The organism is Streptomyces sp. NPDC046870 (assembly GCF_040704595.1).
Classification (GTDB): domain Bacteria; phylum Actinomycetota; class Actinomycetes; order Streptomycetales; family Streptomycetaceae; genus Streptomyces; species Streptomyces argyrophylli.
The window spans coordinates 1-230686 of the sequence record NZ_JBEYXM010000008.1 but is presented as its reverse complement, the minus strand read 5'-3'; the positions used below and the strand labels follow the sequence as shown (position 1 = coordinate 230686).

Below are 230686 nucleotides of genomic sequence, written 5' to 3'. Positions count from 1 at the left end.
CGGTTACGGCGGTATCCGCGCCGCCGTCGAGTGCCACTGGAAACGCCGTGCCGCCTCGGGCGACCAGGAGGCCGGCCATGAGTGACGCATGGGTCGGCCGCCGGGTGCCGAGCAGCCGCAGCGCCCGGCTGCTGCGCGGCCGAGGACGTTTCGTCGACGACATCGAGGCGCCCGGGGCCCTGTACGCGGCCATCGTGCGCAGCCCCGTCGCGCACGGCAGGATCCTGGAGTGGGACGCCGCCGACGCGCTCGCGCTGCCGGGCACCCGACTCGCCCTGGGACCACGGGAGATCGAACGGCTCACCGACCCGCTGCCCACCGTGTGGACGCTGCCCGGCCAGAGCCCGGACCGGGTGCTCCTCGCGGACGACACCGTGCGCTACGTCGGCCAGCCGGTCGGCGTGGTGGTGGCCGGCAGCAGGGCGCAGGCGGAGGACGCGGCCGAGCGGGTTCGGCTGCGGATCGACCCGCTGCCCGCCGCCGTCACCGTGGAGGCGGCGCTCGCCCCGGACGCGCCTTTGCTGCACGCAGGCAGCCGGTCCAACCTCGCCGGCACGGTCGCCTTCGGCGACCCCGCACCGGAGATCGAGGAGGTCGTCGCCCGCGCCGCGCACGTGGTCAGCCGCACCCTGGCCGTGCAGCGGGTCAACCACAGCCCGCTGGAGCCGCGCGGGGTGCTCGCCGAATGGCTGCCCGGCCAGGAGAGCCTCACGGTGTGGAGCAGCACCCAGTCCCCGCACGCCGTCCGCCAGGAACTGGCCACCGCGCTGCGGCTGCGCGTCGACCAGATCCGTGTGGTCGCCCCCGACGTCGGCGGGTCCTTCGGCGGGAAGGTGATGCTCTACCCCGACGAGGCCATGGTCTGCCTCGCCTCGGTCGTCCTCGGCCGGCCCGTGCGCTGGACCGAGGACCGGGCGGAGAACCTGACCTCCTCCTACCAGGGCCGCGGCCAGTCCGCGGTGGCCCGGCTGGCGCTGGACGAGGACGGCCGCTTCCTCGCCGTCGACGCCCACATCACCGGCGACCTGGGCGCCTTCTCCGTGCAGGCCGGCTCCGGGCCGTTCCAGGTGACGGGCATGACCCTGGAGGGCCCCTACCGGTTCGAGCGGGCCGGCGCGGTGGTGGACGCCGTGTACACCAACACGGTGCCGACGGGCGCCTACCGGGGCTACGGCATGCAGGAGGCGGCCTGGATCAGGGAACGGCTCATCGACGAGGCCGCCCGCGAACTCGGATTCGACCCCGTCGAGTTGAGGCTGCGCAACATGCTCCGCCCGCACGAGCTGCCGTACGTCACCCGCTCGGGTCTCACCTACGACAACGGCGACTACCCCACCGCGCTGCGTAGGGCGGCGGAGCTGGCCAGGAGCCGTTCGCGGCCCTCCGACGGCACCGTGAGCCGGGGCACCGGGGTGACCGCCAGCGTGGAGATCACCGGGTTCGCGCCGACCGCGCTGCTCGGCATGTTCGGCATCGACTGGGCCGGCTGGGAGGGCGCCCGCGTCCGGGTCAACCAGGACGGTACGGTCACCGTCTTCTCCGGGGTGATCTCCATCGGGCAGGGCATCGAGACCGCCCTCGCCCAGATCGTCGCCGACCGGCTGGGCGTGCCGCTGCCGTGGATCAGCGTGCGGCTCGGCGACACCGACGTCACGCCCTACTCGGACCTGACCTCGCAAGCCAGCCGATCCGTGACGTTGGCCGGAGGCGCGCTGGTGCGGGCGTCCGAGCGCATGCGGGAGCGGATACGGGCGCTGGCCGCCGGGCGGCTCGACGCGGACCCGGCCGACGTGACGCTGGACCTCGGGCCCGATGCAGCGTCGAGCCCGGAGAAAGCCATGTTCCGTGTCGCGGGCGCGAGCTCGGCCGTCAGCTGGCGGGAGGTGGCACATCGGGCCTGGAAGGGCTGGGACCGGGGACCGGACGAGGAACGCATCCAGCTGGAGGAGAGCGCCGACTTCGACCCCCCCGCCCTGACCTTCGCCTACGCGGTGCACGCGGCGGCGGTCGCGGTGGACCGGGAGACCGGGAAGGTGACCGTCGAGGACTACTGGACCGTCCACGACAGCGGAGTGGTGGTCAACCCGGCGTTGGCGGACGGCCAGATCACCGGCGGTGTCGCCCAGGGGATCGGCCTCGCCCTGCTGGAGGAGGCCCACCACGACCCCGTGGACGGACGGCCCCTGGCCACCGGCTACCAGGACTACGTCCTGCCCACCCTCGGCGACGTCCCCCCGGTGTCGGTCGAGCACCTGTGCACCCCGAGCGAAGTGGTCCCCGGCGGCTTCAAGGGGCTCGGGGAGGGCGGCGCCATCCCGCCGCCCGCCACCATCGCCGCCGCCGTCGCGAACGCGGTGCCGGCGATCGCCGGGGCACTGAACCGCACGCCCCTGTCGCCGGCCGTGGTCTGGACGGCACTTGACGACGCGAAGGAGACACCGTGAACGCCATCACCGTTCGCCAGGCGGTCTTCGACCTGCTCCGCGGCCACGGCGTGGACACCGTCTTCGGCAACCCCGGCTCGACCGAACTGCCCATGTTCCGCGACTTCCCGGCCGACTTCCGTTACGTGCTCGGCCTCCAGGAGTCCGTGGTCGTGGCCATGGCCGACGGCCACGCCCAGGCGACCCGCAAGCTCGCCGTGGTCAACCTGCACTCCGCCGCCGGCGTCGGACACGCCATGGGCAGCCTGTACACGGCCGCGAAGACACGGGCCCCGCTGGTGGTGATCGCGGGCCAGCAGAGCAGGTCGCTGCTGGCCGGGGAGCCGTATCTGCTCAACGAGGACCCCGGTCTCATGGCCAGTCCGCATGTGAAGTGGAGCCGGGAACCGGCCCGGCCCGAGGACGTCCCGGCCGCGATCGCCCGCGCCTGCCACCTGGCGCTGACTCCGCCGATGGGGCCGGTCCTGGTCTCGGTGCCCGCCGACGACTGGGACCGGCCCGCGCTGCCGCTCGCCACGCGCAAGGTCGGCACCGTGCTGAACGCCGACCCGGAGCTGCTTGCCGAGACCGGCCGTGCCCTGGCCGGGGCCCGCTCACCGGCGTTCGTGGTGGGTGCCGAAGTCGACCGCGAGCAGGCGTTGGACGACGTCGTCGAGCTGGCCGAGGCGCACGGGGCCCGGGTCTGGGCCGCTCCGATGTCCCACCGCTGCTCGTTCCCGGAACGGCACCCGCTCTTCGCGGGGTTCCTACCGCCGGTGCGCGAGGGCATCGCCGCCGAACTCGCCAAGCACGACATGGTGTTGGTCCTCGGCGCGCCGGCCTTCACGTACCACGTGCCGGGCGAGGGACCCTTCCTGCCGCCGGGCACCCGCCTCCACCAGCTCACCGACGACGCCCAGCGGGCCGCCTGGACGCCCGAGGGCACCTCCGTCCTCACCAGCGTCCGCCCGGCCGTCCGGCAGCTCCTCGCCGCCCACCGCCCCGACCGGCCGCGACCCCGCCCCGCGCCGCGCCGCCCCGCCGAACGGGTCGAGGCGACAGGGCCGTACGTCACTGCGCCGTACCTCGTCCAGACGCTGGCCGACCTCCGGCCCCAGGGCAGCGTCATCGTCGAGGAAGCCCCGAGCACCCGGCCCGTGATGTGCGAGCACCTGCCCAACGACGGTCCGGACAGCTTCTTCACGACGGCCGGCGGAGCGCTCGGTTACGGGCTGCCCGCCGCCGTCGGCATGGCGCTGGCCCGGTCCGACCGGCAGGTCATAGCGGTCCTCGGGGACGGCTCCGCCATGTACGCGATACAGGCGCTGTGGTCGGCGGCCCGGCTGGGGGTGCGGCTGGCCGTCGTCGTGGTGGACAACGGCGGTTACGCCACCGTCGACTCCTTCGCCCGCCGCTTCGGCATCGACAAACCGGCGGGCACGGAACTGGGTGGTCTCGACTTCCCGGCATTGGCGGCGGCCCAGGGCTGCCGGGGCGAACAGGTGACCACGCCGCACGAACTCGGCCCGGCCCTGCGCAGGGCCTTCGCGTCACCGCTTCCGTACGTCGTCTCGGTCCTCGTACAGCAGTGAGCTCGTGCGGCAGTGAGCCGGTGCAGCGGAAAGCCGGTCACCAGGGGTGACCGGCTTTCCGGCGGCTGGGCGGCTGGGCGGTTCAGCGCACGGCCAGGCCCCCGTCCGGCCGCAGCACCTCGCCGGTCATGCCCGAGGCCGCTTCGGAGGCCAGGAAGCGGTAGAGGGCGGCGAGTCGGCCGGGGTCCAGGACCACGCCGAGGGGGTTGAGGTCCCGTATCGCGCGGGCGATCTCCTCGGGCCTGTCGTACACCGCGCGGTCGTCCGACTCGCCGACGGCGGCCCGCAGGCCCGTGAGGACGCCGCCGGGGGCCACCGCGTTGACCCGGACGTGCGGGGCGAGGTCGGCGGCGAGGTGGCGGACCAGGCCGAGTGCGGCGTGTTTGGAGACCGCGTAGGCCACGCCGGCACCGTTGCCGCGGACCAGGAAGGAGGCGTCGGAGAGGGTGAAGACCATGGAGCCGGCGGTCGACTTGAGCTCTTCGGCGGCGGCGCGGGCGCCGAGCAGGTAGCCGAGGACGTTGACCTCCCAGACACGCTGCATGAGGACGCCGAGTTCGGCGCCCGGCAGGTCGAGCAGCGTCGTCCCGGCGTCGTGGATGCCGGCGTTGCCCACGAACACGCCGAGTCCGCCGTGGAGTCGGACCGCCGTCGTCACCGCCCGTTCGTTGTCCGCGGCGCGACGGACGTCTCCGCCGACGAAGGTCACTCCGTCCGGGAACCCGTCCGCGGGTTCTTCGCGGTCCAGTACGACGACGGGGTCGCCGTGCGCGGCGAACTCCTCCACCACGGCCCGCCCGATGCCGGACGATCCCCCCGTCACCAGCACGGCGCCCGCTCCCGTACCCGGCCCCGGTCCGGGCCCCGGCCCCCGACTCATACCGGCGGGGGCGTCCACAGCCCCGGGTCGGGAAGGCCGCACAGCGCCGCCGAGACCAGTTCGTCACGGGGATTGGCGGTGCCCCACTGGTCGGTGGTCTGGGCGTTCGCCGGATGCACCTGGGGCGTCCAGGCCCGGTCGTCGTGGATCATCTGGGCCGCGGTCGTGTACTCCAGGACGAACCGCGAGGACGGGTCCTGGAAGTAGGAGAAGGTGTTGTTGCCGACCCCGTGCCGGCCCGGACCCCACAGCGGGGCCACGCCCTCCCGCATCAGCCTCCCGGTGGCCCGCATGAACGCGTCGAGGCCGTTGACCTCGAAGGCCACGTGGTTGAGGGAGACGTGCGGCGCGCGGGTGAACGCCACGATGTGATGCGCCGGGCCGACCCGCAGGAAGCACATGATGTCCTCCACCCAGTCGGAGACCCGGAAGCCCAGCACCGACTCGTAGAAGGCGCGGGCCCGTTGCAGGTCCCGGGTGTTCAGCACGACGTGGCTGATGGCCAGCGGACGGCTCTCCAACTCCTCGACCGGCCGGAACACCCGGTCCTCGACCTCGGCCGACACCTCGACCACCCGGCCGTCGCAGTCCAGGAACCGCACCGCGTACCCGCCGCCGAGATCCTGCCGCGGCGCGGGATCGCCGAGCAGCTTCCCCTCCGGATGCCGGGCCACCCGTGCGGCGATCCGGTCCACGGCGCCGGCCGACTCCGCGCCGAGGCAGAGCAGGTCCATCCGCGGCTCGGGCGTGACCCGCAGCCGCAGTACATGGCTCTCGGCGCAGCCCGCCCCGAGATAGAGCAGATCGCCCTCCGTGCGGACGGCTTCCAGCTGCCAGCGTTTCTCGTAGAACTCGCGTGCTCGACCGAGGTCGGGAACTCCCAGCCCGACACTGCGCACATGCGTGATCACCGGTACTCCTCTCGGAGAAAGGAAAGGGGGGAGATCTGCAACGTAACTCCGAATGCGGGAATGGGACAGGCGCCCATGTGCCCGCAGTTCAAGTTGGGCGGGTCGGTCAATTCTGGTCGGCCGACGGAACGCTCCCTAAGGTGAATCGATCCCGAACACCGATGCGGACAGGGAGTGTTGCCGTGATCGACGCGATGCTGCGTACCTCGGTCGCCGGAAATCCCGAAGGAACGGCAATCGTCTTCGGCGAGCACACCGTCAGCTACCGCGAACTGGGCGACCGGACGGCGGCGTTGCGCGCGGGCCTCGGTGAACTGGGCGTGGGCCGCGGTGACTGCGTCCTGGTCGCGTTGCCCAACTGCCCGGCCTGGATCTACACCTACTTCGCCACCGCCGGGCTCGGCGCCACCGTACTGGCCCTCGACCCCGAGCTGACCGAGCCGGAACTGCGCCGCGTAGCCGCCGAGTGCCCCCCCACGGTGGTCGTGACCGACCCGGCCCGCGCCGGGCTCCTGGACCGCGTCGGACGCACCCTGCCCCGCCGCCCCGCCCTGCTTCTCACCGGGGACGGCGCCCCCGCCGACGTACCGCACACGGACCTGACCGGCCTGATGGCACGGCAGGAGGCCGGAGGCGGGGGAAAGGTGTGGGACAGCGACCAGGGGGACTGGGACGCCGACTGGGTGTTCACCTACTCCTCCGGGTCGACCGGCGAACCCCGTCGCATCTCCCGCACCCAGGCCAACCAGTTCGCCGAGGCGAGCAACATCGTGCGTACCGCGGAGGTGACCGAGCGGGACGTCGTCCTGTGCCCGGTGCCGCTCTTCCACGCCCTGGGCCAGTTCTGCTGTCTCATCGTGGCCGTGCGCGCCGCGGCGACCCTGGTGCTCATCGACCCCACCGGCGGGGACGGCGGCACGGAGTGGACCGTCGGTCGGGTGACCGAGCTGGTGGGCCGGCACCGGGTGACGATCATGCCCGCCGTGCCGTACGTCTTCGAGGCGCTGGCCGACCTGCCGGCCGGGCACGGCGGCGACCTCGGCTCGCTGCGGCTGTGCCTGTCCGGCAGCAACTTCCTCACGCCCGCCGTCCGGGACCGCTTCGAGCGCCGCCACGGGGTGCCGATCCGGCAGACGTACGGCAGTTCGGAGGCGGGCAGCGTCAGTTGGGACTGCGGGCCGGGGCCGATCACGCCCGACTCGGTGGGACGTCCGTTGTCCGGGGTGAGCGTGCGGATCGTCGGCCCCGCGGGAGAGCCGCTGCCCTCGGGGGCCGAGGGCGAGATCACGGTGAGCAGCGCCGCCGTGGCCCGCACCTGGCGCGACGGCGAGGAGACGGTACGCCTCGATCCGGGCGCGCCCTACTTCACGGGCGACCTCGGACTGCTGGACGCCGAGGGGCGGCTATACGTCACCGGCCGCAAGCGGACGCTGATCGACACCGGTGGGCACAAGGTCAACCCGGTGGAGGTCGAGGAGGTCCTGGAAAGCCTGCCCGGGGTGCGGGAGGCCGGCGTCGTCGCGCTGCCGGGCGGAGTGCTGGCCGCGGCGGTGGTGGCCGCGCCGGACACCGAACCCGACCTCGTACGGCTGCGGGAGGCGTGCCGGGCACGGCTGGCCGACTACAAGGTCCCCCGCCACCTGGTATTGGTGGGCGCCCTGCCTCGCTCCTCGGTGGGCAAGATCCGGCGCGCCCGGCTGACCGCCCTGCTGACCGCGGAGGAGATCGGTACGACGGCCCCGGCCACCACGGGGCCCGACGGCGCCGCCCCCGAGGACGACCCCTGGGCCGAACCCGACCCGCGCCGCCGCGCCCGCCTGGTCGGTGACCGGCTCGTCGCGCTGGCCGCCGAGGTGCTGGGCAGGACGGCCGACGAGATCGACCGCGACCGGACGCTGCCGCTGCGCGCGCTCGGCCTGGACTCGCTGGGCGCGCTGCGGCTGAAGATGGCCGTACAGGAGCATCTGCACCGCACGCTCGGCCTGCCCGAACTGCTCGGCCCCGCCACCCCCGCCGAACTCGCCGCGCTGCTGGCCGCCCGCCCGGCAGAGGACGCCTCCGCCGCCGTACGCCCGGGGCCGCCGACCGGCGAGTTCCCGCTCTCCCACAACCAGGCGGCCATCTGGCACGCCGACCGGCTCGCCCCCGACAGCGCCTCCTACCACCTGAGCTTCGCCGCACGCGTCGTCTCCGGCTGCGACCCCGCCGCCCTGCGCCGCGCCTTCCAGGCCCTGACCGACCGCCACCCCGTGCTCCGCACCACCTACGCCCCGCACGACGGCACCCCCCGGCAGCATGTCGCCGCACACACCCGGGTGGACTTCGCCGAACTGCCCCTCCCCGCCGACGAAGGCCTGGACGGCCACCCCGCCCTCGCCGCCGCCCTGGAGTCCGCAGCGGCCGAACCCTTCGACCTGACGACCCAGGTCCCTCTGCGGATACGGCTGTTCACGGCCCCCGACCGTGACCCGGTGCTGCTGGTGACCCAGCACCACATCGCCACCGACTTCTGGTCGATGGTGACGCTGCTGAAGGACCTCGGCGGCCTGTACGCGGCCGAGCTCACCGGCGAGGAGTACTACCGGCCCGCCCCCTCCCACACCTACACCGACTACACGCGCTGGCTGGACGAACAGGTGACGGGCGCCACCGGCGCGGCGGACCGCGAGCACTGGCGGTCCGCTCTGGCCGACCTGCCCCCGGTCCTCGAACTCCCCCTCGACCGCCCCCGGCCGCCCGTGCAGCCGCGGGAGGGCGCCACGCACTTCCACACCCTCGACAAGGACCGCGTCGAACGCCTCCGGGCCTTCGCCCGCGCCCGCGGCACGACCGTCTACACCGTCCTGCTGGCCACCTTCCACCTGCTGCTGCGCTCCCTCACCGGCGAGCGTGACATCGCCGTGGCCGCGCTCACCACCAACCGCGACCGGCAGGAGTTCCACGACGTCCTCGGCTACTTCGCCAACCAGGTGGTGTGCCGGGTCCGTGCGGTGGACGGCGAGAGCTTCGACGCACTGCTGGAGACGGTCCGCGGCGGTCTGCTCACCGCCATGGAACACCAGCTGCTCCCGTTCGCCGCCGTGGTGGACGACCTGGGCGTGCGACGGGACCCCAGCCGCGCCCCGCTCGTCGACCTCGCCTTCGGCCAGAGCAAGGCCCACGACCCCGGTATGCCCGACGTCAGCACGTTCCTGGCCGGCGGCACCGGACAGCCTCTGCGGGTGGGGCCGCTGGACCTGGAGTCCGTCGCGGTCGGGCAGCGCGGCACGGTCTACGACTTCTCCGGCGCCGTCTACGAGTCCGACAACGCCGTCTCCCTCGCCTGGGAGTACAGCAGGGCACTGTTCGACGAGGCCACGGCCAAGCGGATCGCCGGGCAGTTCGAGGAAGTGCTGGAGGCGGTGCTGAGCGACCCCGGGCGGCCGGTACGGGAGGCGGAGCCGCTCGACCAGGCGTGGCGGGAGCGGCTCCTCGCCGCCTCGACGGGCCCCGCGGAGGAACTGCCGACCGTGCCGGAACTCATCGCCCGGCGCTGCGCGGCCCGGTCCGGCGACGTCGCGATCGTCACCCCGGACGGCTCGGTCACGCTGGGCGAGTTCGCCGAGCGGGCCGGCCGTGTGGCTGGGGCGCTGGCGGCGGCGGGCGTGGGGCAGGGAGCCCGGGTCGGGCTGTGGCTCGACGGGACCGGGGACGCGGCGACTGCGGCGGCCGGGGTGTGGCAGGCGGGCGCGGTCTGCGAAACGGTCGCGGTGGACGCGTCGGCGGAGCGGGTACGGCAGGTCGCCGGACGGCTGGACTGGCTGGTGACGACGGGGGCGCGGCGGGACTTGCTGGGGCACGGGCTGTCGGGGGACGGGCTGTCGGGGGTACGGGTGCTGGTGCCGGACGAGGTTCCCGGTGGCGGCCCGTTCACGGGGGCCGCGCCTCAGGCACCGGCTCTTGTCGTCCGCACCTCGGGGGTCACCGCGCCGCCGCGCGCCCATGTCGTCGGTCACCGGGCGCTGGCCCGCTGCGCCGCTCTCCGGGCGGCCGAAGCAGCCGGGGGAGTCCGGGGCGGCACGCTCGTGCACGGCATGGCGGCGGCCGACCGGGCGCTGGTCACCGTACTGACCACGATCGCGGCGGGCGGCACGGCCGTACTGGAGCCCTGGATCCGCACTCCCCGGGACCTGGCGGCGACGCTCGGATCCGGCAGGGCCTTCGGCGCGCTCCAGCTGACTGCCACCCAACTGCGCAGGTTGCTGCCGGAGCTGACTGCCCTCGGCATCCGGCACCGGGTCGCCGTCCTCTCCGTGACCGGGGAGACGCTGACCGGGGACCTCGCACGGCGCTGGCGCGAGCGGGCCGCGGACCCGGCTGCACGGATCACGCACGTCCACGGATCCGTGGAGACGGGCCTCGCCCTCGCCTGGGGCGAGGTCCCGGACGACCTGGACGACCACGAGATCGCCCCCACCGGCACGGTACTCCCCGGCGTGCGGCGGTACGTGCTCGACGACGCCGGCCGGCTCTGTCCGCCCGGCGTGACGGGCGAGATCTGCGTCGCCGAGGCTCTTGTGGAACCCCGGGCGGACGACGGTACGGCGCCGTCCGACACGGAGGTCTCTCTCCAACCCGGTGTCGAGGGGGGACGGGTGTGGCGTACCGGTGACGCGGGCCGGTACGCCGTGACCGGGGCAAGGGTCGGTGTGGTGGTCGCCGGGCGCGTCGGCGATGTCGCCAGGGTGCGGGGGCGACGGCTGTGGTTGGGGGACGTCGAACGGGCGATCATGCGGTTGCCCGGAGTGACGGTGGCCGTGGTCACGGCTGACGGAACGTCGCTGAACGCACAGGTGGAGGTGGTTCGCCCGGAGGGTGGTGAGTTGCCCGACGGCGCCGCGCTGCGGGCCGCGCTGCGGGCGGTGCTGCCGCTTGCGGAGGTGCCCGACACGGTGACCGTCGTCGACCGTCTGGCGAGGGCGGCCGAACCGGACCTGGAAGCGGACCCCGGCCCGAGCCGCGACCCGGCGCCGGCGGCGAGTGAGCCGGAGGCGGGAGGCAGCGCGGTGGAAGCCGCTCTCGCGGCCATCTGGCAGGAGGTGCTCGGCGTTGCGCACGTGTCCGCCGACGACAACTACTTCGACCTCGACGGCGACTCGATCACCGCCCTCCAGGTCGTGGCGCTCGCCGCTGAACAGGGCATCCAGCTGACCGCCCGGCAACTCTTCACCGCGGCCACCCTGCGGGACCTCGCCGCAGCGGCCCGCGTCGAGGGACCGGCCGCAGACGAACCGGCGTCCGTGGGCAGTGCCGCGGTGGACGACACGTCCGTCCCCCTCACCCCCGTCCAGCACTGGTTCTTCGAACTCGGCCTGACCGATGTGAACCACTGGAACCAGGTCCTCGCCTTCCATACCGCCCCGGCCCTCGACCCGACCACCCTGACCGCCGCGCTCCGCACGGTCGCGGACCGGCACCCCGCCTTCCGCCTCAGGTTCGGGCGGACGTCGGACGGGACCTGGACGCAGCGCCTGGACCCCGGGGCCGAACCCCTGCTGCTCCTCGCCGACGGCGCACCCGCACCCGGTGACACGCCCGGCGACCGGGCCGCCGCGCTCGCGGTGCGCGCACAGCGTGAGATCGATGTGACGCGCGGCCCGCTCCTCGTCGCCGCGTTGGCGCCGGAGCCGGAGTCCGGCGGCAGCCTGCTGTGCCTGGCGGCCCATCACCTGGTCGTGGACCTGGTGTCCTGGCAGATCGTCCTGGACGAACTCACCCGCACCTGCGCGGCGTTGCACGACGGCAGGGACCCGCGCCTGCCGGTCCCGACGACGGACTTCCCCGCCTGGGCCGCGGCCCTCGCCGCGTACGCCACCTCGCCCGAGGTCACCCGCGAACTGGACGGGTGGGCCGAGTCGGCGCAGAGCGCAGGCACACTGGCGCCCGTCCGTACCGCCCCGGCGCGCCCCGGCACCGTAACCGCACGCCTGTCAGCCGAGGCGTCGGCCGCTCTCCGGTCGGCCCCGCCGGGCGCTCCCCGGCCGCACGAGGTGCTGCTGGCCGCTGTCTGCCACGCGCTGGCCGAGCGGGAGGGCGGCCGGCGGATCCGGGTCGACGTCGAGGGGCACGGGCGCGGACACCGGGTGCCGGGTGTCGAACTGTCCCGTTCCGTCGGCTGGTTCACCTCCGTCCTCCCGGTCCTGCACGGGCCGGTACCGGCCGCCGCGGACCCGGAGGAGACGCTGCGTACCGTCCTCGCCTCGCTGCGGGGGCACGAGGACGGCGGCCTCGCCCACGGCCTGCTGCGCCACGGCCCGGACCCGCGCGCCCGTGAGACCCTCGCGGCCCTGCCGCCCGCCGACGCCGGCTTCAACTACCTCGGTACCACAGGGGCGTTGCTGGGTCCGGTCGGCGACGAAGGCCGCGGGCAGTCACCGAACCCGTTCCGCCCCGTCCCGCTCCCGCCGGGCATCGAACGCGGGCCGGCCGACGCCCGCCCGTACCCCCTGGAGATCAGCGCCCTGTTCGCCGGCGACACCCTCGAACTGCGCATCGGTCACGACCGGGGAACGGACGATGGCCCCGTACACGAACTCGCCGAGCACGTCCTGGCGGCCCTGCACCGGCTGACGCCCGCGCCGGGTGCCGTCCGCTGAACCGATCCGACCGACATCAGCTGCAACGCTCAGGAGACCGAGCATGGCATCCGACACCGACACCGACACCGAGACCGGCATCGACACCGGCTCCGGCTCCGACACCGGCACCGTACTGGTCCGCGACGCCTGGGCCCGGGCGCTGAAGCACTCGGACTTCACCGACGACGAGGACTTCTTCCTGGTCACCGGCGCGCACTCGCTGCTCGTGGCGCACATCATGGCCGACGTGTGCGCGGCCACCGGCCGACGGCTCTCCCTGCGGCTGTTCTTCGACAACCCCACGGTCAACGGACTGGCGGCAGTGCTCGCCGACACCACTCACGGGGAGAACCGCTGATGACCTCCACCGCGCCCACCCGGACCACACCCCCCGCCTCCTTCAACGACACCCAGCGCCCTTACCGCACCGACGCCACCCTCCCCGACCTGCTGCGGGAGGCAGCGCGCCGCGACCCGGACCACCCGGCGCTCACCGCGACCGGCACCGCCGGGCTCACGCACGGCCAACTCGACGCGCTCACCGACCGCATGGCCCGGCTGCTGGCCGACCTCGGTGTCGGGCCGGGCAGTCATGTGGCCCTGTACAGCGACCGCACCCCGCTCGCGGTGGCCGCGCTGATCGCCGTGGTCAAGGCGGGCGCCGCCTATGTGCCCCTGGACCCGGCCTGGCCGCGGCGGCGCGTGGTCTCCCTGCTGCGTCGGATGGACGTGGCCTGTCTGGTCGCCGGCCGGCCGACGCTGCGGGCGGCGCAGGAGCTGCGCTGGGAGGTGCCGTCACTGCGGCATGTCCTCTGCCCGGCGATCGAGGCACGGGAGAGCTGGGAGGCGGTGCTGGACCGGGAGATGGTCGAGACGTTCTTCGACTTCCTCTCCGCAGAGCCCGATCCACTGGAGGCCGCGGGGTTCAACCTGCGGCGCTCGCACCGCCCGTACCGCCCGCAGGACGTCGCGGACTACCGCGACCACGTGGCCCGCCTGGTGCACGACACGAGCGGGCACGGCGCGGCCGTCCTGGAGGTCGGCTGCGGGTCCGGGCTGATCACCGAGGCGGTGGCGCCCACGGCCCGCCGGTATGTCGCCACCGACCCCTCGCCGGTCGCCGTCGACAAGAACGTGCGGATCGGTGCGCAGGCCGGCAGCCGGGTGGAGGGGGTGGCCGCCTACGCGCACGAGGTCGGCGACAAGGTCCAGGGGCCGTTCGACGTCGCCGTGCTCGCGAGCACCGTCCAGTTCCTGCCGGACATGGGCTACCTGCTGCGCACCCTCCACTCGCTCGCCGGGCTGGTGCGTCCGGGCGGTGCCCTGGTCCTCGCCGACCTCATCGACCCCGACGTGGAGGAACACGCCGGGCTGCGGGTGCCGCCCCGGCTGCTGGAGCGGCTGCCCGAACTGCTGCCCCGGTTCGCGTCGGTGGAGGTACGGCGGCGACCGGCGGGGGCGTTCGCCGGTGAGCTGGAGCACCGGTACGACGCCGTTCTGCACGTGTCCGAGGAGCCGGCCGACGCCGCAGCGCCCGTCGACGACCGCACGGGGACCGGGCTGCGGGTGTGGACGGGCGCGGACGTCGCGGACCGTCCGGCGACGCCGCTGCCCGAGGCGGCCACCGCCGACGACATCGCGTACGCCATCTTCACCTCGGGCTCCACCGGCCCGCCCAAGGCGGTGCTGGTCCGGCACGGCGCGGTCGTCAACCTCGTCGACTGGATGAACCGTGAGCACGCGGTGGGTCCGGCGGACCGGCTGTTGTTCGTCACCTCCTTCTGCTTCGACCTGTCCGTCTACGACATGTTCGGCGTGCTGGCGGCCGGCGGCACCGTGCGGCTGGCCGACGACGACGAGGTGGCGGAACCGGGCCGGCTCGTGGAGATCCTGGAGACCGAGCCGATCACTGTCTGGGACTCGGCGCCGGCCGCGCTGTCCATGGTCATGCCGTTCCTGCGGCTGGGCACCGGCTCGGGGCGCGAGGACCTGCGGCTCGTCCTGCTCAGCGGCGACTGGGTGCCGCTGGCGCTCCCGGACGAGGTCCGCGAGGCCTTCCCGCAGGCGTCCGTGGTGGCCCTCGGCGGCGCGACGGAGTGCACCGTGTGGTCGAACCACTTCACGGTGGGCGAGGTCGACCCCGACTGGCCGAGCATCCCCTACGGGCGGCCCATGCAGAACGCGCGCTACTACGTCCTGGACGAGGATCTGCACCCCTGCGCCCTCGGCGAACCCGGCGACCTGTACATCGCCGGGGACTGCGTGGCCGTCGGCTATGCAGGCGACCCCCGCCTGACCGCCGCCCGGTTCCGGCCCGACCCGTGGGCGCCGCGCCCGGGCGAGACCATGTACCGGACCGGCGACCGGGCCCGCTGGCTCGCGGACGGGAACGTCGAGTTCCTCGGCCGGCTGGACGACCAGGTGAAGGTGCGCGGCTACCGCATCGAACTCGGCGAAGTGCGGGCCGCGTTGGCCCAGTGCCCCGGCGTGCGCGCCGCCGAGGTGCTGACGGTGGGCGGCACCGGCGAGGGCCGTACCCTGGCCGGCTTCTACGTCCCGGTGCCCGGCGGCCCCGACAGCGCCACGGTCCGCGAGCAGCTGGCCGGGGGCCTCCCGGCGTACATGGTCCCGGCCCGGCTGCTGTCCGTGCCGGCCCTGCCGCTGGGGCCGACGGGGAAGGTGGACCGCGACGCGCTCGCCCGCCTGCTGTGACCGCGCGGCTCCCGCGGACCATGGGGAAGGCCCCGTACATGTCGGTGTACGGGGCCTTCGCATGAGCCGCGCGGGCGGCGCGATCCGCGCCGCCCGGCTATCCGGCTAGCCGGTGGCCAGCGCGGCCACCGAGCGCCGGGCCGCGGGCTGTTCCTCGCCCATGAAGTGCATGATCTCCTCGTGGTTGGTGGACAGCACCGCGTTCAGCGCGCCGGTGCGGTAAAAGACGTCCAGCTCCACCGGACCGGGCTGCGGGTGGACGTGTCGGCCGGCCCGCATCTCGGCCAGCAGCGCCGGCACGTCGTAGTCGAGGAGCACGTTGCGGCGGACGTAGAAGTCGCCGTCGGGCAGTTCCTGCGGGTCCGGGAAGTCCGGGTCGCCGCCGGCCGGGCGGCCCGTGCCGTCCGCGGGGCAGACGGGTTGGGTGAGCAGGTCGTAGCGGAAGACCTCGTCCAGGAAGGGGCGGTGGGCCGCGGGGAGCACGGGGCTGACCGCCTCGGCCCACCAGGTCCGCAGCGCCGCGCGGCCGGCCGGGTCGGTGAACAGGTAGCCGATCGCCGTCGCGTAGGCGGGGGCACCGCCGCCGTGCGCCCGGGCCGCCGCCTCCCGCAGCGGGGCCGCCTGCGGGCACGAGCTGGTGTCGGCCCAGTCGGCGAGCGAGTCGAGCACCCGTGACTGCCGCCAGCCGGCCAGCACCCGCAGCGGCAGCCAGCAGTGCCGCAGTACGGCGTTCTCCGCCATCACCCGCGCCCAGAACAGGAAGCGCTGCATCCGGGCGTTGTCGTCGAAGGACATGGTCCGGTGGGCGAGGACGTATTCGAAGTCGTCGTGGTCGCCCCTGAGGGAGACGATTCCGTGCAGTTCCTTGTTCTCGGAGTAGTCCGTGTTCGGCAGCAGCATGATCGGGTACACGGCGATTCTCGACACATGCTCGGCGAGTTCGTCGTATCCGTCGAGGAAGGACTGCACGGTCTCGCCCGGGGCGCCCCAGATCAGTTCGGCGTAACAGTCGAGCCCCTCCTTCCCGAGCCATTCCACCAGATCCCGCCACGCATTGACCTTCATATTGCGCCGGTTCATGGTGTCGAGGGCCTCGGTGCTGAGCGTCTGCAGGGCGAGCGTGAACGAACTGCGCAGTCCCGCCTCCTTCATACGGCGCACGATCTCGAAGAACACCTTCGACTTGTTCTTCGCCCAGGACGTCTCGAAAGCCCGCGGATAGCCGAACCTCTCCCGGATGTCGATGAGGTCGTCCACGAACTCCTGGTCGATCGGCAGCATCCCGAAGTTGGCGTCGCAGGCGACCAGCGTGTGCACTCCCAGACCGGCGAAGAGTTCCATCTCGGCCCGCAGCCGCTCCCGCGAGAACGCCCGTACGCGCTGGCCGACCGCTCCGCCCCAATAGCAGAAGGAGCACTTGTAGGGGCAGCCGCGGTTGGTCTCGATGAGGGCGACGTCGTAGCGGAACTCGCCCTTCTCGTCGAGGAGCTCGATGGCACCGGTGAGGAACGGGGACGGGATGAGGTCCAGGTCCTCGATGCGCGGCCGGTCCGGGGTGGTCGTCGTCGTGCCCTCGTCCGAGCGGTACGAGATCCCCTCGATGTCTGCCAGTCCGGTGCGGGAGCGGCCGTCCGCGCGGGCCCGTACGAGCTCCCGGAACGTGATCTCGCCCTCGCCGTTGACGACGACGTCCACGTCCGGGTGCTCCCGGAAGACCCGGTCGGCCTGGTTACTGACGTGTGTGCCCCCGAAGACGACCCAGCCGTCGGGCTTGAGCTGTTTGTAGGTGGCCGCCAGCGCGCCGAAGGCCCGGACGTTCCAGCCGAGTACGGAGAAGGCGAGGATGTCCGGCAGTTCGACCACGAACAGTTCGCGCGCCATCTCGCCGTGGGTCACCTTGCCGCGGAAGTTGGCTATGGAGACCGAGACGCGGTCGGCCAGGGTGGAATCGTCGAGGATCATGGCCTTCATATATCCGGAGGCCAGTGGCATGGACTCCAGCGGCATGTCCCAGACGCCCTGCTGGACCAGCTGGACGGTCAGTTTCTGAATGGGCAGCACAAAGCCCTCCTCAGAGAATGTGGCGGAATTTCACGGTGCCGTCTCTGGAGGGTCCTACGGGTTCTGCGCAGCGTACATACGAATCCGGCGGACGCCCGATCACCCGTTCAACCACGCGCTCGACACGGTTGAACATATGAACTCGACGGCCGATTCTGCCTCTTGGACTTCCCCCCGACGACGGAATTGGGTGAGAAAACCGTGGCTGACCATCCCTGGCTCGTCGACATCACCTCCGGCGGCGGCCATGAACAGGTGCTGTATGCCGTTCCGCACGCGGGCGCCGGTGCCGCGGCCGTGAAGCAGACCTGCCGGCTGCTGGCCGACCACTGCGACACGGTGGCGGTGCGCCTGCCGGGGCGGGAACGGCTCACGGCGCAGGAGCCGTGGACCGACCTCGGTCGGCTCGCCGGCGAACTCGCCCGGCAGGTCCTGCTGCACGCGCAGGGGCGGCGGATCCTGCTCCACGGGCACTGCTCGGGCGCCGTCATCGCCTACGAGACGGCCTGCCGGCTCCCCGCCGCGGTGCTGGACGCCCTGATCGTGTCCGCCAACGAGGCCCCCGACCGCATTCCGCTCGGCGGAGCCTGGAAACTGCCCCGGGACGCCTTCCTGGCCCAGGTCGCCGCCGACGGCTACCTCTCCGCGGACCTTCTCGCCGACCGCGAACTGACCGCGCTGGTGGAACCGGCGCTGCGCGCCGACTACCGGCTCATCGAGGAGCACCCGCCCTCGGGGCAGGTCCTGCCCGTGCCGGTCCACGCCCTGGTCGGAGTGGACGAACGGACCGTACGCACCGAGGACATCGCCGCCTGGGAGCACTTCACCTCGGCCGGCTTCCGGCTCGTGACGGTCCCCGGCGGCCACAACCTGCTGCGGGAGGAGCCGGCCGCGCTGGCCGAGGCGATCCGCGCGGCCACGCCCCGGGACCGGGCCGTGTCAGGGTCCCTTTGAGGGCCGGGCCGGGCCCTGGTGCCCGGCCCGCCGTACGGTGCGCAGGGCAGCCCGGTCGAGCAGGCCGAGATCCTCCATGCCGTGCACCACCCGCGGGGTCAGCAGCCCGATGTGCCCGAGCAGCGGCACCACACGCGAGAACAGGGCCTGGCGGTATGCGGTCAGACCGGGGTCCTGTGCCGTGAAGGCGGCCCCGGTCTGCGCGTCCACGCCCATCCGCTCCCAGACCTCCACCAGCAGGAACCGGCGCCGTAGCAGCGCGAGCGACTCCAGCACGAACTCCTCCCGGTGCGCCCGTTCCGCGTCCGTCAGCTCCGGGATCACGTCCTTGAGCAGCAGGACGCCGTAGGAGACGTGCCGCGCCTCGTCGCGGGCTACCTTCGTCACGATCTGTCTGATCAGGTCGTCGTGGAAGGTGCCGCCCGCCATCCGGAACCCGGCCAGCGCGACCGGCTCGACCAGGCACTGGACGGCCAGCGCGGTCACGTCCCACTCCCGCGCCCGCAGCCCGTCCTCGAACAGCTCCTGGAGCGCGGGGGAGATGGGGTAGGGATCGGGCAGGTGCTCCGCCGTGTACCGGGCGAACGCCTCGGTGTGCCGCGCCTCGTCGACGGCCTGGCTCGCCGCGTACAGCTTGGCCCGCACATCGGGCAGCACCTCCACCAGCCGCGCGGCGGAGACCATGGCCGCCTGCTCGCCGTGCAGGAACTGGCCGATCATCCACGCCTGCAACTCCCAGCGGAACGCGTCCCACGCGGCGATCCCGCGCTCCCGCAGCGGCGAGGCACGGAAGGTCGCGAGCGAGTGCGCCGACGGGGCCGGCAGCGGGGCGCCGTAAGGCACCTCCAGTGACCAGTCGATGTCCTCGGTCGCGTTCCACTGGGCCGACTTCGCCGCCTCGTAGAGGGCGCCGATGCGGTCGGCCGGCTGGTCGTAGCACCAGCTCAGGACGGTGCGCACCTCGGCGTCGAGGGTGAGCGCGTGCACCGGCGCGTGCAGGTGCGAGTGCGGCGAACGGTCACCGGTCATCGGCACAGGCCCTCTCCGCGGTCGCCTCCCACATGGCCCGCCGACGCGGCTTTCCACTGGTCGTGCGCAGGACGGTGCCGGTCCCTCCGGTGACCACCCGGACGTCCAGCCCCTCGCCCCGGCGCCGTACCGCTTCGACAGCCGCCGCGCACCACGGGCCGGGCCGCCGCTCGGCGACCACGAGCGCGGTGGGGACGCCGTGGCGGACCCCGAGCAGTACGACGGGACGGGCGCCGGCGAGTTCGGGCACGCCGGCGAGGGCGCCCTCCACGTCCTCGGCGAGGACGACCCGTCCCCGGCATTTGACGGCGTCTCCGAGCCGGCCGAGCACGAACAGCTCGCCCTCCGAGCGGAAACCGAGGTCGCCGGTGCGCAGCACCCCGTCGCCGAAGACGCCGGTGCCGTCGCCGTCCTCATGGCCCGGCTCGCCGGACGACAGGTAACCGGACGCCAGGGCGGGCCCGGTGACGGTGATCTCGCCGACGTGGTCGTCGGGCAGGGGTCGGCCCGTCGCGTCCACCACCCGGACGGTGCTCGACGCGACGAGCGGTACGCCGCAGCCCACCAGGTCGAGCGCCCGGTCGTCGGACGCGGCGGGCGCGGGGCCGACCCGCCGTCCGCCGACCAGGGTGTGCCGGTCGACCCGGCGCACGCGCAGCCCGCGCCCCGGCGGTACACCGGTCACCGCGAGCGTCGCCTCCGCCAGCCCGTAGGCGGGCAGCACGGCGTGGGCGGGGAAGCCGTGCGGTGCCAGCAGGGCGACGAAACGCTCCACCACCGCCGGGTCCACCCGCTCGGCCCCGGTGATCAGGGCCCGCCAGGCCCGCAGATCCCAGCCCCGCCCGGCCAGTCGGTCTGGCGTCACCCGCCGTACGACATGCGCGAGACCGAAGGCCGGCGCGGCCGTGAGCCGTGCCCCGTGCTCGCCGAAGCAGGCCAGCCAGGCGACCGGGTCCCGCACGAACTGACGCGGGGACATCACCCACAGGTCGCCGCCGTACGTCACCGGTGTGAGCAGGCAGCCGACGAGTCCCATGTCGTGATACGGCGGCAGCCAGCTCGCGGTGGCGTCGTCGGGGCCCATCCGCAGCCAGTCCCGGATGGCCGCGACGTTCGCCTCCAGGGCGTCCAGCGGCACGTTCACCGCCTTGGGCCGGCCGCCCGATCCCGAGGTGAACTGGACCAGCGCCCGCGAGGGCGGACACCGCGGCGGCGTCGAGGAAGCGGAGCCGGTTTCCAGGGACGTCCCGACGACCGGTACCAGCGGTCGCAGCACTTCCGCCCAGCACGGGTCCGCCACCACCCGCACGGCCCCGGACGCGAGCAGCTGCCCGTGCAACCGGTCCCGGGCGAGCTCGCCCCGCTCGAACAGAGCCGGCGGAGCGAGGGGCGCCGGGACGGCTCCGGCCGCGAGGATCCCGTAGAACCCGGTGAGGAAGCCGGGCCCGGCGTCGGCCGTCAGCCCGACCACGTCCCCCGGCGACACGCCGTCCGCCCGCAGGCGTTCGGCCGTGCCGAGAGCGAGCGCGGCCAGTGTCGGATAGGAGACCCGTTCCCAGCTGCCTGAGGCGCTCAGGAACCGGAGGCCGTGGCGCGGGTCGGGGTCGGCGAGCCAGCCTAGGAGGTTCCGCCCGCTCATCCGGCGCTCACCGCGCCCGAGTCGCGGGCGCCGGACAGGTACCTCTCCAGCCGCTGCTCGCCGGTGAAGACGCCGAGCAGCTCGCGCGTGGCGACCGGATCACCGGCCGCCTCCTTCAGCCGGGCGAGGAACGGGCCGTCCAGTGGGCCGAGTTCGGCCTGCCGGCACACGAACGCGAACGCCGCCGCGCGTCCGGTGTCCCGCCGCGCCCGGAACCGCTCCAGCGCGCGCTCCTCCGGGAGCCGGCCGGTGAGCACGTCGTCCAGGGCACGGAACAGGCCGGCCGCGTCCGTGAACGCGTCCGAGATCCCCCGGGCGCCGATCGGATCCTTGTGGTGCCCGGCGTCCCCGGCCAGCGCCCAGCCCGGACCCCAGGCCCGGCGGAAGTAGTTGCGCAGGTTCTGTGCCCCCTGCACCGCGCCGACCGCCCGTCCGGCCGCCAGCCGGTCACGCACCTCGGGCACCCGCGCCAGCGCGCCCGCGAACGCCTCCCGGGCGCCGCCACGGCCGTACACGCTTCTCGGCAGGGTCGCGGCGACCGTGGTCAGCCCGTCGTGCGTGGGCCACATGGACAGGCCGAGCCCCTCCCGGATCCGGATCTCCGCCCCGCACACCGGTACGTCCGCCCAGTATCCGTAGGCCGTCGCCGCCAGCGCGCCCAGGTCGGCGGTCGGCTCCGCGACGGCGCGCCGGGCGACGGTGGAGTTACGGCCGTCCGCCCCGACCACCATCCGCGCCTCGAACCAGACCTGCCGCCCCCGCACGTCTCGTCCGGTCACCCCCGTCACCCGGCCCTCGGACCACAGCAGATCCCGTACGGCGACCCCCTCCCGCACCTCGGCCCCCGCGGCCCGGGCGGCGTCCACCAGCAGCGCGTCGAGGACGTAGCGGCGCGGCGCATAGGTCACCGTGTCCGGCGCACCGGACAGCACCAGCCCCTCGGCGTCCAGCCACACCCGGTCGACGGGCGGACAGCCGCTCGCCACGACCGCGTCCAGCAGCCCCCACTCCCGCAGCAGCCGGACGCCGGGCGCCAGCACCCAGTGTGTGGACAGGGTGTCGCTGGGGAACACCGCCCCGTCGAGCACCAGCACCCGATGCCCGGCACGGGCCAGCAGCATGGCCAGGGGCGCCCCGGTACAACGGGCGCCGACCACGATCACGTCGTACGGCGTGTTCGTGTGCGTCTTCCCGCGCATGTTCTCGTACGTCATGACGTCGCCCCCGCCAAGTGGCCCACGCCGGCGGTCACTCGGCCCGCCGTCTCCGCGTGCACCGGCCCGCGCAGTCCGGTCAATGGCAGCCCGGTGCCGCCGTACCGCTCGGCGACGACCTCGGCCAGGACCGACAGCGCGGTCTCCTCGGGGGTACGGCCGCCGAGGTCGAGCCCGACCGGCGCACGCAGGGCCGCCAGCCGCTCCTCGGGCACCCCGGCCTCGCGCAGCTGCGCCAGCCGGGACGCGTGGGTGGACCGCGACCCCATCACGCCGACGTAGGCGACCGGCAGCCGGGTGGCCGCCTCCAGCAGCGGGACCTCGAACTTTGCGTCGTGCGTCAGCACGCACAGCACCGTGCGGTGGTCGGTGGGCGTCCGCTCCAGGTACCGGTGCGGCCAGTCGACCACGACCTCGTCGGCCTCCGGGAACCGCTCGGGCGTCGTGAACACCGGCCGGGCGTCGCACACGGTGGTCCGGTATCCGAGCAGGGCCGCCATCCGCACCAGGGCGGGCGCCGGGGAGCCGCTGCCGAACACGATCAGGCGGGGCCGGTCCGCCACCGCGTCCGCGAACGTCCCGGCGGCGTGCGGGAGTTCACCGACACGGCCGCCATCGCCCCGTACCAGCAGAACCCCGGGAGCCGGCGTGCCGTCGGGCATCCCGTCCACGGGCCGGATCAGCGTGACGGCCTCGCCGGCCGCCGCGCGGCGCAGCGCCTCCTCGTACACCGGCCGGTCCGCCGCACCGGCCGGCACCGGTGTGACGAGCACGTCGAGAGAGCCGCCGCACAACGGCACCACCGCGAAGGGATCCGGGGTGTCCGAGCCGAACCGGGCCCGCAGCGGCCGGCCGTCGGCGAGCGCCTGCCGGCACAGTTCGTGGACGGACGCCTCGACGCACGCCGTCGAGACGGTCCCGATGACCTCGCCACGCCCGTCGACCGCCATACCGGAACCCGGCTGCGCCGGTGCGCTGCCGGTCACGGACACCACGGTGGCGACCGCGAAGTCGCGTCCCTGCTGGCACCAACGCCACAGTGCCTCGGCCAAGTTGAGCACCGGAACTCCTTTTCGCCGACGTCGTGAACAGCGAAATCATTGCCCCGGGCACCGCTCCTGGGAAGTCTGGTCAGGCGCCCGCGCATTCCCGCATCATCTCGGCGACCGGCACACAAGCCCGGCGGACCACAGAGGTGAATCGATGCACGAATCGACAGACGAAACGATGGACGAATCGATGGAAGACGCGTACGAGGAATCGATCAGGAAGAAGATCAGGGGAATCGTCTACGAGATGGCCCCCGAATCACCGGGCAGCGATCTGCCGGACCCCGAACTCATCGATCAACTCGCTTACCATTCCCTGGCTCTTCTGGAGATGGCGTTCGCCCTGGAGGACGAGTTCGACCTCCCGCCCATCGACCAGGAGAGCGCGATGACGATCCGGCGGGTGAGCGACGTCGAGGAGTATGTGCTCGCCCAGCTCCAAGGCGGCTCCTTCCTGACCGTGGTCAACCACGAAGGACGGTATTCCGTATGGCCGCGGAACAGGGAACTGCCCGCCGGCTGGCGGCAGGAGGGCCCGGTCGGCACCGAGGAGGAGTGCCTCGCGCGCATCGAGCGGATCTGGACCGACCTGCGGCCGGCCACCGTCCGGCGCAGGCTGTCCACGGCTGCCGGGACGGAGGACGCGGGATGAGCGGCGACGACGTCCTGGACGCCTCGGTAGGCCAACGGCTGCTGGGCCTGTGGGAGCACTACCGGGGTGCCGACACTCCCCTGAACGTGCCGGTCTTCTACCGCCTGCGCGGCCCGCTGGACACCGGTGCCCTGCAGGCGGCGCTCGACGGGCTCGTCGTACGCCACGAGGCCCTGCGCACCCACTACCAGATCTCCCGCCGCCGGCTCACCCGGCGCCCCGTCCCGCCCGCGCCGGTACGGCTGGAGCGCCGCCCGGCCCCCGAGGAGCCCGGGCTCCTCGACACGGAGCTGCGTGAACATGCCCGTACCCGGCTCGACCTGTCCGTCTCTCCGCTGGCGGCGACCCTGTGGCAGCGCGCGGACGACGACGCCCTGCTGCTCCTCAACATCCATCACCTCTCCACCGACGGCTGGTCCGGCGGCGTACTCTCGCGTGAACTCGGCGAGTTGTACCAGCCCGGGGGAGGAGCGGCGCCCGTACCGGAGCCGACCGCCTGGCAGTACTCGGACTTCTGCGCCTGGCAGGAAAAACGGCTCTCAGGTGAACGGCTCGCCCACCACCAGGCGTTCTGGCGCGAGCGACTGGCGGGCACCCCGGCACCCACGCTGCCCGGCGCCCCCGCCCACCGCACGGCCACCGGCCAGCTGCCGGGGACCGCCCACTTCCGGCTCGACAAGGACGCCGCGGCCGGGCTCGACGCGCTGTGCCGCAGCCGTCGCGTCACCCTCTTCACGGCCGCGCTCGCGGTCTTCGCCGCCGTCCTGCACACCCAGACCGGAGACCGCGACTTCGGCTTCGCCTCGATGTTCGCCAACCGGGCCCGCCCCGAACTGGCCGGCACCGTCGGCTTCCTGGCCAACCTCCTGGTGCTGCGGCTGCGGATGTCCGAGCGGCCCGCCTTCGACGAGATCCTCGACGCCGCCCAGGACATGGTCTTCGACGCGCTCATGCACCAGGAGGTGCCGTACCACCTGGTGCCGCAGAACGCCGGTGAGCGGGCCGCCGGCCTGGAGAACATCCTGTTCCAGGTCGCCGCCGGGCCGGAGTACCAATTGGCGCTGGAGGGGCTGGAGGTGACGCAGGTGCCGCCGCCGGGGGGCATCGGCAGCCGGTTCGACCTGGAGTTCGCGCTCATGCCCGGGACGGCGGACGTCGACGGGGTGGTCTGGTTCGACCGGCGCCGGTTCTCCACGGAGTGGGTCGAAAAACTCGTACGCGACTACACCGCGATGGTGCGCGGAGTAACCGCCGATCCGTCCCGCCCGGTCACGGAACACCTTGCCGTCCAACCGCGCACCACACACGGATGAACACCCCTCCCTGGTGTGCAACTTGCACACTGGTTCACCACCGGAGCCGAAGCTAGATTCGTCGTCGCCCACCCGGAATCGGCGCACAGGGGAGGTGTACGACATGGACATCAACTCCGCGATCAACTCCATCAACTCCTGAATCTCCCGCTACTGACTCAGGAACAGAGCAGGAGCAGGAAACGCAATAAATCCACTGGGTGCGGACCGATGCGATCCGCACCCAGTGGCCGTTCAGAAAGGGAATGCGAAATGTCGCGGACTCCTTTTCTCCCGCTGACGTACGGCCAGTTGTCGGTGTGGAGGTCGATCGAACATCTCACCGAGGACCGGCAGCACAACGCCAACCTGCTCTGGAGCTGGGGACTTCCGGACGGGCACACCACCGAGGAGGTGAACCGCGCCCTCTCCCGACTGGTCGAACGCCACGCCTCGTTGCGCACCTGCTACGTGCGCTCGGGCCCCCGGGGAATCGAGCAGGTGGTCCGCCCGGCCACCGGCGTCACGGCGGAGCAGGCGGAACTCCCCGACGGAGCCGACGCCGCCGGGGGCGCCGATGGAGCTGGTGGCGCCGACGCGGTGAGCGGGTCCGACACCGAGAGCGCCTGGCTCGACGAACTAGGCGCACGCCTCTCCGGCCGCCGCTTCGACATCGGCCGTGACGCGCCCTGGCGTCCCCTGATCGTCACCCGGCACAGCCGACCGGTCCGCCTCCTCCTCTGCATCCATCACCTCGCCGCCGACGGCGCCGCCATCGATCTGCTGCGCACCGAACTGGACTCCCTGCTCGCGGGCAAGGACCTGGGCGAACCCGCCCCCGACTGCGCCGGCCTGGCCCGTGAACAGCGCTCGGACCTGTGGGCCGCCCGCACCGCCTCGGCCGTGGCCCACTGGCGACGCGCCGCCGACGCAGCGCCCCCCGCACTGCCGGAGAGCCGGACCCCGGCCCCCCTGCGCTGGGGCACCCTGCGCTCCCGCCCCGCCGCCCACGCCGTCCGCGCCCTCGCCACCACCGCCCGCGTCTCGGAACATACCGCGGTACTCACGGTCTTTCTCCGGACGCTCGCCGAGACGACCGGGGAACGCCGCATCCTGCTCGGTCTCATCGCGGGCAACCGGGTGGACGGGCGCAGCCGACGCCTCGTCAGCTCGCTGGACCAACTGACACCGCTGCTCGTCGAACTCGACCCGGACGAGACCTTCAGCGACTGCGCCCAACGCCTGCACTGGGAGTCGATCAGGGCCTACCGCAACGCGGCATTCGACGTGGATGCCCTGGACGGGATCCGCCGCGCGTACGGCTACGACGCGACGGGCCGCGGCTTCCGCTACTTCTTCAACTACATGGAGGACATGGGGGCCGGCGGGGAGAAGGAAGAGGCGAAGGAAGAGGCGACGGCCCTCCAGGCCCCCCCGGACGACTGGTCGATCACGACCGGCGCCGAGGGCCGCGACAACGGCTTCCCTTTCTACTTCCGGGTCGGCCGCTCCCAGGAACTGTGGTGCACCCTGCGGGACTCGACCGGGACGGGCGACGAGACGGGAGAAGGAGACCCGCGCGAGCCGCTCGTGGAGCGGACGCGTGCCTTCCTGACCTCCTTTCACACCAACCTGCTGGACCTGGTCTCCCGTCACGCCGACGGGGGCGGGCCGGCCTGGTGATGACCTTCGACGAAGTCACGCGGCACCGGCCAACTCTTAAGGAGCTCCCATGACACCGAGGGACGAACGCCTCGACGACCTGCTGCGAGCCGTGCTGCCCGCCGGTCTCCCCGAGGGCCCGCTCGATCCGGACCTCGATCTGCTCAACGCGGGCCTCACTTCGATGGCCATCATGGAACTGCTGGTCAGGATCGAGGACACCTACGGACAACCGATGCCGGACCACCTGCTGCGCCCGGGCACCTTCGCCACCCCCGCCACCGTCTGGGAGGCAGTACTCACGTCGGGAGCCGCGCCCGGGTGACGAACGGCGTGCTGCGCAGCCTGATCCGCAGGTAATCGGCACAGCCGTCCAGGGCCGTGTCCCCGGTGCCGGGGGCACGGCCCTCGCCGTGCCCTGGCCGCTGTGGCGGGGCTGCACCCGTGCCGCACCCTCTCGCGTCCTCGTGCGCCTCGTCAGGGGGCGGGGCGGGCGGTGACACGGCCGGCCGGCGTGCGTGTCGGCGTGTACGGGCCGGTGGGCCGGCCCCAGGCGGGTCGCGCCGCCTGCGGGGCCCCGGCCCGGGGCGGGCTGAACCGTCAGTCCTCGAGGTCCCCGAGGTCTCCCAGGTCCCCGAGGTCCTCGAAATCTTCGAGGTGCGCGAAGTCCCCGAACAGCCGGGTGGGATCCGGCGCCGCCAGCTCCGCCCAGATCACCTTGCCCTGGGGTGTGTAGCGGGTGCCCCAGCGCTCGGCGAGCTGCGAGACCAGGAACAGGCCCCGGCCGCCCTCGTCGGTCGTCGCCGCGTACCGCAGATGCGGTGAGGTGCTGCTGCCGTCGGCCACCTCGCAGATCAGCGTGCGGTCGTGGATGAGTCGTACATGGATCGGGTCGGAGCCGTACCGGATGGCGTTGGTGATCAGCTCGCTCAGCACGAGCTCCGTCCCGAACTCCAGATCGGACAGTCCCCACTCGGCCAGCTTGGCCGAGACCGCCCCGCGCATCCCCGACACGGCGGCCGGGTCGCGCGGCACGTCCCAGTCGGCGACCCGGTCGGCCGGCAGGGCCCGGGTGCGCGCGACGAGCAGGGCGACGTCGTCGCCGGGACGCTCGGGCAGCAGTTGCTCCAGCACCGCCTTGCAGCTCTCCTCCGGCGACCGGCCGGGGTGACCCGCCAGCGCCCGGCGCAGCAGCTCCATGCCCTCGTCCAGGTCACGCCTGCGGTCCTCGATCAGACCGTCGGTGTACAGGACGAGCTGGCTGCCCTCGGCCAGCTCCAGCTCGGCCGTCTGGAACGGCAGGCCGCCCAGGCCCAGCGGAGGCCCGGCCGGCACGTCGGGGTAGGTGACACTGCCGTCGGGATGGACCAGCGCGGGCGCGAGGTGCCCGGCCCGGGCCATCACACAGCGGCGCGTCACCGGGTCGTAGATCGCGTACAGGCAGGTTGCACCGACGATCTCGCCGGACTTCTCCGGGCAGGGCTCGTCCTGGTCGAGGCGGCCGACCAGGTCGTCCACGTGCTGGAGCAGCTCGTCGGGCGGCAGGTCGAGCGTGGAGAAGTTGTGCACCGCGGTCCGCAGCCGGCCCATCGTTGCGGCGGCGTGCAGACCGTGTCCGACCACGTCGCCGACGGCCAGCGCCACCCGGCTGCCCGACAGCGGGATCACGTCGAACCAGTCCCCGCTCACCCCGGACTGCGCCGGCAGATAGCGGTAACCGACCTCGAGGGCGCTCTGCTCGGGCAGGGCCCGGGGCAGCAGACTGCGCTGCAGGGTGACGGCGAGGGCGTGCTCGCGCGTGTACCGGCGGGCGTTGTCGATGCTGACCGCGGCCCGGGTCACCAGCTCCTCCGCCAGGGCCAGCTCCTCCGCGTCGAAGGGCTCCCGCTTGGACCGCCAGAAGTTGGCCATGCCCAGGACGACACCGCGTGCCCGGATGGGGGCGGCGATGAGCGAGTGGATGCCGTAGTCCAGGACCCGCCGGGTCCGCTCGGGGTCCTGCGCCTGCCAGCCCTCGGCCTGCGACAGGTCGGTCACCAGCTCCGCGCGTCCGGCGCCGTAGCCGCGCGCCTGCGGGGTGGAGGGCAGGAAGTCGATCAGCCGGCCCAGCTCGTAGAGAGGGTGGTCGTCCTGGATGCCGCTCACGACGACCCGGCGGATGTCCTGCGCCGTCGGCGCCGGTTCCTCGCCGTGCAGGACGGCGTCGGCCAGGTCGACGGTGACGAAGTCGGCGAACCGGGGGACGGCGACCCGCGCGAGTTCGTCGGCCGTGCGGACCACGTCCAGGGTGCTGCCGATGCACAGCCCCGCGTCGTACAGCAGCTCCAGCCGCTCGCGGGCGGCCTCGGCCCGGCCGGACACCGCCTGGAGCTCGGTGGAGTCGCGGAGCGTCACGACGGTGCCGCGGGGGCCGCCCGCGTACTCCGTGGGCCGCTGGTTGACCGCCAGGAGGCGGCCCTTGGCGAAGTGCACCTCGTCGCTGGCCTCGCGCCCGGAGGCGAGCAGCTCCACCGTCGCCGGGTCGAGTTCCGGAAGCTCCCGCACCGTGCGCCCCTCGGCGTCGGGGGGCAGCTCCAGCAGGCGCCGCGCCTCGTCGTTGGCGAGCAGCAGCCGGCCGTCGGCGCCGATGATGAGGACGCCCTCGCGCACCGAGTGCAGGACCGCGTCGTGGTGCTCGTACATCCGGGTCATCTCGTCCGGGCCCAGGCCGTGGGTCTGCCGCCGCAGCCTGCGGCCGACCAGGGCCGTGCCGCCGGTCGAGACCAGGAGCGCGCCGCCCCCGGCGCCGAGGATGATCGGCAGCTGCCGGTCCAGCTCGCTGGTGACGTGCTTGACCTTCAGCCCGGCGGAGACGAGGGCGACGACCTTGCCGTGGGCGTCGTCCACGGGCACGGTGGCCTGGACCTCGTGGCCCAGTGGGCCCTGGACGCTCTCGGTGTAGACCTTCCCGGCCAGCGACGGCCCTATGGTGCCCACGAACCGCTCGCCGATCCGGTCGGGTAGGGGGTGGGTGTAGCGGATGCCGTGGGTGTCCATGACCACGATGAAGTCCACGCCCGCCGATCTGCGTCCCGCCTCGGTCAGCGGCTGGAGGACACGGGACGGGTCGGGGCTCTGCAGGGCGCGCAGCAGGCCCGGGGCGTGGGCGAAGGTCTGCGCGACGGCTATGGACCGCCGCTTGGCCTCCGTGCTGGTGTCCCGTTTCGACTGCAGTACGAGAGCGACGACGGCGCAGAGCACGAGCAGTACCACCAGCGCCACCTGGAGCAGGAAGACCTGTCCGGCGACGCTGCGTGGGCTCTTGCCGATCACAGTGCGCCATGAGAGGCGCCTGAATCGGACGAGTGCGTCCGACATGCGGCATTTGTAGCACCGCGCTCCGCCGGATGGCTATGGTCCGTCCATGAGATGGACAGGTCCGATCTCCGGCCTGCCGACCGGACTCGGGTCCGTGGGCGACGAATACGGCGCCTCACCCGCGTCTGGCGACACTGGCCGGACGGGGTGCGGGCGGGCCCTGGCTGCGGTGGTCCTGGGGTCTTCGGGGCCGGGTCCGTGGGGGACGGGTGTGGCGGTCCTTCGGCCTGTCAGCGGGGTCGGATGCTGGGGGGTCGGGCGCGGGCGCGTAGGCCGCGAGCCGTTGGCGGGACGGGGTGCGGGCGGGCGGTCCGGGGGGTCTTCTGGACCGGGTCCGTGTGGGACGGGTGTGGCGGTGCTTCGGTCTGTCAGCGGGATCGGAAGCTGGTCGTCGGCGGTCGCGGTCGCCCAGAGGTCACCGACCGGTCGGGCGCCGGCGCGGGCGCGTAGGCCGCGAGCCGTTGGCCGGTGGCGGGCGGGCGCGCCTGGCTGCGGTGGTCCGGGGTCCGTCGGACCGGGGCGGTGGGGGAGGGAGCGTGGCGGTCCTTCGGTCTGTCAGCCGGGCCGGACGCCGGGACGGGCGGTCGCGGTGGCCCAGAGGTCACCCAGAGGTCACGGAGGCCGCCGCGAGGCCGTGCCCCGTTGGCCGGACGGCGTGCGGGCACGCCTGGCCGCGGCGGGTCCGTCTGCCGGCGCTGCGGCGGTCGCGGGGCCGTCGGCCGGTCCGGGCTCGGGCCGGCGGCCACGGCGCCTCGGCCCGCCCGGTCTGCGCGGGAGCGGACGCCGGTCCGTGGGCTGCCGGCCGGGCCGGGTGCGTCCGGCCGGCCGGTTACGGCGGATCCGCCCCCGCCGCCCGACGGCCGCGTCGCCCTCCGCCCCCCGGGACCGCGCCCCGCCTCCCGGTCCCCGGGCGGCCTCCGCTCCCCGGGGCCGCCGCGGTCACCGTTGCTTGTTCAAGGCTCCCGCCCGGCCTCACGGCGGTCCCGTCACCGTCACCCGGGCGGGGCGCAGGAGGCGGTCGCCGATGCGGTAGCCGGGGTGCAGGATCTCCGCGCAGACCAGCCGCCGCGCGCCCGGCGCCGCGTGGTGCGCGATCGCCTCGTGGCACGCCGGGTCGAACGGCTCGCCCTCCTCCCCGAACGTCTGCAGCCCCAGCGAACCCAGCTGATTGCGCAGCGTGTCGGCGATGTCCTTCAGGCCGGGGGTCAGCGGCTCGTGCGCGCACGCCCGGTCCACGGCGTCCACCACCGGCAGGAGAGCCGTCAGCACGTTGGCGACGGCGATCTCCCGCACGGCCATGCGGTCCCGCCGCACCCGCTTGCGGTAATTGTCGTACTCCGCCTTCACCCGCTGGAGATCGGCGGTGCGCTCCCGCAGCAGGCGCTCCGCCTCGTCCGAGCTCCGCGTCCGCGCCCCGTCCATCGTCAGCCCGCCTCCGGCTTGTCGTCGTCGACGATCTCGGCGTCCACCACCTCGTCGTCCCCGCCGGAGCCCGCCGTACCACCGGCACCGGCACCCGCACCGGTCCGGCCGTCCTGGGCCGCCTGCCCGCTCTGCCCGGCCTGCTCGCTGCGCGACCGCTCGTACAGCGCCGTACCGATCTTCTGCGCGGCCTGCGCGGCATGGTCCAGGGCCTGCCGGATCGCCGCCGTGTCCTCCGACTTCAGCTTCTCCTTCAGCTCGGCCAGCGCGGTCTCCGTCTCGGACTTCGCGTCCGCCGGGATCTTGTCGCCGTTCTCCCTGATCAGCTTCTCGGTGGAGTAGACGAGCTGCTCGGCCTGGTTCCGCGTCTCCGCCGCCTCCCGCCGGTTGCGGTCCTCCTCCGCGTGCTGCTCCGCTTCCCGGACCATCCGGTCGATGTCGTCGCGGGGCAGCGCCGAACCGCCGGTGACGGTCATCTTCTGCTCCTTGCCGGTGCCGAGGTCCTTCGCCGAGACGTGCATGATGCCGTTGGCGTCGATGTCGAAGGCCACCTCGACCTGCGGCACCCCGCGCGGGGCGGGCGCGATGCCGCTCAGCTCGAACATGCCGAGCTTCTTGTTGTACGCGGCGATCTCCCGCTCGCCCTGGTAGACCTGCACGGTCACCGACGGCTGGTTGTCCTCGGCCGTCGTGAAGATCTCCGCACGCCGGGTCGGGATCGTCGTGTTCCGCTCGATGAGCTTGGTCATGATGCCGCCCTTGGTCTCGATGCCGAGGGACAGCGGGGTGACGTCGAGGAGCAGGACGTCCTTGACCTCGCCCTTGAGCACACCGGCCTGGAGCGAGGCGCCGACGGCCACCACCTCGTCCGGGTTCACGCCCTTGTGCGGCTCCTTGCCGGTCAGCTCCTTCACCAGCTCGGTCACGGCCGGCATCCGCGTCGAACCGCCCACCAGGACCACGTGGTCGATGTCGGACACCTTGATCCCGGCGTCCTTGATCGCGTTGTGGAACGGCGCCTTGCAGCGCTCCAGCAGATCCGCGGTCAGCTGCTGGAACTGGGCCCGGGTGAGCTTCTCGTCCAGGTGCAGCGGCCCCTCCGCGGACGCGGTGATGTACGGCAGGTTGATCGAGGTCTCACTGGACGACGACAGCTCGATCTTCGCCCGCTCCGCCGCCTCCCGCAGCCGCTGCACGGCCATCTTGTCCTTGCCCAGGTCCACGCCGTAGTTGTTCCTGAACTGCGTGACCAGGTGGTCCACGACCCGCTGGTCCCAGTCGTCGCCGCCGAGACGCGTGTCGCCGTTGGTGGCCTTCACCTCGATCACGCCCTCGCCCATCTCCAGCAGCGACACGTCGAAGGTGCCGCCGCCCAGGTCGAAGACGAGGACCGTCTGGTCGTTCTCCTTGTCCAGCCCGTACGCCAGCGCCGCCGCCGTCGGCTCGTTGATGATCCGCAGGACGTTCAGGCCCGCGATCTCACCGGCCTCCTTGGTCGCCTGACGCTGGGCGTCGTCGAAGTACGCGGGCACGGTGATCACCGCGTCGGTGACGTCCTCGCCGAGGTACGCCTCCGCGTCCCGCTTCAGCTTCTGCAGCACGCGCGCGGAGATCTCCTGCGCGGTGTACCGCTTGCCGTCGACGTCCCCCTGGTCGGGGAACCGCCACGCATGGTCCCCCATGTGCCGCTTGACGGAGCGCGCGGTGCGCTCCACGTTCGTCACGGCCTGCCGCTTGGCGACCTCGCCGACCAGCACCTCGCCGTTCTTGGCGAACGCGACGACCGACGGCGTGGTCCGCGCACCCTCCGTGTTGGTGATGACGGTGGGCTCGCCGCCCTCCAGGACGGAGACCACCGAGTTCGTCGTACCGAGATCGATTCCGACCGGACGCGCCATCTGCGTGCTCCCTCTTCCTCGTCGGCCCGTGCCCTACGGCCGCTCACCGGGTTCCCAGTGCACCGGTCCCGCGCGCAGCGGTGGCCCGGGAGCCGTGCCGCCCGGCACCAGGAGGTACCGGAGGCGGGACAGCGGGCTCGACGCGGCGGCGCCGGACGGGACGTGGTGCCGCCGCCGGGACGACCGCTCGTACGCCCGGTCGTAGGCCGCGCGCCGCACCGGGTCCCGGAGCGTCTCGTAGGCCGTACGCACCTCGTCGAACCGGGCCGCGGCGACCGCGTCCACCCGGGTGTCCGGCCGTAGCTCCCACGCCCTGCGGCGGAAGGCGGAGGTGATCACCTCGGCCGTGGCGGAGGGCGCCACACCGAGCACCGCGTACAGGTCCAGCTCCACTGTGCGGGTCACCTCCCCACCCACCGCGAGCTGCGCGTTCCGAACCGAATTGCCTATCAATCGGGATAAAACTTGAGTGGACTCATGTCAAGGGCGGCCTGCCACCGAAGCCGGGGCCGGCCGCTCCGGCAGCCTCGTCGCCCGAGGAGGCCGAGCGGCTCGCCGGCCTCCTCGGGCGGCGGCCGGCGAGAACAGCCGGGTACCCACTCCGCGGCGCCACGAAGTCCCGTCCGTGCGAATGCCGCCACTCGCCCGGAGGGCGGGGCCGCCGCCGGCCGGGGCCGCACGGTGCACCGGGCGTCACCGACCTGATCGGGGAAGCGGGGCAGGGCGGCGAAGGACTTGCCGCGCCCCGGGCTCGATCGCCGGGGGGCTGGTGCTGCGCCGGGCACGGGAACACGGCCGCGCGCTCTGGGCGGACCCGGTGGCATACGCACCGGGTCCGCGAGCCGGGCAGGCGAGGGGGGTGGGCTGCCTGTCCGGAGGGAAATGACCTGGAACCGCGTGGCTTGTGCGGCGAGATGGCGAGCGACATCGTTGTCAGTCGTCGTGCTCATGACTCTACCGCCTCAACCGACAACGATGTCAACCCACTTGGCTGGTCCGGCCGGGTGATGAGGGCGTACGCCTCCCGGCGCGTACGCGGTCTTCCGTGGTACCGGTGGCGCACGTTACTGTCCCTGCGGCTTGTGCGACCTGTGGTGCGCGACCCGTCCGTTAGGAGGAAGGGCCGCGTCATGCGTTTCAGACCCGTTTCCCTGCTGCTGTCCGCGCTCCTCGCGACCGCCGGCACGGCGACTCCCGCCCTGGCGGCGACCACCGCGCCCCCCGGCCTCGTCAAGGACCCGACCCCGTACGTCGATCCGCTGATCGGCACCAGGAACGGCGGCGACGTCTTCCCCGGCGCCGTCGTGCCGTTCGGCATGCTCTCCTGGAGCCCGGAGAACACGCGCGGCGACGCCACGAGAACCGCCGCGCCGGGCGGCTACCAGTACGACGCCACCCGCATCCGCGGCTTCAGCCTCACCCACATGTCCGGCACCGGCTGCGCCGGCGGCAGCGGGGACATCCCGTTCTTCCCGTACGCCGGCGAGGTCACCTCCTCCCCGGCGAGCGACACCAAGGACGCCGTCTACGCCTCCGACTTCCGCCACACCGACGAGACCGCCGAGCCCGGCCACTACGAGGTCGGTCTGGCCTCCGGCGTCACCGCCGACCTCACCGCCACCGCACGCACCGGCTCGGCCCGCTTCACCTATCCGGCGGGCAAGCCCGCCTCCCTGCTCGTGCGCACCGCCAACTCCGAGGTCGGCTCGGAGGACTCGACGGTCACGATCGACCCGGACACGCGGACCATCTCCGGCTCGGTCACCTCCGGCAACTTCTGCGGCTACCTCGACCCCGAGGGCCAACGCTCCTACTACACCCTCTACTTCACGGCCCGCTTCGACCGCGCCTTCCAGGCCACCGGCACCTGGCACGACGACCGGCTCGACCCCGGGTCCCGCGAGGCGTCCGGCGGCACCGGCGGCTTCTCGCACGGGGGGCGGCCGGTCGCGGGGAAGGGCGCGGGCGGCTACGTCGAGTTCGCGCCCGGCGACGGCCCGGTCAACGTCAAGGTCGGCATCTCCTACGTCAGCCGGGAGGCCGCCGCCGCCAACCTCGCCGCCGAGAACCCGCCCCGCCGGTCCTTCGACGCGGTCCGCGAGGCGGCCCGGCGGGCCTGGCGGGAGCGGCTCGGAGCCATCCGGGTCGGCGGCGGCACGGACGCCGACCGCACCACCTTCTACACCGCCCTCTACCACGCGCTGCTGCACCCCAACGTCATCAGCGACGCCGACGGCAGGTACCGGGGCGCCGACGGCCGCGTGCACACGGTCGACCGCCGCCGGCACGCCCAGTACGGCACCTTCTCCGGCTGGGACGTCTACCGCGACCAGGTCCAGCTGCTGACACTGCTCGACCCGCGGACGGGTTCGGACATCGCGCAGTCCCTGTACGAGCTGGCCCGGCAGAACGGCGGCGTCTGGGACCGCTGGCTGCACGGCGCGAGCGGCACCCATGTCATGAACGGCGACCCCTCGCCGACCGCGCTCGCCGGCATCCGCGCCTTCGGCGGCACCGACTTCGACCTCGACGGAGCCCTGAAGTCCCTCGTGCGGGCGGCCACCGTCCCGACCCCGCAGGACCTGTCCCCGGCCGGCAAGCCCGTGCTGTCGGCGGGCCAGCGCCCCTCCCTCGACAAGTACCTGAAGCTGCACTACATGCCGAGCGTGTCCAACGCCTGGGGCGGGGCCGCCGAGACCCTGGAGATGTCCACCGCGGACTTCGCGATCTCCCAACTCGCCCGCGTGGCGGGGGAGAAGGACACGGCGGACACCTTCGCCCGCCGCGCCCAGTGGTGGCAGAACAACTTCAACGTCGCCGCCGCGCCGGACGGCGGATACATCGCCAACCGCAAGGCCGACGGCAGCTGGGTCACCGGCTTCACCCCGGACACCGGCAACGGCTTCGTCGAGGGAACGGCCGCCCAGTACACCTGGATGGTCCCGCACGACCCGGCGGGCCTCTTCGCCGCGCTGGGCGGCCGGGAGGCCGCGCTCGCCCGGCTGGACGACTTCTTCCACGACGCCGACGGCGGCTGGGCCTTCACCGGCAACGGCGGCACCAAGTCCGAACTGGACAACGAGCCGTCGATCAACGTCCCCTACCTGTACGACTACGCCGGCGCCCCCTACAAGGCGCAGCAGACCGTCCGCGCGGCGATGCGGCAGCTGTGGTCCACCGAGCCCGGCGGCATCCCGGGCAACGACGACCTCGGCGCGATGTCCGCCTGGTACGTCTTCTCGGCCCTCGGCATGTACCCGCAGGTGCCGTCCCGCGCCGAACTGGTCCTCGCCTCGCCGCTGTTCGAGCGGATCGAGATCGACCGGCCGCACGGCAACGACATCTCCGTCCGCGCCACGGGAGCGGCGGCCGACGCGCCGTACATCCGGTCCCTGAAGGTGAACGGCCGCAGCAGCGACCGGCCGTGGCTGCCCGCGTCCTTCGTCCGCGACGGCGGCCGGCTCGACTACACGCTGTCCACCACCCCGGACCGCGACTGGGGCGCCGGCAGCCCGCCGCCGTCCTTCCGGCAGGGCGAGCAGCCGTACCAGATCGGCGTCGGGCCCACCACGGCCACGCTCGCTCCCGGTGACAGCACGAAGATCGGCATCCGTGCGCTGTCGCTGACCGGCGGCACCGGTCCCGAGGTCCGCTTCCAGGTGCGGACCCCGGCCGGGGTGACGGCCACGCCCGCCGAGGGCAAGGTCACCGACGGCGCCCAGGAGATCACGCTCACGGCGGCCCGGGACGCCGGGCAGGGCTTCGCCGACGTCCGGGTCACGGTGACCTCGGGCGACTCCTCCTACGAGCAGCCGGTGGCGCTCACCGTGGCGGCCCCGGGCACCCTGCTCGCCGCCTACAACAGCACCGGCGTCTCCGACGACGACGGCGACCACGACGAGGCCGACTACGACGGCGGCGGCTGGAGCTACTCCCGGCAGGCGCTCGCCGCGGCGGGCCTCACCCCGGGCAAGCAGGCCACGGTCGGCGGTCTCGCGTTCACCTGGCCCGCCTCACCCGCCGGCCGCCCCGACAACGCCTCGGCGTCCGGCCAGACCATCCTGCTGGACAGCCCGGCGGGCGCCCTGTCCTTCATCGGCAGCGCCGTCAACGGCAACCAGCAGACCAAGGCGTCCGTCACCTACACCGACGGCACCACCGGCACCGTCGACCTGTCCTTCACCGACTGGACCGTGGGCGGCGGTGGCGGCTCCGTCCAGTACGGCAACGAGGTCGTCGCGAAGACCGCGTACCGCAACGTCGCCGGCGCGGACAAGGACCCGGTGGCGACGTACGTCTTCGCCACCAAGCCGTACCAGGCCCCGGCCGGCAAGCAGATCAAGAGCGTCACGCTCCCGGCCAACACGGATCTGCACGTCTTCACCCTCGCCACGGGCTGAGCGCACGGTCCGAGCGCGGACACGGCACGGGGGCGGGCCCATCCGGGCCCGCCCCCCCTTTTTTCCGGTGTCCCCGCTCAGCCCAGCAGTTCCACCTCCGCCAGGGTCGACTCGCCGTCCAGGACCAGGCGGTACTTCGTGTAGGTGCCCGGTGCGGCGATGGTGAAGGCGCGGGTCTGGCGGTCCCAGGTGAACGATTCCCCGGAGCGGTGGTCCAGGGTCCGCCAGGTCGTGCCGTCGGTGGAGCCTTCCAGGGTCCAGCCGGTCGGCGCCTTCGTGCGGTCGGCTCCCGAGGTCAGCGTGTACTGGACCGGTCGTGCACCGGCCTTGGCCGGGAGGTCCGCCGAGGTGAGCGTCGCGCTCGTCGCCGAGGTGTCGTCGAAGAGCGGGCCGTCACCCTTCAGCACGTCCGCGCGGGGCGTCGGCACCTTGTCGTCCCGCGTGACCGAGACCGGCGCCGCGTCCTTCCCGGTGCCCCACGCCGACGGCTTGGAGCCCATGAAGAAGTCCAGCACCCCGCCCTTGGACAGCAGCGAGTGCGGGAGCGACGTCGACTTCCAGGGGCGGCCGTTGAACATGACGCCCTGGACGTAGACGTTCTTCGGGCTGTTGCCCGGCGCCCGTACCACCAGGTCCCGGCCGTTCTCCAGGTGCACGGTGACCTTCTTGAACAGCGGGGAGCCGATGGAGTACTCGCCGCTGCCCATCACCAGCGGGTAGAAGCCGAGCGCGGAGAAGAGGTACCAGGCCGACTGCTCGCCGTTGTCCTCGTCGCCGTGGTAGCCCTGCCCGATCTCACTGCCGGTGTACAGCCGGGACAGCGCCTCGCGGACGTTCGCCTGCGCCTTCCACGGCTGACCGGCCGCGTCGTACATGTAGATGACGTGGTGCGCGACCTGGTTGGAGTGGCCGTACATGCCCATCCGGACGTCCCGCGCCTCGGTCATCTCGTGGATGACACCGCCGTAGGACCCGACGAGGTCGGGGGAGGCCGTCTCCGGGGTGGCGAAGTACTCGTCCAGCTTGTCGGCCAGGCCCTGCCGGCCGCCGTACAGGTTGGCCAGGCCGCGGCTGTCCTGCGGGGCGGTGAAGGCGTAGCCCCAGCCGTTGGTCTCCGTGTAGTCGTAGCCCCACACGCGCGGGTCGTACTTCGCGGAGTCCACGCGCCAGTCGCCCTTGTCGTCGCGGCCCTGGAAGAAGCCGGCCTTGGCGTCGAACAGGTTCACGTAGTCGCGGGCCCGGTTGAGGAAGTACTCCGACTCCTCCTGGTAGCGCTTCTCGCCGGTCTCCTTGTAGAGCGCCTCGCCCATCTTCGCGATGCCGTAGTCGTTGACGTAGCCCTCCATCGCCCACGACAGGCCCTCGTGGGTGTCGGTCGAGGTGTAGCCGAGGAAGGGCGAGGTGGACATGCCCTTGCGGCCCACGCCCGACATCGGCGGGACGACGGTCGCGTTCTTCACGGCCGCGTCGTACGCCGCCTTCGCGTCGAACTTCACGCCCTTGACGTAGGCGTCGGCGAAGGCCACGTCCGAGGAGGTGCCGGTCATCAGGTCGGCGTAGCCGGGGGAGGACCAGCGGGAGGTCCAGCCGCCGTCCTTGTACTGCTGCACGAACCCGTCGACCATCTCGCCCGCCTGGGACGGCGTGAGGAACGAGTACGCCGGCCAGGTGGTCCGGTAGGTGTCCCAGAAGCCGTTGTTGACGTACACCTTGCCGTCGACGATCTTCGCGCCGGTGTGCGTCGGGGTGTCCGGGCCCGGCATCGCGGAGAACGGCGAGGCGTACCGGTCCTTGCCGTCGACCCGCTCGAAGCCCGAGTTGGGGTACAGGTACAGCCGGTACATGCCGGAGTACAGCGTGGTCAGCTGGTCCGGGGTCGCGCCCTCCACCTCGACCTTGCCGAGCAGCTTGTCCCAGACCCGCTGGGCGTGGTCCTTGACCGTGTCGAAGGAGGTGCCGTCCGGGATCTCCTGGCGCAGGTTGTCCTTCGCCTGGTCCACGCTGATGAGCGAGGTCGCCAGGCGCAGGGTGACGGTGCGGTCGGCGCCCGCGTCGAAGCGCAGGAAGCCCTTCACCCCGCTGGAGCCGCCGTCGGTGACCGGCTTGTCGAACTCGCCGTACACGAACAGCCGGGTCGCGCCCGTCGACAGGCCCGACTTCACGTCGGAGTAGCCCGTGACGGTCCCGTGCTCCTTGTCGAGCGTGAGTCCGGCCTGCTCGGTGACGTTGTCGAACAGCACGCTCGCGTCGTCACCGGGGTAGGTGAAGCGGAGGGCGGCCGCGTGGTCGGTCGGGGCCATCTCGGCCTTGAGGCCGTTCTCGAACCGGACGCCGTAGTAGTACGGCCGAGCCGTCTCGTTCTCGTGCCGGAAGGGCAGTTCCCGCGCCTCGCGGCCGGTGTCCGGGGTGCCGGACGCGGCCGAGGGCATCAGCTGGAAGGTCTGCCGGTCGCCCATCCAGGGGCTCGGCTCATGGCTCGCGCTGAACGCCTGGATCGTCGGCAGGTTGTCCGCGTTGTTCGCCCGCGCGTACTCGTACAGCCAGCTCAGCGAGGACGCGTTGGTCACCGGGGTCCAGAAGTTGAAGCCGTGCGGCAGGGCCGTCGCCGGGAAGTTGTTGCCGCGCGAGAAGCTGCCGCTGGAGTTGGTGCCGCGGGTGGTCAGCGCGTAGTCCGACAGGTGCGCCTTCGGCTTCTCGGGCGCGACCGGCTTCAAGGTCACGTCGTCCAGCCAGCCGCGGAACTTCGCCGGGCCGTCGGGGGAGTCGTACGCCACCAGGATGCGGTCGACGGTCTTGCCGGCCGCGACCGAGCCGATCCGCGCGGACACGTTGTTCCACTGGTTGACGTACAGGGCCTTCGACGCGCCCTGCCCGCGCGGGGTGAGCGGGAACCCGTGCTGGTCCAGCGCGCCCAGGCCGCTCAGATAGGTGCCGTCGGTGAAGGCCAGGTCGACGGAGACGTTGGTGGCGTCGTAGTCGCGGTCGCCGTCGGCCATCGACGGGAAGACGCGGTACGACAGCCGGGTGTCGCCGCCCACCTTCACGTTCACGTCGAAGATCTTGTTGTACGAGTAGGCCCGGCCGGCCGCCGTGTGCCGGCCGGCGTAGCGCAGGGCACGCTTCCCGGTGAACCCGGCCCGCGCCTTGGCGGTCGGGGAGCCGCTCGGGCCCTTGTCGACGAGGGTCAGCATGTCCTGCGGCACCGGGCTGCCGCCGCCGCTGCCGGTGGAGAACTGCACATCGGCGAGCTGGAGGATGTCCGCGGCGCCGGCGTTCTTCGTCACCTCCAGCCGGAAGTGCTGGTACTCGGCCGGCTCGGCGAGGTCGTACGACTTCGTCTGGAAGCGCTCGGCGAAGTTCTCGCCCGAGCGGGTGTCGACCGTCTTCCAGTCCTTGCCGTCGGCGGAGCCCTTCAGGGTCCAGTCCGCGGGGTCGCGCTCGTCGAAGTCATTGGCCGAGGTGAGCGCGTACGTCGTTATCTTCACCGGCTTGTCCAGGTCGAACTCCACCCAGCCGGTGGGTTCGAAGGTCAGCCACTTGGTGCCGGGCTCGCCGTCGACGAGGTTCTCCTTGACCTCGCCGGCGCCCGTGTTCTCGCCGCTGGCCCGGACCTCGGTGACATGGTCGGTGACATTGCCCGGGATGCCCGTGCTGTACCCGCCGTCGACGCCCGAGGCGCGCTTGGTCCCGTCCCGTGCGGTGTCGACGGTGTTCAGCCAGTCCGGCGCCGGGTCGCCCGCCTCGAACGAGGATGCGAACTCCCGGTCGGGCGCCTGAGCCCTGGCGGGCAGGGCGACCGCCGCGCCCTGCGCGCCGACGGCCATGACAAAGGCGGCCGTGAGGACGACCGCCGGGCCCCATCTGTGCCGCGTTCTCCGCTGCATCTACCGATTTCCCCTCCTGCGCCCCCTCCGGACAACGTTGTCAACTACAGGGCGCAGGAACCAGTAGGTGGTCAAGTGGCCCGGGATGTCAAGGGTGTTGGCTGTGGCATTCAGGGAGTTATGTCGCGACTTTTTCCGGCGGGCCGTTCCGCGGGCCTTCATATTTCCGCGAGGTCTCAACTCGGAAAAGACCCAACGCGAACCCTGCATTCGATCTTGCTCAGTTGGCGGGAAGTGGACTATACCTGTCGGCGTTTCCAGCACGACCCAGCACTACCCGACAGCGGTGCCGGGGAGGATCCGGTTCACCGCCTGAGTCCTGGAGAAGGCGAGGACTTGAGCATGGGATCCACTGCGCACCACGGCGTCGAAGGTGTAGGCCGTCGTGACCTGATCAAGCGGTCCGCGGCACTCGGTCTGGTCGCGGCCCCGGGAATGGGCCTTTTGTCCGCCTGTGCCAGCGGGGGCGGTGACGGACAGGACAAGGCGAAGGCGGGCAAGAAGACCGCGAAGAACCCCCTCGGCGTCAACGACACCGCGGGCATGGAGTTCGTCCTCTTCGACGGCGGCTTCGGCAAGGAATACGCCGAGGACGCGGTGAAGGTCTACGAGAAGGACTTCCCCAAGGCCAAGGTGAAGTTCGCCGCCACCCAGAAGATCCAGTCGACCCTGCAGCCCCGCTTCAACCAGGGCAACCCGCCGGACCTCATCGACAACTCCGGCGCCGAGCAGATGGACATGGGGGTGCTCGTCGGCAAGAACCAGCTCGCGGACCTCACCCCGCTGCTGGACGCGCCGTCGTACGACGACCCGGCCAAGAAGGTCCGCGACACGCTGCGCCCCGGCATCGTGGAGATGGGCCAGTTCGACGGCAAGCCGGTCTGGATCCTGTACTACGCCTACACGGTCTACGGCGTCTGGTACTCGCAGAAGGCCCTCGACTCGCTGGACGCGGAGTACCCGCAGACGTGGGACCAGATGCTGGCGGTCTGCGAGAAGGCCAAGAAGAAGGGCATGGCGGGCTGGACGTACGCGGGCAAGTACCCGTACTACATCCCCTTCTCGCTCTACCCGATGATCGCCAAGGTGGGCGGCCGCGAGGTCCTCGACGCCATCGACAACCTGGAGCCGAACGCCTGGAAGCACCCCGCGGTCAAGGCCTGCTTCGAGGCCTACTACGAGCTGTACAAGAAGGGCTACGTGCTCAAGGGCACCCCGGGCCTGGACCACATCCAGTCCCAGACCGCCTGGGCCAAGGGCGAGGCGCTGTTCATCCCGAACGGCTCCTGGGTGGAGAACGAGTCGGCCAACGTCATCCCGGCCGACTTCGACCTCGCGGTGTCCGCGCCCACCGGCATCGACTCCTCCGACAAGCTGCCGTTCGGCACCATCTGGGCTTCCGGCGGTGAGCCCTTCATCGTGCCGGCCAAGGCGAAGAACGCCGAGGGCGGCATGGAGCAGCTGCGCATCATGCTCTCCGAGGCGTCCTCGAAGAACTTCACCGCCAAGGTGAAGTCGCTGACCGCGTACAACGGGGGCACCAGCGGCATCAGCCTCACGCCGGGTCTGGAGTCGGGCGTGGCGGCGCTGGACAAGGCGGGGTCCAACGTGGTGAACCCGCGGCTGCAGGACTGGTACGTGCAGTTGCAGAAGGAGAAGATCGGCGTGTCCGGTCTCGGCGAGATGATGGCCGGACGACTCACCCCGGCCGAGGCCATCAAGAAGATCCAGGGCTTCGCCGACGAGGCGGCCAAGGACACCTCGATCAAGCACTACAAGCACCAGTAATCCAGCACCCTGACAGCACCGGAGTGGCGATGCAGCACGGCAAGTACCGGTTCATCGTGGGGTTTCTGGCACTGCCCCTCGGACTGTACGCGCTCTTCGTGGTGTGGCCGTTCATCCAGTCCATCTACTACTCGTTCACGGACTGGACGGGCCTCAGCCCCGAATTCCGAATGGTCGGCTTCGACAACTACAAGAGGATGTTCGACGACGACATCTTCTGGAAGTCGCTACAGCACAGTCTGCTGTTCGCTCTGGTGCTGCCGGTGGTGACGATCGGTCTGGCGCTCTTCCTCTCCTTCATGATCAACGTGGGCGGACGGCGCAGAAGGGGCGGCCCCGTGATCTCCGGGGTCCGGGGCTCGTCCTTCTACAAGATCGTCTATTTCTTCCCGCAGGTGCTGTCGATCGCGATCGTCGCGCTGCTGTTCGCGTTCGCCTACAACCCGGACAGCGGCGCGATCAACTCGCTCCTGCGCGGTATCGGCCTCGACGGCGTGCAGCCGCTGTGGCTGGGCGACCCGAGCCTCGCCCTGTGGTGCGTGATGGCGGTGCTGGTGTGGTCCACGGTCGGGTTCTTCGTGGTGCTGTTCTCCGCGGGCATGGCCTCGATCCCAGCCGAGCTGTACGAGGCCGCGCTGCTGGACGGCGCCAGCCGCTTCACCACGTTCTTCCGCGTCACCCTGCCGCTGCTGTGGGACACCGTGCAGTCCGGCTGGGTGTACATGGGCATCCTCGCGCTCGGCGCCGAGTCGTTCGCGGTCGTACAGATCATGACGACCGGACCGGGCGGCCCGGACTACTCGACCACCGTGATGGTCCTGTACGTGTACCAGAAGGCGTTCCGGGACGGCCAGGCCGCCTACGCCACCACCATCGGCGTCGCCCTGCTCGTCGTCACGCTCGCGTTCGCGGCGGTCGTGATGAGGCTGGGCCGTCGCGAGCGGCTGGAGTACTGAAGCGATGAAGACGACCGAGACCCCCGCGCCGCTGCCGGCGGAGTCCGGCGCCGGCGTGTCCAAGGTGGACGTGCCGCCGGCCGCGTCGCCCTCCGGGCGGAAGAGGGAGGGCAACGTCCTCAACGTCTTCTCCCACGGCATCCTGGTCATCTGGGCGATCATGGTGGTCCTGCCGCTGGTGTGGGCCGTGATGACGTCCTTCAAGGACGACAGCTCCATCTTCGGCTCACCCTGGTCCCTGCCCGACAGGCTGCACTTCGGCAACTGGGCGCGGGCGTGGACCGACGCCAACATGAGCGACTACTTCCTGAACACCGTCCTGGTGGTCGGCGGCTCGCTGATCGGCACCCTCGTGCTCGGCTCCATGGCGGCGTACGTGCTGGCCCGCTTCGACTTCCCGGGCAACCGCTTCATCTACTACCTGTTCGTCGGCGGCATGAGCTTCCCGATCATGCTCGCGCTGGTCCCGCTGTTCTACGTGGTCAACAACATGGGACTGCTGAACACGATCCACGGCCTCATCCTGGTCTACATCGCCTATTCGCTGCCGTTCACGGTCTTCTTCCTCACGGCGTTCTTCCGCACCCTGCCCACCTCGGTGGCGGAGGCGGCCTTCGTCGACGGGGCGTCGCACTCGCGTACGTTCTTCCAGATCATGCTGCCCATGGCGAAGCCAGGTCTGATCAGCGTCGGCATCTTCAACTTCCTGGGTCAGTGGAACCAGTACATGCTGCCCACGGTGCTCAACACGGACCCCGACAAGAAGGTCCTCACCCAGGGACTGGTGCAGCTGGCGGCCAGCCAGGGCTACAAGGGCGACTGGTCGGGGCTCTTCGCGGGCCTGGTCATGGCGATGCTGCCGGTACTCGCGGCGTACATCGTCTTCCAGCGCCAGGTGGTGCAGGGGCTGACCGCGGGGGCGCTCAAATAGGGGCTCCGACCCGGCGGGGAGGGGCCCGCGACCGCCGTGAGACGCACACCGTCCCGTCGCCCGGGCAGGTGTGCGTCGGCGTGTCCGTGTACCCGGAAACGGTTCAACCTCTTGACGGGAGTCACCCAGAACGGCTCAGCTTAGAGTTCACTAGTTGGACATACACGGGGCCTCGCCGAAGCGGCCCCGCGCTCAGGAGGTCGTCGTGGAGACTCCAGGGTCGCAGTCGTCACTGCACCGGGCCAACCTGGAGCGGGTGGTCCGTGCCGTACGCCTGGCCGGGTCCCTGACGCAGGCGGAGATCGCGCGGACGACCGGGCTGTCCGCCGCGACCGTCTCGAACATCGTGCGGGAGCTGAAGGACGGCGGAACCGTCGAGGTCACGCCCACGTCGGCAGGCGGGCGGCGGGCCCGCAGCGTCAGCCTGAGCGGGGACGCCGGCATCGTGATCGGGGTCGACTTCGGGCACACCCACCTCCGGGTCGCGGTCGGGAACCTCGCCCATCAGGTGCTGGCCGAGGAGGCCGAGCCGCTGGACGTCGACGCCTCCGCCGACCAGGGGTTCGACCGGGCGGAACAACTGGTCAACCGGCTGATCGCGGCGACGGGCGTGGACCGGGCCAAGGTGGCCGGCGTGGGGCTCGGCGTGCCGGGTCCGATCGACGTCGAGTCGGGCACGCTCGGCTCGACCGCGATCCTGCCCGGCTGGGGCGGCACCAAGCCCGCCGAGGAGCTGCGCGAACGGCTCGGCGTGCCGGTGCACGTGGACAACGACGCCAACCTCGGTGCCCTGGGCGAACTGGTCTGGGGCAGTGGCAAGGGCGTCCGGGACCTGGCCTACATCAAGGTCGCGAGCGGTGTCGGCGCCGGTCTGGTGATCGACGGGAAGATCTATCGCGGACCGGGCGGCACGGCAGGAGAAATCGGGCATATTACACTCGATGAATCCGGCCCGGTCTGCCGCTGCGGGAACCGCGGCTGCCTGGAGACGTTCGCGGCGGCCCGCTATGTGCTCCCGCTGCTCCAGCCCAGTCACGGCTCCAGCCTGACGATGGAAGGCGTCGTACGGCTGGCCAGGGACGGTGACCCGGGCTGCCGTCGGGTGATCGCCGACGTCGGCCGCCACATCGGAAGCGGGGTGGCCAATCTCTGCAACCTGCTGAACCCGAGCCGGGTGGTCCTCGGCGGTGATCTCGCCGAGGCCGGTGAGCTGGTGCTCGGGCCGATCAGGGAGTCCGTCGGCCGCTACGCCATTCCCAGCGCGGCGCGCCAACTGTCCGTTCTCCCCGGGGCACTTGGCGGCCGTGCGGAGGTGCTCGGAGCGCTCGCCCTCGCTCTCAGCGAGATGGGCGATTCGACCCTTTTGGAGGGCGCACTGCCCGTGGCGGCTCCTGCCTTCACTTAGAGAACGGATGGCACCGTTGCCATCTCGTTAAGGATTTACTTCTTGACGTCGCACGTGCGGCCGAGTTGACTTCCAGCCACCTCGGCCGCAACGACGCGGCCTCGTCAGGGAGGTTTGAAGAGTGAACAAGCGCATGCGTCGTGCTGCCTTTGCTTTCTGTGCCACCGCAATGACCGTCTCGCTCGCCGCCTGCGGCAGCGCGAAGGAGTCCGGCGGCAACGGTGACAGCGGGAAGACGACCACCCACAAGGGTGATGACATCACCGTCGGTCTGCTCCTGCCGGAGAACCAGACCGCCCGCTACGAGAAGTTCGACAAGCCCATCATCGAGAAGCAGATCAAGGATCTGACGAACGGCAAGGGCAAGGTCGAGTACCTCAACGCCAAGCAGGACGCGACCCTGCAGTCGCAGCAGATCGACACGATGATCACCAAGAAGGTCGACGTGCTGATCCTCGACGCGGTCGACTACAAGGCGGTCGCCCAGGGCGTGAAGAAGGCCAAGGACGCGGGCATCCCGGTCGTCGCCTACGACCGCCTCGCCGAGGGCCCCATCGCCGCCTACACCTCGTTCGACAACGTCGAGGTCGGCAAGACGCAGGGTGAGGCCCTGCTGAAGGCCCTGGGCAGCAAGGCCAAGTCCGGCAAGATCGTCATGATGAACGGCTCCGTGACCGACCCGAACGCCGCGCAGTTCAAGAAGGGCGCCCACGAGGTGCTCGACGGCAAGGTGAACATCGGCAAGGAGTACGACACCAAGGAGTGGAAGCCGGAGAACGCCAACGCCAACATGGAGGGCGCCATCTCCGCCCTCGGCAAGGACAAGATCGTCGGCGTCTACTCCGCCAACGACGGCATGGCGGGCGGCATCATCACCGCGCTCAAGGGCGCGGGCCTCAAGACGCTTCCCCCGGTCACCGGCCAGGACGCGGAGCTCGCGGGCGTGCAGCGCATCGTGGCGAACGAGCAGTACATGAGCGTCTTCAAGTCCTACCCGCAGGAGGCCGAGACCGTCGCCAAGATGGCCGTCTCGATCGCCAAGACCGGCAAGGTCGACAGCTCGCTCGGTGCCAGCACCGTCGACAGCGGCACCGAGAAGGGCATCCCGTCCGTCATCGTCCCGGTAGTCTCGCTGACGAAGGACAACATCAAGGACACGGTCATCAAGCAGGGTTACTACACGGCCAACGAGATCTGCACGGCCAAGTACAAGGCCGCCTGCGCCAAGATCGGCCTGAAGTAACACCCCAGGGGGCCGCCCAGGCGGCGGCCCCACCGGCCTGCACGGGAGGCGCGCGCCCACTGTCCGCGCGCCCCGTGCCGGCACGTCCGGCGCCCCGCCGCCGACAGCCCCGCAGCACAACGGCGGGGCGCCGGACGGAACGCCCCTCACTCTTCATGTTCAACCTCCCGCCGGGGTCAGGCTCGGGCGGCGAAGGAGATGGTTCACGTGTCCGCTACGCCCGTGCTGGCGTTGCGCGGGGTCTCCAAGCGATTCGGTGCCGTTCAGGCGCTCACCGACGTAGAGCTTGAGGTCCACGCCGGAGAGGTGGTTGCCCTCGTCGGCGACAACGGCGCCGGCAAGTCCACCCTTGTCAAGACGATCGCGGGTGTGCACCCCATCGATGACGGTGTCATCGAGTGGGAGGGCCGCCCCGTCACGGTCAACCGGCCGCACGACGCCCAGAACCTGGGCATCGCGACGGTCTACCAGGACCTCGCCCTGTGCGACAACATCGACGTCGTCGGCAACCTGTTCCTCGGCCGTGAGATCAAGCGCCGCGGTGTCCTGGACGAGGTCGAGATGGAGCGCCGCTCGCGCGAGCTGCTCCAGACGCTCTCCATCCGCATCCCCAGCGTGCGCATCCCGATCGCGTCGCTCTCCGGCGGTCAGCGCCAGGTCGTGGCCATCGCCCGCTCCATGCTCGGCGAGCCCAAGCTGGTCATCCTCGACGAGCCGACCGCCGCCCTCGGCGTCGAGCAGACCGCCCAGGTCCTCGACCTCGTCGAGCGGCTGCGCGAGCGCGGCCTCGCGGTCATCCTGATCAGCCACAACATGGCCGACGTGAAGGCCGTCGCCGACAAGGTCGCCGTCCTGCGGCTCGGTCGCAACAACGGCGTGTTCGAGGTCAAGACGACCTCGCAGGAAGAGATCATCTCCGCCATCACCGGCGCCACGGACAACGCCGTGACCCGTCGTGCGGCGCGCACCACCGCGGAGGCTCAGAAGTGAGCATCGACAAGACCCAGGCCGAGCCCGTCGACGCGCCCGCCGTCGCGGCCGACGCCGCCCCCGCCGTCGACCCCCGCCTGCTCGTGCGCGAACAGGGCTTCGCCGGCTACGTCACCGAGTTCAAGCGGAAGATGCGCGCCGGCGACCTCGGCGCCCTGCCGGTCGTGATCGGCCTCATCGCCATCTGCGCGATCTTCCAGAGCCTGAACTCCGCCTTCCTCGGGGCGGAGAACCTCAACAACATCTTCGTCGCCATGGTGGCCACCGGCATGATGTCGGTCGGCATCATCTTCGTGCTGCTGCTCGGCGAGATCGACCTCTCCGTCGGCTCCGTCTCCGGTGTCTCCTCGGCGATCACCGCCGTGATGAGCGTCACGCACGGCGTCAACGAGTGGCTCGCCGTCCTCGCCGCCCTCGCGGCCGGCGCGGTCATCGGTGCCCTGCACGGCTTCTTCTTCGCCCGGATCGGCGCGCCCGCGTTCGCGGTGACCCTGGCCGGCCTGCTGTTCTGGAACGGCTTCATGCTCCAGATCCTGGGCTCGAACGGCACGATCAACATCGACGGCGACGGTGTGGTCGGCAAGCTCACCACGTACTACTTCTCGGACGTGGCCGCCGCCTACCTCCTGGCCTTCGTCGCGGTCGCCGGATACTTCCTGTCGGCCTTCCTCGGCAACCGCCGCCGCGCACTCGCGGGCATCCCGTCCCGCCCGCTCAGCGACATCGTGCTGCGCACCGTGCTGCTCGCGGTCGCCGCGTTCGGCGTCGCGGTCATGTTCAACCAGTACAAGGGTCTGCCGCTCGCGGTGCTGCTCTTCGTGGTCGTCCTGGTCGGCAGCGACTTCGTGCTGCGCCGCACCGCGTACGGCCGCAAGGTCTTCGCGCTCGGCGGCAGCGTGGAGGCGTCCCGCCGCGCCGGTATCAACGTCACCCTGGTGCGCGTGTCGGTCTTCGCCATCGCGGGCTTCTTCGCCTCGGTCGGCGGTCTGTTCTGGGCCTCCAAGATCGCTGCCGCCAACCAGAGCGCCGGCTCCGGCGACCTGCTGATGAACGTCATCGCCGCGGCCGTCATCGGCGGCACCAGCCTCTTCGGCGGCCGGGGCCGCACCTGGAACGCGCTGCTCGGTGTCCTCGTGATCACCTCGATCCAGTACGGCCTCGCCCTTCAGGGCATCGCCACCCCGATCCAGTACATGATCACCGGTGGCGTGCTCCTCGCCACGGTCGTCATCGACTCGATCACCCGCAAGACCCAGAAGTCGGCCGGCCGCGCCTGAGCGCGCCCGACGCACCACGCCCTTGCCCGGCACCGTCCCACGGTGCCGGGCAAGGGCGTGTCGGGGCCCGTCGCACGGGTACAGCCGTTCGCGTGAGTCGGGACCCCCCGCCCGGCCGTCGGGCGTGAGGACGGAACATTAGACTCGTCCAAGCCCGGCAACAGCTCGATCAGCTCTACTGCAAGGAGGCACGGGTGCCGCTGCTGACCCGCATCAGGGGACCGCGCGATCTGGACCGGCTCAGCCTGGAGGAGCTGGACCAGCTGGCGCAGGAGATCCGGACCTTCCTCGTCCAGGAGGTCTCCAAGACCGGCGGGCACCTGGGCCCCAACCTCGGTGTCGTGGAGCTGACCATCGCCCTGCACCGGGTGTTCGAGTCCCCGAAGGACAAGGTGCTGTGGGACACCGGCCACCAGTCCTACGTGCACAAGCTGCTCACCGGCCGGCAGGACTTCTCCAGGCTGAAGATGAAGGGCGGTCTGTCGGGCTACCCCTCGCAGGCCGAGTCCGAGCACGACGTCATCGAGAACAGCCACGCCTCCACCGTGCTCGGGTGGGCCGACGGCATCGCCAAGGCCAACCAGCTGCGCCGGCGCGACAGCCACGTCGTCGCCGTCATCGGTGACGGGGCCCTGACAGGCGGCATGGCCTGGGAGGCGCTCAACAACATCGCCGAGGCCAAGGACCGGCCGCTGGTCATCGTCGTCAACGACAACGAGCGGTCGTACGCCCCCACCATCGGCGGGCTCGCCAACCACCTGGCGACGCTGCGCACCACCGACGGCTACGAGCGCTTCCTGGCGCGGACGAAGGACATCCTCGACCGCACCCCGGTCGTCGGCAAACCGCTGTACGAGACCCTGCACGGCGCCAAGAAGGGGCTGAAGGACTTCATCGCCCCGCAGGGCATGTTCGAGGACCTCGGCCTGAAGTACGTCGGCCCGATCGACGGCCACGACATCGAGGCGCTGGAGTCCGCGCTGGCCCGGGCCAAGCGCTTCGGCGGGCCGGTGATCGTGCACTGCCTGACCGAGAAGGGCCGCGGCTACCAGCCCGCCCTCCAGGACGAGGCCGACCGGTTCCACGCCGTCGGCAAGATCCACCCCGACACCGGGCTGCCGATCGCCTCCTCCGGCGCCGACTGGACCTCCGTCTTCGGCGAGGAGATGGTCAGGCTCGGCGAGGAGCGCGAGGACGTCGTCGCCATCACGGCGGCCATGCTCCAGCCCGTGGGTCTCGACAAGTTCGCCAAGCGCTTCCCCGAGCGGGTGTACGACGTCGGGATCGCCGAGCAGCACGGCGCCGTCTCCGCCGCCGGCCTCGCGTACGCCGGGCTCCACCCGGTCTTCGCCGTGTACGCCACCTTCCTCAACCGCGCCTTCGACCAGGTCCTCATGGACGTGGCCCTGCACAAGTGCGGTGTCACGTTCGTGCTCGACCGGGCCGGCGTCACCGGCACCGACGGCGCCTCGCACAACGGCATGTGGGACATGTCGATCCTCCAGGTGGTGCCGGGGCTGCGGCTCGCCGCGCCGCGCGACGCCGACCAGGTGCGGGCCCAGCTGCGCGAGGCCGTCGCCGTCGAGGACGCGCCGACCGTGGTGCGCTTCTCCAAGGGCGCCGTCGGCCCCGCCGTACCCGCCGTGGGCCGGATCGGGGGCATGGACGTGCTCCGGGAGCCGGGCACCGACCGGCCGGACGTGCTGCTGGTCTCCGTCGGCGCGCTCGCCCCGATGTGCCTGGAGATCGCGGAGCTGCTGAACAAGCAGGGCATCTCCACCACCGTGGTCGACCCCCGCTGGGTCAAGCCCGTCGACGAGGCCATGGCCCCGCTGGCCGAACGGCACCGGGTCGTCGTCACCGTCGAGGACAACAGCCGCGTCGGCGGTGTCGGCTCCGCCGTCGCCCAGGCCCTCAGGGACGCGGGCGTGGACGTGCCGCTGCGCGACTTCGGCATCCCGCCGCGCTTCCTCGACCACGCCTCCCGCGCCGAGGTCATGGCCGAGATCGGGCTGACCGCGCCCGACATCGCCCGCCAGGTCACCGGGCTCGTCTCCAAGCTGGACGGGCGGTTCGACCGTACGGCGGGTGCCGTGGACTCCGTGGAGCCCGCGCGCGACTAGGGTCTTTCGTCTGGATCAGGCGGATCCAGACGAGAGGCCCTGGCGAACGCCTCACCCCGGCCGGTTCCGCCCCCTCCCCCGGTGGCGGAACCGGCCCGTTTGCGTGAACCTGCCTGTGCCGGGGAATACGCTCCCAGGCCCTCTCGATCATGTTGAGCCATATCGAGGTCTCACAAGCGTGGGAGGTAGGTACGTGAGCAACGCGCTGTTCCGGACGAAGAACGTCGAGCAGTCCATCCAGGACACCGAGGAACCCGAACACTCGCTCAGGAAGTCGCTGACCGCCCTCGACCTGACCGTGTTCGGCGTCGGTGTCATCATCGGCACCGGAATCTTCGTCCTCACCGGCACGGCGGCGAGGAACACCGCCGGCCCCGCCGTGTCGCTGTCCTTCGTCGTGGCCGGTGTCGTCTGCGCGCTCGCCGCCCTCTGCTACGCCGAGTTCGCCTCCACCGTCCCCGTGGCGGGCTCCGCCTACACCTTCTCCTACGCCTCGCTCGGCGAACTCCCCGCCTGGATCATCGGCTGGGACCTGGTCCTCGAACTGGCGCTCGGCACGGCCGTGGTCGCGGTCGGCTGGTCCGGGTACATAGCCTCGCTGCTCGACAACGCGGGATGGCACCTGCCCCAGGCCCTCTCCGGCCGGGACGGCGCGACCGGCTTCGGCTTCGACATCCTCGCCGCGGCCCTGGTCCTGGTGCTCACCGCCATCCTCGTCATCGGGATGAAGCTGTCCGCGCGGGTCACCTCCGTGGTCGTCGCCGTCAAGGTCGCCGTCGTCCTCGTCGTGATCATCGCGGGTGCCTTCTTCGTGAAGGGCGGCAACTACGACCCCTTCGTCCCGAAGGCGCAGTCCGCCGAGGCGGCCGGGAACCTCAAGGCCCCCCTCGTCCAGCTCATGTTCGGCTGGGCGCCCTCGCACTTCGGCGTCATGGGCATCTTCACCGCGGCCTCCGTGGTCTTCTTCGCGTTCATCGGCTTCGACGTCGTGGCCACCGCCGCCGAGGAGACCCGCAACCCGCAGCGCGACGTCCCGCGCGGCATCCTGGGCTCCCTGATCATCTGCACCACCCTGTACGTCGCCGTGTCGATCGTCGTCACCGGCATGCAGAAGTACAGCGCGCTGTCCGTGAAGGCGCCCCTCGCCGACGCGTTCAAGGCCACCGGGCACCCCTGGTACGCGGGCCTGATCAGCTTCGGCGCCGCCGTCGGCCTGACCACGGTGTGCATGATCCTGCTGCTCGGCCAGTCCCGGGTCTTCTTCGCCATGAGCCGCGACGGCCTGCTGCCCCGCTTCTTCTCGCACACCCACCCGCGGTTCCGCACCCCGTACCGGTCCACCATCCTGCTCGGCGGCGTCATCGCGATCGTCGCGGGCTTCACCAGCCTCAGCGAACTCGCCGAACTCGTGAACATCGGCACGCTGTTCGCGTTCATCGTCGTCGCCGTGAGCGTCATCATCCTGCGCAGGTCCCGCCCGGACCTGCACCGCGCCTTCCGCACCCCGTGGGTCCCGGTCGTGCCGGCCCTGTCCGTGTGCGCCTCGCTGTGGCTGATGCTCAACCTGCCCGCCGAGACCTGGATCCGGTTCGCCATCTGGATGGTCATCGGCTTCTTCGTCTACTTCTTCTACGGCCGTACGCACAGCCGCCTCGCCCGGCGCGAGCAGACCCCGGCCGGCGAGGCCGCGCGCCCGCCGAAGGCGGCCGGGTGACCCGCACACTCGAGGCCCGGCCCCGTATGTCCCGCTTCGGCCGGGACGGCGGGGCCGGATAGCGTGCGATCATGCTCGCCGCCCCGCTCGCCCCCGCACGGACCACGGTCACCCGGACGGCGTACTGGGCGCGGCTGCTGCCCCTCCTCGCCGCCCTGGCCTGCGTCACCCGGATCCCCTCCTTCCGCCGGCCGCTGTGGAACCCGGACGAGGGCTTCCTCGCCGTACAGGCGCGGCTGCTCGCCCAGGGCGGGGAGCTGTACGACACCGTCGTGGACCGCAAACCGCCGCTGCTGCCCTGGCTCTACCAGGCCGCGTTCGCGCTCTGCGGCTCCGGCTCCCTGACCCCGCTGCGGGTGCTCGCCGTCCTCGCGCAGCTGCTCACCGCGGCCCTGCTGGCCTCCCTGGCCCGCCGCCGCTGGGGCGAGCGCTCCGGCCGCACCGCCGGGGTGCTGTACCTGCTGGTCTCCGTCGGGCTCAACCCCGAGGACGCGCAGGCCGCCACCTTCGAGGTGTTCATACTGCCCTGGACGGCCGCCGCCCTGTGGTGCGCCGACCGGGGGCGCTGGGGCGCCGCCGGGGTCGCCGTCGCCACCGCGTTCCTCACCAAGCAGACCGGCGGCGCGGTGCTGCTGCCCGTGGCCTGGCTGCTGCACCAGCGGGGCGGCACCCGCGCGGGCCTGCCACGGCTGGCGGCGGGCTGCGCCGCACCCGTGCTCGGCGCGGCCCTGGCGACGGACCCGGCCGGCTTCCTGTTCTGGACGGTGACCGGCTCCACCGCCTACGCCTCCGTCACCGGCTCCGAACTCCACGTCCTGGCCCGCGCGCTGACCAACACCGCGCTCCTGGCGGTGGCGTCGGCGGGGCTGCTCCCCCCGGTCGTACGGGCCCTGCGGGGCGCCCGGACCGGAGCGGCCGAGGCGTGGCTGTGGCTGTGGCTGGCCTCCTCGGCCGTCGCCGTGGCCCTCGGCTGCCACTTCTTCGGCCACTACTACCTGCAACTCACCCCGCCGCTCGCCCTGCTGGCCACCGCCGCGCTGCACGTCCTGCGCCGGGACGGGCACCCGGCCGCCCTGCTCACCTCGGCCTGCTGCTGCGCCCTCTTCGTCGCCTGGGGCCTGCTCGCCCCCCGCCCCGAACTCGCGCACGCCGAACGGCTGGCGGCGGCCCTCGCGCACCGCACGGCACCCGCCGACCGGGTCCTCGTCTGGGGGATACACCCGGAGACGTACTGGCTGGCCGGCCGCACCCCCGCCACCCGCTACCTCACCGCGGGCCTGCTCACCAACTACAGCGGCGGCCGGGACGGACCCCAGGTCGGCGAGAAGTACGCCGTCGCCGGTGCCTGGCCGGTCTTCCGGCGCGAGATGACCGCGCACGCCCCCGCCCTGGTCGTCGACGACTCCCGCGGCAAGCCGTACGCCCCCGCCCGGCTCCCCACCCTGCACCGGCTGCTGACGGCGGGTTACACGGAGGTGGCCAGGGTGGACGGCGCGGTCCTGTACGCCCGGGTGCCGCAGGGCTGACGGCGAGGCCGGGCCTTTGGGGCGTCGGCGGGCGTACTCCGGAGTCCTGCCGCGCGCTGAGCCGTGGGCGGCGGGGCACGGCTCGGCGGGGGTGCGGCGGGCCCGGACGGGTCGGTGGCGGCCTCCCGAGCGCCGGGAGTCGCCACGGGCGGGCCTCGCCGGCGCTCCGGGGCCCGGTGCCGTCGGAGAGCGGTGGATTCTCGGGCGCTGACGCCGGGTGCCGGCCCGTGGACCTCCCCGGCTCCCGTGCAGGGGTGCTGCGGCTCAGGGCAGGACCGTGCGGGGGCCCGTCACCTCCGCGCCCAGGGCCGTCGCACGGCGGCGCAGTTCGCGGTCGGCGGTCACCACCAGGCGGGGCCGGCCGGCGTGCTCGGCGGTCAGCTCCACGATCCGGTCGTCCCCGCTGCCCGGCGCCGACTCCACCCGCACTCCCGGTACGGACGTCACGCCCCGGGCCGCGCCCTCGACCACGAGCACGATCTCCACGGGCCCCGGGTGCCCGGGCAGGCCCTCGCCCGCCAGCCGGTCCCGCAGCCGCTCGGCCGCCCCCTTGCGGTCCCGCCACCAGCCGTCCGGCCGCGACCCGACGACGTTCGCGCCGTCCACCACGACGAGCAGAGGGGCGGGGGGAGGGGCAGCGGGGTCCAGCGGGCCGGTCATGGATCCCAGGGTGCCATGACCACGGCTCACGGCCGGGGCCGGACCCCGGGGCCGGTACCGGGCGGCTTAAAGTGAACCGGTGAACGGCGACTGGCTCCTCCGCGGCCGAGACGGCCGGCTCAGTGTCTACCAGCTGTCGGGCGACGCCGTCCTGTGCCGGGCGGAGCGCGGCCCCCGCGGCCCCTGGTCCGCCCCGCGCAAGGTCGGTGGCGAGCAGAGACTGCACACCGTCCTGGCGGTCGGTCAGGGCGCCGACGGCTACGCCCACCTGGTCTCCTGGCGGCCCACCGTCAAGGGCGAGTCCGGGCTCGTGCACTCCACGCACTTCCGCCCGCACCTGGCGGCCCTGGACTGGCACCCGATCGGCCACCCGGACAAGAAGGGCGACCGCACCGGCACGCCCGCCGTCGCGGTGGACGCCCAGGGCCGCGCCCATGTCTTCGTCCGCAACAAGGGCGGCGGGGTCAGCATGCTCGCCCAGAAGGAGAAGGGCGGCTGGGACCCCTGGCGGGACCTGAAGGGCAAGGAGGTCCACGACGGACTCGCGGCGGTCACGGGGGAGTCCGGCCGGGTCGAGCTGTACGCGACCGTCCCCCAGGGCCTGCTGTACTGGCGTCAGGAGGAGCCGGGCGCCCAGCCCGTGCTCCAGGAGGCGCTGAAGGCACCGGTCCGCCCGGGCACCCTGCGCGCCCTGGCCACCTCCCCGGAGCGCACGACCGTCTTCTACACCGGTGCCTCCGGCGACCTGTGCGCCTGGCGTCCGGGCGGCGAGCCGGTCACCGTGCTGCCCGCGGCCGGCCCGGGACCGGTGTCGGCGGTCCGCTGCGACCTGGACGGCCACGACTGCACCCTGCTGGTCCAGCGGACCGAGAGCCGCCGCGTCGCCTTCGCCGCGTACCCGACCGAACGGGAGTCGGCGGGCGCCTGGTGGACCGAGTCGGGTCCCGAACTCCCGCTGGACGCGCTGGTGTCCCTGACGACGGACGAGGAGGACCGGGTGGTGGCGGCAACGTTGTCCCCGTCGGGCGGACGGCTCCTGCTGACCCGGCGCAAGGACGAGCCGGGGCTGGCGCTGGAGGCGTGGCGGGAGGTCTGAGCGCGCCGTGATGTGATGGCCGTCGTGGACACCGAGACACTCATCGACGCCTGGCGGCGTCTCCTCGCCGGATCCGGGAAACCGTGGGTGCTGTTCGAGCACGGCACGTGTGTGGTGCTGGAGGAGCCGGGGGGAGGGCTCGCCGACCGGGCCACCGGGATCCTGCGCGAGTACGGCCCCGTGAGCGTGGGCGGTCCGGCGGGCGACTTCCGGGTGCTCGAACTGGACAACGGCGAGGGCTGGCTGGTGACGAGCCACCACCCGGACGTCGTCACCTTCGTCGCCCTCGCGGAGTCCGAGGACCCCTCGCACCTGGCCGTGGGCATCCTCGGGCGTTCCCGCCGCGACCGGGACGGCAGGGAGCTCCACGTCGTCCACGTCGACGACGGCCGCCCCGCCGGGGCCTGAGCCCGGGCGGGCACCCGGAAACGCCGGGTGCCCGCACCCCGGGCGGAGTGCGGGCACCCGGCGTTCACCGGTGGAGCGTCACGCCGGGACGCTCGCCACGCCCGGCGCCAGGAACCGCTTGCCGTTGACGCGCTCGCTGACGCCCTCACGGTCCAGGTACGGCGTGATGCCGCCCAGGTGGAAGGGCCAGCCGGCGCCCGTGATCAGGCACAGGTCGATGTCCTGGGCCTCGGCGACGACGCCCTCGTCGAGCATGAGCCCGATCTCCTGCGCCACCGCGTCCAGCACCCGCGCCCGTACCTGCTCCTCGGTCAGCACGACGTCGCCCTGCTTGAGCAGCGCGGCGACCTCCGGGTCCAGCTCCGGCTTGCCGCTGTCGTAGACGTAGAAGCCGCGCTTGCCCGCCTCCACGACCGCCTTGAGGTTCGGGGAGACCGTGAAGCGGTCCGGGAACGCGCCGTGCAGCGTCTCGGAGACGTGCAGACCGATGGCGGGGCCGACCAGCTCCAGCAGCACCAGCGGGGACATCGGCAGACCGAGCGGCTCGACCGCCTTCTCGGCGACCTCGACCGGGGTGCCCTCGTCGATGACGTTCTGGATCTCGCCCATGAAGCGGGTCAGGATGCGGTTCACGACGAACGCCGGGGCGTCCTTGACCAGCACCGCGGTCTTCTTCAGCTTCTTGGCGACGGCGAACGCGGTCGCGAGGGAGGCGTCGTCGGTCTTCTCGCCGCGGACGATCTCCAGCAGCGGCAGGACGGCCACCGGGTTGAAGAAGTGGAAGCCCACGACCCGCTCGGGGTGCTTGAGCTTCGACGCCATCTCCGTCACCGACAGGGACGAGGTGTTGGTGGCGAGGATCGCGTGCGCCGGGGCGACCGCCTCGACCTCGGCGAACACCTGCTGCTTGACACCGATCTCCTCGAACACGGCCTCGATGACGAAGTCCGCGTCGGAGAAGCCCTCCGCCTTGTCCAGGACACCGGTCACCAGGGCCTTGAGGCGGTTGGCCTTGTCCTGGTTGATCCGGCCCTTGCCGAGCAGCTTGTCGATCTCGGCGTGGACGTAGCCCACACCCTTGTCGACCCGCTCCTGGTCGATGTCGGTCAGCACGACCGGCACCTCGAGGCGGCGCAGGAAGAGGAGCGCCAGCTGGGAGGCCATGAGACCCGCGCCGACCACGCCCACCTTGGTGACCGGGCGCGCCAGGTTCTTGTCCGGGGCGCCGGCGGGACGCTTGCCGCGCTTCTGCACCAGGTTGAACGCGTAGATGCCGGCGCGCAGTTCCCCGCCCATGATCAGGTCGGCGAGGGCCTGGTCCTCGGCGTCGAAGCCCTGCTGGAGGTCCTCGTTCTTCGCGGCGGCGATGATGTCCAGGGCGCGGTAGGCGGCCGGGGCCGCGCCGTGCACCTTGGAGTCCGCGATGAAGCGGCCCTTGGCGACGGCCTGGTCCCAGGCCTCGCCGCGGTCGATCACCGGGCGCTCGACCTTGACGTCGCCCTTGAGCACCTGGGCGGTCCAGATCAGCGACTGCTCCAGGAAGTCGGCGCCCTCGAAGAGCGCGTCCGCGATCCCGAGGTCGAAGACCTGCTGGCCCTTGAGCTGCTTGTTCTGGTTGAGCGAGTTCTCGATGACGACCGAGACGGCCTTCTCGGGGCCGATCAGGTTCGGCAGCAGCGTGCAGCCGCCCCAGCCGGGCACCAGGCCGAGGAAGACCTCGGGCAGCGAGAACGCCGGGATCGCCTTGGAGACGGTCCGGTAGGTGCAGTGCAGGCCGACCTCGACGCCGCCGCCCATCGCCGCGCCGTTGTAGTAGGCGAAGGTCGGGACGGCCAGCTTCGCCAGACGCTTGAAGACCTCGTGGCCGCCCTTGCCGATGGCGAGCGCGTGCTCGTGCTCCTTCAGCAGTTCGACGCCCTTGAGGTCGGCGCCGACCGCGAAGATGAACGGCTTGCCGGTGATGCCGGCACCGACGATCTCGCCGTCCGCGGCCTCCTTCTCGACCTGGTCGATCGCGGTGTTCAGGTTCGCGAGCGAGGCGGGGCCGAAGGTGGTCGGCTTGGTGTGGTCCAGGCCGTTGTCCAGCGTGATCAGCGCGAAGCGGCCGGCGCCGAAGGGGAGGTCGAAGTGGCGTAGGTGCGCGCTGGTGACGACCTCGTCGGGGAACAGGTCCGAGGCCTGCTTCAGAAGCTCGGCGGTGGTGCTCACTTGTCCCCCTCGAAGTGCGGGTTCTCCCAGATGACCGTCGCGCCCATGCCGAAGCCGACGCACATGGTGGTCAGGCCGTAGCGGACGTGCGGCTGCTCCTCGAACTGGCGGGCCAGCTGCGTCATCAGGCGGACGCCGGAGGAGGCCAGCGGGTGGCCGAAGGCGATGGCGCCGCCGTACTGGTTGACGCGCTCGTCGTCGTCGGCGATGCCGTAGTGGTCGAGGAAGGCCAGCACCTGCACGGCGAAGGCCTCGTTGATCTCGAACAGGCCGATGTCGGAGATGGACAGGCCCGCCTTGGCGAGGGCCTTCTCCGTGGCCGGGATCGGGCCGTAGCCCATGACCTCCGGCTCGACGCCCGCGAAGGCGTACGACACCAGGCGCATCTTGACCGGCAGGCCGTTCTCGCGGGCGAAGTCCTCGCTCGCGATGATCGACGCGGTGGCGCCGTCGTTCAGGCCGGCCGCGTTGCCGGCGGTGACCCGGCCGTGCACACGGAACGGCGTCTTGAGGTTCGCCAGGTTCTCCAGGGTGGTCCCCGGGCGCATCGGCTCGTCGGCGGTGACCAGGCCCCAGCCGGTCTCCCCGCCCTCCGGGCTGGTCCGGCGCACCGAGATCGGCACCAGGTCGGCCTGGATCTTGCCGTTGGCGTACGCCTTGGCGGCCTTCTCCTGCGAGCGCACCGCGTACTCGTCGGCGCGCAGCTTGGTGATGTGCGGGTAGCGGTCGTGCAGGTTCTCCGCGGTCATGCCCATGAACAGGGCCGACTCGTCCACCAGCTTCTCGCTCACGAACCGCGGGTTCGGGTCGACGCCCTCGCCCATCGGGTGGCGGCCCATGTGCTCGACACCACCGGCGATGACGGCGTCGTAGGCGCCGAAGGCGATCGAACCGGCGGTGGTCGTCACGGCGGTCAGCGCGCCGGCGCACATGCGGTCGATGGAGTAACCGGGCACGGACTGCGGCAGACCCGCGAGGATGCCGGCGGTACGGCCGAGGGTCAGACCCTGGTCACCGATCTGCGTGGTCGCCGCGATGGCGACCTCGTCGATCTTCTTCGGGTCCAGACCGGGGTTGCGGCGCAGCAGCTCCCGGATCGCCTTCACGACGAGGTCGTCGGCGCGGGTCTCGTGGTAGATGCCCTTCGGGCCCGCCTTGCCGAACGGGGTACGGACGCCGTCGACGAAGACGACGTCCCTGACGGTACGAGGCACGATGGCTCTCCTCCTGTGCGGGATGGCACTGCTGCGTTGCGCTGAGCGCGCGCTCAGAACCCATGCTACTTATGAGTAACGTAGCTGCACAGTCCGGGAGGCGGGAGCGGTGAAGGTCACATCCGCGGTGCCCCCGTTCACGCCGGCCACCTCCCAGACCGGGGAGGACGCCCGCTGCCTGCCGCCCCGGGATCTTGGCGTGATCTCGACGTCCCTTTTCCCCTTCGGCGGACCCTGGGCGCCCGCGTGCGAGGAGCGGGGAGGGGCCCGTTCGCCGGCCTCGTGCTTCTCAGCCCCGGGCCGACAGGGCGTCGACCAGCACGGGCGTGACCAGCTCGATCTGCCAGGGCCGCGCGCCGTAGCCGGCCAGCGCGGCGCCCACGGAGTCCTCGTCGACGGAGGCCGGCGGCTCCCAGCAGATCCGCCGTACGGTGTCCGGAGAGATCACGTTCTCCTGGGGCATGGTGAGCCGTTCGGCCAGTGCCGTCACCCCGGCCCGGGCCGCGGACAGGCGAGCGGCCGCGGCCGGGTCCTTGTCGGCCCAGGCACGCGGCGGCGGGGGCCCGGTCACGGGCTGCCCCGGCTGCGGCAGCGCGCTGTCGGGAAGGGCCTTGGCGCGGTCCACGGCGGCCTGCCACTGCTCCAGCTGCCGCCGGCCCATCCGGTGCCCGAACCCGTTCAGCCCGGCGAGGACGTGCACATTGCCGGGCAGGGCCAGCGCCGCCTCCACGATGGCCGTGTCGCTCAGCACCTTCCCCGGCGAGACGTCCCGCCGCTGCGCGATCCGGTCCCGCGTCTGCCACAGCTCGCGCACGACCGCGAGCTGCCGGCGCCGGCGCACCTTGTGCATCCCGGACGTGCGGCGCCAGGGGTCCTTGCGCGGCTCGGCCGGGGGCGCGGACGCGATCGCGTCGAACTCCTGCAGGGCCCACTCCAGCTTGCCCTGCCGGTCCAGCTCCTTCTCCAGGGCGTCCCGCAGGTCGACGAGGAGCTCGACGTCGAGCGCCGCGTACCGCAGCCAGGGCTCGGGCAGCGGGCGGGTCGACCAGTCGACGGCCGAGTGGCCCTTCTCCAGGACGAAGCCGAGGACGCCCTCCACCATGGCGCCGAGACCGACCCGGGGGAAGCCCGCGAGCCGGCCGGCCAGCTCGGTGTCGAACAGGCGGCTGGGGACCATGCCTATCTCGCGCAGACAGGGCAGGTCCTGGGTGGCCGCGTGCAGCACCCACTCCACGCCGGACAGGGCCTCGCCGAGGCTGGACAGGTCGGGGCAGGCGACGGGGTCGATCAGCGCGGTCCCGGCGCCCTCGCGGCGCAGCTGCACCAGGTAGGCGCGCTGCCCGTAGCGGTAGCCGGAGGCACGCTCGGCGTCCACGGCGACCGGGCCGGTGCCGGCGGCGAAGGCGGCGACCACCCGGTCCAGGGCCGCCTCGTCGGCGATCACGGGCGGGATGCCCTCGCGCGGTTCCAGCAAAGGAGTCGGCGCCCCCGTCACAGAAGAACCTGCGTCGTCCGGAGGGGTGCCCCCGGTGGTGCGCAGGGAACTGTCTGCTGCGGTGTCTTGGGCGTCGGTCACCTGTCAAGGGTATCCGTGTGTGGACCGCGCCCGTCGACGGAACGTTCCGTCGACGGGCGCGAGAGGGGCGTAAACCAGTCAGCTCGGGGAAAGGGCTGGTTCACACGAGTGAAGGCCGGGTCCGCCGAAGGGGTGCGTCCGGTGGGCTCAGTGGATGATGCCGGTGCGCAGGGCCACGGCCACCATGCCGGCCCGGTCCCCGGTCCCGAGCTTGCGGGCGATGCGGGCGAGGTGGCTCTTCACGGTCAGGGCGGACAGGCCCATGGAGACGCCGATCGCCTTGTTCGACTGGCCCTCCGCGACCAGCCGCAGCACCTCGACCTCGCGTCCCGACAGCTCCCGGTAGCCGCCCGGGTGGCTCGGGGCACCCGGGGGGCGGCGGTGCATACGGGCGGCGGCGCCGAGGGGAGCGGCGCCGGGCCGGGCGGGGAGCCCGATGTTGGTGCGGGTGCCGGTGACGACGTAGCCCTTGACGCCGCCGGCCAGCGCGTTGCGGACGGCGCCGATGTCGTCGGCGGCGGAGAGGGCGAGTCCGTTGGGCCAGCCCGCGGCGCGGGTCTCGGACAGCAGGGTGAGGCCGGAGCCGTCGGGCAGGTGGACGTCGGCGACGCAGATGTCGCGCGGGTTGCCGATGCGGGGACGAGCCTCCGCGATGGACGAGGCCTCGATGACATCGCGCACGCCGAGCGCCCACAGATGGCGGGTGACGGTGGAGCGGACGCGGGGGTCGGCCACGACCACCATGGCGGTCGGCTTGTTCGGGCGGTAGGCGACCAGGCTTGCGGGTTGCTCGAGGAGAACGGACACCAGGCCTCCTGGGTGGGGGGACGGGGCCGGCTTGTGGGGATGAAGCCGGGACGAACCGTGCTTTCAAGGTCACAGTCGTCTTCGGCAGCAAACTCGTCCGCCTTTAGAGAATGATCACGATCTAGTGAGTAACAATCTGTGCAATTCGGACACGCGATCGATCATCCGAAGATCAAGTCGGTTCGAGCGGGTGCGATTCGAGTACGGAAAATGGCCGTATCGACAAAGAGACGGTCAATGAAGGGTCGAGAGCCGACCGGTCACCGGGACTGCGGACCCCTGCGCTGCGGCAGGGTCACCACCGACGCGTCCCCGGGCCCGGCCGGCGGCAGACCCGCGACCTGTGCCAGCAGATCGCACCAGGAGGCCAGGTGGGCGGCCGTGTCCGGCACCCCGCCCAGGCCCTCGCGGGGCGTCCAGGAGGCCCGGATCTCGATCTGCGAGGCGGCCGGCCGCTCGGCCAGTCCGCCGAAGTAGTGCGAGCTGGCACGCGTGATCGTGCCGCTCGGCTCGCCGTAGCCCAGCCCGCGCGCGGCCAGCGCCCCGGTCAGCCACGACCAGCACACCTCCGGCAGCAGCGGATCGGCGGCCATCTCCGGCTCCAGCTCCGCGCGCACCAGCGTCACCAGCCGGAACGTCCCCCGCCAGGCGTCGTGCCCGGCCGGGTCGTGCAGCAGCACCAGACGCCCGTCGGCCAGCTCCTGCTCGCCGTCCACCACCACCGCCTCCACCGCGTACGCGTAGGGGGCGAGCCGCTGCGGGGCCGGCGTCGGCTCCACCTCGACCTGCGGCCGCAGCCGGCCGGCGCGCAGGGCCTCGACCGCGGTGCGGAAAGCCGGCGGACCCGAGGCACCCGGGTGCCCGTCCGCCTCCTCGGTGTCCTTCACGTCGTCCGTTCCGTCAGCGCTGTCCGACATTCGTCCGTGAGCCGCAGCCATGCGGGGAAGAGTAAGGGGAACGGGGGCGTCGTGCAGGGCAAGACACCCGCTGTGATCTACGCGGCTGCGCCCGGCCGGCGGGGACACCGGCCCGGTCCCCGCCCGACGGCGTGCGAAACTTGCCTCGTGACCGCCAATGACACCCCGCAGCCGACAGCGACGTACGACAGCGCCTTCCTCAAGGCGTGCAGGCGCGAACCCGTGCCGCACACCCCGGTGTGGTTCATGCGCCAGGCCGGCCGCTCCCTGCCGGAGTACCGCAAGGTGCGCGAGGGCGTTCCCATGCTGGAGTCGTGCATGCGGCCCGAGCTGGTCACCGAGATCACGCTCCAGCCGGTGCGCCGGCACGACGTGGACGCGGCGATCTTCTTCAGCGACATCGTCGTCCCGCTGAAGGCCATCGGCCTCGACCTCGACATCAAGCCCGGCGTCGGCCCGGTCGTCGAGCAGCCGGTCCGCACCCGCGCCGACCTGGCCCGGCTGCGCGACCTCACCCCCGAGGACGTCCCCTACGTCACCGAGGCCATCGGCATGCTCACCCGTGAGCTGGGCGCCACCCCGCTGATCGGCTTCGCGGGCGCGCCGTTCACCCTCGCGAGCTATCTGGTCGAGGGCGGCCCCTCGCGCACGTACGAGAACGCCAAGGCGATGATGTACGGCGACCCCGAGCTGTGGGCCGACCTGCTGGACCGGCTCGCCGACATCACGGCCGCCTTCCTGAAGGTCCAGATCGAGGCCGGCGCGAGCGCCGTCCAGCTCTTCGACTCCTGGGCCGGTGCCCTGGCCCCCGCCGACTACCGCACGTCGGTCATGCCGGCCTCCGCGAAGGTCTTCGACGCGGTCGCCGGGTACGGCGTCCCGCGCATCCACTTCGGCGTCGGCACCGGTGAGCTGCTGAAGCTCATGGGCGAGGCCGGTGCGGACGTCGTCGGCGCCGACTGGCGCGTCCCGCTCGACGAGGCCGCCCGCCGCGTCGGCCCAGGCAAGGCGCTCCAGGGCAACCTGGACCCGACCGTCCTGTTCACCGACAAGGACACCGTCGCCGCCAAGGCCCGTGAGGTGCTCGACGCCGCCGCCGGCCTGGAGGGCCACGTCTTCAACCTCGGTCACGGCGTCATGCCGAACACCGACCCGGACGCGCTGACCCGGCTCGTGGAGTACGTGCACACCGCCACCGCGCGCTGAGCCGCCGGCCGGCTCACCAGGTGTAGTGGGGCCGCGCGCGCCTGCCGAACAGCAGGCCGGGCGGCTCCGGCGGGGGCGGCGTGCCGGGCTTGAGCGGCCAGGCCAGCAGCATGCCGGCGACGAAGCCGACCACGTGCGCCGCGTACGCCACCGTGCCCGCGCCGGACACGCCGTGCCCGGACGAGTACACCGCCTGGAGCCCGAACCAGAAGCCCAGCACCAGCCAGGCGGGCAGCCTCAGCGGCAGGAAGACCAGGAACGGCACCAGGACCCACACCCTGGCCCTCGGATAGAGGACAAGATAGGCGCCGAGGACGCCGGCGATCGCGCCGGACGCGCCGATCAGGGGGTCCGAGGAACTGTCGTTGAGCAGCGCGAAGCCGTAGCCGGCCGCGTAGCCGCAGACGACGTAGAAGAGGAAGTAGCGGATGTGGCCCATCCGGTCCTCGACGTTGTTGCCGAAGATCAGCAGGAAGAGCATGTTGCCCAGCAGGTGCAGCCAGCCGCCGTGCAGGAACATCGCCGTGAAGACGGACAGCGCCGGGGACTTGTCGTAACCGGGCGGCCCGACGACGCAGCCGGGGCCGCCGGGGCCCACGCCGACGTCCCCGGTCGGCACGACCCGGGGCAGCTGATGGTGGATCAGTTCCCGGGGGACCGCCGCGTAATGGTCCATGAAGGCCTGGAGGTGGCACAGCTGCGCCAGCTCGCTGCTGCCCGCCACGGAGCCGGCTATGCCGGGCGTGGTGATGAACACCAGCACGTTGGCGGCGATGAGGGCGTACGTCACCCAGGGGGTGCGGCGCACCGGGTTCACGTCATGAACGGGGATGACCACACAGGAGTAGTGCCCGCGATCGGGCGTACGAATCGGTGAACGCCACCGGGCGCGTGTGCGTATCCCTTCACAACCGACGTGAGGAACAGGCGATGACGAACGCTCCGCAGGTTTCGGCGATGCACGCTCTGCCCGACGGTGAGGCGGAGATCTCTCTGGTCGTACGCCTCCCCTGGGAGGACGTCGCGCGGCTCGGCCAGGAGGCGGGCCGGCTCGCCACGCAGATGCAGCGGCCCGTGACCCTGGACGAGGCGGTCAGCTACCGGCTGCGGTCCACCCGGCCGCCGGCGTCCCACGCGAAGCCCTCCGGGGAGCAGCCGGCGGCGGTCTCGGCCCTGCCGCGGATCACCGGCACGGCGTAGGCACGCCGCGGGACGCGGCGCCACCGGGGCCGGCCGTCCCCCGCGCCCCCTCGCCGGTCAGCTCGCCCGCACCTTCGCGGCGGCCTTCCTCGCCGCCACCAGGACCGGGTCCCACACCGGTGAGAACGGCGGGGCGTAGCCCAGGTCCAGGGCCGTCATCTGTTCCACCGTCATCTGCGCGGTCAGCGCCACCGCCGCGATGTCGACCCGCTTCGCCGCCCCCTCCCTGCCGACGATCTGCACGCCCAGCAACCGGCCCGTGCGGGACTCGGCGAGCATCTTGACCGTCATGGGGGCGGCACCGGGGTAGTAGCCGGCGCGGCTGGTCGACTCGATGGTGACCGTCTCGAAGCACAGCCCCACCCGGCGGGCGTCCTTCTCCCGCAGCCCGGTGCGGGCGATCTCCAGGTCGCAGACCTTGCTGACCGCCGTGCCGACGACACCGGGGAAGGTGGCGTAACCGCCGCCGGCGTTGGTGCCGATGACCTGGCCGTGCTTGTTGGCGTGGGTGCCGAGCGGGACGTACTGCTCCTGCCCGGAGACCAGGTTCAGCACCTCCACGCAGTCGCCGCCCGCCCAGATGTCCTCGTGCCCGCGCACCCGCATCGCGAGGTCGGTGAGCAGCCCGCCGTGGGTGCCGAGCGGGAGGCCGGCCGCGCGGGCGAGGGAGGTCTCCGGGCGGACGCCGATGCCCAGGACCACCAGATCCGCCGGGTACTCGGCGTGCTCGGTGGCCACCGCGCGCACCCGGCCGTCGTCCCCGGTGAGGATCTTGGTGACCTCCGCGTTGTTCACCATGGTGATGCCGAGGCCCTGCATGGCCCGGTGCACCATCCGGCCCATGTCCGGGTCCAGCGTCGACATGGGCTCCTTGCCGCGGTTGACGACCGTCACCTCGAAGCCCCGGTTGATCAGCGCCTCGGCCATCTCGACACCGATGTAGCCGGCCCCGACGACCACCGCCCTGCGGCCGCGCGTGCCGGCCAGCGTGTCCAGCAGGGCCTGCCCGTCGTCCAGGGTCTGCACGCCGTGCACGCCCGGGGCGTCCACGCCGGGCAGGTCCGGACGGACCGGGCGGGCGCCGGTGGCGATGACGAGCCGGTCGTACGGCGTCCAGGACTCCGCGCCGGAATCGACGTCACGCGCGCGTACCCGCTGTCCCGGCACGTCGATCTCCGTGACCTCGGTGCGCAGCCGCAGATCGATCCCGCGCGCCCGGTGCTCCTCGGGCGTCCGGGCGATGAGACGGTCCCGCTCGGGGACCTCGCCGCCCACCCAGTACGGGATGCCGCACGCCGAGAAGGAGGTGAAGTGGCCGCGCTCGAAGGCCACGATCTCCAGCTCCTCGGGGCCCTTCAGCCGTCGTGCCTGCGACGCCGCGGACATGCCCGCGGCGTCGCCGCCGATCACGACCAGCCGTTCCCTGCCGCCGCTGCCCCGCTCACCGTTCATCCTCATGGCAACACGCTACGGGGCGCGGTTCCCTCCGTCCCGGCCGCCCTCCCGGGCTCCGTCCGGCTCAGTCCGCCGCGCCCCGCCCGGCCGGCTCGGCGGACTCGGCTGCCGGACGGACCGACGGCAGCTGGCCGGGCGCGGCCGTCGCCCGCGCGGGCTCCGCACGGCGCGGCAGCCGGGGCCGTACGACCCGCAGCCACAGCAGCACCAGCAGCACGGCGAGGGCCACGAACGGCAGGGCCGCGCCGAGCGCCAGCGCGATCCAGCGCAGCACGTCGGCGAACGCGTGCCAACCGCCCGCCAGCGCGTCCGTGAAGCCCGGCGAGCCGTCCGCCCGCCGCACCGGGGCCTCGGACAGCGACAGGGTGACGGTGGCCAGGGCGGTGCGGTCCTTCAGGGAAGCCTGCCGGGCCAGCAGCGCCTCCAGATCGGCCTGGCGGCTGCTCAGCTCCCCCTCCAGGGCGACGACGTCGCTCAGCTTGGCCGCCTTGTCCATCAGCGCGCGGATCCTGGCCACACTGGCCCGCTGCGACGCCACCCGGCTGTCCACGTCCACGACCTGGTCGGTGACGTCGACCGCCCTGGCCGTGCGGTCGACCACCCGGCCCGCTCCCTGGAGGCCGGTGAGGACCTCGTCGTACTTCTCTGTCGGCACGCGCAGCACGACCCGGGTCCGTTCGTGCCCGTCCTCGTCGCGGTTCGTCGTCTCGTTGCCGACGTAACCGCCCGCGTCCTCGGCGGTTCTCCGGGCCGCCTCCAGGGCCTTCGGCACGTCCGCGACCTCGACGGTGAGGGACGCGGTGCGGATGATCGCGTCCGGGGTGAGCCTCGGCGTCCCGCGCAGGGCCCTGCCCCCCTCCGCCTTGCCTTCACCGGCCGTGCCGCCGCGGGCGCCGGCCGCCGCGGCCTTGCCGTCCGAGGCGGCCTTGGAGGAGCCGCCCAGCTCGCCGGCCCCGCCGCACCCGGCGAGCGCGAGACAGGCGGCGAGCAGGACCCCGGCCAGGGTCCGGCGGCGGCGTGCGGTCCGTGGTGTGCGCATGGGCGGTACCCCCCGGGGGTCGTGAGCTGGGACGGTCCTTCGACGGCCGGGCGCGCGGGAACGATCGACGGGGCCGGTTCCGATGCGGTCACGGTCCGGACTCGTCCCGGACACCGCCTCCCGGCGGGCGTGCCGGTGGGGTCTGAGAGAGTGGGGGCATGAGCGCAACGGGTAGCAGCGCGCCGGGCGGGAGCCCGGGGCACGTCGTCGTCATCGGGGCCGGCATCGCCGGACTGGCCGCCGCGCACCGGCTGCTGGGGCGCGGGGCGCGGGTGACCGTGCTGGAGGCCGGCGACCGGGTCGGCGGCAAGCTGCTGCCCGGCGAGATCGCCGGCGTGCGGGTCGACCTGGGTGCCGAGTCCCTGCTCGCCCGCCGCCCCGAGGCGGTGGCCCTCGCGCGCGAGGCGGGACTGGGCGAGCTGCTCCAGCCGCCCGCCACCGCGACCGCCTCGATCTGGACCCGCGGTGCCCTGCGGCCCATGCCCAAGGGCCATGTGATGGGCGTGCCCGGCACCGCCGCCGCCCTGACCGGCGTCCTCTCGGACGAGGGCGTGGCCCGCATCGAGCGCGACGCCGGCCTGCCCCGCACCGAGACCGGCGACGACGTGGCCGTGGGGGAGTACGTGGCGGCCCGGCTCGGCCGCGAAGTCGTCGACCGGCTCGTCGAACCCCTGCTCGGCGGGGTGTACGCGGGCGACGCCTACCGCATCTCCATGCGCTCCGCCGTCCCGCAGCTCTTCCAGGCCGCCCGCGCCCACGTCTCCCTCACCCAGGGCGTCCGCGAGATCCAGGCGAAGGCCGCCGCCCGGCAGCAGACCGGGCCGGTCTTCATGGGCATCGCCGGCGGGGTCGGGCGGCTGCCGTCGGCGGTCGCCGACTCGGTGCGCGCGCGGGGCGGCGAGATCCTGACCCGCACGCCCGCGCGTGAACTGCGCCGGGACGCGGCCGGCGGCTGGCGGATCACCGCCGGGGAACGCCTGCTGCACGCCGACGCCGTGATCGTCGCCGTACCCGCCCCGGCCGCCGCCGCCCTGCTGCGCGCCGAGTCCCCGGGCGCCGCCGCCGAGCTGGCCGCCGTCGAGTACGCCTCCATGGCCCTCGTCACCCTCGCCTACCGGCGTGCCGACCTGCGCCTGCCCGAGGGCAGCGGCTTCCTGGTGCCGCCCGTCGACGGCCGGACCATCAAGGCCGCCACCTTCGCCTCCCAGAAGTGGGGCTGGATCGCCGAGGAGGACCCGGACGTGGTCGTCCTGCGCACGTCCGTGGGCCGCTACGGCGAGACGGAGGTCCTCGGCCGGGACGACGCCGGTCTGGTGGAGGTCTCCCGGCACGATCTGCGGGAGGCCACGGGCCTGGACGCGGTTCCGCTGCGGACCCGGGTCACCCGCTGGACCGACGGCCTGCCGCAGTACCCCGTCGGGCACCACGCGCGCGTGGCCCGCGTCCGCGAGCAGATCGCCAAGCTCCCGGGGCTCGCGGTGTGCGGCGCCCAGTACGACGGCGTCGGCGTCCCGGCCTGCGTCGCGAGCGCGTACGCGGCGGTGGACCAGCTCGGCGGCGACCTCGCCGGGGTCCGGGCGCTGACGGCCGACCCGGTGCAGAGCCTGCACGGCGGAGCGGGAGAATAGGGACCATGAGTGACGACGCCCCCACCACCGAGTCCGGCAGGATCCCGAACAAGGGCAAGCTGGCCAAGGACCTCAACGAGGTCATCCGCTACACCCTCTGGTCCGTCTTCAGGCTGAAGGACGTCCTCCCGGAGGACCGCGCGGGATACGCCGACGAGGTCCAGGAGCTGTTCGACCAGCTCGCCGCCAAGGACGTGACGATCCGCGGCACCTACGACGTCTCCGGGCTGCGCGCCGACGCCGACCTCATGATCTGGTGGCACGCCGAGACCAGCGACCAGCTCCAGGAGGCGTACAACCTCTTCCGCCGCACGAGGCTCGGCCGCGCGCTGGAGCCGGTGTGGTCGAACATGGCGCTGCACCGCCCCGCCGAGTTCAACCGCTCGCACATCCCGGCGTTCCTCGCCGACGAGACGCCCCGCGACTACGTGAGCGTCTACCCCTTCGTCCGCTCCTACGACTGGTACCTGCTGCCCGACGAGGACCGGCGCCGGATGCTCGCCGACCACGGCAAGATGGCCCGCGGCTACCCGGACGTGCGCGCGAACACGGTCGCCTCGTTCTCCCTCGGCGACTACGAGTGGATCCTGGCCTTCGAGGCCGACGAGCTGTACCGCATCGTCGACCTCATGCGCCACCTGCGCGCCTCCGAGGCCCGCATGCACGTCCGCGAGGAGGTCCCGTTCTTCACGGGCCGCCGCAAGGACATCGGCGAACTGGTGGCGGACCTCGCCTGAAGCGCCTCCGAAAAGGCCCGGGGAACGTCGTGACCAGGCCGTACGAGCCGCAGCCGGCCGACGACCTGACCAGGCACCCCGGCGGGCGCGCCTAACGCCGGGCGGCTTTCCCCTTGAGCGCGTCCCGCCGCACCCGGTCGTCCGCGGAAGCGTTGGAGGCGACCGGTTCGGGGCGCGGCGCGCAGGACGCGTGCCGCGCCGGAACACGGCCCTCCAGCAGGTACGCCTCCAGGTACCCGTTGACGCACCTGTTGGGCCCGCCGCCGACGCCGTGTGTCCCCGCGTCCCGCTCGGTCACCAGCACCGAGCCCGCCAGCCGCCGGTTCATCTCCAGCGCGCCCTGGTACGGCGCGGCGGCGTCCCGCTCGGCCGCCAGGACCAGCACCGGCGGCAGCTCGCCGACCCCGGTCCGCACGTCCAGCGGCCGTTGCCGGGGCGCCGGCCAGTAGGCGCACGGCAGGTTCATCCACGCGTTGTCCCAGGTCTCGAAGGGCGCCACCCGGGCGAGCCGCGTGTTGTCCCGGTCCCAGACCGCCCAGTCCGTCGGCCAGGGCGCGTCGTTGCACTCCACGGCCGTGTACACCGCGCTGCCGTTCTCCGCCTCGGCGGCGCTCTCCGGGCTCGGTGTGGCCAGCCGGACCAGCGGCTTCGGGTCGCCGTGCAGATACGCCGAGAGCGCCGCCGCGCGGCTCGGCCAGAAGTCGTCGTAGTACCCGGCTGCCAGGAAGACGTCCTGCAACTGGCCGGGACCGACCGTCCCGCCCGCCGCCTTCCCGGCCAGCCGTTCGCGCGCGGTGTCGTAACTGCGCTGCACCCGCGCGGGCGTGGCACCGAGCCGGTACACGTCGTCGTGCCGGGCGATCCACTCACGGAAGTCCGCCCAGCGCTCCTCGAACGCCGCCGACTGGTCCAGGTTGCTGCGGTACCAGATCTTCTGCGGGTCCGGGTTCACCGCCGAGTCCAGCACCATGCGCCGCACGTGGGACGGGAACATCGTCGCGTACAGCGCCCCGAAGTAGGTGCCGTACGACGCCCCCATGAAGGTCAGCCGGTCCTCGCCCAGCGCGGCCCGCAGGACGTCGAGGTCACGGGCGTTGTTGAGCGAGTTGTAGAACCGCAGCCCGCTGCCGGACCGCCGGGCACAGCCGCGCGCGTACGCCTTCGCCTGCGCGACGCGCTGCCGCTTGTACGCCTCCGAGGGGTGCGTCGGTGCCGCGGTGGGCGCCTTGAAGAAGTGCTTCGGGTCCTCGCAGGACAGCGGTGCCGACCGGCCGACGCCGCGCGGGGCGTAGCCGACGAGGTCGTAGGCGGCGGCGACCCGCTGCCACGCCGGGATCGTGCCGATGAGCGGGAAGTACATGCCGGAGGCGCCGGGGCCGCCCGGGTTGAAGACCAGGGCGCCCTGCCGGGGCACCCTCCGCTTGCTGTTGCGCGGGTCCTTGTGGGTGGCCTCGGCGCGGCTGACGGTCAGCCGGATCCGCTTGCCGTTCGGGTGGGCGTAGTCGAGCGGGACGCTCACCGTGCCGCACCGCACGCCGGCCGGTGCCTCGGGGACGTCGGCGGCGGAGCACGGACCGAAGTCGATCCCGGCCGCCCGGGCGCGGGCCACGGCCACCGCGGTGCCGCGCAGCTCGGCCGCGCCGGGGGCGCCCGCCGTGCCGGGGGTGCCGGGTGCGCCGCCCGCCGGGGCCGCGGCCAGGGTGGTCAGGAGCAAGGAACCGGCGGCCGAGTAGAGGGCGGCAGCTTTCATCGCGTATCCCTTCGGTGCGCGGCGGCGATGGCACGGCTGCCATGGCCCACGACGACAGAAGGGATATTTCGGTCGTCCGTGGGGCAAGGCAAGCACCGTCGGGCCGGTGTCGGCCGCAATGCCCCCTGTGCGCCCCCCGGAAGCCGCCCCCGCCGGACCGCCCCCGGCTCGTCACTCCCGCCAGGGCTGGTCGCGGTGGGTGAAGGCCGCGCGCAACTCCGGTTCGCCTATCGCACGGATGCCGCGCACGGCCACGGAGGTGAGGAACGACCGCTCGTCCCCGGCCGTCCCGCCGGCCAGCGCGCTCAGCAGCCGCTGTCCGGCCGGAGACGCCCAGCGCGAGTACGGATGCACCTCGAACCGGGCGATGGCCAGGCAGCTCAGCGCCAGGATGAGGGGCAGGGCGAACCACAGGCCCACCAGCAGCCGGGGCGTCCCGGTCTGGACGGGCAGCAGCAGCGCGGTCACGCCCAGCGCGGCGACGACGAACACGGAGGCCCGCACCTGGCGGACGGCGGCCCCCACGGTCGTCCCCGTGCCCTCGGGCACCGCGAGACCCGCGCGGACCAGTCCGTCGGCCAGCCTGCGCACGGCCTCGGCGCCGGCCGCCCGGGCCCGTACGGGCGCGATCCGCGACTGGCCCTCCGGCCCTATGGCCCTTATGACGGACCGCTCCATCTCGTCCCGGCCCCGCGGGTCCACGACCGTCGCCCAACCGGTGTGCGCGAGCAGCAGCCGGCGCTGGCGGGCCATGGAGACCATGGTCACATCGGCGACCCGCGCGGGGCCGCCGGAGAGGAAGGCCGCCTCGTACAGCGTCAGATCACGCTCTCCGTCCGCCGGAGCGTCACGCGCGTCCGCGGCTGCCGAGCGGACGGCCGCCAGGCACAGCCGGGCGCAGGCCGTTCCGGCGAAAGACCAGGCCAGGAGCAGGAGAAGGACCCAGAACATGACGTGTTTCTATGCCAGGGGACTGGGTGGACGCCATGCCTTATCCATGATCCGGACGCGGTGTTGCCGGTCTGTGACGTTCCGCTTTCCGGGCTGGTCAGGGGCTGGTCGTGGCCGGCGGCGGGCTGCTGGTGGCGGGCGGCAGCGGGACGGTCTCGCCGGGCGACGTCCGGCCCTGCGACGCCTGGCCCGCTGACGGATCGCCCGCTGACGGATCGGCTGCTGACGGCTCGACCGGTACGGCCGCGCCGGGATCGACCTCCGACGGGGTCGGCACCGGGGAGGCGGAGGCCGCGAGATCCCTGGCCAGTGCGCCGAAGTCGACGTACCCGGTCGCCTCCAGGATCCTGATGTGGTCCAGGACGGTCGCGTTGGCGTCGTCGGCGAGATCGCGCACCAGGGAGTTCTGGGTCCCGGCCCGGATCTGCGCGACCAGGGAGAACACCCGGCCGTGCGCGAGCCGCAGGAGGCCGGCGAACTGACGGTCGAAGTCCTGGCCCTGAGCCGTGTCCAGGGTGGCGAGCCACTGCCTCTGCTGCTCGTTCGGCTCGTTGGGCAGCGCGATGCCGAGCTGGGTGGCGACCGTCCGGACGTGTGCGTCGAGGGAGGTGTGGCCGTCGACGAGGTGGCGGCCGGCCGTGCGGACGGCGGGCGTGGTCCCCTTCCGCTGCGCCAGTTCCCCGGCGGGCAGCTCCCACAGCCCGGCCAGCCGCACCTTGGTGACGAAGTCCCGGTCCTGCGCGGACAGCGGGCCGTACGGGGTCGTCACCGTCTGCGCGCTGAGCACGCTCGCGCTCGCCGGGTCGTCCTGCCGGTCGGCGTACGACCACAGCGGCACGAGCAGCGCGACGACCGTCGCCGCCAGGCCGGTGACGATGAGCCCGGTGCCGCTGAATATGCCTCGGCCGTTGATCGGGGGACGCGGTCGCGGTCGCATGATGCCTCCTGCGCCGCACGCCGGGGTGTGCTTGGGGTGGGTGCGGGGTTGGCATATTACTTGGGGGCCGGGGCGGCGCTTCGCGGTGCCGCCGGGGTCGGTGCGGGGCCGCGGGCGACTGCGGTGCGTCGTGGCTGGTCGGGGGGTTCTCCGTGCTCCTGCGCAAGCGCGGCGCCGTCGGTTGTGGGGGTGCCGTCCGCGCCGGGCGTGGCGGCACTTGGCCGGTGCCGGTCGGCGCGGCCCGGTCCGGGCGGCGCGGGGCCGCGTCAGACCCGGCGGCGCAGTACCCGCTCCACGAGCCCCCGCTTGCGTGGTGCCGGGCCCGAGCGGTCCAGCCACCAGTCCCGCAGTTCGCGCCGCGCCCCCGCGTCGCCCGGCCGCCCCAGCTTCAGCAGGTGGCCGGCGAAGTCCAGCGCGTCCAGCCGGTACCCCCCGCGCATCGGCCGCTGCCGGGCGTACTCCAGGAACTCCTCCCGGTACCCCGCCCCCAGGATCACCGGCAGCTCGGGCGCCATCTTCGCCACGACCCCCGCCCGCTTCGCCGCGAGCGCCCGCGCCTGCACCCCCATCCGCACCCGGTCGAACCCCTCCGGCACCGGCGTACCCGCCACCAGCGACGACAGCACGGCGGTCTGCGCGACCCCCACCCGCTCACGCACGCCCGCCAGCGGCTCCGCCACCGGCCGCGCCAGGACACCGACACCCCCGGTCCGCGCACCCCCGAGGGCCGGCGCCTCCGTCGTACCCCCCACCGGGCTCCCCGCCGCGCGCCCGACCGTCACCGCGTCCCGGATCGCGTCCAGCTCCCGCTCCAGCTCCGCCGGTTCCGGGAAGTTCTCGTCCCGCTCCAGGAGCACTCCCGGCGGCTCGACCCGGGCGGCGAGAGCGGTCAGGACGTCGAGGACCGGACGCGGCACGGGGTGCGCATGGCTGTCGTGCCAGACGCCGTCCCGTTCGAAGCCGCCCGCGACGTGGACGTAGGCGAGGGCGTCGAGGGGCAGCGCGGCCAGCGCCTCGGCGGGGTCCTCGCCCCGGTTGACGTGGTTGGTGTGCAGGTTGGCCACGTCGATCAGCAGCCGCACGCCGGTCCGCTCGACCAGCTCGGACAGGAACTGGCCCTCGGTCAGCTCCTCGCCCGGCCAGGAGAACAGCGCGGCGATGTTCTCCAGGGCCAGCGGCACCGGCAGGGCGTCCTGCGCGATGCGGACGTTCTCGCACAGCACGTCCAGCGCGTCCCGGGTGCGCGGCACCGGCAGCAGATGGCCGGCCTCCAGGCGCGGCGAGGCGGTGAGCGCGCCGCCCGCCCGGACGAAGGCGATGTGCTCGGTGACCAGCGGTGAACCGAACGCCTCCGCCCGCTCGGCGAGCGCCGTCAGCCGCCCCTCGTCGGGCCGGTCCGCGCCGCCCAGACCGAGGGACACGCCGTGCGGGACCACCGTCACCCCGCGCTCACGCAGCCGCAGCAGCGACTGGGGCAGGTGGCCGGGGCAGACGTTCTCCGCCACGACCTCCACCCAGTCGATGCCGGGCATGCGCTCCACGGCGTCCGCGATCTCCGGCCGCCACCCGATCCCGGTCCCCAGTCGCCGCATGGTGCTTCCCCCTCCTCGGCCCGCGCTGCTGCGTCGAGTGACGGGGATATGGCCCCGGCGACCGCCGTCGAACCCCCTGCTGTCGCGTTCAGAGCAACATTTGAGGTTGCGGGACGGCGGGGCGCTCCCCGGTCAGCGCAGGCCCGGGTGTTCCGCCACCACCGTGCAGGAGCCCGGGGCGATCTCCGTGAAGCCCGCGTCGCGGACCACGGGCAGGCCGCTGCTGGTCAGGCGGGGCCAGTCGGCAGGGGAGGCGGTGCGGACGGCGAGGGGGAAGCCGGCGTCGCGCCAGGCGGCGCGGGCGGTGTCCGGCAGGGCCCACCAGGCAAGCTGTGCGCCGTGGCCGGCCTGGGCCATCGCCTTGCCGGCCGACATCTCCAGGTCCGGGTTCAGCCAGAGCACCGGCCGGCCGGCCGGGTCGGCGGGGGCCGGCGGTTCCGGGTCGTCCAGCTCGGTGCCCGACACCTGGAGCCTCGCCAGGTCCTTCGGCCAGCCGTCCAGCGGGACCGGCGGGAAGACCCGGACCTCAGCGGAGGCGCCCGTCACCGTGATCCCGGGCAGCGCCTCGGCGCGCCGCCACTCCGCGCCCCTGGCCCGCCGGACCACCTTCCGGATCCGGGCGTCCTCCCAGCCGCGCACCGCCTCGGCCCACTCGCCGTCGCCGTGCGCCCGCTCGTCGCCGAGCAGGGTCAGGACGGCCCGGGCGGCGGTCTCCAGGGCGTCGGTACGGGCCGGTGGGGTGCCCCGCTCGATCCGTACCACGAGCGGCAGGACGAACTGGGGCGCCTCGTCGCGCGGATCACGCGCGGGCTGGGCGGGGCTGTCGGCGGTGGGGGCGGGAACGTGGCTCACGGGAGCCCAGCCTACGAAGCCCCGGACGGACCGATCAACGCGCGGTGCGCTCACGGGAGATTTCCGCGGACACCGGTGAACCGGCCGGCCACCTCGCCCCTCTTGATCGGTGGAAGGGACTGGAGGGGCAGTGCCATGAGTCAGCACGCCGGGCCGAGCCGGGGCTGCCGTCCGGCATCGGGCCGATGGGGAACGACGAGTGTCGGATCGACCCGGCCGCCTTCGGGGTCGAGGCCTTCCCGGGCGCTCCGCCGTCCGACGTCCGGGTCTCGGCCACCGGACTGTCCGCACGGTGAGCCGCCGTACCGGCACGGCCTCCCGCACGGGTTCCACTGCGACAGAAGGGCCCCCATGGACCGTGACCTGCGCCTGACCGCCGTGGGCCGTCGCTACGGCATCCTCGGCCCCTGGGTGCTGCGTGGCGTCGACCTCGTCGTCGCGCCCGGCACCCTCACCCGGATCGAAGGGACGAACGGCAGCGGGAAGTCCACCCTGCTCCGGCTGCTCGCCCGGCTCGACGCGCCCAGCGAGGGGCGGATCAGCGGCCGCCCGCGCACGGCGTACGTGCCGGAGCGGTTCTCGTCCGCCCTGCCCTTCACGGCCGCCGGCTATCTGACCCATCTCGGCACCGTCCACGGCCTCGGCCGGGAGGCCGCCGCCCGCGCCGCGGACACCTGGCTGGAGCGGTTCGGGGCGGGCGCGTACGCCGGTACGCCGATGGCGCGGCTGTCCAAGGGCGGCAGCCAGAAGGTCGCCGTCGCACAGGCCCTGCTGGCCGGCCCGGAGCTGCTGGTGCTGGACGAGGCCTGGACCGGCCTCGACGCGGCGGCGCGGACCGAACTGGAGCGGGCGGTGGCCGAGCGGACGGCCGCCGGGGGCGCCGTCGTCTTCGTGGACCACGACCCGCGCCGCCTCGCCGGGGCGCCGGACGCGGTCTACGCGGTGACCGACGGGGGCCTGCGACGCCGTACCGGCCCGCCGGGTGCGCCGGCCGGACCGCTCACGGTCGTCACCGTGCGGGGCGCGCCGGGCGGGCGGCTGCCGCCGGACGCGGTGCGGATCGCGGTGTCCGCCGAGGAGACCGACCCCGGCTGTCACCGGCTCGCCGTACCCGCCTCCCACTCCGACACCGTGCTGCGCGCCCTGCTCACGGCCCGCCCGCCCTGGCACGTGGTCCGCGTCGAACCACCGTCCCACGACCCGTTGCCCCCCGACCCCGGAAGCCGCCCATGACCGCGCTCCTGCGCTACCAGGCCGACCTGCTGCTGCGTTCCCAGCGCTGGCTGCCCCCGGTGATCCTCTACGCCGCGTTCCTGGGCGTCGGCGTGCAGAGCGGCCAGCCGGTGCTGGGGTCGCTCGGCTACACAGCCGCCGGTCTGCTGCCGGTGGCCGCCTGGCTGGTACGGATCTGTGTCACCGCGGAGCCGCCCGCGGCCCGGGCCTGCGTCGCCGCCGCCCGCGGCCCCGCCCGGGCACACCTCGCCTGCCTGCTCACCGCGCTGTTCGTGGCCGTGCTGCTCGGGCTGGCGGCCACCGTGGTGGTGACGCTGATCAGCGACCCGGCGAGCGACGGCCACCGGGTCCCGGTGCCCCGGCTCCGCGCCGCCGCCGCGGGACTGCCGGGCGCCCTCGTCTGCGCCCTGCTCGGCGCGGCCGTCGGTGCGCTCACCAGCCGGCCGGTGCTGCGCTCCAGGGGGCGTGCGGTCCCGGCGCTGCTGCTCGGCGCGCTGCTTGCGGTGGTGTCGGCCGGTTCCCCGGCGCAGGCCGCGGTCAGCGCTCTGGTCACCGGATCGCGGACCGGCCGGGTACCGGTGCCGCTGCTGCCGCTGGCGGGCGCGGTCGTGCTCACGGCGGCCGCCTTCGCCGCGACCGGCCGGCTCGTCGCGCGCCGCTCACCCTGAGCAGGCGGTGCGCTGCGCCTCCTGCCACTCGCAGACGGGGCACAGCGTGAGGCCCTTGTACGACTCCGGGTACTCCGTGGGCTCCCGGCACAGCACGCACTCCGCGTACGGCGGTCCGTCGGCCTTCGCCGGCTTCGCCGTCCCGGCGATCGTGCAGTAGTCCTCGTCGCTCATACCTTCAGCGTAGGACGTCAGCGGCCGTCGCCCGCCTGGCCGATCAGCTCGGAGACCTTCACGAACCGGTAGCCGCGCGCGCGGAGCTCCGGTACGACCGTGCGGACGACCCGCTCGGTCGTCGGGGCCGCGCTGCGGGTGCAGTGCATGACGACCACCGAGCCGGGCTTCACCCCGTTGAGCACCTGCTTGACCACCGCGTCGGCGTCCGTGGCGAAGGCGTCACCGCTGATCACGTCCCATTGCACCGCGGTCACCCCGAGCCCGCTCAGCGCGCGCAGCGCCCGCTGGTCGTAACAGCCGCCGGGGAAGCGGAAGTAGGGCATCGCGTGGGGCACGCCGGCCGCGCGGAGGGATTCGTACGCGCGCTGCACGTCCGCCCGCATGCCGTCGGCGTCGACGGTCGGCAGGCCGTAGCAGTCGGCGGTGAAGGCGTAGTGGCTCCAGGAGTGGTTGGCCACCTCGAACTGCGGGTCGTGGCCCAGGGCGCCGGCCTCGGCCGGGTACTCGTCGGCCCAGCGGCCGGTCATGAAGACGGTCGCCGGCACCTTCAGCGCGCGCAGGGCGTCGATCAGGCCCGGGTTGTCGAAGTGCTCGCCGGAGGCCGCGCGGGGTCCCTCGTCGGCGGTCATGTCGGCGTCGAAGGTGAGCGCGACGGTCTTGCCCCGGGTGCGCGGGCCGTGTTCGAAGACCGGGGTCAGCCCGCCGGGGCCGGGTGCGAGCACGGGCGGACGGGCGGGAGAAGGGGGCGCGGAGACGCGGGAGGCGGCCGGGGCGGGCCGCTCACCGCCCGCGGCGCCGCAGGCGGTGAGCGCCGCGCCCAGGAGGCAGACGGCGATGAGATGACGTGCTCGTGGGATCACCGTACGAACGTAGGACTGAATGTGCGTTTGTATGGTGATATGTTCCGCGGCGCGGCGGTACGGTCACCCGCGCGGCGGCGACTGCTCGCCGCCGTGGCCGGCCGGGGGCTGGTCCAGTTCCCGCTGTTCCAGCGGTTCGACCGCCGGGCCCTGGAGCACCGTGCCGTCGACGGCGAAGCGCGAGCCGTGGCAGGGGCACTCCCAGGCGCGCTCGGCACGGTTGAACGCGACCAGGCAGCCGAGGTGGGTGCAGCGGGCCGACACGGCGTGCAGGGCGCCCTCCTCGTCACGGTGGACCGCCAGCCGTTCGGCGCCGGACCGGACCAGCGCGCCGTCGCCCGGCTCCAGGTCGTCCACCGCGACCGTCGGTTTGAGCCGGTCGCCGACGAAGTGCCGGGCCACCTCGGCCTGGGTCTTCAGCAGCGACGGCGCCTCGCGCACCACCGACTTCAGCCGCCGCGGGTCGTACAGCTCCTGCCAGGCGCTGCCCCGCCCGGTGATCAGCGCGCTGAGCAGCAGCCCGGCCATGATGCCGCCGCTCAGGCCCCAGCCGCCGAAGCCGGTGGCGACATAGGTGTGCCGGGCGCCGGGGTGCAGGGGGCCGACCAGCGGGACGGTGTCGGTGGACTCGTTGTCCTGCGTGGCCCAGGCGTGGTCCAGCCTCACCCCGGGGAAGTGCACCTCGGCCCAGCCCGCGAGCCGTTCGAAGCCCGCCTGCGGATCGCCGGTGCCGGGCGTGAAGTGCTCACCGGTGACGACCAGCAGCCGCTGCCCGTCCGGGCCGTACGGCGCCGTGCGCACCGAGCGGGTGTTCTCGTCCGGCGTGATGTACATGCCGTGGGGGTCCGGTCCGTCGCCCAGCGGCCCGGCGACGACCAGTTCCCGGCGCGGGGAGAGCCGGGTGAACAGCAGGGCGCGGTCGAACACCGGGTAGTGCGTGGCGACCACGACGTCCCGTGCCGTCACCGTGGCGCCCGCCTCCGTCGTCAGCCGGCACGGCTCGCCCTCCGTCAGACCGGTGACCCGCGTCCGCTCGTACACCTCGCCGCCGCGCGCGAGCAGATCGGCGGTGACCGCCCGCAGGTACTTGACCGGGTGGAACTGCGCCTGCCCGGTCACCCGGACCGCGCCCGCCACCGGAAAGGGCAGCCCGGTCTCCGTGGTGAACACGGCCGGCAGCCCCGCCTCCCGGGCGGCCTCCGCCTCCGCGCGCACCTCGGCCACCCGGGACCGGTCCCGGACGTAGGTGTAGGCGTCCCGGGTCTCCCACTCGCAGTCGATGCCCAGCTCGGCCGCCAGCGCCGCCGCGTGCTCGATCGCCTCCGACTGCGACCGGGCGTACAGACGCGCCCCTTCCACGCCCCGGGTACGCCGGAGCCGGTCGTAGACCAGGGTGTGCTGGGCGGTCAGCTTGGCGGTGGTGAAGCCGGTGACGCCGCCCGCGACCCGCCCGGCCTCCAGCACCGCCACCCGCCGCCCGGCGCGGGCCAGCTCATAGGCGGTGCTCAGCCCGGCGATGCCCGCGCCGACGACGGCGACGTCCACGTCGAGATCCCCGTCCAGGGCGGGGTGGGACGGCCCCGGGGCGGTCCGCAGCCAGTACGAATCGGTGACCTTCCGCTGCTCCTGCATGCCCGCCGGGTACCCCGCCCACCCCGACACACGTCCGCGCCTCACCCACCCGGGCGCACCCGCCCCCCGCACCGGCACCCGGTGGGGCCGGCCCGCTTCGGGCGGGAGGGCCGCGGGCGTCACCGACGGGTCGTGGGCGAGCCGCCGGGGCTCCTGCGGCACCCGCCACCGCCGGACAGCCCGTCACGACGCAGGAACCCGCCCCCCTTCCACGTCCCCTTCCGCAGCCCGGCCCGGCTCGCGCTGCCGTGTGCCTGCGCCGGATTCGGGGCCGGCTGACTTGGGTCCATGCCGGAACCGGGCCCGGCTGACATCTGCCGGGGCCGGGACCCCGCCCCGGCTCACGCCCGTCCCCCGCGGCGCGCCGCCACGCGCTGCCGTGCGCCCACGCCGGACTCCGGCCCGGCTGACGTCGACCCCGTCGGGACCGGGCCCGGGTGCTCGTCCGCCTCCGCCGCCGCACCCGCCCGGGCTGCCCCGTCCGCCTGCGTCGGAATCCGCCCCCGCCGGAGCCCGTACCCGACTGACATCGGCCCCCGCCGAAGACCGGCCCGTCCGCGTCGGGGTCCCGGCCCCGCTGGGCATCCGTCCGCGCCGTGCGGCTCCCGCTCACGTCTGCTTCAGCAGCCGCTCCCGGCACTCCTCCACGTCGAACTCCGCCTCCGGGTAGCGCGGGTCCAGCTCCCGCAGCCGTTCCAGCAGAAGCCGGGTGATGGCCCAGTTGCGGTACCACTTGCGGTCCGCCGGGACCAGGTACCACGGCGCGTACGGCGCCGCGCAGCGCTCCAGGGCCAGCTCGTAGGCCTTCTGGTAGTCGGGCCACAGGGCGCGTTCGTCGATGTCGCCGGGGGCGAACTTCCACCGCTTGTCGGGGCGGTCCAGCCGGCGCAGCAGGCGGCGCCGCTGCTCGTCGTAGGAGAGGTGCAGGAAGCACTTGACGAGGGTGACGCCGTCCTCGGCGAGGGAGCGCTCGAAGTCGTTGATCAGGCCGTAACGGCTGCCGATCTCGGCCGGCCGGGCGAGGTGCCGGACGCGTGCGATGAGCACGTCCTCGTAGTGCGAGCGGTCGAAGATGCCGATCTCGCCCGGCTCCGGCAGCGCCCGCCGCACCCGCCACAGGAAGTCGTGCCCCCGCTCCTGATCGGTGGGCGCCTTGAACGCCGTGATCCGGCACCCCGACGGGTTCAGCTGGCCGATCACGTGCTTGACCGTGCCGCCCTTGCCGCTGGTGTCCATGCCCTGGAGGACCAGCAGCACCCGGCGGTGGTCGCCCGCGGTGGCCGCCGCCCACAGCCGCTCCTGGAGCCGGGCCAGCTGCCTGCCCATGCGGTCCGCTTCCGCCTCCGCCGCCCGCTTGCCGTCCGGGGCGCCGGGGGTGGCCCGGGCGTCGTACCGGGACAGGTCGACCCGTTCGCCCGGTGGCAGCCTCAGCAGTTCCTGGAGCTTCCTGGCCGGCTTGTTGCGCACACGTGCTCCTTCCGTCCGGTTCGCGGTGTCGCAGGCGCTCGTCAGCCGGGAGGCGGTGCGCCGTCGGTGTGCGCCGCGGGCTCCCGGTCCTGACCCTCCCTCTCCGGCAGCGAGGGCTGCGCGCCCCGCTCCAGGAAGTGCAGCAGCTCCACCGGGATGGGCAGCACCAGCGTCGAGTTCTTCTCGGCCGACACCGCCATCACCGTCTGCAGCAGCCGCAGCTGGAGCGCGGCCGGCGTCCCCGACATCTGCTGGGCGGCCTCGGCGAGCTTCTTGGAGGCCTGCAGTTCGGCGTCGGCGTTGATGATCCGGGCCCGGCGCTCGCGGTCCGCCTCGGCCTGACGGGCCATCGACCGCTTCATCGTGTCCGGCAGGGACACGTCCTTGATCTCGACCCGGTCGACCTGGATGCCCCAGCCCACCGCCGGACTGTCGATCATCAGCTCCAGACCCTGGTTGAGCTTCTCGCGGTTGGACAGCAGGTCGTCCAGGTCGCTCTTGCCGATGATCGACCGCAGGGACGTCTGCGCCATCTGCGACACCGCGAACTTGTAGTCCTCGACCTTGATCAGGGCGCTCGTCGCGTCGACCACCCGGAAGTAGACCACCGCGTCCACCCGGACGGTGACGTTGTCGCGGGTGATGCCCTCCTGGGCCGGGATCGGCAGGGTCACGATCTGCATGTTGACCTTCTGCAGCCGGTCCACGAAGGGGAGGATCAGGGTCAGGCCCGGCGGCCGTACGTCCCCCGCCACCCGGCCGAGCCGGAACAGCACGCCGCGCTCGTACTGCTTGACGACCCGCGCCGCCATCGCCAGGTACACCACACCGGCGGAGCCCACCGCCGCCAGGGTCACCAGAAGGTCCTCGACCATGGTGACCTCCTCGTCCAGAGGCCGGTTTGTCTGCTGTTGCCACGATAGGCCCGTGGGGCCGGGATGCCGAGAGGTCCCGGCTCCACGGCCCCACGGGCGGTCCCTCAGGCGGCCTTGAGCAACTGCACCGGCTCCGTGCCCGCCGCGCTGTGCCGCGCGGCCCAGTTCTCCAGGGCCGTACGGCAGGCGTGGTCCAGGTGGTGCAGCCCGGACAGGTCGAGCCGGACCGGACGGTCCTGGGGGAGCGACTCCAGGCTGTCGAGGATCTTCGGCAGCCGCAGGAAGGTCGCGTTCCCCGACAGGTGCGCCTCGACCGGTCCCGCGCCCTTGTCGACGATCTCCAGCCTGACGTGCGAAGCCTCCCAGGCGGTCTTCACCACCGCCAGCGCCAGGCCGATGAGCACGCCCTCGAACATGCTGACCGCCACGATGGAGACGGCCGTGGCGGCGAGGACCAGCGCCTCCCCGCGGTGCTCGCGCCACAGCACGGTCAGGGACCGCAGCGGGACCAGCTTGGCGCCCGCGTGGATCAGGATGCCCGCGAGGGCCGGGACCGGGATGTAGGCCAGCACGCCGGGCAGCAGCGCAGCGAACAGCAGCAGCCAGACGCCGTGCATGACCCGGGAGGCCTTCGTGCGGGCACCGGCCTGCACGTTGGCCGCGCTGCGCACGATCACCGCGGTCATCGGCAGCGCGCCGAGCACCCCGCACACCATGTTGCCGGCGCCCTGGGCGACGAGCTCCTTGTTGTACTGGGTGCGCGGACCGGAGTGCAGCCGGTCCACCGCCGCCGCGCTGAACAGCGACTCGGCGGAGGCGATCAGGGTGAAGGCGACGACCGTGCCCAGCAGCCCCACGCCGGCCAGCTCGCCGAAGGCGCTCAGCGGCGGGGGCTGGATCGAGCCGAGCAGACCCCGCACCTCCACGGTGGCCACCGGCAGGTCCAGCGCGAACGCGGCCAGTGTGGCGAGCCCGACCGCGGCGAGCGGGCCGGGCACCGCCCGCACCCGGGCCGGGGTGTGCTTCCACAGCACCAGCACCGCGATCGTGCCCGCGGCCACCGCGAGCGAGGCCAGGGCGCCGGTGTCGCCGAGGGCGTCCAGGAACGCGCCGGGCACCCCGGCGATCTTGCCCAGGCCGGAGTCGGGGGCCTTTGCCGCCAGCGCCGGGTACAGCTGTCCGGCGATGATCACCAGGCCGATCCCGGCCAGCATCCCCTCGACGACGGAGACGGAGATGGCGCGGAAGTAGCGGCCCAGCCGCAGCAGGCCCATGGCCACCTGGAGGACGCCGGCCACGAGCACGATCACGCCGAGCACCGGCAGCCCGAACTCCTTGACCGCCTCGAAGACGAGCACGGTCATGCCGGCCGCCGGTCCCGACACCTGGAGGCTGCTGCCGCGCATCAGCCCGGTGACGATGCCGCCCACGATGCCGGTGACCAGGCCGAGTTCGGCCGGCACCCCGGAGGCGACGGCCACGCCCACGCACAGCGGCAGCGCGACCAGGAAGACCACCAGGGAGGCGGCGAAGTCCTGCCTGAGGTGGGGGAAACGGGATATGAGGGTGCGGTTGTCGGTCATCGGCGCACTCACAGGGCTTCGAAGGTGTCGGTCTGCGGGCGGTGCGTCCGTACGGCGCCGGTGTGCACCTCGTAGTACCAGGCGTGCAGGGCCAGCTGACCCTCCTTCAGCCTGCGTTCGACGCAGGGGTACGAGCGCAGTCGCAGCAGCTGGGTCAGGACGTGGCTCTGCACGCCCTCGGCGACCTCCGGGTCCTCGGCCGCGCCGGCCGGGCGCGGGGTGGCGGAGGCCAGCCAGTCGCGCACGGCCGGTACGGCGGTCAGGTCGTCACCGCGCACCAGCGCGCCGACGGCACCGCAGTGCGAGTGGCCGCAGACCACGATGTCGCGGACGCCGAGCACCTCCACGGCGTACTCGATGGTGGCCGCCTCGCTCGTGGGGTGCTCGGAGGCGTGGGGCGGGACGATGTTGCCGGCGGTGCGCAGCTCGAACAGCTCGCCGGGGCGGGCGCCCGTGATCAGGGCCGGGACGACCCGGGAGTCGGAGCAGGTGATGAACAGCACCTGCGGGGACTGGCCTTCGGCGAGTTTGGCGAACTCCTCAGGGCGCTGTCCGAAGGTACGGGCGTTGTCGATGAGGGGCTGCATGTGTGTGGGTTCCTCCTGGCGCGCCTGCCCGGCGCGTCGGACGTGCACGACGGTTGTGTGGGGGGAGAGAGCCGCCCGTCCGTCAGCAGCGGAAGACCTGGAGCGCCGCCGGGGTGTGGGCTCTGGAGGCTCTCGGGGTGAGGCGGTGCGGTCCGCCGGAGGGCTCCGACGGGCCCGTTTCGGCCATTCGGCCGGATATGAGGGCACGCTCCTGCGCGCAGCCGGAGGCCGGGCCGCGCTGCCGGTCGCGGACGTGCGGGATGCCCGCGGGGTCACCTGGGCGGCCGGGGGCGCGGACCTTGTCCGCGGACCCTTCGCGCGCCGGCAGTGCGGAGGGGGTGGTTCCGGTCTCGGCCTTGGCCAGCGCCTGACCGAACGTGTGCGCGGGTGCGAAGGATCCCGCGGGAGTGAAGAGCTGGAAGGCGAGCAGCGTCACGCCGAGGAGGGTGAGCAGCGTCCGAACGGTCGTACCTCGGAACATGCGCCCCCCTCCGCCGCGTTCATGTTTCTTGTCCAGACCAAGGGTTGGTCAATGGATGGTCAAGAAACACGTTAACCCCGCGAAGCCCTTTGCAGGGTTAACTGCGCGTTAAGCGCGCAAGAGAGCGTGAAAAGTGCGGGTCGGGTGGCGCGAAGCCGCCCTTGACCCGCACTGTGTGATCAACTATTGACCGGCCGGAGTGGCGGCTAGTCGCCGACCAGGCCCTTCGCGTCCCGTGCCAGCGCGGTGAGCCGGGATATCGCGCGGAAGTACTTCTTGCGGTAGCCGCCGTTCAGCATCTCCTCGCTGAACAGCCGGTCGAACGGCAGCCCCGAGGCCAGCACCGGGACCTCGCGGTCGTAGAGCCGGTCCGCGAGCACCACCAGGCGCAGCGCCGTCGACTGGTCCGGCACCGGCTTCACGCCGGTCAGGCACACCGCCCGCACCCCGTCGGTCAGCGCGCCGTACCGGCTCGGGTGCACCTTCGCCAGGTGTTCCAGCAGGCGCCCGAAGTCGTCCAGCGAGGCACCCTCGGTGGCGAACGCCGTCTTCATGACCTCCTCGTCCGAGAAGGGTGCCGGAGCCTCGGGCAGGCCGCGGTGCCGGTAGTCCTCGCCGTCGATGCGCAGGGTGCGGAAGTGGGCCGACAGGCCCTGGATCTCCCGCAGGAAGTCGGCGGCGGCGAACCGGCCCTCGCCCAGCTTGCCGGGCAGCGTGTTGGAGGTGGCGGCGAGCGCCACGCCCGCCTCGACCAGCTTGCCGAGCAGCGTCGACACCAGGACCGTGTCGCCGGGATCGTCCAGCTCGAACTCGTCGATGCACAGCAGCCGGTGCTCGGAGAGCGTCCGCACCGTCTGCTGGAAGCCGAGCGCGCCGACCAGGTTGGTCAGCTCCACGAAGGTGCCGAACGCCTTGCGGGACGGCTCGGCCGGGGTGGCGTGCCACAGGGAGGCGAGCAGGTGGGTCTTGCCGACGCCGTAACCGCCGTCCAGGTACACCCCGCGCGGGCCGGCCGGGGCCTTGGGCGCCTTGGCCCGGCCGAAGCCGAAGAGGCCGCGCCGGCCGGGGCCGGAGGCGTGCGCCCCGCCCAGTCCGGCCGCGAAGCCCTCCAGGACCTGGACGGCCTCGGTCTGGCTGGGCTGGTTCGGGTCCGGGATGTACGTGGCGAAGCGGACCGAGTCGAACCGCGGCGGCGGCACCATCTCGGCGACCAGCCGCTCCGCGGGCACGTGCGGCTCACGGGCGCACAGGGACAGGGGGCCGGCTTCCGGCAGCGGGCTGGAACCGGGGGCGGCGGTGGAGGACGACACAGTTGTCCATGCTAAGCGCCGTGTCACACTGCACGGCATGCGACGCCTGTTCCCTGTGACCGAAGAAACAGCAGCCCAGGCCCCCGCAGGGGGTGCCCGGACCCCCGGGCGCGGTCCGGAGGGGGAGGTGAGCCCGGCAGGCCGGGACGGCTCGGAAGGCGAGGTCCGCCCGCCCGTCGGGGCCGGCGCGGCCGTGGACCGGGAGTGGAGCCTCGCCGAGCTGGCCGCCGCGTACGCCTACCCGGAGCCCGCGCCGGGCGCCCCGCGGCCGTGGCTGCGGGCCAACATGGTCTCCTCGCTCGACGGCGCCGCCCAGCACGAGGGCCGCTCGCAGCCCATCTCCAGCGCCACCGACATGCGGATCTTCGGCACGCTGCGGGCGCTCGCGGACGTCGTCGTGGTCGGTGCGGAGACGGTGCGGCAGGAGGGGTACCGGCCCGCCCGTGTCCGGGACGAGTTCGCCGCGGCCCGCGCGGCCGCCGGACAGACCCCGGTCCCGGCGATCGCGATCGTCACCGCGAGCCTGGAGCTGGACTTCACGCTGCCGCTGTTCACCTCGCCCCTGGTGCCCACCCTGGTCCTCACCGGCGCCGCGGCCGCCCCCGACCGGATCGCCGCCGCCGAGCGGGCCGGCGCCCAGGTGGTGATCGCCGGCGAGGGCATGGGGGTGGAGCCCGCCCGCGCGGTCCAGGCCCTGGCCGGCCTCGGCCACACCCGGCTGCTCACCGAGGGCGGGCCCCGGCTGCTCGGCCAGCTGATCGCCGCGGACGTGCTGGACGAGCTGTGTCTGACCGTCTCGCCGACGCTGACCGCGGGGAACGCGCAGCGGATCGCCGGGGGGCCGTCGGTGGCCGTCCCGCACCGGTTCGAACTCGCGTCCCTGCTGGAGCAGGACGGATTTCTGTTCGGTCGTTACTGTCGGACCTGACGTCACCGTTGGTGCTGACGTCACTGTCGGTCCTGACGCCGGCGGAATCGGCCGTCGCGGTCGGCTTCCGGCGAGCAGCATGGTCCGGCAGTACCCGTGCGATCACGGGGAAGGATGGTTTCCGCACGGGCCCTGCCGGGCCCTCCGAGGAGAGAGGCGCCTGGTGTTCACAAGCGTTCTGATGATCGAGAAGGCCCTGACGGCCGCCGACGTGGAGTTCGTCACCACCCTGCACGGGGACGAGCCCGTCTCCTTCCACGTGCTGCTCCAGCCGCGCGGCGAGCAGGCGGACCGGCTGCTGCGGGCCATCGACGACATCGCGCTCGGCGAACTCGACGAGGCGGTGCGGGAAGGGGAGACGCCGGAGGGGCAGGAGGCCCGGAGCGTGGGGCAGCAGGCCCTGGACGTGTCGCTCCAGGCGCTGCGCGCCGCCGGGAGCCGGGCGGAGGGGCGGCTGGTCGAGGAGCACCCGCTGGACGCGCTGAAGTCGCTGGTCGCCGAGGTCGGCGCCGACGAGGTGATCGTGCTGACGGACCCGCACTACGTGGAGGAGTTCTTCCACCGGGACTGGGCCTCCCGGGCCCGGCACAAGGTGGGGGTGCCGGTGCTGAAGCTGTTCTCGCACAGCAAGGCATAGGACCGGCCCCCGGTCGGCGTCCGGGTGCGCGGCGCGGCCGCGGGGCGCGGGTGCGTGCGAGGCGCCCGGTGCCCGAGCGCATAGGCTAGGCCCGCTCTAGCTCGTACCGTCTCTGGGGAGAAACGCATGGCACCCGGCCTTCCTGACGCCATGGACCGACCGCACTTCATCGGCATCGGCGGCGCCGGGATGTCGGGGATCGCCAAGATCCTCGCCCAGCGCGGGGCCGAGGTCGCCGGCAGCGACGCCAAGGAGTCGGCGACCGCCGAGGCGCTGCGGGCGCTGGGCGCCACCGTGCACATCGGGCACGCCGCCGAGCACCTGGCCGACGACGCCAGCTGCGTCGTCGTGTCGTCGGCGATCCGGAAGGACAACCCCGAGCTGGCCCGCGCCGCCGAGCTGGGCATCCCGGTGGTGCACCGCTCCGACGCGCTGGCCGCGCTGATGGAGGGGCTGCGGCCGATCGCCGTGGCCGGTACGCACGGCAAGACCACCACCACCTCCATGCTCGCGGTCTCGCTCACCGAGCTGGGCCTGGAGCCGTCGTACGCCATCGGCGGCGACCTGGACGCGCCGGGCTCCAACGCGCTGCACGGCGACGGCGACATCTTCGTCGCCGAGGCCGACGAGTCGGACCGCAGCTTCCACAAGTACGCGCCCGAGGTCGCCATCGTCCTCAACGTCGAGCTGGACCACCACGCCAACTACGCCTCGATCGACGAGATCCACGAGTCCTTCGAGGCGTTCGTGGACCGGATCACCGAGGGCGGCACCCTGGTCGTCTCCGCCGACCACGAGGGCGCCCGCGAGCTGACCCGGCGCGTGCGGGACCGTGACGTGCGGATCGTGACCTACGGCGAGGCCGCCGACGCGGACGTACGCGTGCTGTCGATCGTCCCGCAGGGGCTGAAGAGCCAGGTCACCGTGGTGCTGGACGGGCAGGAGCTGACCTTCGGGGTGTCCGTGCCGGGCCGGCACTACGCCCTGAACGCGGTCGCCGCACTCGCCGCCGGCGCCGCCCTCGGCATCCCGGCCGCCCGGCTCGCGCCCGCGCTCGCCGCCTACACCGGCGTCAAGCGGCGCCTCCAGCTCAAGGGCGAGGCGGCCGGCGTCCAGGTGATCGACTCCTACGCCCACCACCCGACCGAGATGACCGCCGACCTGGAGGCCATGCGCGCCGCCGCCGGTGACGCCCGCATCCTCGTCGTCTTCCAGCCGCACCTCTTCTCCCGCACCCAGGAGCTGGGCAAGGAGATGGGGCAGGCGCTGGCCCTCGCCGACGCCTCGCTGGTCCTCGACATCTACCCGGCCCGCGAGGACCCGATCCCCGGCGTCACCAGCGAGCTGATCATCGAGGCCGCGCGCGCGGCCGGCGCCGACGTCACCGCCGTGTCCGGCAAGGCGGAGATCCCCGCGGTGGTCGCGGGAATGGCGAAGCCCGGTGATCTCGTTCTCACCATGGGCGCGGGAGACGTGACAGACCTGGGCCCGCTGATCCTGGACCGCCTGTCGCAGTAAAGGGGCTGAGAACTGATGTCGTACGACGTCGAGAAGCCGGACGAGCAGTGGCGCGCGGAGCTGACCCCCGCCGAATACGCCGTACTGCGCCAGGCCGCCACCGAGCCGGCCTTCACCGGTGAGTACACGGACACCAAGACCAAGGGCGTCTACTCCTGTCGGGCCTGCGGCGCGGAGCTGTTCACCTCCGGCACCAAGTTCGAGTCGCACTGCGGCTGGCCGTCCTTCTACGACCCGAAGGACACCGACGCCGTGGAGCTGATCGAGGACCGCTCGCACGGCATGGTCCGCACCGAGGTGCGGTGCGCCCGCTGCGGCTCCCACCTCGGGCACGTCTTCGAGGGCGAGGGGTACCCGACCCCCACCGACCAGCGGTACTGCATCAACTCCATCTCGCTGCGGCTGGAGCCCCAGGAGGGCTGAAGTCCCTGAGCGGGACCGCCGGGGCGGCCGGGGCCGGCGCCCCGGCCGCCCCGGCGCATGATCCCGCGCGGGTGCCGGGTGCGGCGCGGTGGATCGGTTCGCGTCACGGGGGCCACCGCTGCCGGGAGACCGGGGCTGAACGCTCTCCCGCCAAAGTGCCGAAACACTGGCGGTCTAGACTCTCCCCGTATCAGCCCAGGACCGGTCGCCCGAAGGGTACGCGGCGTTTTGATACGGATAGATTCAGTCACGAAGCGGTATCCCGACGGCACGGTCGCGGTCGACCGGTTGTCGCTGGACATACCGGACCGCGCGATCACCGTCCTCGTCGGGCCTTCCGGCTGCGGCAAGACGACGACCCTGCGCATGATCAACCGGATGGTGGAGCCCAGCGAGGGCAGCATCCTCCTCGACGGCCAGGACATCCGGCAGCAGCCGGTCAACACCCTGCGCCGGTCGATGGGTTACGTCATCCAGAACGCCGGGCTCTTCCAGCACCGCACCATCCTCGACAACATCGCCACCGTGCCCCGGCTGCTCGGCTGGACCAAGCAGCGGGCCCGGGCCCGGGCCGCCGAGCTGATGGAGCGGGTGGGGCTCGACTCCGCGCTGGCCAAGCGGTACCCGTACCAGCTCTCCGGCGGCCAGCAGCAGCGCGTCGGCGTGGCCCGCGCCCTCGCCGCCGACCCGCCGGTGCTGCTGATGGACGAGCCGTTCTCCGCCGTCGACCCCGTCGTGCGCAAGGGGCTCCAGGACGAACTCCTGCGCATCCAGGACGAGCTGGGCAAGACCATCGTCTTCGTCACGCACGACATCGACGAGGCGATCAAGCTGGGCACGAAGGTCGCCGTGCTGCGCACCGGCGGCCGGCTCGCCCAGTTCGCCCCGCCCGCCGAACTGCTCAGCGCGCCCGCCGACCCCTTCGTGGAGGACTTCCTCGGCGCCGACCGCGGCATCCGCCGGCTCTCCTTCTTCCCGTCCACCGGGCTGGAGTTGCAGACCGGGCCCGTCGTCCCGATCGACGCCGACGCGGGCAAGCTCGCCGCCCGGGCGGCCACGGCGCCGTACCTCCTCGTCACCGACCTCGACGGCAGGCCGCTCGGCTGGAGCGAACCGGAGCGGCTCACCGCCGGCGCCATCGACCGGGAACGACTCCTCGACCACGGACGGCCGTTCGTGCCCGGCACCGACTCGCTGCGCACCGCGCTCGACGGGGCCGTGCTCTCGCCGACCGGCTGGGCCGTCGCGGTGGACGGCGAGGGACGCGCGGTCGGTGTCGTCTCCCAGCAGGTCATCGGCGAGGCGATCCGCGCCGCCCACAGCCGGGTGGCGGAGCACGCCGACGCGAAGGCCGGGCGATGAGCGGCTTCTTCGACCTTCCGAGCGACCTCCAGCACAGCTACCCCGGTCTCATCGGGCTGCATCTGCGCGAGGCCCTCCTGCCGGTGCTCGCCGGACTGCTCGTCTCGCTCCCGGTCGCCCAGCTGTGCGTGCGGTTCCGCTGGATCTACCCGCCCGTCCTCGGCATCACCACCGTCCTGTACGCCATCCCCTCGCTCGCCTTCTTCGTCGTCCTCATCGACTACTTCGGGCAGAGCGAGACGACGGTGATGATCCCGCTCGCGCTCTACAGCCTGGTGGTGCTCGTCCCGGCGATCGTGGACGGCGTCCGCTCGGTGCCGCCGGAGACGCTGGCCGCCGCCCAGGCCATGGGCCTCGGACCCGTACGCCGGTACTTCCAGGTCCAGTTGCCCATCGCCGTACCCGCCATCATCGCCGGACTGCGGGTGGCCACCGTCTCCAGCATCTCCCTGGTCAGCGTCGGCATGCTCATCGGCAACCAGGGCGCCCTCGGCAACATGCTCTACGACGCCCAGACCTACCACCGGCCCGCACTGGCCGTGAACTCCGTCCTGACCATCGCGGTGCTGGGCATCCTCGCCGACGCCGTGCTGGTCCTCGTCCGCCTCCTCCTCACCCCCTGGATGCCGCGGAAGGGTGCCACCCGGTGAACGTCCTGAACTTCGCGCACGCCTTCTTCAGCGACAGCGCCCACTGGCACGGCTACGACGGCATCCCCACCCGGTTCGCCGAGCACCTCAAGTACTCCCTGGAAGCCCTGCTGATCGCCACCGCGATCGGGCTGCCCGTCGGCCTGCTCACCGGCCACACCGGGCGCGGCGGCAACGCCCTCGCGCTCATCGCCACCGCCGGCCGCGCACTGCCCAGCTTCGGCCTGCTGGTGCTGATGTTCATCTGGATCGGCTTCGGGCTGCTGCCGGTGATGATCCCGCTGGTCGTGCTCGCCGTACCGCCGATCCTGGTCACCACCTACGAGGCGGTCCGCTCCGTCGACCCGTCCCCGGTGGACGCGGCCCGGGGCATGGGCATGCCCGAGGCGCGCGTGCTGTTCCAGGTGGAGGTCCCGGTCGCGCTCCCGCTGATCCTCAGCGGCCTGCGCACGGCGGCCATCCAGATCGTCTCCACCGCCACCATCGCGGCCTACGTCAGCCTCGGCGGCCTCGGCCGCTACATCATCGACGGCCTCTACCAGAAGAACTACGAGAAGGTCGTCGGCGGCGCCACGCTCGTCGCCGGCCTCGCCCTCGCGACCCTCGCCGTGTTCTGGGCGGCGTCCCGGCTCACGGTGTCGCCGGGAGTACGCCGCAGCGCCTGACGGTCACCGCTCGGTGCGGGCCAGCGCGAGTTCGAGTACGACGAGCAGCGCGTCCCGCACCGAGCCCCGCTCCCGGGCGTCGAACACCACGACCGGCACGCCGTCGGAGACGTCCAGCGCCCAGCGGACGTCCTCCAGCGCGTGCTCCACCCGGCCGTCGAAGGCGTTCACCGCGACGGCGAACGGGATGCCCTTGTGCTCGAAGTAGTCCACCGCCGCGTAGCAGTCGTCGAGCCGGCGGGTGTCGACGATGACGAGCCCGCCGACCGCGCCCTCCACGATGTCGTCCCACATGAACCCGAACCGTTCCTGCCCGGGCGTGCCGAACAGGTACAGCTTCAACGTCGGGTCGATGGTGATGCAGCCGAAGTCCATCGCGACGGTCGTCGTGGTCTTGCGCGGGGTGTGCGTCAGGTCGTCCACACCGGCCGCGACCTCGGTGATCGACGCCTCGGTGGTCAGCGGCTCGATCTCCGAGATCGCGCCGACGGCCGTGGTCTTGCCCACGCCGAAACCGCCCGCGATCACCATCTTCACCGGCAGCGGCGGCCGTACCGCGGCAGGCGCGGCCGGGCCCCGGGCCAGGAGCGGTTCAGTCGGTGTCACTCGGTACCCCTCGGGAGTCGGGGATGGCCCGCAGGCCATCGATAACCCTGCGCAGGACGGACGCGTCGTGGGTGGCCTCGGCGTCCGGCACGTACACCGCCAGCTGGCCCGCCTCGCGCAGGTCTTCGGCCAGGACGCGCACCACGTTGAGGTGCAGCCGCAGCCGGGCCGCGAGTTCCGCGAGGGACTGCGGCAGCCGGCAGGCGGCGACGATGTCGTGCTGCTCGAAGGAGAGCCGGCCGAGCGCGTCGAGACCGTCGGCGGTGGACACCACCTGGGTCTCCACGGGCAGCGCCCGGCCGGAGGCGGCGTCGGCGACCCGGCCGGCGGTGACCAGGTACGGCCGTACGGCGGGGACGGGGCCGACCGGGTCCGGGCCCGGGGGCGCGATGCCGTCCGCCATGCCGTCCGCCATGGAAACCTTCTCCTCCTCAGCGGGCCGCCGCCGTGCCCACGCTGTTCTTCAGCTCCAGCACGAGCTGCGGGCTCAGCGCGGCACCGGCGCGGTTGGCGAACAGCGTCATCTCGTAGGCGATGTTGCCGAGTTTCGCCTCCTTGTCGGTGACGACGCCGAGCACGGCCCCGCTGCCGATCGCGGAGACGATGACGTGACCGCCCTCCAGATCGATGATGACCTTGTTCAGTCCGCCGAGGCCGTAGTTGCCGGAGGCGCCCGCGGCCAGGCTGGTGATGCCGGACACGATCGCCGCGAGCCGCTCGGAGTCGGCGTGCTCGCGCAGCTGTGACACCGCGATCAGCAGGCCGTCGGAGGACACGGCGATGGCGTCGACGACGCCGGCGGTCTCGGTCGCGAAGCGGTTCAGCAGCCAGGTGAAGTCGGCCGCGGCTGCCTGCAGGTCGGTCGGCGTGGTGCCGCCCGTCGGGCTGTCACCTGTCGACGTGCTCACTGCTCGGCTCCTTCCGGAAGGTGGTTCGGGTCGTGCGGCGGGGTGGTCGGGGCTGTGGGGGCGGGGGGCGGTGGGGGTCCGGCGGCCGGGGTGCCGTCCGGGCGCGGGGGCTGTGCGGGGGCCGGGGTGGTGTCCGGGCGGGGCTGGTGCGGTGCCGTCGTCGCGCCGTCCCGGCGTGTCACCGTGGCCGTGCCGCTCTGCCGAGGAGCCGCGTCGGTGCTCACCGGGCGGGCGAAGCTGACCGTGTCGCTGTCCCGTCGGGCGCGTTCCACGGCGTCCTCGAACTCCTCCAGCGCGTCGCGGACGGCCTCGGCGTCCAGCGGTCGTACGGTCTCCGGCACCGTCGGCGCGGCGCCGGCGGTGGTGTGCAGCGTGGCTCCGCGCACCCGGCGGCGCAACGGGCGCGCGCCGTGTTCGGCCGTCCCGGGCCTTTCCTCCCCCGAAGGGGCCGGCGCGTCGGCGCCGCGCGGTGCGTGGCGGGGGATCCGGCGGGGGAGCGTGCCGCCGTGTTCCGCGCGGGCGGGCTCGTCCGGGGCGGTGCCGCCGGCCGGTGCCTTCTCGTGGGCGGTGTCCGGCGCCAGCGCGCCGCGCGCGGGTACCGGGCCGGACACCGCGGCCACCGGCGCGGGCGCCGCGGCCGGCGCGGCCTCCGTCCCCGGGGCGAGCAGCAGCGAGGCCGGCAGCGTCACCTCGGCCGTCACACCGCCGCCCGGCGTGCGGGTCAGTTCGACCGCGATCTCCCAGCGGCGGGCCAGCGCGCCCACCACGAACAGGCCCAGCACCTTGGTCGGCACCAGGTCCAGCCGTTCGCGGCGGATCAGCCGGGCGTTCTCCTCGGCGAGCCGCTCGGCGCTCATGCCGAGGCCGTGGTCGGTGATCACCACGTGCGTGCCCTCGGCGCCGGAGCGGACGGTGACCTCGACGGGGCTGCCCTCGGGCGAGAACGACACCGCGTTCTCCAGGAGTTCGGCCACCATCAGCGTGAGGTCACCGATGACGTCCGGCTCGACCAGGGCGTCCGACGCGGCGTACAGCCGTACCCGCTGGTAGCCCTCGATCTGCCCGAGCGCGGCCCGTACGACGGTGGACAGTGCGGTGGGGCCCGCGTCCAGCACCGTCTCGCGGATGCCGGCCAGCAGCATCAGGCTGTCGGCGTTGCGGCGCAGCCGTACGGCGATGTGGTCGATGGAGTACAGCCGTTCCAGCAGCGCCGGGTCGGTCTCCCCCCGCTCCACCGCGTCGATCAGGGCGAGTTGCCGGGTGGTCAGGTTGCTGACCCGGCGGCCCACGTTGCCGAACATCTCCGCGGTGTTGCGCCGGCTGAGCACCTGGCGTTCCAGCAGCGCGGCGGCGGTGGTCTGCACCCGGTTGAACGCCTCCGCGAGGTCGCCGATCTCGTCGCGGGCCGTGACCGGCATGTCCCGCAGCCGGGGCGGTCCGTCGTCCTCGGCGTCGTCGTCGGCCACCCGGGCCAGTTCCCGCCCGGCGACCTCGGCGACCTCCCGCGCGGCCCCGGTGAGCGCCTGCACGGGCCGGACCACCGAGCGGCGCACCAGGACCGCGAAGGCGATCCACAGCGCGAAGGCGATCAGCGCGCCGCTCAGCAGCAGGCCGGCCCGCCACCGGGCGCCGTCGGCGGCGCCGTCGGCCCGGTCGGCGATCTGGCCGATCAGCGCGGTGGTGATCTTCAGCCGGGCGGTGGCCTGTTCGGGGTAGGCGGGGTAGTCGGTCAGCGCGTCCTGCACCGCCCGCCGCAGCAGCCCCTTGTCGGTCGTCTCCAGCCGGCCGACGCCGACCTGGAGTTCGGCGTACGCCTCGGTGATCTCTCGTTCCGCCCGCGTGTGCTCGATGCCGGAGAACCGCTCGGCCTGCGCCTCGGTGGCGAACCGGGCGAAGCGCTCGGCCTGGTGGGTGTACAGCTCGTAGGCGCCGACCGCGCTGGTGAACTCGATCTGCGCGTTGGTGTCACCGGTGGTGGCGGCGAACACGTTGGTCTCGAAGGCGCCGTGGGCGGCGTCCGCGCGCAGCAGGGAGTCCAGCAGGCTGCCGGTGAAGGTCTCGGCGAGGTCGGCGTCGCGGTCCAGGCCGAGGCCGTCGATCAGGCTCTGGGCGGCGCCCGCGTAGGCCGGGTCGATGTTGTCGGCGGGCAGGTACGACTGCTCCACCGAGGTGCGCAGGCTGGTGAGGCCCTCGACCCCGCGCAGCGCCTGCGCCTCGCCCTCCGGCAGCCGGTCCCCGAACGCCTCGCGCACCTTCGCCACCTGGGAGTCGACCGCGTGCTGCGCCGCACGGTAGGCGGACGTCGACGGCTTCGCGTCCCCGGACTCGTAGCGCGTGGAGAGCAGGATGGCCTGCTGGTGCTCGGCCTCGACCCGGTCCACCAGCCGCGCCACCTGGGCGCTGTCGCGCACCAGCCGGGCCGCCGAGGCGGCGCTCGACGACTGCCGCACCAGGTCGGTGAAGAGGTACGCCAGCAGGACCGCGATGACCGCGAGGGGGATGCCGACGAGCAGATTGAGCTTGCGCCGGAAGGGCCAGCGGTCGGCGAATCCCCGTGCTCCGCCCCGGGTGGGGGCGTGCCGGGCGGGCGCGTCCACCTGGTTCGTGGACACCGGGCCTCCTTCATGGGTGTCTCGTCCGGGGGAGCCGTCACTCCCGGACCTGAGGGCTGTCGCCCCCGGAACGCCTGCGTCACGACACCGAAGCGGGCCCCGCGCACCGCTGTGGTCGATACCAACTCGGGTGAGACTACAGGCCTCTTGAGGTGTCGATCAGCTCACCTTTCATCAAGAATCCGTTACAAAGAGAATGCTCTGTGTGCACGGGTGACCGCAGATCGAGGCCAATCGGTGATCTGATGCCCTTGACTGACCGAGAACTGGCTGGATTGGATCAGTGGGTGACTTCCACGACCCACATCAGCAGGTCCATCCGGAGGAACCGAGGCGCGGCGGCGGTCGCTCTCGCGGCGGCTACGGCTCTGCTGGCGGGCTGTTCCTCCAACGACGGCAAGTCCGACAACCCCCTGTCGGACAACAGCAAGGCCAGCGGCGACACCGTTGTCGTCGGATCCAACAACTTCCCCGAGAGCACCCTGCTCGCCGACATCTACGGCGAAGCACTCAAGGCCAAGGGGATCAAGGTCACGTACAAGCCGAACATCGGCAGCCGCGAGACGACCTACGGGCTGATCAAGAACGGCTCCATCTCGGTCCTGCCCGAGTACAACGGGGCGCTGCTGGCCTACCTCGACCCGAAGGCCGCCCCGAAGACCCTCGCCGAGACCACGGACGCCATCAGCGCCAAGCTGGACTCCAAGCTCACGCTGCTCGACCCGGCGCCGGCGCAGGACAAGGACTCGATCACGGTCAACGCGGCCACCGCGAAGAAGTACCAGCTCACCGAGAAGTCCTCCATCGCCGACCTGAAGGACGTCGCCAAGGACCTGGTCATCGGCGCCTCGCCGGAGTTCCAGACCCGGCAGCAGGGCCTGGTGGGCCTGAAGTCCGTCTACGGCCTGGAGTTCAAGTCCTTCAAGGCGCTGGACGCGGGCGGCCCGCTCACGCTGGCGGCGCTGAAGAAGGACGCCGTGCAGGCGGCGGACATCTTCACCACGGACCCGAACATCTCCAAGGAGAAGTTCGTCGTCCTCCAGGACCCGAAGAACCTGTTCGGCTTCGAGAACGTCCAGCCGCTCGCCTACAAGGGCGCGCTGTCCAAGGAGGGCGTCGCCGCGCTCAACGCCGTCTCCGCCAAGCTCGACACCGCGACCCTGCTGGACCTGGACACCCAGGTGCAGGCCCAGAACAAGGACCCGCTGGACGTCGCCAAGGCGTGGCTGAAGTCGGCGGGCCTCGGCTGAGTCCGGCGGGGCTCGGCTGACCGGACCACAACCACCGGAACGACCAGAACGACCAGGAATCGTCAGGAACCACCGTGGACGTGCCCACGCGGGTGCCCCCGCAGCCAGGGGACACCCGCGTCCCGCTCGACGGCGGCGGCCTAGCCCTCCCCGCCCTGATCCGGCTGGCGGACGGTGCGGCCGTACCCGCCGTCGACCCCGGCGCCCTGGAGCGGCTCCGCCGCGCCCGCGAGACGGCCGACCGGCTCGCCGCCACGGGCCGCTGGTACGGCCGTGGCACCGGCGTCGGCGCGCACCGCTCGGTCGCCGTCGACCCGGCCGAGGAGACCGCTCACGGCCTGCGTCTGCTGCGCAGTCACGCGGGCGGGGCCGGTCCGCTGCTGCCGGCCCGCACGGTTCGCGCGATGCTCGCGATCCGCGCCAACCAGCTCCTGGCCGGCGGCTCCGGCATCCACCCGTCCTTCGTCACCGCCCTCACCGACGCCCTGCGCCTCGGCGTGCACCCGGCGGTCAACGAGTACGGCGGCGTGGGCACCGGCGACCTGACGGCCCTGGCCCAGACGGGCCTGACCCTCCTCGGCGAACGCCCGTGGCTGACACCCGAGGACGCGCCGGGCGCACCGGCGGCGATGCCGGCCGGGGGTCCGCTCGGTGAGGAACGGCCACCCGCCGGCGCCGGGGTCCTCGGGGCCGTCGGCGTGGGTGCCGTGGATGCCGGTGCGGAGCGAGCGGCCCTGGCAACGGCGGACCTGACCGGGACGGCCGACGGTGCGCACGTCGGCGAGGCCCGCCCCGGGGGCGTCGGTGCGGGCGCCGGCGACGGGGACCGGGCCGCCGGCGGGCTGCCCGCTCCGGTCACGCTGCGGGCCGGGGACGCCCTGGCGCTGCTCAGCAGCAACGCGCTCGCCCTCGCCCAGGCCGCCCTCGCCGGGCACGGCACCGAACTGCTGCTGCGGGCCACGCACGTGGTCGCGGCGCTGTCCCTCGCCGCCGTGTCGGGCTCGCCGGAGGCGTACGCGGCGCCGGTGCACGCCCTGCGGCCCTACCCCGGCCCGGCCCGTGCCGCCGCCGAGGTACGGCGTCTGCTCGGCCTGCCCGACGACCCGGCGACGGGGGGCGTGGGGAACGGGCCCCCGGCAGCGGACCGGCGGATCCAGGACCCGTACGGATTCCGCGCGTTCCCGCAGGTGCACGGCGCCGCCCTCGACGCCTCGGCCGCGCTGCGCCGGATCGTCGAGACCGAGATCAACTGTCCCTCGGAGAACCCCGTCCTCACCCCCGAGGGCCACCTCTACCACCACGGCGGCTTCTTCGCCGCTCCCCTCGCGCTGGCGCTGGACGGCCTGAACCTCGCCCTGCTGAAGACCGCGCAGCTCTCCGCCGCCCGGCTCTCCGCGCTGAGCCGCCCCGACCTCACCGGCCTGCCCGCCTTCCTCGCCACCGGCCCGGCCGGCAGCTCCGGCACGATGATCCTGGAGTACACCGCCAACTCGGCGCTCGCCGAGCTGCGTGCCGCCGCCGCCGCGCCGGCCTCGGCCGGGCACGCCGTCCTCTCCCACGGTCTGGAGGAGGCCGCCGGCTTCGCCGGGCAGGCGGCCCGCCAGACGGAACGGGCCCGCGCCGCCTACGCCACCGTCCTCGCCTGCGAACTGGTGTCCGCCGTCAGGGCCCTGCGTCTCCATCCGGAACCGCCGGCTCTCCCCGCCCTCACGCTCGCCGCCGCCGTGCTCCCCACGGGTCTGGAGGACCGCCCACTGACCGGGGACGTCGAGACGGCGACCGAACTGCTGCCCCGCCTCGCGCAGCTGTGAGCGCGGGACCGGAACGTCAGCGGCAGGCACCGGAGGGGCCGGCTACCGGAGGGGTGGGCTCCGTTCGGCATGGGCGTGGACGGGGGCACGTCCGAGCTCGTCGCACGTGCCCCCGTCCACGCGCCATACCCAGGGCTCAGAGGTCGAACTCGTGCGGCGGCAGGTCCAGCGCGTAGCACGCCTCGCGCACCACGGCCTGCTCGTCCTTGTCGAAGTCGCCGTCCGCGCCACCGATGACGATGCCGATCTGGATGACGGCCCGCGCCTCGGCGGGCTTCTTCTTCGCCTTGGCGATCTCCTGCAGCACGCTCACCTTGCCGAAGGCGAAGTCCGCCGTCAGCTTGTTCAGGTTCTCCTCGAAGCGCCGGCGGAGGTCGTCCGCCGGGAAGTTCTGCAACACCTCGTTGCCGGCGATGAGCTGAGCGACCCGCTGCCGCTCCGACGGATCCACCGTGCCGTCGGCGGCGGCCACCAGCGCGCACATCGCCATGCTCGCATCGCGGAACGCGCCGCTCTTCAGGTCGTTCTTCTTCGCCACCAACTGCGTCTGCATCTGCGACGCCGAGTCCTTGATGCGGTCCCACAGGGCCATGCGTACTCCTCGATATCGTCCGCCGGCTGCTTCCGGCAGCCCGACGGTAACTTCTACAGCAACGTAGAAACTAATGGGGCGGCCGGGAAGTTCCACGGATCTACACTGTGTGCGCGAACCCGGCGGACACAGCCGGAACACGGCAACGCACTCACGACGAACCCACGGCGAAGCCATGACGATCCCGCGGAGGAAGGCGACAGCGGTGACAGTGCCCGGCACCGGCCACCAGGACCCCTCCGCCGAGGTGCTCGCCGAGGCGGCCGCCGCCTTCGGACTGCTCGCCTCGCCCGCCCGGCTGCACATCGTGTGGGCGCTGACCCAGGGCGAGAGCGACGTGACCGGCCTCGCCGAGCGGGTCGGCGGTGCCCTGCCCGCCGTGAGCCAGCACCTGACCAAGCTCAGGCTCGCCGGCCTCGTCCGCTCCCGCCGCGAGGGCCGCCGCCAGGTGTACTTCGTCGACACCGCCGAACAGGCCGCCCTCGTCGACGTCGTCCACCGTGTCGTAGGCCGGCTCGCCGAGCGGGAGGCGCCCGCCGCCGCCCCGGCCCGCCGGCTCCACGGGCTCTGACCCCGGAACGGCGCCGTCCTCCAGCCGTCGTCCATCCGTCCTTCAGCCGTCTTCCAAGAGTCGCGACGCCTCGCCGCAGGGTGAGACAAGCGAGACAAAGAAGGGGGCCGTCATGCTCCGCAACGGACTTGAGCCCTGGCATCTGCTGATCGTCGCGGTCGTGTTCCCCCTGCTGTTCGGGTCCCGAAAGCTCCCCGACACCGCCCGTGCGCCGGGCAAGTCCGTGCGCATCCTCAAGAGCGAGGCCAAGGCGATGAAGCAGAAGGACGGCACGCGGGGCTCCGCCGGCTGAACACCCCCTCCGGCTGCTCCTCGCCCCTGCTCCTGTCCCTAGCCTTCGTCACCTTCGTCGCCTTCCTCCTCCTCTCCCTCGAAGAAGTCCCCGATCTCGTCGACGGCCTCCGCGGCCACCATGCCGCCCACGACACCCACGGCGAGGCCCGCGGCGCCCGCGGCCACGGCCGTGCCCCATCCCGGGCCGGAGTGGTGGGCGTCGGGGGAGTGGTGACCGGGCAGGTGCGCGCCGTCGTGACCGTACGTCGCGTGACTGTCGTAGGCGTCACGGTGCTCGGTCACCTGGCGGATCCACCCGTCCACCTCTCTGTGCCAGTCGAGGGTCGGCGCGTCCTCGTGGCGCACGGTGAAACGGGTCAGGGCGTCGTGCCCCGACGACCACAGTCCGCCGCGCTTGTCCGCCTCCAGGACCACCTCCACGCCCAGGGGGGAGGCGAGGAAGGTCAGCTCGATCTCGTTCACCGCGTGCGCGTACTGCGGGGCGGGCGTCAGCTCGATCTCCTGGTAGAACGGCAACTGCTGGCCCGTACCACCGATGCGGCCGTACTCCAGGTCCGCCGCGCGGAAGCCGAAGCCCAGTGCGCCGAGTGCCTCCAGGACGGCTTCCTGCACGGGCAGGGGGCGGACGGCGAGCGGGTCCAGGTCGCCCTTGTCCCGGGCGCCGGCCACCGCGACCTCGGTGCGCACGCCCAGCACGATGCCGAGCGGCTGCCCGCGCAGTTCGGTCACCGGGGTCTCCCAGGGGAGCGGGACGCTGAACGGCAGTTCACGTTCCTCCTGCTCACCGAGTCGGAAACCGCCGCCGACGGTGAACCGCTCGAAGGCGACCGTGCCCTCGCTCTCGCCTTCCGCGTGCTCCGCCTCCACACGGGCGATCAGCTCCAGGCCGATGTGTTCGACCTCCACGGCCGCCGCGCCGCCCCGCAGCAGCACCCGGCCCGTCAGGGTGCCGCCGGGCAGCGCCGCGCCGCCGTCCAGCACCGTGTCCACGGAGGGGCCGCCGACCCCGATCGCGCCCAGCAGCCTCTTGAACACCATGCCGTAGCTCCTTCGTTCATCGCGTCACGGACGGCACTCCACCACCGTCCGACTGCCCGATGAACTCCGGGCATGGGCAAAGAAGTTCCCAAGTCACCTGTTCGGGTGACCCCGGGCGGGTGATCCGGCCCGGGTCCGGCCGCCTCCGCTCCGAGAACCCGGGCAGGGGGACCGGCCGCGTCGACGGCCGGGCCGCGTCCGCCTCCGCCCTCTGCCACCGGCTCCCGGCGTGCCAAGGCCCCTGCGGCACCGAGGGGCGTGCGCGCCAAGGCCCCTGCGGCACGGAGGCGTCGGCGACGACAGGACGTGGGCACGCCCAGGCCCCCGCTCAGGCCGTGCCCGCCCCCTCCGACGTCAGGGCGTGGGCCTCGGCCCGTTCCCGCCTGCGCCGTTCGCGGCGGCTGACGCGTGGCTCCTGGTCCGGGAGCCAGCCGAAGGCGAGGCAGCTGCCGACGGCGCCGAGGAGCAGGCCGATGAAGAAACCGCCCAGGTTGGAGGTGAGCCAGCTGCCCAGGGAGAGCAGCATGCCGGTGATGGAGTAGAAGAGCCGCTGGGAGGGGTTGAAGAGGATCAGCAGGCCCAGCAGCACCATGAGGGTCGGCAGCAGATAGCCCGCCAGGCCCTGCATGCCGATGTGCAGGACGACCTTCAGCGAGGCCTTCTCGGTGAGCAGGATCTCGCCGCCGCCGAGGGCGAGCAGCAGCCCGCCCCAGAACGGCCGGCGGGCACGCCAGCCGCGGAAGGCGAGCCTCGGTCCCTGACGTGGACGGTCCGGCACGGCGATCAGCAACCCGAGTCGCTGAAGCGCAGCTTGAGACCCGGCAGCTTGAACACGCCAGCGGTCGTCGCGTAGTTGGTCTGCCGCAGATGGGCGATCCGCACGGTGTCGGCCTGCTGGCTGAAGACGCCGATCGGGCCCTTCACGCCCGCCTTGGTCAGCGTGCTGGCGTCGTTGCCGATCTCGATGTTGCCGAACGCCGCGTCACCCGACAGCTCGGTGGAGTCGGTGGTCAGGTCGGTGGCGCTGACCTTCTCGGCTCCGCCGCCCGCGGTGATCAGCAGGTTGGTGCCGCCCAGGTCGACGCTCTGGCACAGCTTGGTGAGGGTGGCGTGCTTGATCGCGGAGGTGACGACGAGCACCTGGCCGCCGGTGTCCCCGGCGTTGGGGCTGCCGTCCGCCATGTTGTCGAGCGCGCCGAACTGCTCGAATCCGGTGCCGTTGAGTTCCGTGGCGGTGACGGTGAACGGCATGCCGGAGATGGCGAACTGCACACCCAGCGCTCCCTGCGCGGTGAGGACCGCGAGGCCGGCGGCGACCAGGGTGGCGGGCACCGCCATAACGGCGGCCCGGCGGGCGCGGACCCGGCCGCGTCTGTCGCCGGCGGTGGTCCCGGCGGCGTTTTGGGCTTCGGGCGGTGTGTCGCTTCCCGGGATGTCGGGGGTGTTGCCGGCGGACGGGACGTCCGGGGACGAGGCCATGTCTGCTCCCATGGGCGCGGATCAGTGCGGGTTGGGCTTCAGTGGCGCGGTGTCCTGGCGCGGACAGCGGGTGCCGCGTACGCCTCCTCGCAACTCCCGGCGGGCGCAAGGGCTTTCTCATTACGCGGCAGTAGCCTCCGAGGAAGTTACCGCCGGTTACATCAAGGGTCAAGGGAGATGTGAAAATAGGGTGTCGGATGTGCGTGGACCGCAACCTGCCTGGGTCAACTGCCCGTCAACCACTTGACCCTGACGGTTGATCAGGTCTACAACTTCCCCTGTTTCCTCGGATTCGTGGCGCCGGATCCAGCAAGCGGCACCCGTCGCGTCAGGCGTGGCACCCACCGCGTCCCTCATGCGGCACCGGCCGCGTTCCCGGCCCTGTCACGGCAACCGCTCCACCTCGCAGCGCGGCTCCGGCACGGTCTCTCTCTCCTCCTTCTCTCCGTGCCGTGCCGCCCCTGTGCCCGGCCCGGCACGGAGGTCCTCCCCCGAGGCCTTCGGCCGGTGCCCGGTGTGCCGCCGTCGCGGGTCCGCCGCGTACGGAGAAGGCGTGACGGCCCCGCGCCGGCGGCATCCGCACCGATCTCCACCCCCCACCTCACCTCATCTGTCCCCCCACCTCAGGAAGAGAGGCACCCGCATGCGTACGCGCTCCCTCCTCGCCCTTGCCGGCACCGCCACGGCGCTCGCCCTCACGTGGGCCACCCCGGCCTCCGCGGCCGGCACGGTCCTCACCACCGGCAGCACCGGCGGCACCGCGGTCGCCGTCGGGGACACCCTCACCGCGCCGCTGGCCTCCGGCACCTCCGCCACCTTCTACTCCAGCGCGACCGGGACCAGCGGGATCAAGTGCACCGGCTCGCAGTTCACGGCCAAGGTCACCGGCAACCCGACCGCACCCGGCACGGCCACCGAGTCCGTCACCGGGCACACCTTCGACGGCAGCACCTGCACCAGCAACGTCACCGGTGTCCTCGGCGTCAACGGCATCACCATCAACAACCTGCCCTACTCGGCGACGGTCACCTCGAGCGGCACCCTCACCGTCTCGCCCGCCAGCGGCTCCGTCATCCAGGCCACCGTCCAGCTGCGCACCCTGCTGGGCAGCGTGACCTGCGTGTACCAGGCGCCCAGCCTGACCGGCAAGGCCGACAACGCCGACAGCAGCATCACCTTCACCAACCAGCAGTTCACCAAGACGTCCGGCTCGTCGCTCTGCTTCGCCAACGGCTACTTCACGGCGAAGTACGCACCCGTCACCGACGCGGGAGCCCGGGTCTACGTCAACTGACCGACCGGATCGTCCGCTTCAGCGCCGTCGTGGACGGCGCAGCCGCAGAGTGAGGGCGGCGCCCCCGGTGAGCACCAGCACCGCGGCGGCGCCGCCCGCCAGCAGTGGCGCCGAGGGGCCCGGTCCGCCGCTCGTGGTCTGCGCGACCGGGGCCCCGTCGCCGACGGCGGTCTCGGCCCCCTCCTCACCGTGGCCGGATCCCGCGGTCGAACCGGCCGCCGGTGACTTCGGCTCCGAGGAAGCAGGTGCGGCGGAAGGAGCCGCCGCGGCCGATGACGCCGGCGCGGCCGGTGAGTGCGCCGTCGGTGCGGGCCGGGTCGGCCCCGCCGTCCCGGCGGCTTTCCCGTGCTGCGGGAAGACCACGTCGGAGCACGCGTAGTACGTGTCCGGCGTGCTGCTGTTCTGCCAGATCGTGTACAGCACCTGGCGCCCCGTCCGGTCCGCCGGGAGCGTCGCGTTCACGCGGTACGCCCCGTCCCGCAGCGGCGGGTCCGTGACCTCGGCGAAGGGGCGCGCGGGCAGGTCGGACCAGGTCAGCGGCCGCGAGGGGTCGTACCCCTGTTTGGTCAGGTACAGCCTGAACGTGCCCGTGTGCGCGATGGTCGACGCGTAGGTCAGCGTCAGGCGGCCGCCGGGCGTCAGCCGCGTCGCCGGCCAGTCCCGCCGGGCCAGGTCCAGCCCCCGGTACGCCGGCAGGTTCCCGCTGCACAGTCGGCCGTCCGGGATCACCTGCCGGTCACGGCCCGCCACCCCCGCCACCCGCAGGTTGTCCCAGGCGGTGAAGGGGCCGCCGTTCGCCGCGATCGCCGCCCGGCAGGCCGGCGTCCGGGCGGCGTCCCCCTCGGGGGAGCAGGCGTAGACCCGGCTGACGGGGTCGGTGGGGGCTCCGTGCGCCTGGGCGGGCCCCGCCACCCACGGCAGGAGCAGGAGCGGTGCCGTCGCGGCGGCCGCCCTGACGCTCAGGCGGGCGGTCGTCCGGGTCGTCCGAGTCATCCGGGTGTCTCCTCGGCGGGCGCGGGAACGGGTCTGCGCGGTCCAGTACGGCCCCGCCGGCGACCGCGTTCAGCCGGTTCGGCGCACCGCGCGCGGGGGGCGCGAAGGCACCGACCGGTTCGGCTGTTTTGCGCCTGCTTCCACACCCCATTGAGGAGTCGGCCGTCCGCCTCGTATCGTGGCGATCATGGGACGGCACCCGTCGCCCTGCGGCTGCCGGACACCGGCCGGCGACGAAGGGGGAACCATGAGGTCTCGCCGGTCGAAGAGGTGCGGGGCGGCCGGCCGGCGTCGAGCGGGGCGATGACGCGTGGCGTACCGCGCGCGTGGTCCGCCGGACTGCCGCTGCCGCTAGGTGAGTTATCGTATGCAACGAGTCATAAACAAACCGCATGTCCTGTTCTTTTATGCGCGAGGAGGGGGTCCAGGATGCCAAGGCAGTTACGTGCCGAACAGACCCGGGCGACGATCATCACGGCCGCCGCCGATCTGATCGACCGGCACGGGTACGAGTCCACCAGCCTGAGCGACATCGTCGCACACGCGAAGGTCACCAAGGGCGCCCTGTACTTCCACTTCGCCGCCAAGGAGGACCTCGCCCACGCCATCCTGGAACTCCAGGCCAAGGCGGCGCGGCAGCTCGTGGCCGATGTCGAGAACCGCGGCTGCTCCTCGCTGGAGGGCCTGATGCGCACCACGTTCGGGATCGCCCGGCTCGCCGTGGAGGACCCCGTGCCGCGCGCCGGACTCCGCCTGGCCACCGCGGACATCGCCGTACGGCCGCCGCTGCGGCACCCGTTCACCGAGTGGCTCGACTTCGCCACCCGCAAGGTCACCGGAGCCGTCCGGGAAGCCGACGTGCACGGCGATCTCGACGTCGGCGTCGTCGCCCACTCCCTCGTCTGCTTCTTCATCGGCACCCGGGTCGCGGGCCGCTCGCTGGAACCGGTCGGACGGCTGCCGCGCAGGGTCGCCGAGATGTGGCACCTCATGATCCGCGGACTGGTCCCGGTGCACCGCCGCCCCCGCTACGTCAAGCTCGCCACGCAGCTGGAGCGGGAGATCCGCGCCGTCTGACACCCGCGATACGGTGACGGACATGCCCGACATCCCCTTCGCACCCGTGATCCTCGGCGACGAACCCGGTTCGTTCCCGCACAGCGTGCTGGCCGAACGGCACCCCGCGATCATCCGGCAGGTACGGGACGCCTTCCCGTACGGCCCCGCGCAGCACACAGCCCTGGACGAGCTGCTGAAGAGCTGCACCGAGGGGACCGTCGAACCGCTTCCCGCCGATGCCCCGGACCGGGACCGGTGGGACGACTGGGGCCTCGCCCAGTACGCCGGGCGGTCCTGGTACGACGTGCCCTGGCTGTGGGCCGAGAGCTACTTCTACCGCCGGCTGCTGGACGCCGTCGGCTGGTTCGGGCCGGGCCCCTGGCAGGGCATCGACCCCTTCCGCCCCTTCAAACGCGCCGAGCTCGACGCCCCGCAGACCGACGAGGAACTGGCCGCCCTGGACGGCCTGCGGGACCAGCCGCAGGACGAGCGGGCCCGCGCCCTGCTGCACGGCTCGCTGTGGGGCAACCGCGCCGACCTCGGCTTCCGGCTCTCCGCCGCGGCCGCACAGGCCGGGGAACCCGCCCCCGCGCTGGTCGCCGACGACAGCGAGACCCTGTGGTCGCTGCTGCCGCCCGCCGGAACCGGCACGCTCGTGCTCGTCGCGGACAACGCGGGCCGCGAACTGGTCCCCGATCTCCTGCTGATCGCGCATCTCCTCGCCGAGGGCCAAACCGCGCGGGCGGTGCTGCACGTCAAGCCGTACCCGTACTACGTCTCCGACGCCACCACCGCCGACGTCGTCGACGCGCTGCACCGGCTGCGCGCGGCCCACGGGACGGCCGCCGAGTACGGGCGCCTGCTCTGGTCGGCCATGGCCGACGGGCGGCTCACCGTGCGCGCCCACCCCTTCTCCTGCGCCCCGCTGCCGTACGCGGCGATGCCGGACGACCTGCGCGCCGAGTTCGCCGCGGCCACGCTGACCGTCGTCAAGGGCGACCTCAACTACCGCCGTCTGGTGGGCGACCGGCTCTGGCCGCCCACCACGCCCTTCCGGGAGGCGACCGCGTACTTCCCCGGCCCGGTCGCCGCCCTGCGCACCCTCAAGTCCGACGTGATCACCGGCCTGTCCGCGACGACCGAGGCCCGGCTGGTGGCGGCCGAGGGGCAGAGCTGGCGGACCAGTGGCACGCACGCGCTGATCCAGACCGACCCGAAGGGCGGCGGGAGGAACACGTCAGGTGAGGCGCAGCGGCAGTGACTTGAGGCCGTTGACGAAGTTCGACACCAGCCGTCCGGGCGGCCCGGCCAGGCGCGGCGGCCCGGGCAGGACGCGCAGCGCCTCCTCGTGCAGCAGCCGCAGTTGCAGCCGGGCGAAGTGAGCGCCCAGGCACACGTGCGGACCGTCCCCGAAGGAGACGTGCGGATTGGGGGAGCGGGTGAGATCGAGCCGGTCGGGGGCGTGGAACACGCGCTCGTCGCGGTTGGCCGAGGCGTGGAACACCACGACCTTGTCACCCGCCCGGATGACGCGCCCCGCCAGCTCGGTGTCCCGCACGGCCGTCCGGCGGAAGGTCAGCACGGGCGGATGCCAGCGCAGCAGCTCGTCGACGGCGGACGCCACGGCCACCTTCCCGGCGCGCAGCGGCTCGCAGGCCTCCGGGTGCTCCGCCAGCGCCAGCAGCCCGCCCGGGGCCGCAGCGCGCACGGTGTCGTTGCCCGCCACGGTGAGCAGGAAGAAGAACATCTCCAGCTCGGCTGCGGCGAGTTCGGCGTCATGGGCGAGCGTCGTCATGATGTCGTCCGCGGGATACCGCCTCTTGTACGCGGCCAGCTGTCCGGCGTAGGCGAACATGTCCGCCAGCATCGCCGGTGACCGCGGGTTCACCGGTCTGCCGTCCCCGTCCAGCACCGGCGGACCGGCCTCGTCCGGGTCCTGGTAGCCGATGACCCGCCGCGTCCAGCGCAGCAGCAGCCGCCGGTCGCCCTCCGGGACGCCCAGCAGGTCCGCCAGGTTCAGCAGGGCGTACTCGTCGGTGACGGCGGACACCAGGTCCACCGTGCCGTCCCCCGCCCGCGCCGCCTCCACGGCGCCCCCGAGGAGCGTGCGCGCCCGCTCCCGGGCGACCGCCGCGAACCGGTCCACGCGCCCCGGCGTGAAGGCGCGGCTCACCAGCCGCCGAAGCCGCCCGTGCCCCGGCGGGTCCTGGTTGAGCATCATCCGCCGGATGAACGGCAGGTCCTCCGGGTCCGGGTCACGGATCTGGGTCGCGCCGACGTACGACGAGTACGTCCCCGCGTCCTTCAGCACGCGCACGACGTCCGCGTGCCGGGTCACCGCCCAGAACCCGGGCCCGGCCGGCCAGCCCAGCACCTCCGTCTCCTCCTGCCAGGCCACCGGGTGGTGGTCGCGCAGCACGCGGTAGTCGTCGTGGGGCACCCCGGCGGCGTACCGGCGCGGATCGAAGACGTCCGGGACCGGCGGCGCGTCCCGCACGCTCACGCCCCCTCGCCCGCCCCGGTGCCGCCCGGGCCGTCGGCCCGCAGGAAGTCCTCGACGGCACGGACCAGGTCCAGCGGGGTCTCGTCCATCGCGTAGTGACCGGCGCCCGGCAGCAGGGTCAGCTCCGCGCGCGGGTACCAGGCCAGCCAGGTCTGCCGCATGACCTCCGGAGACAGCGCGGGGTCCAGTGCGCCGGCCACGGCCAGCGCCGGTACCTCGCTGCCCACGACGTCGGCGGTGAAGTCCTCGCCCGCCCACGAGTCCAGCCAGGCGCGGAACGCCTTCGGGTCGCTGCGCTCCAGCGAGCGGGCGACCATCCGGTCCAGCCAGGCGGCGGGCCGCCGGCCCCCGGTGGTGAGGTCGATGATCGCGCGCCGGTTCTCCGCCCGGTGCGCCGCGTCCCTGAACAGCGCCGCCTGCTCCCCGGCCAGCGGCATTCCGGACGCGGGCACGGGGGAGACCCCGGCGATCCGGCGCAGCCGGTGCGGGGCGACGGCGAGCAGCCGCTGCGCCACCGCCCCGCCCATCGAGTGGCCGACCACCGAGAACCGCTCCCAGCCGAGCCGGTCCGCCAGCTCCACCAGGTCCACGGCCGCCTCGGCCGTCGTGTACGAGCCCGTCGCGTCCCGGGCCTCGCCGTAACCCCGCAGGTCCACCAGCGCGTAGCTGAAGGACCTGCGGTCCAGGTCCGGCAGGACGGCCGCGTAGGCGGCCCGGTCGGCGAACCAGCCGTGCACGGCGAACACCTTGTGGGCGCCGTCGCCGTGCACCTCATGGGGCAGCACGAAGGAGGTCATGCGCCTACCGTGGCCCGCGCGCGCGGACACGGCAAGGGACCCAACGCCACAACCGCTCACCGGAGTTCCAGGTATCCCGAGTGGTTCACGCGATGGTGTGATCATGTGCCGCCGGGTGGATGGGCGTCCGGGGCCACGGGTAGGGCCCGGCCATGACGCAGCCGTTCGAACTCCCGCACTTCTACATGCCGTATCCCGCGCGGCTCAATCCGCACCTGGACGAGGCCCGGGCCCACTCCACCCGCTGGGCACGCGACATGGGCATGCTGGAAGGCTCCGGGATCTGGGAACAGGCCGACCTGGAGGCGCACGACTACGGCCTCCTGTGCGCCTACACCCATCCCGACTGCGACGGACCCGCTCTCTCACTGATCACCGACTGGTACGTGTGGGTGTTCTTCTTCGACGACCACTTCCTGGACATGTACAAGCGCACCCAGGACCGCGCCGCCGGAAAGGCCCACCTGGACCGCCTGCCGCTGTTCATGCCGCTCGACCCCGCCACCCCCGTGCCGGAGCCGGAGAACCCGGTGGAGGCCGGGCTGAAGGACCTGTGGGCGCGGACGGTGCCGTCGATGTCCGTGGACTGGCGCCGCCGCTTCTCCGTCGCCACCGAGCACCTGCTCAACGAGTCGATGTGGGAACTGTCCAACATCAACGAGGGGCGCGTCGCCAACCCCGTCGAGTACATCGAGATGCGCCGCAAGGTCGGCGGCGCCCCCTGGTCGGCGGGGCTCGTGGAGTACGCGACCGCGGAGGTGCCCGCCGCCGTCGCCGGCACCCGGCCGCTGCGGGTCCTCATGGAGACCTTCTCCGACGCCGTCCACCTGCGCAACGACCTGTTCTCCTACCAGCGCGAGGTCGAGGACGAGGGCGAGAACAGCAACGGCGTGCTGGTCCTGGAGAGGTTCTTCGGCTGCACCACCCAGGAGGCCGCGGACACCGTCAACGACGTCCTCACCTCCCGGCTGCACCAGTTCGAGCACACCGCGTTCACCGAGGTCCCCGCCGTCGCCCTGGAGAAGGGCCTCACGCCCGCCGAGGCCGCCGCGGTCGCCGCCTACACCAAGGGCCTGCAGGACTGGCAGTCCGGTGGCCACGAGTGGCACATGCGCTCCAGCCGCTACATGAACAAGGGCGCGCGCCCCAGCTCGCCCTGGCAGGCGCCGAACGGCCCCGGCACCTCCGCCGCCGACGTCGGCGCACTGCTGGCCTCGGCCGCGCAGGACCGGCTGCGCGCCTACTCCCACGTGCCCTACCAGAAGGTCGGCCCGTCCCGCATCCCCGACCTCTACATGCCCTTCGAGCTCCAGCTCAGCCCCCACCTGGACCGGGCCCGCGGCAACCTCGTCGACTGGTGTCACGAGATGGGCATCCTCCAGGAGGGCGTCTGGGACGAGGACAAGCTCGCCGCCTACGACCTCGCCCTGTGCTCCGCCGGCCTGGACCCGGACGCCACCCCGGAGGCCCTCGACCTCAGCGCGCGGTGGCTCGCCTGGGGCACCTACGGCGACGACTACTACCCCCTGGTGTACGGCCACCGCCGGGATCTCGCCGCCGCCCGGCTGACCACGGCCCGTCTCTCGCAGTGCATGCCGGTGGAGGGCACGCCGACGGTCGTTCCCGCCGACGCCATGGAACGCGGGCTGAGCGACCTGTGGACGCGCACCACGGCCGACATGACCGCCGACCAGCGGCGCACCCTCAAGACGGCCGTGGACAAGATGACCGAGAGCTGGGTCTGGGAACTCTCCAACCAGTTGCAGAACCGCATCCCCGACCCGGTCGACTATCTGGAGATGCGGCGCTCCACCTTCGGCTCGGACCTCACCCTGAGCCTGTGCCGGATGGGCAACGGCCCGGCGATCCCCGCCGAGGTCTACGCCAGCGGTCCGGTGCGCTCCCTGGAGAACGCCGCCATCGACTACGCCTGTCTCCTCAACGACGTCTTCTCGTACCAGAAGGAGATCGAGTACGAGGGCGAGATCCACAACTCGGTCCTGGTCGTGCAGAACTTCTTCGGCGTGGACTATCCGGCCGCGCTCGGCGTCGTCCACGACCTGATGACCCAGCGCATGCAGCAGTTCGAGCATGTGATCGCCCACGAACTCCCGGTGCTCTACGACGACTTCGAGCTGTCGGCCGAGGCCCGGACGCTCATGGACGCCTATGTGCAGGACCTGCGGAACTGGCTGGCCGGCATCCTCAACTGGCACCGGGAGGTCGACCGGTACAAGGCCGCCTGGCTCGGCCGCCGTGCCCACGGCTTCCTGCCCGGCCGCACGCCCGCCCTGTCGCTCGGCTGACGGTCGCCGAATCTCCGCGTACGGAACCGGGCATTCAGGGAACTTCGGTGGGTCCTCGGGAGTCTTGGGGAGTAAGGGGAACAACAGAGCCAGAACACACGGGGGTGTTCTACCTTGACCGAGACCATCGAGAGGCCCACCGTAGGGACCGCGGGCGAGCAGGCCCGGACCGGCCGCGAACTGACGCCGTACATGGCGCCGCTGACCGTGCCGCCGGTCCTGCGGCCCGCCGCGGACGACGTCCTGCGCGAGACCGAGATCGCCCTGCGCCCGACCTGGGTGCGCCTGCACCCGCAACTGCCGCCGACCCTGATGTGGGGCTACGACGGGCACGTGCCGGGCCCGACCATCGAGGTGCGCCGGGGACAGCGCGTCCGCATCGCCTGGACCAACCGCATCCCCAAGGACAGCGAGTACCCGGTCACCTCGGTGGAGGTGCCGCTGCGCACGGACGGCCGCCCGCAGGCCACCACCGAGCCCGGCCGCGAGGGCGCCGAGCCGAACAAGGACGTCGCCGCCCTGCCCGCCTGGTCGGTGACCCATCTGCACGGCGCGCAGACCGGCGGCGGCAACGACGGCTGGGCGGACAACGCCGTCGGCCACGGCGACGCCCAGCTGTCGGAGTACCCGAACGACCACCAGGCGGTGCAGTGGTGGTACCACGACCACGCCATGAACATCACCCGGTGGAACGTGATGGCGGGCTTGTACGGCACCTACCTCGTCCGGGACGACGAGGAGGACGCCCTCCGCCTGCCGTCCGGCGAACGGGAGATCCCGCTCGTCGTCGCCGACCGCAACCTCGACACCGACGAGGACGGCCGCCTCAACGGCCGGCTCCTGCACAAGACGGTGATCGTCCAGCAGCGCAACCCGGAGACGGGCAAGCCGGTCCCCCTCCCCTTCACCGGCCCGTACACCACGGTCAACGGCCGCATCTGGCCGTACGCCGACGTGGACCCGGCGTGGCACCGGTTCCGGCTGGTCAACGCCTCCAACGCGCGCATCTTCGAACTGGTCCTCATCGACGAGGACGACCGGCCGGTGCCGGGGATCGTCCACCAGATCGGCAGCGACGGCGGACTGCTGCCACGCCCGGTGCCGGTCGACTTCGACGCGGAGCTGCCGACCCTGACCGCCGCGCCGGCCGAGCGGTTCGACCTGCTGGTGGACTTCCGTGGACTGCAGGGCCGCACCCTGCGCCTGGTGAACAAGGGCCCCAACCAGCCGGCCGGCGTGCCCGACCCGGCCGGAGACGTGCCCTGCCCGGCCGTGCTGGAGTTCCGGGTCGGGCAGAGCTGCGCCGAGGACACCTTCGAACTGCCTGAGGTGCTCTCCGGCTCCTTCCGCCGCCTCACCCACGACACCCCGCACGGCCACCGGCTCGTGCTGCTCACCCCGCCCGCCACCAAGGGGGCCGGCGGCCACCCCGAGATCTGGGAGATGACCGAGGTCGAGGACCCGAGCGGCCTGACGTTCCCGGCCGAGGGCATCGTCCAGGTCACCGGTCCCGACGGCACCACCAGGACGTACCGGCGCACGGCGCGGACGTTCAACGACGGGCTCGGCTTCACGATCGGCGAGGGCAGCCACGAGCAGTGGAGCTTCCTCAACCTCGCGCCCATCGTGCACCCCATGCACATCCACCTCGCCGACTTCCAGCTGCTGGGCCGGGACGCGTACGACGTCTCCGGCTTCGACCCGGCGGTGGGCGGCACCCGCACGCCGATCCGGTACGACGCCGGCCGGGTGATACCGCTCGCGTCCAACGAGCGGGGCCTCAAGGACGTCTTCCGGGTGCCGGGCGACCAGATGCTGAGGGTCATGGGCCGCTTCGACGGCGCGTACGGCCGGTTCATGTACCACTGCCACCTGCTGGAGCACGAGGACATGGGCATGATGCGGCCCTTCGTCGTCATGCCGCCCGAGGCCCTGAAGTTCGACCACGGCGGGGCGCACGGCGGCCACGGCGAGGGCCACACGGGCTGAGCGGACGGGCCGGAAGGGTGCGCTGAACGGGCAGGCGTGACGACTGGTACTACCCTGCGTCACCCTCCGGGCAGTCTCACCCTTTCGTGTCTCGTCACGGCCCGCCGCCCCGGGTAGAGCACCAGCCGGAGGCGAGCGAACCATGGAACAGACTGCGTTGCGTCCCAAGCCCATGCCCGGCCGGGACCGGCGGGAGGACGACATCCCGGACCCCGTCCGTCACCCGCACGCCGCGCCCCGGCGCGGACGGCGGCTGCGGACCCTGCTGTGCGGCCTGTGCGCAGGCACCGTGCTGGTGCTCTGCGGCGTCGGCGTCGGCACGGTCGGCGCCACGGTGATCGGCATGAGCAGACTCGCCGAGCTGCGGCACCAGGCTCCGCCGCCCGCACCGGCGCCCCCGGCCAGGGCCACGCCCACGCCTGTCGCCACCGCGCCCGGACCCGCCCTGGGCGTGGAGGCCGTGGACGCGCGGAAGGCCGGCGCCCTGGTCGTGGGCGTGCACGTGCCCGGCCCCGGCTACGCGGCGGGCCTGGTCCGCGGGGACGTCGTGCTCCAGTGGGGCGAGGCCCGGGTGGACTCCGCCGCCGACCTGGCCCGGGCCGTCCGACGGGCCCGCCCCGGCAAGACGGTGCTTCTCACCGTGCGCCACGCGAGCGGCGGCTACCAGCAGTTGGCGGTGACCCCGGGGGTGGTGATCTGAAGCCGGTCCGGGACCCCCACCGCCGCGGACTCCGGTCACCCCGGGAAACCCCCTGGTCACCATCCGTCCCCCACGTCATCATGGACCCATGCCCGAGTGCCCTCTCGACGTACCGCGGGACGCCGGTCCACGGGACCGGCTCGCGTGGGTCCGTGCGGACGGGCAGGATGCAGCCCGAGACGCCAACGCCCCGTTTCCCCACCCGCCGGAGGCCCGGATGACCGGTAGTACGCCCGCGCCCTTCACCGCCGCCGACCACAGGGCCCGTATGGAGCGTGCCGTGCGCTCCGCCGAGGAGGCCGGCCTCGCGGGGCTGCTCGTGGCGCCGGGACCGGACATGGTGTGGCTCACCGGCTACACGCCCACAGCGGTCACGGAGCGGCTGACCCTGCTGGTCCTCACGCCGGGCCGGGACCCCGTGCTCGTCGTGCCCACCCTGGAGGCCCCGGACGCCGAGCGGGCCGCCGGCGCCGCCGCGCTGACGCTGCGGGACTGGACCGACGGCAAGGACCCCTACGCCGTCACCGCCGCCCTCCTCGACGACCGCGGCCGGTTCGGCATCAGCGACAACACCTGGGCGATGCACCTGCTGGGCCTCCAGCGGGCCCTGCCCGGCACCTCCTACGCCTCCCTCACCGACGCCCTGCCCATGCTGCGCGCCGTGAAGGACGCGGCCGAGCTGGAACTCCTGGCGGCCGCGGGCGCCGCCGCCGACCTGGCGTTCGAGGAGATCCGGAAGGTTCCCTTCGCCGGCCGCCGCGAGTCCGACGTCGGCCAGGACCTCGCCGGCCTGCTGCGCCGCTTCGGCCACTCCCAGGTCGACTTCACGATCGTCGGCTCCGGGCCGAACGGCGCCAACCCCCACCACGAGGTCGGCGACCGGGTCATCCGTCCCGGCGACATGGTCGTCCTCGACTTCGGCGGCCTGAAGGACGGCTACGGCTCCGACACCACCCGCACCGTCCACGTCGGCGAGCCGACCGAGGAGGAGCGCCGGGTCCACGACGTCGTGCGCGCCGCCCAGGAGGCCGGTTTCCAGGCCGTACGCCCGGGCGCGGCCTGCCAGGAGGTCGACCGCGCCGCCCGCGCCGTGATCGCGGACGCCGGGTACGGCGAGTACTTCATCCACCGCACCGGCCACGGCATCGGCGTCACCACGCACGAACCGCCGTACATGATCGAGGGCGAGGAACAGCCGCTCGTGCCCGGCATGTGCTTCTCCGTGGAGCCCGGCGTCTACCTGCCCGGCCGCTTCGGGGTGCGCATCGAGGACATCGTCACGGTCACCGGCGACGGCGGGCGCCGCCTCAACAACACCACCCGTGAGATGGTCATAGTGGACTGAGAGACCCGAGGAGAGAACGTACGACGACACCCGGAACGGCGACGCGCGACCCATGATCCAGGCACCGACACCCACCGCGGACACCGTCCGCAGACTGGTCCGCTCGCTGCTCAAGGAGGGCGGCGACGGCACGGGGGGACCCGCTGTGCGGCCCGTCACGGAGGACCGCGAGCACACCTGGTGGGTCGGCAGCCGCCATGTGCTGCGCCTCGCGCCCGACCGCGAGGCCTCCGTCCGCCGCCGCCGTGAACTGCGCCTGCGCGAGCTGGTCCGCCCGCAGCTGCCCGTCGCCGTCCCGGCCAGCGTCGCGCACGGCGACTGGGCGCCCGGCCTCGCCTACACCCTCGACACCCGGCTGCCCGGCGGCACGGCCGACGAGCACGACGTCTCCGCCGTCGGGGAGGCCGACCTCGCCGGGCTGCTCGGCGGACTGCGCACGGTGCCGGCCCGCCAGGCCGAGGCGCTCGGCGTGCCGCGCACCGCCCCGCGCTCGCTGGAGGCGCTGCGCCGGATGGCCGTCCACGCGGCCGAACGGCTCGCCGCCGCCGACGAGTTCGACGCGGCCCGGCTGCACCAGCTGACCCCGCCCGGGGCGGCCCAGCTCGCCGCGCAGCCCGGTTCCGCCGTCCTCACCCACCACGGGCTGACCGGCGCGCACGTGCTGGTCAGCGCCGACGGACGGGTGCGCGGCATCCTGGACTGGACCGCGGCGTCCCTCGGCGACCCCGCCGAGGACATCGCCGGGCTCGCCCTCGCCGTCGGCTCCCCGCCGGCCGTGCGCGCCGCCACCCTCGCCGGCTACGGCGCCCGCCCCTGTCTGCGCGGCCTGTGGCTGGCCCGCTGCGACACCGTCATCCGCCTCACCGACCGCCTGGAAGGCCGTACGACCGGTTCCCTGCCCCTGCTGCGGACCCAGCTGCGGCGCGCCTGGGAGCCGATCCTGCTGGAGCGGGTCACCGACCTCCAGGAGGACGAGCCGGAGCCCTGACGGGGCCGCGAGGGCCCCTCAGGGCCGTGCCGGCACCGGCTCTCAGGGCTGGGTGAGCACCACGCACGACTCCCCGGGCACCTGAAGCAGCCCGTCCGGGCCCGGCGTCCCGACCGGGTCCCAGGCCGCGAGGACCTCCACCCGGCCGGTGCCCAGCGGGATCGCCACCGGCTCCTTGCCGAGGTTCACCGCCACCCGTACGTCGCCGCGCCGGAAGGCCAGCCAGCGGGCGTCCTCGTCGTACGCGACCTTCGTGTCGGCGAGGTCCGGGTCGGTGAGGTCGGGCTGGGCGTGGCGCAGCGCGATCAGCTGCCGGTACCAGGCCAGCACGCGCGCGTGCGGCTCGCGTTCCGGCTCCGACCAGTCCAGGCAGGACCGCTCGCGCGTCGCCGGGTCCTGCGGGTCGGGCACGTCCTCCTCGGCCCACCCGTGCGCGGCGAACTCCCGCCGCCTGCCCCGCCGTACCGCCTCCGCCAGCTCGGGGTCGGTGTGGTCGGTGAAGAACTGCCAGGGCGTGCCGGCCGCCCACTCCTCGCCCATGAACAGCATCGGCGTGAACGGGGCGGTCAGGGTCAGCGCGGCCGCGCAGGCCAGCAGACCGGGGGAGAGGTGCGCGGAGAGCCGGTCGCCCTGGGCGCGGTTGCCGACCTGGTCGTGGGTCTGGCTGTAGCCGAGCAGCCGGTGCCCGGCCACGCGCGCGCGGTCCAGCGGCCGGCCGTGAACGCGGCCCCGGAAGCTGGAGTACGTGCCGTCGTGGAACCAGCCACCCGTGAGCGTCTTGGCGAGCGCCGCGAACGGATCGCGCGCGAAGTCGGCGTAGTAGCCCTGCGACTCGCCGGTCAGCGCGGTGTGCAGGGCGTGGTGGAAGTCGTCGTTCCACTGCGCGTGCAGTCCGAGGCCGTTCTGCGCGCGCGGGGTGATGAAACGCGGATTGTTCATGTCCGACTCGGCGATCAGGAACAGCGGCCTGCCCACCTCCTCGGCGAGGCCGTCGACCGCCGCCGACAGCTCCTCCAGGAAGTGGCACGCGCGCGTGTCGTACAGCGCGTGCACCGCGTCCAGCCGCAGACCGTCGATCCGGTAGTCCCGCAGCCACGCCAGCGCGCTGCCCAGCAGGAAGGCGCGCACCTCGTCCGAGCCGGGCGCGTCCAGGTTCACCGCCGAACCCCACGGGGTGGTGTGCGTGTCCGTGAAGTACGGCCCGAACCGCGGCAGATGGTTCCCCGAGGGCCCCAAGTGGTTGTGCACGACGTCCAGGACGACGCCGAGACCCAGCTCGTGCGCCCGGTCCACGAAGCGTTTCAGGGCCTCGGGGCCGCCGTACGGCTCGTGCACCGCCCACAGCGACACGCCCTCGTAGCCCCAGCCGTGCCGCCCCGGGAAGGGGCACAGCGGCATCAACTCCACGTGTGTCACGCCCAGTTCCACCAGGTGGTCCAGGCGGGCGGCGGCGGCGTCCAGGGTGCCCTCCCGGGTGTACGTGCCCACGTGCAGCTCGTACAGCACCGCGCCCGGCAGCCCGCGGCCCGCCCACCGCGCCCGCCACGCGTACCGCTCGTGGTCCACGACCGCGCTCAACCCGTCCGGGCCGTCCGGCTGGCGGCGCGAGCGCGGGTCGGGCAGCACGGGGCCGTCGTCCAGCGCGAACCCGTACCGGGCGCCGTCCCCGGCCTCCGCCTCGCCCGTCCACCACCCCCCGCGCGCGGGATCGCGCGCCAACGCGCGCGTGGTGCCCTCGCAATGGAGCGTCACTCGGTCTGCCTGCGGTGCCCACACCTCGAACTGCACGGACGGTTCCCCTTCGTCTGCTCACCGTGTTGTCCCGCGTCTCCATCGTGCCGCTCCGGACGATCAATCCGCTCTCGAATCGGCCCTTTGCCGCGAGGTGTCGCGGAAGTACCCACGGACCGGCACCGATTCCCCGGATTCTGGACACCCGGGGTTCACTGCCCGACAATCACCAGCGTGACGTCGTCCTTCGAGTTCTCCACCTATCCCGCGCGCCTGTCCGACGCGGAGCGCGACCAGGCGCTGCGGGTGCTGCGCGACGGCGTCGCCATGGGCCGGCTCTCGCACGACACGTTCGTGCGCCGCGTGGAACTCGCGCTCGCCGCCCGCCGCTCCGACGAACTCGTCGCCCTCGTCGCCGACCTGCCCCAGGAGAACCGCTTCTCCCGCGCGCTCCTCGGCACCGTGGAGGCCGTCTCCGGGTTCACGGTACGGCTGCGGCGGGCCTGGCAGGCCGAGCGGCTGCCCAAGCTGCAGCTGCCGCACCCGGCGCACACCCATCCGCTGCGCATCGGCCGCGACCCCGCGAACGGGCTGCGCCTGAACCACGAGACCGTCTCCCGCGTGCACGCCGAACTCCGCCACCAGGGCGGCCTGTGGGTCCTCAGGGACCTGGGCTCGACCAACGGCACCACCGTCAACGGCCGCCGGGTGATCGGCGCGGTCGCCGTCCGCGAGGGCGACCAGGTCGCCTTCGGCAGGATGGCGTTCCGGCTCGCGGCGAGCTGAGCCCCGCCCGGCCGGTTCCGTTCGAACGGACGCGCAGCCACGCGCGTGTGCGGTGCCGATCGGGTGAGCCACACTGCGGAAGGCGGGCCGCCGTGCCGATGCAACGGGGCATGACGTACATCACCAGAGCGGCAGCGGCGGCCGGCGCCCTGCTGACCGCGGCCGGCCTCCTCACCGCGGGTCCGGCCCAGGCGGCCTCCCGTGACGCCCTGCCGGGCAACTGGCTCTTCCTCACGGTCACCAAGGGCGACGCCCGGTCCGAGGACAGCCGCGGCGCGCTGCTGCTGTGCGAGCCGCCCCAGGGACACGCGCGCGCGTCCGAGGCCTGCGCGGAGCTGGCCGCCGCCGGCGGTGCCATCGAGCGCATCCCGGCCAAGCAGGTCTTCTGCCCGATGATCTTCGCCCCGGTGACGGTCCACGCGCGCGGGCGGTGGGACGGGCGGCTGGTCGACTTCCAGGACACGTACACCAGCGCGTGTGTGATGCGGGCGCGGACGGGGTCGGTGTTCGCCCTGGACGGCTGACGGGCGGGGCGATGAGCCGGGGGCGTGAGCCGGCGTACGTGCGGCGCGGGTGCGTTCGGCGCGCCGGCTGGCGCATCCTTCCCGCGCGGGGGCTCCGCGTACCCGCGCCGCCCCCGGCTCAGGCCGCCCGGTCGCGGGCCTGCTGTGCCGCCACCAGTACCGTCCGGGACTGGTGCTCCACCTGGTGCTCCAACGGCACCCAGCGGGCCCGGAACCGTTCGGCGAAGGCGTCGCACCAGGTGGCCACGAGCTGCTCCAGGCGCGGCGCCGCCCGGTCGTCCGCCTCCCGCAGCACCCGCAGCAGCATCGCCGCGGCCCGCAGCGGCAGCCGCCGTCCGAACGCGTCGACACTGCCGACGTACGCCATCGTCGTGCCCGCCGGGGACGTGTGGGTCCAGTCCTCGGCGAGGCCCGGGATCAGTTCCAGCGCCCACCGCGAGGCCCGCAGCAGCGGCCCGTCCAGGCCCTCCAGCCGGGGCAGCGCCTCGGCGAGGATCCGTTCGACCTCCCGGGAGTCCCGCAGCAGCCGTGTGGCCAGGCGCCGCATGGCCGCCGCCGGTGCCGGGTGCGGCGCCGGGTCGTCCACCAGGTCGCTGGCCCACATCGGCACCTCGACCACGGCCGTCAGCCCGCCGTACCGGTGCGCGTGGTACCAGGTGCTGTGCCGGGCGTCGTCCGGCAGGCTCGGGTAGGCCACGCCCGTCTCCGGGCCGGGCATCACATGCACCCCGGGACCGGAGGCCGGCCAGCCCGCCGCGTCCGAGGCCCCCGTCTCCACCGGGATGTGCAGCTCCGCCGCGGACTTGGCGAACGGCTCGGCGAGGCCCGGCACATCCCTGGTCAACTGCACCCAGCTGCCGCCCAGATCGGTGCCGTGCAAGGTCACCTGGAGGTACGGGCGCAGTTCGTCTATGACCCCGGTCAGCGTCCGTGTCTCGGGCGGCAGCCGGTCCGGAGGCAGCACCGACGGCGACCACTCCGGCTGCTCCGCCCCCGTGGGCCGGTAGAAGCCGAGGTGGTACTCGAGCAGGCTGCGCGGCGCCGGGGTGACGTGCAGACTCGCGCCGTCCGGGTCCGCGCACAGCAGGAAGTGCCAGGAGGTGTCCGTCCGCAACTCGCGTTCCGCCAGCACTCTTTCGGCCAGCACCCGCAGGGTGGAGCCGCCCGTCGGCTCGTTGGCGTGCGCGCCCGCCACCACGAGCACCGCACGGCGGGCGTGCCCCACCGACAGCAGGTGCAGGGGTCTGCCCGCGCGCGAGACGCCCACCTGGCGCAGCGCGCACAGCCCGGGTTCCTGAGCCGCCAACGCCTGAGCGGCGGCGACCAGTTCGGGAACGCTGGGATAGCGCAGCTCCGGCAGAGGACTCACCCCCGACTTGTCCGCCCGGCTTCGCACCTCCCAGTCCCCCACGCGAAGGGTGAACTGTCAAGCATCGGGCGGGGGAGGCTCCCGGGAGCGCCAGGACGCGGGGGGCCGCCCCCGCCCGCGCCCCCGCGTTGCGCGGGTTCACTGCTGGTGCAGGCCGCGTCCCGCGAGCGTCAGGAACACCTCGCCGACCGCCTCCGACAGGGTGGGGTGCGCGTGCACGTGCCGGGCCACGTCCAAGGGTTCGGCGTCCCAGCCGACGATCAGCTGGCTCTCGGCGATCATCTCCGACACGTTCGGGCCGACCAGGTGGACGCCGAGCACCTGCCCGCCGCCGGCCTCCGCCACGACCTTCACCATGCCGCCCTGGCCGTGCACCATGCCCTTGGCGACGGCGGTCAGCGGCATCGTGTTGACGTCGACCTCGTGCCCACGCGCGCGTGCCTCCGCCTCGCCCAGCCCTACCGAGGCGGTCTGCGGCGAGGAGTACGTCACCCGGGGCACGGTCGCGTAGTCGACCGGCGGCGACTGAAGCCCGGCCACGGTCTCGGCCACCAGCAGCCCTTCCGCGAACGAGGCGTGGGCGAGGCCGAGCGAGGGCGGCGGCAGCAGGTCGCCGACGACGTGGACGCCCGGCACGGCCGTCTCCAGCCGGTCCCAGTCCTGCGGTACGACGAATCCCCGCTCGTCCGTCGTCAGCCCGGTCGCGTCCAGGCCCAGGCCCTCGGTGACGGGGGCCCGGCCGACGGCCACCAGCAGCCGTTCCGCCGTCAGTGTCCGGGTCTCTCCCCGGGCGGTCCGCACGCGCGCGCGTACGCCGTTGTCCAGCACCTCCGCGTCCAGCAGCCGTGCGCCCGCCTGCACGTCGATGCCGCGCTTCTTCAGACCGCGCGTGAGGTGCCGGCTGACGTCGGCGTCCTCCAGCGGCACGAGCCGGTCGGCGGCCTCCACCAGGGTGACCTCGGCGCCCATGGACCGGTGGAAGGAGGCGTACTCCACCCCGATCGCGCCCCCGCCGAGCACCAGGACCGAGGCTGGGAGCCCCGGCGCGAACAGGGCGTCGTCGCTCGTCACCACGCGCCGTCCGTCCGGATCGAGCCCCGGGAGCGTGCGCGGGCGGGAGCCGGTCGCGAGGACGAGCGCACGGCGCGCGGTGAGATCCCGCACGCCCGGCGCACCCTCCTGGCGCACGCCCGGCGTACGGTCCGTACCCGTGCTCTCCACCCGTACCGTGCGGGGTCCGGTCAGCCGCGCGCCGCCTCGCACCACCCGCACGCCCGCGTGCGCGAGGTGCGCCTCCACCCCCTTGTGGTTGCGCGCCACGATGTCGTCCCGCGTGGCCACCAGCGCGCCCCAGTCGACGGAGTCCACGGTCGCCTTCACGCCCCAGCGCTCGCGGGCCTCGGCGATCCCGTCGACCAGCTCGGCGGCGTGCAGCATCGCCTTGCTGGGGACGCACCCCCGGTGCAGGCACGTTCCGCCGACCTTGTCGCGTTCGACGAGGACGACGTCCAGGCCCAGACCGGCGGCGCGCAGGGCGGTGCTGTAGCCGCCGGTGCCGCCGCCGATCACGATCACGTCGGATGTATTGATGCCCGTGTCGATGGTCATGGCATCCACCCTCCGTCCACCCGTTGTCATGAGTCCAAGGCAATGTTGTTGTGGACTCCATGCACGATCTTCATGCCAGGACGGGGAGGGATCCGGGGACGTGAGCCTGCGCCAGATGGAGTACTTCGTGACGGTCGTCCAGGAGGCGTCGTTCACGCGCGCGGCGGACGCCCTGCACGTCACCCAGCCCGCGCTCTCGCACCAGACAAGGCACTGGAGAAGTCGGTCGGCGGCGCCCTGCTGGAGCGCCTGCCCCGGGGCGTGCGCCTCACCCCGATGGGCCGTGCCTTCCTGCCGCACGCCGAACTCGCCGTCCGCAGCGCGGCCCAGGCCCGTCGCGCGGCCCGCGCCACCGTCGGCGCCGAGGGCGGCGAGCTGCACGTCGCGGCCCTGCACTCCATCGCGGTCGGCGCCCTGCCCGACGTCTTCGCCCGCTGGCGGGCGGCCCACCCCCGGGTCCTGCTGCGCCTGCACGAGTACGCCACCGCCGAGGCCCTGGAGGAGGCGGTGCAGCGTGGTACCGCCGACCTCGCCGTCGGCCCCGAGCCGTCCGGACGGCCCGGCACCGTCGTGCCCGTCGGCGAGGAGGAGGTCGTCCTCGTCGTGCCCTTCGACGACCGGCTCGCGGGGCGTACGACGGTCACGCTCCCGGAACTCGCCGACCACGCCTGGATCCGCTGCGCCATGGAACCCGTCGTGCACGGTGAACGCTTCCTCGACCGGGCCTGCGCGGACGCCGGGTTCCGGCCCCGGACCGCGGTGTGGACCGAGCACACCTCGACGGCCGTCCGCATGGCCGCCGCGGGTGTCGGGGTGTGCGCCGCGCCCGCCCACATCGTGCGGGGGGCCGTCGGCGAGGACTGCGTGGTCCTCACGCCCGACCCGCCCTGGAGACGCACCCTGACCGTCTACGCGCGCGTGCCGCCCACGGGTGCCGCCGCGGCCTTCGTGGACCTCCTGCGCGCGGCCTGGCCGCCCTTGGGCCCCCACGGCCCGGACGAGGCGTGCGAGCCGCCCGAAGCCTGACGGCGTACGGGAAGCCGAGCGCCGCACAGCGGTGTGCCGGGTGACCGCTCCGGCCGGCTACGGTGCGGACGGTCGTGCGGCCCTGGGCCTGGCAGCCGCGTGCGAACCTACGATTGCCTGCCGCGCGGCCGTCCGTCGGGCAGCCGCCCGCCGGACGGCCGCGCGCCCCACAGCACGCCGGTCCCGGCCCGGCGTCCTCAGTCCTCCGCCACCCGTTCCAGCAGGGCCACCGGCAGCCGGTCCAGGAGTTCGGCCAGGGGTGCCTCGCCTGTGAACTCGCGGCCCGGGGTCAGGACATCCGCCCAGCGGCCCGGCGGGAGCGGGAGGCGGGTGTCCCGCCAGCCGCCCGCCTCCGAGAGCCGCAGGGACAGCCGGGTCACCGCCGTGACGACCGATCCGGAGCGGGCGAACGCCAGGCAGTGGTCCGCAGCCGGGCCCTCGGCCGTCAGCGGCTCGTACGACGCGTCCGCGCCGAAGGCGTCCGGGCGCCGGGCGCGCAGCCGCAGCGCCGCCGCCGTCAGCGCGTCCTTCTCGCCGGGTGCCTCCGGCGGGAACGCCACCGGCCGCCGGTTGTCCGGGTCCACCAGCGCCCGGTACTCGCCCTCCGTGCCCTGGTACACGTCCGGCACCCCCGGCATCGTCAGGTGGACCAGCGCGGTGCCCAGGACGTTGGCCCGCACGTACGGCTCCAACGCCTTCCGGAACGCCGCCACGCGCTCGCCGGGCGGCCCGCACGGCCCGGCGGCGACGAAGGACGCCACCGCCTCCTCGTACGGCGGTTCCTGTTCCGTCCAGCTGGTGTACATGCCCGCCTCGCGCACGTGCTTCAGCAGCGCCTGCTGGACCCGCTCCTCCTCGGCCGGCCCCAGCCCGAAGACCGTCTGCCAGGCCGCCCAGGCCAGCTGTCCGTCCGGCACGCCCTCCTCGGGCAGGGTCACCTCGGCGAGCAGTTCCGCCCAGCGGTCCGGGCACTCGGTGAGCACCGCCAGCGCGGCCCGCACGTCCGCGCTGCGCTTGGTGTCGTGCGTGGAGACGACCGTGCCGGTGAGCGGCCAATCGCGCTGCACGCGCGCGCAGTACGCGTGGAAGTCCTCCGGGGCCACCCCCGGACCGCCCGGATCGCCGCCCACCTCGGTCGCCGACAGCAGCGGCACGTAGCGGTAGAACGCCGTGTCCTCCACCGACTTGGCGCGCAGTGCCGACGCGGTCTGCGCGAACCGGGTGCGGAACTCCACCCGGTCGGCGTGGTCCGGTGCCGACGGGTCACCGGGCGGCTCGACCAGCAGCCGGCGCACGACGCCGACGGCCCCCGCCTCCTCGGGCACCACGAAGGCCAGCCGGGCCTCCTCGGCGGCCCCTTCGGTGATCACGGCGGACGCGTCGCCGGAGGCGTACGGGCGGTAGACGCGCATCCGGACCAGCAGCTCCTCCACGGCCGTCCGCAGCGCCCAGGGCGCGCGGTCGCGCAGCGAGAGGTCGGGCGAGGCGGCGCACAGCCGGGCCGCCACCCGGGTGAGCCGGTCCGTCTCGGTGGCCAGCTCGTGCGTGAGCACCTTGTAGGCGGCCCGCCGGACCGTGGCCTCCCAGTTGCCGCCCCGGTCCGTCTGCGGCGCAGCGAAGGCCCGGTAGCGGCCGAGCAGTTCGTACGCACCGGTGCGGTCCGTGAACAGGCCGTCGATCTGCCGCAGGGCGTCGTAGCCCGTGGTCCCCGCGACGGGCCAGGAGCCCGGCAGGTGCTCGTCGTCGGCCAGGATCTTCTCCACGACCGTCCAGCGCCCGCCGGTCGCCTCGTGCAGCCGCGCGAGGTAGCCGTCGGGGTCGGCGAGACCGTCGGGATGGTCGATCCGCAGCCCGTCGAAGACGCCCTCCGACAGCAGCCGCAGGATCGTGCCGTGGGTGGCGTCGAACACCTCCGGGTCCTCCACGCGCACCCCGATCAGCTCCGAGATGCTGAAGAACCGCCGGTAGTTCAGCTCCGTGCGGGCCAGCCGCCACCACACCGGGCGGTACCACTGGGCGTCCAGCAGCTGGGGCAGCGGCAGGTGCTCGGTGCCGGGGCGGAGCGGGAAGACGTGGTCGTGGTAGCGCAGGACGTCACCGTCGGCCACCAGGTGCGCCAGTTCCGAGCCGACCGGGCCGCCGAGCACCGGCAGCAGCACCCGGCCGCCCTGCGCCTCCCAGTCGATGTCGAAGAAGCGCGCGTACGGCGATCCGGGCCCCTCGCGCAGCACCTCCCACAGGGCCGGGTTGTGCCGGGGGGACATCGCCATGTGGTTCGGCACGATGTCCACCACCAGACCGAGGCCGTGCTCGTGCGCCGTGCGCGCCAGCGCGCGCAGCCCCTCCTCGCCGCCCAGCTCCGCGCGCACGCGCGTGTGGTCGACGACGTCGTAACCGTGCACGGAGCCCGGGACGGCCTCCAGGACGGGGGACAGGTGCAGATGCGAGACGCCGAGCGACGCCAGGTACGGTACGGCCGCTTCGGCGGCGGCGAACGGGAACGCGGGCTGGAGCTGCAGCCGGTAGGTGGCCGTGGGCACCCCCGGTCCGGGTCGCGCAGAAGTCATGGGAACCTACGTACCCCGCTCGCCGTCTTTCGTGTCATCGACCTCTGCCCGGATCACGCCCGCGTGTCCGGTTCCGAGCGCCGCGAGGCAGGGGCGGCGGGGGTGATGCTCACGGCCCCCGTCCGCCGGCACGCCCGCCGTGGCCCCACTCGTCACCGGCACAGCCCCACCGCACGTCCGGCACCCGTCCCGGCCCTCCTCGGGGCCGCCGCGGGCACCACCGTGCCCCTCGTGGTACGCCGGATGGCCGAGCACCCCGGCCGGACCGGCGACGGCCGGGCCGGCGACGGGCAGACCGACGAGTGCGGGCCGAGCGAAGCGCGCGCCCCCTCGCACCGCACGCGCAGGCCACCGGGACGGCCGCCACGCGCGCGTAGGCGACGACACCCCCTACGCGCGCGTCGAACGGCCCCGCGGTGCGCGACCCTCACACCTCCTAGGCCGGCCGTTGCAGCACCGTCAGGCTGCGGTCCGGCAAGGTGATGCGGTCGCCGGCCGCCACCTTCGCCCCCGCTCCCGGCGGCACTCCTTCCGGGCGCGCCGTGTCGACGACCACCTGCCACTGGCGGCCGTGATCGACCGGCACCAGGAAGTCCAGCGGCTCGGAGGAGGCGTTGAACATCAGCAGGAAGGAGTCGTCGGTGATGCGCTCCCCGCGCGGGCCGGGCTCGGAGATGGCGTTGCCGTTCAGGAACACGGTCAGCGCGGACGCCTGCGCCGAGTCCCAGTCCTGCTGGGTCATCTCGCCGCCCTCGGGGGTGAACCAGGAGATGTCGGACAGATCGTCGTGGGTGCCCTCCACCGGACGGCCGTGGAAGAAGCGGCGCCGGCGCAGGACGGGATGGTCGCGGCGCAGCCACACCATCGCCCGTGTGAACTCCAGCAGGTCGCTCTCCAGGGACTCCGGCCAGTCCAGCCAGGACAGCTCGTTGTCCTGGCAGTAGGCGTTGTTGTTGCCGCGCTGGGTGCGCGCGAACTCGTCGCCGTGGCTGATCATCGGCACGCCCTGGGACAGCATCAGCGTGGCGATGAAGTTCCGCATCTGCCGTGCGCGCAGCCGCAGCACCTCCGGGTCGTCGGTCTCGCCCTCCGCCCCGCAGTTCCACGACCGGTTGTGGCTCTCGCCGTCCCGGTTGTCCTCGCCGTTGGCGTCGTTGTGCTTCTCGTTGTACGAGACCAGGTCGTGCAGCGTGAAGCCGTCGTGGCAGGTGACGAAGTTGATCGAGGCCAGCGGACGGCGCCCGTCGTCCTGGTAGAGGTCGGAGGAGCCGGTCAGCCGGGAGGCGAACTCCGCGAGCGTGCGCGGCTCGCCCCGCCACAGGTCCCGGACCGTGTCCCGGTACTTGCCGTTCCACTCGGTCCACAGCGGCGGGAAGTTGCCCACCTGGTAGCCGCCCTCGCCCACGTCCCACGGCTCGGCGATCAGCTTCACCTGGGAGACCACGGGGTCCTGCTGCACCAGGTCGAAGAACGACGACAGCCGGTCCACCTCGTGGAACTGCCGGGCGAGGGTCGCCGCGAGGTCGAAGCGGAAGCCGTCGACATGCATGTCGGTGACCCAGTACCGCAGCGAGTCCATGATCAGCTGGAGGACGTGCGGGGACCGCATGAGCAGCGAGTTCCCGGTGCCCGTGGTGTCCATGTAGTAGCGCGGGTCCTCCGTCAGCCGGTAGTACGACGGATTGTCGAGGCCCTTGAAGGACAGCGTCGGACCCAGGTGGTTGCCCTCGGCGGTGTGGTTGTAGACCACGTCCAGGATGACCTCGATCCCGGCCTCGTGCAGCGCCCGGACCGCCGACTTGAACTCCAGCACCTGCTGGCCGCGGTCGCCCCAGGAGGCGTACGCGTTGTGCGGGGCGAAGAAGCCGATGGTGTTGTAACCCCAGTAGTTGTTCAGGCCCATGTCGACCAGCCGGTGGTCGTTCACGAACTGGTGCACGGGCATCAGCTCGATCGCCGTCACCCCGAGCTTGGTCAGGTGCTCGATGATCGCCGGGTGGGCGAGGCCCGCGTAGGTGCCGCGCAGCTCCTCCGGCAGCCCGGGGTGACGCATGGTCAGGCCCTTCACATGGGCCTCGTAGATCACCGTGTGGTGGTACTCGGTGCGCGGCGGGCGGTCGTCACCCCAGTCGAAGTAGGGGTTGATCACCACGGAGGTCATGGTGTGCGGCGCCGAGTCCAGGTCGTTGCGCTTCTCGGGCGCCCCGAAGTGGTAGCCGTACACCTCCTCGCCCCACCGGACCGACCCGCTGATCGCCTTCGCGTACGGGTCGAGCAGCAGTTTCGCGGAGTTGCAGCGCAGTCCCCGTCCGGGGTCGTACGGCCCGTGCACCCGGAACCCGTACCGCTGTCCGGGCATCACGCCCGGCACGTACGCGTGCCGCACGAACGCGTCGCTTTCGCGCAGTTCCACCGCCGTCTCCGAGCCGTCGTCGTGCAGCAGACACAGCTCTACTCGGTCAGCGGCCTCCGTGAAGACCGCGAAGTTGGTTCCGGCGCCGTCATAGGTGGCGCCGAGCGGATATGCCTCGCCAGGCCAGACCTGCATGGATACGACTCTCCCAGGTGTGCCGTCCGCCGGGGGCCGCGTCGGCCCCGAGTCTCGTCCGAAAGTGAGGCAACCTCCCGTGGCTCGCGTGCCCTCTTATCAAGTGACCAGTGCGCTCGGCGGTTCTGGTACCCGCCGTGCGCCGAACCAGCGGGGCAGTTACGTACTCCCGGGGACCAGGGGGGAGTAGGGGGAGAATGTGCGTGAGACAGTCCACCGCCATCTGGGCAAAGTACTGACCGGTGCGGCCCTCGCGGCGGCGGGGACCGCCGCGATGGTGGCGATCACCCTGCCGGGCACGGCGGGAGCGGACGACTCCGGAGGGGCCGGCGGCGGCACGCGGGCCGCACGGCAGGCCGGGCAGGACCCGGACGCCGCGCCGCCCGGTGTCGTGGAGCCGGCACCGGCCGAGGAGAAGCAGGGCACGGGCCGTGACCCGCTCACCGACGACGAGCTGCGACGGGCCGAGAAGACCGCCGCGGCGGGACGGCTTTCGGCCACCGCCCGGGACGTCGATGGCGACCGCGGACCGCAGCTGCTGAGCGCCGACCTCGCCGAGCCGAAGGCCGCCGAGGCGGACGACCCGGACGCGCCACGGCGTGCCGACGTGACCTTCTACGACTACCGGAACGACACCCTCGTCACCAGGACCGTCGACCTGAGGACCGGGAAGGTCGAGCGGACCGGCACCCAGCAGGGCGTCCAGCCGCCGCCGAGCCGCGCCGAGAACGCCGAGGCGGCCCGGATCCTGATCGCCGGCCCGCTGGGCGCGGGCCTCAAGGCGGACTACAAGGACGCCACCGGCAAGGACCTCACCTCGCCGGACCAGCTGGAGCTCAGCGGCGGGATCTACGAGGCCTCGCCGGGCGCCCAGCCCGCGGTGCTCGACAAGTGCGGCGTCCACCGGTGCGTGCGGCTGTTCTCCAAGGTCCGCAACGGGCCGTGGATCGACACCAGGGACCTCGTGATCGACCTGAGCGCCCGCAAGACCGCCGCCCTCGACCGCGGCTGACCGGCCGCCGCCCGGCCTTCACACCCGTACCTCCGGTAAGGGAGTCACCTCTTCATGCCCGAGAAGCACCTGTCCGGCGCGGTCCGGCCGCGAGTCACCGGCCGCGCCGCCCGCACGACCGCGGCCGTCGGCGTGTCCCTGGCCGCGCTGGCCGCCGGCGCGACGACGCTCGCCGGCCCGGCCGCGGCCCGGCCGCAGACCGCGCCCGCCGCGGCGGTCCCCGGCTGCAGCGCCGCCTACACGATCGAACAGAAGCTGACCACCGGCACCACCTGGCGCATGTGCTGGCGCTACGACAGCAAGGCCGGCCTCGTCCTGGAGAACATCTCCTACCAGCCCAAGGGCGAGGCCACGCCGATCAAGGTCCTCAACAGCGCCAGACTCGGCCAGATCCACGTCCCGTACGACGACGGCAAGCACGAGTACTACGACCTCACGGGCCAGGACTTCGCCCAGGAACTGATGGAGCTGTCGCCCGGCGAGTGCCCCGGCGGCACCATCAAGACCGTCAAGGTCCCGGACGGCGACCCGAGCCACCCGAACGTCAAGGGCCTGTGTACGACCACCCGTTCGCGTGGCCACGCCTACCGGATGCACGACCTCTTCCAGTCGGGCAAGACCTACCAGCAACAGGGCAAGGACCTGCTGGTCTACACGGTCAACCAGGTCGGCTGGTACGAGTACATCACCGAATGGCGCTTCCAGGACGACGGCACGGTCACCATGAACGTCGGCGCGACCGGCAGCCTCTCCTTCGAGGACTACAACGCCCAGGACGGACGCGGCTGGCCCATCGGCAAGGGCGCCCGGGACTACGCCACCAGCCACAGCCACAACGTCTTCTGGCGGCTCGACTTCGGCCTCGACGGCTCGTCGAGGACGAAGGTCGAGCAGTACGACTCCACCGTCAGCGCCGCCGCCGGGCGGGAGGGCCCGACCGCCAAAACCACCCGCACGAAGGTCGGCAAGGAACTCGCGGGCGACTACAAGACCTACCGCTGGTGGCGGGTGGTCAGCGCCACCGGCAAGAACAAGGACGGCCACGCCCGCTCGTACGAACTGGTGCCCGGGCCGACCACCAGGTACCCGGGGCGCAGTTTCACCAAGCACGACATGTACGTCACCGAGTACGACAAGTGCGAGCTGTTCGCCAGCAACAACCCGACGTGCGCGAACGGCCACCCGAAGTCCGTGGACAAGTGGGTGGGCGGCCAGACCCTCACGCACCCCGTGGTCTGGGTGAACGTCGGTTTCCACCACATCGCCCGGGACGAGGACCAGCAGCCCATGCCGGTGCACTGGCAGGGCTTCTCCATCGCCCCGCGGGACGTCACGGCTATGAATCCGCTCACTCCCAAGGAGCTGGCATGGCAGAACGGACACTGGGAATGGCGTAGTTGAGCCCAGCAGACGGGAAACCGACCTGTCCATCCGGCTGCACCGCCGACCGCTCGCGGAGTACCCTTCCTTGATCGTTGAGACGGGAAAGGCCCGGGGGAGCGGAAGGCGGTGCACGGGTGGGCTCGGGAGGGCTGGAGCTGCCTCCTGGTGACGAGGGTCACGAGGGAAACTCCACAGACGTCCCGCCCGGCGCGGTGTCCCTGGCCCGGCCGATGGACGCGGGTTCCATCGGTCCGGAGCTGGACTGGGACGCCGACGCCTGGCGCGAGGTGCGCACCCGCGCCCAGCGGGCGGGCCGGGCCTACATCTGGCTGAACCTCGTCGAACAGCGGCTGCGCGCGGTCGTGGCGGCCGTGCTCCGGCCGATCTACGAACCGGTCCACGGCGACGAGTGGGTGGTGGCCGCGGCCGGCCCGGCCGGGCAGGAGTGGGTGCAGCGCGCGGTCGCCGTCCGCGAAGTCAGCCGCCGCAAGGGCTACTTGCTCGACCCGGCCGACGACAACGTGCTCAGCTTCCTCACCCTGCCCCAGCTGCGCGAGCTGGTGGTCCAGCACTGGCCGTGCTTCGAGCCGTACTTCGACGAGCGGCGGGACCTCGAACTCGCCCTGGACGAGCTGGAGGTCACCCGCAACGTCGTCTCCCGCAACCGGGCCCTGTCCGAGGCGGTCCTCAGCCAGGCCGAGCGAGCCTCCGCTCGGCTGCTGGAGATGCTCGGCGCGGGCGGTGACGTCCCCTCGGCGCGCCGGCTGCCCGTCGACGCGGTCGAGGACCTGGTCGGCGACCGGTACGCCGACGTCGTCGCCGTCCACGCCGACCGGGTGCGGCTGCTGCGCCGGTTCCCGGCCGAGGACATCTTCGGCGGCGCCCGCAGGCTCGACGCCATCGGTATCGGCCTCAACCTGCTGGTGCAGAACTTCTCCGGGCGGCGCCTGGTCCGGCTCGCCGAGAGCGGCTGCCGGGTGCGGCTGCTCTTCCTCAACCCGGCCTCCAGCTCGGTCAAGCGCCGCGAGCGCGAACTCGGGATGAAACGGGGCGAACTGAGCCGCTCGGTGGAGATGAACATCCTGCACATGCGCCGGGTGCGGTCCCGGCTGCGCGACCCGGGCGCGTTCGAGATCCAGGTGTACGACGAGACGCCCCGCTTCACCGCCTACCTGGTGGACGGCGACGGCGCCGACGGCATGGCCGTGGTGCAGTCCTATCTGCGCGGGGCGCGGGGGATGGAGTCGCCGGTGCTGGTGCTGCGCAACGGCAGTCGGCTGGTCAAGTCGGACGATGTGGGCGAAGCCGGTCTCTTCCCGACGTATCGCGAGGAGTTCGAGCTGACTTGGGCGGATTCGCGTCCCGTGTCCTGAAGGGCCGGGACCGAGTGCGGCCCGGCGCGGGCCGGTTCGGGGCCGAGAAGCGGAACGCCGGCGTCTGATTGTCAGTGCCGCGTGCGATGGTGGAGGCCACTGGGGGAAAGCACCACCAAGAAGGGGGGGCCGCCCATGGGCTGGCACCAGGAGCTGCTGATCGGCTTCGACCTGGAGACGACAGGGACCGATCCGCGCGAGGCGCGCATCGTCACGGGCACCGTGATCGAGGTCAAGGCCGGTGAGCCCATGGGGCGCCGGGAATGGCTGGCCGATCCGGGCGTGGAGATCCCGGCCGACGCGGTCGCCGTGCACGGCATCAGCAACGAACGCGCGACGGCCGAGGGCCGCCCGGCCGACCAGGTGGCCGACGCCATCGCCGACGTCCTGGTGTCGTACTGGAAGACGGGCGTTCCGGTCGTCGCCTACAACGCGGCCTTCGACCTCACACTGCTCTCGGCGGAACTGCGGCGGTACGGTCTGCCGTCCCTGACCGACCGGCTGGGCGGCACCCACCCCGCCCCGGTCGTCGACCCGTACACCATCGACCGCTGGGTCGACCGTTACCGCCGCGGCAAACGGAATCTGGAGGCGGTCTGCGCCGAGTACGGCATAGTCCTCGGCGCGGCCCACAACGCCACCGCCGACGCCCTCGCCGCCGCACGGCTCGCGTCCGCGATAGCCGACCGCCACCCGAAGATAGCGTCCCTCGCCCCGGCGGAACTGCACCGCAGCCAGATCGAGTGGTGCGCGCAGTGGGCGGCGGACTTCCAGGCGTTCCTGCGGCGCAAGGGCGAGGCGGACGCGGTGGTCGACGGCAGCTGGCCCCTCCGGGAACTGACCGAGGACCAGCCGGCCTAGGGTCACGCCGGGCTCGCCGGCCTCGGCACGGCGCGTCCGGAGGGACCCTCAGAAGGGATACCACCGCACCGTCGCGTCCCCGTCCCGCAGCGACGCCACCCGGCGCCGGAACTCGGCCAGCGCCTGGGGGTTGGACGGCGCGTGCTGGGCCACCCACGCGCAGCTCGCCGTCTCCCGGGCGCCGCGCAGGACCGCGCAGCCCTCCCACTCCCGCACATCCCACCCGTATGCCTCGGTGAAGGAGTCGTACGCCTCGGCGGGCAGCCCGTACCGGTCCCGGGAGAGAGCCATGACGACCAGGTCGTGCTCGCGCAGATCGGCGGAGAAGGTCTCCAGGTCGACCAGGACCGGCCCGTCCGGCCCGACGTGCACGTTGCGCGGCAGCGCGTCCCCGTGGATCGGCCCCGGCGTCAGACGCGGTGTCAGCGCCGCCGCCTGGGCGGCGAAGCCGTCGCGGCGCGCACGGAGGAAGGCCGCGTCCTCGGGGTCGATCGCGTCGCCCGCGAGCCGCAGCCAGCGTTCCACACCGCCCAGCAGATCGCGGGGCGGCAGCCCGAAGGGGGGAGAGGGCAGTGCGTGCACATCGCGCAGCAGAGCGGCCAGGTCCCGCGGCTCGGCCGGTCGTACGGGATCCGGCAGCCGGTGCCACACGGTCACCGGGTGGCCGTCCACCAGCAGCGGCTTCGGCTCGGCCGCCCGGACCGCCGGCACGCCCGCCTCGGCCAGCCAGCCGGCGACGGCCAGTTCGCGCTCGGCCCGCCCCAGCAGCTCCGCGTCCCGGCCCACCTTCACCACCAGGTCGCCGGCCGCGAACACGGCGTTCTCACCGAGGGCCAGGAGCCGTGCGTCCCGGGCCCGGTCCGGCAGCACTCCCGCCGCGGCCAGTACGTCCCGCGCGCGTGCCTCGTCCATCGTCCTGCCTCCGTGCCGTCTTCCCGTGCCGTGTCTGTCCGGTCCCCGGTCAGTCTCGCACTGACCCGGGCCGGCCACCGGGCGCGGCCCCGGCCGTCGTGCGCGGTCCCTTGACGGGGTACCGGGCCTTCACGAACATGAACACGCCAATCGGAGCGGGCAAAGGGGCTGATTCCGTGACAGCAGCGGTCGAAGCACGGACACCACCGGCCGGAGCACGGCGGCCGGCCGGTCGCCGCGTCGCCGATCACGGCGCCTGGTTCCTGGTCCTGCCCGCCCTCGTCCCGGTCCTCCTGCTCAGCGTCGGCCCGCTGCTCTACGGCATCGGGCTGGCCTTCACCGACGCCCAGTCCGGCCGCACGTCCGCCACCCGGTGGATCGGCGCCCTGAACTTCCGGGACCTGCTGCACGACACCCTGTTCTGGGAGTCGTTCCGGATCGGGCTGGTCTGGGCGGCCGGCGTGACCGTGCCGCAGTTCCTGCTGGCGCTCGGTCTGGCCCTCCTGCTGAACCAGGACTTACGCCTGCGCGGCCTCGCCCGCGCCCTCGCGATCGTGCCCTGGGCGATGCCCGAGGTCGTCGTCGGCATCATGTGGCGCCTCGTCTACAACCCGGACGCCGGCGTGCTCAACGAGACCCTGCGCGACCTCGGCCTCAGCACCGGCCGGGACTGGCTGAGCGGCCTGGCCACCGCGCTGCCCGCGGTGATCGTCGTCGGCGTCTGGGCGGGCCTGCCGCAGACCACGGTCGCCCTGCTCGCCGGACTGCAGAACGTCCCGCGTGAACTCCACGAGGCCGCGGCGGTCGACGGGGCGGGCGCCTGGCGCCGGTTCCGCGCCGTCACCTGGCCCGCGCTCAGACCGGTGGCCCTCGCCATCACCGCGCTCAACCTCATCTGGAACCTCAACTCCTTCGCCCTGGTCTACGTGCTCACGAACGGCGGACCCGGCGGGAAGACCCGGCTGCCGATGCTCTTCGCCTACGAAGAGGCGTTCCGGTACGGCCAGTTCGGCTACGCGGCGGCGATGGGCTGCGTGCTCGTCGCGGTGGTCGCGGTGCTGCTCGCGGTGTTCCTGGCCGGCCGGCTGCGGGGCGGTGAGGACGCGTGAGCCCCCGCCGCGCGGCCCGCGCCGGACGGTACGCCGCCCTCCTCGGCTACCTGCTCTTCCTGGCCTTCCCCTTGCTGTGGCTGCTGTCCACCGCGCTCAAGGCCCCCCGCGAGCTGGGCAGCCCGCACCCCACCTGGATCCCGCGCCACCCCACCCTGGCCAATGTCCGGCAGGCGTTCGCGGAGCAGCCGCTGGCGCACGCCGCGCTGAACTCCCTGCTGGTGGCGCTCTGCACGGCCGTCGTCGCGGTCCTGCTCGCGACCCCGACGGCCTACGTCATGGTCCGGCACCGCTCCCGGCTGACCCGGGCCGCCACGGGGTGGGTGGTGGTCAGCCAGGCGTTCCCCTTCGTGCTGGTGATCGTCCCGCTGTTCCTGGTGCTGAAGAACCTACGGCTGGTCGACTCCCTGACCGGGCTGGTGCTGGTGTACGTGGTCTGGGCGCTGCCGTTCGCGCTGTGGATGCTCACCGGGCACGTCCGGGCGGTGCCCGCCGAACTGGAGGAGGCGGCGGCCGTGGACGGCGCCGGGCGGCTGAGAACGCTCGTGTCGGTGACGGCGCCGCTGCTGGCACCCGGCATCGCGGCGACGGCCCTGTTCGCGTTCGTCACCGCGTGGAACGAGTTCTTCTTCGCGCTGGTGCTGCTCAAGAGCCCGCAGAGGCAGACCCTGCCGGTGATCCTCACCCACTTCATCGGCGCGGAGGGCGTGGCCGACCTCGGCCCGCTCGCCGCCGCCGCGTTCCTCGCGACCCTGCCGTCCGTGGCCGTCTTCGCGCTCGTCCAGCGGCGGATCACGGGCGGCCTGCTCGCCGGGGCGGTGAAGAGCTGATGGGCGCGAAAAAGCCGATGCGGACCAGGAGCGCCCTGGCACTGGCCGTGCTCCTGCTGCTCCTCGCGGGCTGCTCCCCGGGCGGCCGGACGGACGGCGGCCCGATCACCCTGCGCTTCCAGTCCCTGGCCTGGCAGCAGGAGTCCGTCACCGCCAACAAGGAGCTGGTGGAGGAGTGGAACGCGTCCCACCCGGGCGTCAAGGTCGAGTACGTCCAGGGCAGCTGGGACGGCGTGCACGACCAGCTGCTCACCTCCTTCGAGGGCGGTGAGGCCCCCGACGTCATCCACGACGCCTCCGACGACCTCGCCGACTTCGCCCACGGCGGCTACCTCGCCGACCTGACCGGGCTGCTGCCCGCCCGGCTCAGGTCCGGCATACCGGCGAGCAGCTGGGAGGCGGCCACCTTCGGGAACGGCGTCTACGGCGTGCCATTCCTGCAGGAACCCCGTGTCCTGATCGCGAACGCGGACCGGCTGCGCGCGGCCGGGGTGCGCATACCGACACCGGAACACCCGTGGAGCTGGGCGGAGTTCCGGCAGGTCGCCAAACGGCTCAGCGGTCCCGGGCGGTACGGCGTCGCCTGGCCGCTGAAGGAGCCCGTCTCCGCCACGCTCAACCTGTCCCTGTCGGCCGGCGGCCGGCTGTTCCACCGGGGCGCGGACGGGAGGGTCACCGTACGGTTCACCGCCGGGGACGCGGTCGTACCGCGCACCGTGCACGACCAGGTCGCCGTCGACCACAGCGCGCCCGCCTCCACGCTGGGCAGTGGCGGCTCGGACACACTGCCGGGTTTCTTCGGCGGCCGGTACGCGATGGTCCCGCTCGGCTTCTCCTACCGCCAGCAGATCGCGCAGCAGGCTCCCGAGGGCTTCCACTGGGAGGTGCTGCCCGCGCCGGCGGGCGCCGACGGGCTCATCCAGGGCGTCAGCCCGCAGACGCTGTCGGTCTCCGCCGACTGCCCGCACAAGAAGGAGGCGGTCGCGTTCATCGACTTCCTGCTGCGGCCCAGGAACATGGTCCGCCTCGCCCTCGGCGACTGGATGCTGCCCACCGGCACCGAGGCCCTGAAGGACCCGGCCCTGCACACCACGGAGAACGGCTGGGCCACCGGCACGGCCCTCGCGTCCCGGCTGCGCCCGGCGCCCGCCCAGTCCGTGCGCGGCTACCCCGAGTGGAAGGACAAGGTCGCCACCCCCGCCTACCAGGAGTACTACAGCGGCGCCATCGGCCTCGCCGAACTGCGCCGCCGCCTGGAGAGGGACGGCAACCTGGTGCTGGCCCGCTACCAACGCTGAGCGCGGCCGGCGGCGAAGGGGCCCGGTGCGGCCCGGGACACGCTGTCGTACCGCGCGCGAAATCGATTGAACGAGACGTCTCGTCTCGCCTAGCCTTCCCGGCATGACCGCACCCGCCCACATCGCCATGTTCTCCGTCGCCGCCCACGGCCACGTGAACCCCAGCCTGGAGGTGATCCGTGAACTCGTCGCCCGGGGACACCGCGTCACCTACGCCATCCCGCCCGTCTTCGCCGGGAAGGTGGCCGCCACCGGGGCCCGGCCGGTGCTCTACACCTCCACCCTGCCGGGCCCGGACGCCGACCCGGCGGCCTGGGGGACCACCCTGCTGGACAACGTGGAGCCGTTCCTGGACAACGCCGTCCAGGCGCTTCCCCAGCTCGCCGAGGCCTACGCCGACGACATCCCCGACCTCGTCCTGTACGACATCACCTCCTACTCGGCCCGTGTCCTGGCCCACCGCTGGGGCGTCCCGGCGATCTCGCTCTCGCCGAACCTCGTCGCCTGGGAGGGGTACGAGGAGGAGGTCGCCGAGCCGATGTGGGCCGAGCCGAGGAAGACCGAGCGCGGACGGGCGTACTACGCCCGGTTCGCGGCCTGGCTGGCCGAGAACGGCATCCGCCAGGACCCGGACTCCTTCGCCGGCCACCCCGCGCGCTCCCTCGTGCTCATCCCGAAGGCGCTCCAGCCGCACGCCGACCGGGTGGACGAGCGCGTCTACACCTTCGTCGGCGCCTGCCAGGGCGACCGCGCCGACCAGGGCGACTGGCAGCGGCCCGCCGGTGCGGAGAAGGTCGTCCTGGTCTCGCTCGGCTCGGCCTTCACCAAGCAGCCCGCCTTCTACCGGGAGTGCGTGCGCGCCTTCGGCGACCTGCCCGGCTGGCACGTCGTCCTCCAGGTCGGCCGGCACGTGACCCGCGCCGAGCTGGGCGACGTGCCGGCCCGGGTCGAGGTGCGCGACTGGGTGCCGCAGCTGGCGATCCTGCGGCAGGCCGACCTGTTCGTCACGCACGCGGGAGCCGGCGGCAGTCAGGAGGGGCTGGCGACCGGGACGCCGATGATCGCCGTACCGCAGGCCGTCGACCAGTTCGGCAACGCCGACATGCTCCAGGGGCTCGGGGTCGCCCGGCACCTGCCCGCCGAGGAGGCCACCGCCGACCGCCTCCGCGAGGCCGCGCTCGCCCTGGTGGACGACCCCGAGGTCGCGCGCCGGCTCAAGGAGGTGCAGGCGGAGATGGCGCAGGAGGGCGGCACCCGGCGGGCGGCCGACCTCATCGAGGCGGAACTGCCGGGCCGCCGCGCGGGTCAGGAGCTTCCGTTCGGATGACGCCGGGCTCGGGGGCCCCGGCACCGCGCCTCGCAGCGCGGGCGGGTGGGGTGGCCGGCGGCACGGCCGAGGGCACGGCCGGCGCGCCCTCGAGCAGACTCCGCCTGTCCATGTGGGTCCTTCCCCGGGAGACGGCGTACCTGCCGGACGACCAGAGCACGGACAGGGCCCGCCGGTTCCCAGCGGGAACCGGCGGGCCCTGCGGCACCGCGCGGAATCAGACGGTCAGCCGCTCGCCCCGGTCGGGCACCGGCGCCGCCACCGGCTCCGGGGTCTCGTCGTGGGTGAGGTCCGGCAGGCGGTGGAGCCACTTGGGCAGGTACCAGTTGCGCTCGCCGAGCAGCGCCATCACCGCCGGCAGCAGCACCCCGCGGATGACCGTGGCGTCGATCAGGACCGCCGCGGCCAGGCCCGCGCCCATCTGCTTCATGGACTGCATGGAGAGCGTGCCGAAGATCGCGAACACGGCGACCATGATGACCGCGGCGCTGGTGACGACCCCGGCCGTGGTGACCACGCCGTGCCGGATCGCGTCCTTCGTCGTGCGGCCGCGCATCCGGGCCTCGCGGATCCGGGAGACCACGAACACGTGGTAGTCCATCGACAGCCCGAACAGGATCACGAAGAGGAACAGCGGCAGCCAGGTGACGATCGCGCCGACGCCCTCCGCGCCCACCAGCGAGGCACCCCAGCCGTGCTGGAAGACGGCGACGAGGATGCCGTAGGCGGCGGCCACCGACAGCAGGTTGAGCACGATCGACGTGAGGGCGACGGTCAGCGAGCGGAACGACAGCAGCATCAGCAGGAAGGCGAAGACGACCACGAACACGAAGACCGGGACGACGGAACCCATGAGCTGGTCGTTGAAGTCGTTGTTGCCCGCGACCTGCCCGGTCACCGGCGCCTGCACGCCGTCGACCTTGCCGAGCGTGGCGGGCCGCACCTGGTCGCGCAGCTTCTCCAGGCTCCGTGTCGCCCGGTCCATGTCGGAGCCGCCGACCAGCGGCACGGACACCAGGGCCACGTTGCGGGCGTCGTACAGCTTGACGTCGACCGGGCCGCGCGAGGCGCCCGAGGTGACCGCCTGCCGCCTGAAGTCGGCCAGCGCCCGGTGGACTTCGGGGGCGTTGATGTCCTTGGCCTTGACGACGACCTGGGCCGGTTCGCTGCCGCCCGGGAAGGCGTCGTTGACACGGTTGTACGTCTGCACGATCGGCAGCGAGTCGCCGAACTCCTGGTCCAGGGTGAGCTGCTGGGTCTTCATGCCGAGCGCGGGCGCGGCGACCGCCAGCAGCGCGCCGGCCGCGACCACGACCGAGACCAGCGGCTTGGCCAGCACGCCCCGCAGCACGGCCGTCCAGAAGCGGCTGTCCCCGTTCCCCGCGCGCTTGCGGCGGCCCAGGAACGGAAGCCGGCCCTTCTCGACCCGCTCGCCGAGCAGCGACAGCAGCGCGGGCAGCACCGTCACCGAGCCGACCATGGCGACCGCCACCACCATCAACGAGGCCAGTCCCATCGCCTCGAACTCGGCCAGCCCGGTGAACAGCATGCCCGCCATCGCCACGCACACCGTGACACCGGAGACGATGATCGCCCGGCCGCTGGTCGCGGCGGCGATCCGCAGGGCGGTGCCGGCGTCGCGGCCGGCCATCCGCTCCTCCCGCTCGCGGCGCAGGTAGAACAGGCAGTAGTCGACACCGACGGCCATACCGACCAGCAGCATCACGGAGTTGGCGGTGTCGCTCATCGGCTGGAGGTGGCTGACCAGGCCCATCAGGCCCATCGTCGCCATGATCGCGGTGATCGCGAGGGCCACCGGCAGCAGCGCGGCCACCAGCGCGCCGAACGCGATCAGCAGGATGCCGAGGGCCACCGGCACCGCCGAGTACTCGGCCTGCTGGAAGTCGTCCCCGAAGGCGTCCTTGTACTGCTTCTGCATGCTGGCGCCGCCGATCTCCTCGATCCGCAGCGTGTCGTGGCCCTTCTGCACCCCGGCGACGGCCTTGAGCACCGGCTCGATCCGGTCGGCGGCCGTCTCCGCGTCACCGCGCACGTCGAACCGGACCAGCGCGCTGCGGCCGTCCCGGGACACGGTGTGCGTGTCGTACGGCGAGGTCACGCCCGTCACCCTGCCGGTGCCCCGGACCGCCCGGACCACGTCGGCGACGGCCGCGCGGAACTGCGGGCTGGTGGCCTTGACGGCGGCGTCCTTCGACTGGATGAGGACCGTCTCCCCGGCCGGCTCCTTGATCCCGGCGTCGTCGATGATCGTCGCGGCGGTGTGCGTCTCGCCCTTGAGCTGGTCGCTCTCGTTGACGTCGACCCGGCCCGCGGCCGAGCCGAGGCCCATCGCCAGGACGACGAACAACACCCATATGCCGACGGCCGCCCAGCGGTGCCGGGCGCTCCAGCCGCCGGCGCGGGCGGCCAGCCCCCGCACCTCTGTGTTCCCCATGACGGGTCTGCCCCCTCGTGTGCGGTGACGGCCCCCTGCCGCCACGTCTGCTTGCTCCTGTTCGACGGTAGGGGCGGGATAAAGCCATCTCGTCGTACTGCCCGGTGAACCGCGCGGGGCCCGGATCACCGCTGGGGAGGACGGCGGCCCCCTACATCTATCGCCGGTTCTCGGGGGCGGCTCTCAGGGACGCGGTGCCCGGTCAGCCGCCAGGGCCCGCTTCGCCGCAACCGGGAACGCGCCGGGCCGGACGTGTGTGCGAGGCTCTGCCCATGCGCTACATCATCATCGGGGCCGGTGCGGTCGGCGGTGCCGTCGGCGGGCGGCTGGCCCAGGCCGGCCGGGAGGTCGTCCTCGTCGCCCGTGGCCCGCACCTGGCAGCCCTGCGCGAACACGGGCTGCGACTGCGGGTTCCGCAGGGCGAGTCGGCGTACCGGCTGCCCGCCGTCGACGGGCCGGGACCGCTCGGCGAACTGCGCGCCGACGACGTCCTCGTCCTCGCCGTGAAGACCCAGGACACCGTGGCCGCCCTGGACATCTGGGGCGACGTGCCCGTCGCCGGCGGCGGCACCGCGGCCGAACTGCTGCCGCTGGTCTGCCTGCAGAACGGCGTGGAGAGCGGCCGGCTGGCGCTGCGCCGCTTCCGGCACGTGTACGGCGTCTGTGTCTGGCTGCCGTCGACCTTCGTGGAGCCCGGCGTCGTCTCCGCCGCGGGCAGCCCGCTCACCGGCGTCCTGCACCTCGGCCGGGTGCCGCACGGCACCGACGACACCGCGCGCCGGATCGCCGCCGACCTCGCGGACGCCCACTTCGAGGCGCCGGTGGTGCCCGACGTGGTGCGCTGGCAGTACGCCAAGCTCCTCGGGAACCTCGGCAACGCGCTCGAAGCGGTCAGCGGGCCGGTGGCCGGGGAGGAGGCGCGGGCCCTGTTCGCGCGCGTGCGGGCCGAGGGGGAGGCCGTGCTGGACGCCGCCGGCATCCCGTACGCCGGCGCGGAGGAGCAGCGCGCGGCCCGCGGCGACAAGGTGACCCTGGTCCCGCTGGACGGCGCTCCGCGCGGCGGCGGCTCCTCCTGGCAGTCCCTCGTCCGGGGCACCGGCACCATCGAGGCGGACTACCTCAACGGCGAGATCGTCCTGCTCGGCCGGCTGCACGGCGTCCCCACCCCGTTGAACGAACTGCTGCAGAACCTCGCCAACCGGTTCGCCCGGGAGCACCGGGCGGCGGGCTCGCTGCCCGTCGCCGATCTGGTCCGACTGGCCGACGAGGCGGTGCGGCGCGTGACCGTCGGCTGAAATGGGCCAAAGAAGGTGCAGTGGATTGGGCCGGGATTCCAGGCCACCGGCCCACTAGCGTCGGTGCCATGACGCACCGCAGCACGGACACGGACGCCGCCGCCACGGTCACCGCCCCCACCCTGGCCACGGTCGCCGCCACCGCCCCGGCCCGGGTCGACTTCTTCTTCGACCCCGCCTGCCCCTTCGCCTGGATCACCTCCCGCTGGCTGCTGGAGGTCGAGCGGCTGCGCCCGCTGGACCTGCGGTTCCGGGCGATGAGCCTGTACCTGCACAACACCGGCAACGAACTGCCCGACTGGTACCGCGACCTGGTGGACCGCTCGATCGGTCCCGTGCGGGTCGCCGTGGCCGCCGCCGAACGGTACGGCGACAAGGTCCTGCGCGACCTGTACACCGCGTTCGGCACCCGCATCCACGAACAGGGCGTCGAGGACTTCGACACGGTGATCACCGAGTCACTGGCCGAGCTGGGACTCCCCGCCGGCCTGTCGGCCGCCGCCCACGACCCCTCGTACGACGACGCGGTCCGCCGCGGCCACGAGGCCGGCGCGGAGCCGGAGACCGGCGGCTACGTCGGCACGCCCACCCTCCACGTCGACGGCACCGTGTGGTTCGGCCCCGTGCTGCGCGCCGTCCCGCGCGGCGCCGAGGCGGCCGAACTCTTCGAGAGCTTCCGGGTGTTGGCCCGGCACCCGGACTTCTTCGAACTGAAGCGCACCCGCACCGGTGCGCTCCGCTTCGACTGACCCGGAGCAGGTTGGCCGATTAACGCCCCTCCGGCGCCCCGGCCGCACCGGACGTGTGACACGGCGGCGCCGTCCGGCGCAGAACCAAGAGCCGCCGCGGTCCGACGTCACAGGGGAGCGCCGGACCGCGACGGCCGATACCACACGACCGTCCTCCGGCACCGCCCCTCGCCGAACCAGGCGACAAACCCGCGGGGTTGTCCCTAGGGTGAACCGCGCGGAAGGCCTGAGGGGGACGGACGGATGAGTGTGACGGGCAGGGCGTTGCCGTCATTGCCGCAGTACCGCAAGGACGGGGTGACCCGGCGCCTGTGCGCCTCGGTGCACCTGGACGACGACTTCGCCCTGTACGCCGACCGGATGCTGACCGGGGACCGGCTCAACGCCATCGGGCTCAGCCTCAACATCAACTTCGTCGCCCTCGCCCGGCACGCGCGCGTGGCCACCCGCCGCCGCGCCGCCCTCGACCGCCGGCTCGCCTGCCTCCAGACGGCCGTACCCGTCACCCTCCTCGTCGGGCTCTGGGGGCTGGTCAACGGACACCGGTCACTCGGATGGGTGGCGATTTTCGGCCCTCTCGGCGCCTACGCGGTCGCCTGGACACTGGTCCGCCACGCCCAGGCGCGCAGCCGCGACACGGCACGGGACGTGTTCCTCTCCACCGACAGACCCGAGCGGACCGCACCCCCGGTGGAACCCGAGGCCGAGGCCGCGCTGCACGACCTGAAACGCGCCAACGTCCTGCCCTACGCCGACGAGGCCGCCTACACCAAGCCGTTCGTCGGCAGCGGCGACAAGATCAAGGAAGCCGTCTGGCAGCCCATCGACGTCAGCAGGCCCGCCGACGCCCCGGGCGGCGGAAAACTGCCGATGCGCCCGTTCGACGTCATCGACCTGCACACCTACGTGGCACGGCACATGGAGAACATCTCCGGGCTCCAGGGACTGCGGGCCAGGAACCGGCTCTACGTCCTCGGCAGCAACGCCCACCTCATACCCGAGCTGGTGCCCGACCCCACCCGGCGGCCCCGCGCCCAGATCCCCAGGCAGCTCGTGCAGGCCGGCCTGCAGACGCCCGGGGCGGGCATGCGCACCCACCTGTGCCTGGAACGGGTAGGCGAGGGCGGCCGGCTGATCGTCTCCATGTACCTGCGGGCGATCCTCCAGCACCCCAGCCTGACCTGGGAGGTGGCCGCCTACGCCATACCGCCGCTGGACGGCCGCTTCTACCGCGTGGACCGGCTCCCGGTCGCCCCCTGGGAACGCTGGTGGGACCTGTTCCGGTACGCCACCCGCCGCACCGGCCCCGAACTGCGCGGCGCCCTCGGCCGCATCCTGCGGCGCCACCGCTGGCGCGGCGACCACGACCGGGCGCTGGCCAGGGCCCGCCGCGCCATCACCAAGCAGCACGTCCGCCACGACTACGGCGCCACGGGCAGCCTGCGCGAGGACCTCGGCGCCTGGGACGAGGCCGGCTACACCGAACGCACCGACGCGCAGGACTTCCTGTTCCGGCTCCAGCAGGGCGTGCTGACCGCCACGGAACGGTTCCTGCGGGACCACAACATCGACACCGGTTCCTTCGACAAGGCCGTACAGGTCATCAACACGCAGACCTACAACATCGGTAACGTCAGCGGTCCCAGCAACTTCGGCGCCCACGGGACGATCCTCCTGGGCGGGCAGCAAGGTCCCGGGCCCCAGGCCGGCCCGGGAGCCCAGGGCGGCCCCGGTCCCGCGGGATCAGGTCCGCCCGCGCCGAGGCCGTAACCGCAACCCCATCCGTCCGACGGCTGCTCCGGTCCGGGGCGCGCCGCCGGACCGCGAGCGAGGACAGGACATGAGCACCTACAACTTCGGCAACGTCAACGGCCCCGCCAACTTCGGCGACCACGGGCAGATCCAGATCAACCACGCTCACCCCGATCTGCCCACCATGATGGACCTCGCGCAGCGGCTCACCGACACGCTGCGCGCCGAGTACCCGGAACTGGTGCCCCAGGGCGAGATCATCCAGGCCCAGTTCCAGGAGTCCGCCGAGGACGGTCTGCCGCCGAACCGCGGCCGGATCCGCTCCGCGCTGGAGACGATCGCCATCGCGGCCTCGGCCGGCACCGGCAGCCTGGCTTTCACCCAGCAGCTCATCAACGCCCTGGGGCTGTGACCGGCCGGAGCCCCGCCGCCACGGGGCTTCGGCCCTGCCACGTCACCGGGCTCGCACCACCGCCCGGACCCCGCCGCCGAGGTCGAGGTCGAGCCCCGACCGCAGCGGCACCGTCTGACCGGGTTCGATCTTCTGCACGGTGCCGTCCGAGCGGGTGCCCGTCCAGGTCTCCCGCGAGCGGTTGGCGAGCCCGAACCGCCCCGGCTTCTTGGGGTGTTCGACCAGCTCCGCGACGAGCGCCGCGTCCGAACAGTCGTGCCGCGCCGGTTCGGGCAGCAGATGGTGGGCCTGCACCCGGGCGGCGCGGCGCAGCCGGATGTGGTGCTCGGTGCGGGGCGGGGGAGTGGTCACCGTCAGCCGCGGCGGCAGCACCAGCCGGGCCCCGCACCCCCAGCAGTCCCGCGGCGGCGGGTTCTCACCCGGCTCCGTCATGTTCTGCCGCCCGCACGCGGCGCACTCGACCACCGCGTCCAGCACCGCCCGCAGCGCGTCCCGCCACTCCGACTCCCGCACCCGTGCCGCGGGATCACGCAGCCCCGTCGTGAACGACCGCCGGAACAGCTCCCGCAGCCGCTCCGCCGCCGCGTCCCAGGTGGCCAGCACGGTCGCGTGCTCCAGCGGGTCCGGCGCGTTGGCGTCGTCCGCCGGGTCGAACACGAACAGCGGGCTCCTGCCGTACAGCTTGCGCTCCGCGGCCTCGTCCAGGCAGTGGATGCCCAGCTCGCGCCGGCCCTTGAGCGGGTGGTGGTTCATCAGCAGCATGAACAGCAGCACCGCGAGCGAGTGCAGGTCGGACTGGGTGCCCGGACGCGCGCCCGGGTCCGCGCGCACCAGCTCCGGCGCCATGAACTCCATGGTCCCCGAGATGCCGCTGGCGTCGCCCTCCACCACCGCGTTGTCGTTGTCGCAGACCAGCACGTCACCGGTGTCCGGGTCGAAGAAGATGTTCCCCCAGGAGATGTCCCGGTAGGCGATGCCCCGCGAGTGCAGCGCCTGATAGGCCTCCACCGTGTACAGGCAGGCCGTCAGCAACGCGCGCGGGCTGGTGCGCAACTGCCGCCGGAACAGCGCCGGAAGCCCCTTGTAGCGGTCCGGGCGCAGCCCCATCAGATAGCCGAACGAGCCGCGGTGCTCCGGCACGAAGGCCTCCGGCCACAGGAAGCGGTCGTCGGCGAAGTCCCGGGTCACCAGCTCCCGTACGATCGCCTCCTGGTCGGTGGTCGCGCAGGTCGGGTAGTACCACTTCAGGGCCCGTTCCCCGTCCGGTGTCCGGACCCGGTACACCTCGCCCTGGCCGCCCGCGCCGAGGAAGCCGAGGATCTCGACGTCGTCACCGTTCTCCGCCGCGAGGCGCGTCCCGTCATCGAGCATGCCGCTCATCTACGTCTCCGTTGTCCGTTCCGTGTCCACCTCGCCGCCGTCCGGGCCGGGTGGTGTCCGCGCGTCCGCCGTACCGTGCTCCACGGGCCCCTCCGGGGCGTCCGCCGGGGTCCGTGCGGGGCGCACCGCCGCCGCCAGGGTGGTGTCGTCCCCGGAGTACCGGGACGCCTGGGCGAGCCAGTCCGGCAGGGCTTCGCGGACACCCGCGCCGCCCTCCTGGGCGAGCCGCCCGGCCAGCCCGCTGACGAACTCGCGGTACCCGTCGCCCGACGCGAAGCTCTTCGACAGGCCGTCCGTGGAGAGCACGACCAGCCGTGGCGCCCGCGCCTCCTCGAACACCGGCGCCCAGTGCATCCGCATCGCCCGCCACGCCTCCCGCCCGCACAACGACTCGGTCTCGTCGCCCAGGTCCTCCTCGGCGGGTGCGAGCGGCCGGACCAGCGTGCCGTCGTGCTCCACCACCGCGAGGTCACCGTCGCCGATCTGCCAGGCCACGAACAGCCACGGCGTGAGCACCGCGCCGATCAGCGTGGTGCCGTACAGCACCAGCTTCTCCTCGGTCCCCGGCTCCCGGGAGGCCTCCTCCACCACCGGGCGGTTGCGGTCCCAGTGGCCGAGGGCCTCCTGCCGCCACTCGTGCACGAGCGCCCGCGGGAAGTCGTCCCGGGCGTACGTCATCAGCCGGGCGAGCCGCCCCGGCTCGTGGCAGTCGTGCGCCGCCCGCCCGAAGGCGCCGGCCAGCACCAGGAACCGGTCCACGGCGAACCGCGCTCCCAGCGCGCTGCGCGCGTGCACCGCCGAGCCGTGCCCGTCGGCCACCGCCAGGACCAGCGGGTCCGGGCCGGACCCGGTGCCCTGGCAGGCGTACCAGTCCTGGTTGCGCTGCTTGCCGACGCCCTGGACGCTGCCGGCCAGCGTCTCCCACCGCCGCACCCCGAGCGTCACCACACGTCGTCGTCATCGTCGTCGTCCAGCACCGGCGGCGCGTACGGCTGTTTCGCCGTGCTCACCCCGGACCCGTCACCGGCGACCGGCTGGGAGGCCGCCTTCACGGCCGCCGTCGACGCCCAGCGGATCGCCGCCGCCAGCTGCTTGGGGCTGTTGGCGTCCAGCGGCTGCAGCTCGGGGTTGCCGAGGAACTCCTGGAGCACCCCGCGGTCCGCGTCCGCGCCGATCGCGATGGCCACCCGGACCGCCTTGCGACCCCACGGGGTGGCGTCCACGGCCTTCAGGCCCGCCTTCCAGTCGTCGGTGGGCACCCCGTCCGACACCAGCGCCAGCACCGGTTTCAGCGCCCGCTGCGGCATCGGCGGCGTCTGGAGTTCGCGCGCCACCAGGTGCAGCGCCTCACCGAGGTTGGTCATGCCGTCCACCTGCACGTCCTGCCAGGTGAAGTCGTCCACCGGGACCGGGGTCTGGTGGTGCCACTGCGCGGTGGTGGAGAAGGTGACCGTGCGCAGCAGCAGTTGGGCCGCGGGGTTGTCGTGGGCCACCGACCGCATCTCCGGAACGGCCTCCCTGATCGCGTAGTTGAGTTTGGCGATCTTCTCGCCCTGCATCGAGTACGAGCAGTCGAGCAGCCAGATGAAGTGGACCGGCCGGTTGGCCATCGGCCCGCCGGGAATGTCACTCACGCCGCAGTTCCTTTCAGGTGAGAGGGAATCATGTGGGAGCAGGTCGTCAAGGGAGGTGTCAGGGCCGGGGCAGCACCAGCCAGACCCCGAGGACGAGCGCGGCGGCCGCCAGGAGCAGCGCGGTGACGAACAGGCCCGCCATCACCCTCCGGGCCCGGCCGGCGGACGGAGTCACATGGTTCATGCCGGGGTGTACCCGCCTTCCCTGTCGCCGTCCCCGCCGCCCTGCCGGGCGCCGTCCGGCCGCCGCCGGGGCCACGGCACCCGGCCCGCCCCGCCGCCGGTCCGCCCGGTCAGCGGGCCGGTACGCAGCCCGGAGGCGGCGAGCAGCCACAGCACCGGTTCGGCGGCGCGCCGCTGCTCGCTCTCCAACGGGCCCGTGCCGGTGGCCGCGTGGGAGCTGACCGCCCAGTAGCGGGCCGACCCGAAGTCGTGGCCGAGGGCCCGCACCAGCGCCCCCAGGCCGATGTCGCCGAGCCAGTGGTCGATCCGGCCGTCGCCGGGCGCCGGCAGCGAGGTCAGCCGGTCCAGCACGTCCCGCTTGGTGACGACCGCGGCCACCGGCAGCCGGCGCCGCCGTCCGGTCAGCGCGGCCAGCTCGCCGGTCAGCCGTTCGTACGTCGTCCGCGGGCCCTGCGCCGACGGCCGCGCCCGCTGGGCCCGCTCGGCGTCCGCCGGACCGAGCCGGCCGCGCACCGTGGGATCGGCGAGGACGTCGGCGACCAGGACGACCCCGTCCGCGTGCGCCAAGTACCCCTGCGCACGCACCCGTTCGGCGTCGCTCACGGACTCGCCCATCGGGTCGTACAGGTACAGCAGCCGGCGCCGCCGGCCCCGGGCCACGGTGAGCATGAGGGCGCGCGGCGGCCCGCCGGTCGTGGCGTGCGCCCAGCCGGACCGGTTCAGCTGCCGGCTGACGCCCGTGTGGGCACCGCGGTCGGCGGAGGTCGCCCACTCGACGCGCAGCCGGCCCTCCCGGGCCCAGGAGTGCAGCCCCTCCACCATGGCCGCCATCAGCATCGTCTTGCCGGAGGAGGTGCCGCCGACCAGCGGTGTGTGCACCACCCGGGTGGTGGCCACCGCCTGCGGCAGGACCTGGTCGCAGCGCGGGCACAGCGCCGACAGCCTGCCCCGCCCGGTCAGCCGGGTGGCGGGCAGCCTGCGCCCGCAGCCGCACACGTGCCACAGGGCGCCGTACCGGCCCGGCCGCAGCTCGGCGTGGCGGGCCGGGCAGCCGGGGCAGCGGTGCACGGCCAGCGGCACCGGCGCGTAACAGCCGGGGTGGGGGCAGGTCACGCGCAGGCCCCGCAGCAGCGCCCAGCCGCGCTCCAGCCCGCGCAGCAGCGGCACCGCCGCCGCCCAGCCGAGCCAGACCACGCCGACCAGCAGCGCGAGGAACAGCAGTGCCCAGCCGAGCAGCACGGTCGCGAGCACCGCGCCGACCAGCGCGCCCGCCGCCGTACCGGGGGCGATCAGGGTCACCAGCAGGAACCGGCCGAGCGACGCCCGGACCCGGCGCCCCCGGGGACGCCGGCCGCGGAACAGGTTGCGTACGGTCCGGTCCATCCAGGGATCGGCGAAGGCCCGCCACAGCACCCGCATGCCGTCCCGGGCCGCACTCGCCGCGTCCGCCCACGACTGCCGCCACCAGTAGGCGGGTTCGGCGGGCTCGGCGGCCCCGACACCGGGCAGGCGCGGGTCAAGGCGGCCCGCCTGCCACGGCCCGAGCCCCCGCCACACCGCGCGCACACCCCGCCCGAGGAACTCCCACAGCGTCCGGAACAGGCACACCGCGACGGCCACCAGCCCCGACCAGACGAACAGGGCCAGCAGCACCTGCGACGCCAGGTGCAGGTCCGAGTCACCGCCTCCCGTGTTCACCGGGCACCTCCGCCGGCGGGCGGCTGGACGTCCCCGTGCCAGGTCGCCCGGGCGTCCTCCCGGCGCCCGCGCCCGGTCAGCCGGCCCGCGAGCCGGCCCAGGGCACCCGGCCGGTTCCACGCGCGGTACGCGTCCAGCCGGCCGCGGCCGGTGCGCCGCAGCGCCTCCTCGACCGCCGCCTGGTCCTCGGCGGGCAGCGCCCGCACCACCGGCCGCAGCACCTTGGCCAGCAGCGCCGTACGGGTCGCCTCCCAGCCCGGATGGGTGTCCTGGTACGCGGTCCAGTCGCAGAAGCGGGCGGCGACGTACGACGGCACGGTCCGCAGCCGCTCGGCCACCGCGGCACCATGCGCCGCCCGCTCGTAGGCCGCCAGCAGCGCCGGGTCGCCGGAGCGGGCCAGCGCGTACAGCTCGCTCTCCGGCACCGGCACGGTCAGCAGCCGCCGGGCCAGGGCGTCGTGCACCCGCCGGGTCACCTGATCCGGCACGGGCTCGACCGCGCCGTCCCGCAGCGCCCGGACCCGTTCCACCCAGTTCTCGCCCTCGCCGTCGGTGCCGAGCAGCGCGGTGAACTCCAGCAGGAGCAGCGGCGCCCGGTGCGCCGGGGCCAGTTCCGTGGTGAAGCAGCGCAGCAGGTCGGCGGCGAGCAGCGGGACGGCGGCGTCCTCGGCCGGGGCGGCCAGCGCGGCGGCGACCAGCAGGTCCCGGGTGCCGGCCAGCCGGTGCGCGTCCGAGCCCAGCTCGTTCAGCAGCAGGCTCGCCTCCTCGCCGGTGGGCAGCTCGTCGGGCCACACCAGACGCAACGCCGTGTGCAGGACGGCCGGATCGGCGTGCGGCGAGACCCCGGCGGTGTGCAGCACCGCGCGCAGCCGGCCGCGCCGGTCACCGCCGGCCGGACCGGCCGCGTCCCCGAGGACGCACATCCGCAGATGCGGGAAGCGCGGGTCCGGGGCGAGGGGCAGCCCGTACCCCGCGAGCCGCCCGGCGACCGCGACCGGATGAGCCGCCGCGAGCGCGTTCAGCGCCCCGAACAGGGCGGTGCGCAGGGCGGGGTGGGCGTGTACGGCGTCGAGGAGGGCGGCGTCGGACCGGGTGCCCGCCGGCCTGACGCCCGTCGGCACCTGGTCGCCGGTCGGCTCCGCGCTCACCGCCGCCCGGTCGCGCGCCGGCCCTCCGGCCACCCCCGTCCGGTCACCCGCCGGCTCCCCGCTCACCAGCTCCCGGGCGGCCCGGCCCGCGTACTCCGGGAGCAGGTCGGTGCAGTCGACGTCGAGCAGGTCGGCGACGCGCAGCAGCTCCAAGGGGCGGCCGATCGCCGGGCCGGTGGTGTCCGCGATGCCGTGCCGCAGGTCCGGCGCGAGGTCCCGGGCCAGCGCGGCCCGCACCTCGGGGGTCAGCGAGCCCGCCCCGAGCGCGGGCACCGGGCCGCGGCCGCGGACCGCCAGCGTCAGCACCCGGGCGGCGAGCGGAGCCGAGACGGCCGTGGGCACCTGTCCGTCCAGCCGGGCCAACAGCGCGGCCAGGGCGCCCGGTTCGCCGTCCCCGAAGTCCCCGGAGTCCGTGGCCTCCCCGGAGTCACCAGCGCCCCCGGCGGCCCTGTGGTCCCCGGAGTCCGTGACATCGCCGGGGCCCCTCCCGGTCTCCCGTGCCAGCTCTTCGACCAGGGCCGTCAGCGTCGGCACGGGCAGTACGGCGGCGTGGTCCGTGGCCCAGCGGGCCGCCGCCGCCCGGGCGGCGGAGGGCAGGGCGATGCGCTCGGCGAGCGCGGTGACGGCGAGGCGACCGGCCTCACCCGCGGTGTCCCCGGCACCGCCGACCGTGTCGCGGAACAGCTCCGGCCGCCCGGCCGTCCAGATCCGCGCGCAGACATCGGCCCAGACGTCCGCCACGGGCTGCGCGGCGGCCCGGCCGGTGCCGTCGTGCACCCGGAACCGGTGGTCGTGCCCGACCGGCTCCGAGGAGGGCAGCGCCCCGACGATCTGCTGGCGGGCCTGCTGCGGGCGCCGCGTGTACGTCGTGAACGTCAGCCGGTGTGCCAGCTCGCGCGGCAGGACCGTACAGGCCAGCGCGATCCACTGGGCCACGTCCGCGCTGTCCCGCTCCACCAGCACGATCTGCCGGGCGTCGCTGCCGTCGGCCAGCGTGCGCAGGTCGGCGAAGAACGCGGCGAGCCGGTCCGCGCGGGACCGGGCGAACGCCACGAGCCCGTCCCGGCGCAGCAGCCCCGACGGCGCGAACCGGTCGATCGGCTCCGGACGTCCACCCGGCGGGGTGGCGTCCGCCCAGCGCGGCGACTCCCACGCGGTGATCGGCAGCGCGCCGTCCGGCAGCCGGACACCGGGAGGCAGGTGCACGGCGTGCGCGTGGAAGTTGCCCCACCGCCCGCTGTAGTCCGCGCCGGTGTACACCGAGCGGCACAACAGCCGCCCGCCGTCGGACAGTTCGGTGCAGCTGAGGGAGCGCGGGAAGGACTTCAGCTGCTCTCCGTCCGGCCGGTCCGGCAGGTCGCGCGGCGGCTCGTAGCCGATGAGCTGTTCGGCCTCCCGCAGCAGCGTGGCCGGTACGCCGGGACTGACGGCGGTGAAGCGGAAGCCGGACCCGTCCGGGCCGGGCGGTGCCGAGGTGTAGTGCAACTGGGCCAGGTTCACCGCACACGCTCCTTCCCGGCCGTGGCCCTGTCCTTGCCGGCCGTGCGGACGGGCAGCAGTCCGCGCAGGGACAGCAGCCACAGCAGCGGGTCCTCCACCCGCACCGGCTGCGGCCCCGACTTCGGCACGTCCGCCGGGGCGTTCGCGGGCGGTGGCGCGCCCAGCGCCGACAGTCCGAACAGCGACAACCGGTCGAAGTCGTGCTCCAGCTGGCGCAGCAGCGCGTCCGCGTCCCAGTCGGTGAGCAGGGCGCGGAGTTCCTCGTGGACGGCGAGCCGGTCCTCCGCGTCGTAGGCGCCGCCCGGGTGCGGGGCGTTGTGCAGCAGCGGGGAGTGCGGTTCGAGCAGGGGCCTGAGCATGTCGGTCTTGGTGACGGCCACGGCGATCGGGGTGGTCACCCGGCCGCCCGACCCGCCCTTGCCGTGGGTGCGCAGCTGGGCGGCGAGGTCGGCGGCTATCTGCCGGGGCGAGGTCTCCACCACGGGCAGCGGCGGACCGTCGTGCACCGGCAGCCGGTCGCGCACGGAGCCGAGTTGCAGCGGGTCGACCAGCAGGATGATGCCGTCGGCGGCGCTCAGGTAGCGGGTGTAGCGGTCCATCGCCTCGGCGTCCGCGAGGTCCTCGCCGGCCGCGTCGAAGAAGACCAGTGTGGTGTGCCGGGTGCCGGAGCCGCCCAGCAGCCCGCGCCGCGGCAGGCTGAGCCGGTACAGCAGCGGATCGTTGAAGCCGAGCGCGGCCGGCCGGGTGGCGTCGGGCAGCCGCAGCCGCTCGTACAGGTCCTCGGCCATCTCCCTGTCCCTGGCCTGCGTGTGCTGCCCCATCGCCGCGAGCGACGCGTGGTAGGCCTGGCCCACCCGGTGGTCCAGCTCGTTGCGCAGCACGGCGACATAGGTGCTCTTGCCGGACGCCTTGGCGCCGACCAGGGCGATGATCCGGCTGTTCTGGTCGCAGTAGTCGCTGGGCAGGTCGCTGTGGCAGGACCCGCACACCCGCACCGGCGTCGGCACCCCGCAGTCGGGGCAGGGCACGCTGCTGCCGGAGCCGCCGGGCCCGGCGAGTCCGGCGAGCCTGCGCGCCGGGGTGAACACCGGGCCGCGCATCCGGGCCGCCGGGGGCACGCCCGGCCCCATGAACGCGGCCCATGTCTCGTCCGGCCGCGGCCCGCAGGGCGCGCCGCCGCGCACCCCGTTCGGCGTCATCAGACAGCGGTACGGCAGTCGGGCCGCCGACGCGCGGGTGAAGCAGTAGGGACAGATCACGGTCGTCATGGCTCAGCGCACCACCAGGCTGGTGAGAGAGGGTTCCTCGAGTCGGACGGAGGCGGCGTGCTCCCCGAGCAGGAAGCCGCGCAGGGTGTAGGGGGGCGGGCAGGGTGCGGCCGGCAGCTCCCGTTCGAGGCTGCCGTGCCGGGCCAGTTCGGGCCCGGGGATCCGCAGGACCGTGGTGCCGTCGGCGGCGTCGCGCGGGCGGAGGGTGCCGCCGCGGGCGACGCACACGAACTCCGGGACCTCAGCGAGGCCGCCGGGCGCACTGAGCGTGACCCGCAGCAGCGTGCGACGGTGACGGCCGAGCAACCGCCGCGGGGACCGCACCAGTTGGTAGGAGACGGCGGCGTCCGCCGGGACCAGTGCCTCGGCCGCGCCGGGCACCACGACCACGGCGCCGGGCACCCGCGGCACCGGGACGGCCCGCACCCGGACGGCCCCCGGGCCGACGGGCAGGTGCAGTCCGCCGCGGCGGTAGGCGTGCGCGGTGACCGTGCGTTCCCCGCCGCCCGCGGACCCCACCGGCGTCCAGCCGACCACCAGGTGCGGGACGTCCTCGGGCCAGTCCAGCACGATCCGCGCCCGTCCGTCCGGGAGCCGGTGGGCGCTGAGCCCGGGCACGGGCCGTACGGCCTCCACGCCGGCCACCGGCCCCGCGAGCGCCCGCGCCCCGCGTACGGCGACGGAGGCGACCTCGGTGTACGTGCCGGGCGGCGGACACAGGGCGTCCCCCCGTCCGGGCCAGTCCAGCGCGGGCGGCAGCGCGTCGGTGCGCAGCTCGGTGCCCGGCTCCGGCGCCCCGCCGGGCCAGGTCACCAGCCGGACCTCGGCGCCCTCCGCCCCGGTCCAGGCGAACCGCACGGCGCCCCCCTCCACGGGCCGTGCGGTCAGCGTGCGCACGGGCTCGGGCCAGGGGTGCACGGTGGCGGTCACGCGCAGGCCGGGGGAGGGGACCGTACGGCCGTCGGGCGTCCGGTAGTGGCACACGACGCGGAAGACGTGGTCACCGGGCGGCAGGCCGGTCGCGGTGAACCCGTCGGCGCGGGCGGTGAGGCGCGCGGTGCTCCCGTCCGGCCCGGTGTGTTCGACCGTGACCTCGGCGGCGGCGTCGGGCCGCCGCCAGGAGCAGTCGATCCGTGCGGGGCCGTCCGTCAGCACCGGGTGCTCCACCTCGGGGGCGACGAGCAGCCGCCGGGACACCAGTGGCGGCCCGTCCACCAGGCCGTCGCGCAGCGGCAGGGCGGCGTACCGGACCGTGCCGCCCGGTTCGGCACCGGTGTCCCGCACCGGGCCGGCGGCGGTGGCGGAGCCGGGGACACCGCGTACGGCGGGCCTGCCCCGGCCGTCCCGGTACAGCCGAAGCAGCCGCCACTCGCCGGGCGTCTCCCGGTCGTCCTTCCAGCTCAACTCGACGTGGTCGGCGCGGAGTCCGGCGCCGAGCGCGGGCCGGCGGCCGTGCAGGCGGACCAGCGCGCCCAGGGCCCGCCGGTCGTCACCGGCCGTCCGCAGCGCCCGCAGATAGGCGGCGCCCGCCGTCTCCCGGTCGCCCCGCTCCTCGGCCCGCCGCCCCTCCCGCAGGGCGTCCTGCACCGCGCGCAGCCGCTCGGCCGTGCTGTCCCGCACGGCCGCGAGCGCGGGGTCGGCACCGTCCGCGGGCAGCCGGTCCAGCAGGGTGCGCAGCCGGTGCAGCCGGGCCTGCGCCAGCGCGTCGGCCAGGGACTCGGCGGCGTCCCGCTGCCGCCGGTCGAGCCGGGGGCGCAGCCGGGCCGCCGCGAGCAGACCGGCCGCCTCGTCGGGGTGGACGCCCGCCTCGCGCACGGCGGAGCCGTGGTCGCCCTCGGGGCGCTCCTGGAGCAGGTTGATCAGCTGGTAGAGGACGATCCGGCGGGGCGCCTGCGGGTCGGCGCGGTGCAGTTCGGCCAGCCGCGCGGCGAGCGGGGCGACGGCGGGACCCGCGGACCGGGCCAGCCCCTCCAGCAGCGGCGCGTCCACCCGGCGCCGGCCCTGCGTCCCGGCGGGCACGAACAGCCCGTCCAGGACCCGTAACCCGCCGGTGCCCGCCCCCAGCGCCTCTCCGAGATGGCGCAGGCCCGCCGCGTGCTGGGCGGCGGCGAGGGCGCCGTACCCGGGCACGAGCGGGCTGAGCGGCAGCCCCGACAGGGCCCTGGGCAACCCCAGGTGACACCCGAACTCCCGACCGGCCACGCGAACCGTTCTCCCCCGATAGTGCTCAGGGGTCCATCCCAGCAGATCCGGAAGTGCCCGGGAGGGATTTTCGAGGAAACCGGGCAGGTGGGAGCGTGCCGTGACGGGCGGGGGCACCGAGCCGCCGCCGGCGGCACCGGGAACGCCGGGCCAGGCCACCATGGGGCCGCCGGCGAATCCGCACGCCGGCGGCTCGACAAGGCCGCGCGGCGGTTACGCGCCGAGTGCCGTCAGGGCCGGGCGGCGCGCGCTGTCGTACCGTTCCAGTACCACGCGTGCCACCTCCGGTGCGGGGCCGAGCACTTCCGCGAGCACGTCCGCCCCGGCCGCGCCGCGCGCGATCCGGTCCGGCAGGAAGCCGGGGGCCAGCACGTACGGCGCGACGGCGACCCGCTCGCAGCCGAGGGCGCGCAGCTCACGCACCGCGTCCTCGGTGCGGGGGAGGGACGCGGAGGCGAACGCGGGCCGCACGGCGCACCAACCGGTGTGCCACCACTCCCGCGCGATGTCGGCGATCACCGCGATCGCCTCCGGGTCGGAGGACCCCGCCGAGGCCAGCACGACCCCGGTCGAGGACTTGCCGGCGGGCGACAGGCCCGCCTCGTACAGCCGCCGTTCCAGCGCGGACAACAGCAGCGGGGACGGGCCGAGCACGTCCGCCTGCCGGATCCGCAGCCGCCCCGGCGCGTCCCGCAGCACGGCGGGGATGTCGGCCTTGGCGTGGAACGCGCGGGTCAGCAGCAGCGGCAGGGCGACGACGTCCCGCACGCCCTCCGCCGCCAGCGACCGGAGCACCCCGTGCACCGACGGGACGTTGAAGTCCAGGAACCCGGTCTCCACGCGCAGGCCCGGCCGCAGCGACCGCACCCGCCCCACCAGGGCGTGCACGGTCGCGGCGTGCCGCGGGTCGCGGCTGCCGTGGGCGATGACGAGGAGGACGGGACGGCGCATGGTCAGCTCTTCACCAGCAGGCCGCGGCTGCGCAGCACCCACCGCTCCAGCGGGCTGAAGATCAGCAGGTCGATGGCGATGCCGACGAACAGGATCAGGAAGATGGCCTCGAACACCATGGACATGGAGCTGGCGTTGCGGCCGTTCTCCAGCAGCGCGCCCAGGCCGACGCCGAGGTCGGGGGAGGAGGCGATGATCTCCGCGGCCATCAGCGAGCGCCAGGAGAAGGCCCAGCCCTGCTTCAGGCCCGCGAGATAGCCCGGCAGCGCGGCCGGCAGGACGATGTGCCAGGCGCCCCGCACCCCCGTCGCGCCCATCGTGCGGCCCGCCCGCAGGAACAGCGGCGGCACCTGGTCGATGCCGGAGACCAAGCCGTTGGCGATCGACGGGACCGCGCCGAGCAGGATCACCGCGTACATCATCGAGTTGTCCAGGCCCAGCCAGATCACCGCGGGCGGCACCCACGCCACCGACGGCAGCGACTGCAGACCGGACAGCACCGGCCCGATGGCCGCCCGCACGAACCTGACCCGCGCCACCAGCAGACCGAGCGGGGTGCCGATGGCCAGCGCGAACAGGAAGCCGAGCAGACCGCGCGAGACGCTGGTCCAGATGTAGCCCAGCAGCGTGCCCTCCACCCAGGCACGCTTGAACTCGCCGCCGACGTCGGCGGGGGAGGGCAGCTTCGTCGGATCGTCGACGATCTTGAAGGAGATCAGCGCCTGCCACACGACCAGCACCACCACGGTGGCGACGACCGGCGGCAGGATCTTCGCCGTGAACGTCTGCCGGAACGGTGTACGGCCGGCGGGGACGACCTCCAGGGCGTCCAGGCCCGCCTCGACGCTCCCCGCGTCCGTGACCGTCTTGGTCTCAGTGCTGGCCATGACGCCGGATCTCCCCCCGCAGGACTTCGGTGATCTCCAAGGACAGTTCGGCGACCGGCGCGTCCTCGATGCGCCGCGGCTGCGGTATGTCCACCCGCCACTCACGGGCCACCCGGCCCGGCCGGGACGACAGCAGCACCACCCGCTGCGCGAGCCGTACCGCCTCGCGCACGTTGTGCGTGACGAACAGGACGGACACGCCGGTCTCCGCCCAGATCCGGGTCAGCTCGTCGTGCAGCAGGTCGCGGGTGATCGCGTCCAGCGCCGCGAACGGTTCGTCCATCAGCAGCAGCTGGCTGTCCTGGGCGAGCGCGCGGGCCATGGCCACGCGCTGGCGCATACCGCCGGACAGCTCGTGCACCCGCTTGCCGTACGAGCCCTCCAGCCGCACCAGTTCGAGCAGCCGCTCGGCCCGCTCGCGGCGCTCGTTCTTCGCGACGCCCCTGAGCTTGAGGGCGAGTTCGATGTTCTTGCCCGCGGTCAGCCACGGGAACAGGGCGTGCTCCTGGAACATCAGGGCCGGACGCCCGTTGGTCGCGATGCTGCCGGCGGAGGGCCGGTCCAGCCCCGCCACCAGGTTCAGCAGCGTCGACTTGCCGCAGCCCGAGGCCCCCAGGAGGGTGACGAACTCACCCGGTGCGACATCCAGGCTGATGTCGTCCAGGACGAGCTGCTGCCCGCCCGGTGTCGCGAAGGACTTCGAGACGTGCTCGATGCGCGCCGCGTGCTCGACCGTCTCGGCGGCCCCGGCGAAGGTCGTTGCCATGGTCGTCACCTCCTGGGAACTCATCGGCTACGGGACTTACCGGGCGCCGAGTCCGGCGTCGCTGACGGTCTGCTCGCCCTCGGCCTTGAGGACCTTGTTCAGCAGGGTGAGGTCATAGATGCCGGCCAGCTTGGGGTTCTCCAGCAGGCCGGCCTTGACGGCGTGCTTCGCCTCGGTGTCGAGGGTCGCGGCCAGCGGGTCGTCGGTGAACCGGACGGACTTCCACGCCGGGTCCAGGACCTTCGCGGGCAGCTCCTTGCCGGAGTCGATGCCCAGCTGCTTGTTGGCCGCGGCCTTCGCCGCGTCCGGGTTGGCGTTGATCCACTTGTTGGTCTCGACCGACGCCTTCAGGACCGCCTCGACGGCCTTCGGGTGCTCCTTGAGGAACTTCTGCGACACGATGATGTTCGTGATCACGAACTTCTTGTCCGGCCACAGCGTGGACTCGTCCAGCAGCACCTTGCCGCCCTCGGCGACCAGCTTGGACGCGGTCGGCTCCGGCACCCAGGCACCGTCGATGGAGCCGGACTTGTAGGCGTCCGGGGTCACCTTGTTGTCCGTGCGGACGACGGACACGTCACCCTTGCCGCTCTGCGCGTCGACCTTCCAGCCCTGCTCGGCCACCCAGTTGAGGAACGCCACGTCCTGCGTGTTGCCCAGCTGGGGGGTCGCGATCTTCTTGCCCTTGACGTCCTTCAGGGACTTGATCTTCCCGGGGTTGACGACCAGCTTCACCCCGCCGGAGGCCGAACCGCCGACGATGCGCAGGCTCCGGCCGTCGGACTTGGTGTAGCCGTTGATCGCCGGGGAGGGGCCGATCCAGCCGATGTCGATGGAACCCGAGTTCAGGGCCTCGATCTCGGACGGACCGGCGTTGAACACCTGGTACTTGGCCTCGGTGGCGCCCAGCTCCTTCTGGAAGAAGCCCTTCTGCTTGCCGACCAGGGCGGTGGCGTGGGTGAGGTTGCCGAAGTAGCCGATCTTGACGGAGCCGAGCCCGTCGATCTTCTTGGCGCCGGTGGCGATCTTGGCGCCCGCGTTGTCGTCCTTGGAGTCGGACCCGTAGCCGCAGGCCGCGAGGGACAACAGGGGCAGTGCGGCGATCACGGCGATCCCGCGGCGAAGCAGGGTGGAGCGGTTGGCAGGCACGGGAGGCTTTCCTCTCGTTGGCCCGGCGGTCACGGGCTTTCAGGTCGTGGCCGGGAGTTCGGCAAGGGTCTTCGTCGCGTCCGGGACGTCGGGTGGGGGGACGGGGCGCGCAAGCGGTGCGCGTACGTCAGCGCACACATCGCGCCACTCCGCCCTGCCCGCTGCCGAGGGCGCCGCTGCCGACACGGCCGCCCTCCTTGGCGAACGTCGAGTAGAAGTCGGTGGGGTTCATCTCAGAAGTCCCAGCCGTCGTCGTCGGCAGCGTCCTTGACCGGCTCGGGGGCGGCGAACGACTCGCCGACCATGCCCGCGGTGAGCGTGGTGCCGTCGGCGGGGTCGATCAGGATGAAGGAGCCCGTGCGGCGCGAGTCGGCGTAGGAGTCGACCGGCAGCGGCTCGGCGGTGCGGATCTTCACCCGGCCGATGTCGTTGGCGACGAGCTGTCCCGGGTGCGGGTGCAGGGACAGGTCGTCGAGCGTCAGCCGGGACGGGATGTCCTTCACGATCGCCTTGACCGTGCGGGTGCCGTGCTTGAGCAGCACCCGGTGACCGACCGTCAGCGGCGCGTCGGCGACGTGGCAGACGGTCGCCTCCACGTCCTGCGTGGTGGCCGGGGCGTCCTTCGTCGGCACGATCAGGTCGCCGCGCGAGACGTCGATGTCGTCCGCGAGCCGCACCGTCACCGACTGCGTCGTCCAGGCCACGTCGACCGGCTCGCCGAGCAGGTCGATGCCGGAGATCGTCGAGGTGCGGCCGGACGGCAGGACGGTGACCCGCTCGCCCACGCGGAAGGTGCCGGCCGCGATCTGGCCCGCGTAGCCCCGGTAGTCCGGGTGCTCGGCGGTCTGCGGCCGGATCACGTACTGCACCGGCAGCCGCGCGTGGCAGTGCGCCAGGTCGTGGCTGACCGGCACGGTCTCCAGGTGCTCCAGCACGGTCGGGCCGCCGTACCAGTCCATGGTCGCGGACGGCTCCACCACGTTGTCGCCGGCCAGCGCCGAGATCGGGATCGCGGTGACCTCCGGGACGCCCAGCTCGGTCGCGTACGCCGTGAACTCCTCGGCGATCGCGGCGAACACCCTCTCCTCGTACCCGACGAGGTCCATCTTGTTGACGGCGAGGACGACGTGCGGGACGCGCAGGAGGGCCGCGATGGCCGCGTGCCGGCGGGTCTGCTCGACCACGCCGTTGCGGGCGTCGACCAGGATCACCGTCAGCTCGGCCGTGGAGGCGCCGGTGACCATGTTGCGGGTGTACTGCACATGGCCCGGGGTGTCGGCGAGGATGAACCGGCGGCGCGGGGTCGCGAAGTAGCGGTAGGCGACGTCGATGGTGATGCCCTGCTCGCGCTCGGCGCGCAGGCCGTCGGTGAGCAGCGCGAGGTCGGGGGCGTCCTGGCCCCGGCTCGCGGAGGCGCGCTCGACGGCCTCCAGCTGGTCGGCGAGGACCGACTTGGAGTCGTGCAGCAGCCGCCCGACGAGCGTGGACTTGCCGTCGTCGACGGAGCCGGCGGTGGCGAACCGCAGCAGGGTGGTGGCCGGGAGCGCCTCGGTCGTGGTCGTGCTCATGCTTAGAAGTACCCCTCGCGCTTGCGGTCTTCCATCGCGGCCTCGGAGAGCTTGTCGTCGGCGCGGGTCGCGCCCCGCTCGGTCAGCCGGGACGCGGCGATCTCGGCGATGACCTTCTCGATCGTGTCGGCGTCGGAGTCGACCGCGCCGGTGCAGGACATGTCGCCGACGGTCCGGTAGCGCACCTGCCGCTTCTCGACCGTCTCGCCGTCCTTCGGCCCGCCCCACTCCCCGGCCGTCAGCCACATCCCGCCGCGCTGGAACACCTCGCGCTCGTGGGCGAAGTAGATCTCCGGCAGCTCGATGCCCTCGCGGGCGATGTACTGCCAGACGTCCAGCTCGGTCCAGTTGGACAGCGGGAAGACCCGGACGTGCTCACCGGGGGCGTGCCGGCCGTTGTACAGGTTCCACAGCTCGGGGCGCTGGCGGCGCGGGTCCCACTGGGAGAACTCGTCGCGCAGGGAGAACACCCGCTCCTTGGCGCGGGCCTTCTCCTCGTCGCGGCGGCCACCGCCGAACACGGCGTCGAACCTCTCGCTCTGGATCTTCTCCGTCAGGGGGAGGGTCTGGAGCGGGTTGCGGGTGCCGTCGGGGCGTTCCTTGAGCACACCGCGGTCGATGTAGTCCTGGACGGAGGCCACATGGAGCCGCAGGCCATGTGCGGCCACCACACGGTCGCGGTACTCGAGGACCTCCGGGAAGTTGTGTCCGGTGTCCACATGGAGCAGCGCGAACGGCACCGGCGCGGGGGTGAAGGCCTTCAGCGCGAGGTGCAGCATGACGATGGAGTCCTTGCCACCGGAGAACAGGATCACCGGGTTCTCGAACTCGCCCGCGACCTCGCGGAAGATGTGGACCGCCTCGGACTCCAGCGCGTCCAGGTGCGACAGCGCGTACGGGCTGTCCGTGCCCTCGTCCACCGTGGCGACCGTGGTCATGCCAGTCCCCTCTCGCTCAGCAGCGCGTACACCGACGCGGCCGACTCCTGGACCGTCTGGTGCTGCGACTCGATCCGCAGATCCGGCGTCTCCGGCTCCTCGTAGGGGTCGTCGACCCCGGTGAGCCCGGTCAGCTCGCCCGCGGCCTGCTTGGCGTACAGCCCCTTCACATCGCGCACGCTGCACACCTCGACCGGGGTCGCCACATGGATCTCCAGGTACGGCGTCCCGTTCTCCTCGTGCCGCTTGCGCACCGCGTCCCGGCTGTCCGTGTACGGCGCGATCACCGGCACCAGCGCCTTGACGCCGTTGCGCGCCAGCAGCTCGGCGACGAAGCCGATGCGCTGTACGTTGGTGTGCCGGTCCTCCCGGGAGAAGCCGAGGCCCGCCGAGATGAACTCGCGGATCTCGTCGCCGTCGAGCACCTCGACACGGTGGCCCCCGGCACGCAGCCGGTCCGCCAGCTCGTGCGCGATGGTGGTCTTGCCGGCGCTCGGCAGACCCGTGAGCCAGACGGTGGCTCCGGTCGTCACGTGGTTCTCCTGAATCCGCTCGTTCGTCATCCGTGCAGCCCGCACTCGGTCTTCGCGCGGCCCGCCCAGCGGCCGGCCCGCGCGTCCTCGCCCTCCAGGACCCTGCGGGTGCACGGGGCGCAGCCGACGGAGGCGTAGCCGTCCATCAGCAACGGGTTGGTGAGCACGCCGTGTTCGGTGATGTACGCGTCCACGTCGTCCTGCGTCCAGCGGGCGATGGGCGAGATCTTGACCTTCCGCCGCTTCTCGTCCCAGCCGACGACCGGCGTGTTCGCCCGGGTCGGGGACTCGTCGCGGCGCAGGCCCGTCGCCCACGCCTGGTAGTTCTCCAGGCCCTGCTCCAGCGGCCGGACCTTGCGCAGCGCGCAGCACAGGTCGGGGTCGCGGTCGTGCAGCCTCGGGCCGTACTCGGCGTCCTGTTCGGCGACCGTCTGCTTCGGCGTGAGGGTGATGACGTTGACGTCCATCACGGCCTCCACGGCGTCCCGGGTCCCGATGGTCTCCGGGAAGTGGTAGCCGGTGTCGAGGAAGACGACGTCCACGCCCTTGAGCACGCGCGAGGCGAGATGGGCGACCACGGCGTCCTCCATGGAGGAGGTGACGCAGAACTTCGTGCCGAAGGTGTCCACGGCCCACTGGAGGATCTCCAGCGCGGAGGCGTCCTCCAGGTCACGGCCCGCCTGTTCGGCGAGTGCCTTCAACTCCTCGGTCGTACGCTCTTCCTGAGCCGTCGTCATATCAGGTCGTCCCCTCCGTTGTCGGCTCGCTGCAGCCCCCGGGCGAGCAGCCCGAGGAACTTCAGCCGGAATGCGCGGTTGCACGCGGCGCATTCCCAGGCGCCGTGACCCTCGCCGCTCGGGCGCAGGTCCTCGTCGCCGCAGTAGGGGCAGTAGAAGGGCGCGGCCCGCTCGCTCACGACAGCGCCTCCTCGCTCGCCCGCGCCGCCCAGGTCGCGAACCGCTCGCCGTCCTCCCGCTCGGCCTGGAACCGCTTGAGCACCCGCTCGATGTAGTCGGGCAGCTGCTCCGCGGTGACCTTCAGGCCGCGTACCTTGCGGCCGAAGCCCGCCTCCAGCCCGAGCGCGCCGCCCAGGTGCACCTGGTAGCCCTCGACCTGCTCGCCCCGGTCGTCCAGGACCAGCTGGCCCTTGAGACCGATGTCCGCGACCTGGATACGGGCGCAGGCGTTCGGGCAGCCGTTGAGGTTGATGGTGATCGGCTCGTCGAAGTCCGGCAGCCGGCGCTCCAGTTCGTCGATCAGCTGCGAGCCGCGCTGCTTGGTCTCCACGATGGCGAGCTTGCAGAACTCGATGCCGGTGCAGGCCATGGTGCCGCGCCGGAAGGAGGACGGCCGGGCGGTGAGGTCCAGCGCCTCCAGGCCCTCCACCAGGGAGTCGACCCTGTCCTGCTCGACGTCCAGAACGATCATCTTCTGCTCGACGGTGGTGCGGACCCGGCTCGAGCCGTGCGCCTCCGCGAGGTCGGCGATCTTCGTCAGCGTGGCGCCGTCGACCCGGCCGACGCGCGGTGCGAAACCGACGTAGAACCGGCCGTCCTTCTGCCGGTGCACACCGATGTGGTCGCGCCACTGCTGCACCGGCTGCTCCGGGGCGGGCCCGTCGACCAGCTCGCGCTTGAGGTACTCCTCCTCCAGCACCCGGCGGAACTTCTCCGCGCCCCAGTCGGCGACGAGGAACTTCAGCCGGGCCCGGTTGCGCAGCCGCCGGTAGCCGTAGTCGCGGAAGATCGAGATGACGCCCTCGTAGACGTCCGGGACCTCGTCGATCGGCACCCAGGCACCGAGCCGCACGCCCAGCTTGGGGTTGGTGGACAGACCGCCGCCGACCCAGACGTCGAAGCCCGGGCCGTGCTCGGGGTGGCGGACGCCGACGAACGCGACGTCGTTGATCTCGTGCACGACGTCCAGCAGCGGCGAACCCGAGATCGCCGTCTTGAACTTGCGCGGCAGGTTGGAGTACGCCTTGTTGTTCAGGACGCGGCGCTTCATCTCCTCCAGCGCCGGCGTGGCGTCGATGATCTCGTCCTCGGCGATGCCCGCCACCGGGGAGCCGATCATCACACGCGGGGTGTCACCGCAGGCGGTGACGGTGGACAGGCCGACGCCCTCCAGCCGTTCCCAGATCTCGGGCACGTCCTCGATCCGGATCCAGTGGTACTGGACGTTCTGCCGGTCGGTGATGTCCGCCGTGCCGCGCGCGAACTCCTGCGAGATCTCACCGATCACCCGCAGCTGTGCCGTGGTCAGCGCCCCGCCGTCGATGCGGACGCGCAGCATGAAGTACTCGTCGTCCAGCTCCTCCGGCTCCAGGATCGCGGTCTTGCCGCCGTCGATACCGGGCTTGCGCTGGGTGTACAGCCCCCACCAGCGCATCCGGCCGCGCAGGTCGTTCGGGTCGATCGAGTCGAAGCCGCGCTTGGAGTAGATCGTCTCAATGCGTGTCCGCACATTGAGACCGTCGTCGTCCTTCTTGAACTGCTCGTTGCCGTTGAGCGGGGTGAAGTGGCCAACGGCCCACTGGCCCTCACCGCGGTGACGGCTCACCTTGCGGCGGGGCGCGGAGGCGGCGGGGTTCTGTGGGGTGGCGGCCATGGAGGTACGTCCTTCGGGACAGGCGGGTGAGCGGCTGACCTGCGCGTGCGTGCGCATGCGGCATGGGTGCGCGTCATTGCGCACACGGGATCAGGTACGAGAGGGAGCGGCGGTGCTGGGAGGCGTCAGCTCGCCGGACAGATGGCGCTGGACATGCGGCCGAGGTCGACGTGCCGCCGACTCACCAAGGCAATTCCAGTTCCGCGCATGACGGAAGCGTGTCACGGCGATCTGGACACAGTCCAGCTTCATCCATCATGCGGACACCCATGTCCCGGAATGTGGGACAAGGGTGTCGTCGCTCACAAGCGTCGCCGGAGGGCTTGTCCCGGCAGGTCAGGCCGGGTATGCGCCGGGCCAGGGGCCCGGCGTGGCCACGTCCGGCTCCAGCTCCACCCTGGTGTCGAACAGCTTGAAGCCGCGCCGCTGGTAGTTGGCCATCGCGAACTCCCCGTCCTTGCTGCACGTGTGCAGCCACACCCGCTTCGTCGGCGTCCGCCCGGGCCACCGCTCGGCCAGGTCCCACGCGCGGGCCGTCCCGTACGCCAGCAGGTGGCCGCCGATGTGCCGGCCGCGGAAGGCGGGGATCAGCCCGAAGTAGACGATCTCGACCGCGCCCTCGTCCTGCGCCTCCAACTCGACGTAGCCGGCCGGGGTGCCGTGGTCGTAGGCGACCCAGGTCTCCACGCCGGGCCGCTCCAGGTACTCCCGCCACCGCGCGTGGGTCCAGCCCAGCCGGTCGGTCCAGCGGATGTCGCCGCCGACCGAGGCGTACAGGAACCGGCTGAACTCGGGGGAGGGCACCTCGGCGCGGACGATCCGGACGTCGCCGTCGGGGGCGTCGGCGGGCAGGAGGTCGGCCGGGGAGGTCTGCTCGAGGGACCAGGTGGTGACAGGGGCGCTGCTCATGCGGGCCAGCGAACCATCCCGCTGCCCGGTCTGTCGATCGGGTCCGGCGACATCGTCCGGAGCCGAGCGGCACGAGGACGTTCCCCTCGGGGCCGAGGGGAACGACAGCCCCTGCTGCCGGGGACACGGCAGCCCGTCCGAACCGAGGGACGCGGGTGCTCGCCGGTACGGGCTCGGGGGCAGGGCCACCCCCGCAGCCGAGGGGCACGATGGCTCTCGGAGCCGAGGGTCGCGGCAGCTCCCGGCGGAGGGGTGCGTGCCGTGCCGGCTGGGGGACGCGCGTGCCCGCCCGTCCGAGCTGAGGGGCGGGGCCGTCCTCGCCGTCGAGGGGCGCATTCGCTCTCGGGCCGAGGGTCGCGGCAGCTCCCGGCGGAGGGGTGTACGCCCCTGGTGCCGAGGGCGGGACTGCCGGTGCCGGCTGGGGGACGCGCGTGTCCGCCCGTCCGAGTTGAGGGTCCGAACCCTCCTCGCCGTCGAGGGGCGCATTCGCTCTGGGGGCCGAGGGCCACTGCCCGTCCCCGGCGGAGGGGTGCGCGCCTGCCTCTGGGGCCGAGGGGCACAGCGGTCGGCGGGGCCGGGCGGGGCAACGCGTCCGGAGCCGAGCGGGGCAACGCGTCCGGAGTCGGGTGGTGCAGGCCAGTCGTCAGTCCAGGGAGCGGTCCAGCTCGGCAAGTGGCAGCGCGAAGAGCATGCGGTCGGACAGCGACCACACCTCGCCGGTCTCCTGCCAGTAGGAGAGGGAGCCCGCGTCCTGCGCCCAGCAGCGGTCCGAGGCGTCGGCGCCGCAGCGGGCCGCCCGGGCGCCCCGCGTGTCCTGCCGCCACAGCCCGCCGTGCCCGTCCTGCGACTCGGGCAGCCGTCCCACATACCAGGACGGCCGGTCCGTCCCGGGTTGCCGGTACGACAGCAGGCCCCGGATGCCGTCCGCCCGGGTCCGGTACGCCTCCACCGCGTCCGCGCGCCCCCAGGCGTCCGTGGCGAGCGGCCCGGGACGCGCCGGATCGTCGCTGAAGGCGTACCGCCACAGCCGGGCGCGCCGGTCGCCGCCGGGCGCGGTCCACTCCGCGGCGACCAGGCTGTCGGGCGTCGTGCCGCGGTCGAGGGCGAGTGCGCCGGGACAGGGCGGGCCCGAGGGGGCGCAGCGGCCGGAGGTGAAGCGGTACGAGGCGACCGCGGGCAGCACGAAGTCGTGGCCGTCGGCGGACCAGCCGCCGGCCACGCGGCCGATCGCCGGCCCGTCGACCGTGGTGCGCTGGATGCGGTCGAGGTCGTAGACGTAGAGCGCGTCGGCGCCGCCGGCCGTGGCGGTGACCAGCAGCTTGTTCCGGTGCCAGACCATGCCGGAGACGCCTGAGGTCAGACCCCGGTAGTCCCGGCCGCCGTCCACCGGCACGACCAGGAGAACCCAGCGGTAGGAGAGGTGGGCGGGGTCGTCCGCGTCGACGAAGGCGACCCGGGCGAGGCCGCGCTCGGCGGGGCGGCCGGTGGTGGTGCGGTGGGTCCAGCCGGCGAGGAGGACCCGGTGGGTGCCCCAGACGCCGTCCTCGTCGGCGTCCCCGGAGGTGGTCACCGAGGCGGGCCGCCAGTCGTCGGTGGCGGTGTCGGCCGGGTCCCAGCAGTAGGCGCGGGAGGCGGCCGGGGCGACGGGCAGGGAGGCGCGGTCGCCGGCGGAGCAGCCGTCGCCCTGGCGCATGACCCGGTCGGTGCTCCGGAGCACCGCGTCCACGCCGACCGGATGGCCCATCGCGGCGGCGAGCCGGTCCAGGGAGCGCGCGGGGACGCGGTGCTCCTGGAGGCGGAGCCGGCTGGTGTCCGCCGGGGAGGTCAGCGGCTTCAACGCGCCCGGGTCGTCGGTGACGTCGGCCTGGGAGGCGCTGATCAGGGTGGCCGCGGCGGTGAGCGCGAGCGCGGTGCCGGTCAGGACCGCGCGCAGCGCCGCGCCCCGTCTGCGTCGGCGGTGTCTGCCGCGATGCTTCATCTCTCCTCCAGAGGGCGGGCCAACTGCGTCTCACGATCCGTGGGTTGACGCGAGGAGCAGGTGGGGAGGCCCGTACGGGATGCTACGGCAGGAAGGAGCCGCGCAGGGCCAAGACCGCGCAGATGGGCGGAAGACGCACGCGCGGGCCGGACGGTCACCCTTGTTCGGGCTGCTCGGTGCGGACGTCGTGCGCGGCATTCCGCTTACGGGTCACCGCTGGTGCCGTCGACTGGGGGAGCAGGTGGGACGCATCCTCAGGAAGGATCACGTCCACTTCCGCATCGTCACGGAAACGATACGGCCGGTGCTGAAGGAGGTCCCCAAGATACCTGCGGATCCTGGACATCTCGGCCCGTACGGTCACCGTCCGGGAGGGATCGCCGAACAGGTCCCCGGCCAGTGCCGCCGCCCCGCGCCCGGCACGGTGCTCGGCGAGCAGGAACAGCAACTCGGCGTGGCGCGGGCTCAGTTCCCGCGACCAGGAACCCGCCGAGGCCGTGACCGTCATCGTGCACCGGCCCGGCCGGCCGAGGTCCAGTACGATCCGGCCGGCACCGGCGCGCGGTTCCTCCTCCGCCCGCAGCAGCCAGCCCCCGGCCAGCGGCTCCACCGCGCAGGAACCGAGCGAGGGCAGCCAACGGCGGCCCGGCGCCAGCGTCCTGGGCAGCGTCACCCGCCGCACGTACGGCATTCCGGTCACGGCCGCCGCCCAGCCGTCGCGGTCCACCACCAGCGCCCGCCCGTTCAGCCGGGCCAGCACCGGCGCCGCCACCGCCCGCAGCCGCTCCAGCGAGGCCAGATGAAGCTCCCGCAGCCGTGCCTCGGCCAGCTTGGCGACCGAGTCCACCCAGGCGAGGGTCGCCGGATGCATGGTCTCCAGCGGGCCGCTGACGTCCACCACGCCGAGCAGCCGCCCGTCCCGCGGATCGGTGATCGGCGCGCCCGAGCAGGTCCACGACACGTGCGACCGTACGAAGTGCTCGCCGGCGAACACCTGGACCGGCCGCCGTACCACCGCCGGGGTGCCCACCCCGTTGGTGCCGACGACGTCTTCCCGCCAGTCCGCGCCGAGTTCGAAGCCGAGCCCGTCGGCCTTCCGCAGGACCGACGGCGCTCCCTCCCGCCACAGCACGCGCCCGTCGGCGTCCGCGACGACCATGATGTGCCGGGCGACGTCCGCGACCGAGAGCAGCCCCTCCCGCAGCACCGGCAGGACATGCCGCAGCGGCGACTCCTCCCGCCGGCGCCGCACCTCGTCCGAGGGCAACAGCCCGGACCTGAAGTCGCGTTCGGGGTCGACACCGCTGCGCAGCATCCGTCCCCACGACTGCTCGATCACCGGACGGGGCGCCAGCCGCGTACGCTGGCCGGCCAGCGTGGCCTCGCGCACCTCGCTCAGCACCCGCGCCGCCTGCGCCGCGTCCACGGCGGCCAGACGCGCCACGTTCATCGGCGGGTTCACCACTGCGGTCCTCCCGGAAAGGGGCGTCGAAAGACACGTGCGCAGCCGTCCGGGCGGCGGTTTCCGGTCCGGCTGTGCCTCTCATACTGCCGTTCCGGACATGGCGGAGGCACAGACTCCGCGCATGTGCCCCCATAAGTTGCAACCCTCTGCAACCCTGGTGAACCGCCGGTGCCTGGCCGAGACTTGACCCAGGTGGTGGGGGGTGGTGCCGTGTCGGCGCAGCACCACCCCCTCCCTCCGGGGCCCCCGGCCGGGTACGCCAGGTCAGGCGGGCCGCGCTCGATCCACCACCGACTCCAGGTCCAGGCCCGCCGGCAGCGTGCCGAAGGACGCGCCGTGGTCGCCGCCCAGGCGGGAGGCGCAGAAGGCGTCGGCCACCTCCGGCGGGGCGTACCGCACCAGCAGGGAGCCCTGGAGGACCAGCGCGAGCCGCTCCGCCAGACGCCGGGCACGTCCCTCGACACCGTCCAGGTCGGCGAGTTCGGTGAACAGGTCCTTCACCGCCCGGTCCAGCCGGTGGTCCGCGCCGTGCGCCCGGCCGATCTCGGTGAGGCAGGCGTCCAGCGCGCCCGGCTCCCGCCGCAGCGCCCGCAGCACGTCCAGCGCCTGCACGTTCCCCGCGCCCTCCCAGATGGAGTTCAGCGGCGACTCCCGCACCAGCCGGGGCAGGCCGGACTCCTCCACGTACCCGTTGCCGCCCAGGCACTCGGCGGCCTCCACGGCCACCGGGGCGCAGCGCTTGGTGATCCAGTACTTCGCCGCCGGCACCGCGAGCCGCAGGAAGGCCCGCTCCTGCTCGCCGCCGTCGTCCCAGGCCGCTGCCAGCCGCAGCGCGAGCGCGGTCGCCGCCTCCGACTCCAGCGCCAGGTCGGCGAGGACGTTGCGCATCAGCGGCTTGTCGACCAGCTTCCCGCCGAACGCCTCCCGGTGCGCGCAGTGGTGCACGGCCTGCGCCACCGCCTGCCGCATCAGTCCCGCCGAGCCGAGCGCGCAGTCCAGCCGGGTCGCGGCGACCATCCCGATGATCGTGCGCACCCCGCGCCCCTCCTCGCCGACCCGGCGGGCCCAGGTGCCGTCGAACTCGACCTCCGCGGAGGCGTTCGAGCGGTTGCCCAGCTTGTCCTTCAGCCGCTGGATCCGGAAGACGTTGCGGGTGCCGTCGGGCAGGACCCGCGGGACCAGGAAGCAGGTGAGCCCCCCGGGGGCCTGCGCGAGCACCAGGAACGCGTCCGACATCGGCGCCGAGCAGAACCACTTGTGCCCGGTCAGCAGGTACGCGCCGTCCTCCGCGAGGGGCCGCGCCGCGGTGGTGTTCGCGCGGACGTCGCTGCCGCCCTGCTTCTCGGTCATGCCCATGCCGAACAGGGCACCGGGCTTCTGTCCGGCGGGCCGCAGCTCCCGTTCGTAGATCGTGGACACCAGCCGCGGCTCCCACTCGGCGGCCAGCTCGGCGTCGGCGCGCAGGGCGGGCACGGCCGCGTGCGTCATCGACAGCGGGCAGCAGGTGCCGGCCTCGACCTGCGTCCAGACCAGGAACCCCGCCGCCCGGCGCACGTGCCCCGACGGACGCGCCCAGGCGCCGGTCAGCCCGGCCGAGACGCCCTTGCCGAGCAGCCGGTGCCAGGCCGGGTGGAAGTCGACCTCGTCGATCCGGTGGCCGTACCGGTCGTGGCTGCGCAGCCGGGGCGGATGCTCGTCGGCCTGCGCCGCCCACTCGTGCAGCTGCGCCGAACCGGCGGCCCGGCCGAGCGCGGACAGCTCGGCGCGCACCTCCTCCAGGACATCGGCCCCGGTGTACCGGTCGACGGCCTCGACGAGGGCCCGGTCGGCGGTGAAGACGTCGTAGCCGGCCAGCGGCGGCGGCTGGTTCGTCACGGTGTGGGTGGAGGTGCCTGCCATGGTTGCGAACCTACCCGGGACGGCGGCGGTGATGGCTCCCAGAGTGGCACAGCGCCGGAAATCGACGCGTCCACCGATGCGTCCCCCGGTGATCGCCCCCGGAAGGTGAGGATCGGCCGGTGCGGCGGCTACCGTTAGGACGTGCAGCCAGCAAGTGAACCCCTCGAGCGGCCGGCCGGTCGGCTCCACCGCGCCAGAGCCCTCTACCGGAACGTCTCCAAGCGCAGGACCGCCTGGCTGTTGCTCAAGGACACCGTCAACTCCTGCATGGAGTACCGCATCCTGGGCCTGGCGGCCGAGGCGGCGTTCTTCACGCTGCTGTCCGTGCCGCCACTGCTGCTGAGCCTGATCGGACTCCTCGGCTACGTCGACGACTGGACCGGCGCCGACACCATCCACAGCCTGGAGACCAACCTCCTGGAGGCCTCCCGCACGGTGCTGTCCGACAAGGGCGTCAAGGACATCGCCGAGCCGATCCTGCACGACGTGATGAAGGGCGGCCGGCCCGACGTCATCTCCATCGGCTTCCTGTTCGCCCTGTGGTCGGGTTCCCGCGCGGTGAACGTCTTCATCGACACCATCACCGTCATGTACGGCCTCGACGGTGTCCGGGGCATCGTCAAGACCCGGATCATGGCGTTCCTGCTCTTCATCGTGGCGCTGCTGATCGGCTCGGTGGCGCTGCCGCTGATGGTGGCCGGGCCGGATGCGGTGGTGCGGATCCTGCCCTGGTCGGAGACGGTCGTCCAGGTCCTGTACTGGCCGGTCGTGATCGTCCTGTCCATCGTCTTCCTGACGACGCTGTACCACGTGTCCGTGCCGGTCCGCTCCCCGTGGATCGAGGACGTGCCCGGCGCGCTGGTCGCCCTGGCCATGTGGGTGCTCGGCAGCTTCCTGCTGCGCATCTACCTCACCAGCACCATCGAGGGCGCCACCATCTACGGCTCCCTCGCCGCCGCCGTCGCCGTCCTGCTGTGGATCGGTGTGTCCGCGTTCGCCGTGCTCGTCGGCGCGGCCGTCAACGCGGCCATCGACCGGGTCTGGCCGGCCGCGGCCACGGCCGCCGCGCGCGAGGCCAACGAGCGGGTGCGGCACGCGCAGGTCGCCGAGTACGTCGCCCTCGCCGCGGCGGCCCGGGAGACCGACCCCGACGATCCCGACATGCCCGCGGAGTTCCCCGAACGCTGGTCCCGCTTCCTGCCCCCGGAGGACGTGACGGCCCGCCTGCGCACCCACGCGAAGAACCCGCACCACGCGCACAAGGGGAACGGGCGCGCCGGGGGCGAGGACGGGAACGGGGACACGGCGCATCCGCTGCGGTGACCGTCCGGCCGTCCGGCGACCCCGTGACCGCCCTTTCCACCTCCGGGTGCGGACCCCGCGGTGTGCCGGGGCCGGCGGGGCGGTGCCGGCCGGAAGTGGGGTCCTGCCCTGCGCGCAGGCCCCGCACGGCCATCGCCGCGGCGTACGCTGGCCGCCGTGTACGTGGAGCGGGTGTCCAGGCTGGCCGGTGCGGTCGTGTGGACGAACTCTCCGGTCAGCGGCGGTGTCCGGCCCGTGTTGCCCGACGGGTGCATGGATCTGCTGTGGAGCGAGGGGCGGCTGCTGGTAGCCGGTCCCGACACCCGTCCCTACCTCCCCGAGGGCCCGGCGCGTTCCTGGGCGGGCATCCGCTTCTTCCCGGGCACCGCGCCCGCGCTGCTCGGCGTTCCGGCGCACGAACTGCGCGACCTGCGTGTGGAGCTGGCCGACCTCTGGCCCGCCGCGAGCGTCCGCCGGCTGTGCGACAGGATCGCGGCGGCTCCCGACCCGGCGAGCGCACTGGAGGACATCGCCCTCCACCGGGCGGCGGAGGCCGGCGCCCCGGACCCACTGCTGCGCCGGGTGGTGGAGTGCCTGGACACGGGCCGCACGGTGGCCGCGACGTCCGCAGGACTGGGCCTCGGCGAGCGCCGGTTGCACCGCCTCTGCCTGACCGCCTTCGGGTACGGCCCGAAGACCCTGGCCCGCGTCCTGCGCCTCCAGCGGGCGCTGGCCCTCGCCCGCTCCGGGACGCCGTACGCGGAGACGGCGGTCCGGGCGGGCTATGCGGACCAGCCCCATCTGGCCCGGGAGGTGCGGCGGCTGGCGGGGATGCCGCTCGGGGACCTACTCGCCGGGCGCGGGTAGCGGGGCGAACAGGTCGACCGCGTTGCCGTCGGGGTCGTGCACGGTGGCGTACCGCTGCCCCCAGAAGGCGTCCCACGGCTTGAGTTCCCCGTGATGCCCGGCGGCCACCAGGTCCTCGTAGCGGGCGTCGACCTCGGCGGGGGAGTCGCAGCGGAAGGCGAGCGCGACCCGCCCTCCGCCGGCGGGCGGCCGCCAGCCCGGGTGGAAGGAACGGATGGTCTCCTCGGTGTCCAGGGCGAGCACCAGCCCGCCGGGCAGTTCGGCCTCGACATGGGGCTGGTCCTCGGCTCCGTCGGGGAAGACCAGCCCGAGGCGGCGGTAGAAGGCGAGGGAGGCGGCCAGGTCGGAGGCGACCAGGCCGATCACGGCGAATCGTACGGTCATGCGGTCACCGTAGGCGGCGGCCGGTCAGCCCGTCTTGAAGGAATCGGACACCGGCGGGCTGCTGCGGGTGGCTCCAGGCCCCCGCGTAGGTCGCTACCGCGGTCCGGTGACCACTGGCGGGTGAAGAGCGGGTGTGGCGCAGCCGCCGGGCGCGGGAGTGGCCCCGGTCCGCCGCGTGAACTCGGTGACCGTCGCGCCCAGGCCGGGTGCAGCGCGGTCCAGGAGCGGCGGAATCGCGTTCACCGCGCGGCGGGTTACGGGAACGCCCCGGGAACGCCCCGCGCGACACCGCAGCGTTGGGAGGGCTCCCCCTGCGCGGCACCGGCGAAGGGCCGGGCGGTGCGGACCGGCCGAGCGGCACGTCTCACCCGGCGGCGCCGGACCGCCCTGCCGACCCGGCGTGCCCGCGCCTAGAGTCCCGTGCCATGCCTCCTCGTCTCCTCCTCTACACCCGGACCACCGACTACCGCCACGACTCCCTCCCGGACGCGGTCGCCGCCGTCCGGGCGCTGGGCGGGTTCGCCTGCGAGCACACCGAGGACCCCGCGGACCTCGAACGGCCGCTGGAGTCGTTCGCGGCCGTGGTCTTCCTCTCCACCAGCGGTGACGTGCTGACCCCGGCCGGGCGCGAGCGGCTGGAGCGGTACGTCCGGTCAGGCGGCGGCTTCGCCGGGGTGCACGCGGCGGCCTGCACCGAGTACGGCTGGCCGTACTACGGCGAACTCCTCGGCGCCCGCTTCACCCGGCACCCCGCCCACCAGCCGGGCCGGGTCCTCGTCGCCGACCCCGCCCACCCCGCGACCCGGCGGCTGCCCACCGTCTGGGAGTTCACCGACGAGTGGTACGACTTCGACCGCGTCCCGGGCGGCGCGGCACGCGTGCTGCTGCGCGCCGACGAGACGTCGTACGACGGCGGCGGGATGGGCGCGGACCACCCGCTGGCCTGGTGCCGCGAGCGGGGCCCGGGAGGCGGACGCGTGTTCTACACGGCCCTCGGCCACGCCGCCTGCGCCTACCGTGACCCGCTCTTCCTGGCCCACCTGAACGGCGGTCTCACCTGGGCGGCAACGGCCGCCCAGTGACGTTTCTGCGGTGAACCCGTTGCGCCGTTGGAGTGAGTAAAGCTGGCGTAGAGGGAAGGTCACGTGACTATCTAGAGATGCTCTTGTCTTGGCAAAGGGCGTCGAGACGCGGCGGTCCCCCTTCCGCCCCGCGTCACCCACCCACCGGAGGAGCCGACCTTGACCTACGGAAACAAGCTGCGCGAGCGCATCGCCGGTCCCGGAACCACTCCGCTGATCGGCGTGTACGACATGTATTCGGCGTCGATCGCGGCCAAGCACTACGACGGGATGTTCGTATCGGGCTTCGGCTTCGCGGCCTCGTACTACGGACTGCCGGACATCGGTTTCATCGCCTGGCCCGACATGGTGGCCTTCGTCCAGCGGCTGCGTGGCGCCTTCCCCCACCACCACCTGCTGGTCGACATCGACGACGGGTACGTCGACCCCGAGGTCGCCTGTCACGTCGTCGAGGGGCTGGAGCGCATCGGTGCCTCCGGGGTGATCCTGGAGGACCAGAAGCGGCCCCGCCGCTGCGGCCACGCCGACGGCAAGCAGGTCCTGCCCCTGGAGGAGTACCTGGAGAAACTGCACAAGGTCCTGGAGACCCGCAAGGACCTGGTCGTCGTCGCCCGCACGGACGCCACCGACGAGCACGACATCCTGCACCGCGCCGAACGGCTGGCGGCCACCGACGCCGACGTGGTGCTGGTCGACGGGGTGCGCAGCGTCGAGTGGATCAAGCGGATCCGTGAGGTCGTCGGGGGCAAGCCGCTGCTGTTCAACCAGATCGCGGGCGGCAAGTCGCCCCGGCTGTCCCTCGGCGAGCTGTCCGAGCTCGGCGTGGACGTCGCCATCTACAGCACCCCGTGTCTGTTCGCCGCGCACGAGGCGATGGACTCCGCGCTCGCCGGCCTGAAGGCGGCCGACGGCCGGCTGCCGGAGGTGGATCCCGCGAGCGGCGTCGGCGTGCAGGCCTCCACCAGCCTGCTGGAGCGCAACATCGCCCGTGAGCGGCTCGCCCCCGAGGGCGTGGGCGTGTGAGCGGTGCCGCACCGCGGCTCGGCATGGCCACGGCGGTGGCCGCCGCGCTCCTCGGGGCCGGTGCCGTGCCCGCGGTCGCGTCCGGAGGCCTGATCACCGTGATCGACAACTCCCACGCCGACTCCTGGCTGGAGGTCGACCGCGCGGCCAACGTCCAGACCGGCAGCGGTACCGCCGGCAGCGACCACGACGGCAGCGCCGTGGACGTGGTCGAGGCCCTCGTCGGGGCTGACCGGGGCGAGCGCGACTGACCGCGCAGTGCCCGGCGCGCGACGGCCGGGCACCCCCTGCGGGAGGTGCCCGGCCCTCGCCGTGCCGGCCGGGCACGTGCTCAGTCCTCCCCCCGGGCCGGGTCGGCCCTTCTCGCCGAACGCGACGTCCTCCTTCGGGCCGCGGCCACGGAGAGGGCCAGGGCCACGGCGTCGCGCGTGGAGTGCTTCATGCCCGGCGAACGGTTCCCTCCGGGCCCGGTGACCTCCCGCGCCCGGGCCCGCCCCCGGCATCACGCGTCCGGCCGCTCGGCCCGGCGAGCAGCCGGACGGTCCACGGGGGTCACGGGCGGCACGCGGCGGGGCCCATTCCGGGCGGGACCGCGCTCGCGCGCCACACCAGCCCTGTCGGCGGGACCGCGCTCGCGCGCCAGACCAGCCCTGTCGGCGGCTCCGTCCCCCCCGTGTCCCCGTCTTGCCCCGCCGTGCGCCGGACGGCCCACGCTGCGGATCCGTGCACCGGAATACGTCCCGCCGCCGTGGCGCTCTTGGTGGGACGAGGCACGCGCGCGTGGCGAAGGGCTGGTGGGCGATGACAGCAGACCAGACGGACCCCGTGGTCAGAACGCCCCACGGAGCCGTACGCGGCCGGTACGAGCGGGGGATCGCGGTCTTCCGGGGCATCCCGTACGCCGCCCCGCCCTTCGGCGCCCTGCGGTTCCGCCCGCCCCGGCCGCCCGAGCCCTGGGACGGGGTGCGGGACGCGGGCGCGTTCGGGCCGACCGCGCCGAAGCCGGCGTACTCGGAGGCGTTCGCCCAGTACCTGTCGGACCCCGTGATCCCCGGCGACGACTGCCTGAACCTGAACGTCTGGACCCCCGAGCCGGGGCCCGGTGCCCGGCTCCCGGTCCTGCTCTGGCTGCACGGCGGCGCGCTGACCAGGGGTTCCTCGGCGGTGCCGGTGTACGACGGCAGCACCTTCGCGCGCGACGGGGTCGTCTGCGTCTCGGTCAACTACCGACTGGGGGTGGAGGGCTACGGCCTGTTCCCCGACGCGCCCCCGAACCCCGGCCTGCGCGACCAGCTCGCCGCGCTGCGCTGGGTGCACGAGTCGATCGAGGCCTTCGGCGGCGATCCGGGCCGGATCACCCTGTGCGGGCAGTCGGCCGGTGCCATCAGCGCCGGCGTCCTGCTCGCCGCGCCGCAGGCGCGGGGCCTGGTCCGGCGGGCGGTGCTGCAGAGCGGCGCGCCCGAGGTCGTCGAGCGCGACAAGGTGCGGCGGATGGTGCGCCGGATGGCCGGCCGGCTGAAGATCCCCGCCACCGCCGAGGCGTTCGCCGCGGTCGACCGCGCGCTGTTGCTGCGCACACAGGCCGAGGTCGGCCGGCTCAGCAGCCCGGTGCTGGGCGGGCCCGCTTTCGGCATGGTCGTGGACGGCGACCTCGTTCCCCGCGACCCGATGAAGGCGCTGACCGAGGGCTCCGCCGCCGGGGACGTCGAGCTGCTCATGGGCTGGACCCGGGACGAGTACCGGCTGTGGCTGGTCCCCGGCGGACTGCTGGACCACGTCGACCGGCTCGGCGCGGTCGCCCTGGCCGGTGCGATGGCCCGCTGCCACGCCGGGCACGACGTGCCGCGCGGCTACCGGGCGCTGCACCCGGACGCCGGGACCGCCGAGATCGTCGGCCAGATGGTCACCGACCACCTGCTGCGGGTGCCGCTGTACCGGCTCGCCGACGCCCGCCCGGGCGCCAGTCACCTCTACGAGTTCGCGTGGCCCTCCCTGCTGCCCGGGCTCGGTTCCTGCCACGCCCTGGAGCTGGGGTTCGTCTTCGACAGCGGGGACGTGCCCGAGTCGCGGAAGCTCGCCGGTGAGGGCGCCCCGCAGGAGCTGGCCGACGCGATGCACTCCGCCTGGGTGCGGTTCGCGACGAGCGGGGACCCCGGCTGGGCGGCCTGGGACGCGACCCATCCGGTGCGGGTCTTCGGCGAGGGGGAACCGTACACCGCGCACGGTCCGCGGGATGCGGAGATCGACCTCTGGCCGACCGCCCGCGCCGTCCCGGAGCCCGGCCCCGCGTCCGGCGTGCGGGCGCCGGGGGCCGAGCTGGCGGCGGCGGTACGGCGTCTGCGGCGCTCGGTGGCGGTCCGCCACCGCTGACGAAGGCCCCCATCCTGTGTGATGGTCCGTCAGATGTGTGGTCCTTGTGAAGGGTGCAAGCACGTTTTGAGCCGCAAGTCCGTTGTATTACCGGAAACTTGACAGGCCTTTACGTCCCTGGGAGAGTCCTCGCCGATCAAGATCAACATTGAGATCAGGCCATACAAGGCCGAGATCAAGCCAAAGGCGAGATCATGTCTCGGAGAGAAGGAAGAGCCCTGTGAAGAGCAAGCGCAGCCTGAAGGTCGCGATAGCCGCCGGTGCCCTCGTCATCGCCGGTGCCACGCCGGCGCTGGCCACCATCTCCTACCCGGCGGAGGGTGGCACCTGGGACCACGGAGCCGGCACCTCGTACGTGTGGTCGGACTACTACCTGTCCAGCCGCTGCCACGGCTCGACCTCCGTCGGCGAGTACATCGACACCGACGAGGCGAGCGCGGGCAACTGGAGCATCACCCAGGCCGACGCTGCGCTGTACGGCAACAAGACGTACTACAAGACCAGCTGCTGACCCGTCGGGGCCGTTGAGCCCCTGCCCCTCGTGGTGAGGTGAGCGGCTCCGCCCGCGGAGAGAATGCCATGTCTCCCCGCGGGCGGTCCACTCCCCGCCTGTTCTGCCCTCCCGGAGCCGCGCTCCCCGATCTGGGTCGTCGATGCTGCACCGAAGTATCAAGTTCGTTCACGCCGCCGTACTGGCGTTCTCCGCTGTGCTCTCCTTCCTGTTCCTCCGAGACCTCGACGGACGCTGGGTCATGGGGCACACGGCCGTCGTCTGGGTGACGGACACCAAGGGGGAGGCCACCGGGGCGCAGGTCACCCGGGTGCTGGCCGAGTTCGCCGAGTCCCACAGGGCGACGGTCGCGCGTGAGACCCCCGACCTCAAGGAGCCGTACAGCCGACGGCACCTCTACCTGGCCCCCGGAGGCCCCCACTCCGACTGGCTGCGCGACGGTTACCCCGCCTTCGACCGCGACTACCGCACCGATGTGCACCCCGTCGCCGAGCTGGGCAACCGCGACCCGCGCGGCTACTACTACGTGTTCGGCTCGGACCGGGACGTCGACGAACTCGTCCGGACGTTCACCGGCCTCGGGTTCGAGGCGGCGCCCTACCACCCCTACTCGCTGGACCAGTTGACCCCGGCCTACTCCGACAGCGCCCTGCTCCGCTCCTTCTTCGTCGTCACCCTCGCCGTCGTGACGATGACGGGCGCCGGCGTCATGCTCAGCGCCAAGGGGTACGGAGTACAGCGCCTCCAGGGCAGGTCGTCCGGCCGGATACTGCTGCGGGACCTGCGGCAACTGGCCACCTTCTGGGCGGCGGCCTTCGGCGGGGTGACCGCCCTGGTCCTGGTGCTGCTCGGCCTCTACAACGGACTGGCCTGGTTCGGCGTCTTCGCCCTCGTCGCCCTGGGCATCGCCGCCGTCCTCGGACTCGTCTCCCTCGCCGTCCACGCGACCACGCTCCAGCTGACCTCCCAGACGGGCCTGTTGCGAGCGCTGAAGGGCGAACTCCCCGCCCGCACCGCCGCGATGAGCACCTACCTGGTACGCATCCCCGCGCTCCTGCTCGCCGTGAGCATCGCCGGTGACGTCGTCATGGCCGGACAGAACATCGCGAGCCGGGAAGCCGGCATCGAGACGTACCGGAAGATCGGCGACACCACCGCGATCGCCCTGAACGGCAGCACGGCGAGCGAGGGCGCCTTCGAAGTCCTGGACCGGAAGGTGGGCGGCTGGCTCCGCGAGGCCGACAGGGACGGGCAGGTCATCGTCGCCGGACACCGCAGACTCCGGCATCTGGGCGACCTGGCCGGCCTCCCGGACCGCGATCTGCTGATCGTCAACGAGTCCTACCTCGCGGCACAACCGGTGCTCGACGCCGCGGGACGGCGCATCCCCGCGACCACGGCCGAGGGGACCGGGGTGAGACTGCTGGTCCCCGCGGACCTGGACCGGTACACCGGCCGACTCGCCGCCGCGGTCCCCGAACTGCTGAACCCGAGCCGCCCCGAGACGATCGGCGCCGACCGGGTGACGGCCCTTCAGGCACGGGACCACCAGCGCCTGTTCACCTACAACCCCAGGGGCCGGCTCCAGGCCATGACCAACCCCGACGCGGACGAGTCCTTCGTCACCGACCCGGTGGTGATCGTCTACCCCGACGGCTCGCCCTCCCTGAGCAACCGGGGCTACGTGGCCTACGCCTCCCAGCAGAGCCTCGTCTTCAAGGACCCGGACGACGTGACGGACGGGATCACCAGGCACCACCTGGAGACCTACGTCACCGGGATGAGCCCGGTCGGACAGAACGCGGCCCTCAAGCTCCGCGACCTCGTCGCCGACTTCCGGCTCCAGTTGTTCAACCTCGGTGTGGCGGTCGTGGTGCTGCTCATCACCGGGGTCGGGGTCTGCATCGTCCACTCCCGGAAGAACGCGCAGACCATCTTCGCCCGGTACATCAGCGGCTGGCGGTTCACGGCCACCCACCGTGCGCTCCTGGGCGTCGAGGGGCTGCTGGCCGTCCTCCTCGCCGTCTGGGTGCCCTTCCAGGTGTGGTGGCAGAACCAGGACCTGGAGGAGTACCGCAGAACCGGTCTCAAACCGCCCTCCGAACCCGTCCGCATCACCGGCCTCGACCTCGGCGCCAACGCCGGACTCGTCGCCGTCGAGATCGCCGCTGTGCTCGCGGCCCTGGCCTTCTTCCACCGTCGGATCGTCAAGGAAGGGGCGGCAGAGTCGTGACCCCCCACCGTCCCATCGGAGCCGCCTCGTGATCGAGATCGAGAACCTGCGCAAGTCCTACGGCCCGCGTACCCTCTGGTCCGGCCTCGGTTTCACCGTTCGTGGGGGCGAGGTGCTGGCGCTGGTCGGGCCGAGCGGCTCCGGCAAGTCGACGCTGCTGAACTGCCTCGGCCTCCTCGACGCCCCGAGCTCCGGCGCGATCCGCCACGAGGGCCGGGACATCACGGGATTCGGCCCGCGCGCCGCCCGGCACTACCGGCGCGACGTCCTCGGCTACCTCTTCCAGAACTACGCCCTGATCGAGAACGCGAGCGTCGCGGCCAACCTCGAAGTCGCCATGAAGCCGCGGCGGAGGAGGACGAACGCTCCGACCGTCGCCGACGCGCTGGACCGCGTCGGGCTGGCGGGCCGGGAGAAGGAGCAGGTGCACCGGCTCAGCGGCGGCGAACAGCAGCGCGTCGCCCTGGCCCGCCTCATCGTCAAACAGCCCGCCCTCGTCCTGGCGGACGAGCCCACCGGCGCGCTCGACCACGACAACACCACCCTGGTCGTCGACATCCTGCGCACGATGAGCGAGGACGGCTGCGCCGTCGTCATCGCCACCCACAACGACGCGGTCCGCGACCGCTGCGACACCGTTCTGACCGTCGGAAGCACGACCCGACCCGAACCCGTGAAAGGAAGGCAGCTCGCATGAAGACACGTCTCACCTGGGCCGCTCCCCTCGCCCTTCTCGTCCTCGCCGCCATCGCGGTCTTCGCCGTCTACGGCACGCACGCCTTCACCATCCTGGGGCGGATCGGAACGAGGATCTTCTGAGCGTCCCGTAGGGGCCGGGCAACGCGAGCGGCCTCCCGCCGCCCCGGCCGGCTTGCCCGGCATCCCGCGGGCGAGGAGGCGGGCCGGTGGGCGCGTTCCCGGCAGTCGGGGGGCGTCCACTGCCCACCGGTCAGGACGACCGCAGCGGCGCGCCGGACGCGCGTCAGCTCGGTGGACCCCGGCTTGTGCTGCGGCTCCCGTAGGGGCCGGGCAAGGCGAGCATGCCCCGGCCCGCACGGCCGGCTTGCCCGGGCTGCGGCTCCCGTACGGGGCCGGGCACCAGGGGGGGCGCCCCGGCGTCCGGGCCCGGGTGCCCGCCCCACGGACGCCGTCCGGCCCCGGAGACCGGGTCGGGCCGCGCTACGCGGTGAGCGCTTCGGCGATTCCCGAGATGGCCTCCGGCCCGACCCGGCAGCACCCTCCGATCAGCCGTGCGCCCGCCTCCCGCCACGCCTCGACCTGCTCGGCGCCGAAGGTGGTGCGCCCGCGCCAGGCCCGGGCCCGCGCGTCCCAGACCTCCCCGCTGTTGGGGTACACCACGACCGGCTTGCCGGTGACGCGCGCCGCGATCTCCACCGCGCCCCGCACGTCCTGAGGCGCACAGCAGTTGACGCCGACCGCGATCACCTCGTCGGCGTCGGCAGCAAGTCCGAACGCCTCCTCCAGGGGCTGCCCGGCCCGCGTCCGCAGGCCCTCGACGGTGTACGACAGCCAGGCCGGCACCCCCAGTCCGCGCACCGCCCGCAGCAACGCGGCGGCTTCGTCGGCGTCCGGCACGGTCTCCAGCGCCAGCACGTCCGGCGCGGCGGCGGCCAGCACCTCCATCCGGGGCCGGTGGAACCGCTCCAGCTCGTCCACGCCCAGCCCGTACCGGCCCCGGTACTCGGAGCCGTCCGCGAGCATCGCCCCGTACGGCCCGACCGAGGCGGCCACCCACAGCGGGCGCGGGACACCCGCTCCGTGGGCCTTCCGGGCCGCCTCCCGGGCCAGTTCCACGCTCAGCCCGAGCAGCCGCGCGGCCTCGTCCCGGCCGACGCCGCGCTTGCCGAAGCCCTCGAAGGTGGCCTGGTAGCTGGAGGTGATCGCCACGCTCGCGCCCGCGAGGTAGTAGGCGAGATGGGCCTCGGTGACCGCTTCCGGCCGCTCGGCGAGCAGCCGGGCCGACCACAGCTCGTCGCTCAGGTCGTGCCCGGCCGACTCCAGCTGGTTGGACATGCCGCCGTCGAGCACGACGGTCCCGGCGGCGAGGGCGTCGGCGAGGCTGGGGGAGGTGTGGCTGGTCATGGTCACGACGCTAGCCGAAGGAACGGGGAAAGGGCTTTCCCCGGGGCCGTGACGACAACGCCACCGTTCTGCCGGCCGGCGCACTCGGTGTCGGCCACCCGGCCGTCACCCGCCCGGCCGCCGCCGAGGCCGTCCCGCGCTCAGCCCGCCCCGCGTCTGGTGTCCCCGGGCGAGGGAAGAGTGGGATGGGCCCCGGGCGCCCCGACCGGAACCGGGGCGCCCGGGCCCCGTGAGGAAGGACAGTCACCGCCGTGATCGAACTGCCCGCCGACGACCGCCAGTCGAGCCCGTACACCGGTTACACCCGCGCCCACTGGGAGGCCGCCGCCGACGCCCTGCTCGCCGCCGTCGAGCCGTACGCCACCCCCGACCGCGCCCTCTACCACCTGCCCGGCGACCACGTGGGCCACGCCGGCCACCTCTCCGACGGCCTCGAAGGGTACGCGCGCACACTGCTGCTGGCCGCGTTCCGCCGTGACGAGACCGCGCTCGGCCGGTACGCCGACGGGCTCGCGGCCGGCCCCGGCGGGGTCTGGCCACGGATCACGCACCGCGGCCAGCCGCTGGTCGAGGCCGCCTCGATCGCGCTCGCCCTGCGGCTCACCCGGCCCCTGCTGTGGGACCGCCTGGACGACACCGTCCGCCAGCGGACCGCCGCCTGGCTGGCGGACGCGCTCACCGCCGAACCCTGGCCGTGCAACTGGGAGTTGTTCCCGGTCACCGTCGGCGGCTTCCTCGCGGAGACCGGCCACCGGGAGGAGGCGGCGCGCCAGGCGATCGACCGGGGGCTGGAGCGGGTCGAGGGCTGGTACGTCGGCGACGGCTGGTACACGGACGGCGACGGCCGGAAGTTCGACTACTACAACGGCTGGGCCCTGCACCTGTACACGGTCCTGCACGCCTGGCTGGCGGACGACGCCGACCTGCTCGCCCGCTACGGCCCGCGGCTGTCCCGCCACCTCGCCGACCACGCCCGTCTGTTCGGCGCCGACGGAGCCCCCGTGCACCAGGGCCGCTCCCTCACCTACCGCTTCGCGACGACGGCCGCGCTCTGGCTCGGCGCCCTGACCGGGCACACCCCGCTGCCCCCGGGCGAGACACGGCGGCTGGCCTCCGGAGCGCTGCGGTACTTCCTCGACGGCGGCGCGGTCGACGAGCGGGGGCTGCTGCCGCTCGGCTGGCTGGGCCCCGACGCGTCCGTCGCGCAGACCTACTCGGGCCCCGCCTCGCCGTACTGGGCGAGCAAGGGCTTCCTCGGCCTGCTGCTGCCGCCCGGGCACGAGGTGTGGACGGCACGGGAGCAACCAGGACCGGCCGACCGCGCCGACGCGGCGCACCCCGTGCCCGCCCCCAACTGGCTGCTCCAGACGACCCGTTCGGACGGCGTCGTCCGGCTGCACAACCACGGCAGCGAGGACGTCCGCTACGACCCCTACTACACCCGGCTCGCCTACTCGACCGCCACCACCCCCGTGCCGTCGTACGACAACAGCGTGATCGTCGACGGTGATCCGAGCCGCACGGGGATCGAGCCGCTGGGCACCGGCGAGGGGTGGATCGCCTCCCGGCACACCGTGCGCGCCGGGATCACCGTCACCAGCCTGGTGGCGGTCCGCGGAGCGATGGAGGTGCGGGCCCATCTGGTGGCGGGCGCGGCGCCCGGCACGCCGGTACGGGTGACGGGCTGGCCGGGCGGGACGGGCCTGCGCGCCGACCTGACCCCGGTCACCGGCCTGTCGCCGGAGCTGACCGGGGTGACCGGGGACGGCCCGGCCACGCTCTTCGTGGCGCTCGCCCGGCTCACCGGGGAGCCGGACCCGCTGCCGGCCGCGGAGCTGGTGAGCGTGGAGACGGACGGCGATGCGCACGGCCACGAGGTGCGGGTGAGCTGGTCCCGGGGACCGGCCGTCGCCTTCCGGTTCACGGTGGTGGAGGAGGGGTCCGCCGGCCCGTCCTGGTCGGTGGCGCCCCGGTGAGGCGGCGGGGGCGGTGCCGCACGTTTCGGCGGGCGCCGAAGCGACCGGGGTCCAGCATGGCCGTATGACCGCCGAGCCCGCTCCCGCCTCCTCCTTCGCCGCACTCCACCACCGTCCGGGCGAGCCGCTGCTGTTGCCCAACGCCTGGGACCACGCCTCGGCCGCCGCCCTCGCCGCCCGGGGGTTCCCGGCGATCGGCACGACCAGCCTGGCGGTCGCGGCGGCCGTGGGGCTGCCCGACGGGGAGGGCGCGACCCGCGGACACACCGTGCGTCTCGCCCTGACCCTCGGCTCCGGGCCGTACCTGCTGTCGGTCGACGCCGAGGACGGTTTCGGCGACGACCCGGACGAGGTCGCGGGGCTCGCCCGCGAGCTGTGGGCCGCCGGTGCCGTCGGCGTCAACCTGGAGGACGGCCTGGGTCCGGCGGACCGGCACGCGGCGAAGATCGCCGCCGTCAAGGCGGCCGTGCCGGGCCTGTTCGTGAACGCCCGCACCGACACCCACTGGTCGGGCGACGGCGACGAGCGGGAGACCCTGCGCCGGCTCGACGCCTACCAGGAAGCGGGCGCCGACGGGGTGTTCGTACCCGGTGTCACCGACCCGGAACGCATCGCCGCCCTAGTCCGGCACACCGCCGTCCCCCTCAACGTCCTGCACTCGCCCACCGGGCCTCCGCTCGGCCACCTCGCCGCACTGGGCGTGGGCCGCGTCAGCCTCGGCTCGCTGCTGTACCGGCGGGCGCTGGGCGCGGCCCTGGACGCGGTGACGGACGTCGCCGCCGGACGCGTCCCGGCCGGCACGACCCCGTCCTACGCCGATGTCCGCGCGCTGGAGAGCAGCGTCCCGGCGAGCGGGCCGGCGGACTCCACGGGGTGATCCAGCGTGCCGAGACGCCCCACGCGGCGGCCCTCCAGCCGCTCGCCCGGCGACCCGGGGCCCAGCGGGTGGCCGCCCCCCGCCCGGCACGAGCGGCAGCAGCGGACCCCGGCCCGTGACGTCGTAGGACGGCGTGTCAGTCCCCGCCAGCCTGTTCCCGGGGCCAGTGGGCGAGGGTGAGGTGCAGGGCGTCGACGGCCTTGTCCCAGGAGGCCTGAACGTCCCGGTCGGCGCCGAAGCCGCCCGCGCCCTCCAGGAGGCAGTAGCCGTGGAAGGTGCTGCGCAGCAGGCGCACCGCGTCCGTCAGGTCCGGTTCCTCCAGGCCGTAGGCGCGCAGCATGCCGTAGGTGATCTGCGCGGTGCGGCGCAGCGCGGGGGAGTCGGCGACGAGGGCCTGGTCCATGCGGATCTGCGTGGCCGCGTACCGGCCCGGGTGCTCCAGGGCGTAGTCCCGGTAGGCGCCGGCGAAGGCCCGCAGTGCCTCCTTGCCCGACCGGCCGGCCACCGCGGCCGCGATCCGGTCGATCAGTTCGCCGCCCGCGTACAGGGCGAGCCGGGTGCGCAGGTCCTGGAGACCGCGGACGTGCGAGTACAGGCTCGCGTCCTTGACGCCGAAGCGGCGCGCCAGCGCCGAGATGCTGACGCGGTCGAAGCCGGCCTCGTCCGCCAGCTCCGCCGCCGCCGCCACCAGCCGCTCGACGGTCACTCCCACCCGGGCCACCGCTCACCTCCCTTGGCTTCCTAGGCATCAGCCTAGATTCTCTAGGAAGCGTGGTGTCAACAGCGGGTGCCCCGGGCTCTCACCAGCGCCACGTCCTCCGCGCGCAGCCGCAGCGCGTGCCGGGCACTGTCCGTGCCGCGCGCGGGGTCGGGGTCCCACAGCCAGACGGTGTCCCCGCTCGCCTGGAAGGACAGCACCGGGTGCCGGACGGGCACCGGGCCGTTGATGACCGGCACCTTGGCGCCGAGCGGCCTGACGCAGACCAGTTCGCCGCGCAGCCCGAAGTACGCGGGCGGACGCCGGCCGGCCCGTACCGCGTCCATCGTCCGGCCGGCGGCCTCGCCCACGCCGTTGAGCGCGCCGACCGCCACCGTGAGCACCGCGACCACCAGCATCAGCGGCAGCACCCACGGCACGAGTCCGGTGGCACCGGTCTGGAGGTGGAAGTGCCGGGCCCAGCCGCCCAGCGCCAGCAGCACCAGGCCGCAGCCCACCGCCGTGGCCAGCGGCCGGAACGCCACCGCGTACTGCCAGTAGAAGGCCACGTGCACCGAGTCCACGGGGATGCCGAAGAAATCCTCCAGGTACATGGCGTGCAGGAAGGACCCGGCCCACGGCATCACGAACGGCACGGGTGCGGCGAGCACGGGCAGGAACCACTGCATGTTGCGGCTGAACCAGGACGCGCTCAGCGCGTACCACAGGCCGAACACCGTGAACGCGACGAGCGCGACCACGGCGAACGCGGCGAGCTGGCGGCGGACGCCGATGTCGCCTGAGTCGGCCCACATGAAGCCCAGGAAGGCGGGGCCGCCGCTGAGGACCACCCCGCAGCCCAGCGCCACGAGCCACGGCCGGGGTTCGTTGGAGGTCACCCACCGGCCCACCGGCAGGCACAGGGCCGCCGGTACCAGCAGGGCCGGGAACCGCCAGGGTGTCGCGCAGGCGCCCACGACGATCCCGGCGGCGAGGCACGCCGACGCGACCAGACAGCCCAGCGCGACCGTGAGCGACGTGCGCCGTGGACCGGCCCGGCCCTCGCGCGGGGCCGGCCCGATCGACCTGCGCAGGTCGTGCGCCTCGGGGTCGAACGGCACGCCGCCGAGGGTGCGGCTCGCCAGCTCGGCCTGTGCCTGGTCCCGCTGCTCCTGTGTGTGCGGGCCGCGCAGGTGCAGGGTGCGCCCGACGTCCCAGCCGCCGACGGCGATCCAGTGCTCGGCGAGCCACCGCAGGACCGGCCCGGCACCGTCCGGCACCTTGTGGTGGACGTGGTACGTCGTCACGGGTTCGGCGGCGCCCGGGCGGATCAGGGTGGCCTCGCGCACCCACACGTCGAGCCGGCGCCGGGACGCCAGCCGGGTCAGCCGTTCGACCGCCGTGGACCGGGCGGTGAGGCGGGAACCCCGGAGCGGGACGTCGACGACCAGCGCGGCGTAACCGTCGTCCGCGCCGACCGCGTCGGTGTCCCGGGCCGGGCGCACCCGCCAGCCCTCCTCGGCGGTGAACACCTCGGCCGCCAGCTCGCGTTCGTCCGGTTCGTCGCGTACCTCCACCACCAGGCGGACTCGGCGGTTGTAGGGCTGGGCTGCCACGCGCGTACTGTACTCAACCGGTCGGCGCGTGCGGCGGGACCGTGTCGGTCACCTGCTCCGCGGAGTGGAGACCGGGGAGAAGACGAACGAGAACTCCGCCGGTTCGGCCCGCAGGTGGTACCGGGGCAGCGGGCCCGGACCGCAGGACTGGGAACCGATGCCGTGCTGGCCGTGGTCGAGGTTGACCCACACCCCCGCGGCGGAGCCGCTGCCGGGCACGAGGTCGGTGCGGTGGGCCGCCGCGTCCAGCTGCTCGGTGGTCCAGCGGCGGGCGGTGAACCAGTACGCCGGGTCGCCCTCGACGCGCAGACCGCCCAGCTCCGCCCAGCGGACGTCGATCCGGGCGCCGTTCTCCTGGGGGCGGACGTAGGGCGTCTGCAGCTCGTCCACGGTCGACTGCCAGCGGGCGATCCGGGCCGCCGTGCGCGTGTCCGGGTACGCCTCGCCGGGCCCGCCGCCGTACCAGCGCACCAGGTCGGCCGTGGCCAGCCGAAAGCGGATGCCGAGGCGGGGCAGCGGGATGGTCCAGTCGCCGTCCGGGACGGTGGACACGGTCAGCCGCAGCCGGTCCCCGTCCGACGTCCAGCGGTACACCGTCGACAGGCCCAGCTCCCGGGCGGCCGGCGCCACGCGGGTGCGGACCGTCAGCGCGTCCTCGCCGGCCTCCACCGCGTCCAGGCGGTGCCGCATCCGGTGCAGGCCGAGCCGCCGCCACAGCGGGCCGTAGCGCAGGTCGCTCTGCCAGGCGGCACCGTCGTCGTTGTCGGTGGTCGCCCGCCACACGTCCAGGCGCAGATCCGTGACCGGCACCGCGCCGATCGTCCGCAGCGCCCCGGTGCGGGCGTCGAACACGGCCGGACCGAGGGTGAGCACCCCGTCACCGGAGGCGGGGCGCGCGGTCGCGGCGACGTACGGCGTCCGGCGCGCGGACACCGGCAGCTGGCCCCAGGCGACGACATGGTCCCGCGGCGCCCACGCGGTGCCGGCGGCGAGCACCGCCCGGACGGTCCAGTACGCCTCGCCCGCCGGGGCACCGGCCGGTACGGCGGGCAGCTTCACCTCGGCGGACTCGCCGGGCGCCAGCGCGGGCACCGGCAGGCTGCCCGAGTCCACCGTCTCGCCCTCGACCTCGTACGACCACGAGAAGGCCAGCGCCGACAGGTCCGCGAAGTCGTACTTGTTGGTGACACGGACCGTGCCGGCCGTGCCGTCGCCCGTGACGGCGACCGGTTCGATCACCTTCTTGTACTCGACCAGGCCGGGGGAGGGCCGCCGGTCCGGGAACAGCAGGCCGTCGCAGACGAAGTTGCCGTCGTGCAGCTCCTCGCCGAAGTCGCCGCCGTAGGCGTAGCCCAGCTCGGGATGGGCGATGCCGTGGTCGATCCACTCCCACACGAAGCCGCCCTGGAGGCGCTCGTGGGCCTCGAACAGCCGCTGGTAGTCGGCGAGTCCGCCGGGGCCGTTGCCCATGGCGTGCGCGTACTCGCAGAGGATGAACGGCAGTGCGCGGCGCTTGAGCGGACCGCCGTCCAGGCGCCGGCCGATCCGCTCCACCTCGGCATGGCTCGCGTACATCCGTGAATAGACGTCCGTGTCACGGCAGGTGCGGTCGCCCTCGTAGTGCACGAGCCGGGAGGTGTCACGGGCGTGGATCCACTCGGCCGTCGCGGTCAGGCCCCGGCCGGTGCCGGCCTCGTTGCCGAGCGACCAGATGACGACCGAGGGGTGGTTCTTGTCCCGCTCGACCATGCGGGCCGCCCGGTCCAGCAGGGCCGGGGTCCAGCGGTCGTCGTCGACGGGGTTGTCCCGCCAGCCCTGCTCGGTGAAGCCGTGCGTCTCCAGGTCGCACTCGTCGATCACCCACAGGCCGTACTCGTCGCACAGGTCGAGGAAGGCGGGGTGCGGCGGGTAGTGGGAGGTGCGGACGGCGTTGATGTTGTGCCGCTTCATCAGCAGCACGTCCTCGCGCATGGTCGCGAGGTCGAGGGCCCGGCCCTTCTCCGGGTGCCACTCGTGCCGGTTGACGCCCTTGAAGAGCACCGGGCGGCCGTTCACCTTGATCAGGCCGTCCGACAGTTCCACCGTGCGGAAGCCGATGCGCAGCGGCACCCGCTCGCCCTCGGTGGCCAGCACGCCGTCGTACAGCCTCGGCGTCTCCGCCGTCCACGGCTCGACCGGGACGGTCACCGGCTCACCCGTCGGGAGGTCGACACCGAGCTCCGGGACGGTCACCCGGCCCGCCACGTCGGAGTCGACGCGCAGGGTGCCGGTGCCGGACGCGTGGTCGTAGGAGGCGTGCACGAAGAAGTCCCGGACGCCGCCCGCCGGGCGGTGCAGCACGGTGACGTCCCGGAAGACGCCCGGCAGCCACCACTGGTCCTGGTCCTCCAGGTACGAGCCCGCCGACCACTGGTGGACGCGGACCGCCAGCACATTGCCCGAGCTCCGCAAGAGCGCGCCGACCGCGAACTCGTGCGGCAGCCGGGAGCCCTTGAACTCGCCCAGCTCGGTGCCGTTCAGCCAGACCCGGGCGCAGGACTCCACGCCGTCGAAACGCAGCACGGCGTCGCCGCCGGCCGGCCAGTCGGCGGGCAGGTCGAAGACGCGCAGGTGGTCGCCGGTCGGGTTCTCGGTGGGCACTCGGGGCGGGTCGACCGGGAACGGGTAGAGGTGGTTGGTGTAGGCGGGGGAGCCGTGGCCCTGGAGCACCCAGTGGCCGGGGACCTGGATCCGAGCCCAGTCACCGGCGTCGTACCCGGGCGCCGCGAAGGAGTCGTCCTGCGCGTCGGCCGTGTCCGACAGCCGGAAACGCCAGCTTCCGCCGAGCGGCAGGGAGGCGGCGTCGGAGGACGCGTACCAGGCGCGCGGCGGCAGTGCCCCGGACCCCGGGGACACGTCCTCGACGTAGTCGGTGCGGGTGTGGGAGGACATCGGTCTCCTAGCTCGGCCCCTGATCACGGACAGCAGGGGCGGGATCGGGATGGCGGTCGCCGTGGGGGCGGGCGGGGCGGGGGGATGAGGGCCGCCGGGTCAGGGGAGTGACCGGCGGCCCCCGGTCGGAGGGGAGACCTCGGCGGCCGGGGCGGTCGGCGGGACCCGTCCGCGGGTGCGGGCCGGGGAAGTCGGGGGCCGGGAGGTGCGGGGGTGAGACACGTGCATCCCTTCCGTCGTCACGAAGGCGGTGCGGTACGGCTCCTCGCGGGCGCGGTGGTGCGCCTGGTGCCGGCCCGCTGCCCGACGGACTGCAGCGCCCCCTCCAGCGCGAACGTGGCCGCGCCGAGGGACACCGGGTCGGTCGGGATCGGCGAGAGGACGATCTCGGTGGCGGCCAGCGGCCGGCCGAGAGCGTGCCGGGCGACCGCCCGGCGGACCTCCCCGAGCAGCGGTTCGCCCAGCCGGGAGGCCACCCAGCTGCTGAGGACGACCACTTCGGGGTTGAGGAGATTGATCAGGTCGGAGATGGCGGCGCCGAGGTAACGGGCCGTGTCGCGGACGACCTTGAGCGCGACCGGGTCGTCCTGGGCGACCGCGCGGGCCAGCGCGTCGACGGTGGCCGTCTGGTCGCCGGGATGCAGCAGCGGTGAGCGCGGGTCGAGTTCGCGCAGGTTCTGCATGATGCCCGGCGCGCCGACGTACGTCTCCACGCAGCCGTGGTTGCCGCAGTGGCACAGCCGGCCGTCCAGCACGAGCGTGGTGTGCCCCCACTCGCCGGCGCTGTTGCTCACCCCGCGGTGCAGACCGCCGCCGAGGGCCAGACCGGCGCCGACGCCGGTGCCGAGGTTCACCACGACGGCGTCCCCGCGGCCCCGCGCCGCCCCGAACCACAGCTCGGCCACCGCGCAGGCGCGCAGCGGGTTGTCCAGGTACAGCGGGTGGGCGATGTGCTCGGCGAGCAGAGCGAGCAGCGGCACGTCGTGCCAGTCCCAGTTGGGCGCGTACTCGGCGACACCGGTGTCCCGGTCGACCTGGCCGGGCACGCTCACCCCGACGCCCAGCACCCGGGCCGCCTCGACGCCGGCCCGGGCGACGACCGAGCCGACCGCGGCGACGACGTGCCCGACGACCCGCTCGGGCCGGCTCTCGCCGGGCCGCATGTCCTCGTCGGCGCGGGCCAGCACGTTCAACGCCAGGTCGAACAGCTCGGCGTGGACGTACGTCTCGGCGATGTCCACGCCGATCAGCGCGCCCCCCGGCGCGTTGACGGCGACCAGCCCCCGGGGGCGGCCCCCGGCCGAGTCCTCGAACCCGACCTCGGTGATCATGCGGAGGTCCAGCAGCTCACCGACGAGCGTGGCCACCGTGGCGAGGCTCAGTCCGGTGGCCGCGGCCAGCTCCTGACGGGAGGTGGGGGACTCGGCGATGATCTGGCGCAGCACCTCGTAGCGGTTCGCGGTGCGGATGTCACGTGAGGTGCGCTTCACGCGGCTGCCCCTCCCCTCGCGTGCGGACCGCTGCGGGCCGGGGCGGGTCCGGCACCGGCGCGGTCGCCAGGCTAGGGGCGGGGAGGGACTTCCGACAAGGGGTTCGGAAAGGGGCTGGAGAAAGTGTCCGGGCGAACGGCCCTCAGCCCTCGAGGAGATCCCGTACGAAGGCGTTGGCGAAGGTGCCGGAAGGGTCCAGGGCGCGGACCAGGTCCCGGAACTCCGCGAACCGCGCGTACCGCCCGCGCAGCACGGCCGACGGGGTCCGGAAGACCTTCCCCCAGTGCGGGCGCGGGCCGAACGGCTCCAGCACCTCCTCCAGCCGGCGTACCACCGGCAGCACCGCCGCCTCGTCCTTCACCCAGGTGAAGTGCAGCGCGACCGAGTCCCGTCCGTGGGCCGGGCTCAGCCACTGCGCGTCGGCGGCGATCGTGCGCACCTCGCAGGTCTGCAGCACCCCGGCGACCGTGTCCCGGACGCCGTCGACCGCGTGCAGCGCGTCGAGGGCCGCCGGCCGCGGCAGCAGGTACTCCGACTGGATCTCCTCCCCGCTGCTCGGCGTGAACTCGGCCCGGAAGTGCGGCAGCCGCTCGTGCCACGGCCCGGGCACCCCCAGCTGCCGCGTGCAGTTCACCGCGGGCATGCCCGGTACCGGGTGCAGCGGTTCCGTCGCGGGCGCCGCCCACGGGAAGTCCGCCGCCGGCCGGTCCGTGCGCCGCTTGACCCACACCTGCCGGAAGCCCGGCCGCCGCCAGTCGGTGAACAGGCTCACGCTGTACCCGGCGGCGGCGATGGTCTCGAAGTCCAGGCCGTCCAGGGGAAGTTCCGTATAGACCCGCTGCTCCACCTCGTACGCCGGCTCCAGGTCGAGGGTGAGCGCGGTGACGACACCCAGCGCGCCGAGGGAGGTGACGGCACCGCCGAACCGTGCGTCGTCCCGGCCGATCCGCACGGTCGTACCGTCCGCGGTGACCATCTCCACCTCGCGGACCGCGGACGCCAGCGGGCCGTTGGTCACACCCGAGCCGTGCGTGCCCGTCGCGACCGAACCGGCCACCGAGATGTGCGGCAGGGAGGCCATGTTGGGCAGGGCGAGCCCGTGCGCGTGGACCGTGCGGGCCAGTTCGGCGTAGCGGACCCCGCCCGCCACCCGGACCGTGCGCGCGGCCGTGTCGACGTCGATCGTCCGCGGCAGCCCCGCGGTGGACACCAGGACGCCGTCCGGTCCGGGGTCGGCGATCCGGTTGAAGGAGTGCCCGCTGCCCAGTACGCGCACCCGTGCGTTCCCGGCCACCAGCGCCGCCAGCTCCTGAGGTGTGCGCGGACGGTGGAACTCGCGCGCCGTGTACGTGACCGTGCGTGCCCAGTTGGCGACCGCACCGGCGCCGGACGCCCCGGTCCCCGTCGTGCCCGTCGACCCCGTAGTCCCCCTCGTCCCTGCGGTCTCAGCCATCCCTGCGTCCTCTCCTGGAGCGTTGCGTCTGCGTTGACCCTCTCATCCGGCGCCACCTACCGTAGAGACCGGTTGCTGCCCGAGCGTCACCGAGCCGGAAGGCCCCTTCCTTGCCCGAGCGTCCCCAGGCGCTGTTCGCCATGACAGCCCGGAACGTGCCGCTCGTCTTCCCGCCGCGGCTGCTGGCCCGGCTGCGCGCGTGCGTGGACGTCGACCCCGCCCTGGTGGCGCACGACTTCACCGGGGCCCGGGTGCGGGAGGTCCTCGCCCGCACCGAGATCCTGATCACCGGCTGGGGCTGTCCCCGCCTGGACGCGGCCGTCCTGGACGCCGCGCCGAGGCTGCGCGCCGTGCTGCACGCGGCCGGCTCGGTCAAGGGGTTCACCACGCCCGAGGTCTGGCAGCGGGGCATCGCCGTCTCCTCGGCCGCCGCCGCCAACGCCGTGCCCGTCGCCGAGTACACCCTGGCGATGATCCTGCTCGCCGGGAAGGACGTCTTCGCCCACCGCGACCGGCTGCGCGAGCGCCGCGCCTTCCCCTACGGCGGCATCCTGCCGGGCATCGGCAACCACGGCCGCCGCGTCGGCGTCGTCGGCGCCTCCCGGACCGGCCGCCGCCTGCTCGGCCTGCTCCGCCCGCACGACCTCGCGGTCACGCTCGCCGACCCGTACGTGGACGCGAGGGAGGCCGCCCGGCTCGGCGTGCCGCTGCTGCCGCTGGACGAGCTGCTGCGCACCAGCGACATCGTGACGCTGCACGCCCCGCAGACCGCCGAGACCCGCCATCTGATCGGCGCCCGGGAACTCGCCCTGATGCCCACCGGGTCCGTGCTCGTCAACACCGCGCGCGGCTCCCTGGTCGACCACGAAGCGCTGATCGCGGAGCTGCGCGCCGGACGCCTCAGCGCCGTGCTGGACGTGACCGATCCCGAACCGCTGCCCGCCGGCTCCCCGCTGTACGACCTGCCGAACGCCTTCGTCACCCCGCACCTGGCCGGCTCGCAGGGCAACGAGGTCGCCCGGCTCGGGCGGGTGGTCGTGGAGGAGGCCGAGCGCCTCGCGGCGGGCGACGGCCTGCTGCACACGGTCGACCCGGCGGAACTGGACCGAACGGCCTGAGCGCGCCGGCCGGGCCGAGCGCCGGCACCCTGCCGCATTCCCGGCCGAAGACGGGCATAAGAGGCGTACCGGTAGGATCGCCGGGGCCCCGGCACCGGGGTGCCCGTGGCGGGGGCATACGGTGAGAGGCGTACGCCTGAGCCGGGAGGAGACAGACGGATGGGCAGTCGTACCGCGCTGGTCGAGGATCTGATGGAGCGGTTCCCGCAGGTGCCGCGGGAAGCCGTCTTCAAGGAGGACCTGCTCCGGGGCGGTGTCGCCTTCGACAAATCCGCACTCAGCGATACCGCCAACGAGGCGGCCGGGGACGTCAAACCGAAGTCGTACTTCATCTTCTCCTTCGACCACGGCACCCTGCCCGAGCTGGGCGAGGCCGCGCTGCGCCGGCCCCCGGAGGAGATCATCCTGACGGGCGGCCCGTACGACCTGAGGCGCACGGTCGTCTCCGTCCGGGTGAACCCCGCCTCGCCGTACCGGGTCGCCGCCGACGAGGAAGGGCTGCTCGGGCTGTACCTCGACGGCAGCCGCATCGCCGACGTCGGCGTGCCGCCGATGCCCGAGTACTACCGGCACACCCTCTCCAACGGGAAGTCCGTCATGGAGGTCGCGCCCACCATCCAGTGGGGCTACCTGATCTACCTGACCGTCTTCCGGGTCTGCCAGTACTTCGGCGCCAAGGAGGAGTGCCAGTACTGCGACATCAATCACAACTGGCGCCAGCACAAGGCCGCCGGCCGGCCCTACACCGGCGTCAAGGACGTCGAGGAGGTCCTGGAGGCGCTGGAGATCATCGACCGGTACGACACCCAGAAGGCGTCGACGGCCTACACCCTCACCGGCGGCGCGATCACGTCGAAGGTGGCGGGCCGGGACGAGGCCGACTTCTACGGCCACTACGCCAAGGCCATCGAGGAGCGCTTCCCGGGCCGCTGGATCGGCAAGGTCGTCGCGCAGGCGCTGCCCAAGGCGGACGTGCAGCGGTTCAAGGACTACGGCGTGCAGATCTACCACCCCAACTTCGAGGTGTGGGACCGCCGGCTGTTCGAGCTGTACTGCCCCGGCAAGGAGCGCTACGTCGGCCGGGACGAGTGGCACCGCCGCATCCTGGACTCCGCCGAGGTGTTCGGCGCGCGCAACGTGATCCCCAACTTCGTGGCGGGCGTGGAGATGGCCGAGCCCTTCGGCTTCACCACCGTCGACGAGGCCATCGCCTCCACCACGGAGGGCCTGCGCTTCTTCATGTCGCACGGCATCACCCCGCGCTTCACCACCTGGTGCCCGGAGCCCACCACCCCGCTCGGCAAGGCCAACCCGCAGGGCGCGCCGCTGGAGTACCACATCCGGCTGCTCCAGGCCTACCGGCAGACCATGGACGACTTCGGCCTGTCCTCCCCGCCCGGCTACGGCCCGCCCGGCCCCGGCCGCGCGGTCTTCTCCGTCAGCTCCTTCATGGACAGCCTCCCCGCGGACGACGCGCCGGCGCGGGGCACGGAGGGCACGGAGACGGGGGAGGAGCCGGCTCGGGTGTGACCCGGCGCGACCCGTCCGTGGTCCGGCCGGGTCCGCGTCCGGCCCGGTGAGCACAACCGCGTCCGGGTCCGTACCAGAGGCCGGAGTCGCGGGCTGATCGCGGCACGCGCGCCCGCCGCCACTGTCGGTAGCCGGATGTGAACAGGCCGCTTGTCAGTTGTGGCGGGAGCGTGAAAGGCTCTGTGCCCTGCCGCGGGGTTCCCCGCAACTCCCGTTCCCCTTTGGTGAGTTGCCCTCGCTCGTGGATGCAGGAGTCCCATGCCCGACCTGCCGACCCCCCAGGACGACACCGAGGCCGCGCTGTTCTCGGAGTGCTGGGACGCGGTGCTCTCCTACGCGGACCTGTGCACCTCCGGGTCGTTGACGGCCCACCAGCTGGCCACCGAGGCGTTCACGCTCGGCATGCGCGAGGTCCGCGCCGCCGCGAGCACCCATGTGCGCGGCGCCGGCAGCCGCACCGCACGGCTGCCGACGATCCCGGCGCTGCTCACCGCCGTCCGCACCACCGCCGCCGCCTGGGAGGCCGACGGGCAGGGGCACAGGCTCGACCCCGAGCTGCGGCTGTGGCTCAACTCCGGGAGCGCCGCCCGCTTCTCCGGGCCGCCGCTCGGACGGCCGGTCGCGCTGCGGGGACTGCGGGACATGCAGGAGGCGGACGCCGCGCTGCTGTGGCTGGCCGAGGTGGAGGCGCTCCCGCTGCCCACCGTGGCCCGCCGGCTCGGCCTGGACCCGGCCACCGTCGCCGACGAACTCGACCAGGTCCGCGTCCTGTTCCGGGACCGCTGCCACCGCGCCCACCTCGACTCCCCGATGGACGCGCAGTGCCGCAGCTACGCCCGCCTGCTGGACGCGGTGACCCGCTCGCCCACCGCCGAGACCCCCGGCGACCTCTCCCGGCACCTCGCCACCTGTGTGCGGTGCGCCGAGGCCGCCGCCTGTCTGCGCCTGCACGGCGGCGGGCTGCCCGGCGCGCTGGCCGGCGGAGTGATCGGCTGGGGCGGCCTCGCCTACCTGGAGCGGCGCCGCCGCGCCACCGAGGTCCGCCTCGGCGCGGGCCGCCCGGGCGGCGCCGACGCCGACGACCGCGAGGAGGGCACGGGCCGCAGCCGGGTGCTGCGCGGCGGGCTCCTCGCCGCCGCGGTGCTGCTGTCGGCACTGGCGCTCGGTGTGTCGATGATGCCGTTCGGCGGCTCCGGCGACGGCACCGCCGCCGCCCAGGACGACCGGCGGCCGGCCGCCGACCCGCGTGTCTCGCGCACCGCGGTCCGCCCCACCGCCACGGACTCCCCCTCCGCCCCGGCGGCCTCCGCGACCCGCGCCGAGCGCCCGCCCGCACGGCAGAAGCCCGACCCCGAACCCCAGGGCACCTCCTCCGCCACCCACCGCGCGGGCCCGACGAGCGCCCCCGCCACCACCCGCGCGGCCGGCTGCCGGGTCGCCTACGAGCTGGACAGCCAGTGGCCCGACGGCTTCCAGGCCACCGTGAGCGTCACCACCGACCAGGCCCTCACCGGCTGGGAGGTGGCCTGGACCTTCCGCGACGGCCAGCAGGTCGGCCAGATGTGGGACGCCACCGTGCACCAGGACGGATCCCGTGTCACCGCCACCGCCGCCGACTACAACAAGGCGGTCGCCGCGCACGGCACCCTGTCCTTCGGCTTCCTGGGCTCCTGGAGCGACGGCAACCGCACGCCGTACCGCTTCACGCTCAACGGCTCGCCCTGCGCGGTCGGCTGACCGCGGGCGCGGGGGGGCGACCGCACGACGGCCCGGACATCGCCGTCGTGCGGAAAAGGCTTTGACCCACCGGCCCGTCCACGGGCTACAGTTGCCGGGCACGCCGAGGTGGTGTGCGGACGCGCGAGCGGAGACGAGGAGGTGTCGACAGATGGCTGTCACTGTGCTGGGCGCTGCCCTCATCCAGGAACTCATCAAGTCCACCTCCGTGGCCGCCGGCTGAACCGACCGCGCACCGTACGCGCCCGCCCGGGGCCACCCTTGTGAAGGGTCTCCCTTGACTTCCACCTCCGCTGCTTTCTCCGCACTGGCTCCCTACGGCTGGGACGAGTCCTGGGCCGAGGCGTTCGCCCCGTTCGAGGCCGACGGGCTGCTGCCCGGACGGGTCGTCCGGGTCGACCGCGGACAGTGCGACGTCGTCACCGCGGACGGCACCGTCCGCGCCGACACCGAGTTCGTCGTGCCCCGCGACCCGATGAAGGTCGTGTGCACGGGGGACTGGGTCGCCGTCGACCCCGCCGGCGACCCCCGGTACGTGCGCGCCTACCTGCCGCGCCGCACCGCCTTCGTCCGCTCCACCTCCTCCAAGCGGTCCGAGGGGCAGATCCTCGCCGCCAACGTCGACCACGCCGTCGTCGCCGTGTCGCTCGCCGTCGAACTCGACCTCGGCCGCGTCGAACGCTTCCTCGCCCTCGCCTGGGAGTCCGGCGCCCAGCCCGTCGTCGTCCTCACCAAGGCCGACCTCGTGCCGGACCCGGTCACCCTCGCCCACCTCGTGCAGGACGTGGAGACCAGCGCGCCGGGCGTGCCCGTCCTCACCGTCAGCGCCCTGCACGGCGACGGACTCGACGTGCTCGTCGCACTCGTCGGCTCCGGTACGAGCGTGCTGCTCGGCCAGTCGGGCGCGGGCAAGTCCACCCTCGCCAACGCGCTCGTCGGCGCCGAGGTCATGGACGTGCGGGCGGCCCGTGACGTCGACGGCAAGGGACGGCACACCACGACCACCCGCAACCTGCTCCCGCTGCCCTCCGGCGGGGTGCTCATCGACACACCCGGGCTGCGGGGCGTCGGCCTCTTCGACGCCGGGGCCGGCGTCGGACAGGTGTTCACCGAGATCGAGGAACTGGCCGAGGGGTGCCGGTTCCACGACTGCGCCCACGAGTCCGAGCCGGGCTGCGCGGTGCGGTCCGCCGTGGAGGACGGCCGGCTGCCGCAGCGGCGGCTGGAGAGTTACCGGAAGCTGCTGCGGGAGAACCAGTGGATCGTGGCCAAGACGGACGCCAGGGTCCGCGCGGAGCTCCGCCGGGAGTGGCGGCGGAAGGGAGCCGAGGGCAGGGCGGCAATGGAGGCGAAGCGGGGGCGGTGGGCGTAGGCACACCCCGGCCGCGCCCGTCAGCTCCACGTCCGATTTCCGCTGGCCCCGCCCTCCCGCGCGTTCCACACTGGACCGCGTGAAGGACGAGGACAGCAGGTACGAGGCGGTGCGCAGCCGGGACGGACGGTTCGACGGCGTGTTCTTCTTCGCCGTCGAGACCACCGGCATCTACTGCCGGCCCAGCTGCCCGGCCGTGACGCCGAAACGGCACAACGTGCGGTTCTTCGCGACGGCCGCCGCCGCGCAGGGCTCCGGGTTCCGGGCCTGCCGGCGGTGCCGGCCGGACGCCGTGCCGGGCTCGGCCGAGTGGAACGTCCGCGCGGACGTCGTCGGCCGGGCCATGCGGCTGATCGCCGACGGCGTCGTGGACCGCGAAGGCGTCGCCGGGCTCGCCGCGCGGCTCGGCTACAGCGCCCGGCAGGTCCAGCGGCAGCTCACCGCCGAGCTGGGCGCCGGGCCCGTGGCGCTCGCCCGGGCCCAGCGGGCGCACACCGCGCGGGTGCTGCTCCAGACCACCGACCTGCCGGTCACCGAGATCGCGTTCGCGTCCGGGTTCGCCAGCGTGCGGCAGTTCAACGACACCATCCGCGAGGTGTACGCCGCGACCCCCACCGAGCTGCGGGCCGCCGCACCCCGCGACCGGGCCGCCCGCCGGGCCGCGCCCGGCGCCGGCATCCCGCTCCGGCTCGCCCACCGCGGCCCCTACCAGTCCGCCGCCGTCTTCGACCAGCTCGCGCGGGAGGCCGTACCGGGCGTCGAGGAGGTGACCGGTGCCCCCGGCGCCCGCACCTACCGGCGCACCCTGCGCCTGCCGTACGGCACCGGCCTCGCCGCCGTCCAGGAACGCGTCCGCACCCCGAGGACCGGTACCGGCACCCGTCCGGGCGGCTGGCTCGACGCCCGGCTGCACCTCACCGACCCGCGGGACCTCACCACCGCCGTGCAGCGGCTGCGCCGGCTGCTCGACCTGGACGCCGACCCGTACGCCGTCGACGAACGGCTCGGCGCCGACCCCCGGCTCGCCCCGCTGGTCGCCGCCCGGCCCGGACTGCGCTCGCCCGGCGCCGTGGACCCGCTGGAGCCCGCCGTACGGGCCCTGGCCGGCCTCCACGGCGCCGGGGAACTGGTGCGCCGGTACGGCAAGGTGCTCGACGCGCCCCACGGCGGCCTGACCCACCTCTTCCCGGAGCCGGCCGTCCTCGCCGAGGCCGAGCCCGGCGGACCACTGGGCGCGCTCGCCGCCGCCCTCGCCGACGGCACCGTACGACTGGACCCGGGCGCAGACCGGCACGACGCCGAGGAGGCCCTGCTCGCCCTGCCCGGCATGGACCCGGCCACCGTCGCCACCCTCCGCGTCCGCGCGCTCGGCGATCCCGACGTCGCCCCTCCCGGCGCCGGCGTCCCCGGCACCTGGCGGCCCTGGCGGTCGTACGCCGTCCGGCACCTGCTCGTGGCGGGGGAGCCGGTCCCGTGACCGCCGGCCCGGGAACCGTCCTGTCCGCCCGCACCCTGACCACCGCCTAGCCGAGGACCGCTGCGATGACCACCGTCTACTGCACCCACCTGGACACCCCCGTCGGGCGGCTGCTGCTCACCGCCGACACGGACGGCACGCTCACCTCCCTGTCCCTGCCCGGGCAGAAGGGCGGCCGGACCGTCCAGGACGGCTGGCGGCACGACCCCGGGCCGTTCCGCGCCGCCGCCGGCCAGCTCGCCGCGTACTTCGCCGGCGAACTCAAGGAGTTCCGGCTGCCGTTGCGGGCGGCCGGTACCGCGTTCCGGCAGCGGGTCTGGGCCGCGCTGGACGAGCTGCCGTACGGCGCGACCGCCACCTACGGCGAGATCGCCGCCCGGATCGGCGCGCCCCGCGCTGCCGTTCGCGCCGTGGGCGGTGCGATCGGCGCCAACCCGCTGCTCATCGTGCGCCCCTGCCACCGGGTGATCGGCGCGAACGGATCGATGACCGGGTACGCGGGGGGACTTGAGCGCAAGGTCCGGCTGCTCACCCTGGAGGGCGTCCTCCCCTGACGCGCCGCCCGCCACGCCTCCCGCCCCTGCCGCCTCCCGACCCGCGCCGCCCGGTGCCCGCGTTGCGCCGAGCGGGTGGACCGCCGTCGATGCTCCGGCGGCGCGGCCCGCCCGTGTGGCACGGTCGCCTCCGACGGCCGACGGGGAAGGGCGGGCACACATGGCCAAGGTCGTACGGGTCCTCACGGTCCTGCTCCCGGCACTGCTGACGGGCCTGACGGCACCGGCCGCCGCCGAACCGGCCCCGCCGCCCTGGACCGGCAGCTGGGAGACCGCGCCCTCCGGCACCGCCGCCGCGCTGCCCGGCGCCGCCGTCCGCAACGTCGTCCACCTCAGCGTCGGCGGCACCGCGGTCCGCGTCCGGCTCAGCAACCGGTTCGGCACCGCGCCCCTGCGCCTCGGCGCGGTCACCGTCGCGCTGAGCCGTGCGGCCGGTCCCGAGGCCGAGCCCGGCACCCTGCGCACCGCCACCTTCCGCAGTGCCACGGAGCTGACCGTCCCGGCGGGCGCCGACGCGGTCACCGACCCGGTCCCGCTGCGCGTACCGGCCGGCGCCGACCTGCTCGTCACCGTGTACACCCCGGAGAACTCCGGGCCCGCCACCCACCACCGCACCGCCCTCCAGACCAGCTACGTGGCCCCGGCCGGCGCCGGCCGGGCCGCCGACGAGGACGGCTCCGCGTACACGGCGACCACCGGCCGCTGGTACTACGTCACCGGTGTCGACGTCCGCGGTCCCGCCGCCGGCGCGGTCGTGGCCTTCGGTGACTCGCTCACCGACGGCAACGGCTCCACCCCCGACACCAACCACCGCTGGCCCGACCGGCTCGCCCTGCGGCTGCGCGAGCGGCGGCTCGGCGTCCTCAACGCGGGCATCGCCGGCAACCGCCTCCTGCTCGACGGCGCCGGACCGAGCGCCCTCGCCCGCCTGGACGCGGACGCGCTGGACCGGGCCGGGGTACGGGTCCTGGTCGTCTTCGAGGGCATCAACGACATCAAGGGCATCCCGGAGGCGACCGACGCCACCGCGTTCGCGGACGCCTACCGCACCGTGGTGACCCGCGCCCACGCCCGCGGTGTCCGGGTCGTCGGCGTCACCCTCACCCCGTACGGCGGGTACCCCGCCTGGACCGCCGCCGGCGAGGCGGTACGGCAGCGGGTGAACGCCTTCATCCGGGAGGGCGGCGCCTTCGACGCGGTCGCCGACGCCGACGCGGCCGTCCGGGACCCGGACGACCCCGGCCGCATCCTGCCCGCCTACGACCCGGGCGACCACCTGCACTTCAACGACGCCGGCATGGCCGCCGTGGCCGACACCGTCCACCGAGTGCTGACCCGGGGGCCGCTCGGCTCCGACCTCACGGGCCGCGCCCACGCCACGGTGCCGGTCACCCGCACCGCACCGCGCCCGCGGCCCGCGGGCAGGTGACCGGCCGCGCCGGCCCCGGGCGTCAGCCGGCGGTTTCGCGGGACACCCAGCCGCGTTCGCGGGCGTGCCAGCCCAGCTGGAGCCGGGTCGTCACCCCGGCCAGTTCCATCAGGCGCCTCACCCGGCGCTGCACCGTCCGCAGGCCCAGGTCCAGCTGTTTGGCGACGCTCGCGTCGGTCAGCCCGGCCAGCAGCAGCGACAGCACCTCCAGATCGGTGGCGTCCGGGCCGTCCGGCTCCTCCTCGCTCACCCCGGCGGCGCCCAGCCGCAGCGGCAGCGCCTCCCGCCACACCGACTCGAACAGCCCGGCGAGCAGCTCCAGCAGCCCGCTGGCGTGCACCACCAGCGCGGCCGGCTCCGCCGTCCTCGACGTCAGCGGCACCATCGCGAGCGACCGGTCGGCCACCACCAGCTTCGTCGGCACCCGGTCCACCACGCGCACCCGCTCGTCCCGGCCGAGCGCCGCCGTCAGCTCGGTCAGCCCGTGCGGCAGGTCCAGCACCGCCCGCTCCACCACCACGCGGTAGCGCACCCCGCGCCCGGCCGCCTGCTCCTCCGCGTCGTTCTCCAGGCCGGACACGACCACCGGGTTGCCGGTCACCAGCGCGCACACCTCCTCGGCCGCGCCCAGCTGGAGCTGGAGGAAGCGCTGGGTGACCGCCGACGCGCCGGTCACCACCTCCACCAGGTCGTGCACCGCCGGCTCGGCCGCCGCCGCCCGGTACTCCTCCGCGAGCAGCGCCGCCGCCAGCTCCGCCTTCTCCAGCTCGTGCCGCTGCCGGGTGAGCAGCGCGCCCAGCGCCACCCCGGGCGGAGCCGCCACCCAGCGGCCCGGCCACGCCGAGGACTGGGCCGCGAGACCCTGCCGCTCCAGCCGGCGCAGCGCCCGCTCGGTGTCGTGCTCGGCCAGCGCCAGACGCCGCGCCAGATCGGTGACGTCCGCCGCGCCCACGGACACCAGCGCCCGGTACGCCGCCTCGTGCGTCTCGTCCAGTCCTATCGCTGCCAGCATCGCCCCGCATCCCTCCCCGCGCACACCGACCGACGGCAGCGGAACGGCGTGGCGGAAACCGGCCACGGCGTAAACCCGCCGTCGGACATCATCACCGTACCGGTGGTGACTCTGCCAAGGTGGGGGCGGACGTCGCCGGGCGGTCCTCCCGTGGGGGGTGGGGCCGCTCGGCGGCCATCAGCCGTGGCTCGTACGGCAGTTCAGCCGCTCACTCGACACGCCGTTCGACGGGGGCGATGCGCCGGATTTTCCCCGTGTCACGTTTTCCGGCCGCCCGCGCGGTGGACAATCAGGGGCATGAGCCAGCAGGGGGGAACTCCCGCCCGTCAGGACGACGACTGGTGGGGGCAGTTGTACGACGACCGGACCGAGGACACGGGCCCCGCGCCGGCGCCCGATTCCCTGGACGACCGTTTCGCCTCGGCGCGCGACGCGGTGGGCGGACGGCCGGCGGACACGGTGGACCGCGGCCCGGTGGACCGGGAACCGGTCGACGCGGTACCAGTCGATCCGGGACCGGCCGAGCCGGCACCTCCGGCACCGGCACCCGCGAAGACGCCGGTGCCGACGCAGCGGACCGCGCCGCCACCGGCCGAGCCCGCCCCGCCCGCGGAGAGCACCGCGCCACCCGGGAGCACTTCCTCACCCAAGAGCGCCCCACCCTCCTCCGTCGACTACGTCGGCTCCGGTCCCCCCACCTACGACCCCGAGCCCACCGCGCTTCCGCTCGCCGAGCCGGACGGGCTCGGGGAACTGGTCGCGGACACCGTGCTGGACGGCGCCCGGTACGGCGCCTGCACCCTGCGGGCCGTGTCGCTGCGCGGGGACTCGGCCCGCTTCCGCGGCGAGCCGCGCCGGGACGCGCTGCTCACCGCGCGGTTCGGGACCGGGGAACAGGCGCTGGTCCTGGTCGCGATGGCCACCGGGGCCCGGGCCGCGCCGGGCGCGCACCTGGCGGCGGCCGAGGCGTGCCGCTGGATCGGGCGGGCCGTGGGCCGCAGCCACCAGCGGCTCGTGGCGGACATCCGCGCGGCCCGGCGCGGCGACCTGAAGTCGGGGCTGCACCGGCTGACGGACCGCAGTCTCGGCAGGCTCCGCGCGAGCGCCGCCGAACAGGGCCTGGACCCCGGGGAGTACACGGCGAGCCTGCGCTGTCTGCTGCTGCCCGCCGACCCGGACTGCCGTACCCGCGTCTTCTTCGGGGTCGGGGACGGCGGGCTGTTCCGGCTGCGGGACGACGCCTGGCAGGACATCGAGCCGCGGGCCGCGCCCGAGGGCGGTACCGGCGCACCCGTCGCCGGCCCCGGCTCGCCGCCGGAGCGGACACCCGAGGGCGACCGGCTGACGATGGACCTCGGCATCCCGGCCCCGCCGAGCCCCTTCGAGCCCGCGCCGCCGGACCCGGAGCCGCCCCGCGAACCGTTCCGGTTCCGGGCCTCGGTAGCCCGCCCGGGTGACGCGCTGGTGATGTGCACGGCGGGCCTGGCCGGCCCGCTGCGCGACGAGCCCGCCCTCTGCGCCTACCTGGCCCGTCGCTGGTCGGGCCGTACCCCGCCGGGCCTCGCCGCCTTCCTCGCCGACGCCCAGGTACGGGTGAAGGGCTACGCCGACGACCGTACGGCGGCGGCCGTGTGGGAGGCGTAACCCCCGTCCCTGTGGATTGATGGAACGGGAGGGCCGTATCCCGGGACAGCGAAGGGGCTGACGCGCGCCATGGCCAAACAGAACGTCGCCGAGCAGTTCGTCGACATCCTCGTCCGCGCCGGGGTGAGGCGCCTGTACGGCGTCGTCGGCGACAGCCTCAACCCGGTCGTGGACGCCGTCCGCCGCAACGCCGCCATCGACTGGATCCACGTGCGCCACGAGGAGACCGCCGCGTTCGCCGCCGGGGCCGAGGCCCAGATCACCGGGAAGCTGGCCGCCTGCGCCGGCTCCTGCGGCCCGGGCCACCTGCACCTGATCAACGGCCTGTACGACGCCCACCGCTCGATGGCCCCCGTGCTGGCCCTCGCCTCGCACATCCCGTCGAGCGAGATCGGCCTCGGCTACTTCCAGGAGACCCATCCGGAACGGCTGTTCCAGGAGTGCAGCCACTACTGCGAGCTGATCTCCAGCCCGAAGCAGATGCCCCGGCTGCTGCAGACCGCCGTCCAGCACGCGGTGGGCCGCAGCGGGGTGAGCGTGGTGGCCCTGCCCGGCGACATCGCCGGCGAACCGGCCCCGGAGAAGGCCGCGCAGAGCGCGCTCGTCGCCTCCCGGCCCACCGTGCGGCCGGGCGACGCCGAGATCGACGCGCTCGTGGAGATGATCGACGCGGCCGGCCGGGTCACCCTGTTCTGCGGCAGCGGCACGGCCGGCGCCCACGCCGAGGTCATGGAGTTCGCCGGGAAGATCAAGTCGCCGGTCGGGCACGCGCTGCGCGGCAAGGAGTTCATCCAGTACGACAACCCGTACGACGTGGGCATGAGCGGACTGCTCGGTTACGGCGCCGCCTACGAGGCCACCCACGAGTGCGACCTGCTGATCCTGGTCGGCACCGACTTCCCGTACAACGCCTTCCTGCCGGACGACGTGCGCATCGCGCAGATCGACGTACGGCCCGAGGTGCTCGGCCGCCGCTCCCGGCTCGACCTGGCCGTGTGGGGCGACGTCCGCGAGACGCTGCGGTGCCTGATCCCGCGCGTCAGGGAGAAGACGGACCGGCGCTTCCTCGACCGGATGCTGAAGAGGCACGCCGACGCGCTGGAGGGCGTGGTCAAGGCGTACACCCGGAAGGTCGACAAGCACATCCCGATCCACCCCGAGTACGTGGCCGCCGTACTGGACGAAGTCGCCGACGAGGACAGCGTGTTCACCGTGGACACCGGCATGTGCAACGTCTGGGCCGCCCGGTACGTCTCGCCCAACGGCCGCCGCCGGATCATCGGTTCCTTCTCGCACGGGTCGATGGCCAACGCGCTGCCGATGGCGATCGGCGCCCAGTTCACCGACCGGCGCCGACAGGTGGTCGCCATGGCCGGGGACGGTGGATTCTCCATGCTGATGGGGGACTTCCTGACCCTCGTGCAGTACGACCTGCCGGTCAAGGTGGTGCTGTTCAACAACTCCTCCCTCGGCATGGTGGAGCTGGAGATGCTGGTCGCCGGGCTGCCCTCGTACGGCACCACCAACACCAACCCCGACTTCGCCGCCGTCGCCCGGGCCTGCGGCGCCTACGGCGTGCGCGTGGAGAAGCCCAAGCAGCTCGCCGGAGCCCTCAAGGACGCCTTCCGGCACAAGGGACCGGCCCTGGTGGACGTCGTCACCGACCCCAACGCGCTGTCCATCCCGCCGAAGATCAGTGCCGAGATGCTCACCGGGTTCGCGCTGTCCGCCTCGAAGATCGTGCTGGACGGCGGTGTCGGCCGGATGCTCCAGATGGCCCGCTCGAACCTGCGCAACGTGCCGCGGCTCTAGGGTCTTTCGTTCGGATCAGGCCGGATCAGGGAGCGGTGCCAGGGCCCGCGAGCCCGGCATGATCCGAACGAGAGACCCTAAGGGGAGTGATTTCGGCCAGTTTCACGTGGCGTGACGACGCGACGCCGGCCGGTGCCGGACGCGGCCGGACCGGTGTCCCGTGGCGTCCGTGGCGTCCGGCGGCGTCCGGTGGGCGCGAGGTCCGGCCGCCGCGGCGTCCGGTGGCCGGACCGGGCGCGGTACGGATATGGCCGAACCACCGGTCATCGGGCATGCGCCAGGACTGCCCGGGTGCCTGCTGGGCAAGCATCCCCCCGTGAACGTGTTCGACCAGGAGGGGCAGGGACCGGCGGCGTGCGGGCGGGGGTCATGAAGAGGCAGGCGCGAGGAGGCGGTCCCGTGACGGTAGGGGCCTTCTCGGCGACAACGGGGGAAGAGACCGACACCACCACCGAACACGCGCGGCGGCTGCGGCGCGAGCTGGGCCGGGCGGACCTCAGGGCGGTGCCGGAGGCCCGCCGGGAGCTGCGCGAACTGCTGCGGCACTGGGGCAAACCGGGCCGCTCGGAGATCGCCGAACTGCTCACCAGCGAACTCGTCACCAACGCGCTCGTCCACACCGACGACGACGCCGTCCTCACGGCCGTCGTGGACCCTGGCGGACTGCGTGTGGAGGTACGGGACTTCGTGGCCCGCAGACCCGAGCCGCGCGTACCGGACACGGACGACGACACCCACGGCCGGGGCCTGCTGCTGGTGCAGTCCCTCGCCGACGCCTGGGGCGTACGGCCGCACGAGGTGGGCAAGTCGGTGTGGTTCGAACTCGGCGCCGAGGCGGCGTGAGGCACGGCGCGACGGGACGGGGGCGTGACCCGCGCGGTCACGCCCCCGTCCCGTACCGCGGTCGCACCGCGGGTCCGGCCGTCAGCCGAACTGCTGCTCCAGGTCCTTCAGCTTGCGCTCCAGGGAGTCCAGGCGCGGCAGGGCCATGGTGTCGTCCTCGGCGGTGAGGTCGACGGTCACCGGCTCACTCCCGCTGGGGACCCGCTGCAGGGAGGGCCGTGCGCGGACGGGCAGCTGCTCCGCGGTCGATATGGCAGGCTCCGCGGTCGCGGGGGCCGGGCCGCGCTCCACGGCCTGCACCTCGACCTGCCGGCCGGAACCCCGGCCCGCGAAGCCGCGGTGGCCCCGGCTGATCGCCTTCAGCTGGGCGCGCTCCACCCGCTGCTGGTCACGCCGCCGCTGCCGGGTCTCCTCCTTCTGCCGCTTGTCCTCGCGGACCTCCTCGACGGCCTCGTCGAGGCTGCGCACGCCCTCCAGGAGCATCAGCGACCAGGCCCTGTAGGTCTCGCGGGGCGCCCGCACCCAGCGCACGATCCGGATCTGCGGCAGCGGACGCGGCACCAGGCCCTGCTCGCGCAGCGCGGCCCGGCGGGTCTGCTTCAGCGCCCGGTCGAACAGCACGGCCGCCGACAGCGACATGCCGGAGAAGAACTGCGGCGCACCGGCGTGCCCCGCGCCCCGGGGCGCGTGCACCCAGTTGAACCAGGCCGCCGCCGCGGCGAACAGCCAGACGAGTATCCGGGAACCGAGCGCCGCGTCACCGTGGCTGGCCTCGCGGACCGCGAGGACGGAGCAGAACATCGCCGCGCCGTCCAGGCCGAACGGCACCAGGTACTGCCAGCCGTCGGTCAGCCCGAGGTTCTGCTCGCCGAAGCCGACGAGGCCGTGGAAGGACAGGGCCGCCGCCACCGCCGCACAGCAGAACAGCAGCACGTAGGAGGCCGTGCCGTAGATGGCCTCCTTGCGCCTGCGGCGCTCCTCGCTGCGCTCCCACGAGTCGTCCGCGCTCGCGTTCTCCCCGGTCGAGCGCTTGCCGCGCGCGAGCACCGCCACCGCCGCCAGCACGCCCAGGAGCAGTACGGCGCCCGGAAGCAGCCAGTTCAGCGATATGTCGGTCAATCTCATCAGGGGTCCCTTGCATTGGGATAGGGCGTAACGCCCGCCATAGTGGCCCACTCCCGAGGGCCCTCAGGGGGTTTCGGGGCAAGAGGCCGCCAATAAGGTGCAAGGGGATGCCCAGGACGGCGTTCTGCTCGAACTGCCGCTTGAGGGGCGGGAGTTGAGTTCGAATAAGACTACCCGTACGGATGGTTCCTCGGAAAGTTCCCGCGGCGGGTGAGGAAGTTGTGAATCACCTGTCCGGGAACCGCGCCGAGGGCGGGCGGTCCTGTGCGGGTGATCCTAGTGGACGCACGGGTGTGCTTTTCGTCCTGACCACTCCTCAGGCCGCCGCGCACGCCGTGAGTTGGGCGATCCGGTCGCTGTCGCGGGTGCGCGGGCAGGTGGCGCAGGTGTCCTGCGGACGGACGGTGTAGAACATGCAGCAGCTCACCCGGTCCCGGGTGGGCAGCCGTGAGCCGTCCGGCGCGGTCAGCGTCCGGAACCCGGCGCCGCCGGCGTACGGCAGCGTCGCCCCCGGCAGCAGCAGCTCCAGCTCGCGCACGGCCCGCGTCGCCTCCCGTTCGCCGAACAGCCCCGCGACGTACCAGAGGCCCTCCACGAGCTCGTCGGTCGCCATGCCCCACAGGGCGCGCCCCCGCCGCCGCATCCGGGGCCCGAACGCGCCGAGCACCGGTTCCAGGTGCCCGGCCACGGCCGCCCGGACCTCGGCCCGCAGCGCCTCCTCGTCCGGTACGACGACCGTGCCGGGCAGCGCGGCGGCGGGGTCACCCGGCAGACAGGCGAGGGAGACGGGGGGCCGTACGGCCATCCGGCCGGCCGCGCGGTCGTACCAGACGTGCGTCACGGGCAGCCGGGGCACCCGGCGGTGCAGGAACCACGGGACGGTGATCAGCAGACAGGCCGGCCAGGCGTAGCGGTGCAGGCCGAAACTCGCGACGACGTCCGGGCGGGCCGGCCTGCCGTAGTCCCGCACCACCTGCTCGGCGTCCCGGGCGAGGAAGGCGTCCAGCTCCGTGCCGCCCGCGGCGAGCCCGGCGGCGCCGGTCCAGCCCGCGCCCGCCGGTGCCGGGTCGTCCGGTCCCAGTTCGGTCACGGTCAGGCCCGGGAAGGCCGTGGCGAGGCGGTCGTACGCGGCGGTGAGCGGCGAGGCCGCAGCGGGCATGGCGGGACCACCGGTCCTTGGACGCGTCCGCGAGCGCGGACTGGGTTGCACAGGTAAGCCTAACCTTACCCGGAGTCGCGGGAGTTTGAACTGCCGCCCGGTGCGCCTAAGGTGCTTGACGGACAAGCGACAACCCGTCGTTAATGACCCAAGTGCCGACAAGCCGCCAGGAGGAGCCGTGAAGCAGGGCGTGCAGGGCTCCCCGGGCGCGCCGGCCGCCGCCCGCGTGCCCGCGCAACAGCGGCAGCGGCCGGCCGCCGCCGGCCCGGACCGGGAGCGGGACGCCACGGTGCCGGACGCGGCACGCGGCGAGCACACCCACGGCGAGCACACCCACGGCGAGCGGCCGCTCCCGGAGCCGCGGGCCGCGGTGCAGCGCTCCTCGGTGCAGCGTTCCTCGGTGCGCGGGCAGATCCTGGACGCGCTGCGCACGGCGCTGGTCACCGGTGACCTGAGGCCGGGCGAGGTCTACTCGGGGCCGGCGCTCGGGGAACGCTTCGGCGTCTCGGCCACGCCCGTGCGGGAGGCCATGCAGCAGCTCGCGCTGGAGGGCGCCGTCGAGGTCGTGCCCAACCGCGGCTTCCGGGTGGTCGAGCGGGGCGCGCGGGAGCTGGCCGAGCTGGCGGAGGTGCGCGCGCTCATCGAGGTGCCGGTGATGGTCCGCCTCGCGCGTACGGTGCCCGCCGAGCGGTGGGCCGAGCTGCGGCCGCTCGCGGAGGAGACGGTACGGGTGGCCGCCGCCGGCTGCCCGGCGGCGTACGCGGAGTCCGACCGGTCCTTCCACCGGGCCCTGCTCGCCCTGTCGGGCAACGAGCAGCTGGTCCGCGTCGCCGAGGACCTGCACCGGCGCGCCCAGTGGCCCCCCGTGCGGCGGGGACGGGCCGGGCTGCTCGCCGACGCGGCGGAGCACCGCGCTCTGCTGGACGCGCTGGCCTCCGGGGACGTGGAGCGGGTGCGGGGGCTCGTGGGCGGGCACGTCGTGGGCGCGGGCTGAGCACCGGCGGGGGCGTGGATCTTCCGGGTGCGGGTGCGCCGTGGCCGGTCGCGCGCCTCCCCGCGCCCCTCAGGGGTCGCGGGCCGACGCGCCCCGGAAGCGCGCCGGGAGTCGCGCGGGCGAGCACCACGCGCCCGCGCCCGGCGACGAACCCCCGGCCCGCTACGCCGTCGCCGCCCCCGGTGCGGGCGGTGCCAGCTGTTGCGCCAGCCACGTCGGCACGCCGCCCAGCAGCCGGAACAGGCGGCGGGCCTCCTCGCGCAGCCGGGACGCCTCCGGTTCCTCCTCCGTGTCGGCCAGGGAGACCAGCGCCGGCGCCGTGCCCACCAGGTAGCCCAACTCCTCCCGGATCCGCAGGGATTCGGCGAAGCCGTGCCGCGCCTCCGCCAACTCGCCCTCCCGCAGCGCGAGTCCCGCCAGGTGGCGCCAGGTGAAGGACAGCAGCAACGGGTCGGCGTTCGCCGTGGCGGCGGCGTGCGCCCGGCGGAACGCGGCGCGTGCCGCCTGCGGGGCGCCGGCCAGGTTCTGGGCCACCAGTCCCCGCCGGAAGTCCAGCAGGGCCCGCCCCCCGGCCCCCGGCGGGATCAGGGCCGCCGCCCGGCCCAGCGCGGCCCGCGCCTCGTCGGCCCGGTCGCGCACCCCGAGCAGCGTGGCGGCGTACGCCAGGTAGCCCCGCTCGCACGCGGCGGCCCCCCGCTCCTCGTCGCTGTGGGCCACCGCCTCCGCCGTCCGCAGCGCGTCCTCCGCCTCCGCCCAGCCCCGCTCGGTGTACAGGCACCGTTCGGCCAGCAGGGCGGCCCGCTGCAACGCCGGGGCGGGGCGGTCGGCGGGCAGCAGAGCCGCCGCGTCGGCCCAGCAGGCCCGGCTGCGCAACCGCCATACCGCGGTCTGGAGCGGATCGTCACCGGTGGTTCCGTTACCAGACATGGCGGTATGCGCCACGTTGCCCTCCCCGAGCACGCCATCGAGCTGTTGAGTGGTGGCGGCATTCCAGCACCAATCGCGGGGCCGGGCCAAGAGGGTGGGTGAAAGATTTCACAAAGTAGTGGGGCGTGGGCGTGACCTCGTCCGGCCGCCGCACGCCCCGCTGACCTCAGCTCATGCGCAGGGCCAGGAAGAAGTCCAGCTTGTCCTCCAGCCGGGACAGGTCCCGTCCCGTCAACTGCTCGATCCGGCCGACCCGGTAGCGCAGCGTGTTGACGTGCAGGTGCAGGCGGGTGGCGCAGCGCGTCCAGGAGCCGTCGGAGTCGAGGAACGCCTCCAGGGTCGGGATCAGCTCGGCCCGGTGCCGGCGGTCGTACTCCTTCAGCGGGTCCAGCAGGCGGGCCGTGAAGGCACGCCGGACGTCGTCGGGGACGAACGGCAGCAGCAGGACGTGCGAGGCCAGCTCCTGGTGGCCGGCCGCGCAGACGCGGCCGGCGCGGGCGGCGGCGACCCGGCGGGCGTGCCGGGCCTCCTCCAGGGCGCCGCGCAGGCCCTCCGCCGAGTGCACGGCCGCGCTGACCCCGAGGGTGAGCCGGCCGTCGTCGTCCAGGCCGGCCGACAGCGGCTCGCGCACCGACCGCAGCAGGGCGTCGGCGAGCAGGCCGGTCTCGGAGCCGTCGTGCTCGGCGGCGACCGCGGGCAGCGGCACCAGGGCGACGGCCTCGTCGCCGGTGTGCGCGACGGCTATGCGGTCGGAGGGCTCGGGGCCGGTGGCCAGCGGGTCGACCAGCACCTCCTCCAGCAGGGACTGTGCGACCGGGCCGCCCTCGACCTCGCCGTCCTCCCACTCCACCCGGGCCACCACGACCTGCCAGTGCGGGGCGGCCCCGAGCCCGGGGAGCAGCACCGGGGCCGCCACCCGGAGGCGGGCGGCGATCTCGGCGGGCGCGGCGCCCGTCTGCACCAGCTCCAGCACCTCCTGGGCGAGCCGGCGGCGGACCGTGCGGCCCGCGTCCCGGCGGTCCCGCTCGACGGCGATCAGCTGGGTCACGCCCTGGAGCAGGTCCAGGCGCTCGCCGGGCCAGTCGCCCGCGTCCGCCTCGACGGCCAGCAGCCAGTCCGACAGGACCGTCTCGCGGACGTCGCGTGCGGCCTGCGGGGCGCGGCCGGAGGAGCGGACCGGGAAGAGGGAGTAGGTGACGCCGTGCACCTGGACGCGGTGCGGGCCGCGGCGGCCGGTGCGGGTGGCCGCCAGGTGTTCGGCGGCGAGCCGGGCGCAGGTCCCGGCGGGCAGCGCCGGGCCCGCCACCTTGGAACCGGCGATCATCCGGCCGGTGGGGGAGAGCACCCAGGCGCGCAGGTCGAGGTCGGAGCCCAGCAGGTCCAGGACGACGTCCGGGCCGCCGCCGGCCGGACCCGAGGTCATCATCCGGCGGTGCCGGTCCACGACGGCCGCCAGGTCTCCGGCGCGTTCGCCGGAGACCTGCCGCACCACGTGCTCGGTGATCGTCGCGAACGCCACCGACTCGTGCACGGCGAACAGCGGCAGCCGGTGCCTCGCGCAGGCCAGCACCAGGTCGTCCGGCACATCGCCCAGCTCGGCCTCGCCGGCCGCGAGGGCGGCCACCCCGGCCTGCACCAGGATCCGTACGAAGGGCTCGGAGTCGGCGGCGTCCCGGCGCCAGGCCAGCCCGGTGAGCACCAGCTCACCGCCGGAGAGGTAGCGGCTCGGGTCGCGCAGGTCGGTGGTCATGACCCCGCGCACCGCGCGGTCCAGCTCGTCCTCGCCGCCGAGCAGCCGCAGGCCCAGCGCGTCGGTGTCCAGCAGTGCGCGCAGCCGCATCTCGTCGCCGCCGTTCTTCTGTCTCGAAACCTACGATGGATCTAGGAGGAGCACCGTGAAGCGGCCCGGTGAGGGGCCGCACCGGCCGCAGTGAGGGGCCGCCGTGCCGTCACCTGCGTTTCTCCGGGAAAAACGGAGAGGTGGGCGATGACCTCCGTTCATACGAATCTACAAGATGCTCCTGCTGGCCAGCGAACTCCTTCATGGTTTCGGTGACTGACCCCGTCGGAGCACAGGACGGTGTACTGAGTCCACTCCGCGTGAACAGCACATGAACGAGCCGGGCCCGCCGCACACGGATTGGCTCAATCTGCACGACCTCAAGAGCACTGAGACGAAGAAGAGAGCCGGTCATGGACTTCCTTCGCCCCGCCAGCTGGGAGGAGGCGCTCGCCGCGAAGGCCGAGCACCCCACCGCTGTGCCGATTGCGGGTGGCACCGACGTGATGGTCGAGATCAACTTCGATCACCGCCGGCCCGAGTACCTCCTCGACCTGGGCCGCGTCGGCGACCTCTACGAGTGGGAGGTCGGCGAGGACACCGTACGGCTGGGTGCCTCCGTCCCGTACAGCGCGATCATGGAGAACCTCCGTGCCGAGCTGCCGGGCCTCGCGCTCGCCTCGCACACGGTCGCCTCCCCGCAGATCCGCAACCGCGGCGGCGTGGGCGGCAACCTCGGCACGGCCTCGCCCGCCGGCGACGCCCACCCCGCCCTGTTGGCGGCCGGCGCCGAGGTCGAGGTGGAGTCGGCGGCCCGCGGCACCCGGTTCATCCCGGTCGACGCGTTCTACACGGGCGTCAAGCGCAACGCGCTCCAGCCCGACGAGCTGATCCGCGCCGTGCACATCGACAAGGCCGACGGCCCGCAGCAGTTCTCGAAGGTCGGCACCCGCAACGCCATGGTCATCGCCGTGTGCGCCTTCGGGCTCGCCCTGCACCCGCGGACCCGGACCGTGCGCACCGGCATCGGCTCGGCCGCGCCCACCCCGGTGCGGGCCACGGCCGCCGAGGAGTTCCTGAACGCGGCCCTGGAGGAGGGCGGCTTCTGGGACAACGGGAAGATCGTCACCCCGTCGGTCGCCAAGCGGTTCGCGGACCTGTGCGCCGCCGCCTGCAACCCGATCGACGACGTCCGGGGCACCGCGAGCTACCGCCGGCACGCGGTCGGCGTGATGGCCCGCCGGACGCTGACCTGGACCTGGGAGTCGTACCGCGGCGCCCGCCGCGCCACCGAGGGAGCTGCGTGATGCGCGTCAACTTCACCGTCAACGGACGCCCGCAGGAGGCCGACGACGTCTGGGAGGGCGAGTCCCTGCTGTACGTGCTGCGCGAGCGGCTCGGCCTGCCGGGCTCCAAGAACGCCTGCGAGCAGGGCGAGTGCGGTTCCTGCACGGTCCGCCTCGACGGCGTGCCCGTGTGCTCCTGCCTGGTCGCGGCCGGCCAGGCCGAGGGCCGGGACGTCGTGACCGTCGAGGGCCTGGCCGACTACGCCAGGCAGCGCTCCTGCGGCGGGACGGGCGCCGGCGGTGGCACGGGTCTGGACGAGGCCAGGGGATGGCAGGCCAGGGGGGCCGACTCGCAGACCGGCGAGGGCACCGGGCTGAGCCCCGTCCAGCAGGCGTTCATCGACGCCGGCGCCGTCCAGTGCGGCTTCTGCACCCCGGGCCTGCTCGTCGCCGCCGACGAGATGCTGGAGCGCAACCCGAACCCGAGCGACGCCGACATCCGCGAGGCGCTGTCGGGCAACCTGTGCCGCTGCACGGGCTACGAGAAGATCATGGACGCGGTCCGCCTGGCGGCCGCCCGCCAGTCCGAGGGGGTCTGAACATGCCGGCCAACGGCGCACCCACCAAGCTCACCCAGGGGTCGCAGACCAGGGGCGGCATCGGGGAGTCCACGCTCCGCCCGGACGGCACCCTCAAGGTGACCGGCGAGTTCGCGTACTCGTCCGACATGTGGCACGAGGACATGCTGTGGGGCCAGATCCTGCGCTCCACCGTCGCGCACGCCGAGATCGTCTCCATCGACACCTCCGAGGCCCTCGCCCTGCCCGGCGTGTACGCCGTCATGACGTACGACGACCTGCCCACCGAGGTGAAGAACTACGGCCTGGAGATCCAGGACACCCCGGTCCTCGCGCACGGCAAGGTGCGCCACCACGGCGAGCCGGTCGCGACCGTCGCCGCCGACCATCCGGAGACGGCCCGCCGCGCCGCCGCCAAGATCAGGGTGGAGTACAGGGAGCTGCCCGTCATCACCGACGAGGCCTCCGCCACCGCACCGGACGCGATCCTCGTCCACGAGCACCGCGACGACCACCACGCCGGGCACGTGCCGCACCCGAACATCGTGCACCGCCAGCCGATCGTCCGCGGCGACGTGGAGGAGGCGCGCCGGCGCGCGGACGTGATCGTGGAGGGCGAGTACACCTTCGGCATGCAGGACCAGGCCTTCCTCGGCCCCGAGTCCGGCCTCGCCGTGCCCGAGGAGGACGGCGGCGTCCACCTCTACATCGCCACCCAGTGGCTCCACTCCGACCTGCGCCAGATGGCGCCCGTCCTCGGCCTGCCGGAGGACAAGGTGCGCATGACCCTGGCCGGCGTCGGCGGCGCCTTCGGCGGACGCGAGGACCTGTCGATGCAGATCCACGCCTGCCTGCTGGCGCTGCGCACCGGCAAGCCGGTGAAGATCGTCTACAACCGGTTCGAGTCCTTCTTCGGGCACGTCCACCGCCACCCGGCCAAGCTCCACTACGAGCACGGGGCCACCCGCGACGGCAAGCTGACCCACATGAAGTGCCGGATCGTCCTGGACGGCGGCGCCTACGCCTCCGCCTCCCCGGCGGTCGTCGGCAACGCCGCCTCGCTGAGCGTCGGCCCGTACGTGGTCGACGACGTCGACATCGAGGCCGTCGCCCTCTACACCAACAACCCGCCCTGCGGCGCCATGCGCGGCTTCGGCGCGGTCCAGGCGTGCTTCGCCTACGAGGCGCAGATGGACAAGCTGGCGAAGGAACTGGGGCTGGACCCGGTGGAGTTCCGGCAGCTCAACGCGATGGAACAGGGGACCATCATGCCGACCGGGCAGCCGGTCGACTCCCCGGCACCGGTCGCCGAACTCCTGCGCCGCGTCAAGGCGATGCCCATGCCGCCCGAGCGCCAGTGGGAGTCCAGCGAGGGCGCGGACGTGCGCCAGCTGCCCGGCGGACTGTCGAACACCACGCACGGCGAGGGCGTCGTACGCGGGGTCGGCTACGCGGTCGGCATCAAGAACGTCGGCTTCTCCGAGGGCTTCGACGACTACTCCACGGCCAAGGTGCGCATGGAGGTCGTGGGCGGTGAGCCCGTCGCCACCGTGCACACCGCGATGGCGGAGGTCGGCCAGGGCGGAGTCACCGTCCACGCGCAGATCGCCCGCACCGAGCTGGGCGTCGCACAGGTGACGATCCATCCGGCGGACACCCAGGTGGGCTCGGCCGGTTCGACCTCGGCCTCCCGGCAGACGTACGTCACCGGCGGCGCCGTCAGATACGCCTGCGAGCTGGTGCGCGAGCGGGTCCTGGAGATCGGCCGGCGCAAGTTCGGCTCCTACCACCCCGCCTGGGCCACGGCGGAACTGCTGCTGGAGGGCGGCAAGGTCGTCACCGACGGCGGTGAGGTCCTCGCCGACCTGGCCGACGTCCTGGAGGACCAGACCGTGGAGGTCGAGGAGGAGTGGCGGCACCGGCCGACCGAGCCCTTCGACCTGCGCACCGGCCAGGGCAACGGACACGTCCAGTACTCCTTCGCCGCCCACCGCGCGGTCGTCGAGGTCGACACCGAGCTCGGCCTGGTCAAGGTCGTCGAGCTGGCCTGCGCCCAGGACGTCGGCAAGGCGCTCAACCCGCTCTCCGTCATCGGCCAGATCCAGGGCGGCACGACCCAGGGCCTGGGCGTGGCCGTGATGGAGGAGATCGTCGTGGACCCGAAGACCGCGAAGGTCCGCAACCCCTCCTTCACGGACTACCTGATCCCCACCATCCTCGACACGCCGACCATCCCGGTCGACGTGCTCGAACTCGCCGACGAGCACGCCCCGTACGGGCTGCGCGGCATCGGCGAGGCCCCGACCCTGTCGTCCACCCCGGCCGTCCTCGCGGCGATCCGGAACGCGACCGGGCTGGAGCTCAACCGCACGCCGGTGCGGCCCGAACACCTGACGGGAACGTGACCCTTCGGGGATCCGACCGGTGATTCTCCGGGGGGACCCCGTCCCCCCGGGCCCCCACTGTTCGTCTCGGGCCGTCCCCCGGGTCGTCCAATCCCAAATCCCGTGCCCGGACAAGGCACCGCACGGGTGCACCTATGAACCTTGGGAGTTGGCCCATGGCCCAGCAGTCAGTGGAGCCCAGAACCGCCGCCGAGGACGCGGGCGAAGGCAGCCGCGTCCCCGCCGGACGGTCCTGGCTCGACCGGTACTTCCACATATCCGCAAGAGGATCCACGGTCGCGCGTGAGGTGCGCGGCGGCGTCACCACCTTCATGGCGATGGCCTACATCCTCCTGCTCAACCCCCTCATCCTGTCCGGCAAGGACGCGGCCGGGGACACGCTCGGCCAGAAGGCGCTGATCACCGCGACCGCGTTCGCGGCGGCCTTCACCACGCTGCTGATGGGACTCGTCGGCAAGGTGCCGCTCGCCCTCGCCGCCGGCCTCTCCGTCTCCGGCGTCCTGTCCTCGCAGGTCGCCCCCGCCATGACGTGGCCCCAGGCCATGGGCATGTGCGTGCTGTACGGCGTGGTCATCATGCTGCTGGTCGTCACCGGACTGCGCGAGATGATCATGAACGCGATCCCGCTCGCGCTCAAGCACGGCATCACCATGGGCATCGGCCTGTTCATCGCCCTCATCGGTTTCTACAAGTCCGGCTTCGTGCACCAGGGCAAGGCCACCCCGCTCGCCCTCGGTCCCGCCGGGGAACTCGCCGGCTGGCCGGTGCTGCTCTTCGCCGGCACCCTGCTGCTGATCTTCATGCTCCAGGCCCGGAACGTCCCCGGCGCCATCCTCATCGGCATCGTCTCCGGCACGGTCGTCGCCGGCGTGCTCAACGGCCTCGGTGTCATCGCCCCGGCGCAGTGGGCGGGCGGCGCCCCCCGACTGCACGGCAGCGCCGTCTCCATGCCCGACTTCTCGCTCTTCGGCAACGTCGGGTTCGGCGGCTGGGGCGAGGTCGGCGCGATGACGATCGGCATGATCGTCTTCACTCTGGTGCTCGCCGGCTTCTTCGACGCGATGGCCACCATCATCGGCGTCGGCACCGAGGCCGGACTGGCCGACGACAAGGGCCGGATGCCGGGCCTGTCCAAGGCGCTGTTCATCGACGGCGCCGGCGGCGTGGTCGGCGGTGTGGCGGGCGGCTCGGGCCAGACCGTGTTCATCGAGTCGGCCACGGGCGTCGGCGAGGGAGCCCGCACGGGTCTCGCCTCCGTCGTCACCGGCCTGTTCTTCGCGGCCTGCCTGTTCTTCACCCCGGTCACCGCGATCGTGCCGCAGGAGGTCGCCTCCGCCGCGCTGGTCGTCATCGGCGCCATGATGCTGGTGAACGCCCGGCACGTGGACTGGGCCGACCGCGCGACCGCGATCCCGGTCTTCCTGACCGTCGTCCTGATGCCGTTCACGTACACCATCACCACCGGTGTCGCCGCGGGCGTCATCTCCTACACCGCCATCAAGGCGGCGCAGGGCAGGGCCCGCGAGGCCGGCGCCTTCATGTGGGGCCTGACGGCCGTCTTCCTGGTCTACTTCGCCCTCCACCCCATCGAGGCCTGGCTGGGCGTGCACTGACCACCCCGACACCCACGATCCCGTCCAAGGAGACCGACAGATGCTGGACATCGCCGAGGAGCTGGTCCGGTGGGCCGAGCAGGGCCGTGACTTCGCCGTCGCCACCGTGGTGGCCGTCGGTGGCAGCGCCCCGCGCCGGCCCGGCGCCGCCCTGGCGGTGGACGCCGACGGCACGGCGATCGGGTCGGTCTCCGGCGGGTGCGTGGAGGGCGCCGTGTACGAGCTGTGCCGGCAGGCGCTGGAGGACGGCCGCACCGTCCTCGAACGCTTCGGGTACAGCGACGAGGACGCCTTCGCCGTCGGCCTGACCTGCGGGGGCGTCATCGACATCCTCGTCACGCCGGTCCGGGCGGACGGACCCGGCCGGCCGGTGTACACGGCCGCGCTGGCCGCCGCCGCCCGGGGGGAGGCGGCGGCGGTCGCGCGGATCGCCGAGGGCCCCGGGGAACTGCGCGGCCGGGCCCTCCTGGTCCGGCCCGACGGGTCGTACGACGGCGGCTTCGGCGCCCACCCCGAGCTGGACCGCACGGTCGCCGCCGAGGCCGCAGCCTTCCTGGACGCGGGCCGCACCGGCACCCTGGAGATCGGCGCGCAGGGCTCGCGCTGCGGCGCCCCGCTCACGGTCCTCGTGGAATCCTCCGTCCCCGCACCCCGGATGATCGTCTTCGGCGCGATCGACTTCGCGTCGGCACTGGTCCGGATCGGCGCGTTCCTCGGCTACCACGTCACCGTGTGCGACGCCCGCCCGGTCTTCGCCACCCGCGCCCGCTTCCCCGAGGCCGACGAGGTCGTCGTCGACTGGCCCCACCGGTACCTGGAGCGCACCGAGGTCGACGGCCGCAGCGTCCTGTGCGTCCTCACCCACGACGCCAAGTTCGACATCCCGCTGCTGAAGCTGGCGCTGCGGCTGCCGGTCGCCTACGTCGGCGCGATGGGTTCCCGCCGCACCCACCTGGACCGCGCCGAGCGGCTGCGCGCGGTCGGCGTCAGCGAGCCGGAACTGGCCCGGCTGCGCTCGCCGATCGGGCTGGACCTCGGCGCCCGCACACCGGAGGAGACGGCGCTGTCCATCGCGGCGGAGATCGTCGCGAGCCGGCGCGGCGGCAGCGGGGTGCCGCTGACCGGTGCGCACACCCCCATCCACCACGACACGGCCGCGGGGACGGCGGGACGGATCGGGTCGGTGGCCTGAAAAACGTTTGCCGGGCGGCGCCGCCCCTGTGTTGCATGACGGCATGGTGTCCCCCGACCGGCTGACGGCCTTCGCCGTCCTGTCCTTCCTGCTCATCATCGTCCCCGGGCCCAGCGTGCTGTTCGTGATCGGACGGGCGCTGGCCCACGGCCGCCGGGCCGCGCTGACCACCGTCGCCGGCAACACGCTCGGCGCGTACCTGCTCGTCGTCGCGGTGGCGTTCGGCATCGGGTCGGTCGTCGAGCGCTCGGTCCTGGTCTTCACGGCCCTGAAGCTCGCGGGCGCCGCGTACCTCGTGTACCTCGGCGTCAAGGCGTGGCGGCAGCGTGGCTCGCTGCGGGCCGCGGTCGCGGAGTCCGGCCCGGCGCGCGGTGGTCTGCGCACCCTGGGGGAGGGGTTCGCGGTCGGCGTGGCCAACCCCAAGACGATGGTCTTCTTCGCCGCCGTACTGCCCCAGTTCGTGGACCGCGAGCAGGGGCACGTGCCCGCCCAGATGCTGCTGCTCGGGCTCGTCTTCAACGCCATCGCAGTGATCTCCGACGCCGTCTGGGGCCTGGCCGCCTCGGCCGCCCGCGACTGGTTCGCCCGGTCCCCGCGCCGGCTGTCCGCGGTCGGCGGAACGGGTGGCCTGACGATGATCGGCCTGGGCGTGACGGTGGCCCTGACGGGCCGCAAGGACTGAGGGCCGCGCGGAGCCCCCGGCTCAGCCGCGGGCCAGCAGCTGGTCCGCCGCCCGGCCGAACAACAGGCGGGAGGCCGACTTCAGGGGGCCGTCGAAGGCCCGGGGCAGGAAACGGACGCTCAGGTCCTCCCGCCACACCACGCGGCTGCGGCCCCCGGGCCCCGGGTGGACCTCGATCTCCGCCCAGCCGAGGATCAGCCGGCCGCGTTTGTCCAGGCGGCACAGCGCGGGCGCGTCGCCGGCGGGCGGACGCCACACCGTCACCTCCATCACGTCGTCGAAGACGAGCGGGCCGATCCCCGACCGGGCCACGAAGCGCGTGCCCTCACGGGTCGGCGGGGGCGTGAGCACCCTGATCCGGGTCAGCGGGACCGCGTCGGCGTGGCGCGGCCAGTCGGTGAGCCGGCGCCACGCCTCGCCGGGCGGCAGCGGGACCGTGCGTTCGAAGGAGATGGTGGGCACGGCACGATCCTAGGGTCTGTCGTGTGGATCAGGCCGGATCAGGGAGTGGTGCCAGGACCCGCGAGCCCGGCCTGATCCCCACGGAGGCCCTGGGCAAGGGACCCTGGTCACCTGCGGGTTCACCCGCCGCGCCGGCCCGCTCGCGTAGCAGGTGTCCGCCAGGGGTCGTATCCTGGAACAGTGGGTGCGCGGGGCGGCGCCACGGGGATCCTGCTTCTACGCTTCCTGCCACGGGCCGGTCAAGCGGCCCGTCGTACGGGGGAGTTGATCGTCATGCCGGTGAAGAACCACGGCGTTCTGGTGGCCCGCGTCGTCGAGACACGGCGCGAGGGCGCGCGGGAGACACCGCACTACCAGATCCACCTGACGGACGACCACGGCACGCACTACCGCGCCGCGGTCAACGTGCTTTCCCAGGAGCACCCCTCCGAACTGCTCTACCTGGTCGCCGACGACTTCCGGCACCCGCTGACCACGGCCCTGGAAAGCCTGCCCGGCGGCTGGAACACCCTGCCGGCCGGCCCCGGCGGCCCGGCCCTCGACTTCGTCCGCGGCAACCTGTTCGACCCGGCCGGGATGCGTACGCTCCCGCCGGACGTCGAGGGACCGGACAACGATCTCGCCGACCTGCTCGACCACTACGTGCAGCGCGCGGTCGCGGCCCCGGAGGCGCGGGCGTACGTCTTCGGCTCCCGCTTCGGCCCCGAACCCGCCGTCAAGGACAAGGTGTTCGGCTTCCTGCCCGGCAACGGCGTGCACGACGTCCACATGAACCAGGGCAACAGCCACCGCTTCAGGGGCGACGACGGGGTGTGGCAGGACGGCGCACTTCTGCTGCGCTTCCCCGCGCAGTCCCGCTGGGTCGGCATCTTCCTGGCCTTCCAGAGCCAGTCCTGGCACACCGACGACACCACCGGGCACGCCCTGGAGGACGTCGACGGCACCCGGCCCGCGGCCGGCGCACAGCCCGTGATGATCGTCGCGGCGGCGGTCAACCCGAAGGGCCCCGCTCCCGAGGCGGAGACCGTGACCCTCCTCAACGCCTCGCCGGAGCCCGTGGACCTGACCGGCTGGCGGATCGTCAGCCGCCTCGGCCACGGCTCCCCGGTCCCGGCCACGGCCCCGCTCGCGCCCGGCGACTGCCTCGCCGTGCCGCTCACCGAGGAGACCCCGCTCGGCAACCAGGGCGGCGAGATCACCCTCCTCGACGCGGCCGGCCTGAAGGTCCACGGCGTCTCCTACACCGCCGGACAGGCGTCCCGCGAGGGCTGGTCGGTGGTGTTCTGAGCCGGGTCAGGCGCTACGGGCGGTACACCTTGCCCGGCTCGGCCCTGCCGGGTGCCAGCAGCTGGGGGACCGTCACGAAGACGTAGCCCCGCGCCTTGAGCGCGTCGATGATGCCGGGCACGGCCGGCACGGTCCCGGGGTAGATGTCGTGCAGCAGGATGATCCCGTCCCGGGACGACTGGTCGAGGACCCGCTTGGTGATGAGTGCCGAGTCGTCGGTCGTGTAGTCCTTGGCGGTCACGCTCCACAGCACCTCCGCCAGGCCCAGCTCCTTGCAGATCTTGTGCACGTTGGCGTCGGTGCGGCCCTGCGGCGGGCGCATCAGCGTCGGCTTGCGTCCGGTGAGCCGCTCGATCGCCTCGTCGGGCCGGTTCAGCTCCTCACGTATCTCCTCGTCCGATATCCGGGTGAGGATCTTGTGGTCCCAGGTGTGGCTCGCGACCTCGTGGCCCTCCGCGGCCATCCGCTTGACCAGCTCGGGGTACTTCTCGATGTGTCGCTTGCCGAGCAGGAAGAAGGTGGCCGGGACCTTCTTCTCCTTCAGGATGTCGAGCAGCCGCGCCGAGTTCTCGCTGGGGCCCGCGTCGAAGGTGAGCGCGATGCACTTGGCCTCCCTGCAGTCGACGGTCCCGAACCGGGCCGGTGTCCCGTGCGCCGCCTCGGCGCGGGCGGTGCTCGGGGCGGTCGTGTCGACCTCGGCGCACCCGGACAGGGTGAACGCGAGGCAGGCGGCGGCGGACGCGAGCGCCCAGCCACGCAACCTCCGGCCCGTTCCGCGCGTCTTCCTGGGCGCGTCGGTGGTCGCGTGTGCGGGCGTCAGGGCCGCTTCGGTCGTCAGAGGCATGCCGGGACTATACACCGTGTGTATAGTTCACGTGTTCGGGCCCCCGGTACGGCTTCCGCAACGACCCCCTCACACCAGCAGGCCGGGGGACGCCGTCCGGGCGCGGCCCAGCGTCACGGCCCGACGGCGTACGCGCGGGCGGGCCCCGGCCGCGGCCCGTGGGTCCGCCGGTGTACGGGCCCGCTCAGTCCCGCGCCCAGGGCAGCGTGAGCGCGCGTCCCTGGGTCCGGCCCGCCTCGGCGGCCGGGCGGCGGGTGGCCGGGTCGAGGGCGTTGGCGCCGATCGCCGCGGCCGACGCCTCATCGGGAGCGACGACCACGACCTCGGCGCCTTCCGCGCGCAGCTCCGCCACGGACCGCTCCAGCGGCCGTTCGCTGGGGAAGGGCTCGGTGGCGCCCAGCGGCACCAGCACCAGCACCCGGTCGGCACCGGCGGCGAGGTCGGCGTTGGCGACGGACCGCACCCCGCCGTCCACATACCGGCGTCCGCCGATCGTCACCGGCGGCCACACGCCCGGCACGGCGCAGCTCGCGGCGACGGCGTCCACCAGCGGCACGCCCGAGCTCCGGTCGAAGACCCGCGGCTCACCGCTCACCGCGTCCACCGCGACGATCCGCAACGGCCGTTCCGGCCACCCGTGGGACGGCAGCCGGGACTCGATCACCGCGCGCCGCTCCGCCTCGGAGACCGTCCGCGCGTCCAGGGCCGCCCGCCCGACCGCACGCCGCAACTCGGCCATGGAGGCGGCCGAACCCATGGCCGCGCCGATCTCCGCCGCGAACTTCTCCAGGTCCATCTCGGCCATGATCTCGGCGGCCTGGAGGGCGGGGTCGACCTGCCGGGCGTACAGCTCCTCCAGACCCAGCCCGCTGCCCACCTGCGCCGCCACGGTGGACCCGGCGGAGGTCCCCACAAGCAGACCGGCGCCGGTCACGTCCCGTCCGGCCTCGGCGAGACCCGCCAGCACCCCGGTGATCCAGGCGATCCCGCCCACACCCCCGCCGCCCAGCACCAACGCCTCACTCATGTCCGCCCCTTCCGCGCAGTCCTCGATGTCAGGGTACGGTCATGACCCAGAGGCCGAGCCGCGGACCATGGCCCCGTTGCGCGCGGCGCCCAGTGGCCGGACGCCGACGTCGTACGGCGGCGAGGGCGTCGTACGACGGGACCGGAGCGGTGGAGAGGGGGCGTTGCGGGCCGCTCGTAACGGACGGGTGGCAGCATCGAGGCGGCCTCCTGTTCCGTGGCGAACCGCCAGGCGCGCAGTTCCGGGCCGGGCAGCAGCACCCGG

The 230686-nt window shown here is 73.4% G+C and carries 182 protein-coding genes and 3 pseudogenes (1 of these 185 cut by a window edge); 94 read left to right on the top strand and 91 right to left on the bottom strand.

What is annotated here, in order from left to right:
* The 3 genes in view from AB0946_RS20175 to mdlC are tightly spaced (each overlapping or abutting the next) and all read left to right on the top strand, a layout consistent with a single transcriptional unit that may run on beyond the window.
* On the top strand, positions 1-85 hold the final stretch of the coding sequence (locus tag AB0946_RS20175; protein WP_366761981.1) for a (2Fe-2S)-binding protein. It extends 470 nt beyond the left edge of the window; the window shows 85 of its 555 coding nt (coding positions 471-555); the start codon falls outside the window, past its left edge; it ends in the stop codon at positions 83-85.
* Positions 78-2444 (top strand): xanthine dehydrogenase family protein molybdopterin-binding subunit, encoded by a 2367-nt coding sequence (locus tag AB0946_RS20170; RefSeq protein ID WP_366761980.1) that lies wholly within the window; start codon positions 78-80, stop codon positions 2442-2444. The genes AB0946_RS20175 and AB0946_RS20170 overlap by 8 nt, the downstream gene beginning before the upstream one ends.
* The gene (gene mdlC / locus AB0946_RS20165; RefSeq protein WP_366761979.1) at positions 2441-4015 is read left to right on the top strand and encodes a benzoylformate decarboxylase; all 1575 of its coding nucleotides are present in this window, start codon (positions 2441-2443) and stop codon (positions 4013-4015) included. Before AB0946_RS20170 ends, mdlC begins: the two co-directional genes overlap by 4 nt.
* 82 nt (positions 4016-4097) lie before the next feature.
* On the opposite strand, the gene AB0946_RS20160 is transcribed toward mdlC, so the two are convergent.
* Both AB0946_RS20160 and AB0946_RS20155 read right to left on the bottom strand, forming a co-directional pair.
* On the bottom strand, positions 4098-4844 hold the full coding sequence (locus AB0946_RS20160; RefSeq protein WP_366761978.1) for an SDR family oxidoreductase: 747 nt from the start codon (positions 4842-4844) through the stop codon (positions 4098-4100).
* 47 nt (positions 4845-4891) lie between these two features.
* Positions 4892-5806, bottom strand: a complete 915-nt coding sequence (locus tag AB0946_RS20155; RefSeq protein ID WP_366761977.1) for a VOC family protein — start codon at positions 5804-5806, stop codon at positions 4892-4894.
* A gap of 182 nt (positions 5807-5988) precedes the next feature.
* On the opposite strand from AB0946_RS20155, the gene AB0946_RS20150 reads away from it, so the two are divergent.
* From AB0946_RS20150 to AB0946_RS20140, 3 genes are read left to right on the top strand one after another with little or no spacing between them, the layout of a single operon-like run.
* Positions 5989-12441: a condensation domain-containing protein gene (locus tag AB0946_RS20150; RefSeq protein ID WP_366761976.1), complete on the top strand. Its 6453-nt coding sequence runs from the start codon at positions 5989-5991 to the stop codon at positions 12439-12441.
* Positions 12442-12484: 43 nt separating this feature from the next.
* Entirely contained in the window at positions 12485-12781 is a 297-nt protein-coding gene (locus AB0946_RS20145) for a phosphopantetheine-binding protein (RefSeq protein ID WP_366761975.1), read from the top strand.
* Entirely contained in the window at positions 12781-15135 is a 2355-nt protein-coding gene (locus tag AB0946_RS20140) for an amino acid adenylation domain-containing protein (RefSeq protein ID WP_366761974.1), read from the top strand. The genes AB0946_RS20145 and AB0946_RS20140 overlap by 1 nt, the downstream gene beginning before the upstream one ends.
* 105 nt (positions 15136-15240) lie before the next feature.
* Here AB0946_RS20140 and AB0946_RS20135 read toward each other — a convergent pair whose 3' ends face one another.
* On the bottom strand, positions 15241-17196 hold the full coding sequence (locus AB0946_RS20135) for a KedN5 family methylcobalamin-dependent radical SAM C-methyltransferase (protein ID WP_366761973.1): 1956 nt from the start codon (positions 17194-17196) through the stop codon (positions 15241-15243).
* A 201-nt stretch (positions 17197-17397) separates the two neighbouring features.
* On the opposite strand from AB0946_RS20135, the gene AB0946_RS20130 reads away from it, so the two are divergent.
* On the top strand, positions 17398-18150 hold the full coding sequence (locus tag AB0946_RS20130) for an alpha/beta fold hydrolase (RefSeq protein WP_366761972.1): 753 nt from the start codon (positions 17398-17400) through the stop codon (positions 18148-18150).
* Here the strand turns inward: AB0946_RS20130 and AB0946_RS20125 are convergent.
* The 4 genes from AB0946_RS20125 to AB0946_RS20110 are packed head-to-tail and all read right to left on the bottom strand — an operon-like array spanning position 18136 to position 23093.
* Positions 18136-19179, bottom strand: coding sequence for a ferritin-like domain-containing protein (locus AB0946_RS20125; RefSeq protein WP_366761971.1), 1044 nt, complete (start codon positions 19177-19179; stop codon positions 18136-18138). The genes AB0946_RS20130 and AB0946_RS20125 overlap by 15 nt on opposite strands.
* Positions 19169-20818, bottom strand: a complete 1650-nt coding sequence (locus tag AB0946_RS20120) for an AMP-binding protein (RefSeq protein WP_366761970.1) — start codon at positions 20816-20818, stop codon at positions 19169-19171. The genes AB0946_RS20125 and AB0946_RS20120 overlap by 11 nt, the downstream gene beginning before the upstream one ends.
* Positions 20815-22032: an NAD(P)/FAD-dependent oxidoreductase gene (locus tag AB0946_RS20115; RefSeq protein ID WP_366761969.1), complete on the bottom strand. Its 1218-nt coding sequence runs from the start codon at positions 22030-22032 to the stop codon at positions 20815-20817. The genes AB0946_RS20120 and AB0946_RS20115 overlap by 4 nt, the downstream gene beginning before the upstream one ends.
* The gene (locus tag AB0946_RS20110) at positions 22029-23093 is read right to left on the bottom strand and encodes an XdhC/CoxI family protein (RefSeq protein ID WP_366761968.1); all 1065 of its coding nucleotides are present in this window, start codon (positions 23091-23093) and stop codon (positions 22029-22031) included. Before AB0946_RS20110 ends, AB0946_RS20115 begins: the two co-directional genes overlap by 4 nt.
* 376 nt (positions 23094-23469) lie before the next feature.
* Between AB0946_RS20110 and AB0946_RS20105 the strand changes: the two genes are divergently transcribed.
* The 4 genes from AB0946_RS20105 (at position 23470) to AB0946_RS20090 (ending at position 27012) form a co-directional block, all read left to right on the top strand.
* Positions 23470-23733: an MbtH family NRPS accessory protein gene (locus AB0946_RS20105; RefSeq protein ID WP_366762077.1), complete on the top strand. Its 264-nt coding sequence runs from the start codon at positions 23470-23472 to the stop codon at positions 23731-23733.
* Positions 23730-25046 carry a condensation domain-containing protein gene (locus tag AB0946_RS20100; RefSeq protein WP_366761967.1) on the top strand — a complete coding sequence of 439 codons (1317 nt, stop codon included), beginning with the start codon at positions 23730-23732 and terminating at the stop codon, positions 25044-25046. The genes AB0946_RS20105 and AB0946_RS20100 overlap by 4 nt, the downstream gene beginning before the upstream one ends.
* A gap of 252 nt (positions 25047-25298) precedes the next feature.
* Positions 25299-26708, top strand: a complete 1410-nt coding sequence (locus tag AB0946_RS20095; RefSeq protein ID WP_366761966.1) for a condensation domain-containing protein — start codon at positions 25299-25301, stop codon at positions 26706-26708.
* Between the two features lie 49 nt (positions 26709-26757).
* A complete protein-coding gene (locus AB0946_RS20090; RefSeq protein WP_366761965.1) occupies positions 26758-27012 on the top strand; it encodes an acyl carrier protein in 255 nt (84 codons plus the stop codon).
* Between the two features lie 275 nt (positions 27013-27287).
* Here the strand turns inward: AB0946_RS20090 and AB0946_RS20085 are convergent, their stop codons facing one another.
* From AB0946_RS20085 to AB0946_RS20070, 4 genes are all read right to left on the bottom strand, one after another.
* Positions 27288-30044: a SpoIIE family protein phosphatase gene (locus AB0946_RS20085; protein WP_366761964.1), complete on the bottom strand. Its 2757-nt coding sequence runs from the start codon at positions 30042-30044 to the stop codon at positions 27288-27290.
* A gap of 972 nt (positions 30045-31016) precedes the next feature.
* Positions 31017-31466: a nucleotide exchange factor GrpE gene (grpE, locus tag AB0946_RS20080; RefSeq protein WP_366761963.1), complete on the bottom strand. Its 450-nt coding sequence runs from the start codon at positions 31464-31466 to the stop codon at positions 31017-31019.
* 2 nt (positions 31467-31468) lie between these two features.
* Positions 31469-33364, bottom strand: a complete 1896-nt coding sequence (gene dnaK / locus AB0946_RS20075) for a molecular chaperone DnaK (protein ID WP_366761962.1) — start codon at positions 33362-33364, stop codon at positions 31469-31471.
* Between the two features lie 33 nt (positions 33365-33397).
* Positions 33398-33769, bottom strand: coding sequence for a J domain-containing protein (locus AB0946_RS20070; protein ID WP_366761961.1), 372 nt, complete (start codon positions 33767-33769; stop codon positions 33398-33400).
* Between the two features lie 725 nt (positions 33770-34494).
* Between AB0946_RS20070 and AB0946_RS20065 the strand changes: the two genes are divergently transcribed.
* Positions 34495-37764, top strand: coding sequence for a GH92 family glycosyl hydrolase (locus tag AB0946_RS20065; RefSeq protein ID WP_366761960.1), 3270 nt, complete (start codon positions 34495-34497; stop codon positions 37762-37764).
* Positions 37765-37841: 77 nt separating this feature from the next.
* Here AB0946_RS20065 and AB0946_RS20060 read toward each other — a convergent pair whose 3' ends face one another.
* Positions 37842-41648, bottom strand: a complete 3807-nt coding sequence (locus AB0946_RS20060; protein ID WP_366761959.1) for a GH92 family glycosyl hydrolase — start codon at positions 41646-41648, stop codon at positions 37842-37844.
* 342 nt (positions 41649-41990) lie between these two features.
* On the opposite strand from AB0946_RS20060, the gene ngcE reads away from it, so the two are divergent.
* The 10 genes from ngcE (at position 41991) to AB0946_RS20010 (ending at position 55601) form a co-directional block, all read left to right on the top strand.
* Positions 41991-43436 carry an N-acetylglucosamine/diacetylchitobiose ABC transporter substrate-binding protein gene (gene ngcE / locus AB0946_RS20055; RefSeq protein WP_366761958.1) on the top strand — a complete coding sequence of 482 codons (1446 nt, stop codon included), beginning with the start codon at positions 41991-41993 and terminating at the stop codon, positions 43434-43436.
* 29 nt (positions 43437-43465) lie between these two features.
* Positions 43466-44392 (top strand): sugar ABC transporter permease, encoded by a 927-nt coding sequence (locus AB0946_RS20050; RefSeq protein ID WP_366761957.1) that lies wholly within the window; start codon positions 43466-43468, stop codon positions 44390-44392.
* Between the two features lie 4 nt (positions 44393-44396).
* Positions 44397-45323, top strand: a complete 927-nt coding sequence (locus AB0946_RS20045; protein ID WP_366761956.1) for a carbohydrate ABC transporter permease — start codon at positions 44397-44399, stop codon at positions 45321-45323.
* Positions 45324-45528: 205 nt separating this feature from the next.
* Positions 45529-46728 (top strand): ROK family transcriptional regulator, encoded by a 1200-nt coding sequence (locus AB0946_RS20040; protein ID WP_132783216.1) that lies wholly within the window; start codon positions 45529-45531, stop codon positions 46726-46728.
* Between the two features lie 169 nt (positions 46729-46897).
* The gene (locus AB0946_RS20035; RefSeq protein WP_366761954.1) at positions 46898-47971 is read left to right on the top strand and encodes a sugar ABC transporter substrate-binding protein; all 1074 of its coding nucleotides are present in this window, start codon (positions 46898-46900) and stop codon (positions 47969-47971) included.
* A gap of 198 nt (positions 47972-48169) precedes the next feature.
* Positions 48170-48961, top strand: coding sequence for an ATP-binding cassette domain-containing protein (locus tag AB0946_RS20030; RefSeq protein WP_171151880.1), 792 nt, complete (start codon positions 48170-48172; stop codon positions 48959-48961).
* Positions 48958-50238, top strand: a complete 1281-nt coding sequence (locus tag AB0946_RS20025; protein ID WP_366761953.1) for a sugar ABC transporter permease — start codon at positions 48958-48960, stop codon at positions 50236-50238. The genes AB0946_RS20030 and AB0946_RS20025 overlap by 4 nt, the downstream gene beginning before the upstream one ends.
* Positions 50239-50432: 194 nt before the next feature.
* On the top strand, positions 50433-52361 hold the full coding sequence (gene dxs / locus AB0946_RS20020; RefSeq protein WP_366761951.1) for a 1-deoxy-D-xylulose-5-phosphate synthase: 1929 nt from the start codon (positions 50433-50435) through the stop codon (positions 52359-52361).
* Between the two features lie 193 nt (positions 52362-52554).
* A complete protein-coding gene (locus AB0946_RS20015; protein WP_366761950.1) occupies positions 52555-54075 on the top strand; it encodes an amino acid permease in 1521 nt (506 codons plus the stop codon).
* A 71-nt stretch (positions 54076-54146) separates the two neighbouring features.
* Entirely contained in the window at positions 54147-55601 is a 1455-nt protein-coding gene (locus AB0946_RS20010) for a glycosyltransferase family 39 protein (protein WP_366761949.1), read from the top strand.
* 264 nt (positions 55602-55865) lie between these two features.
* Here the strand turns inward: AB0946_RS20010 and AB0946_RS20005 are convergent, their stop codons facing one another.
* Complete coding sequence (locus tag AB0946_RS20005; protein ID WP_366761947.1) at positions 55866-56261, bottom strand: NTP pyrophosphohydrolase; 396 nt, start codon at positions 56259-56261, stop codon at positions 55866-55868.
* Between the two features lie 79 nt (positions 56262-56340).
* Here AB0946_RS20005 and AB0946_RS20000 point away from each other — a divergent pair, with 79 nt between their 5' ends.
* Together AB0946_RS20000 and AB0946_RS19995 are read left to right on the top strand one after the other, a co-directional pair.
* A complete protein-coding gene (locus tag AB0946_RS20000) occupies positions 56341-57357 on the top strand; it encodes a hypothetical protein (protein WP_366761946.1) in 1017 nt (338 codons plus the stop codon).
* A 15-nt stretch (positions 57358-57372) separates the two neighbouring features.
* Positions 57373-57765: a hypothetical protein gene (locus tag AB0946_RS19995; RefSeq protein ID WP_366761945.1), complete on the top strand. Its 393-nt coding sequence runs from the start codon at positions 57373-57375 to the stop codon at positions 57763-57765.
* Between the two features lie 78 nt (positions 57766-57843).
* On the opposite strand, the gene AB0946_RS19990 is transcribed toward AB0946_RS19995, so the two are convergent.
* The 5 genes from AB0946_RS19990 to AB0946_RS19970 all read right to left on the bottom strand — a co-directional run bounded on the left by AB0946_RS19990 (position 57844) and on the right by AB0946_RS19970 (position 64508).
* A complete protein-coding gene (locus AB0946_RS19990; RefSeq protein ID WP_366761944.1) occupies positions 57844-59973 on the bottom strand; it encodes a 3-hydroxyacyl-CoA dehydrogenase NAD-binding domain-containing protein in 2130 nt (709 codons plus the stop codon).
* Positions 59970-61187 carry an acetyl-CoA C-acyltransferase gene (locus AB0946_RS19985; protein WP_366761942.1) on the bottom strand — a complete coding sequence of 406 codons (1218 nt, stop codon included), beginning with the start codon at positions 61185-61187 and terminating at the stop codon, positions 59970-59972. Before AB0946_RS19985 ends, AB0946_RS19990 begins: the two co-directional genes overlap by 4 nt.
* Before the next feature lie 289 nt (positions 61188-61476).
* A complete protein-coding gene (locus AB0946_RS19980; RefSeq protein ID WP_366761941.1) occupies positions 61477-62763 on the bottom strand; it encodes a ribonuclease D in 1287 nt (428 codons plus the stop codon).
* A 147-nt stretch (positions 62764-62910) separates the two neighbouring features.
* The gene (locus AB0946_RS19975; protein ID WP_014675646.1) at positions 62911-63570 is read right to left on the bottom strand and encodes a response regulator transcription factor; all 660 of its coding nucleotides are present in this window, start codon (positions 63568-63570) and stop codon (positions 62911-62913) included.
* Between the two features lie 260 nt (positions 63571-63830).
* Positions 63831-64508: a DUF3000 domain-containing protein gene (locus AB0946_RS19970; protein ID WP_171151859.1), complete on the bottom strand. Its 678-nt coding sequence runs from the start codon at positions 64506-64508 to the stop codon at positions 63831-63833.
* A 126-nt stretch (positions 64509-64634) separates the two neighbouring features.
* On the opposite strand from AB0946_RS19970, the gene hemE reads away from it, so the two are divergent.
* Positions 64635-65693, top strand: coding sequence for a uroporphyrinogen decarboxylase (gene hemE, locus AB0946_RS19965; protein ID WP_366761939.1), 1059 nt, complete (start codon positions 64635-64637; stop codon positions 65691-65693).
* Positions 65694-65706: 13 nt separating this feature from the next.
* Here the strand turns inward: hemE and AB0946_RS19960 are convergent, their stop codons facing one another.
* The gene (locus AB0946_RS19960; RefSeq protein WP_366761938.1) at positions 65707-66531 is read right to left on the bottom strand and encodes a rhomboid family intramembrane serine protease; all 825 of its coding nucleotides are present in this window, start codon (positions 66529-66531) and stop codon (positions 65707-65709) included.
* Positions 66532-66650: 119 nt separating this feature from the next.
* On the opposite strand from AB0946_RS19960, the pseudogene AB0946_RS19955 reads away from it, so the two are divergent.
* Positions 66651-66860 (top strand): annotated as a pseudogene (locus tag AB0946_RS19955) (hypothetical protein); the annotation flags it as partial.
* A 90-nt stretch (positions 66861-66950) separates the two neighbouring features.
* Here AB0946_RS19955 and AB0946_RS19950 read toward each other — a convergent pair.
* Positions 66951-68351 carry an FAD-dependent oxidoreductase gene (locus AB0946_RS19950; RefSeq protein ID WP_366761937.1) on the bottom strand — a complete coding sequence of 467 codons (1401 nt, stop codon included), beginning with the start codon at positions 68349-68351 and terminating at the stop codon, positions 66951-66953.
* Between the two features lie 61 nt (positions 68352-68412).
* Positions 68413-69387, bottom strand: coding sequence for a DUF4349 domain-containing protein (locus AB0946_RS19945; RefSeq protein ID WP_366761936.1), 975 nt, complete (start codon positions 69385-69387; stop codon positions 68413-68415).
* A 158-nt stretch (positions 69388-69545) separates the two neighbouring features.
* On the opposite strand from AB0946_RS19945, the gene hemG reads away from it, so the two are divergent.
* Together hemG and hemQ are read left to right on the top strand one after the other, a co-directional pair.
* On the top strand, positions 69546-71015 hold the full coding sequence (gene hemG, locus AB0946_RS19940) for a protoporphyrinogen oxidase (protein ID WP_366761935.1): 1470 nt from the start codon (positions 69546-69548) through the stop codon (positions 71013-71015).
* A gap of 5 nt (positions 71016-71020) precedes the next feature.
* Positions 71021-71752, top strand: coding sequence for a hydrogen peroxide-dependent heme synthase (gene hemQ / locus AB0946_RS19935; RefSeq protein ID WP_366761933.1), 732 nt, complete (start codon positions 71021-71023; stop codon positions 71750-71752).
* A 91-nt stretch (positions 71753-71843) separates the two neighbouring features.
* Here hemQ and AB0946_RS19930 read toward each other — a convergent pair whose 3' ends face one another.
* The 5 genes from AB0946_RS19930 to AB0946_RS19910 form a co-directional block, all read right to left on the bottom strand.
* A complete protein-coding gene (locus AB0946_RS19930) occupies positions 71844-73502 on the bottom strand; it encodes an alpha/beta hydrolase (RefSeq protein ID WP_366761932.1) in 1659 nt (552 codons plus the stop codon).
* Between the two features lie 171 nt (positions 73503-73673).
* On the bottom strand, positions 73674-74453 hold the full coding sequence (locus AB0946_RS19925; RefSeq protein WP_366761930.1) for a TIGR04222 domain-containing membrane protein: 780 nt from the start codon (positions 74451-74453) through the stop codon (positions 73674-73676).
* Between the two features lie 97 nt (positions 74454-74550).
* Entirely contained in the window at positions 74551-75390 is an 840-nt protein-coding gene (locus tag AB0946_RS19920) for a DUF4142 domain-containing protein (protein WP_366761929.1), read from the bottom strand.
* A 266-nt stretch (positions 75391-75656) separates the two neighbouring features.
* Positions 75657-76982, bottom strand: a complete 1326-nt coding sequence (locus AB0946_RS19915; protein WP_366761928.1) for a DUF692 domain-containing protein — start codon at positions 76980-76982, stop codon at positions 75657-75659.
* Positions 76983-77114: 132 nt separating this feature from the next.
* A complete protein-coding gene (locus AB0946_RS19910) occupies positions 77115-77834 on the bottom strand; it encodes an aminoacyl-tRNA hydrolase (RefSeq protein ID WP_366761927.1) in 720 nt (239 codons plus the stop codon).
* Between the two features lie 351 nt (positions 77835-78185).
* Between AB0946_RS19910 and AB0946_RS19905 the strand changes: the two genes are divergently transcribed.
* On the top strand, positions 78186-79067 hold the full coding sequence (locus tag AB0946_RS19905; RefSeq protein WP_366761925.1) for an ATP-binding cassette domain-containing protein: 882 nt from the start codon (positions 78186-78188) through the stop codon (positions 79065-79067).
* Entirely contained in the window at positions 79064-79735 is a 672-nt protein-coding gene (locus tag AB0946_RS19900) for an ABC transporter (protein ID WP_366761924.1), read from the top strand. Before AB0946_RS19905 ends, AB0946_RS19900 begins: the two co-directional genes overlap by 4 nt.
* Here AB0946_RS19900 and AB0946_RS19895 read toward each other — a convergent pair.
* The 9 genes from AB0946_RS19895 to zapE form a co-directional block, all read right to left on the bottom strand.
* Positions 79727-79909: a hypothetical protein gene (locus AB0946_RS19895; protein ID WP_366761923.1), complete on the bottom strand. Its 183-nt coding sequence runs from the start codon at positions 79907-79909 to the stop codon at positions 79727-79729. The two genes, AB0946_RS19900 and AB0946_RS19895, sit on opposite strands and share 9 nt — an antisense overlap.
* A 17-nt stretch (positions 79910-79926) precedes the next feature.
* Positions 79927-80772, bottom strand: coding sequence for a polysaccharide deacetylase family protein (locus AB0946_RS19890; protein ID WP_366761922.1), 846 nt, complete (start codon positions 80770-80772; stop codon positions 79927-79929).
* 63 nt (positions 80773-80835) lie between these two features.
* Positions 80836-82404 carry an FAD-dependent oxidoreductase gene (locus AB0946_RS19885; protein WP_366761921.1) on the bottom strand — a complete coding sequence of 523 codons (1569 nt, stop codon included), beginning with the start codon at positions 82402-82404 and terminating at the stop codon, positions 80836-80838.
* 609 nt (positions 82405-83013) lie between these two features.
* Positions 83014-83871 carry a PPK2 family polyphosphate kinase gene (locus AB0946_RS19880; RefSeq protein WP_366761920.1) on the bottom strand — a complete coding sequence of 286 codons (858 nt, stop codon included), beginning with the start codon at positions 83869-83871 and terminating at the stop codon, positions 83014-83016.
* A 41-nt stretch (positions 83872-83912) separates the two neighbouring features.
* The gene (locus AB0946_RS19875; RefSeq protein WP_366761918.1) at positions 83913-84746 is read right to left on the bottom strand and encodes a slipin family protein; all 834 of its coding nucleotides are present in this window, start codon (positions 84744-84746) and stop codon (positions 83913-83915) included.
* Between the two features lie 104 nt (positions 84747-84850).
* Complete coding sequence (locus tag AB0946_RS19870) at positions 84851-86329, bottom strand: SulP family inorganic anion transporter (RefSeq protein ID WP_366761917.1); 1479 nt, start codon at positions 86327-86329, stop codon at positions 84851-84853.
* A gap of 8 nt (positions 86330-86337) precedes the next feature.
* The gene (locus AB0946_RS19865; protein ID WP_171151818.1) at positions 86338-86916 is read right to left on the bottom strand and encodes a carbonic anhydrase; all 579 of its coding nucleotides are present in this window, start codon (positions 86914-86916) and stop codon (positions 86338-86340) included.
* 82 nt (positions 86917-86998) lie between these two features.
* Entirely contained in the window at positions 86999-87397 is a 399-nt protein-coding gene (locus AB0946_RS19860; RefSeq protein ID WP_366761916.1) for a hypothetical protein, read from the bottom strand.
* 206 nt (positions 87398-87603) lie between these two features.
* Entirely contained in the window at positions 87604-88707 is a 1104-nt protein-coding gene (gene zapE / locus AB0946_RS19855) for a cell division protein ZapE (RefSeq protein WP_366761915.1), read from the bottom strand.
* 37 nt (positions 88708-88744) lie between these two features.
* Here zapE and AB0946_RS19850 point away from each other — a divergent pair, with 37 nt between their 5' ends.
* The 7 genes from AB0946_RS19850 (at position 88745) to AB0946_RS19820 (ending at position 94890) form a co-directional block, all read left to right on the top strand.
* A complete protein-coding gene (locus AB0946_RS19850; protein ID WP_366761914.1) occupies positions 88745-89635 on the top strand; it encodes a pyrimidine reductase family protein in 891 nt (296 codons plus the stop codon).
* A gap of 163 nt (positions 89636-89798) precedes the next feature.
* Positions 89799-90272 carry an indole-3-glycerol phosphate synthase gene (locus AB0946_RS19845; protein ID WP_366761913.1) on the top strand — a complete coding sequence of 158 codons (474 nt, stop codon included), beginning with the start codon at positions 89799-89801 and terminating at the stop codon, positions 90270-90272.
* A 126-nt stretch (positions 90273-90398) separates the two neighbouring features.
* A complete protein-coding gene (gene murC / locus AB0946_RS19840; RefSeq protein ID WP_366761912.1) occupies positions 90399-91790 on the top strand; it encodes a UDP-N-acetylmuramate--L-alanine ligase in 1392 nt (463 codons plus the stop codon).
* Positions 91791-91805: 15 nt separating this feature from the next.
* A complete protein-coding gene (gene msrB, locus AB0946_RS19835; protein WP_171151804.1) occupies positions 91806-92213 on the top strand; it encodes a peptide-methionine (R)-S-oxide reductase MsrB in 408 nt (135 codons plus the stop codon).
* A gap of 228 nt (positions 92214-92441) precedes the next feature.
* Positions 92442-93575, top strand: coding sequence for an ABC transporter ATP-binding protein (locus tag AB0946_RS19830; protein ID WP_366761910.1), 1134 nt, complete (start codon positions 92442-92444; stop codon positions 93573-93575).
* The gene (locus AB0946_RS19825) at positions 93572-94225 is read left to right on the top strand and encodes an ABC transporter permease subunit (RefSeq protein WP_366761908.1); all 654 of its coding nucleotides are present in this window, start codon (positions 93572-93574) and stop codon (positions 94223-94225) included. The genes AB0946_RS19830 and AB0946_RS19825 overlap by 4 nt, the downstream gene beginning before the upstream one ends.
* A complete protein-coding gene (locus AB0946_RS19820) occupies positions 94222-94890 on the top strand; it encodes an ABC transporter permease (RefSeq protein ID WP_366761907.1) in 669 nt (222 codons plus the stop codon). Before AB0946_RS19825 ends, AB0946_RS19820 begins: the two co-directional genes overlap by 4 nt.
* A 3-nt stretch (positions 94891-94893) precedes the next feature.
* Here AB0946_RS19820 and AB0946_RS19815 read toward each other — a convergent pair whose 3' ends face one another.
* Genes AB0946_RS19815 through AB0946_RS19800 form a run of 4 tightly spaced genes read right to left on the bottom strand, consistent with a single transcriptional unit; the run spans position 94894 to position 99016 of the window.
* Positions 94894-95496: an ATP/GTP-binding protein gene (locus AB0946_RS19815; RefSeq protein ID WP_132783182.1), complete on the bottom strand. Its 603-nt coding sequence runs from the start codon at positions 95494-95496 to the stop codon at positions 94894-94896.
* Entirely contained in the window at positions 95483-95899 is a 417-nt protein-coding gene (locus AB0946_RS19810; RefSeq protein ID WP_366762076.1) for a DUF742 domain-containing protein, read from the bottom strand. The genes AB0946_RS19815 and AB0946_RS19810 overlap by 14 nt, the downstream gene beginning before the upstream one ends.
* Before the next feature lie 28 nt (positions 95900-95927).
* Positions 95928-96404 carry a roadblock/LC7 domain-containing protein gene (locus AB0946_RS19805; protein WP_366761906.1) on the bottom strand — a complete coding sequence of 159 codons (477 nt, stop codon included), beginning with the start codon at positions 96402-96404 and terminating at the stop codon, positions 95928-95930.
* Positions 96401-99016, bottom strand: a complete 2616-nt coding sequence (locus AB0946_RS19800) for an ATP-binding protein (protein WP_366761904.1) — start codon at positions 99014-99016, stop codon at positions 96401-96403. Before AB0946_RS19800 ends, AB0946_RS19805 begins: the two co-directional genes overlap by 4 nt.
* 287 nt (positions 99017-99303) lie before the next feature.
* Here AB0946_RS19800 and AB0946_RS19795 point away from each other — a divergent pair, with 287 nt between their 5' ends.
* Both AB0946_RS19795 and AB0946_RS19790 read left to right on the top strand, forming a co-directional pair.
* Positions 99304-100266: an ABC transporter substrate-binding protein gene (locus AB0946_RS19795; protein ID WP_366761903.1), complete on the top strand. Its 963-nt coding sequence runs from the start codon at positions 99304-99306 to the stop codon at positions 100264-100266.
* A gap of 74 nt (positions 100267-100340) precedes the next feature.
* Positions 100341-102077: an aromatic amino acid lyase gene (locus tag AB0946_RS19790; RefSeq protein ID WP_366761901.1), complete on the top strand. Its 1737-nt coding sequence runs from the start codon at positions 100341-100343 to the stop codon at positions 102075-102077.
* A gap of 136 nt (positions 102078-102213) precedes the next feature.
* On the opposite strand, the gene AB0946_RS19785 is transcribed toward AB0946_RS19790, so the two are convergent.
* Positions 102214-102669 (bottom strand): TerB family tellurite resistance protein, encoded by a 456-nt coding sequence (locus AB0946_RS19785; protein ID WP_366761899.1) that lies wholly within the window; start codon positions 102667-102669, stop codon positions 102214-102216.
* A 205-nt stretch (positions 102670-102874) separates the two neighbouring features.
* On the opposite strand from AB0946_RS19785, the gene AB0946_RS19780 reads away from it, so the two are divergent.
* Both AB0946_RS19780 and tatA read left to right on the top strand, forming a co-directional pair.
* Positions 102875-103240: a metalloregulator ArsR/SmtB family transcription factor gene (locus tag AB0946_RS19780; RefSeq protein WP_366761898.1), complete on the top strand. Its 366-nt coding sequence runs from the start codon at positions 102875-102877 to the stop codon at positions 103238-103240.
* Positions 103241-103352: 112 nt separating this feature from the next.
* Positions 103353-103532: a Sec-independent protein translocase subunit TatA gene (gene tatA / locus AB0946_RS19775; protein WP_366761897.1), complete on the top strand. Its 180-nt coding sequence runs from the start codon at positions 103353-103355 to the stop codon at positions 103530-103532.
* 38 nt (positions 103533-103570) lie between these two features.
* Here the strand turns inward: tatA and AB0946_RS19770 are convergent, their stop codons facing one another.
* From AB0946_RS19770 to AB0946_RS19760, 3 genes are all read right to left on the bottom strand, one after another.
* Entirely contained in the window at positions 103571-104572 is a 1002-nt protein-coding gene (locus AB0946_RS19770) for a sporulation protein (RefSeq protein ID WP_366761895.1), read from the bottom strand.
* Positions 104573-104900: 328 nt separating this feature from the next.
* Positions 104901-105350, bottom strand: a complete 450-nt coding sequence (locus AB0946_RS19765; protein ID WP_366761894.1) for a DUF6114 domain-containing protein — start codon at positions 105348-105350, stop codon at positions 104901-104903.
* A 5-nt stretch (positions 105351-105355) separates the two neighbouring features.
* The gene (locus tag AB0946_RS19760) at positions 105356-106051 is read right to left on the bottom strand and encodes a DUF6230 family protein (protein WP_366761893.1); all 696 of its coding nucleotides are present in this window, start codon (positions 106049-106051) and stop codon (positions 105356-105358) included.
* A gap of 643 nt (positions 106052-106694) precedes the next feature.
* Here AB0946_RS19760 and AB0946_RS19755 point away from each other — a divergent pair.
* Positions 106695-107345: a Tat pathway signal sequence domain protein gene (locus AB0946_RS19755; protein ID WP_366761892.1), complete on the top strand. Its 651-nt coding sequence runs from the start codon at positions 106695-106697 to the stop codon at positions 107343-107345.
* Positions 107346-107363: 18 nt separating this feature from the next.
* Here the strand turns inward: AB0946_RS19755 and AB0946_RS19750 are convergent, their stop codons facing one another.
* Positions 107364-108338: a lytic polysaccharide monooxygenase gene (locus tag AB0946_RS19750; protein WP_366761890.1), complete on the bottom strand. Its 975-nt coding sequence runs from the start codon at positions 108336-108338 to the stop codon at positions 107364-107366.
* 429 nt (positions 108339-108767) lie between these two features.
* Between AB0946_RS19750 and AB0946_RS19745 the strand changes: the two genes are divergently transcribed.
* Positions 108768-109415: a ScbR family autoregulator-binding transcription factor gene (locus tag AB0946_RS19745; RefSeq protein WP_366761889.1), complete on the top strand. Its 648-nt coding sequence runs from the start codon at positions 108768-108770 to the stop codon at positions 109413-109415.
* A gap of 22 nt (positions 109416-109437) precedes the next feature.
* Complete coding sequence (locus tag AB0946_RS19740) at positions 109438-110658, top strand: damage-control phosphatase ARMT1 family protein (RefSeq protein ID WP_366761888.1); 1221 nt, start codon at positions 109438-109440, stop codon at positions 110656-110658.
* Here the strand turns inward: AB0946_RS19740 and AB0946_RS19735 are convergent.
* Together AB0946_RS19735 and AB0946_RS19730 are read right to left on the bottom strand one after the other, a co-directional pair.
* A complete protein-coding gene (locus tag AB0946_RS19735) occupies positions 110635-111900 on the bottom strand; it encodes a cytochrome P450 (protein ID WP_366761887.1) in 1266 nt (421 codons plus the stop codon). The genes AB0946_RS19740 and AB0946_RS19735 overlap by 24 nt on opposite strands.
* The gene (locus AB0946_RS19730) at positions 111897-112697 is read right to left on the bottom strand and encodes an alpha/beta hydrolase (protein WP_366761886.1); all 801 of its coding nucleotides are present in this window, start codon (positions 112695-112697) and stop codon (positions 111897-111899) included. The genes AB0946_RS19735 and AB0946_RS19730 overlap by 4 nt, the downstream gene beginning before the upstream one ends.
* Positions 112698-112849: 152 nt before the next feature.
* On the opposite strand from AB0946_RS19730, the gene cyc2 reads away from it, so the two are divergent.
* From cyc2 to AB0946_RS19705, 5 genes are all read left to right on the top strand, one after another.
* Positions 112850-115003 carry a germacradienol/geosmin synthase Cyc2 gene (cyc2, locus tag AB0946_RS19725; protein WP_366761885.1) on the top strand — a complete coding sequence of 718 codons (2154 nt, stop codon included), beginning with the start codon at positions 112850-112852 and terminating at the stop codon, positions 115001-115003.
* A gap of 192 nt (positions 115004-115195) precedes the next feature.
* Entirely contained in the window at positions 115196-116992 is a 1797-nt protein-coding gene (gene phsA / locus AB0946_RS19720) for an O-aminophenol oxidase PhsA (protein WP_366762075.1), read from the top strand.
* Between the two features lie 142 nt (positions 116993-117134).
* Positions 117135-117692 (top strand): PDZ domain-containing protein, encoded by a 558-nt coding sequence (locus AB0946_RS19715; protein WP_366761884.1) that lies wholly within the window; start codon positions 117135-117137, stop codon positions 117690-117692.
* A gap of 217 nt (positions 117693-117909) precedes the next feature.
* A complete protein-coding gene (locus tag AB0946_RS19710; RefSeq protein ID WP_366761883.1) occupies positions 117910-119037 on the top strand; it encodes an aminopeptidase P family protein in 1128 nt (375 codons plus the stop codon).
* 52 nt (positions 119038-119089) lie between these two features.
* The gene (locus AB0946_RS19705; RefSeq protein ID WP_366761882.1) at positions 119090-120025 is read left to right on the top strand and encodes an aminoglycoside phosphotransferase family protein; all 936 of its coding nucleotides are present in this window, start codon (positions 119090-119092) and stop codon (positions 120023-120025) included.
* A 42-nt stretch (positions 120026-120067) separates the two neighbouring features.
* On the opposite strand, the gene treZ is transcribed toward AB0946_RS19705, so the two are convergent.
* Positions 120068-121813: a malto-oligosyltrehalose trehalohydrolase gene (treZ, locus tag AB0946_RS19700; protein WP_366761881.1), complete on the bottom strand. Its 1746-nt coding sequence runs from the start codon at positions 121811-121813 to the stop codon at positions 120068-120070.
* 177 nt (positions 121814-121990) lie between these two features.
* Between treZ and AB0946_RS19695 the strand changes: the two genes are divergently transcribed.
* Positions 121991-122542 (top strand): DUF1707 and FHA domain-containing protein, encoded by a 552-nt coding sequence (locus tag AB0946_RS19695; RefSeq protein ID WP_366761880.1) that lies wholly within the window; start codon positions 121991-121993, stop codon positions 122540-122542.
* 110 nt (positions 122543-122652) lie between these two features.
* On the top strand, positions 122653-123066 hold the full coding sequence (locus tag AB0946_RS19690; RefSeq protein ID WP_366761878.1) for an SSI family serine proteinase inhibitor: 414 nt from the start codon (positions 122653-122655) through the stop codon (positions 123064-123066).
* Between the two features lie 118 nt (positions 123067-123184).
* On the opposite strand, the gene AB0946_RS19685 is transcribed toward AB0946_RS19690, so the two are convergent.
* Both AB0946_RS19685 and lpdA read right to left on the bottom strand, forming a co-directional pair.
* Complete coding sequence (locus AB0946_RS19685) at positions 123185-124435, bottom strand: M14 family zinc carboxypeptidase (protein ID WP_366761877.1); 1251 nt, start codon at positions 124433-124435, stop codon at positions 123185-123187.
* 138 nt (positions 124436-124573) lie between these two features.
* The gene (lpdA, locus tag AB0946_RS19680) at positions 124574-126043 is read right to left on the bottom strand and encodes a dihydrolipoyl dehydrogenase (protein ID WP_366761876.1); all 1470 of its coding nucleotides are present in this window, start codon (positions 126041-126043) and stop codon (positions 124574-124576) included.
* A gap of 100 nt (positions 126044-126143) precedes the next feature.
* On the opposite strand from lpdA, the pseudogene AB0946_RS19675 reads away from it, so the two are divergent.
* Positions 126144-127069 (top strand): annotated as a pseudogene (locus tag AB0946_RS19675) (LysR family transcriptional regulator).
* Positions 127070-127266: 197 nt separating this feature from the next.
* On the opposite strand, the gene treY reads toward AB0946_RS19675, so the two are convergent.
* Together treY and glgX are read right to left on the bottom strand one after the other, a co-directional pair.
* Entirely contained in the window at positions 127267-129636 is a 2370-nt protein-coding gene (gene treY, locus AB0946_RS19670) for a malto-oligosyltrehalose synthase (protein ID WP_366761875.1), read from the bottom strand.
* Between the two features lie 436 nt (positions 129637-130072).
* Positions 130073-132184: a glycogen debranching protein GlgX gene (glgX, locus tag AB0946_RS19665; RefSeq protein ID WP_366761874.1), complete on the bottom strand. Its 2112-nt coding sequence runs from the start codon at positions 132182-132184 to the stop codon at positions 130073-130075.
* 199 nt (positions 132185-132383) lie between these two features.
* Between glgX and AB0946_RS19660 the strand changes: the two genes are divergently transcribed.
* The 4 genes from AB0946_RS19660 (at position 132384) to AB0946_RS19645 (ending at position 136813) form a co-directional block, all read left to right on the top strand.
* Positions 132384-133196 carry a Tat pathway signal sequence domain protein gene (locus AB0946_RS19660; protein WP_366761872.1) on the top strand — a complete coding sequence of 271 codons (813 nt, stop codon included), beginning with the start codon at positions 132384-132386 and terminating at the stop codon, positions 133194-133196.
* 54 nt (positions 133197-133250) lie between these two features.
* Positions 133251-134597, top strand: coding sequence for a copper amine oxidase (locus AB0946_RS19655; protein ID WP_366761871.1), 1347 nt, complete (start codon positions 133251-133253; stop codon positions 134595-134597).
* Positions 134598-134713: 116 nt separating this feature from the next.
* A complete protein-coding gene (locus tag AB0946_RS19650) occupies positions 134714-135952 on the top strand; it encodes an SAV2148 family HEPN domain-containing protein (RefSeq protein WP_366761870.1) in 1239 nt (412 codons plus the stop codon).
* Positions 135953-136087: 135 nt separating this feature from the next.
* Positions 136088-136813, top strand: coding sequence for a 3'-5' exonuclease (locus AB0946_RS19645; protein ID WP_366761869.1), 726 nt, complete (start codon positions 136088-136090; stop codon positions 136811-136813).
* Positions 136814-136861: 48 nt separating this feature from the next.
* Here AB0946_RS19645 and AB0946_RS19640 read toward each other — a convergent pair whose 3' ends face one another.
* Positions 136862-137725 carry an aminoglycoside phosphotransferase family protein gene (locus tag AB0946_RS19640; protein ID WP_366761867.1) on the bottom strand — a complete coding sequence of 288 codons (864 nt, stop codon included), beginning with the start codon at positions 137723-137725 and terminating at the stop codon, positions 136862-136864.
* Positions 137726-137901: 176 nt separating this feature from the next.
* Between AB0946_RS19640 and AB0946_RS19635 the strand changes: the two genes are divergently transcribed.
* From AB0946_RS19635 to mgt, 4 genes and pseudogenes are all read left to right on the top strand, one after another.
* Positions 137902-138834 carry a sugar ABC transporter permease gene (locus AB0946_RS19635; RefSeq protein ID WP_366761866.1) on the top strand — a complete coding sequence of 311 codons (933 nt, stop codon included), beginning with the start codon at positions 137902-137904 and terminating at the stop codon, positions 138832-138834.
* A complete protein-coding gene (locus AB0946_RS19630; RefSeq protein WP_366761864.1) occupies positions 138831-139664 on the top strand; it encodes a carbohydrate ABC transporter permease in 834 nt (277 codons plus the stop codon). Before AB0946_RS19635 ends, AB0946_RS19630 begins: the two co-directional genes overlap by 4 nt.
* Positions 139665-139681: 17 nt before the next feature.
* Positions 139682-140962 carry a sugar ABC transporter substrate-binding protein gene (locus tag AB0946_RS19625; RefSeq protein ID WP_366761863.1) on the top strand — a complete coding sequence of 427 codons (1281 nt, stop codon included), beginning with the start codon at positions 139682-139684 and terminating at the stop codon, positions 140960-140962.
* Between the two features lie 66 nt (positions 140963-141028).
* Positions 141029-142289, top strand: a pseudogene (mgt, locus tag AB0946_RS19620) (macrolide-inactivating glycosyltransferase).
* 217 nt (positions 142290-142506) lie between these two features.
* Here the strand turns inward: mgt and AB0946_RS19615 are convergent.
* Complete coding sequence (locus tag AB0946_RS19615; protein WP_366761862.1) at positions 142507-144744, bottom strand: MMPL family transporter; 2238 nt, start codon at positions 144742-144744, stop codon at positions 142507-142509.
* Between the two features lie 272 nt (positions 144745-145016).
* Here AB0946_RS19615 and AB0946_RS19610 point away from each other — a divergent pair, with 272 nt between their 5' ends.
* The 4 genes from AB0946_RS19610 to AB0946_RS19595 all read left to right on the top strand — a co-directional run bounded on the left by AB0946_RS19610 (position 145017) and on the right by AB0946_RS19595 (position 148952).
* Positions 145017-146039, top strand: a complete 1023-nt coding sequence (locus AB0946_RS19610) for a 2-dehydropantoate 2-reductase N-terminal domain-containing protein (RefSeq protein WP_366761861.1) — start codon at positions 145017-145019, stop codon at positions 146037-146039.
* Positions 146040-146107: 68 nt separating this feature from the next.
* Positions 146108-146788, top strand: a complete 681-nt coding sequence (locus tag AB0946_RS19605) for a DsbA family protein (RefSeq protein ID WP_366761859.1) — start codon at positions 146108-146110, stop codon at positions 146786-146788.
* Between the two features lie 243 nt (positions 146789-147031).
* Complete coding sequence (locus AB0946_RS19600) at positions 147032-148558, top strand: hypothetical protein (protein WP_366761858.1); 1527 nt, start codon at positions 147032-147034, stop codon at positions 148556-148558.
* A 70-nt stretch (positions 148559-148628) separates the two neighbouring features.
* Positions 148629-148952, top strand: a complete 324-nt coding sequence (locus AB0946_RS19595) for a hypothetical protein (RefSeq protein ID WP_103811639.1) — start codon at positions 148629-148631, stop codon at positions 148950-148952.
* 42 nt (positions 148953-148994) lie between these two features.
* On the opposite strand, the gene AB0946_RS19590 is transcribed toward AB0946_RS19595, so the two are convergent.
* The 23 genes from AB0946_RS19590 to AB0946_RS19480 form a co-directional block, all read right to left on the bottom strand.
* Complete coding sequence (locus AB0946_RS19590) at positions 148995-150332, bottom strand: protein kinase (protein WP_366761856.1); 1338 nt, start codon at positions 150330-150332, stop codon at positions 148995-148997.
* Entirely contained in the window at positions 150333-151280 is a 948-nt protein-coding gene (locus AB0946_RS19585) for a PP2C family serine/threonine-protein phosphatase (protein ID WP_366761855.1), read from the bottom strand. It abuts the gene before it with no gap.
* Positions 151274-151942: a tellurium resistance protein gene (locus AB0946_RS19580; protein WP_103811642.1), complete on the bottom strand. Its 669-nt coding sequence runs from the start codon at positions 151940-151942 to the stop codon at positions 151274-151276. The genes AB0946_RS19585 and AB0946_RS19580 overlap by 7 nt, the downstream gene beginning before the upstream one ends.
* Before the next feature lie 82 nt (positions 151943-152024).
* The gene (locus AB0946_RS19575) at positions 152025-152150 is read right to left on the bottom strand and encodes a hypothetical protein (protein WP_366761853.1); all 126 of its coding nucleotides are present in this window, start codon (positions 152148-152150) and stop codon (positions 152025-152027) included.
* A complete protein-coding gene (locus tag AB0946_RS19570) occupies positions 152147-153847 on the bottom strand; it encodes a hypothetical protein (protein ID WP_366761852.1) in 1701 nt (566 codons plus the stop codon). Before AB0946_RS19570 ends, AB0946_RS19575 begins: the two co-directional genes overlap by 4 nt.
* Positions 153844-156495: a GTPase-associated protein 1-related protein gene (locus tag AB0946_RS19565; protein WP_366761851.1), complete on the bottom strand. Its 2652-nt coding sequence runs from the start codon at positions 156493-156495 to the stop codon at positions 153844-153846. The genes AB0946_RS19570 and AB0946_RS19565 overlap by 4 nt, the downstream gene beginning before the upstream one ends.
* Positions 156492-157763, bottom strand: coding sequence for a hypothetical protein (locus AB0946_RS19560; RefSeq protein ID WP_366761849.1), 1272 nt, complete (start codon positions 157761-157763; stop codon positions 156492-156494). The genes AB0946_RS19565 and AB0946_RS19560 overlap by 4 nt, the downstream gene beginning before the upstream one ends.
* Before the next feature lie 3 nt (positions 157764-157766).
* Positions 157767-159932, bottom strand: a complete 2166-nt coding sequence (locus AB0946_RS19555; protein WP_366761847.1) for a hypothetical protein — start codon at positions 159930-159932, stop codon at positions 157767-157769.
* Between the two features lie 246 nt (positions 159933-160178).
* Positions 160179-160916, bottom strand: coding sequence for a sirohydrochlorin chelatase (locus AB0946_RS19550; protein WP_171151700.1), 738 nt, complete (start codon positions 160914-160916; stop codon positions 160179-160181).
* A 2-nt stretch (positions 160917-160918) separates the two neighbouring features.
* Positions 160919-161803, bottom strand: coding sequence for an ABC transporter permease (locus AB0946_RS19545; RefSeq protein WP_366761846.1), 885 nt, complete (start codon positions 161801-161803; stop codon positions 160919-160921).
* Positions 161790-162593: an ABC transporter ATP-binding protein gene (locus AB0946_RS19540; protein WP_366761845.1), complete on the bottom strand. Its 804-nt coding sequence runs from the start codon at positions 162591-162593 to the stop codon at positions 161790-161792. Before AB0946_RS19540 ends, AB0946_RS19545 begins: the two co-directional genes overlap by 14 nt.
* A 12-nt stretch (positions 162594-162605) precedes the next feature.
* Positions 162606-163718, bottom strand: coding sequence for an ABC transporter substrate-binding protein (locus AB0946_RS19535; RefSeq protein WP_366761843.1), 1113 nt, complete (start codon positions 163716-163718; stop codon positions 162606-162608).
* 233 nt (positions 163719-163951) lie between these two features.
* Positions 163952-165286 carry a GTP-binding protein gene (locus AB0946_RS19530; protein WP_366761842.1) on the bottom strand — a complete coding sequence of 445 codons (1335 nt, stop codon included), beginning with the start codon at positions 165284-165286 and terminating at the stop codon, positions 163952-163954.
* A 2-nt stretch (positions 165287-165288) separates the two neighbouring features.
* Positions 165289-166224, bottom strand: a complete 936-nt coding sequence (gene cysD / locus AB0946_RS19525) for a sulfate adenylyltransferase subunit CysD (protein ID WP_366761841.1) — start codon at positions 166222-166224, stop codon at positions 165289-165291.
* Positions 166221-166757 carry an adenylyl-sulfate kinase gene (gene cysC / locus AB0946_RS19520; RefSeq protein WP_366761840.1) on the bottom strand — a complete coding sequence of 179 codons (537 nt, stop codon included), beginning with the start codon at positions 166755-166757 and terminating at the stop codon, positions 166221-166223. The genes cysD and cysC overlap by 4 nt, the downstream gene beginning before the upstream one ends.
* A gap of 26 nt (positions 166758-166783) precedes the next feature.
* Positions 166784-167494, bottom strand: a complete 711-nt coding sequence (locus tag AB0946_RS19515; protein ID WP_366761839.1) for a phosphoadenylyl-sulfate reductase — start codon at positions 167492-167494, stop codon at positions 166784-166786.
* Complete coding sequence (locus tag AB0946_RS19510; RefSeq protein ID WP_366761838.1) at positions 167491-167673, bottom strand: hypothetical protein; 183 nt, start codon at positions 167671-167673, stop codon at positions 167491-167493. Before AB0946_RS19510 ends, AB0946_RS19515 begins: the two co-directional genes overlap by 4 nt.
* Positions 167670-169367, bottom strand: a complete 1698-nt coding sequence (locus AB0946_RS19505) for a nitrite/sulfite reductase (protein ID WP_366761837.1) — start codon at positions 169365-169367, stop codon at positions 167670-167672. Before AB0946_RS19505 ends, AB0946_RS19510 begins: the two co-directional genes overlap by 4 nt.
* Before the next feature lie 125 nt (positions 169368-169492).
* Positions 169493-169576, bottom strand: coding sequence for a putative leader peptide (locus AB0946_RS19500; RefSeq protein ID WP_366762074.1), 84 nt, complete (start codon positions 169574-169576; stop codon positions 169493-169495).
* Positions 169577-169703: 127 nt separating this feature from the next.
* Positions 169704-170276, bottom strand: a complete 573-nt coding sequence (locus tag AB0946_RS19495; RefSeq protein WP_366761836.1) for a GNAT family N-acetyltransferase — start codon at positions 170274-170276, stop codon at positions 169704-169706.
* A 643-nt stretch (positions 170277-170919) separates the two neighbouring features.
* The gene (locus AB0946_RS19490) at positions 170920-172254 is read right to left on the bottom strand and encodes a hypothetical protein (protein ID WP_366761835.1); all 1335 of its coding nucleotides are present in this window, start codon (positions 172252-172254) and stop codon (positions 170920-170922) included.
* A 154-nt stretch (positions 172255-172408) separates the two neighbouring features.
* Entirely contained in the window at positions 172409-173704 is a 1296-nt protein-coding gene (locus AB0946_RS19485) for a GAF domain-containing protein (protein WP_366761834.1), read from the bottom strand.
* Between the two features lie 279 nt (positions 173705-173983).
* On the bottom strand, positions 173984-175618 hold the full coding sequence (locus AB0946_RS19480; protein WP_366761833.1) for an acyl-CoA dehydrogenase family protein: 1635 nt from the start codon (positions 175616-175618) through the stop codon (positions 173984-173986).
* Positions 175619-175759: 141 nt separating this feature from the next.
* On the opposite strand from AB0946_RS19480, the gene AB0946_RS19475 reads away from it, so the two are divergent.
* Both AB0946_RS19475 and AB0946_RS19470 read left to right on the top strand, forming a co-directional pair.
* Complete coding sequence (locus AB0946_RS19475; RefSeq protein ID WP_366761832.1) at positions 175760-176941, top strand: YihY/virulence factor BrkB family protein; 1182 nt, start codon at positions 175760-175762, stop codon at positions 176939-176941.
* Positions 176942-177097: 156 nt separating this feature from the next.
* Positions 177098-177787, top strand: a complete 690-nt coding sequence (locus AB0946_RS19470) for a helix-turn-helix domain-containing protein (RefSeq protein WP_366761831.1) — start codon at positions 177098-177100, stop codon at positions 177785-177787.
* On the opposite strand, the gene AB0946_RS19465 is transcribed toward AB0946_RS19470, so the two are convergent.
* Positions 177767-178171: a VOC family protein gene (locus tag AB0946_RS19465; protein ID WP_366761830.1), complete on the bottom strand. Its 405-nt coding sequence runs from the start codon at positions 178169-178171 to the stop codon at positions 177767-177769. The genes AB0946_RS19470 and AB0946_RS19465 overlap by 21 nt on opposite strands.
* A gap of 425 nt (positions 178172-178596) precedes the next feature.
* Between AB0946_RS19465 and AB0946_RS19460 the strand changes: the two genes are divergently transcribed.
* The 8 genes from AB0946_RS19460 to AB0946_RS19425 all read left to right on the top strand — a co-directional run bounded on the left by AB0946_RS19460 (position 178597) and on the right by AB0946_RS19425 (position 186209).
* Positions 178597-179253 (top strand): ThuA domain-containing protein, encoded by a 657-nt coding sequence (locus AB0946_RS19460; protein ID WP_366761829.1) that lies wholly within the window; start codon positions 178597-178599, stop codon positions 179251-179253.
* A gap of 159 nt (positions 179254-179412) precedes the next feature.
* On the top strand, positions 179413-180276 hold the full coding sequence (locus AB0946_RS19455) for an isocitrate lyase/PEP mutase family protein (protein WP_366761828.1): 864 nt from the start codon (positions 179413-179415) through the stop codon (positions 180274-180276).
* Entirely contained in the window at positions 180273-180527 is a 255-nt protein-coding gene (locus AB0946_RS19450) for a hypothetical protein (protein ID WP_366761827.1), read from the top strand. The genes AB0946_RS19455 and AB0946_RS19450 overlap by 4 nt, the downstream gene beginning before the upstream one ends.
* A 550-nt stretch (positions 180528-181077) precedes the next feature.
* A complete protein-coding gene (locus AB0946_RS19445; RefSeq protein WP_366761826.1) occupies positions 181078-182646 on the top strand; it encodes a carboxylesterase family protein in 1569 nt (522 codons plus the stop codon).
* A 220-nt stretch (positions 182647-182866) separates the two neighbouring features.
* The gene (locus AB0946_RS19440; protein WP_366761825.1) at positions 182867-183157 is read left to right on the top strand and encodes a lactococcin 972 family bacteriocin; all 291 of its coding nucleotides are present in this window, start codon (positions 182867-182869) and stop codon (positions 183155-183157) included.
* A 142-nt stretch (positions 183158-183299) separates the two neighbouring features.
* Positions 183300-185390: a hypothetical protein gene (locus AB0946_RS19435; protein WP_366761824.1), complete on the top strand. Its 2091-nt coding sequence runs from the start codon at positions 183300-183302 to the stop codon at positions 185388-185390.
* Between the two features lie 28 nt (positions 185391-185418).
* Positions 185419-186087 (top strand): ATP-binding cassette domain-containing protein, encoded by a 669-nt coding sequence (locus AB0946_RS19430; RefSeq protein ID WP_366761823.1) that lies wholly within the window; start codon positions 185419-185421, stop codon positions 186085-186087.
* Entirely contained in the window at positions 186084-186209 is a 126-nt protein-coding gene (locus tag AB0946_RS19425) for a hypothetical protein (protein ID WP_366761822.1), read from the top strand. Before AB0946_RS19430 ends, AB0946_RS19425 begins: the two co-directional genes overlap by 4 nt.
* A 360-nt stretch (positions 186210-186569) precedes the next feature.
* Here AB0946_RS19425 and mmuM read toward each other — a convergent pair whose 3' ends face one another.
* Entirely contained in the window at positions 186570-187493 is a 924-nt protein-coding gene (gene mmuM / locus AB0946_RS19420; protein WP_366761821.1) for a homocysteine S-methyltransferase, read from the bottom strand.
* A 254-nt stretch (positions 187494-187747) separates the two neighbouring features.
* Here mmuM and AB0946_RS19415 point away from each other — a divergent pair, with 254 nt between their 5' ends.
* Together AB0946_RS19415 and AB0946_RS19410 are read left to right on the top strand one after the other, a co-directional pair.
* A complete protein-coding gene (locus AB0946_RS19415) occupies positions 187748-189469 on the top strand; it encodes a DUF2264 domain-containing protein (protein WP_366762073.1) in 1722 nt (573 codons plus the stop codon).
* 64 nt (positions 189470-189533) lie between these two features.
* The gene (locus AB0946_RS19410) at positions 189534-190346 is read left to right on the top strand and encodes an isocitrate lyase/phosphoenolpyruvate mutase family protein (protein WP_366761820.1); all 813 of its coding nucleotides are present in this window, start codon (positions 189534-189536) and stop codon (positions 190344-190346) included.
* Between the two features lie 136 nt (positions 190347-190482).
* Here AB0946_RS19410 and AB0946_RS19405 read toward each other — a convergent pair whose 3' ends face one another.
* The 5 genes from AB0946_RS19405 to AB0946_RS19385 all read right to left on the bottom strand — a co-directional run bounded on the left by AB0946_RS19405 (position 190483) and on the right by AB0946_RS19385 (position 198533).
* On the bottom strand, positions 190483-191067 hold the full coding sequence (locus AB0946_RS19405) for a TetR-like C-terminal domain-containing protein (protein WP_366761819.1): 585 nt from the start codon (positions 191065-191067) through the stop codon (positions 190483-190485).
* 56 nt (positions 191068-191123) lie between these two features.
* The gene (locus tag AB0946_RS19400) at positions 191124-192659 is read right to left on the bottom strand and encodes a hypothetical protein (protein WP_366761818.1); all 1536 of its coding nucleotides are present in this window, start codon (positions 192657-192659) and stop codon (positions 191124-191126) included.
* A gap of 48 nt (positions 192660-192707) precedes the next feature.
* Positions 192708-195590, bottom strand: a complete 2883-nt coding sequence (locus AB0946_RS19395; RefSeq protein ID WP_366761817.1) for a glycoside hydrolase family 2 TIM barrel-domain containing protein — start codon at positions 195588-195590, stop codon at positions 192708-192710.
* Between the two features lie 239 nt (positions 195591-195829).
* Positions 195830-197080 (bottom strand): ROK family transcriptional regulator, encoded by a 1251-nt coding sequence (locus tag AB0946_RS19390; protein ID WP_366761816.1) that lies wholly within the window; start codon positions 197078-197080, stop codon positions 195830-195832.
* A gap of 142 nt (positions 197081-197222) precedes the next feature.
* Positions 197223-198533, bottom strand: a complete 1311-nt coding sequence (locus tag AB0946_RS19385) for an FAD-binding protein (protein ID WP_366761815.1) — start codon at positions 198531-198533, stop codon at positions 197223-197225.
* Between the two features lie 110 nt (positions 198534-198643).
* Between AB0946_RS19385 and AB0946_RS19380 the strand changes: the two genes are divergently transcribed.
* The 7 genes from AB0946_RS19380 to AB0946_RS19350 all read left to right on the top strand — a co-directional run bounded on the left by AB0946_RS19380 (position 198644) and on the right by AB0946_RS19350 (position 207750).
* Positions 198644-199651 carry a hydroxyacid dehydrogenase gene (locus AB0946_RS19380; RefSeq protein ID WP_366761814.1) on the top strand — a complete coding sequence of 336 codons (1008 nt, stop codon included), beginning with the start codon at positions 198644-198646 and terminating at the stop codon, positions 199649-199651.
* A 159-nt stretch (positions 199652-199810) separates the two neighbouring features.
* The gene (locus tag AB0946_RS19375) at positions 199811-201181 is read left to right on the top strand and encodes a radical SAM protein (RefSeq protein WP_366761813.1); all 1371 of its coding nucleotides are present in this window, start codon (positions 199811-199813) and stop codon (positions 201179-201181) included.
* Between the two features lie 258 nt (positions 201182-201439).
* A complete protein-coding gene (locus AB0946_RS19370) occupies positions 201440-202918 on the top strand; it encodes a cellulose binding domain-containing protein (RefSeq protein ID WP_366761812.1) in 1479 nt (492 codons plus the stop codon).
* 277 nt (positions 202919-203195) lie between these two features.
* Positions 203196-204290 carry a ribosome small subunit-dependent GTPase A gene (gene rsgA, locus AB0946_RS19365; RefSeq protein ID WP_366761811.1) on the top strand — a complete coding sequence of 365 codons (1095 nt, stop codon included), beginning with the start codon at positions 203196-203198 and terminating at the stop codon, positions 204288-204290.
* Between the two features lie 79 nt (positions 204291-204369).
* Complete coding sequence (locus tag AB0946_RS19360; RefSeq protein ID WP_366761810.1) at positions 204370-205767, top strand: AlkA N-terminal domain-containing protein; 1398 nt, start codon at positions 204370-204372, stop codon at positions 205765-205767.
* Positions 205768-205832: 65 nt separating this feature from the next.
* Positions 205833-206321 carry a methylated-DNA--[protein]-cysteine S-methyltransferase gene (locus AB0946_RS19355; RefSeq protein ID WP_366761809.1) on the top strand — a complete coding sequence of 163 codons (489 nt, stop codon included), beginning with the start codon at positions 205833-205835 and terminating at the stop codon, positions 206319-206321.
* Positions 206322-206481: 160 nt separating this feature from the next.
* Positions 206482-207750, top strand: coding sequence for a GDSL-type esterase/lipase family protein (locus AB0946_RS19350; protein ID WP_366761808.1), 1269 nt, complete (start codon positions 206482-206484; stop codon positions 207748-207750).
* A gap of 22 nt (positions 207751-207772) precedes the next feature.
* Here AB0946_RS19350 and AB0946_RS19345 read toward each other — a convergent pair whose 3' ends face one another.
* On the bottom strand, positions 207773-208762 hold the full coding sequence (locus AB0946_RS19345; protein WP_366761807.1) for a helix-turn-helix domain-containing protein: 990 nt from the start codon (positions 208760-208762) through the stop codon (positions 207773-207775).
* 297 nt (positions 208763-209059) lie between these two features.
* Here AB0946_RS19345 and AB0946_RS19340 point away from each other — a divergent pair, with 297 nt between their 5' ends.
* From AB0946_RS19340 to AB0946_RS19330, 3 genes are all read left to right on the top strand, one after another.
* Positions 209060-210406, top strand: coding sequence for a protein phosphatase 2C domain-containing protein (locus AB0946_RS19340; RefSeq protein WP_366761806.1), 1347 nt, complete (start codon positions 209060-209062; stop codon positions 210404-210406).
* A 69-nt stretch (positions 210407-210475) separates the two neighbouring features.
* Positions 210476-212218: a pyruvate dehydrogenase gene (locus tag AB0946_RS19335; protein WP_366761805.1), complete on the top strand. Its 1743-nt coding sequence runs from the start codon at positions 210476-210478 to the stop codon at positions 212216-212218.
* 399 nt (positions 212219-212617) lie between these two features.
* Positions 212618-213061, top strand: coding sequence for an ATP-binding protein (locus AB0946_RS19330; protein ID WP_366761804.1), 444 nt, complete (start codon positions 212618-212620; stop codon positions 213059-213061).
* Positions 213062-213142: 81 nt separating this feature from the next.
* Here AB0946_RS19330 and AB0946_RS19325 read toward each other — a convergent pair whose 3' ends face one another.
* Complete coding sequence (locus tag AB0946_RS19325; protein WP_366761803.1) at positions 213143-214186, bottom strand: DUF2637 domain-containing protein; 1044 nt, start codon at positions 214184-214186, stop codon at positions 213143-213145.
* A gap of 316 nt (positions 214187-214502) precedes the next feature.
* Positions 214503-215345, bottom strand: a complete 843-nt coding sequence (locus AB0946_RS19320; protein ID WP_366761802.1) for a (2Fe-2S)-binding protein — start codon at positions 215343-215345, stop codon at positions 214503-214505.
* Positions 215346-215523: 178 nt separating this feature from the next.
* Between AB0946_RS19320 and AB0946_RS19315 the strand changes: the two genes are divergently transcribed.
* Positions 215524-216339 (top strand): GntR family transcriptional regulator, encoded by an 816-nt coding sequence (locus AB0946_RS19315; RefSeq protein ID WP_366761801.1) that lies wholly within the window; start codon positions 215524-215526, stop codon positions 216337-216339.
* 162 nt (positions 216340-216501) lie between these two features.
* On the opposite strand, the gene AB0946_RS19310 is transcribed toward AB0946_RS19315, so the two are convergent.
* Together AB0946_RS19310 and AB0946_RS19305 are read right to left on the bottom strand one after the other, a co-directional pair.
* Positions 216502-217281 carry a hypothetical protein gene (locus AB0946_RS19310; RefSeq protein ID WP_366761800.1) on the bottom strand — a complete coding sequence of 260 codons (780 nt, stop codon included), beginning with the start codon at positions 217279-217281 and terminating at the stop codon, positions 216502-216504.
* A gap of 151 nt (positions 217282-217432) precedes the next feature.
* Positions 217433-219106: a PucR family transcriptional regulator ligand-binding domain-containing protein gene (locus AB0946_RS19305; RefSeq protein WP_366761799.1), complete on the bottom strand. Its 1674-nt coding sequence runs from the start codon at positions 219104-219106 to the stop codon at positions 217433-217435.
* Between the two features lie 353 nt (positions 219107-219459).
* On the opposite strand from AB0946_RS19305, the gene AB0946_RS19300 reads away from it, so the two are divergent.
* The 6 genes from AB0946_RS19300 (at position 219460) to AB0946_RS19275 (ending at position 226802) form a co-directional block, all read left to right on the top strand.
* Positions 219460-220353, top strand: a complete 894-nt coding sequence (locus tag AB0946_RS19300; RefSeq protein ID WP_366761798.1) for an FAD binding domain-containing protein — start codon at positions 219460-219462, stop codon at positions 220351-220353.
* Positions 220353-220931: a (2Fe-2S)-binding protein gene (locus AB0946_RS19295; RefSeq protein ID WP_366761797.1), complete on the top strand. Its 579-nt coding sequence runs from the start codon at positions 220353-220355 to the stop codon at positions 220929-220931. Before AB0946_RS19300 ends, AB0946_RS19295 begins: the two co-directional genes overlap by 1 nt.
* 2 nt (positions 220932-220933) lie before the next feature.
* Positions 220934-223315, top strand: a complete 2382-nt coding sequence (locus AB0946_RS19290) for a molybdopterin cofactor-binding domain-containing protein (protein ID WP_366761796.1) — start codon at positions 220934-220936, stop codon at positions 223313-223315.
* 155 nt (positions 223316-223470) lie between these two features.
* On the top strand, positions 223471-224928 hold the full coding sequence (locus tag AB0946_RS19285; RefSeq protein WP_366761795.1) for an NCS2 family permease: 1458 nt from the start codon (positions 223471-223473) through the stop codon (positions 224926-224928).
* A gap of 40 nt (positions 224929-224968) precedes the next feature.
* A complete protein-coding gene (locus AB0946_RS19280) occupies positions 224969-226120 on the top strand; it encodes an XdhC/CoxI family protein (RefSeq protein ID WP_366761794.1) in 1152 nt (383 codons plus the stop codon).
* A 43-nt stretch (positions 226121-226163) separates the two neighbouring features.
* Positions 226164-226802, top strand: a complete 639-nt coding sequence (locus AB0946_RS19275; RefSeq protein ID WP_366761793.1) for a LysE family translocator — start codon at positions 226164-226166, stop codon at positions 226800-226802.
* 21 nt (positions 226803-226823) lie between these two features.
* On the opposite strand, the gene AB0946_RS19270 is transcribed toward AB0946_RS19275, so the two are convergent.
* Entirely contained in the window at positions 226824-227264 is a 441-nt protein-coding gene (locus AB0946_RS19270; protein WP_366761792.1) for an SRPBCC family protein, read from the bottom strand.
* Positions 227265-227537: 273 nt separating this feature from the next.
* Here AB0946_RS19270 and AB0946_RS19265 point away from each other — a divergent pair, with 273 nt between their 5' ends.
* Positions 227538-228551 carry a DUF2278 family protein gene (locus AB0946_RS19265; RefSeq protein ID WP_366761791.1) on the top strand — a complete coding sequence of 338 codons (1014 nt, stop codon included), beginning with the start codon at positions 227538-227540 and terminating at the stop codon, positions 228549-228551.
* Positions 228552-228564: 13 nt separating this feature from the next.
* Here the strand turns inward: AB0946_RS19265 and AB0946_RS19260 are convergent, their stop codons facing one another.
* Positions 228565-229395: a polysaccharide deacetylase family protein gene (locus AB0946_RS19260; protein ID WP_366761790.1), complete on the bottom strand. Its 831-nt coding sequence runs from the start codon at positions 229393-229395 to the stop codon at positions 228565-228567.
* Between the two features lie 184 nt (positions 229396-229579).
* Complete coding sequence (locus AB0946_RS19255; protein ID WP_366761789.1) at positions 229580-230422, bottom strand: patatin-like phospholipase family protein; 843 nt, start codon at positions 230420-230422, stop codon at positions 229580-229582.
* Positions 230423-230686 lie beyond the last annotated feature (264 nt).

Coding starts and splice junctions, on each gene's coding strand:
- AB0946_RS19900 (WP_366761924.1), top strand. CDS start 79,064: ATGACCGCGCTCCTGCGCTACCAGGCCGACCTGCTGCTGCGTTCCCAG.
- AB0946_RS19435 (WP_366761824.1), top strand. CDS start 183,300: ATGCTGCACCGAAGTATCAAGTTCGTTCACGCCGCCGTACTGGCGTTC.
- AB0946_RS19280 (WP_366761794.1), top strand. CDS start 224,969: ATGCTGGACATCGCCGAGGAGCTGGTCCGGTGGGCCGAGCAGGGCCGT.
- AB0946_RS20120 (WP_366761970.1), bottom strand. CDS start 20,818: ATGAGCGGGCGGAACCTCCTAGGCTGGCTCGCCGACCCCGACCCGCGC.
- AB0946_RS19575 (WP_366761853.1), bottom strand. CDS start 152,150: ATGAACCATGTGACTCCGTCCGCCGGCCGGGCCCGGAGGGTGATGGCG.
- AB0946_RS19710 (WP_366761883.1), top strand. CDS start 117,910: ATGACCGGTAGTACGCCCGCGCCCTTCACCGCCGCCGACCACAGGGCC.
- hemQ (WP_366761933.1), top strand. CDS start 71,021: ATGAGTGACGACGCCCCCACCACCGAGTCCGGCAGGATCCCGAACAAG.
- AB0946_RS19385 (WP_366761815.1), bottom strand. CDS start 198,533: ATGGCTGAGACCGCAGGGACGAGGGGGACTACGGGGTCGACGGGCACG.
- AB0946_RS19505 (WP_366761837.1), bottom strand. CDS start 169,367: ATGGCCGCCACCCCACAGAACCCCGCCGCCTCCGCGCCCCGCCGCAAG.
- AB0946_RS19750 (WP_366761890.1), bottom strand. CDS start 108,338: ATGACTCGGACGACCCGGACGACCGCCCGCCTGAGCGTCAGGGCGGCC.
- AB0946_RS19530 (WP_366761842.1), bottom strand. CDS start 165,286: ATGAGCACGACCACGACCGAGGCGCTCCCGGCCACCACCCTGCTGCGG.
- AB0946_RS19730 (WP_366761886.1), bottom strand. CDS start 112,697: ATGACCTCCTTCGTGCTGCCCCATGAGGTGCACGGCGACGGCGCCCAC.
- AB0946_RS19285 (WP_366761795.1), top strand. CDS start 223,471: ATGGCCCAGCAGTCAGTGGAGCCCAGAACCGCCGCCGAGGACGCGGGC.
- AB0946_RS20035 (WP_366761954.1), top strand. CDS start 46,898: ATGACCGTCTCGCTCGCCGCCTGCGGCAGCGCGAAGGAGTCCGGCGGC.
- AB0946_RS19860 (WP_366761916.1), bottom strand. CDS start 87,397: ATGTTCCGAGGTACGACCGTTCGGACGCTGCTCACCCTCCTCGGCGTG.
- ngcE (WP_366761958.1), top strand. CDS start 41,991: ATGGGATCCACTGCGCACCACGGCGTCGAAGGTGTAGGCCGTCGTGAC.
- AB0946_RS19625 (WP_366761863.1), top strand. CDS start 139,682: ATGCGGACCAGGAGCGCCCTGGCACTGGCCGTGCTCCTGCTGCTCCTC.
- AB0946_RS19785 (WP_366761899.1), bottom strand. CDS start 102,669: ATGGCCCTGTGGGACCGCATCAAGGACTCGGCGTCGCAGATGCAGACG.
- AB0946_RS19580 (WP_103811642.1), bottom strand. CDS start 151,942: ATGGCCAACCGGCCGGTCCACTTCATCTGGCTGCTCGACTGCTCGTAC.
- AB0946_RS20115 (WP_366761969.1), bottom strand. CDS start 22,032: ATGACGTACGAGAACATGCGCGGGAAGACGCACACGAACACGCCGTAC.
- AB0946_RS19370 (WP_366761812.1), top strand. CDS start 201,440: ATGCCCGACCTGCCGACCCCCCAGGACGACACCGAGGCCGCGCTGTTC.
- grpE (WP_366761963.1), bottom strand. CDS start 31,466: ATGGACGGGGCGCGGACGCGGAGCTCGGACGAGGCGGAGCGCCTGCTG.
- AB0946_RS19600 (WP_366761858.1), top strand. CDS start 147,032: ATGAGTGTGACGGGCAGGGCGTTGCCGTCATTGCCGCAGTACCGCAAG.
- AB0946_RS19885 (WP_366761921.1), bottom strand. CDS start 82,404: ATGCAGGAGCAGCGGAAGGTCACCGATTCGTACTGGCTGCGGACCGCC.
- AB0946_RS19540 (WP_366761845.1), bottom strand. CDS start 162,593: ATGAGTTCCCAGGAGGTGACGACCATGGCAACGACCTTCGCCGGGGCC.
- murC (WP_366761912.1), top strand. CDS start 90,399: ATGGCACCCGGCCTTCCTGACGCCATGGACCGACCGCACTTCATCGGC.
- AB0946_RS19260 (WP_366761790.1), bottom strand. CDS start 229,395: ATGCCTCTGACGACCGAAGCGGCCCTGACGCCCGCACACGCGACCACC.
- AB0946_RS20125 (WP_366761971.1), bottom strand. CDS start 19,179: ATGACCGGTGACCGTTCGCCGCACTCGCACCTGCACGCGCCGGTGCAC.
- cysD (WP_366761841.1), bottom strand. CDS start 166,224: ATGACCACGGTCGCCACGGTGGACGAGGGCACGGACAGCCCGTACGCG.
- AB0946_RS19995 (WP_366761945.1), top strand. CDS start 57,373: ATGGCCGTCGTGGACACCGAGACACTCATCGACGCCTGGCGGCGTCTC.
- AB0946_RS19640 (WP_366761867.1), bottom strand. CDS start 137,725: ATGGACGAGGCACGCGCGCGGGACGTACTGGCCGCGGCGGGAGTGCTG.
- AB0946_RS19915 (WP_366761928.1), bottom strand. CDS start 76,982: ATGCGGCGACTGGGGACCGGGATCGGGTGGCGGCCGGAGATCGCGGAC.
- AB0946_RS19320 (WP_366761802.1), bottom strand. CDS start 215,345: ATGCCCGCTGCGGCCTCGCCGCTCACCGCCGCGTACGACCGCCTCGCC.
- AB0946_RS19905 (WP_366761925.1), top strand. CDS start 78,186: ATGGACCGTGACCTGCGCCTGACCGCCGTGGGCCGTCGCTACGGCATC.
- phsA (WP_366762075.1), top strand. CDS start 115,196: ATGGCGCCGCTGACCGTGCCGCCGGTCCTGCGGCCCGCCGCGGACGAC.
- AB0946_RS19810 (WP_366762076.1), bottom strand. CDS start 95,899: ATGGCGGACGGCATCGCGCCCCCGGGCCCGGACCCGGTCGGCCCCGTC.
- AB0946_RS19345 (WP_366761807.1), bottom strand. CDS start 208,762: ATGCTGGCAGCGATAGGACTGGACGAGACGCACGAGGCGGCGTACCGG.
- AB0946_RS19255 (WP_366761789.1), bottom strand. CDS start 230,422: ATGAGTGAGGCGTTGGTGCTGGGCGGCGGGGGTGTGGGCGGGATCGCC.
- AB0946_RS19335 (WP_366761805.1), top strand. CDS start 210,476: ATGGCCAAACAGAACGTCGCCGAGCAGTTCGTCGACATCCTCGTCCGC.
- AB0946_RS19325 (WP_366761803.1), bottom strand. CDS start 214,186: ATGAGATTGACCGACATATCGCTGAACTGGCTGCTTCCGGGCGCCGTA.
- treY (WP_366761875.1), bottom strand. CDS start 129,636: ATGACTTCTGCGCGACCCGGACCGGGGGTGCCCACGGCCACCTACCGG.
- AB0946_RS20010 (WP_366761949.1), top strand. CDS start 54,147: ATGCTCGCCGCCCCGCTCGCCCCCGCACGGACCACGGTCACCCGGACG.
- AB0946_RS19610 (WP_366761861.1), top strand. CDS start 145,017: ATGCGCTACATCATCATCGGGGCCGGTGCGGTCGGCGGTGCCGTCGGC.
- AB0946_RS19970 (WP_171151859.1), bottom strand. CDS start 64,508: ATGGCTGCGGCTCACGGACGAATGTCGGACAGCGCTGACGGAACGGAC.
- lpdA (WP_366761876.1), bottom strand. CDS start 126,043: ATGACCATCGACACGGGCATCAATACATCCGACGTGATCGTGATCGGC.
- AB0946_RS19490 (WP_366761835.1), bottom strand. CDS start 172,254: ATGAAGCATCGCGGCAGACACCGCCGACGCAGACGGGGCGCGGCGCTG.
- AB0946_RS19715 (WP_366761884.1), top strand. CDS start 117,135: ATGGAACAGACTGCGTTGCGTCCCAAGCCCATGCCCGGCCGGGACCGG.
- AB0946_RS19275 (WP_366761793.1), top strand. CDS start 226,164: ATGGTGTCCCCCGACCGGCTGACGGCCTTCGCCGTCCTGTCCTTCCTG.
- glgX (WP_366761874.1), bottom strand. CDS start 132,184: ATGCAGGTCTGGCCTGGCGAGGCATATCCGCTCGGCGCCACCTATGAC.
- AB0946_RS20140 (WP_366761974.1), top strand. CDS start 12,781: ATGACCTCCACCGCGCCCACCCGGACCACACCCCCCGCCTCCTTCAAC.
- AB0946_RS20090 (WP_366761965.1), top strand. CDS start 26,758: ATGACACCGAGGGACGAACGCCTCGACGACCTGCTGCGAGCCGTGCTG.
- AB0946_RS19760 (WP_366761893.1), bottom strand. CDS start 106,051: ATGGCCTCGTCCCCGGACGTCCCGTCCGCCGGCAACACCCCCGACATC.
- dnaK (WP_366761962.1), bottom strand. CDS start 33,364: ATGGCGCGTCCGGTCGGAATCGATCTCGGTACGACGAACTCGGTGGTC.
- AB0946_RS20170 (WP_366761980.1), top strand. CDS start 78: ATGAGTGACGCATGGGTCGGCCGCCGGGTGCCGAGCAGCCGCAGCGCC.
- mmuM (WP_366761821.1), bottom strand. CDS start 187,493: ATGACCAGCCACACCTCCCCCAGCCTCGCCGACGCCCTCGCCGCCGGG.
- AB0946_RS19425 (WP_366761822.1), top strand. CDS start 186,084: ATGAAGACACGTCTCACCTGGGCCGCTCCCCTCGCCCTTCTCGTCCTC.
- tatA (WP_366761897.1), top strand. CDS start 103,353: ATGCTCCGCAACGGACTTGAGCCCTGGCATCTGCTGATCGTCGCGGTC.
- AB0946_RS19755 (WP_366761892.1), top strand. CDS start 106,695: ATGCGTACGCGCTCCCTCCTCGCCCTTGCCGGCACCGCCACGGCGCTC.
- AB0946_RS19745 (WP_366761889.1), top strand. CDS start 108,768: ATGCCAAGGCAGTTACGTGCCGAACAGACCCGGGCGACGATCATCACG.
- AB0946_RS19920 (WP_366761929.1), bottom strand. CDS start 75,390: ATGCGACCGCGACCGCGTCCCCCGATCAACGGCCGAGGCATATTCAGC.
- AB0946_RS19515 (WP_366761839.1), bottom strand. CDS start 167,494: ATGACGACGGCTCAGGAAGAGCGTACGACCGAGGAGTTGAAGGCACTC.
- AB0946_RS19690 (WP_366761878.1), top strand. CDS start 122,653: ATGACGTACATCACCAGAGCGGCAGCGGCGGCCGGCGCCCTGCTGACC.
- AB0946_RS19465 (WP_366761830.1), bottom strand. CDS start 178,171: ATGACCGTACGATTCGCCGTGATCGGCCTGGTCGCCTCCGACCTGGCC.
- AB0946_RS19485 (WP_366761834.1), bottom strand. CDS start 173,704: ATGAACGTGGCGCGTCTGGCCGCCGTGGACGCGGCGCAGGCGGCGCGG.
- AB0946_RS19545 (WP_366761846.1), bottom strand. CDS start 161,803: ATGGCCAGCACTGAGACCAAGACGGTCACGGACGCGGGGAGCGTCGAG.
- AB0946_RS20105 (WP_366762077.1), top strand. CDS start 23,470: ATGACGATCCGGCGGGTGAGCGACGTCGAGGAGTATGTGCTCGCCCAG.
- AB0946_RS19655 (WP_366761871.1), top strand. CDS start 133,251: ATGCCCGAGAAGCACCTGTCCGGCGCGGTCCGGCCGCGAGTCACCGGC.
- AB0946_RS20145 (WP_366761975.1), top strand. CDS start 12,485: ATGGCATCCGACACCGACACCGACACCGAGACCGGCATCGACACCGGC.
- AB0946_RS19290 (WP_366761796.1), top strand. CDS start 220,934: ATGCCGGCCAACGGCGCACCCACCAAGCTCACCCAGGGGTCGCAGACC.
- cyc2 (WP_366761885.1), top strand. CDS start 112,850: ATGACGCAGCCGTTCGAACTCCCGCACTTCTACATGCCGTATCCCGCG.
- AB0946_RS19445 (WP_366761826.1), top strand. CDS start 181,078: ATGACAGCAGACCAGACGGACCCCGTGGTCAGAACGCCCCACGGAGCC.
- AB0946_RS19395 (WP_366761817.1), bottom strand. CDS start 195,590: ATGTCCTCCCACACCCGCACCGACTACGTCGAGGACGTGTCCCCGGGG.
- AB0946_RS19410 (WP_366761820.1), top strand. CDS start 189,534: ATGACCGCCGAGCCCGCTCCCGCCTCCTCCTTCGCCGCACTCCACCAC.
- AB0946_RS19895 (WP_366761923.1), bottom strand. CDS start 79,909: ATGAGCGACGAGGACTACTGCACGATCGCCGGGACGGCGAAGCCGGCG.
- AB0946_RS19460 (WP_366761829.1), top strand. CDS start 178,597: ATGCCTCCTCGTCTCCTCCTCTACACCCGGACCACCGACTACCGCCAC.
- AB0946_RS19590 (WP_366761856.1), bottom strand. CDS start 150,332: ATGAGCGGCATGCTCGATGACGGGACGCGCCTCGCGGCGGAGAACGGT.
- AB0946_RS19560 (WP_366761849.1), bottom strand. CDS start 157,763: ATGACGACCGTGATCTGTCCCTACTGCTTCACCCGCGCGTCGGCGGCC.
- AB0946_RS20030 (WP_171151880.1), top strand. CDS start 48,170: ATGGTTCACGTGTCCGCTACGCCCGTGCTGGCGTTGCGCGGGGTCTCC.
- hemG (WP_366761935.1), top strand. CDS start 69,546: ATGAGCGCAACGGGTAGCAGCGCGCCGGGCGGGAGCCCGGGGCACGTC.
- AB0946_RS20095 (WP_366761966.1), top strand. CDS start 25,299: ATGTCGCGGACTCCTTTTCTCCCGCTGACGTACGGCCAGTTGTCGGTG.
- AB0946_RS19265 (WP_366761791.1), top strand. CDS start 227,538: ATGCCGGTGAAGAACCACGGCGTTCTGGTGGCCCGCGTCGTCGAGACA.
- AB0946_RS19350 (WP_366761808.1), top strand. CDS start 206,482: ATGGCCAAGGTCGTACGGGTCCTCACGGTCCTGCTCCCGGCACTGCTG.
- AB0946_RS19550 (WP_171151700.1), bottom strand. CDS start 160,916: ATGCGCCGTCCCGTCCTCCTCGTCATCGCCCACGGCAGCCGCGACCCG.
- AB0946_RS19705 (WP_366761882.1), top strand. CDS start 119,090: ATGATCCAGGCACCGACACCCACCGCGGACACCGTCCGCAGACTGGTC.
- AB0946_RS20050 (WP_366761957.1), top strand. CDS start 43,466: ATGCAGCACGGCAAGTACCGGTTCATCGTGGGGTTTCTGGCACTGCCC.
- AB0946_RS19770 (WP_366761895.1), bottom strand. CDS start 104,572: ATGGTGTTCAAGAGGCTGCTGGGCGCGATCGGGGTCGGCGGCCCCTCC.
- msrB (WP_171151804.1), top strand. CDS start 91,806: ATGTCGTACGACGTCGAGAAGCCGGACGAGCAGTGGCGCGCGGAGCTG.
- AB0946_RS19930 (WP_366761932.1), bottom strand. CDS start 73,502: ATGAAAGCTGCCGCCCTCTACTCGGCCGCCGGTTCCTTGCTCCTGACC.
- AB0946_RS19295 (WP_366761797.1), top strand. CDS start 220,353: ATGCGCGTCAACTTCACCGTCAACGGACGCCCGCAGGAGGCCGACGAC.
- AB0946_RS19615 (WP_366761862.1), bottom strand. CDS start 144,744: ATGGGGAACACAGAGGTGCGGGGGCTGGCCGCCCGCGCCGGCGGCTGG.
- AB0946_RS19740 (WP_366761888.1), top strand. CDS start 109,438: ATGCCCGACATCCCCTTCGCACCCGTGATCCTCGGCGACGAACCCGGT.
- AB0946_RS20100 (WP_366761967.1), top strand. CDS start 23,730: ATGAGCGGCGACGACGTCCTGGACGCCTCGGTAGGCCAACGGCTGCTG.
- AB0946_RS19850 (WP_366761914.1), top strand. CDS start 88,745: ATGCGACGCCTGTTCCCTGTGACCGAAGAAACAGCAGCCCAGGCCCCC.
- AB0946_RS19865 (WP_171151818.1), bottom strand. CDS start 86,916: ATGCAGCCCCTCATCGACAACGCCCGTACCTTCGGACAGCGCCCTGAG.
- AB0946_RS19645 (WP_366761869.1), top strand. CDS start 136,088: ATGGGCTGGCACCAGGAGCTGCTGATCGGCTTCGACCTGGAGACGACA.
- AB0946_RS19495 (WP_366761836.1), bottom strand. CDS start 170,276: ATGAGCAGCGCCCCTGTCACCACCTGGTCCCTCGAGCAGACCTCCCCG.
- AB0946_RS19300 (WP_366761798.1), top strand. CDS start 219,460: ATGGACTTCCTTCGCCCCGCCAGCTGGGAGGAGGCGCTCGCCGCGAAG.
- AB0946_RS19355 (WP_366761809.1), top strand. CDS start 205,833: ATGACCACCGTCTACTGCACCCACCTGGACACCCCCGTCGGGCGGCTG.
- AB0946_RS19305 (WP_366761799.1), bottom strand. CDS start 219,106: ATGCGGCTGCGCGCACTGCTGGACACCGACGCGCTGGGCCTGCGGCTG.
- AB0946_RS20085 (WP_366761964.1), bottom strand. CDS start 30,044: ATGTCGGACGCACTCGTCCGATTCAGGCGCCTCTCATGGCGCACTGTG.
- AB0946_RS19480 (WP_366761833.1), bottom strand. CDS start 175,618: ATGGCAGGCACCTCCACCCACACCGTGACGAACCAGCCGCCGCCGCTG.
- AB0946_RS19595 (WP_103811639.1), top strand. CDS start 148,629: ATGAGCACCTACAACTTCGGCAACGTCAACGGCCCCGCCAACTTCGGC.
- AB0946_RS19950 (WP_366761937.1), bottom strand. CDS start 68,351: ATGAGGATGAACGGTGAGCGGGGCAGCGGCGGCAGGGAACGGCTGGTC.
- AB0946_RS19605 (WP_366761859.1), top strand. CDS start 146,108: ATGACGCACCGCAGCACGGACACGGACGCCGCCGCCACGGTCACCGCC.
- AB0946_RS19375 (WP_366761813.1), top strand. CDS start 199,811: ATGGGCAGTCGTACCGCGCTGGTCGAGGATCTGATGGAGCGGTTCCCG.
- AB0946_RS20045 (WP_366761956.1), top strand. CDS start 44,397: ATGAAGACGACCGAGACCCCCGCGCCGCTGCCGGCGGAGTCCGGCGCC.
- AB0946_RS19945 (WP_366761936.1), bottom strand. CDS start 69,387: ATGCGCACACCACGGACCGCACGCCGCCGCCGGACCCTGGCCGGGGTC.
- AB0946_RS19925 (WP_366761930.1), bottom strand. CDS start 74,453: ATGTTCTGGGTCCTTCTCCTGCTCCTGGCCTGGTCTTTCGCCGGAACG.
- AB0946_RS19340 (WP_366761806.1), top strand. CDS start 209,060: ATGAGCCAGCAGGGGGGAACTCCCGCCCGTCAGGACGACGACTGGTGG.
- AB0946_RS19825 (WP_366761908.1), top strand. CDS start 93,572: ATGAGCGGCTTCTTCGACCTTCCGAGCGACCTCCAGCACAGCTACCCC.
- AB0946_RS19875 (WP_366761918.1), bottom strand. CDS start 84,746: ATGGTCGAGGACCTTCTGGTGACCCTGGCGGCGGTGGGCTCCGCCGGT.
- AB0946_RS19870 (WP_366761917.1), bottom strand. CDS start 86,329: ATGACCGACAACCGCACCCTCATATCCCGTTTCCCCCACCTCAGGCAG.
- AB0946_RS20005 (WP_366761947.1), bottom strand. CDS start 56,261: ATGACCGGCCCGCTGGACCCCGCTGCCCCTCCCCCCGCCCCTCTGCTC.
- AB0946_RS19500 (WP_366762074.1), bottom strand. CDS start 169,576: ATGCGCGGAACTGGAATTGCCTTGGTGAGTCGGCGGCACGTCGACCTC.
- AB0946_RS20060 (WP_366761959.1), bottom strand. CDS start 41,648: ATGCAGCGGAGAACGCGGCACAGATGGGGCCCGGCGGTCGTCCTCACG.
- AB0946_RS20065 (WP_366761960.1), top strand. CDS start 34,495: ATGCGTTTCAGACCCGTTTCCCTGCTGCTGTCCGCGCTCCTCGCGACC.